The organism is Salinirubrum litoreum (assembly GCF_020567425.1).
Lineage (GTDB): Archaea > Halobacteriota > Halobacteria > Halobacteriales > Haloferacaceae > Salinirubrum > Salinirubrum litoreum.
The window spans coordinates 961,505-1,182,366 of the sequence record NZ_JAJCVJ010000001.1; the positions used below are offsets into that span (position 1 = coordinate 961,505).

Sequence of the window (220,862 nt, forward strand, 5' to 3'; positions counted from 1 at the left end):
AGTCCGCCCGAGTGAAACCGTGTCCAGCGTCATACTCGAGGCTCACGTGGCGGCGGCTAAAACGCGCCGGTTCCGGTCGCCGGGAGTGTCGATCGGTGACCCCCGTCCGCTCGGCGACGGCCGACTGCTCCGGCGCGCGTCGAAACACACAACCACCGCCGTCGTGCAGTCGAACTATGACCGACACAGACACCGAGACGCCGGCCGACGCGGCCGAGCAGTCACCGACCGTCCGCGTCCTGAGTTGCGGCGGCACCATCGCCAGCGAACCGAGCGACACCGGCGCGGCCCCCGCGAAATCCGGAAGCGACCTCGTCGCTGCGGTCCCCGAACTGGCCGAGTACGCCGACGTGTCCGCCGTCGAAGTCGCCTCCCATCCGGGGTTCGACATGCAGTTCTCGGCGGTCGCGGGGGTCGTCGAGGCGATCCGCGAGGGCATCGAGGCCGGCGTCGACGGCTTCGTGGTGACCCACGGAACCGACACGCTGGCGGACACCGCCTACGCGCTGTGGTTGACGCTCGATCCCGACCGTCTCGGCGACAGACCGGTCGTCGTCACGGGGGCACAGCGTCGGTTCGACGAACCGAGTTCCGACGCCCCTGCGAACCTCACGACCGCTGTGAGAGCCGCGACCGGTGAGGCGGTCGCGTCGGGTGTCTTCGTCGCGTTCGACGACGAACTTCACGCCGCGCGGGACGTGGTGAAGACGCACACGAACAAACTGGACACCTTCCAGTCGCCCGGGACCGGCCCGGTCGCGTCGTTCACCCGTGCCGACGTCCGGGTCCACCGCCGGCCTCCCTCGACGGCGACCGGTTCCTCTGTCGAGGCCGGGTCCCTGCCCGCGTCGGCACTGTCGGCCGACGCCGAGGTGGCGGTCGTCCACTCCGGTCTCGGCGTCGGCGCTGGTGGGATGGACCGCGCGCTCGAAGCCGGCGTGGACGGCATCGTCGTCGAGGGGACCGGACTCGGGAACGTCACCGGTGCGCTGGGTGACGCGATCCGCGACGCGGTGGAGTCCGTGCCGGTCGTCGTCGTCTCCCGGTGTCACGCCGGGCCGACCGAACCGGTGTACGGGACGCCCGGCGGAGCGGTGACGCTCCGAGACCACGGCGTCCTGTTCGGCGGCGACCTGCCGACCGCGAAAGCACGGGTGAAGCTGTGTCTCGCGCTGTCGGCGGGTGCCGACGAGGAGACGCTCGCCGACCTCTTCGAGTGAGTCGGTCGGAGGACGATCGATCAGTGGGTCGTCGAAAGAATCGGATGCGTCGGCCGGTGCCGGGCAAACACTGTGGCCGACGCGGGTGTGTCAGTGGCATCGTTCGATGCCGTCGGTCTGGGGGCGATGCAGTCGCGCACTCACCGGGGACCGGCGGGAGAGAGTCGGAGCCGGGGCGGTCCGCCGGGAGTGCGCTATCCACACCGACCACGCGATGGGACGTAACTATGTGGCGAGTACCGTGCGTAAGGCACTCCATACCGACCCTGCTGGCAGGGAGTTCGAGAGTCACTCGGCCGCGAGTCGTGGGGTATTTATCCCGTCCCTCATGGATTATCAGCCAGAACGATGTCGGACACGGGCACGGCCGAAGACGGGTTCGGGACGGACCGAGGGGAGACGACACCGACCGACCGGACGGTCGACAGCAACCTCTTCATCACCGTCTCGGGGCCGCCGGGCTGTGGCGCGACGACGGTGTGTAACCGCCTGTCGGCCGTCCTCGACTGTGGCTACGTCAGCGGGGGCGACATCTTCCGGGAGTTGGCCGAGGAGCGTGAGATGAGTCTCTCGCAGTTCATCGCCGAGGCGGAGGCCTCCGAGGAGATCGACCGCGCACTCGACCGCCGACTCCAGACCATCGCCGAGAAGTGGGGTACCGCGAACAACGCGTTCATCCTCGAATCCCGTCTCGCGGGGTGGCTCGCCGGCAACCGCGCCGACCTCCGGATCTGGCTCGACGCGCCGGCCGAGGTGCGCGTCGACCGGACCCGTGCCCGCGAGGAGATGGAAGCAGAGATGCGCGTCCGCGAGGTGTCGGAGGCCGGCCGGTACGAGAGCTACTACGGCATCGACATCACCGACCAGTCCTTCTACGACCTCTCGATCAACACCGCCCGCTGGGACGAGGACACCGTCCTCGACATCCTCCTGTCGGCCGTCGACGGCTACGACGCCCAGGCCGACGAGGGTGCCTTCGCGACCAAAGACGTGGACGTGTAGGCGGTCGCAAACGGTATGCCGCCGACGGGCGTCGTCTCCGACATGGACCTCAACCGGATCGCGAAGCGTATCCACAACGTCTCTCCTCGTCCGATTCGACTCACGTTCGCCGACGGCGAGACCGGCGTCTTCCACTTTTCGAGCACCGAGTTCTTCCAGACCGACTTTCAGGGCGAGGCGACCCGCGAGGGCGACGACGCCGACTACCGGGTGACGACGACCGAAGAGGGCGCGGGCGTCGTCGTCGGGCGAAAGGGACCCGACGACGAGGGCTGGTCGCTGGTCGGCGAGGTCGTCGACGCCGAGGCGGTCGAATCGTGACCTCGGAGATCTGGCACAACGAATAAGCCGTGAGCCGTCGTACACGTCGGTATGGGAGACAGATCACTCACACTCTTCGAGGTACACCTGCACGACGGACTCAGCTTCAGCGCGACCAACACCTCCCCCGCGATCGGTGTCGGCGACGACGAGAGCGAGGGAACCGAGATCGACGTCGAGGACGACGAGACGGCGTTCGAGACCGCCGGCGACGACGAGTCGGCGGGCGTGGGCAACGGCGTGAAGGTCCTGATCGGTCTCGTCCTCGTGGCCGGACTCGCTGTCGCCGCGCGGAAACTGATGGGCACGGACGACCTCGAGGAACTGGAAGAACTCGACGACCTCGCCGCCGAAGCCTGAGCCGAAAACGAAGTCGAGGACGACTCGGCGCTGTCCGGCCGCCGCCGCGACGGTGGTGCTGGACGACCCGCGGTCGGCGAACTGTTCTCACCGGATCTTCACGTTCGATACTGTTCGGACAGTTGACGTGTGTCGGGCAGGCGACGACGCGGCCAGCGTCGTCTCCCGACCGACAGGATCGGCGGCGCTGAGGCCCTGCGCGGTGGGCTGAGCGGGAGAAATATCACGTCGGAGACGAGTGGGATTTACGTACCCTCGGACCTGTGACAGTGGTATGGCAATGACAGTTCGGGAGTACCTCCCGATGCGGATTCGTCGGAGTTACTCCGCGAAGTTCGCCGCGATCCTCTTGAGTATCGGCGTCGGGATCGCGATCCTCGGCGGCAGTGCGACCGTCTACATCGCACTCGGGATCCAGCAGGGGTACATCACGGTGCTGAACACCTACCTCGCGGGGTTCGGTGCGACCATCGGTGCCATGCTCGTCGCAGGGGTGATGGGGATGGTGCTCGGTCGGCGGACGGCGGCGTCCATCGACCACCTGTCGGCGCAGGCCGACCGGATCCAGTCGGGCGACTTCGACGTGGACCTGGAGACGGACCGCGTCGACAACATCGGGCAGTTGTACGACTCGTTCGGCGAGATGCGTGACGCACTCGACACGCAGATTCAGGAGGCCGACGCGGCCCGTCAACGGGCCGAGACGGCCCAGCAGGAGGCCGAAGCCCTCGCCGAGCAGTTGGAGACGCAGGCCGACGAGTACAGCGACGTGATGCAGGCCTGTGCCGAGGGAGATCTCACCCGGCGGATGGACCCAGGCGAGCACGAGGCGATGGCCGAGATCGCCCACGAGTTCAACACGATGATGGACGAGTTGGCGGCGACGGTCCGCGAACTAGAGGAGTTCGCCGAGGAGGTCGCCACCTCCAGCACGCAGGCGTCGGCCAGTATCGAGGAGGTGAAGGGCGCGAGCCAGCAGGTGACGACCTCGGTCCAAGAGATCTCCGACGGCGCGAGTTCACAGAACGACAACCTCCGAACCGTCTCCGAGGAGATGAGCACGCTGTCGGCGACGATCCAGCAGATCGCCGCCTCCACGGGCGAGGTGGCCGACCTCTCCGAGGACACCGCCGAGGCGGGCGAGGAGGCCCTCGACGACGCCGAAGAAGCCATCGAGGGCATCCGGGCCGTCGAGAGCGAGTCCGAGGAGACCGCCGCACAGATCGACCGCCTCCAGCAGGAGATCGGCGAGATCGACGAGATCGTCGACTTCATCACCGAGATCGCAGAGCAGACGAACATCCTCGCGGTCAACGCCTCCATCGAGGCGGCCCGCGCGGGCGAGGCCGGCGAGGGGTTCGCGGTCGTCGCCGAGGAGGTCAAGTCGCTCGCCGAGGAGACGAAGGAGGCCGCCGGCGACATCGACGAACTGGTCGCCCGCATCCGCGAGCAGACCGGGAAGGCCGCCCGCGAGGTGGACCAGACCGCCGAACTCGTCTCGGAGAACGCCGACAGCGTGGAGAACGCGGCCGACTCGGTCGACGACATCGTGACGAACGTCCACGACACGAACCAGTCGATCCAGGAGATCAGCGAGGCGACCGACCAGCAGGCGACCTCCACCGACGAGGTCGTCTCGACGATCGACCAGGTCGCCGCCACGTCCGAGCAGACGACCGCCGAGGCACAGACCGTCGCCGCCGCCGCCGAGGAACAGACCTCCGCCCTCTCGGAGGTGACCGACAGCGTCTCCAGTCTCGCCGACCGCGCGACGCATCTCTCGGAACTACTCGACGAGTTGGAGACCGACGACGACGCGTTCGACTACCCGCTGGAGGAGGACGCCCCGGAGCCGCCGAACACCCCGGACGGGGAACCCGCACCCGCCACCGACGGCGGCGAGACGCACTGACTCCCCACCAGCGGCTTCACGCCTCACTGACCGTTCCCTGCGTTCCTCGCCACCTCTCGTCTCACAACGTCTGTTCGTCGCCGTCGGCCGTCTCGATCCGGAGCGTGCCGGTTCGTGGATCGAGCGTGACCGTCCGGCCGTAGTCGCCGCCGGTGTCGGTGCCGTCTATCGGGATCCCAGCCTCGGTGAGCGCCCGCCGAACGGCCTCGGCGTTGCGTTCGCCGATGCGTTCGCCGACGCCGGAGAACTCGAACAGGTCGCTCCCGCCGGCGAACTTCGCTCTGAGTCTGCGCCGACTGCCGCCCGCCGCGACGACCTCGCGTCCGAGGTGTGGGATCGCCGTGTCGGCGAACTTGGCGGGGGGTTCGCCCGACCGGCGGTCCGAGTCGGGGAGCATGACGTGTGCGAGTCCGCCGACGCCGGCCTCCGGATCGACGAGCGCGACCGCGACACAGGAGCCGAGACCGTTGCTCCGCATGGCCCCGGTGCCGACGGCGTACTCGGCCATCCGGACGCGGGTCACGTCCGGCCTGCCGCGCATCGCCGTCACGTGTCCGGTGCGAGGGGTGCCAGCCCCTCGCCCTCCGAAATCGCACACACCCGGCAGTCGAACCGACCGCCGGCCGCCTCCACCTGTGCGTCGAACGTCGCGGCGAACGACTGTCGCCGGCCGAGTCGCACGAGTACCGGATCGACCACCGCCTCGCCGATGTCGTGGACGACCTGCGGCGGCGAGATGTCGATCGCCGTCCCGAGGTCGTCCGCCCAACTGTCCACGACGCCGCCCGCGACGACGTTGCCCAGTTCCGCGATCGCGTCCCGGCCCTCGCTGTCGAGGGCGGTCGTCCCGGCGAGTTGCCTCGCGACCGCCCGCGCACTGGCTTCGTCCAGGAGGAGCAGGAAGTAGCCGTCCGGGGGGCCGTCGAACCGCGCGGCGACCGCGACCATCGGTTCGTCGTCCACGTCGCCGACGAGTCCCTCCACCGGGAGGTAGGTCAGTTCCCGGACCGTGACGCTCGTCTCGACGCCGGTCAGTCCGCCGATCCGGTCGGCCGCCGAGGCCGCGCTGTCGGCCGCGAGTCGGTCGGACGACCGGAGGCCGGCCGGGCCGTCGTCGACGAACTCCAACAGCAGCGTGATCCGGCCGGCGTCGGTCTCGATCACGGTTCTGGCGGACGGCACGCGCTCCTCGGCGAAGTCGGGTCGGGCGGGCGGAGCCATGTCGATCGCCGTCTCGCGGGCGTCGGCCCAGCCGTCCACGAGTCCGCTGACCATCACGTTGCCCAGTTCCGGGAGGGCGTCGGGATCACCCGCCGCGTGGCGCACCGCGTCCGGATCCTCGAAGACGACCAGCACGCGGTCGGTGGTGTCGCCTCGGAGTTCGACGCCGACGACTGCGGCGTCGGCCGGCGTGTCCGGCGTCAACAACCCGAGTGTGGTCCGGGTGCCGTGGACTCCGACGTCGGTCATCGCACCGAGGCGGTCGGCGGCCCGCACGCCGCCCTCGTCGGCCAACCGGTAGGCCGCCTCGACATCCGTATCCTCGTCCATTGTCGACGTGTTCACGCACCGGCCCCTCATAGCTTTCGGCTACACGGACGCCGTATTCTATGCTGTCAACGATCGAAAAAGAACGGTGGACGGGAGCGACCGGCCGACCTACAGCGTCTCTACGTCCAGTACGGGCACGACTCTACCCTCGCCGAGGACGGTCGCACCCGAGAGTCCAGGGATACCTTCCAACACGCCGTCGAACGGTTTGATGACGACCTCCTCCTGTCCGGCCACGGCGTCCACGCCGAGGGCGACCTGCCGGACGGACGACCGGGCACGGACCAGCATCTCCCCCTCGACGCGCCCGGCCACGTCGAGTGCGTCGCCGAGGCGGACGAGCGGGTACAGTTCCCCGTCGATGGGGACGACCTCGCGTCCCTCAACGGTCCGGGTCTCGGTCAGGCGACCGATCTCCTCGACCGCAGACACCGGGACGCCGAACTCCTCGTCGCCGACCTCGACGAACAGCGTCCGGGCGATGGCGACGGAGACGGGCAGGCGAAGTCGAACCGTCGTCCCCTCGTCCGGTTCCGACTCGATCTCGACGCGCCCGTCCAGCTCACGGAGCGTGCTGGCGACCACGTCCATCCCCACCCCTCGACCCGACACTTCCGTCACCTCGCCGGCGGTCGAGAACCCCGGTTCGAAGACGAGTTCGCGGGCGGCGGTGTCGCTCATCGCGGCCGCCTCCTCGGGGTCGAGTGTGCCGCGTTCGACCGCCGTCTCCCGGAGTGCGTCCGGATCGAGACCGGATCCGTCGTCGCTGACCTCGACGGTCACCCGATCACGCGAGCGCCACGCGCTGAGTTCGACGGTGCCCTCGCGGGGTTTCCCCTTCGACTCGCGGATCTCCGGCGGTTCGATGCCGTGGTCGACCGCGTTCCGGACGATGTGGATCAGCGGGTCGCCGATGGCTTCCAGCACGTCTCTGTCCATCTCCACGTCCTCGCCGTCGGTCTCCAGGGAGACCTCCTTCCCGCACTCGCGGGCGGTGTCCCGGACGACGCGCGGGAGGGTGCTGGCGACCGTCGAGAGCGGGACGAGTCGCGCGTCCATCACGGTGTCCTGCAGGTCGCCGGTCGCGGTCTCCAAGGCGTCGAGTTCCTGCTGGGCGTTGTCGAGGTCGCCGGACTCGACCGCCCCGCGAAGCCGGATTCGGCTGGTCACGAGTTCCTCGACGAGGCCGTAGAGCGTGTCCAGCGTGTCGACGTCGACCCGGACGGACTGGACACGCGCGCCGTCGTCGCCCGTCGCGTCACCGTCCGCCTCGCCGGTCGCCTCGGCGCGTGCCTCGCGGTACTGCTGGACCGCCTCGGCGTCGGCGGCAACGTCGCCGGCGAGGACCGCGACTGCGGTCTCGATCCGGGGAATCCCCTCGAGCGTCTCGGCCAGGTCGTCGGGGTCGGCGTCGCTCTCGACCAGCAGATCGACGGGGCTCTCGAAGTCGCCCTCGCGGATCGCGGTCGAGTCGGGGTCGGCCCCGAGGACGTCGACTTCGCCGGCCACGCCGTCCATCGCCAGCGACCCGTCGATCTCCGGGAAGTCGCCGCCCAGCACCGAGAGTCTGACGTGCCGGGCGGGACCGTCCGGGTCGCCGGCGGTCTCCCGGAGTGCCTCGGTCTCGGCCTCGGTCGGCGTGGGGAAAGGCGACTCGCTGTCGTCGGTCGTCGTCGATGGCTCGTCACCGGTCGCGGTCTGTGTCGATGGCTCGTCACCGGTCGCGGTCGGCGGCGACTCCGACTCCCCTGTCGCTCCCGCCGAGTCGTCTGTCGGTTCCGACGTGTCGTCGTCGGCCATCTGGTCGTTCGCCGGGTCGAAGAACTCGTCGCCGGGGTCGGTGGTCGCGGTCGCTGGCGGCGCGTCGTCGCCTGCTGTGTCGGACGCGTCGGCGTCGTCGGTATCGGTCGTCTCGCCGACGCCGGAGTCGGACGCCTCGGCAGTGTCTGCCACTGTCGCGGCGGGCGACCGCTCGTCTGCTCCAGCCTCCTCGACGAAGGCGTCCAGTGGGTCCTCGGACTCGCCCCCGGCCGTGTCGTCTGCTGTGACTGCCGGGTCCTCGTCGTCGGTCGACTCACCGGTCGATTCCACGTCGTCGGCTGGTCTGTCCTCGACGTCGGTCGACTCCGCGTCCTCGGTGTCACCGTCGCTCTCGGAGTCTGCCGTCGCCGCCTCGTCGCTCGCGTCCACGGGATCGGTCTCGCGGACGACGCGTTCGATCTCGGCGACCGCCTCGGTCGGATCGCGGGCGATCTCCCCGGTCTCGGCCACCTCGTCGATCATCGCCTCGAACTCGTCCACGCCGGCGAAGGCGGCGTCCATCGTCTCGCCGGTGACGGGCACGTCGCCCTGTCGCATCCCGTCGAGCAGGTTCTCGAGGGCGTGAGCGAGGTTCGCGGCCGTCGAGAACCCCATCGCGCCGGCGTTGCCCTTCAGCGTGTGGGCGGTGCGGAACACCGAGTCCATCGCCTCCTCGTCGTCCGGATCGCCCTCCAGTTCGAGCAGTCCGGCGTTCAACGCGCTGATCGCCTCCTCGCTCTCCGCGACGAATGCGTCTGTGAGATCGTCCATGTTACTCCTCGAGGGCTCGCACCACCGCGTCCGCGATCTCGGTCGCGCCGACGACCGAGTCAACCGCGCCGGTCTCGACTGCGGAGCGCGGAATCCCCCAGACCGGCGAACTCGCCTCGTCCTGTGCGATCGTCGTCCCGCCGACCTGCTTGATCGCCTTGATCCCGCGTGCCCCGTCCTGTCCCATCCCGGTCAGCGCCACGCCGACCAGCGGATCGTCGATCGTCGTCGCCGCCGAGTGCATCGTCACGTCGATCGCCGGCCGGACGCCGTGGACCTTCTCCTCGTCGGTCGTCTTGAGTCGGATGCGCCCCCCGCCGTAGGAGTCGACGCGCATGTGTTTCCCGCCGCGTGCGAGAACGGCCTCGCCGGCCCCGACGCGAATCCCGTCGTCCGCCTCGCGCACGTCGTACGAGGAGACCGAGTCGAGACGCTCCGCGAGTCGGGCGGTGAAGTTCTCCGGCATGTGCTGGACGATCAACACGCGGGCGTCGATGTCGCGGGGGAGGTCGTACAGCACTCGCTGGAGGACCTTCGGTCCCCCCGTGGACGCGCCGAGGACGATGGTCGGGTTCTCGACGTACTCCGTCGCCACCTCGCCGATACTCGACTCGATGTCGTCGGCCGTCGCGTCGCCGGTCGTGTCCGGGTCCGCGAGGTCCGCCGCACCGTCGCCGGTGCTGTCTGCGGCGGTCGTGACGGCCGACACGTCCGCGCTCCGGACGGTCTCGACCTTCTCTACGAGGTCGATGGCCAGATCGCCGGTGTCCGTCGAGACCTCGCCGTCGGGTTTCGGCAGGAAGTCGACCGCCCCCTTCGAGAGGGCGTCGAAGGTCGCCTCGGCACCGCGTTCGGTGTGAGCCGACAGCATCAGGATGGGGGTCGGTTGCGTAGACATGATCGCCTCGGTGGCGTCGATACCGTTCATCGTCGGCATCTCGACGTCCATCGTGATCACGTCAGGGTCGTGTGCGCGGGTGGCCTGCACGGCCTTCTCGCCGTCGCTGGCCTCGACGACCTCGTAGTCGGCGTCTTCGAGCGCCTTCCGGACGACCGTCCGCATGAACTGCGAGTCGTCGACGACCAGCGCCTTCACGCCACGTCACCCACGGCGGACAACACGTCGGGTTCGTCGAAGGGTTTCGTGATGTAACTGTCCGCGCCGGCGTCGACGGCCTGTTGCATCTTCTCGCGTTGGCTCACGCTCGTACACATCACGATCCGTGCCTCCGGGTCGGACTGCTTGATCCGCGCGGTCGCCTCGATCCCGTCCACGTCGGGCATCACGATGTCCATCGTCACCACGTCCGGGTCGTGTTCGTGGTACGCCTCCACCGCTTCCGCACCCGTCTCCGCCTCCCCGACGACCTCGAAGTCCTCCTCCAAGATGCCGCGGAGGAGTCGCCGCATGAACCCCGAGTCGTCGACGATCAGTACGCGCGTCGGCATTTGCCGATAGTTCGCAAATATGGCATATAAACCCTGCCACACGTTTTCTCGTTGTGAAAACTGTCTGTCATTATTCCGGACTCTCGGTCGCTGGACAGATCACGCTGCGGAGAGTTCGACCAGCGTCTCCACGTCGAGCCACGCCACCGGTTCGAGGTCGCCGGCGGTCTCCAGTTTGATCACCTTCTTCACCAGACCGTGGGAGACACCGGCCCCGGCGAGTTCGTCCATGGCCGCCTCGGTCTCGACTCGCTCGGGTGGCACGTCCAGCACGTCCAGCACCTCGTCGACACGGAGACCTACGCCGTCTTCGCGGTCCAGAACGAGCACCTGCGAGCCAGTGAGGTCCCCGCCGTCGGGTGTCACCTGTGCGAGGTCGCTGTCCAGCGAGACGGTCGGGTCTACGACCGCCGTGATCTCTCCCCGGAGGTCGATGACGCCGACGACCCCCTCGGGTGCGCGCGGCACGCGCGTCGGTTCGCGATCCTCGACGATAGAGCGAACCGCGTCGACATCGACCGCGTAGGTCTCGGTACCGAGCCGAAACACGACGACCTGTTCCATAGCCGACTGTCCGACCGATCCGACATAAATCCTCGCGGCAGACGTCTGCGACGTGTGAGAAGTACGAGTCGACGGTGGTGACCCGCCGCGGAACTCGGATGCACCCGACACGCCCGAGAGAATTATGCTACCGGGTCCCGTACCCGGACGGGAATGGAACTGCGCCGCCTCGTCCGAGGCCGACTCCCGTGGTCCCGGCTCGAAGCGGTCGTGGCACACCTCGCAGAGCGGTACGACTGCGAACGCGTCCACGTCCGCTTTCTCGACGCCGACAACTGGCTCTCCACGCCGATGGTGCTGGACGACGAACTGTTCGTCAAAGTGATCTCCCGGCAGAACTCGCTGGTCCACGCGGTGTTGACGACCGGTCGGAACCTCGGTGCCTTCTCCAGCGGGACCGAGGGCTTCTTCGAGCACTTCGGCACGCCCTACCAGATGGCCCAGCACGAACTGGAGGCGACCGGGAAGATGCGCGAACTGGGGATCAACGCGCCGGAACCCATCGAGGCGCTGGAGTTCGACGGACTCGGTGTCGTCGTGATGGAGTACCTCCCCGAGTTCGAGTCGCTGGAGGCGCTGGATCGCAGTCGTGAGAAGGAACTCGCACCCCAGTTGTTCGAGAGCCTGCGCACCCTGCACGACAACGGACTGGCCCACGGCGACCTCCGGGCCGAGAACGTCCTGATCCTCGACGACGACCTCTACTTCATCGACGCGACCGGCGTGAACCCCGACGCGACCGAGGACGCCCGCGCCTACGATCTGGCCTGCGCACTCGGCGCGTTAGAACCCCTGATCGGCGCGCGTGCGGCGGTGGAGTCGGCACTGTCCGCGTACAGTATCGAGGAGTTGCTCGCTGCGACCGAGTTTCTGGACTTCGTCAACATCCGCCCGGACCACGACTTCTCGGCCGCGTCGGTGAAAGGCGAGATCGAGAAACGGGCGACCTGAGTCCTCGTGCGATCCGACTCACACGACCACCCGACCCGACTCACTCGATTTCGATCTCCACAGCCTCGACAGATTCGCGCTCCCGGCGGTCGGCTTCCTCCCACAGTTTCTCGACGAGGAGCGTCAGGTTGCGCTCGTTCGACTTGAAGATCGCGGCGAAGATCGGGCCGACCACCGGGACCGCGCTCCCGACGATGTTGATCCCGACGTTCGCCAGCATCCGGACGATGGTGAGATACGACACTCCGAGGTTGGCGGCTTCGAGGACGACGTACAGCGAGACGCCGGTGCTGACGACCTCGCCGCCGGGGATCAGCGCGAGGACGGGGTCGATCCCGAACCGGCGTTTCGTCCCGGGGACGCGGAACGCGCTGTCCATCAGGCGCGCGACGGCCCGGAGGCGGTCGAGCGCCGGTTCGTCGAGACTCTCGGGCGCGTCGGCGAGGTGTGACTCCATGTCGCTTCCTGGGTTCGCCGAGGATATGAGAGTTGTTGCGGAGATGCTGTGTACTCGAACGTGTCGGTCGGTGATGCGATAGCTGTCGAATCGGTCGTGGATACGATAGCTGTCGAGTTGGTCGGTGACAACAAGGGGTGAAAGCCCCCGGCGTCTCGATGGTCCGCGACTCGTTGCGCGCTTCCCTCACGAGAGCGCGTCGCTACGCTCCGCGCTCTCGTTCAGTTCAGTGTTGTCGGGCGACCCGAGAGTCGCCCGACTGCTGGCGAGAGCTTCGCTCTCGCTCTGCTTACGTCGTCGGGGACCAGTCGAGACGCCGGCCCCTTTCAGTCCCACCCGAATGTGCGACCCATCACGTCGCTACTGGTCGTCACCCAGCGTGACGTTTGCAGGCTCGGAACCCGGTCGTCGCAGTCGTCCCCGAACCTCCCCGACTGCTGACGACGCGAACTGCGAGTCGGTTCTCGCTGTCGCTCGAACACGACTCGGTTTCGGTCGCCAGCAGATCGCGTCCTCCGGGGTTCCAGAATCGCCCGGATTGGGTGACGGGCCTGCCGTCTGCGAGGGGTATAAAACCGTTCGAAAGTGCTTATATACCCCGAGTTGCGTGTGATTCGGCCCCATTTCCGGCGCGCGCGAGGAACGTGCGCGAGGGAGGCGAGGGTGGGCGGTGCGGAGAACCCCCGCCGAGGTTGGGGAGGACGAGGTGCGGTGCTGTCGCGGTCGCTGTCGCGGGGCGATGCTGTGCCGTGCCGTGCTGTCTCGGTGCTGGTGCGGTTGCGGTCGAATATTCCGTTTGTACCGGATCGAGTAGCGGTGCTGGTGCGGTCGCGGTTGCTGTTGTGGTCGTAGTCGGTGGCGCGGTTGCGGTTGCTGTTGTGGTGCCAGTCAGTGGAGCGGTTCCGGGCGCTCGCAACTGTAGCGGTATCGTCTCTCTCACCGGTCGTACGCACGGCACGACCTGAGACGCCACCTATCGAGCAACCCGGTCTCGGCTCGACCCCTATCTCAGAACGGTAAGAGATCACGCATCTGATCCAGCAGGCCCCTCGAGGACGAAGCCCGGTGATCCTCGAAGATCGGATGCAGAAGCTCCAGTAACTCCGATTCGGACTCGAACTCCCGGCGTGGCAGTTGCGAGAGCGCCTCGTCCATCGAGAGGGTGTTGCCGAAGGCGTCGTAGGGAATCTCCGGGTCCCGAAGCCCTGCGACGATCTCCTCGTCCGTGGCCGGGAACTGCACGTCGCTCTCCGACAGTCGCGCGTCCAGCGCGGCGATCCCGAACTCGATGGCGTCCGGTTCGTCCGACGACCCGCCCTGCGGTGGCCTTACTCCCATCACACTCGCGTTGTGTCCGACGGGACAAAAATCTCCGGCTCTCGACCCGTCGGGGTCGCACCCCCGAGCCACGGCGTTTATCGCCCTCCGGCGTCACCCGTCGAGTATGACCGAGTACACGACGGTCTCGATCCCGAAGGAACTCGGCGACCGCGTCGAAGAGACCATCGAGGGGACCAGTTTCTCCAGTACCAGCGACCTCGTGCGCTTTCTCCTGCGCAGTATCGTCATCCAGCACCAGAAACAGGGCAAACTCACCGAAGCCGAGTTCGAGGAGATCACCGACCAACTGACCGACCTCGGCTACTTGGAGTAAGCCGGCACGGCCCGATTCGGTGCGGGTCCGACAACAGCAGGCATATCCGCCTCGCGCCCCACCCACGACCGTGCAAGACGCCACGCTCTGTCTGCCCGTCGTGGACGGGCGCGTGCTACTGATCCGCAAGAAACGGGGCGTGGGAGCCGGACTCTACAACGGGCCCGGCGGCAAGATCGAACCCGGCGAGACGCCGCGAGAGTGTATCCACCGCGAGGTGAACGAGGAACTCCGGATCGGTCTCTCCGAGGTCGAGAAGGTCGGGGAACTCGACTTCGTCTTCGGCGACGACCCGTTCATGTTCGTCCACGTCTACCGCGCGAGCGACATCTCCGGCGAACCGGAGGAGACCGACGAGGCCGACCCGAAGTGGTTCGACACCGACGACGTGCCCTACGACGAGATGTGGCCCGACGACCGGCACTGGGTGCCGAAACTGCTCGACGGGGAGACGTTCACCGGGCGCTTCCGGTTCGACGACGAGGGCGACGACCTGCTCGGCTGGGCGATGCGGACCGACGTGGAGTTCTGATCTGTTCCTTCCGCGAGCAGTCGCCGACCTCACACCATCGCACTGCTGTCTATCTCGGGATTCTCCCGGACGAACTCGACCAGCGTCTCGACGTAGTCGCCGAAGGGGGGACACGAAATCCCACTCCCGGACAGATCACGCAGGGTGTGCCCCGAGGTGTACCGCGTCGGATGCGTGAAGTAGTTCACCGACTCGGGTTCGATCCGCATCAGTCGATACACGCCCGGCACCGACTCCAGCGATCGCTTCGCAATCGTCCGCGTCGTCGGCACCGACACCAACCGCCGGTCGGCGGCGTCGGCCAGCAGTCGACTCATCTCGGCCACGGTCGGCGGGTTCGGATCGGCGAGTTGGTAGACGACACCCTCGGACTCGTCCAGTCCCGAGAGGTGCGCGATGGCATCGACCACGAAATCACGCGGGACGACGTTGATCTCGAACTCGTCGGCTCCCGGCGGGAGCGGCAGGACCGCGAGACGAGGCTGTCGCAGGAGCCACTGGAGCACGAAGTACGGCCCGTCGTACTTCTGGGTCTCGCCGGTCCTGCTGTCGCCGACCGCGATCGCCGGCCGATAGATGGTCGCCGGGAGTCCCTCGGCCATCCGCTTCTGCACTTCGACCTCCGCGAGGAACTTCGTCGCCTCGTACCAGTTGTTGAACGTCTGTCCCTCACGCAACATCTCCTCGGTGAAGACGCCGTCGTAGCGCCCGGAGACGTAGCAGGTGCTGACGTACTGAAAACGCTCGATGTCGGGGCAGGCTTCGGCGAAGTCCAGCACGTGGTCGGTCCCCCGGACGTTGACCGCTCGTCCCACGTCCTCTGAGACGCCGAGGTCGTACACCGCCGCGAGGTGGTACACCTCGGCAGTGTCGGACTGAAGACGGTCGGCCGTCTCGTCGTCGAGTCCGAGTCCCTGCGCGGTGATGTCGCCCTCGTGCAGTCGGATCGCGGGCTCCGTCTCGGCCGCCTCGGTCCCGGCCGGCGACAGTAGTTCGTCCACCCGCGACTCCGCCTCGTCACGGTACTTCGACTGGATCAGACAGGCGATCTCGTCGCCGGTCCCGTATCGGTCCAGCAGTCGCTCCACGAGCGCCGACCCGAGAAAGCCCGGAAAGCCCGTCAGAAAGACGGTCGTCATCGTCGACCTCCGGGGAGTTTCTCGGCGACAGCGCGCACCCGCGACCGCAGGCCGGCCACGCGTTTCAGGCCGCGCAGGTTCCCGATCATGAACCGCTCCCAGACCCACCCCGGCACACGTCGCGGCGTGGCGAAGGGGACGACGCGCTGGGTCGAGACGGTCTGACTCTCCGTGAACTTCGTCAGGCCGTGCTCGCCGTGGCGTCGGCCGAGTCCGGAGTCGTCCATCCCGCCCATCGGCGCGTCCACCGAGGCCCACGTCGCCGCGAAGGCTTCGTTGACGTTGACGGTCCCGCAGTCGACGCGGCGGGCGACCGACTCCCCGACTGCGGTGTCTTCGGTCCAGACGGCGGCGTTCAGGCCGTAGTCGGAGTCGTTCGCGCGCGCCACCGCCTCGTCGGTACTCGACACCGGATAGACAGCGGCGACCGGGCCGAACGTCTCCTCGTCGGAGAGGGTCGCCGACTCGGGCACGTCGGTCAGCACCGTCGGCTCGAAGAAGTGCGGCCCGAGGTCGGGTCGCCGCCGTCCACCGGTCAGTACGGTCGCGCCCTCGGACAGGGCGTCCTCGACGTGTCGCTCGGTCTTATCGACCTGCTCTGCGGAGAGCATCGACCCCACGTCGGGGCCGTAGTCGTAGGCGGCCCCGAGTTCCAGCCGGCGCGTGCGCTCCACGAACTCGTCGCAGAAGTCGTCGAACACCGACTCGTGGACGTAGATGCGCTCGAAGGAGATACACAGTTGGCCGGCGGTCGTGAACGATCCTCTGACGGCACCCGCTGCCGCCTTCGACACGTCGGCGTCCGACAGCACGAGCATCGGGTTCTTCCCGCCCAGTTCAAGCGAACAGTCGATGAGGTGTTCGCCCGCCTGCGAGGCGACGATGCGGCCGACCTCGCTACTGCCGGTGAACTGCAGGAAGTCGACCGACGAGATCAGTGGCTCGCCCAGTTCCGGGCCGCGCCCGGTGACGACCTGAAAGAGGTCGTCCGGCAGACCCGCCTCCCGGAGCAGTTCGACCGCCCGGAGGGCGGTGAAGGGCGTGTGTTCGTCCGGCTTCAGCACGACCGCGTTGCCCGCCAGCAGTGCGGGGAGCGCGTCCGAGACCGCCAGCGTGAGGGGGTAGTTCCACGGCGAGACGACGCCGACGACACCGACCGGGTGCCGGTGTTCGACTGTCTTCGTCAACAGGGGAAACGCCCCGCGCCGGCGCTCGCTGGAGAGCATCCCCGGTCCCTCGCTCGCGTAGTACCGGGCGTTCGTCGCCACGTCGAGCAGTTCCTCGAACGCGTCCTGTCTGGCCTTCCCGCTCTCCAGTTGCATCAGGTCGAGCAGTTCCTGCCGGTGTGCCAGCACCCTGTCGTGGTAGCGCGACAGCACTGCAGCGCGTTCCGACACCGGGCGTTCGGCCCACGACTGCTGTGCCTCACGGGCGCGGTCGACTGCAGTCGATACGTCTTCGGGCGTGCAGGCCGGCACCGAACCGACGACCGCGTCCGTCGCCGGATCGCGGACCGTGATCCGGTCGCGGTTCTCGGCGGGAGCGCCAGAAGGGTCGGCCGTGCGGGTCGTGAGCGAGTCGAGTCGCTGGAGGTCGGCGACCGACTCGGGGGGCGACGAGCGTGTCACGTCTCTCGTGAGGGGCGTCGGCGAAATCAATGGTCCGGTCACACCACACTCGCGTCGAGGCCAGCGAGGGGTTCCCGAGGCGTCCCACGGTCTCCGGTGGGACCCGACCCCCGCCCCGTGACGCCCGGGACGTGTCACCCGGGCCCCGGCGACGTGTCAACGAGAACCGTTTATACCGAGTTACTGTTCACAATATAATCACTTGTCTGCCAGGTACTTATTACGAAATCCGGCGTGTACTCTCGTATGGTTCCGGGCAACGGTCCATTCGCAGACAGCAGAACCGTACAGGAGTCGAACGGCGGGTTCACCGTCTCGATCCCGAAGAAGATCGCACAGCGATACGGGATCGAACGCGGCGACGAGGTCTGGTGGGTCGACAATCCGGACGGGGAGACGCCGGAGTTCATCCCACCGGAACAGCTCTGAGCGTCGACTGCCGCACGGAACGCGTTTTTCGCCGGGGTGACCGACACTCACAGCGACTGCGCTCGCTCGTCGATCACCGTGTCGAACAGTTCGGCGACGGTCTCGACTGCGCGGGCATCACAGCCCTCGGGGTCGAGTGAGACGTGCAGTACGGCGTCGGTGAACGCGGTCGACTCCACGAGAATGTGGAGGAAGCGGAACGTCGTCTGGAGCGACGTGTCCGCGAGCACCTGCTCGAAACCGTCCACGAACACCAGCCGACTGTTCCGCACGTCGCCGCCCTCGCTCAAGGTCTCGCTCACTCTGATACCGATCTCGCCGAGGCTCCGTGGTCCCTCGGCGGAGACGGTCGTCGCCGACTCGCGGAGCGAATCGGGCAGCGCCGACAGGCCGGCGGAGACGTCGTCGTGGCCGGTGACGACGCCGAACCGGTCGATCCGCCCCGCGTACTCGGAGACGTCGGTCGCCCACCCGGTCGCCGTCGGATCGAACAGCACACCGAACAGGTCGATTCCGCCGGTCTCGGCGCTGAACGGGCCCGGGTCGGTCACGCCGGAGACCGGTCGTGCCGAGTCGGAAACCGAGAGCACCGACTCGCCCGACGACGACTCGTCGTCCGTCGTCATCCGGGCGCGTCCACCTCGTGTGGCGGTCGTGCCCGTCGCCGACACGGAGTGAGCGCTCGGGGGCGTGCGACGGGCGGGTGGGGTGGCCGGCAGCGTCCTGTCACAGCACGTTCGTCCTCGTGTGCTCGTTCGGGGCCGACCGCTTAGGCATTGTGGGAGAACACTGTCGAACCCGTCCTCGGCGGGAGAACGGACACTGGTATCTGACAAGCGGTCTCTCGTCGTGGAACCGCGGGAGTCAGCGAGTGTCGTCACCGTCTGCCCCGGTGGCGTCGGCAGACGCGGTCGTCTCGTGGGACTCGGTCGACTCGCCGGCCTCGGTCGTCTCGCCGGAGTCGCCGGGGTGGCCGGACGCCTCGGACCGACCGAACGCTCCGGACTCGTGGTCGATGAGCAACCGGACACCGGCCCTGATCGCCGCACTCCGGTTCGGATACCGGCCCTCCTCCACGAGTCGCTGTATCTCCTTCGAGGTACTTCGCGGGAGCCGAACCGTCTCGCGGTCCCGACAGCTCTCGTCGGGCGCGTCGGGGATGCCGGAGAGACTCATCGGTCACCGCCTCGTCGGGGCTGGTCCCGCCGGCCGGTCCCGGAGACGACTCGTTCGAGGACCGCGTCGCCAACCGCCACGTCGACCGGGCCGAGCGCGACCGCCCGGAGGTCTTCGTCGGTCACGTCCGCCTCTTGGGTCCAGTCTGCAGTCGTGTCTCGCCACGCGACGGTGCCGCTGTCGCCGACGACCGCCAGTCTGCCCGACGCCCCGTGGCTGGTCCCCGAGGCGTCCCGCCAAGCGAGTCCGCGAAGCGTCTCCTCTCCGACCGCCACCGGGGTCCAGTTCTCCCTTCCGGGGTCGTACCGGTAACAGAGCCCGTCGTCGCCAGCGACCCACAGTCGGTCGTCGCCGACGGCCACGTCGAAGAAGTCAACCTCGGCGTTCCGGACACCGATCTGCCGCCACTCGTCGGCGACGAAGCGGAAGACGTGTCCGCTCGTGTCGCAGGCGACACCGCCGAGTGGCCCGAGCGCGACCGCTGGGATCGTCGAGCCAGTGCCCGGTTTCACCGGGTCGTCCCAGATCGGTGCGCCCGACTCGCCCACGGTCGCAGAGAGGAGTTCACCGGAGCCGTTTGCGAGCAGGAGTCGCTCGCCCCCCGCCTCGCCGGCGACGGCGACCGCCTCCCACGTACTCGTCTTCTCCATCGGCGCGGTGTAGTCGTGCTTTCTGCCGGACGTGAGGTCGTAGCTCCCGATGGCTCCGCTCCCGCCGACGAACCAGACGCGTCGACCGCAGTCTGTCGCGGCGACGCCGGTCAGATCGTTGCCGGCGGCGGTCGGTCCGACACCGACCAGCGTCGTCCAACCCTCGCTTTCTCTGGCGACGACCGTGCCGTCTTCACCGACCGCGACCGCACCGGTCCGGGTCGCCGTCACGGCCACGAGGTCGGCGTCGGTCGGGAGCGACACACGCTCCCAGTCTGCCGCGTCGCGGGCCACGCGAGTCACGGCCACCGCCCCCGCGCCTGGTGCGCCTCGGCGAGTCGGCGGAGCGCGACACCGGTCGCGGCCGTGCGCCACGAACAGTCGTACGTCTCGGCAGTCTCGACGACCGACTCCCACGCCTCGGTGACGTCGGCGTCGAGTCGGTCGAGCACGCGCCCACGATCCCACGCTCGCCGATTTCGACCCTGCAGCCACTCGTAGTACGAGACCGTGACGCCGCCCGCGTTGGCGAGGACGTCGGGGACGACCCGGAGTCCGCGCTCGCGGAGTCGCTCGTCGCCGGCCGGCGTCGTCGGCCCGTTCGCCCCCTCGACGAGCAGGTCGGCCCGCACCGCCTCCGCGGTCTCGCTGTCGAGGACGCCGCCGACCGCCGCCGGGATCAGCACGTCCACGTCGAGTCCGAGCAGATCGGCGTTCGACAGGTGGGCCACCTCATCGGCCTCCGCCGCCTCACAGTCGGTGACGGCGTCGGGTCGCTCGCGGTACGAGGGAATTTCGTCGGTGTCGAGACCGGTCGGATCGTGGATCGCGCCGCCGGCGTCGGAGACCGCGACGACCGTCGCGCCCCAGTCGGAGAGCAGTCGGGCCGCGTTCGCCCCGACGCTCCCGTACCCCTGCACCGCGACGGTCTGCGTGGTCAGCGGGCGGCCGAGGGAGCGACACGCGGCGCGCGTCACGAGGGCGACGCTCCGACCCGGTGCCGAGGCGCGCCCCTCGACACCGCCGAGTGCCGGCGGTTTCCCGGTGACGACGCCGGGACTGGCGCGGCCGACGAGTTCGCCGTAGGTGTCCGCGACCCACGCCATCTCGCGGGCATCGGTACCGAGGTCGGGCGCGGGCACGTCCCGGTCGGGACCGACGACCGACGCGACGGCGGCGGTGTACCGCCGGACCAGTCGTTCCCGCTCGCCGACCGAGAGGTCGCCCGGATCGACCGCGACGCCGCCCTTCGCGCCGCCGAACGGCAGATCCAGCAGCGCACACTTCAGCGTCATCCAGCCCGCGAGCCCGGCACACTCGTCGGCCGAGACCGCCGGGTGGAAGCGGAGACCGCCCTTGCCAGGCCCGAGGGCGTCGTCGTGGCGGACGCGGTAGCCCCAGAGGTGGTCGACGGTGCCGTCGTCGCGCGTCAGCGGGAGCGTCACCTGGACGATTCTGTCGGGGTCGTGGAGTCTGTCGCGGACGGTGGGGTCGATGTCGAGCGTCTCGACCGCCCGGTCGATCTGTGTGCGGACGGCGGCGAGTGGATCGCTCACTGGGTCCCGCCCTCCGGGTTCGAATCGGTCGCTCCCCGTTCGGTCGGCCTCGCCTCGGTCGTCTCGACAGACGACCAGTCGTCGACACCGACACTCGCCCGCCAGCGGGACCGACTCGTCGCGTGGGCGGCGACCCGCACCGCGTCGAAGACGCGCTCGTCGGGTTCGCCCAGTTCCGCGAGCAGTCGGCGGTAGAACCGGACGGCGTAGTCACTCCCGAGTGCGACGGCCGCGCCGAGACCGGCGTAACGTCGGTCGGTCGCGTTCGGGCCACAGAGCGACACTCTGTCGTGTTCCCAGCGTCGCCGGAGTCCCGCCGGGTCGGTCGCCAGCAGTCGGTAGTGGCGCGGCAGGAAGCCGAGTGTCGACTCGATGTCGCCGAGTACCGGCGTCTCCTCGACCGTGCCGACCGTGAACAGCGGTACGTCGCCGGGCATCGTCCCGGCGGCGAGAGCCGCCAGTTCGGCCACGTCGGCGACCGTGCCGGAGAGTTCCACGAGTTGTTCGTCGGTCGCGTCGTGGTCGCCCCGGAGGCGGTCGGCGTACGCCGACACGTCGCCGTCGGTCGCCATCGTCGCCGAGGCGGAGAGCAGTAGGGCGCGGCACTCGCCGAGGTCGGTGTCGGAGAAGGTGCTCGCGGTGTCACCGCGCAGTCGACCGAGCAGCGAGGGTGCGTGGGCGGCCGCGCGGACCTCCCGCGCGAGGTTCGGGTAGTCGCCGTCGCCGGGGAGGACGGCCGCGTCGAGTGGGTCGACGAGCGACATCAGGGGGCCTCCTCGCCGGCCAGCAGGCACTCGGTCTCCCAGTGGTGGTGTGCCTTCAGGCGGAGGCGACCGGTCGTGGTCAGGCGGTAGGCGTTCGTGCGACCGTCGACCGGGCGTTTGTCGACGAAGCCGAGTTCGACCAACTCCGAGAGGTTCTGGTAGAGGCGACCGTGGTTGATGTCCTCGTCGTAGAACTCCTCCAGTTTGCGCTTCAGTTCGAGGCCGTGCGGTCGCTCGCCGGTCATCCGACAGATGGCGAGGAGCAAGTTGCGCTTGAAGCCGGTCAGACCGGTCAGCGGTTCTGGTTTGACGGGCGGTTCGCCGGGAGAGGTTCGACTGCGGATGTGGTCTCGTGCGTTCATAGGGAGTGGCGGCGAAGCCGCCGAGACCGCGACCGGGACCTGCACCCGGTTGTCGGCGTGGACCGAACGCGGCGGCGAGACGTGATCTGTCGCGGTGACCGACCGACGCGAGGCGGGTCGCCGGCTCAGGCGAACTCCATCTTGTGTTCGCGGTAGAGAACGAGTGTGAACAGCGCGAAGGGGAGCAGGCCGAGCACCGTCAGGCCGGTGGCGACCTGCAGGAGCGGCGGGATGCCGAGCGAGACGACGAAGTAGACGAGGACGAGGATGCCGGTCAGGATGAAGAAGACGACGCTGGCGATGGCGAGACCGAAGGAGAGCTGTCGGTACTTCCACGGGAGGTTCTCCGACCGGCGGAGCATCTGGATCAGGACCGCGACCGGCGGGATAGCGAGCGCGACGAGTTGGAGAATCGAGGTGGCGACGCTCTCGCTCACGCCGAGTCACCCCGGCCCGGCGTCGGGTCGCCGAGTGGTCGCGTCGCCAGTCCGTCGTCGTCGGTGTAACAGGGTCCGGAGCCGAACACCGCCGTCCGAGGGCTGACGGGAGTCGAGGGCTGTGCAGTCGTCGCAGAGTGTTGTCGTCGGGTCATAGCAACCGGCGGGGGACCGCCGAGACCGCGACCGGGGCTCGCACCCGGCTGTCGGCGTGGACCGAACGCGGGAGGGTGTGGTCGGTGCAGCACGGACCGGGTCGGAGGGACGGCGAGGGAGCGGACTCTCAGTCGGCGATGTCCTCGCGGAAGAGGACGACGACGAAGACGGCGAAGGGGGCGAGACCCAGCAAGAGCAGTCCACTCGCCCCCCGGAGGAGGAGTGGCGCTCCGAGCGCGGTGGAGAGAAATCGCAGGACTGCGAGGCCGGACGCGAGGTAGAAACAGACGGACGAGAGCGCCAGGCCGAAACAGAAGACGCGCCACGGGTCGCCGAGGTGCTCCGAGTTCCGGAGCATCTGGAGCAGGACCGCGACCGGCGGAATCGCCAGCGCGATCAACTGGAGCAGTGTCGCGGCGACGGCGGTGTCCACGACTACGACCCCCTGATCGACTGTAACACGTCCTCGCCGAAGCTCCAGACCGTCGCCGAGAGGACGGTCCCGAGGAAGACGAGTCGCATCCGGGGCGGAATCGCCGAGAGGTCGAGAGCGCCGAGTCCCGCCGCGAGTACGACCGCGACGAGCGTCAGGTGGAGGAAGCCGGCGAGGAGGTCGTTCGTCAACCAGTGGCGCATCTGCGTCGAGGTGGTGTCGTCGTCCTCGCCCTCGATGTCGTCGCTGGCCGCGACCGAGTCGTCGGTGTCGGACGACGACGCCGACTTCGCGGGCGCGCCGTCGGCAGAGCCGTCACAGCAGACGACGACGGTCTGTGCGTCGGAGACGGGTCCGACAGACTGGGCGTCCCTCGCGGTCGCGGACTGCGACCCGACGTCGCCGGTCGACCGCGATCCGGTCCCGGTCGCAGCGTCGTCGCTCACGCGCGACCTCCGTCGACCTGTGGGGCGGAGTAGCCCGGGATCAGTCGCCCACCCAGCGCGAGCAGGTCCGCCTCGTGCCGGATCAGCAGGGTGCCGAGCACGCTCATCACCAGCACGTAGCCGACCGCGAACTCCGGTACCAGCGACCCGAGTCGGTCGCCGGCCGCCGACCCCGCCAGTGCCGCGAGGACCAGCGAGAACTCGCCCCGAGCGACGAGACCGACGCCGACCCGGAAGGATCGCCGGGAGTCCAGTCCGTACAGCTTCCCGCCGAGGGTGCCGGAGACGAGTTTCGTCACAGTCGTCACGACCAGCGCGACCGCGAGGAAGCCCGCGACGCTCGACAGCGCGAGGAGGCTGGTCGTCGCGCCGACACCGAAGAAGAACAGCCCCGCGAACAGGTCTCGCGCCGGGTCGATGACGCGCTCGATGCGCTCGGCGTGGTCGGTCGGCCCGAGCGCGGCACCGACGAAGAACGCCGTCACGCCCTCGCTGACACCGAGCGTCAGGCCGACGCCCGCGAGGAGTGCCATCACGCCGAACACTCGGAGCAGAAAGAGTTCGTCCGAGTCGCTGGCGAAGAAGCGATCGAGCAGGTCGGTGCCGCGCCAGCCGACGACTGCGACAGCACCGAGAAGCAGGAACCCGCGGCCGACGCCGAGTGCGGCGTCGACCAGTCCGTCGCCGCCGAGCACGACCGACGAGAGGAACGTCAGGTAGACCGCGATCAGCAGGTCTTCGGCGACCAGCGTCCCGAGGATGGGTTCGCTCTCGGGTTCGACGATCCAGCCGCGTTCGATCAGCGACTTCGTGATGATCGCGCTGGAGGACATGTAGACGATGCCGGCGACGAACAGGGCTTCGAGGGTCGAGAAGCCGAACAGGATCGCCAGTCCGAAGCCGGCGGCGTAGTTCAGCAGGAAGTCGAGGGCGGAGCTGCCCAGGATGGCGCGGCGGTTCGACAGTAGTTCGCCGACGCTGACGTGGAGACCGAGAAAGAAGAGCAGGGCGACGACGCCGAGTTCGGCGAAGACGTCGATGTAGCCCGAGGGGTCCACGACCGCGAGTCGGATCGGACCGAGGTGTCGCGGGACGCTCGGCCCGAGGACGATGCCGGCGAGGATGTACGCCGGGATCACCGACTGCCCGAATCGCTTGGCGACGGCACCGGCGAGTGCGATGGCGGTGACGACGACGCCGACCGTCAACAGCGGCGGAAGCGGGCCGCCAGCGGCGGTCATCTGCCTCCCAGCAGGCGATCCAGTGCGGCCAGTTCGTCGCGGGTGCCGAGGGCGACGACGGTGTCGCCCGACTCGACGACGAACTCGGGGTCGGGACTCGGGACGGTCTCCCGGCCGCGCTGGACCGCGATGACGGTCGCGCCGGTCTCACGCCAGATCGTCGCGTCGCCGAGTTCGGTGTCGGCGAGCCGTGACTCCTCGTCGATGCGAACCCACTCGATGATCGCCTCGCCGAGTGGGACTTCCAGATCGTCCAGTTGGACTGGCTGGTAGTAGGTGCCGGCCAGAACGGAGCCGAGTTGGCGTGCCTCGCGGTCGGACAGCGAGGCGAGTCGTTCGTGCCGGTCGTCGCCGTCGCGGAACAGTTCGCGTTTCCCGTCGTGGTGGACGAGGGCGACGAGCGTCTCGGTGCCACAGTCGATCTCGAACTTCCGGCCGACGCCGGGGATGGTGGTCTCGTAGAGTGTCATGTGTGTCGTTGGATAGTGTCTGTCGTTGCTGTCGGTGTGGTCGTGGTCTGTCGTCGGTGTCGTCGGTGGCGTCGGTGTCCTCGGTGTCGTCGATGTCGTCGGTGTCGTCGGTGGCGTCGATGTCGTCGGTGTCGTCGGTGGCGTCGGTGGCGTCGGTACTCTGGCCTCGGCGGTGCTCTCGTTCAGAGTGGCACCAGCGCCGTGTGTGGCGCGAGGATCGGCAGTCGCGCGAGTGCTCGGACCGCTCCGGCGACGAGGAGCGTCGGGAGGTCGCCGAGTGCGGGAAGTGCGGGGAGCGCAGGCAGCGACTCCCCGACTGCCGACTGGAGGTCGGCGAGCGCGGTCGCCGGGTCACGGACCGACTCGGCCACTACCGGGACCCGCTCCCCGTGGTAGATCGCCCACCAGACGCCCCAGAGGTGGTCGAGCGGTGTCCACACCCCGAAGGCGTGAGAGACCGCGTCGTCGAGTGCGGCGAGACCGAGACCGACGACCGCGATCTGGAACCGCCGCCCGTAGCGCCAGGTGAGGAGTCCCCCGAGGATGGTGCCACAGACCCCAGCCAGCGCCATCGTCGCGCCGAAGACCGGGTAGTACTTCCAGACGTGTGCCCACGCGAACAGCGCGAGCAGAGCACTGGCCACGACGAGGACCGGTTCTTTCCGTGGGTGGAGGTCCCACTTGCGAGCCGCGAGAAACAGCATCGCGTACAGCGGGTAGAGGAAGTGGTGTGGGCCGAACAGTGCGCCGTCTGGGAGTGTCTCGGCGGGGAACATGGTGAGTGAAGGGAGGGCTGTTCGCCCGGCGGCGGGCGGTCGGGGCTGATCGCGGGCCGGTGGTCGGTGTGGGTTGCAGGTCGGTGGTCGGTAGGGGTCACAGATCGATGGTCGAAGCGGGTCGGGAAGCGATGCCGGCTCAGTCGTCGTCTACTTCCCGTGGTTCGAGCGCGGTCCACTCGCGGGTGTAGAGGTCGTGTCGCCGCAGATCCCACGGGTCGTCGCTCCTCACAGGATCGCCCCGCACTGCCGAGTAGCAGACGTTGAGGAGCCAGATCAACTGGGCGATGCCCAGCACCAGCGCACACACCGTGATCGTACCGTGGATCGGTGCGTACTCGGTCGGGTAGGTCGCGGTCCGGCGCGGGAGGCCGTCCGTGCCGAGCAGGAGCATCGTCCCGAAGGCGGCGGTCGTCGAGAGCGTCGAGAGCCAGAAGTGGAGTCGCGCCAGTCCGCGATGGTACCACCGGCCCGTGAACAGCGGGAACCAGTAGTAGCAGGCCGCGAAGGCCGCGAACACCGACATCCCGACGAGGACGAGGTGGAAGTGCCCGACGACGTAGTAGGTGCCGTGGAGGACGCGGTCCACCGGGATCGACGCGAGGAAGATCCCAGTGACGCCGCCGAGGACGAACTCGAAGACCGCCGCGACACAGAACAGCATCGGCACCCGCAGGCGGATCTTGCCGTTCCACATCGTGGCGATCCAGTTGAACGTCTTGACCGCCGAGGGGACCGCGATGGCCAGCGTCACGGCCATGAAGGACGCCTGCAACCGGGGGTCGATCCCGGTGGCGAACATGTGGTGTGCCCAGACGCCGAAGGAGAGTGCGCCGATGCCGAGCGTCGAGTAGACGACGTACCGGAAGCCGAACAGCCGCCGCCCGGCGAATCGCGGCAGGACGTAGCTGATCACGCCCATCGGCGGGAGCACGAGGATGTACACCTCCGGGTGGCCGAAGAACCAGAACAGGTGTTGGAACAGGATCGGCCCGCCGCCGTCGACCGTGAAGAAGGTCGTCCCGAGGTTCCGGTCCGCCAGCAGCATCAGCACCGAACTGCCGAGGATCGGGAACGCGAACATCACCAGGCCGCCGGTCGTGAGAAAGGTCCACGTCAGGATGTCGAGGTTCGCCCACGACACGTCCCGTTCTGCGACGACGGTCACGACGAAGTTGATCCCGGCCCCTATCGTCGAGACGCCCGAGAGGTGCAGACCGAGCAGCAGGAGATCGACTTCGGCGTTCGGCATCCGGATCGACAGCGGCGGGTAGAGCGTCCACCCGACTGCGGCCGGGTGGACGTTCGCCAGGCCGAGCACCTCGCCGAGCAGGCCCGCGCGGATGAGCGCGCCCGAGCAGACGAGCAACCAGAAGGCCATCGCGTTGAGGCGAGGGAAGGCCATGTCGTCCGCCCCGACCAACAGGGGGAGCAGGTAGTTCCCGAGGCCGAACAGGACCGGCGTGGCGAACAGGAACAGCATCGTCAGGCCGTGCGTCGTGAACAGCGCGTTGTACGTCTCCCGACCCCAGATATCCGCACCGGGCGTCACCAGCGCGGTCCGGAGCATCATCGCGTCGAGCGCCCCCAGCAGGCCGGCCGCAGTGCCGAAAGCGAGGTACAGCAGGCCGATGTCTCTGTGGTCGAGCGTCGTCAGCCAGCGCGTCAGGCCGTCGGGTTTGTCCGCGCCCGCGTCCCCCGCCACGGTCGCCAGCACCTTCCGGATTCGGCGCTTCAGCAGGCCGACGAAGGTCCGGTGGAGGCGGTCGCGCTCGTCCGCCACGGATCACTCTGCCTCCCGCCCGAGTCGGACGAACTGGAGGAACTGGTACGCCCCGAACAGGCCGACGAGCGTGGCGGTTCCGAAGGCGACCTCGGGTGCGATGCCGTACAGCAGGCCGCCGACGACGCCGCCCGGCACGGCGGCGAGGTTCCGGGTGAGCCGACAGGACTCGACCACGCGGTCCGCGCCGTCGCCCTCCACGAGTTCGTCGAACAGCGCGGCACGCGCCGGCACGCCGGCGAACCGGACGCCGAACAGCGCGAACAGGATCGCCAGCACCGCCGGGTGTGAGGGCGCACCGATCAGCAGGAGCGGGAACAGCGCCGCCGAGAGGACCGCGCCCGCGATCACGGTTCGCGGGTCTGCCCACGCCGCGATACGCGTGCCGGCGACGACTGCTCCCAACCCTGCCACGGTCTCGACTGCGACGAGGAGACCGAAGAACGCCACCGGCGGGAGTTCGGTGCCGGCGACCGTGACGCCGACCGCGTGGTACTCGGTCACGACCACGATCAGGAAGACGTGGACCATCCCCTCGGCGAACGTGACGGCGGTGTTGCCGGCCAGCACCGTCCACAGTTCGTCGTTCAGCGCCGACAGCGACCCCCGGAGCGTGTCGAACGTGGGGAACTCTCGGCTGGCAGTCGGAAGGCCGGGGCGAGACACGCCGCGACCGAGGACCGCGAACGCCCCGACAGCGGTGAAGCCGACCGCGCCGGTCACCGCCGCGAGTACCTGAAACGCCGAGAGGTAGACCGCGACCGAGGCGAAGAGTAGGGTCGTCGGCGCGAGCAGGCCGAGGAAGCCGAGCAGTCGGAGCGTCGTCGTCCCGGTCAGCACGGCGGTCGTCGAGTCGGACGCGACGTCGGGCGGGTCGCTCGTCGTCACGTCGCCGAGTCCGACGTGGAGACCCGGTCCGTGGGTACCCCACAGCAGGACGAGTCCGGTGCCGACCGCGACCGCGACCCACGCCGGGACCGGAAACACGTCGCCGATCTGTGGGGCGACCAGCCACAGCAGGGTGCCGGACGCCGAGAGCACGCCGACCGCGACCAGCAGGCGATGCGGAGTTACGGCGTCCGCGACTGCGACCCGGACACGCTCGCCGAGTCCGTCGTGGAGGTGGTCGAGTCTGTCGGCGAGTTCGTCGAGTCGGTTGAGTCTGCCGAATCCACCGGGGACCCTTCGCCGGTCGCCGCCAGCGAGGTACGGGTAGACGGTCCGGCACAGCAAGACGAAACTCGCGTACAGCCCGATCGTCTCGGCCGACGCGCCCAGTCGATTCAGGTACTCGGGCACGAACCGGGCGACGACCTGCACCGCGAGCGAGAAGGCGAGTGTCGCGCCCGCGAGGACGAACACGCCGGGGTCGATGCCGAGAAACGCTCGCGGCGAGGTCGGCCACGCTGTCTCGGCTTTGGTCCCGGTCTCTGGCTCGCCCACTGCTCAGTCCTCCCCGCCCTCCGAGGACGTGGTGGTGTCTACGCTCCTCGGCGCGAAGTCGTCGGTCTCCTCCTCGTCGTTCACGGCTTCCTGTGCCGTGGCGACCGCCGACCCGACCGCACCGGCGACCGTCACGAGCGCCTCGATCACGGTCGCAAGCGCGGTGGCCAGCGTCTTCGATGCCGACGCGAGCACGCCGTACGTCCGTTCGAGTTTCCAGTAGACCGTCCCGAGGACACCGATCACCGTGAGCACTGCATCGCCGACGGTGTCGGTCCCGTAGGCAGTCGTCACCTGGAGCAGGAAGACCGGCGTGGCGAGGAGGTTCCCGACGAGGGTGTACCCTTCCGGGGCCGTCCCGCCGGCCTGTCCCTGCGCGGGTATCAACTGGAGGAAGTCGAAGACGTAGTGGACCGTGACGCCCGCGACGATAGCGGCGGCGGCCATCGAGAGGAACAGGACGGCGGCCATCCGCGACCCGTAGTAACGCCGGTAGGCGTTGACGATGGGCGGGATGATCAGGTCCGCGAAGATGAAGGTGAGCACCGATCCGAAGGCGATGCCGTTCGACCAGAGGATCAGCGCGAAGGGGACGTTCCCGACCGAGCAGATGAACGTCACGACGCCGATGACGACCGCGATGACCGCGCTCGTCAGGACGAACAGGAAGCCGTCGCCGGTGCCGAACAGCGTCGCCCACCACGCGCGGGGGACGAACGCACCGATCAGGCCGGCGATCAGGAAGCCGAGGGCGATGTCCTCCCAGAGCATGTCCCACTCGCGGACGGCGTTCGCGGAGACGCGCTTCCAGCCCTCGGTCGAGAGCATCTCGGGGCCGTCGTCGGCGTCGAGGTCTGCGTCGTTCTTGTTCGCCCACGCCGATTGACAGCCGGCACAGCAGAAGTACACCGACTCGCCGTCGTGGGTCGTCTCGACGGTGTCGTCGTCTGCCGGTTCCGCCGTCATCCCACAGAGCGCGCAGGTCGATTCTTCGAGCGCGAGAACGTGTTCGTACGCCTCGTCCCACCACGCTTGGGGGACGCGCCGGAAGACGACGACGAGGACGCCGACCGCGATCAGGCCGCCGAAGAAGTCGGCGGCGACGAACTGCCAGCCGAGGAGAATCCACATCACGAGCCCTAGTTCGACGACGAGGTCGGTCGCCGCGAACTGGAAGGCCGCGAGCGAGGAGACCGGCGAGGCGCCCTTCTTGTAGAGCGTCTTCGCGGTGGCGACCGCCGAGAAGGAACACGAGGAGGTCGCCGCGCCGAACGCGGTGCCGAGTCCGACTTCCCTCCAGCCGTCGTCGCCGAGGTATTTCGTCATCCCTTCCTCGGTCGTGAACTCCTCGACCGCGCCGGTGATGGTGAAGCCGAGGACGAGTGCCCACCACGTCTCCCACGCCATGTCGAGGGCGAGACCGATGCCTGCCAGAATGGTTTCGACGAGAGCCATCCGAGTCACCTACCGGAACCGCTCCACGATGCGGCCGCTGCTGCCGACCGCCACGTCCGGGGCGGAGGTGGTGCCGAAGGTGACGTCGTACAGGCCCTCGTCGACCGGCTTGGCGGTTCGGTGCCACTCACCCTCGTCGAACTCGAAGACCTCGCCCTCGCTCGTGGTGGCGAGACCCTGACTGTCGTCGCGGGTGAGTCCGTGGACCGAGGCCTGTCCGGCGTCGAGTTCGGTCCAGGTGAAGCCGTTGTACCGGAAGACCGCCCCGCCGGACGCGCCGACGTTGACGCTGTCGGCGTCCATCGCGGCCAGCGAGAGCAGGTCGTTGCCGGCGACCGGGATACCGACCTTGCGCCAATCCTTCCCGGCGTCGGTCGTCTGGAAGACGTTCGTGCTCCCGTCGAGGAGGAAGCCGGTGCCGGTGCCGACGAACTCGACCGCCGAGATCGAGGACCCGGTTCCGGGTTTCGTGACGCCTCTCCAGTCGATCTCGCTCCCGGTGTTCTTCCCGCGCAGGACCTCGCCGGAGCCGTTCGCGAGGTAGATCCACTCCTCGCCTGCGAGTCCGGCGACCGCCACGTCTTCCCACGTCGAGGTCTTCCCGAGTGGGGCCGAGAAGTCGGTGACGGTCGACCCGGCGAGGTCGTATCGGCCGACCGCGCCGGAGCCGCCGGCGAACCAGACGTGGCGTCCGTTCGCGGTGATGTCCGCCCCGAGCAGGCCGTTGCCGGTGACTTCCAGTCCGGAGTCGAGGACGGTCTCCCAGACCCCGTTGCACCGGCCGAGGAGGACGCCCTCCTCGCCGACGGCGAAGGGTCCCTCGCGGGTCGTCACGACCGCGTGGAGGGTCCCGTCGGTCGGGGATTTCACGGCCTGCCAGTCGCCCGGTCCCACGTCGCTGCCGTCGTTGCCGACCGACTGGTTGCCGGAGGGCGTGGTGGTGCCGGGACCGTCGCCGGTGGGCGAGGTGGTCGTCTGCTGTACTGTCGTCGAGTCGGTCGCGGTCTGGCTCGCGTCGCTCCCGCCGAGGCATCCGGCGAGTCCGGTCGCCCCGGCGGTGAGAGCCAGCAGTCCGCGTCGTGTGTAGCTTGTCATGGTGAAGTCGTGGAGGACTGCGGAAGGTCGAGGGAGGAGCGCCGTCGGGTCAGCAGGGAGAGTTCGGTGGCGGGAGCGAACGGTGGAGGGTCGAATGCGTCAGCAGGGAGGTCGAGTGTCGGAGGGAGAGCGTCGAAGTCGGTGGAGGGAGTCGGCGGTCAGCAGGGATTACTCGTTCGTGACTCGAACGACCGGGCCGGCGGTCAACCCGCGAACCCGCGCCCGGCGTGGGTCGTCGTGTGTCCGACAGGTGTAGTGTGCCCCGCCGGCAGTCGTCGCGGGGTCGTCGGTCCCGAGTTCGGTCTGCTCGTGTTCGCCCGCAGTGTGGTCGTCGGTGTCGGTGCGTCCGGTGTCGATCTGGTGTTGGCTCTGGCTCATGGTTGGATGGATTCTGGTGTCTCCGAGTGTTTTCGATAGCCGACGCTGTCGGCTGTTTGCAGTGCTGTGCGGTCGGCGCGTGCGAGAACGGCACGCGAGGTCTTCGTGAGCCTGCGAACAGAGCGGGACCAGAGGTCCCGCCAGCAGTCGGCGCGACGCGCCGACGACGAAGGCTCGGAAATCGAAGATTTCCGGTGGATGAGTAGCGCAGTCGGCTGGGGAGGTTCGTGGCTCGCGCGATTGCGGTACGGTGGCGCTGCGGTGGCGGTGCTGTGCTGTCGCGGTTCCGCTGGGAGGTGCGCTACTAACAGTATCGGTGCTGTCGCGGGTTGCGGATGCGGTTCGCGCTGCTGTCACGGTAGCAGTCGCGGTCTCCGAATCGGTCGTAGCAACCGCCTCACGGCGGGGGCCAGCGACTCACACTACCCACGCGACCCGCGTCCGAACCGGAGTCCAGCGGTCGTGTCGTGGATGGATCTCTCGTCATGCTGTGATCGCGTATTCTCTCTCGCCGTCTCGCACCACTCGTGATCGCGTCCGAATCGCCAGCGTCGTGACTGTCCGAGGCGCGACACCCAGCAGAGTTCCACACGTCTCTCGACGCTACCGAACGTGATCCGGCCGCTCACCTTGCGGGGTGAACGCACCGGGGGCCGCAGTCCGCTTCACCACGGTCGCCAGCCGAACCACGTAGGCGAACAGGATGGCGAAGGGTGCGAACGCGACCGCCAGCGAGAGCGTCACCAACAGAAGCAGTGGCGTCTCGTGCTGCACTGGGGGATAGCCACTCGCGTAGATCATCACGACCAGCGTCGAGGAGAGGAAGGCCGTGAGTCCGCTGTAGGCGACCAGCCGCGAGAGGCGGGCCAGTTCGTCCTGCACGTACATCGTCTTGAAGTACTGTCGCGCCACGTCCAGCGCGGTCAGCGTCTCGCCGAGATCACCGAGGGCGGCCGCGACCTCGGGGTCCTCGACGCGGTGGCGGAGGCTCCGCGCCTCGTTCACCAACTGCGAGTAGTCGTGGTTCATCATCGGCAGGAGGAGGTCGAACACCGCCGGGTCGGTCCCGTCGAGTTCGTCCCGGATGCCGGCGGCCACCCGCCCGACCGCGTCGCCGAACGCATCGACCTCGGTCGCGGTTTCGTCGTCCGCCGTGGTCGCCGTCCCGTCGTCGCGCATCCCAGCCGAGTCGGCCACCGCCACCGTCTCCGCGAGGCGGTCCGTGCGTTCGAGCAGGGTCCCGGCCAACACCGACAGGAACCCGGCCGGGTCGGTCGGCGAGACGGTCACGTCCGGTGCCATCGCCTCGACGCGGGTTCGGAAGGCACGGACCCCGTCCACGCGCTCCCGGAGGGCGTCCGGGCCGTCGAACATCCGCCCGAGGGCGACGTTGTTCACCGAGACGACGATGGGGACAAAGGAGAACAGGCCAGCGATGATCGTCGAGAACATCGTCGTCACGAAGTCGGACTCCTGGATCCCGATGACGTTCGTCACGCCGAGAACCAGAGAGCCGAGGAAGAACGAGACGACGAGCGATCCGACGATTGCCCACCGGTCGCCGGCGAGCAGGAACCAGCGCCGGGCCGGGTTCGGTCGGTCGCTCTCCCGCACGAGCGAGACGAGTAGTGAGACGCCGACGAACGTGATCCGGGCCGTCACCCGGAGGAACGACCCCGCGACTCCGAGCGCCCGGTGCAGGGTCTCGGCGTGATCGTCGGTCGTCCTCGCTTGATCGTCGGCTCCGGACTCGGTGTCGCTCCCCGACTCGAGGTCGGTTGTGTCCTCCGACTCGGTGGCGGTCTCGTCGGTCGCGGACTGGTCGTCCTCGGACGCTGACGGGTCGGCGTCCTCGAACTCCCTCGGTTGGTCGTCCGGCGGGTCGTCGACCGACTGCTCGGTGGTCACGTCGTCGGCCGACTGCTGGCAGTCGGCCTCCTCGCGGACCTCACCACGCGACATACGCCGGGATCACCCCGTTGAGGTCACCGTGAGAGAGTCGCGTCAGGAACACCGTCAGCGTGAGGACGAGTCCCAAGAGCACCGCACTCCGGCGGAGCAGTTTGCTCCGGGTCTGTTTCAGTTCCTGCCAGGAGTCCGGCTTGTAGCCGAGGTACCACAGACTGACGATAGCGGCGAGGTTGATCGACATGAGGTTGATGAGGACGACCGCAGTCGAACCGAGGACGACGCGCGGGCGACCCCACGCGATGCCGACGCCGACGATACCGATGGGCGGCATGATCGCGGCGGCGACCATCACGCCGACCAGTTCCGTCGAGCCACTGGTGGACAGCGAGATGGCCCCCGCGATGCCACCACAGACCGCGACCGCGACCAGCAGAAACGCCGGCGAGGTGTGCGTGCTGAGTTGGAGCAACACGTCGATGTCCGCGTTCCGGGAGACGTACGTCGCCGACTTCGCGGTGTACGCGAACACGACCGAACTCACCAGCGCGACGACCGACCCCTTCAGTTGGAACAGGACGCTCCGACCGAACAGGCGCTGGTCGTCGATGACGGTCGCCACCGCCGTCGAGAGTGCCGGGCCGAGTAGTGGTGCGATGACCATCGACCCGATCAGCACCGACAGCGAGTTGAGCAGGACGCCGGCCGTCGCGACCACCGCGCTGATCGCCGTCAGGATCGTGTAGATCACGAAGTCCGGGAGGAGGTCCGCCGCCTTCGAGTGGAGTTCCCGCCGGGAGATGCGTCCCGGCGCGAGTGCGCCGACCTGCGGGTCCTCCTCGACGTCGTCGTCCAGTCGATCCGACACGATCGTCTCCGGATCGTAGACGACCGTGTACATCTCGTCTCGGCAGTCGAGGTCGGCGATCTGATCCTGGATCGACTCCACCGCGTGGGCCGCGACCGGAAACGAGATCATCGCCGATCGGGTCGGATCGTCGGTCATGTCTACGATGCTGTAGTCGAGTTGTTCTGCGTCTAGCACGTCGAGAAGTTCGGTCCGGGCCTCGTCCGCGAGGAGCATGACCTCGACGAGTCGCATATCTGTTCGGGCCACGCTCAGGTCCCGGTCCCGTCCGTACGGTAACACGGTTTGGTAGTGAGTAGGTAGTGGTGTGAAGGCATTACAGGATGAGACGAACCGGCAGGCGAGACGACGGGAAAGAGACATCGACCGTCCCCCCGCAGCGCGATCCGAGCGTCAGACCAGGAGGAGATCGGTCGGCGCGGGCGCGGGGTCGTCGAACGCCCCCGCGTAGAGGGTACAGACTGCGTCGGCGATGGTCGCGAGACTGTCGCCGTGGTGACCCGCACAGTTCGTCGCGCAGGTCGCACGGTAGTCGCCGTCGCCGAGCGACTCGTACTGCAACTGTCCGGCACAGTCGGGACAGCGCGGTTCGACGTGGGCGTGCATCCAGCGGACGTCGTACTCCCCGTGGAGCCACTCCGCCAGGGCGTACCAGACGTACATGTCCCACTCGGTGTCGCCCTCGGCCGCGCGCTTCAGGCGTGTGAGCCCCAGCGCGGCCTTGCTGAACAGACCGCCGTCGTCCTCGTCGTGGTGGCGACGGTACGAGCGACGGAAGTGGTTGAACAGGGCCACGCGAGCAGAGCGGAGCGAGCCGTTCGTGAGTTCCCCGTCCGGCGTCCGGCCGGGGAAGTCGTCGTAGATCGGCACCCGCTGTGCACGACCCCTGTCGTCGTAGTGAACTTCTTCGGAGAGCGGTGCGCCGCTCTGTGGACAGAATGCGTATTCTCCTTTCATGGGTCGAAAACGGTCGATGCGCCTCGAACGGTCTCGGCGATCTCTCTGCAGAGGCCGGGAGATCATCCACGCCGAAGCGTGTCGTCCGGGCCGATCCGACACCCACTGCTACTCGGGGTACGTTCAAAAGCGTTTCCCCTATTGAACGAATATTGATACTATAGAATACTACGCAGTACGGCGGTTTTTTCTAGACATGACTCGTCGATTATACACTGATTCCGTCTCACGGTGGGTCCGTCTCCGGTGGGTACCGAGAAGCCCCGAGGGGGTTCGACGGAGTTCGATGGAAGTCGACGGAAGCCGATGGAGGACGACGGATCACGAGAGAGTTCGGTGGGACTCGCCGACTCGTTGTCACCGGAGTCGTCGACGAGAGCCGAGCGTCGTCGGCGTCCGCCGGTCGTCGACGGTCCGGATTCCTGGCAGAAATGGGGGATACTTGCGACTGGGTCGCGTCTGTCGACACGATGTCTTCTTTTCAGACGACACGTTCGGGCGAGTGGTACTGGCTCGGTCTGTTCGGCTATCTCCTCGCCTGTCTGCTCGGTCTCGGCTTCGTGCTCGGCCTGTTCTTCCTCGACGTGAGCCCACTCGGTATCGGCCTCGTCGCGGTCGGTGTCACGATCCTACTGACGCTAGCGAGTCTGCTCGCACTCCCGACACTCGCACTCGACGGGCGGGCGCTCGCGGCGGACGCGACTGCCGCTTGGCACCCGAAGTGGTGGCGGTACCTCCTCGGCGCGGGTGCGCTCCCGGCCCTCGCGTTCGTCGGGTCGGACCTCCTCGTCAGCGTCCGCCTCGCCACGCTGGTCGCCGGACTCGGGTTGATCGTCGGGACCTGTCTCGCGTCCGGCGTCTACCTCTACACGCGCCACGAGCGCGTGGGCGTGCCCTGACTCTCCAGACGCTCTCGTCGCGCCGACGAGTCGGGTCACTCCTCGTCGGGATCGTGCGACAGTGCCCCCTCCACGTCGGCGACTTCACCGGCGAGTGCGGCCGCGTCCCCGGCGACGGTCGAGGGTTCGACGCCGGCCTCGCGGGCGACGAGTCTGACGTGAGTCGCGAGCAGCGACAGCGACTGGAGGCTCTCCTGTTGGGGGTCGTCGGCACGGACGCCGAACGCGGTGTCGATCTCCTCGTTCTCGCGCACGACGCCGACGTGGAAGGCGGTCACGTCGTCGGCCAACAGTTGTTTCGCGGCGGTCAGTCGGCGTTCGAAGTCGTCCATACCGTCGGTTGTCGGGCAGGAGAGAAAAAACGACTGCTCGCTCGCCAGATCGGGCGAGCGGCGGCGGGCCGCGAGACAGCGCGATCAGTCCGGGCGCGGACGGGCGGTGAACAGGGTCGGAACGATGTTGAACGGATCGTACACCGACTGGTGGCACTGACAGTAGACGTCGTCTTCGGCGTTGAACTTCGCGGCGTCGGCGGCGATCTTGTACCCCGGCACACAGCAGAAGTGGGTACACTTGTTGAGCCACGCGATGAAGCCCTCGGAGGTACTGGCCCCGAGCCACTCGTTCTCCTGTGCGGCCTCCTCGATGATCGGACTCCGGATCACCTGGATCGGGATGGTGTCGCTGGAGTCCTGTGACCGCCACGTCCCGGTCGCGGGCTTCCCGAGGCCGTCGTCGCCGATGCCGTTGCCCCACTCGGTGTAGTCGGAGAAGTCGTCGACGTGGAGTCGGTCGCCCGACTCGTAGGTGCTCGTCTGCCACTCGTACTTGCCCGAGTCCGACCGGAAGTAGTTGTCACTCTCGTAGCTCGGCTGGATACCCTGGTAGGCCTCGACGCCGCAGTACTGGAACCACTCCGAAGAGTAGGTCATCCCACCGAGGTCCATCTCCGCGATCTCGATCTCGATCCCGTTCTGGGTCTCGGTCGTCACGTCGGGCCAGACGCCCTTCAGGTAGCCCTCGCTGTCGATCTCCAGTGGGATCTGTGGCATCCCGCGCGGGGCGGGACCGGCGATGTTCTCGATGGCCATCGCCTGCGTACTCCCACCACCACGACCCGGCGAGGTCGTCGCGCTGTTGATCGCTACCGAGCCACCCGCGCCGACACCGGCGAGCGCCGCACCACCGACGACGCCCTTCACGAACCGCCGCCGTCCCGATTCCGGCGGGTACTTGTCCTCGGTTTTGCTCATGCCTCTCTCTTAGCGTGCCCGCTAAAAAGACTGACGAAGTGCCCGGTCACTGCCTACAGTCGAGACCAGCGCCGCCCACTGTTCGGATACGTACTCCTATTGAGACCACTTAGCGAGCTACTTATCCGTGGCCGCTCTCCGCGCTGATGGCGTGTCCGTGTCCGTGGTCGGCCGACGCGAACTGTGAGCCTGTCATCCCACCACGCCACCGTGTGAGTCGATCGATCCGGCTGTTCCGGCCGGATCACCCTTCCTCGGACGCCCAGCGACGGCGCTGGATTCACTCTTCACTGAGGCAATTTTTCGGAGCGAGTCGTGACCTTTTACGATACGCCACTCGTACACAGTGTCATGAAGTTGCACAACCGAGACGTCCGGCAGGACGTGCGCGAACTGGGCGCACTCCTCGGCGACGTTCTCGAAGCGCAGACCTCGACGGACGCGTTCGAGACGGTAGAGGACCTGCGGACGGCCGCCATCGCCTACCGGGACGGCACCAACCCCTCGCGGGAACCGCTCCACGACGTGTTGGACTCCCTCCAACCGGACGGTGAGAGCGTCGTCGCCCGTGCGTTCACCACCTACTTCGAACTCATCAACCTCGCGGAGGAGCGCCAGCGAGTCCGCTCTATCCGACAGGCCTCACAGGACGGCACGCTCGCCGATTCTCTCGAGGGTGCGATCGAGACACTCGCCGAGAACGACGCCGACAGCGAGACGGTGCAGGGCGTACTGGACGACGTCCTCATCGAACCGACGTTCACGGCCCACCCGACCGAGGCCCGCCGGAAGACGGTGAAGGCGAAACTCCGCTCCATCGCGGACCACCTCGAGACCGTCGACGAGCGACGCCTGACCGACGGGGAACAGGAACAGGTCTGGCAACGCGTCGACGCCGAGGTCACGAGTCTCTGGCAGACGCCGCAGGTGCGGAACCGCCGGCCGGAGCCGACCGACGAGGCGCGCAACGTCCAGTGGTACCTGGAGAACACGCTGTTCGACGTGGTCGGCGAGGTGTACTCCGAACTGGAGGCGACGGTCCACGACGAGTACCCCGACGTGGACGTGCCGAAGCTGTTCGAGTTCCGCTCGTGGGCCGGGTCCGACCGCGACGGCAACCCCTTCGTCACGCCCGAGGTCACGACCGAGACGCTGGAACGCCAGCGCGCCGTCGTTCTCGGGAAGTACCGCACCGCGCTGAAACGACTGTCGGGCGTGTTGAGTCAGGACGGGAGTCGCATCGACGCCGGGAGCGACTTCCGCGCCTCGCTGGAGGCCGACCGCGAGCGGTTCCCGACGGTCGCCGACGAGACCGAGGAGCGCTACCCCGACGAGCCGTACCGCCAGAAACTGAAGCTGATGCGGGAGAAACTCGACCGCGTCGAGGACGTGCGCCCCGACGGCTACGCCGGGCCCGCAGAACTGATGGCCGATCTGGAGATCATCGCCGCCAGCCTCCGGAAGAACGGGGCCGAGGAGGTCGTCGACGCGTACCTCCAGCCACTCATCCGGCAGGTCGACACCTTCGGCTTCACGCTGGCGAGTCTCGACCTGCGTGACCACCAGGAAAACCACACCGAGGCCGTCACGGAGGCGCTGTCGGTGGAGGGCATCGACTACGCCGCGATGGAGGAGGACGAGCGCGTCGAACTCCTCACGGACGCCATCCTGCAGGAACACGCCGTCTTCGACGTGGCCGAACCGGGTGAGGTGTCCGACACCGCCGAACGCGTCCTCCGGCGGTTCGACGAACTCGCCGAGTGGCAGGACGAGTACGGCGCGGGGGCCATCGACACCTACTGTATCTCGATGACCGAGGAGCCGAGCCACGTCCTCGAAGTGCTGTTCCTCGCGGATCAGGCCGGCGTCGTCAGCCTGCCGGACCACTGCGGCCTCGACGTGGTCCCCCTGCTGGAGACCGAATCCGCACTGAACGGTGCCCGCCGGATCATGGGCACGCTGTTCGAGAACGACGCCTACCAGCAGGCGCTCACGGCCCGGAACGACGTGCAGGAGATCATGCTGGGCTACTCCGACTCGAACAAGGAGAACGGCTTCCTCGCGGCCAACTGGGACCTCTACAAGAACCAGCGTCGGCTGGCGGAGATCACCGACGACCACGACGTGACGATGCGGCTGTTCCACGGGCGCGGTGGCTCCATCTCCCGTGGCGGCGGCCCGATGAACGAGGCGATGCTGGCCCTGCCGAACGAGACGGTGACGGGCCAGATCAAGTTCACCGAGCAGGGTGAGGCCATCGCCGAGAAGTACGCCACCCCCCGCATCGCGGAGCGCAACCTCGAACAGATGCTCGACGCGCAGGTCCGCGCCCGGTATCAGGCACTGCAGGAACCGGAAGAACACGTCCCCGAGGAGTGGGCCGAGGCGATGGACACGATGGCGGCGGCGGCCCGCGCGGAGTACCGCGACCTGCTGGAGACCGACGGCTTCGTCTCCTACTTCGAGCAGGCGACACCAATCACGGTCATCGAGGACCTGAACCTCGGCTCGCGGCCCGCCTCACGGTCGGGCGAGCGCAACGTCGAGGACCTGCGGGCCATCCCGTGGGTGTTCTCGTGGACCCAGTCGCGGTGTATCCTGCCCGGGTGGTACTCCTTCGCCGAAGGCGTCGAGGCGTACCTCGACGACGGCGGCGACATGGAGACGCTCGAAGCGATGTACGACGAGTGGCCGTTCTTCCGGACGACGCTCGACAACGCGTCGCTGGCGATGGCCCGCACCGATCTGGAGATCGCCTCGGAGTACGCCGACCTCGCCACGAGCGACCTGCGCCAGCAGTTCTTCCCGCGCCTCCAGACCGAGTACGAGGAGGCGGTGGACTACGCGCTGTCGATCAGTGGCCGCGCCGAACTGCTGAAACGCGAGTGGCTGGAGGAGAGCCTCCGGCGGCGGAACCCCTACGTGGACCCGCTGAACCTGCTCCAGACGCACCTCCTGGCGCAGACCCACCGGACCGACGCCGAGGAGAAGACCCTGCGGCTGACGGTGAAGGGTATCGCGGCCGGCATGAAGAACACCGGCTGAAGCCGACTCGCCGGCGGTTCGCGTTCTGTTCGCTCTTTTGCGTCTTCGCCTCGTCTGCTCAGTCCTGACAACAGCCGCCGGCCTCGCCGCCGAAGTCGACGGCGAGCGGGGCCGAGATAGCTTCGTTGACCGCTTCGAGTCGGTCCTGTAGTTCGTCCTGCGCGTCGAGGTACTCCGCCATGATCGGCATCTCGTGGAGGTCGGCCTGTGCCTCCTGGACGCGTTCTAACTGCTCTTGATCTGCGCGGCCGGTCTGGCGGGCGACCATGAACTCCTGTCGCAACTGCTCGAACTCCGAGATGGCTTCCTGCACCTCGTCGTCCTCCTCGACGCGCGCCTTCGCTTCCTCGAAGGCCTCATACTCCGGCAGGTCGGTGATCGCTCGACCGAGTTCTCGCCCCATCTGCTCGACGGAGGTCGTCTCGACGCTCATGCCAGCAGCTTAGGAGTGGACTCGTTTAGGCTTGCCGGATAGCGAACCCGCCGCCAGTGACCGGATGGCTCCCCCGTGACCGTACATCTGCCCGGTCACCATGCACCTGCTTTATCGGCTTCGCCGTCGTAGTTTAACTGTTACCATGTCACACGCTGCCGAAACAGAGCGGGGCGGAACCGGGGGTGGGCTGGAGGCGTTGTTCACCCGCTACCGGCGGTTCCGACTCCGTGACGACGACGGCTACAGTCGCCTGATCGGACAGGTCGACGCGTTCGAGGCGCGCTTCGCGCGACTGAAGAAGCGCGTCGAGGCGGAGGGCGGGTCGATGGACTGGACCGAGGAGTGTGAACGACTGCACGAACGGACCCGGCAGGCGCTGGCGGACGGGTACGTCGAACGCGCGTGGCACACCTACCACGGGGCACGGCGGGCGCTGTACTTCGGCGTCGAGGAACTGCCGGACGGGACCGCCCGACTCCACGGCGACGCTGAGGCGATACTGGCCGAGTCGGAGGACAACCTGGGCTCGTGGCGACTGGCGGCGGTCCGTGACCTCCTCGTCGACGACGAGACGCTGGCGAAACTGCGGGCGGGCGACGAGGAGACGGTCCGGAACGTCTCGGCCGGCGACCCGGAGACGATCCGGCGACTCGCGGCCGGAGACCACGGCGCGGTCAAACCCACCGTCACCGCCGACGAACTCGTCAAGGCGAGCGAACTGCTGGACGAGCAGTACGAGAACGTCCACCGAAAGCGCCGGCACCTCCAGCGACAGTTCAACCAGTTGTTCTATCTCGCGCTGGGGACGACCGTGACGTTCCTCGCACTGGCGACCCTCGCGGAACTGAACCTCGGGGTCCCGGTGGTCGGCCTGCTCGAACGGCCCTTCGCCGCGACCGCCGGGAGTGGCGGTGCCGACACCGGGAGCGTCGGCTTCGCGGTCTTCGTGGTCCTCTCGGGCGCGCTCGGCGCGTCGCTGTTCGGGATGCGCTCGCTGTCGAACAAGTCGCTGTCGACGCGCGTGCCCCAGCGCATCACCAGTCTGACCGCCACGGTCGCGCGGGGCGTCATCGGCGGTGCCTCGGCGCTGTTCCTCTACGTCGTCATCGGGTCGAACTTCCTCTCGGTCGACGTGACGCCCCAACTGCTGATCGCGGTCGGCTTCGTCGCGGGCTACTCGGAGCGACTGGTGCCCGCCGCCGTCGACACGGTGGCCGGTGCGGTCGGCGTGGAGGAAGACACAGAGGAGAAGACGGAGTCGGGTGGATCGACGACGGTGAACGTCACGAGTCCCGCGCCGGGTGGCGGGCTACTCGGCGGCGGGACTGGTGGTGGTGACGGTGGCTCGGGAACGCCCGGTAGTGGGCCGGGGACGCCCGGTAGTGGGCCGGGAACACCCGGTGGCTCTGGCGATCCGAGTACCGACGGTGGCGTCGAGAGCGACGCAGACGGGACGACCGGCGCAGGTGAGTCGGCAGACGCGGACGGGACCGACGGCACCGACACCACCGACGCGGACGAGACGGTCGAGACCAGCGACACGGACGACGCACCCGACACGCGGTGAAACGCCGAGGTTAAACGTCTCGCAGGGTAAGCCGGGTGTAATGAGCAATCGCTCGGACTACTCCGAGGGCGACCTGCGGAACACCGGGATGTCCCTCAGACACGACCGCGAGTGGGACTACGAACTCGACCGGATCATCGAGACCATCGAAGAACGCGACGCGAAGACCGTCGGCCTCCAGTTCCCCGAGGGGCTGAAGCGTCGCGGCCCGGCCGTCGCCGACGACCTCCGGGCGCTGGCTCCCGACGACGTGACGTTCATGCTCTCGGGGCAGCCCTGCTACGGTGCCTGCGACCTCGACACCTACCTGATGCGCCGGACCGACGTGTTCGTCCACTTCGGTCACTCGCCGATGAAGGACTCGGACAAGATCATCTACGTCCCCCTCTTCTCGAACGTCGACCCCTTCCCGATCATGGAGGAGTCGCTGGAGGAACTCGCCGATCCGGCCGAGGACCCGGACGTGGGCCTCGTCACGACCGCCCAGCACATGAACCGCTTCGACGAGATGGTCGAGTGGCTGGAAGAGCGCGACTACGAGGTCCACACCCGGCGGGGCGACGACCGACTCACCCACGAGGGGCAGGTGCTCGGCTGTAACTACGCCTCGGCGGACATCGACGCCGAACAGGTGTTGTACGTCGGCGGCGGGAAGTTCCACCCCCTCGGCCTGGCGATGGAGCACCCCGACAAGAACGTCGTCATCGCCGACCCGGTGAACAACGTCGTCACCGTCGCGGACACCGAGCAGTTCATGAAACAGCGGTACGCCTCGGTCCACAAGGCGATGGACGCCGAGAAGTGGGGCGTCATCTTCTGCACGAAGATCGGACAGGGTCGCTGGGAGCAGGCACAGGAGATCGTCGAGAACAACGACGACGCCTACCTCATCACGATGGACGAGGTGACGCCGGATCGCCTGCGCAACTTCGCCATGGACGCCTTCGTCAACACCGGCTGTCCCCGCATCACGACCGACGACGGCCCGCAGTTCCACAAGCCGATGCTCACGCCCGGCGAGTACGAGATCGCCGTCGGCAACGAACCGCTCGACGCCCTGGAGTTCGACACCTTCCACGGGACCTGGTAGCGCGACGCCCGGACCCACAAGAGTTTTTCCGAGCACGCGAGACCACCCGACGTGACCCGCAGTCGCCCCTCCAGCAGTCTCCCGACCCCGTGGCTCGGTCGCACCGCCCTCCTCACAGTCGGCACGCTGCTCTGTCTCGCCGTCACACCTGCGAGCGCGCAGACGTGGCGGACGACCGACCTCGCCCCGGAAGCGGGAATTCCGCTCCAGTTCGTGGTCTCGCTTGCCATCTACGTCGTCCTCGGTGGCATCGTGCTCGCGGTCGCCCCGGAGTACACCGAGCGCATGGCCGCCCGGATCCGAGAGGACGCGGCCACGTCGTTCATCTCGGGGCTGGTCGCGTTGATCGTCACGTTCCTCGCGGCCGTCCTGCTGGCGATCACCGTCGTCGGTATCCTCGTCCTGATTCCGGGTGCCATCGTGCTCTCGGTGGTGCAGGTCGTCGGCAACACCGCCGCACTCGTCGCGCTCGGTTCGGTCACGAGCGAGACGGGACGCGACAGTGCGTTCGCCGCGCTGGTGATCGGGGCGGTCCTGCTGTCGGTACTGACTCTCGTGCCGATCCTCGGTGGCATCGTGCGGTTCGTCGTCCAGACGATCGGGTTCGGCGCGATCGCCGGGTCGTACTGGAAGTCCCGGCAGGGGCGGAAGCGATCGGATCGGCCGACGACCGCGTGACTCGGAGGGACCAGAACGTCTTTAGGTCTCGTCGGTGTCGAACGCCACATGGTCCTCCGAAAATCGCTGACGAAGTCGGTCGTCGTCACCCTCGCGCTGGTGGCGTTCGCCGGTCTCGCAGTCGCACAGCAGTTCCCACAACAACCGCAGACACCGACGATCTCGCCGGTGCTGTCGCTCGGCGTCTCGTTGGTCCTCAACCTCGTGGTCGGCGGGATCATCGTGCTCGTCGCGCCCGACTACGTCGAGGGGCGGATGAACGCGATCCGGGACGACGCCGCGGTCAGCTTCGTCTGGGGCCTCGTGACGTTCGTCGTCCTGATCCTCGCGTCGATCCTGATCATCACGCTGATCGTGACCATCCCGACGCTGTTCGTGTTGGGTATCGTCGGTGGCGCGATCGCGACGGTGACGGTCGGGACGCTGATCGCCGAGCAGGCGACGGAGCCGAGTCTCCTCGTCGGCTTGGTCGTCGGTGCGGTGGTCCTCTCGCTGCTCGGTCTGATCCCGATCCTCGGCGGGGTCATCAACTTCGTCGTCGGCATGTTGGGTGCCGGGACGATTGTGAAGGGCTACAACGACAGCCGAAAAGAGCAGGGCAAACGCGCGATCTGACGCCCGGTGACTCGACGACGGACGACGCCTCGACCGTCGGTCAGTCGCTCGCGGTTCCGACTTCTCCTTCGACGTACGCGACCGCCTCCGCGACCGTCCCACACGCTTCGACGCCGACCACGTCGTGCGTTCCGATCCCGGCGATCGGTCGGTCGTAGACGGTCCCGTACCCGATCTCCGAGAGCGTCCCGCCGCCGCCGTCCACCGCCACGACCGCCGCGCCGTTCATCACGACCAGCGCGTTCCGAGCGTGGCCGAGACCGGTCGCGATCGGCGTCGTGACGTAGGGGTTCGCGTCCCCGAGTCTGTCGGTCGGCAGGATCCCGATCGTCTCGCCGCCGGCCTCGCTCGCGCCGCGACAGACCGCCTCCATCACGCCGCCGAGACCGCCGCAGACGACGGTGTGTCCGCGCTCCGCGAGTTCGACACCGAGGTCGCGGGCCGTCTCGTACTCGGCGTCGGTGACGGTGCTCCCGCCGATCACGCTGACGCGCAGTCCGTCGACCTGCATCCCGGTGTCGACCATCCCTCGCTACACCTCGGGCGACTCCATCACCTGCGGGACGCCCTGTGCCGTGATCGTCTCGCCGACGACGTAGGAGGCGGCGGGGCTGGCGAGGAACTGCGCGATGTCGGCGATCTCCTCGCTCAGGCCGATCCGGCGCTCGACGTCTTCGCGGTCGACGTTGTCGGCGGAGACGCCCATCTGCGTCTCGACGCCCGGCGTGGCGACGAAGCCGGGTGCGATGCAGTTGACGCGCACGTCGTCGCTGGCCCACTCGTAGGCGAGCGTGGTCGTGAGGTTGACGACGCCCGCTTTCGCTGCGCCGTAGTGGGACATGAACGGCGACCCCTGCTGGCCCGCGACCGACGAGAGGTTGATGACGCTCCCGCCGCCGTCCTCCTTCATGACGCGGCCGGCGGCCTGCGTGCAGTGGAAGGTGCCGGTGAGGTTGATGTCGAGGATGGTCTTCCAGCCGTTCTCCGAGATGTCGTCGAAGGAGGCCATGAACGACGCGCCGGCGTTGTTGATCAGACAGTCGACGGTGCCGAACTCCTCGACGGTGGCGTCGACGAGGGCGTCGACCGCGTCCCGGTCCCGCACGTCACACTCGACCGCGAGGGCACGACCGGCGGACTCCTCCTCGTTGATGTCCTCGGCGACCGGATCGACGTTCTCCTGTTCACGCGAACAGACGACGACGTTCGCGCCGTCTGCGGCGAATCGTTCGGCGATGGACCTGCCGATTCCGCTGGAGGAACCGGTGACGATGACGGTGCTGCCCGCGACGCTGAACTGGTCGGTCGGCATATCACTCTCCACGGGAGGCTCCGAGATAAAGGTCCGACTGTCGGAAGTCGGCGGCCGGGTCAGCCGAGGAACAGTCTGACCCAGCGGTTGTTCTTCACGAAGTCCAACTGTTCGAGGTAGGAGTCGACTCCGAAGATGCGGCCGGCACCGAAGGCCCCGAGGCCGAACAGCAGTGCGGCGTACACCAGGTGGTCGTCGACGACCCAGCCGTGTGCCAGCGGGAGGCCCGCGAGGAGGCCGCCTTCGAGTGCCGCCGCCCAGTAGAACAGCATCATCACCGCACCCCAGAACGCGTTCCAGCGGACGAGCGCGCCGAGGAGGAGACCGAGGCCGGTCAACGTCAGCCCCCACATGTTCAGCATGTCGACGAGCGGCATCCCCGCCATCGCCGCGAACGCCCCCGCGAACGGGTTCCCCGCCGGAATCGCGTTGGCGAGGTAACCCGCCGCCGTCCAGTTGTTGGACGGGTCCGCGTCGAGGTAGGTGATGAGCTTCGTCACGCCGCCCTGGAACAGGACCCAGCCCATCACGATGCGCATCCCGAGGAGCGCGTAGCCGATCCACGTCTCCGAGTACTCGAAGTTGGTCTCTCTCCCGAACAGTTCGGTGCTCATCCGGTTTTTCGTTGACATCGCACCGGTCTGTTTCGTCAACATCTACCTATACAGAGTCCCTGAGAACTCAAGGCCCAGAGGGGGTCGGGTCGTGATCACCCGGCGAGACGTCGGGCGAGTGCCGGGAGGAGGTCGGTCACGTCGGCGCGGAAGACGTAGTCTGCTCGGTCGTCGAGCGGTGTCGGGTCGAAGTTCACGACCGCGAGCGTGCCGCCACGGGCCGCGTCGCGGGGGATCGAGGCGGCCGGTTCCACCTGCAAGGAGGACCCGACCGCCAGCACCACGTCGGCCGACCCCGCCAGGTCGCGGGCCTCGGCATAGGTCTCGCGGGGCAACTGTTCGCCGAACAGCACCACGTCCGGTTTCAACAGACCGCCACAGTCGCAGGTCGGCGGCACTTCGCCGTCCCGCACCCTGTCGTGCACCGGGTCGGCCCGCTGGCGGTCGCCACACCGCCGGCAGACGACCCTGCTGGTCGTGCCGTGGAGTTCCAGCACCCGCCGGCTTCCCGCCTCTGCGTGGAGGCCGTCGGTGTTCTGCGTCACCACCGCGTCGAGGACGCCGGCCGACTCCAACTCGACGAGCGCCGCGTGGGCCGGGTTCGGCCCGACCGACTCGGGGAACATCGCCTCGTGGAGAGCGAGGCGGTCCCGCCAGAAGCCGGCCGGATCGGCCTCGAACCGCCCGATCCGGAAGTCACGGGGGTCGAACTCGGTCTCCCAGATGCCGCCCTCGCCACGGAACGGCGGGATACCGGAGGCCGTCGAGACGCCCGCACCGGTGAACGCGAACGCGGTGTCGGCGGTTCGGAGGTCGGCGGCGAGGCTGTCGAGGTCGGCGGCGAAGCGGTCGATCTCACTCGACTCGTCGGCCACCGTCAGCCTCGGTAGCGCGTCACGCCCTCGATGGCCGACTCGTCGACGTCTTCGAAGGCGTCCCGCGCGATGGTGCGCTTGTGGACCTCGTCGGCCCCGTCGACGATGCGGAACTGCCGGACGTTCTCGTAGAAGTCCGCGAGGGGCAGGTCCTTCCCGATGCCGTTGCCGCCGCAGTGCTGGACCGCCGTGTCGATCACGTCCTGCACGACGTTCGCCGAGAACACCTTCGACATCGCCACCGGGACGCGGGCCTCCTCGCCCGCCGCGATCTCGCTGGCGGCGTGGCGAACCATCGTCCGGGCGGCGTGCAGGCGCGTCTCGCACTCTGCGACCTCGAACCGGAGCCCCTGCTTGTCCGCGAGCGACCCGCCGAACGCCTCCCGCTCCGAGACGTACGCCTTCGAGACCGCCAGTGCGCGCTCCGCCATCCCGCAGAAGCGCATGCAGTGCGTCAGTCGTGCCGGGCCGAGTCGCTGCTGGGCGTGTGCGAAGCCGGCGTTCTCGACGCCGAGCAGGTTCGACTCGGGGACACGGGCGTCGTGGAACTCGATTTCCGCGTGTCCGAGGCCGGTGACGCCGCCGCCGACGTGCGGGATGTCGCGGACGATGTCTACTCCTTCGGTGTCGGTCGGCACGAGGATCAGCGAGGTGCCCTCGTAGGGGTGTGCGTCCGGGTCGGTCCGGGCCATGACGATGAGCACGTCCGCCTCGGTGCCGCCGGTCGTCCACCACTTGTGGCCGTTTATCACCCAGTCGCCGTCGTCTCGCTCGGCGGTCGTCCGGAGCATCTTCGGGTCCGACCCGCCGCCCTGCATCGGTTCGGTCATCGAGAAGCCGGAACTGATCTCCCCGCTCACGAGTGGTTCGAGCCAGCGGTCCTGCTGGTCGGGTGTGCCGAACAGCTCCAGCGTGTGCATGTTCCCCTCGTCGGGGGCATCGACCCGGAGCGCGGCCGGCGCGAGTAGACTCCGCCCTGCTTCCTCGAAGGCAGGGAGCACGTCGGCGAAGTCCATCCCGAGACCGCCGAACTCCTCGCCGATCTGCGGGGCGTAGAGACCGCGTTCTCTCGCCTCGCTCCGCAGGTCGGCGAGATCCGACTTCGAAATCGTCCCTTCGCCGAGATACTCGCGCTCGACGGGGATGACCGACTCGTCGACGAACGACCTGACCTCGTCGGCGAACGCCTCGGCGGCGGCAGAATCGTGATAGTCCATACCCGAGTCTGCGACGGCACCGACCTAAACGTTGGGTCGGCGGCATCGCCACCCTCGTCACCGGAGCCTGCCTCGGTGACGCGTCCCACCGGTCTGCGCCAGTGACGCGTCGTCAGTGACTGGGAACGGGACGTGCTTTGATACCACACCAGTACGTCACGATTAATCATGTCGGGTGAGGAGCTCACCGATCTCGACGGGTATCACATGGACAGGGAGTCGGCGGCGGAGCTACTGGCGTCGACCGGTGTCGGCGTCCTCTCGCTGTCGGCCGAGGGGGAGTCGTACGCGCTCCCGATGTCGTTCGGCTACGACGGCGGCGAGCGACTGTACTTCGTCTTCCTCGAAGCCGGCGACGAGAGCCTGAAAGCTCGCTTCGCCGACGAGACGACCCGCGCCTGCGTGACGGTGTTCGAGGCGGACGACGACGCGGAGCGAGGAGGCGACGACTGGGCGAGCGTCGTGGCGAAGGGCCCCGTCCGCCGTGTCGAGACCGACGAGTGGGACGAACTGCGGGAGGCGCTGGCCGACAACGCGTGGCACCCATCGCTGTTCACCGCCGCGTCGCCGACCGGCGGCGTGACGGGCTACGCCCTCCGGATCGACGAACTGACCGGGCGACACGGTGGCGGGTACGAGTTCGAGTGATGCTCGGCCGCGTCGGTCTCGTCCGAGTCCACCGGCGTCGAACCGTCGCCGGCACGGCCGACCGCGAACCGCAGGAGACGGACGACCGCGGTGACGAGGAGCCAGTACAGCAGTGAGGACGCGAATCCGAGGTCGCTGACTTCGGAGAGAGCGGACACGGAATCGACGACATGGTCGTCGGTGATGAAGCTTCGCCCACCCACAGCTATTCGGCACCGGCGCGTCTCCCTCCGGCCATGTCGGACGAGGACTACTTCGCGCGACTCGTCGACCCCGACCGGCTTCGCTCGTATCTCGAAGCCGAACTCGGACCGGTCGAGTCGTTCGACGTGGCACACCACCGGGAGGGCCACTCGAACGAGACGCTGTTCGTCACCTTCGGCGACCGGGAGTTGGTCGTGCGTCGACCACCGCCGGGCGAGACGGCCGACCGGGCCCACGACGTGCTCCGGGAGTACCGCGTGATGGACGCGCTACAGGAGACACCGGTCCCGCTGGCCCAGACTGTACTCGGCTGTGACGACGAGTCGGTGCTCGGCTCGGACTTCTACGTCATGGAGCGCGTTCGCGGCGACGTGTTGCGGGACGCGGAACCTGACCGCTTCGCGGCCCCGGCGCACCGCGAGCGCGTCGGCACGGAACTCGTGGACACCCTGTCGGCGATACACGCGGTGGACCCCGAGGCGGTCGGACTCGGCGACTTCGGCTACCCGGAGGGGTTCACCGAGCGACAGGTGAAACGCTGGTCGGAGCAGTTGACGTGGGCGTTCTCGCGGACCATCGAGGAGCGCGAGGTGCCGGCGCTGTACGACGTGATGGACTGGCTCCAGTCGAACGTCCCCGAGGACCCGCCGGCGACGCTGGTCCACGGCGACTTCAAACTGGACAACGTGATGTACGGGCCGGGAACGCCCCCCGAAATCGTCGCCGTCTTCGACTGGGAACTCTCGACGCTGGGCGACCCCCGGACCGACCTCGGCTGGTTGCTCTCCTACTGGCGCGACCCGAAGGATCCGGAGCCGGCGGTGCCGGAACTGACGGCCGACTTCATGACCGGCGAGGGCTATCCGACCCGGCAGGAACTGGTCGCGCGGTGGGAGGAGGCTACCGGCATCACGTACGAACACGACCGGTTCTACCGGACGCTGGCGGTCTACAAGCTCTGTGCGCTCGGCGAGATGTTCTACCGGCGGTATCTGGAGGGCAACTCGGACGACGACCTCTACCCGCTGATGGAGTCGCGGGTGCCCGCGCTGGCCGACCGGGCGGTCCGGATCGTGGAAGGCGAGGAGCCGTTGTGACGTGAACTCTGTCGAGTGAGTCGGTGGCCGTGAACTCTGTCGAATCGCTCGGCGATGCGAACTCGGTCCAGTCGGTCGCCGACTGCTCGCGAGACCGTCGGTCTCGCCCAGTTCGCACGCTCACGAAGACGCCCGCGAGTCGCTGTCGGTCTGGACCCCGGTCGCCAGCAGATCGCGTCCTGTCGGGGTCCGAGATGTCGGCGAACTGGTCGGCTGACGAGCGTGGCGCGCGGCTACGCAGGAAGTTCGGGATGTCGTCGTTGGCTCGGTTCGCGGTGCAGTCCCAGTGGCGGTACGGTGCCACTACGAAGCCATCTCGTCTCGCATCCCGCCGCGCCACCGCGTCGAGACACGTCCGACAACCCACCCGCCGAGACGGACTCACCGACTCTGGCGACCCTTCGTCTGCCGGTAGTCCCGACTGAACACGTTCTCCAGCATGTGCTCGACGAACGCCTCGCTCTGTTCGTCGGTCTGCCGGTCCAGTTCGACCATCGGGACCAACTCGAACCCGCGACCCCGAATCGTCGTCGCGTGCTCGGCGTCCACGTCGAAGCTGTCCGGCGAGCGCGTCGTGTAGTCCATCGCCAGCGCCTCCAGGACGCGCTGGCCCACCGGGATGATGATCTGCGGGTTGATCATCCGGATCTCGGCGTTGAGGAACGGCTCGCAGGTGTCGACTTCGGCGTCGGTCGGCGGGCGTTCGGGGTGCCGACAGCGCGTCAGATTCGTCAGAAAACAGTTCTGGAGGTCCGGTTCCAGCGTGTCGGGATCCGAGCGCGCGAAGCCCAGTTCGCCGAGGATCCGCTGGAGACGTTCGCCGGCCGGATCGCCGACGAAGGGGACACCCGTCCGATCGGCCCCCGCGCCGGGCGACTCGCCGACGACGAGGAACTCCGCGCCCACGTCGCCGTAGCCGTGGACCAGCGACTCCCGCGTCTCACAGAGCGCCTCGCAGTTCGTGCAGGTCTCGTCCATCCCGAAGGGGTTCCGGAAGGTGTCCTGATTCGCGTCCACAGTCGACCCTCGGGCGGCGCGGGCAAAACGGTGCCGGAGCGTCGCGGTTGGCTCGCGGCCAGCCGCTGGGTCAGCGGTCGATGCCGCCCTGCGCCTTGATCTCCATGATGTGCTCGACGTTTCGGTAGATCTCCACGGGGCTCGTCTCCTCCTCGGGATCGTAGAGGTCGCTGACGCGGTAGAGAATCGCCGCCAACTGCCGGCTCTCGCCCGACTCCCCGCGCACGTCGTCGGCGATGTCCCGCAGGAACGCCACGCGCTCCGGGTCCGCCGGGAAGTCGCCGTCCGCCGCCGCCGCTTCCGCATCGTCGACTACCGGATCGAGACCGAGGTCGGCGTCCGACTCGCTGTCGCTCGGCGACGACGCTCCGTCCCCGTCGCTCACCGCCGGACTCCCCGACGCTTCACGACGCCGACGTTGTTGGCGACGTTCTCCGTCAGGACGCGGAAGGCGTCGGCGGTCTCGCCGTCTTCCAGTACCACCGGCTTCCCGCTGTCGCCGCCGGTCCGGACCGCCGGATCGAGGGGCACGCCGCCGAGGAACGGCAGGTCGTTCTCCGCGGCGAACGCCTCGCCGCCGCCCGAGCCGAATATCTCGTGGAAGCCGCCGCAGTCGGGACACCGGAAGCCGGACATGTTCTCCGCGATGCCGAGGACGTTCGTGTCGTGTTTGCCGAACATCCGCAGGCCCTTCCGGGCGTCGTCGATAGCCACGTCCTGTGGCGTGGTGACGATGACCGCACCCGTGATCGGGAGCGTCTGGAGGAGCGTCAGTTGCGTGTCGCCGGTGCCCGGCGGGAGGTCCACGACCATGTAGTCGAGACTGCCCCACTCCACGTCCTCGATGAGTTGGGTGAGCACCTTGTGGACCATCGGGCCGCGCCAGATGACGGGGTCGTCCTCCCCGACCATGAACGCCATCGACATCAGCTTCATCCCGTACTTCTCCGGCGGGACGATGGTCTCCTGGCCGGTCGCCTGCGGGGCCTCGTCGGCGTCGACCATCCGGGGGACGTTCGGCCCGTACACGTCGGCGTCGAACAGACCGACCCGCGCGCCGAGTTGCGAGAGACCGGCCGCCAGATTGACTGCCATCGTCGACTTCCCGACGCCGCCTTTGCCGGAGGCCACCGCTATCACGTTCTGGACGTCGGGCAGGACCTCCTCCTCTCGGGAGAGCGAGGAGGGAACTTTCGCCGTCAGGTCGACGGTATAGTCGGTGTCGGCGAGCACCTCCCGGACTCGACTCGCGATCTGCGACTCGTTCGGGGAGTAGGGTGCCCCGAGCGCCAGCGAGACGCGAATCGTCCCGCTCGCGTCGTCCACCTCGACCGCGTTCACCAACCCCAGGGAGACGATGTCGTCGCCGAGGTCGGGGTCCTCGACCGCCCGCAGTCGGTCGCGTACGTCCGCGTCGTTCATGCCAGACGGTCGGCGCGACCGGCGAATAAGGGTTTTGAAGCGGTGGGTCGGAGAGCGAGGGAGGCTCAGTCGGCGTCGAACATGCCGGTCGACATGTACCGCTCGCCGGAGTCCCAGAAGACGGTGACGACCAGCGGACAGTCGTCGTAGTCGCCGGCAGTCGCCGGTGCCGACACGCCACTCGCGTCGGCCGGGCCGCTTCCGTCGGTTCGCGCCGTAGTCGGTCCATCCGGGCAGTTCAACTCCGGGCGAGCCAGTCGCTCCGCGACGCGGTGGGCCGCGAGGTTCGACGCGCCCGAGGACTGCCCGACCAGGATTCCTTCCTCGCGGGCGAGGCGGCGACACTCGGCTTCCGCCTCGGGCAGGGGCACCGTCTCTACCGAGTCGATCAGGTCGGTGTCGAGGTTCGGGCTGACGAACCCCGGTCCCATCCCCTGGTAGTCGTCCTCGCCGGCTTCGCCCGTCGAGAGCACCGGGTTCTCGGCCGGTTCGACGGCGACGACCTCCATCTCCGGGAACTCCTCGCGCAGACGGCGACCGATCCCCGAGAGGGTGCCGCCGGTGCCGACGCCCGCGACGAGGGCGTCCACCTCGCGGTCGCCGACCTGTTCGACGATCTCCTCGCCGGTCGTCCGGTAGTGCGCCTCGGGGTTCGCGGGGTTGTCGAACTGCCGGAGTTGGACCGCACCCGCCTCGCGTTCGATCTCGTCTGCGCGCTCTTTCGCGGCGGAGATGTCGCCCTCGACGAGTTCGATGTCGGCCCCGTACGCTTTCATGATCTCCCGACGTTCGGGCGACTTCGAGGCCGGCATGACGATGGTGAGGTCGTACCCCTTCGCGCTGGCGACGACCGCCAGTCCGATGCCGGTGTTGCCGCTCGTCGGTTCGACGAGTCGGTCGCCCGGTGCCAGTCGGCCCTCGCGCTCTGCGGCCTCGACCATCCACAGCGCCGGGCGGTCCTTCGCAGAGCCGCCGGGGTTCTTCGACTCGATCTTCGCCGCGACGGTCGCCCCCGGCGGCGACCGCACCTGCACCAGCGGCGACCCGATGGTGTCGAGGATGCTGTCTCTCATTGCAACCACGTAACGCCCGAGAGAGTAAACCGGTGACGGAGCCGACGAGCCGGCTCCTGTCGGCCGCCGAGACACGCCGACACGGTGGGACGACGGGTCCCGCCGCAGAGACTGCCGGTCGGAGCGGCCGGTGTCGAGTCAGCTCCACCGACCGAGGTATTTCACGTCAGAGTCACTAGGTATTTACGCGACCGTACCCCAGTGTGGACGAATGGCGGCTTGCACCTCCAGCGGGCGACTGGATCGACGCGCGTGTCCGTCGTCGGCCCCCGCCGATCTCTCCGAGACAGCGCCGCCTGTGGCCGACCGGTATCGGCCCCGACGGCTGTCGCCGTCCCGACACCACCCGATCTGTTCGGTCAGTGGCGTCGAATCTCCGGGGGGACGAGCATGAACGATGCGCGACAACTCGGGACGAACGTGCTCGTGCTCGCCCCGTCACTCTCCTCGGTGTCGACCGAGCGGTGTGTCGAACAGGTCGAGGCGCTCGGCCCCGCCGAGACGCCGATCCTCGATCTGACGTTCACCGACTCCCCGGACAGACGGATCGAGACGTGGCAGCGACGCCTCTCCACGCCGCCACCGGCGATCGAAGTCGTCGCGGTCGGGCGGACACGGGGCTCAACGGACCCGAACGACGGGTCGGTCCGGTACGGTGCGGACGGGCGGTTCGGTGCCCGAACGATCGACGACCCGCGTGATATGACCGGTATCGGCATCGCCGTCACCGAGACGTTCGACCGCTGGTCGGCGTGGGACCGGGCGGTCGTCCGCGTCGGCGAACTGACGACACTGCTCCAGTACGCCGAGACCTCCACCGTCTTCCGCTTTCTCCACGTGCTCACGAATCGGCTGACCGAGGCGAACGCGGTCGCGTTCTTCCGACTCGCGCCCGACGCCCACGACGAGCAGACGGTCGGGACGCTGTTCCAGTTGTTCGACGACGCCATCCGGATCGAGGAGTAGTCGGGAGACCCCGCCCGAACCGAGTGAGTGATCGGGCGACGCGGTCGGGTGTGAGAGTGGGTCGCACTCCGAGGGAGACAGCCCACGACGCTTGCCACTCCGGACAGGGTTAAGCCGCCGGCCGCCCAACGACCGGCAATGTCACTCGCGACGATGGAACCCAACCCGGCGTGGGACGCGGTCGCCTACGAGGAGACGGTCGAGGCACTGTCCGAGGACGGACTCGTCTTCCACGTCTGGGGCGGCGACTGGTGTGGCGACTGCCGGAAGCAGTTGCCCGACTTCGCGGCCGCACTCGAGGCGGCCGGCGTGCCCGACGACCGGATCGAGGAGTACGCGGTCGACCAGGACAAGCAGGGACCGGGCGTCGAAGAGTACGGCGTCGAGTTCATCCCGACCGTCGTCGTCGAACGCGACGGCGAGGAGGTCGCCCGGTTCGTCGAGTCCGAACCGGTCCCCATCGCGGTGTATCTCGCCGACCGACTGGCCAGTGCGGACGCGTCGGCCTGAGTCGGGCGGCAGTTCTCTCTCCGTGGGTGTCACTGCACCGACCGGGACAACAGTTTAGCCGGTCCGCGACACCCTGTCGGTATGGCAGACAGGGAGACCCAGCGGGCGGCAGTGATCGCGGCCGTCGAACGCGTCGCAGACCGGATGACCGCCGAGAAGACGTACCTCACGGAACTCGACTCGGCCATCGGTGACGCCGACCACGGCGCGAACATGGCCCGTGGCTTCGAGGCGGTCCGCGAGAAGATCGCCGACGCGGACGCGGACGCCGACCCCGGCGACCTCGTGAAGACGGTCGGCGTCACGCTCATCTCGGAGGTCGGCGGCGCGTCCGGGCCGCTGTACGGCGGGTCGATCATGAGCGCCAGCACCGAGTTGGCCGACGGGATCACCGCCGAGTCGAGCGTCGCGTTCGCCGAAGCCTACCTCGCCAAGGTGAAAGATCGCGGCGGGGCCGAACTCGGCGCGAAGACGATGGTGGACGCGCTGACCCCGGCGGTCCACACCTACAAGAAGTCCATCGAGACCGACGACCTGCCGCCGCTCGAAGCGCTGGCGAAGGCGGTCGACGCGGCCGAACGCGGCGTGAACTACACGGTCCCCCTCCGGGCGCAGAAGGGCCGCGCCTCGTATCTCGGCTGGCGCTCAGTCGGTCACCAGGACCCCGGCGCGACGTCGACGCTGTTCATCATGGAGGAACTGCTGGCGACCGCCGAGGAGTACCTCGACGGCGACGTGGACCTCGAACAGGACGCGACCTCGCCGACGAGTCCGGACGACGCAGAGGAGTCGGCCGCAGAGGGAGACGACGACGACACCGCCGACGACGACACCGCCGACGACGACACCGGAGGCGACTGATGGTCGGACTCGTCGTCGTCTCACACAGCGCGAAGGCGGCCGAGGGCATCGCCGAGGTCGCCGCACAGATGGGCAGTGCCGACGCCGAGATCGTCCCCGCCGGCGGCACACCGGACGGCGGTATCGGCACCTCGGCGGACCGCATCCGCGAGGCGATCGAGTCGGCCGACGCGGGCGACGGCGTGGTCGTCCTCGTCGATCTCGGCAGTGCGGTGATGAACGCCGAACTCGCCATCGAGATGCTGGACGCGGAGGACAGCGACGTCGAAGTCGAGATCGCAGACGCGCCGATTCTGGAGGGGACACTCAACGCGGCGGTGACGGCCGCCGGGTCGAAGGCGACCGTCGAGTCGGTGGTGGCGTCTGCCGAGGACGCGTGGGACTACCGGAAGCTGAACTGAGCGACTGAGCGACGAGTCGGGACTCGTCGATTCGGAGAGCGAACCGACGAACGGGTAGCAGTCGCTCTCCGGTCGGCACGGTCAAAGAAGGGACGGCGAGTCGGCGGCGGCGACCTCAGCCGAGGCCGAGGTACGCCGAGTTCGGGATGACGCCAGCGAGGAACAGCAGACCGATCACCAGCGAGTAGATGGTGATCGCCATCGCCGGCGGGTCCACGTGCGTCCCGGAGTGGGCGTACATGACCCGCTGGGTCACCTCACCGAGCAGTGCGCCGACCACACCGCCGAGGATACCAGCGACGACGATGACGACCTCACTCCCGCCGGACATCGGCGCGGCGATGGCCGCGAAGGACGACCCGCCGAGCGTGATGTGGTGTGTCACCGGGAAGTCCTCGACGCCCAGTTGCAGGAACAGCAGGCTGGCTGCGGAGATGCCGTAGGCGAGGAAGAACGTCTCGGTGATGAGCCACGCCCACGCGCCGAGGATACCGGCGGCGACGCCGATAGCCGTGACGCCGGCCCACTTGTACTGCTGTGGGAGCCACGGTTCGGTGGCGAGACGGCCGCTACCGTCGCCACGGTCCTGTTCGTTCTCGAACGGCGTCATGTCGAGGTAGCCGCTCCCCGCCGGCGACCCGACGAGCGGGTAGCCGAAGACGGGCCGGGCGATGATCGCGGTGGTCATCACCGACAGCGCGACGCCGTCGAGCGGGAGTCCGAGTCCGCCGGAGATGCGCGCGATCAGCAGTCCGAGGACGCCGAACACCCCGCCGACGAGCAGGATGTCCGGGCGCGTGCCGAACGCCCGGAGGATGTTCTTCCCGAAGTGGTAGTCCCAGCCTTCGGGCTCCAGTTCCGGGTAGTTCTTCCCGGCGTACGCGCTCGCCGCGACGCCGGCCGCGAAGACGATGTGGGGGCCGGTCACCGGCCCGAAGCCGATGGTGCCGGTGATCCCCGTCGCCAGTTCGGCACCGAGACCGCCCGCCTCGGTGATCTCCCCGACGAGCGACGCCGCCGTCTCACCCAGCAGGACGACGAAGCCCGTGAAGATGAACGACGGCAGTGCACCGATCGACGCGCCGAACATGCCGCCCGCGAAGGCGGCGATCAGCAGCGCGATCAGGCGCTCGAGGGGGATGTTGAAGAACGGAACCTGGAGTACTACCGCGTCGAACACGGTTACTCTCCTCCGTCCTCGTCGCGCGCCCAGTCCTTCGACCGCTCGACGGCCTCGCCCCACCGGGCGTACCGGTCTGCGACGCTGTCCGCGTCGGCGTCGGGCGAGAAGGAGCGGTCGATCTGCCAGTTGTCACGGAGTTCGTCGATCGTCTCCCAGTAGCCGACGGCGAGGCCGGCGGCGTACGCGGAGCCGAGCGCGGTCGTCTCGTCGACGACCGGGCGGACGATGTCCGTGTCGATGATGTTCGCCTGCTGTTGACAGAGGAAGTTGTTCTTCACCGCGCCGCCGTCGACGCGCAGACTGCCGAGTTCGATCCCGGAGTCTTCGACCATCGCCTCTGCCACGTCTTTCGTCTGGAACGCGATGGATTCGAGCGTCGCCCGAACCACGTGTTCGCGCCGCGTCCCCCGCGTCATTCCGAGGATCGTACCGCGAGCGCGCTGATCCCAGTGCGGTGCGCCGAGTCCCGTGAACGCGGGCACCACGTAGACGCCGTCCGTCGAGTCGACGGAGCGAGCCAACTGCTCCGTCTCGGCGGCGTTCTCGATCAGCGTCATGTCCTCCAGCCACTCGATCGCCGCACCCGTGACGAAGATAGACCCTTCCAGTGCGTACTGGACGGGTTCGCCGGACCGCTGGAAGCCGACCGTCGTCAGGAGACCGTTCTCCGACATGACGGCCTCGTTGCCGGTGTTCATCAGCATGAACGACCCGGTCCCGTAGGTGTTCTTCGCGTCGCCCGCGTCGAAGCAGGTCTGCCCGAAGAGGGCGGCCTGCTGGTCGCCGAGTGCCCCAGCCACTGGCACTTCGGCACCGAGGAAGCCCTCCTCGTCGGTGTGACCGTAGTAGTCCTCGTCGGACGACGGCCGCACCTCGGGGAGCGTCTCCGGCGGCACGTTGAACTCGTCGGTGAGTTCCTCGTCCCAGTCCATGTCGTGGATGTTGAACAGCATCGTCCGGGACGCGTTCGTCACGTCGGTGATGTGGTTCCCCGTCAGGTTGTAGATCACCCACGTGTCGATGGTCCCGAACATGATCTCGCCCTCCTCGGCGCGGTCGCGGACGTCCTGCGGTCGCGAGCGGGAGAGTTTGATCGGGTCCGCGTTGTCGAGGAGCCACTCCGCCTTCGTGGCGGAGAAGTAGGCGTCGGGTTCCAGTCCGGTCTTCTGCTGGACGTCGTCGGCCTTCCCCTCCTCGCGGAGTGTCTCGATCCGGTCGGTCGTCCGCCGGTCCTGCCAGACGATGGCGTTGTGGATCGGCTGGCCGGACTCTGCGTCCCACAGGAGCGTCGTCTCGCGCTGGTTGGTGACGCCGAGCGCGGCGAGTTCGTCTGCGGAGATGCCTGCGTCCGCGAGTGCCGTCTGGATGACGGACTTGGTGTTGTCCCAGATCTCGGTCGCGTCGTGTTCGACCCAACCGGGTTCCGGGTAGATCTGTTCGTGTTTCTCGTAGGCATTGGCGACCACGGTCCCGCTGTGGTCGAACACCATGAATCGGGTGCCTGTCGTGCCTTGGTCGATCGCACCGACGTATTGTGCTGTCATGTGATCTTTCGTACCTCTGTGAGAGGACGCGTCCTCCACGCACGCCGTGAGTCCGGTCGCCCCACCAGCCCCGAGTGGACGGACCGCTGTGTTCACGGCACGAGGATGCGTTTACTGACGCCCCCCCTGCTACTCGTAAACACCTATGACGATCATTATAAAAATTTTTGTTGTTTACCTGTCATTACCGGGTGATTCCCGGATTCCCCGGCGTGAGACGCGCCGAGGGTGCCTTTATCCTCGCCCCCTGTGGTGGCGGTAAAGTGAAGTAGTGCCACACCAATCCTTCGAAGAACCATGAGCGATTCCGCAGAGGTGCTGGTGATCGGGGGTGGGTCCACGGGGACGGGGATCGCCCGCGATCTGGCCATGCGGGGACTCGACGTGACGCTCGTCGAGAAAGGCAACCTCACACACGGCACGACGGGGCGGATGCACGGCCTACTCCACAGCGGCGGCCGGTACGCCGTCTCGGACCAGGCCAGCGCGACCGAATGCATCGAGGAGAACCGCGTCCTCCGGGACATCGCCGCACACTGCGTCGAGATGACCGGCGGCCTGTTCGTCCAGCGACCGGAGGACGACGACGAGTACTTCCAGGAGAAGTTGGAGGGCTGTCGGGAGTGTGGGATTCCGGCGGAGGTCCTCTCGGGGGAGGAGGCCCGCGAGATGGAACCGTACCTCGCGAAGGACGTGAAACGCGCGATCCGCGTTCCGGACGGGGCCATCGACCCCTTCCGACTCTGCGTGGCGAACGCCGCCAGCGCCGAGGAACACGGCGCGCGCATCGAGACCCACGCCGAGGTGATCGACGTGCTGGTCGAGGACGGCGAGGTCGTCGGTCTCGAAGTCAAGCACGACTCCGGACCCGGCAAGCGCGAACACCACACGCCCGGCGAGACGGAGAAGCTCTACGCCGACTACGTCGTCAACGCGAGTGGCGCGTGGGCGGGCCAGATCGGCGACATGGCCGGCGTGGACGTGGCGGTCCGGCCCTCGAAGGGTGTCATGACGATCATGAACACCCGGCAGGTCGACACCGTCGTCAACCGGTGTCGGCCGAAGGGTGACGCGGACATCATCGTCCCCCACGAGACGGCCGCCATCCTCGGCACGACCGACGAGGAGGTCGAGGACCCCGACGAGTACCCCGAGGAACAGTGGGAGGTCGACATGATGATCGACACCCTCTCCGAGTTGGTGCCGATTCTGCAGGAGGCACGCACCATCCGGTCGTTCTGGGGTGTCCGCCCGCTGTACGAACCGCCGGGCACCGGGACCACCGACCCGACCGACATCACGCGGGACTTCTTCCTCTTGGATCACGAGGACCGCGACGACCTGCCGGGGATGACGAGCATCGTCGGCGGGAAGTTCACGACCTACCGGATGATGGCGGAGAAGATCTCGGATCACGTCTGCGAGAAGTTCGGCATCACGGCCGAGTGTCGGACCGCAGACGAACCGCTGCCGGGCAGCGACGACTTCTCCATCCTCCGGGACTACATGGACGAGTTCGGCCTGCGCTCGCCGATCGGTCGGCGGAGCGTCCAGCGACTCGGGTCGCGCGCCGACGAGGTGCTGAAGACCGGCGAACCGAACCCGGTCATCTGTGAGTGCGAGGCGGTCACGCGGGCCGAGTTCGCCGACGCGGTCGAAGGCTCCGGCTCCGATCTGAACGCCGCCCGCATCCGGACGCGCGCCTCGATGGGCAACTGTCAGGGCGGCTTCTGTGCCCACCGGATGGCGAACGAACTCGCGCCGAAGTACGAAGCCGAAGTCGTCAGGACCGCGCTCGACGAACTGTACCAGGAGCGCTGGAAGGGCCAGCGCCACGCGCTGTGGGGCGACCAACTCTCGCAGGCGATGTTGAACTACGCGCTCCACGCGACGACGATGAACCGCGACCGCGACCCGGCCCGGACCGGCGCGAGTGTCGACTTCTCGGCGTTCGACGGCGGCCCGACCGAACCGGGCGAGGCCGGCGCGGACGCGAGTGCGGCCGCGACCGACGGCGGGTCGTTGCGCGAAGACGAGTCACGACAGGAGGGACGCTAACGTGCCGATCCGCGAGGACGTCCTCGTGGTCGGCGGCGGTATCGCCGGTGCGGCCAGTGCGATCTCGGCGGCGCGAACCGGCGCGTCGGTTCGCCTCGTCACCCACAAGAAGAGCACGCTCCGGCACGCGAGCGGCCTGATCGACGTGCTGGGGTTCCTGCCGGGGTCGGACGATCCGATCGTCTACCCCTACTCGGCGCTGTCGGACCTGCCGGACGAGCACCCCTACTCGGTCGTCGGCGAGAACGCGGTCCGGGAGGGGCTGGACCTGTTCGACGACATCGCCGGCGACGCCTACCGCGGCGGCCACACCGGCAAGAACGCGCTCGTGGCGACCCACGGCGGGACGGTCAAGCCGACCGCGCGCTACCCGAAGGGGGCCGCCGAGGGGCTGGCGAGCACGAACCGCGACACCCTGCTCGTCGGCTTCCGGTCGTTGCCGGACTTCGACGCCTCGGTCGCCTGTGAGCATCTGGCGGCGGCGGGCGCGCCCTTCGCGGTCGACGGCGTGCAGGTCGACTTCCCCGGCGACTTCCGGGCCGACGCGAAGGTGACGCGGTACGCGAAAGCACTGGATCGAAACGAGACGGTCTCGGCGTTCGGCAAGGAGCGCCCGGCCCGCGAGGCGCTGGCCGAGGCGGTGCGCCCGCACCTCGACGGGGCGGAGCGCGTCGGCTTCCCGGCCCTGCTGGGTGACGCCCACGCAGACGAAGTTCGGTCGGATCTGTCGTCGGAACTCGGCGCGGCCGTCTACGAGATTCCGATGGGACCGCCGAGTCTGCCGGGCCTGCGACTCGAAGATCTGCTGTTCGACGCACTGGACGAGGCGGGCGTCCGGATCAGTTCGGGGAACCCCGTCGTCGACTACACGCCGGTCGAGGGCGAACACCGCGTCAAGTCGGTGACGGTCGACCGGAACAACCAGCGCGTCCCCCTGCACGCAGACGAGTTCGTGCTGGCGACCGGCGGCCTCGTCGGGAAGGGCATCACCTCCGACCGGGAGTCCGTGTCGGAGCCGGTGTTCGACCTCTACGTCCCTCACCCGGAGGACCGCTACGACTGGTGGGACCAGCAGGCGTTCGGCGACCACGCCTTCGCCGCCTTCGGCGTGGTGCCCGACGAGGAGTTGCGACCGACCGACGCGGACGGTGAGGTGGAGTTCGACAACCTCCGGGCGGCGGGCGGCGTGGTCGGCGGCGCGGACTTCGCCGCGGAGAAGTCGGGCAGTGGCGTATCGCTTGCGACCGGGTATCTCGCGGGCCGTACTGCGGGGGAGGCGATCTAACACATGAGCGACGCAGAATCTCCAGGCGACTTCGGGACGGGACCGACGACCGACTACGACGACGACTTCGAACCAGTCGAGGTGTTTCCGGAGGGGGATCTGGATCTCCGACCGGGGGCGGACAACTGTTACAAGTGTACCGCCTGTGACACCTCCTGTCCGGTGGCGGAGGTGGACGACGAGTTCCCGGGGCCGAAGTTCCAGGGCCCCGAGCAGTGGCGGCTGAAGCGCAAGGAGGACGTCGAGATCGACGACTCGATCATGTCCTGCTCGAACTGTATGCGCTGTGACGACGCCTGTCCGTCGAGCGTCCCGCTCTCGCAGATGCACAACGAGGCGCGCGGCGAGTACGTCGAGAACCAGATGGACAAACTCTCGACGGAGTACGTCCGCAACCGGATCCTGGCGAACTACGGCACCCTCGCGCGCGTCGGTTCGAAGGTGCCCCGCCTGACGAACTTCGTCATGGGCAACTCGCTCGTCCAGCAAGTCAACGAGAAGCTGTTGGGAATCACCGCAGAGCGCGACTTCCCGGAGTTCGCACAGGAGACGTTCCGCGAGTGGTGGCGCGACCGTGGCGGCAACAAGGTCACGTCGGAGGAGAAGCGCATCGCCTACTTCCACGGCGACTACTCGAACTACAACACCCCCGAGGTGGCGAAGGCGATGGTCCGCGTCTACGAGGCGTTCGGCTACGAGATCGCGGTGCCCGAACAGCGCTGTTCCGGCACGCCGATGTTCGCCAACGGGATGCTGGACGACGCCCGCCGGGGGGCGAAGGTGAACGTCCGGAACTTCGCGGAGTTGATCGAGGAGGGGTACGACGTGATCGCCACCTGTACCTCCTGTTCGATGGCGCTCCGCCAGGAGTACCCCGAACTGTTCGACATCGACGGCGTGGAGGACGTCTCGGCGAACACCTACGAGGCGATGGAGTACCTCCGCATCCACGAGGACCTCGACGCCGCGATCGAAGACGCCGAGGTCGACATGGGTCCGCTGGCGTACCACGCACCGTGTCACGCCCGGAACCAGGGGCTCGACCGGCAGGCAGTCGAACTGTTCCGGAACCTTGACGGCGTCGAAGTCGAGGACGTGGGCGACTCCTGTTCGGGCATCTCGGGCACCTACGGGTGGAAGGAGGAGAAGTACGGGAAGTCGATGGAGATCGGCGAGGAGATGTTCGAGCACATGGACCACGCGAAAGGCGAGGTCGGCATGACGGAGTGTCCGACCTGCTCGATGCAGATGGAACACGGTTCGGGCTACCCGATCAAACACCCGATGGAAGTGCTGGCCGAAGCAGTGGCGTGACGCGGCACCGCCGCGTCCGGGGGCAAACCACGGGGATTTTCCTCGCCCGCGACCCGAGCGTCGAGTGATGACCGAGCAGGCGTCGAACCCCTATCTCCGCGACCCGCTGACCGACTTCACCCCCGTCGAGGACCTGACCGACGAGGAGGCCACGGAGCAGGTCGAACTGCTCCGGGAGGCCATCCGGGAACACGACTACCGGTACTACGTCGAGAACGACCCGGTGATCGGCGACCGGACCTACGACGCCCTGTTCACTCGTCTACGGACCCTCGAAGACGCCTTCGACCTCACCGCCGACGACAGTCCGACACAGCGCGTCGGCGGCGAACCGCTCGACGAACTCGACACCGTCGAACACCGCGTCCCGATGCTCTCCATCGCCCAGTCCGGGGAGGCGGAGGAGGTCCGGGAGTTCGACGACCGCGTCCGGCGGGAGGTCGACGGCGAAGTGTCGTACACCTGCGAACCGAAGTTCGACGGCCTGTCGGTAGAGGTCGTCTACGACGACGGCGTGTTCGTGCAGGCCGCCACGCGCGGTGACGGCGAGACCGGCGACGACGTGACCGAGCAGGTGAAGACGATCGAGTCGATCCCGCTGCGCCTGCGCGAAGGCGCACCCGACGACCTCGTCGTCAGGGGCGAGGTCGTGATGCCCCGCGACGAGTTCCAGGAACACAACCGCGACCGCGTCGAGGCGGGGAAGGACCCCTTCGCGAACCCCCGGAACGCGGCCGCCGGCACCCTCCGCCAGTTGGATCCCTCGGTCGCGGCCGAGCGGCCGCTGGACTGCTACTTCTACGACGTACTGGACGCCAGCGAGGTCCCGCCGACGAACGCGGCGGAACACGAGGCCCTGCGCGAGTGGGGCCTGCGCACCGAACGCGACTGGTACGAGGTTGTCGAGGACGTCGAGGACGCCATCGACTTCCGAAACCGACTCGGGGAGGCCCGCGAGAACCTGAACTTCGAGATCGACGGGACCGTGATCAAGGTGAACGACCGGGCGCAGTGCGAGCAGTTGGGTCGGACTTCCCGAGAGGTGCGGTGGGCGTTCGCCTACAAGTTCCCCGCGCGGTCGGAGGTGACCGAGATCACCGACATCGTCGTGCAGGTCGGCAGAACCGGGCGACTGACGCCGGTCGCGCTGCTGGAACCGGTGGACGTCGGCGGGGTGACCGTCTCGCGAGCGACGCTGCACAACCCCGACGAGATCGCCGAGATGGGCGTGAACGTCGGCGACGCGGTGCGCGTCCAGCGTGCGGGAGACGTGATCCCGTACGTCGAGGAGGTCGTCGACAAGCGCACCGAGGGGACCTACGCGTTCCCCGAGACCTGTCCGGTCTGTGGGGCCGAGGTGGTGCGGGACGGGCCACTCGCCTTCTGTCCGGACGGACTCGGCTGTCCGGCGCAGGTGAAGGGCGCGATCGAACACTACGCCGCCCGGTCGGGACTCGACATCGAGGGTCTCGGCGAGGAGCGCGTCGAACAGCTCGTGGAGTCGGGACTCGTGGAGCGTCTGCCGGACCTGTACGACCTGACCGCCGAGGAACTCGCCGAGTTGGAGGGGTGGGGCCAGAAGTCGGCCGAGAACCTGCTCGCCGAGTTGGAGGCGTCGAAATCCCCTGCGCTCTCGGCGTTCCTCTCGGCGCTCGGTATCCCGGAGGTCGGGGCCGCGACCGCCCGGAACCTCGCGCGGGAGTTCGGCTCGCTGGAGGCGGTGCTCGAAGCGAGTCCCGACGAACTGGAGGCGGTCGACGACGTGGGCGAGAAAGTCGCGCTGTCGATCCACGACTTCCTGACGACGCCGGAGAACCGCGAGGTGATCGACGACCTGCTTGCACACGGCGTCGACCCCGAGGTCGACGTCGAGACCGGCGGCGACGCCCTCGCTGGGTTGACATTCGTCTTCACCGGTTCGCTGTCGGTGACGCGCAGTGAGGCACAGGAGTTAGTGGAGGCCCACGGCGCGAACGCGACCAGCAGTGTCTCGGGTAACACCGACTACCTCGTCGCGGGCGAGAACGCCGGCCAGTCGAAGCAGGACGACGCGGCCGAGAACGACGTGCCGGTGCTCGACGAGAGCGAGTTCCGCGACCTGCTGGCCGAGCACGGAATCGAGTATCTCGGCGACGACAGCGAGGCGTCGGGAAGCGACGACACAGACGACTCTGTGGAGGCCGGGGCCGACGAGACCAGTGACAGCGAACAGCCGGACTTGACCGACTTCTGAGGCGTCGGCAGACGGGGCCACCGACTCGACCGCACCGGAAGTGACGAGCCGAGTGCGAGCGATCCGGCGGAACGACCCGTCAGTCGTCCGTCTTCACTTTCACTTTCCGGGTTCCTTTTAAACAGCAGGGGGTCGAACCGTGAGCCATGAGCCAATCGACGTTCGACGACGACGACCTGTTCGGCGAGGCGGTCGAGGAGATGCGCGAGGAGGTCGAGTCGCACCTGAACGAGGCGTGGGACGCCCTGCCCGACGCGGACGACATCTGGGAGACCAGCGCCGACAACGTGCTCGGGGTGTTGAACGGGCTTCGCTCGTCGTTGGACGCCGGTGACGCCGAGGATCACCTGCGACAGGCGAAAAAGCAGTTCGTCCTCGGGAAGCGCGCCGACGCGTTCGACGACGCCGAGGATCTGGAAGAGGAGATCGCCGAGGTCGAGGCAGTCGTCACGATGCTGTCGGACGCCCACGAGCAGGTCGGCGAGTTGGCGAGTACGATCCCGGAACTGCGGACGAGTCTGGAGTCGGACGACGAAGACGACGACGAGTGAGTCGGACGCGGGTGTGGTTTCTCGCCCGCCGGCGTGACGACAGGTGTCTGCCAGCCACGTGACTGTACTCGTCACCCGACCACGACACGGTTCCGGAGTCCAGACCCTCGGCCGACTCGCCGAGAGGGGTCACATATCGTTCCCCACGACCGACTCGATCCAGCCTGCACCGACCGACTCGCCCCGGCCTTCGTCTCGGTCGCCACGACTCGTCTCGTCACCTGCAGACAGATCGGAGAATCACACCGCGACTCGAGACACTCCCACTATCCGAGAGATTCCCGCCCGCTCGTCCACTTCTAATCGGATTTGTCGGCGTCGAAATGAGGGAACTTATCACCGATGGCGCAGCTATCACGAGATATGGAGGGCACATAGTGTCGGCGGCAGGCGGCGGTGATCTGCTCGCCATCGTCGCGATCATCATCGGGATCGGCGTCCTCTCACAGGTTCTGGCGGCCCGGTTTCAAGTTCCTAGCGTGCTCTTCCTGATCGCGTCGGGGATCCTGCTCGGACCGGTGTTGGGACTGGTGACACAGGACTCCTTCGGCGGCGCGTTGAGTACCATCGTCGGGTTGTCGGTGGCGATCATCGTCTTCGAGGGGGCCTTTCACCTCCGGATAGACGACCTCCGGGAGGCCCCGGCCGCGACCCTGCGACTCGTGACCATCGGGGCCGTGATCGCACTCGTCGGCACGGCGGCTGTCGTGCGGTTCGCGCTGCCGAGCGTCGGGTGGCCCGTCGCCTTCCTCATCGGCGCACTGCTCGTGGCGACCGGTCCGACCGTCATCACGCCGATCCTGGATGTCGTGCCGGTCCGTAACCGCGTCGAGGCCGCACTGGAGACCGAGGGCATCGTGAACGACGTGACGGCCGCTATCATGGCGATCATCATCTTCAAAGCGGTCGTCAACCCCGACACGAGGGGTGTGGAACTGCTCGGCCTGTTCGCCGAGCGACTCGGCATCGGCATGCTGGTCGGCGTCCTCGTCGCCGGGGTGCTGTACTACGCGCTGAAGTACGTCGATCTCTCGCCGGGCAACGCGCCACAGAGCGCTCGACTGCTCGTACTGGCAGGCGCAATCGTCGCCTTCGGCGGCGCGAACACCCTGCGGACCGAGGCCGGCATCGCCGCCGTGGCGACCGCCGGTATCCTGCTGGGGAACGCCGACATCCCCTACGAGGAGGAGATAACGGACTTCAAGGGCGACGTGACGCTCGTCGTCCTCTCGTTCGTCTTCATCGCGCTGGCGGCGCTGTTGGACTTCGGCACGTTGATCGACCTCGGCATCGGCGGTATCCTCGTCGTGCTCGCCGTGGCGCTGGTGATCCGGCCCCTCCTCGTCTTCGTGTCGGCGCGGGGCGACCGGTTCACGCGCGGCGAGAAGCTGTTCATGAGTTTCGTCGGCCCGCGCGGGATCATCCCCGCGTCGGTCGCCACCCTCTTCGCCATCCAGTTGGCGGAGACGTACAACCGGCCCGACGCGGCCGCCGCGCTCGTCGGGACCGTCTTCCTCGTCATCCTCGCCACGGTCGTCTTCGAGGCGGGACTGGCGAAGCAGATCGCGGAATACCTGGACGTGATACCAATGCGAGTCATCGTCGTCGGAGGCGGGAAGGTGGGCCGTGCGCTCGCCGACCGCCTCGAAGACAGAGGCGAGAACGTGGTACTGATCGAAGAAGACCAAGCCATCGTCGAGACTGCCCGCAACGCGGGGCACACCGTCGTCCACGGCGACGGGACCGACACGGAAGTACTGGCGTCGGCGGGCGCGGACAACGCCAAGATCGTCGCCGCCGCGACCGGTGACGACGACGCGAACCTGCTGGTCGCGCAGTTGGCGAAGTCGAAGTTCGCCCCCGAGACGGTGCTGGCGCGGGTCAACGACCCGAACAACGTGGAGGCCTTCGAGGAACTCGGCGTGCGGACCATCTCCTCGGTGATGGCGACGGCACAGGCGATGGACAACTACATCGAGCGCCCGGCGCTCTCGAACTGGATGGGCGAACTCGGTCGGTCCGGGGACGTACAGGAGATCGAGGTCACCTCGGAGGAGATGGTCGGGAAGACGGTCCGGGAGATCGGGCCGGCACTCCCCGAGGGGTGTCTGATCGCGCTGGTCGCCCGCAACGGCGACATCGAGGTGCCGGACGCCGACTTCACCCTGCAGGAGGGCGACCGGATCACGCTTCTCGGTCGCCGCGAGTCCGTCCGGGACGCGATGGAGTTCTGCCACCCGAACCCCTGACTTCCGGTTCACCCGATCGGTGATCACCGACTGCCGATCCTCGACTGCCGAACGCGACGTGTCGGTCGATCGTCCCGACGCTCTCGATCTTCGACGACCTCTGTCGTCAAACCACGCGACGACAGCTTCAGTCATCCGAGCACGTCACTGACCGAGTTCGCCGCGACCTGCCCACGTACGTTCACGCCACAGTCCCGCCGCCCTACTCGTCGACCCAGTGGAAGCCGCCGTCGTTCCGGAGGGCACCGTCCTCGAACAGTTCGTCCGTGTTCCCGACCGCGTCGTCCGACACGGCCACGTCGGCGTCCGGCACCGAGACGTCGATCTCGGCGTCGGCGACCTGCGACAGATCCTCCACGGCGCGACCGACCTCGGCGACCATCGCGGTCTGCTCCTCGCTGGCGGCCGCGATCGTCTCCACCTCCGCCGACACCTCGTCCGCGAGGTCGGCCGCCTCCTCGACCATCGTGGCGACACGCTCCGTGGACGTCGCCTGCTGGTCGGCCGCGCCGGCGACCTCGCTGATGCCCTGTGAGGCCTCGCGGATCGTCTCGGCGATCTCCTTGACGTTCTCCGAGGCCACGTCGATGATCTGGGCCGTGCGGTCGATGCCGGATCGCGCCTCCTCGATGGAGTCCATCGTCTCCGCCGAGTTCTCCCGGATGTCGGCGACGATCGCCTCGATCTCGCTGGTCCGGTCGTCCGTCTCCTCGGCGAGATCGCGCACCTCGTCGGCGACGACCGCGAAGCCGTCGCCCGCCTCGCCCGCGCGGGCCGCCTCGATGGCCGCGTTCAGCGCCAGCAGGTTCGTCCGCTTCGCCACCTCGTCGATGACGGCGACGACCTCGTCGATCTCCTCGATGCTCTCCCGTAGGTCCTCGGCGTTCTCGGCCACCTGCGCGACCTCCTCGTCGATGATGTCCATCCCGCCGACGACCGTCTCCGCACCGTCGGCGGCCTCCACCGCCAACTCCTCGGCCTCTGCGGCGGTGGCGTCCACCTGCGCCGCGCTGGCGGCCACCTGCTCGGTCGACGCCGAGAGCGTGCTCACCTCGTCTGCCACGTCGGTCATCCGGGTCGCCTGGTCGTCCGCCTGCGCCGAGATCTCGGTCGCGCTCTCGGTGATGCGCTCCGTGGCTCTCCCTAACTCCTCGACGGACGCTTCGATCTCACCGGAGACGCGCGTCCCGAGTTCTTCGATCCGGTTCCGGGTCTCGACGAGTTCCGTGACCTCGGAGGCGACCTCGAACGCGCCGATCACCTCGCCGTCCTGACCGCGGAGGGGAACCGCCACGTCGTGAGTGTGCCACCGCCGACCGCTGGCGCTGACGCCGGTCCGGACGTCGTCGGACTCGATCACCGACTCCTCGGCGATCGCCCGCTCTGCGACCGTGTCGAACTCGCCGTCCGCGTCGGCGACCGCCCCGGCCCGCTCGCCGACCGCGTCGGCGCGGCTCACGTCCGTGATGTCCTCGCAGGCGTCGTTCCAGTGAGTGATATCCCCCGCGTCGTCCACGACGAGCGCGGGTTCCGGCAACTCGCTCACGACGGTCTCGAAGAGGGTTCGCCAGAAGTCGCGTTCCGCTCGGACCGCCGCCAGCGACTCGTCGCCCTCGGGTCCCGAATACAGGCGGCTCGTGGTCATCTGCCGGAGTGTCACACTACTGGGTGTAAACTCTTTCCCAGCGACCAGTTAATAGAGCGACACGATCTACTGGAAACCCCGTCCGACCTCGTCGCCCTCTACGAGTTCATCTAGTTCCGCATCGAGTACCTGTTCGGCGTCTTCGAAGGTGTTCGACAGTTCGTCCAGCGCGGCGGGACGCTCGTCGAACTCGTAGTCCATCGGGCCGAACGCCGGCGAGTCGAGGGCGTCCATCACGTCGTCGAAGAGGTCCTCGCCGGTCGTCGGGGCTTCGCTGTGGACCTTCAGCGTCTCCTCCAGTCGGGTCGCCATCTCCTCGGCGTGGTCCTCGTCCTCGGGCGGTCGCTGGACCGCGAACCGGCCAGCGTCCTCGCCTCGCGGGAGGATGTCGGCGAGGTCGTCGTCCACCTTCCGGGCGACCTCCGCGCCGACACCCTTGACGTCGTAGGGGTTCCGGGCGTAGGTCTTCAGTTGGTAGAGGCCGACCGACGGGTGGCCGACGAACATGTCTTCGCCGAGTCCGCGCCGCCGGTTCCCGGCGACCGCCCGCCAGTCGTCGGGATCGGCGTTCGCCTCCGTCACGTCTCTGAGGATGTCCTGCCAGTCCCTGACACGCATATCCGAGTCGTGGGTCGGCAGGGCTATGTGACTGTCGGTCGTTCCGACTCCGTCGCCGACCGGCGGGTCGGGGACCCCGTCGACACGGGCCGTGTCGCCACCCGGCGTCACCGCCCGTCAGTCGTCGAGTCCGTCGATACCGCGTGTCGCAGAGAGGACGTGCTCGTGGACGGCCCCGTTCGAGGCGACGAGGCCGCGCGAGTCGTGACGCCAGTGGTCGCCGTGTACGTCGGTCACCTCGCCGCCGGCCTGCCGGATCAGGTGTGCGCCGGCCACGGTGTCCCACGGGTTGGCGACGAGGTTCGTCAGCGCCCCGTCGAGTGCGCCGTCGGCGACGAACGCCAGCACGGCCTGTGCCGATCCGAACCGGCGCATGTCGCCGAACCGGGAGACGATCTCCCGGCCGGCGGCGGCGTACTGGTCTCGGCTGTCGAAGTCCCACCAGTAGGTCGGCGTGACGGCGCAGGTCTCGGGGTCGTCGTCGTCTGAGACCGACACCGGGACGCCGTTGCGTTCGGTCTGACCGTCGCCGGCGACGTAGCTGTCTTCCATCGCCGGGAGGACGACGGCGGCGGCGACCGGTTCGCCGTCGACGACTGCGGCCACGGCGGTCGCCCAGACCCGGAGGTTCCGGACGTAGTTGTTCGTCCCGTCGATGGGGTCGATGACCCACGCAGCGCCCTCGTCGGGGACGTCTTTCAACTCCTCGTCTTCCTCGCCGACGATGGCGTCGTCGGGGTACTCCTCGCGGATGACCTCGACGACGCGGGCCTGCGCGTCTCTGTCGGCCTGTGTCACCACGTCCGTCTTCCCGCCCTTCGTCTCGACCGCGATGCCGTCCCGGAAGGCGTCCAGCGCGACCGCGCCGCCGGCCTCCGCCGCACGCTCGGCGACCGCGACGCGACTGCTGTCGTTCATACCTCGTCGACGACACGAGGGCCAATCAGGGCGTCGGTCTCCGGGTGCCGGGTCGCTCTCGGCCGCTGTCGACCGCCCCGAGCCGGGACAGACGATTTATCCGAGTGGGCGACGACCCTCGACGGGTGACGACGCTCCCGCCGGACGTCCACCAGACGCTCACGCAACTGCTCGACAGCGCCGGGGAGGCGCTCGAACGCGGCGAGTTCGAGACGGCCCGCGAGAGCGTCGAGACGGCGGCGGCCGTGACCGAGAACAAGGTGCCGCCCGGCGAGACGAAGGCGCGACTCCAGCACGGCTACCGCGAACTGGAACCGCTGCTGGCGGACGAACCGGTCGTCGCGGGCGAGTATCTGCGACTGCTCTCCGAGACCGTCGAGAACTGTCCGGTCGGCTGAGTGGTTTCGGGAACGGGTCGGTGGATCCCGTCAGTCGATTCTGGTCCCCGGCGAGCCACCGGCGAGGAACTCCGAGACGCCCTCGGGGCCGAACACGTAGGCTGGCGCGTCCAGCGCGAGCAGGGTCTGCACTTTCCCGGCCATCCCACCGGTCACGTCGGTCGCGTCGCTCCCGCCGAGATACGTCGCCACGTCGTCGAACGACTCGATGGTCGGGATCACGTCGCCCGCGTCGTCCAGCACACCCGGCACGGTCGAGCAGAGACCGACTCTGTCGGCGTCCAGACTCTCGGCGAGTCTGACGACGATCTCGTCGCCCGACAGCACCGTGACGCCCTCGCCCTCGTGGGCCACGCCGTCGCCGTGGAGGACCGGGACGAACCCCTCGCCCAGCAGTCGCCGGGTCGAGTCGAGCGGGAGCGTCAGGTCGCCGGCCGCGTCCCGCGCGCCGACAGAGAGCGGGTGGACCGGCAGTGCCGGCACCTCGTGCGACTGCAGGCTGTCGAGGACGGCGCGGTTGAGCGTCTTCATCGCCTCGTGGATGGCGAGCGCGCCGGTTGCCGAGTGGGTCCCGTCCGCGGTCGTGACGCCCCACTCCTCGGCGTGGTAGTGGCCGAAGCTCCCGCCGCCGTGGACGACCGCGAGGTCTGCCGGGGCGTCGCTCCCGCTTCCCGTCGCCCGACCCGCGGCTCCAGCGATGTCCTCCGCCAGCGCCGAGAGCGCGTCGTCGTCCACCGTCTCTCGACGGTCCTTCTCGGTGACGACGCTCCCGCCGAGTTTGAGGACGGTCGTCATTCCTCGGCCCCCTCCGACGACTCCGCGCCTGCCGGCGCGTCGTCGCCGGTCGTCCCGTCTCCCTCCGCCCGGACCCCTTCGGTCGCCAGTTCCGCCCGGAACACGTCGTCGCAGTCGGGCGTGTAGCGCAGGGCGGTCTCGGTCGCGTCGGTCGGATCGAGCGCGACGATACAGCCACCGCCGCCCGCACCGGTCAGTTTCGCACCGTGCGCGCCGGCCTCGCGGGCCGACCAGACCATCGCGTCCAGCGACCGGGAGGAGACGCCGAGCGCCTCCAGCAGGCCGTGATCGAAGTTCAGGAGGCCGCCGAGTTCGGCGAGCAACTCGTCGCTCGGCGGGTCGTCGGGGTCGGCGTCGGCCAGCAGGGCCTCGCCGGTCCGGACGACGTCACCGATTGCGGTCACGGTGTCGGCCGCGAAGTCGTACTCCTCTCGCAGTTTTCGGACCCCGGCGACGAGTTCGCCGGTGTCGCCAGCGCCGCCGTCGAACCCGACGACGAAGGGGAGTTCCGGCGCGTCGATGGTCCGGCAGTCGTCACCCTCGACGCGGACCGCCCCGCCCATCGCCGAGCAGAAGGTGTCGGCTCGCGAGGCCTGCCCGTCCTGCACCTGATGCTCCGCGCGGTAGGCGCGCTCTGCGATCTCCTCGGGCGGGAGGTCGACGCCGCAGGCCCGCGTCGCGGCGTCGATACCGGCGACGACGACTGCGGCCGAGGAGCCGAGGCCGGCCCCCAGCGGGATGTCCGACTCGACGGTGATGTCGAAGCCGACCGACTCGTCGCCCACGGCGTCGCGGGCCTGCTCGACCGCCGCGTCGACGTAGCCCATCGCGGCCCGGAGCAGGGGCGTCGGGACGTCCACGTCCGGCGCGTCGTCGGTCGGGCCGCCGTACTCGACCGTGAACCCGTCCAGCGAGAGGTCGGCCGCCTCGACCCGGATGTGGTCGTCGTCGCGCGGGTCGGCGGTGACGGTCGCCCGGCGCTCCACGGCACAGGGGATCGCCGGTTCGCCGTACACCACCGCGTGCTCGCCGAACAGGTACACCTTGCCGGGCGCGCTCGAAACGGTCATCGTCGGCGCTTCGCGGGGGGTCCTAACAGTAGTTCCGTTCTCGGGTGGACCGGCCCCGATCGGCGACCACCCTCCTCAGACGCGCCGACCCCGATGGATCACACCCGAGACGCCCCGTCCCCAGAAACTCCCGACGATCTGCCGACCCAGTAGCCGCCTGCCGACGCCGAGGTCCCGGAGGTCGTCGGCGCGGTCGTGACGTCCGAGCGTCAGGTGGACGCCCGAGTCGAGCGAGCGCGCACCGACCGGTCCCGCGAGCTCGACTGCGGTCGCCAGCAGTCCGCCATCGTGTTCGGTGTAGCTGGTCGCACTCGTGTCGACCGGCAACGTTCGGCCCGTGTCGACCGTCAGGGTCAGCACCGCCTCGCCGCCGACCGCGACACGACAGCACCGAGTCGGTCGGTCGGCGCTACCTGTCCTCCGCTCGGGGTCGCCCGTGCCGGTCTCGAACTCGATGCCGGCGACCGTCTTCGGATACCCCCAGCCGTCGACGCCGAGCAGTCTGGCCGGGTCGGTCGTCACCGGGAGCCAGTGGACCCATCCGCCGACCGTGCGGGCCGACAGCGGCACGCCGTCGATACTGTGGCGACTCACGGGGACGATGACAGCGAACTCGCCGTAGGGGTCGAAGTCGCCGACGCGGGCGTAGTCGATGCCGACGAGCGTGAGGAGTCCCGCACGGCGGCCGACACGTACCGGTCGGAGTCGCTCGGGTGTGACGCGGTCCAGCGTGTCGAAGTCGGCGACCGCGACGACGCCCGCGATGGCCGCCTCGTACGCGACGGGAAACTCGACGACTCGGCCGTTCGAGAGCGTCGTGGTGCCCTCGTCGCTGGTCACGAGTGGTCCACTGGGTCGTCGGTCTCTCCACGCCCCGCTTCGCGTTCCTCCCGGAGCGCCCGGAGCAGGTCCTGTCGGGCGACGATACCGACCAGTCGCTCGTCGTCGTCGACGACCGGCAACCGGTTGATGTCCCGTTCTGCGTCGGTCAACAGCGCTAACATCTCGTCGAGAGCGGCGTCGGTCCCGACCGTCACGACCGGACTCGACATCACCTCGCTGATCGGTCTGCCGGCGTTCCGCAGGAGGTCGACGCCGAGGTCGAGTTCGTCCCACGACACGTCGACGGCGTAGGTCAGCGTCTCCATGAACGGCGGGAAGCCGATCGGAATCCACAGCGTACGATCCTCGGTCTGAAACAACCCGACCAGGTCACGTTGGGTGACGATGCCGACCACGCGATGCTCGTCGTCGACGACCGGGAAGCCGTCGAAGTCGGCGCGGGCGAGTCTCCCGAGAACGTCGCTCACGTCGTCGTCGGGCGCGACCGTCTCGACCTCGCGGGTCATCACGTCGCCGGCAGTCCGGCCACCGGGTGCGGGGCTGTCGCCTGTCGGAGCCATACGAGACGTGACAACGCGAAGCGGCGTCAGTCTTCGGTCGGCATCGTCGTGACACCAACCGGTGTCGGTCGTCGCTCGGGCGTCACGGAGACAGAGGGACGGTCGAGGACCGGAGTCAGTCGTCGCCGGCCGTCTCGCCGGGGACACCCGGCGTCTCGGGCGGATCGGGCTGATCGTAGAGGTGACAGGCCACCGGGTTGTCGATCGCCTGTAGCGCCGGGCGACGCGTCTCACAGACGCTCTCGAACCGGTCCCGGAGCGTCGCCGTCGCCAACTCGGTCTCGCCGTCGGCGAGGTCGTCGATGGCCGACTCCACCACGTCCTCGTTCTCGCCCGACAGCGAGAAGTCGGCTGTGAACACCTCCTCGCGGAGTTCGCGCTTGAACGCCGGGCGGTCCTCGCGGGCGTCGGCGTCACCAGCAGACTCCCACAGGGCGTCGAGGTTCAACTCCCCGCGCTCGATGCGGTCCCGGAGGTCCATCACCTCGCGGTAGGCCTCCTGCTCGATGTCCACGTCCTCCGGGGCGATCACCTTCGGACAGCGCGTCCGGAAGCGACAGCCAGACGGCGGGTTGCGCGGACTCGGGACGTCGCCGCGCAACGCCTCGACGCGCCGACCGTGCTCCTCGGTCGCGGCGCGTGGGACCGACTCCAGCAGGGCCTGCGTGTAGGGGTGCTGGGGGTCGTCGAAGATGTCGTCGGTCGGGCCGAGTTCCGCGACGTTGCCGAGGTACATCACCGCGACACGGTCGCAGATGTGCCGGACGACGCTCAGGTCGTGGGCGATGAACAGATACGTCAGCCCGAACTCCTCCTGCAGGTCGTCCAGCAGGTTCAGCACCTGCGCCTGCACGGAGACGTCGAGTGCCGACACCGGTTCGTCGAGGACGACGAACTCCGGTTCCAAGGCGAGTGCGCGGGCGATGCCGACACGCTGGCGTTGCCCACCGGAGAACTCGTGTGGATACCGGTCGAGTTGCCCGGCCGACAGCCCGACACGTTCGAGCAGGTCGGCCGCACGTTCCCGCCGTGCCTCGCCCTTCGATAGGCCCTGCGGTGGATTCTCCGGCAGTCCGTGGACCCGGAGCGGTTCGGCGATGATCTCGCCGACCGTCATCCGAGGGTCGAGACTGGAGAAGGGGTCCTGAAACACGATGCCGGCACGTCGGCGGAACTCGGTCAGATCGTCGCCCGCGAGGTCGAACACCGGTTCGCCGTCGAAGTACACCTGCCCGTCTGTCGCCTCTCGCAGGCGGAGCAGGGTCTCGCCGGTCGTGGACTTGCCACAACCGGACTCGCCGACCAGCCCCAGCGTCTCGCCGGGGAACACGTCGAAGCTCACGCCGTCGACAGCTTTCACGCTCTGGGTCTCCCGGCGGAGGAGGTCGTCTAACAGGGTGTCGCGCTCGAAGTAGTACTTTTTCAACTCTTCGACGCGGACCAGTGGCTCGTCGCTCACCGCGCGTCACCTCCCGACTCGCCGCCGTCCGTCTGTGCGGTCGCCGACTCCTCGGTCGGCGGCTCCGCGCCTTCGTCGGCGTCAGCGACCGCCGACTCGAAGTAGTCGTCCGCGAGCGCCTGCGACGGGTCGTACTCGTGGTCCGCGAGGACACAGCGAGCCTTGTGTTCCGGACTCTCGCCGGCGTCGTACTCCGGAATCGGCTGGAGACACTCCTCCATCGCCTTCGGACACCGATCCGCGAAGTAGCATCTGTTGCCCATCTCGCTGTCCAGCAGACTCGGGACGTTCCCCTCGATGGGTTGGAGTCGCGGCGCAGGATCGGCCAGATCGGGAATCGACCCGAGCAGTCCCTGCGTGTAGGGGTGGACCGGGTCGTCGAACACGTCCGAGAGACTGCCGCGCTCGACGACCTCGCCCGCGTACATCACGCCGACTCGCGAGCACATCCGGGCGATGACGCCGAGGTCGTGCGTGATCATGATGACGCTCATGTCCTGTTCGTCCTGCAGGTCCCGCAGGAGGTTCAGGATCTGCGCCTGGATCGTCACGTCGAGTGCGGTCGTCGGTTCGTCGGCGATCAGCACGTCCGGTTCGCCGGCGAGCGCCTGCGCGATCATCGCGCGCTGGAGCATCCCGCCGGAGAACTGGTGGGGGTACTCCTCGGCGCGGTCGGCCGGGTCGGGGATACCGACCTGATCCAGCAGTTCGACCGCCCGGTCCATACTCTCGTCGTTCACGTAGTCCCGCGTCGGGATCAGCGTGTCCGTGATGAGACTGCCGAGGCCGTACCCCTGCGTCCGACTGCGGGTGCTGCGAGGGTTGGCCGACGCCCGGCGCTGGACCTCGACCGCCTCGGCGATCTGTTCGCCGACCGTCAGCGAGGGGTTGAGACTCGACATCGGGTCCTGGAAGATCATGCTGAACGACGGCCCGCGCAGGGAGCGCCGGACGCCGTCGGGCAACTGCCGGAGGTCGACGAAGTCGCCGTCGACAGCCTGCGGTCGGTCCTCGCGGAACTCCTCGGCGAGGTCGGTGTTCCGGTACCAGACCTCGCCGTCGGTGATCCGGCCGGGCGACTCGATCAGGTCGATCACCGACAGCGCGGTGACGGACTTGCCGGACCCGGACTCGCCGACGATGCCGAACACCTCGCCGTCCCGCACGTCGAAACTCACGCCGTCGACCGCGTTGACCTGGCCCTCCTCGGTGAAGAACCGGGTCTTCAGGTCCCGCACCCGGAGGATGGCCTCGTCCGCCGAGACGGTCGCGACGTCCGCTTCGCCGGCCGCGTCCCGGATGCCACTGTCGCTCATCTCAGACACCTCCCTCGCCGCCGACGCCCGGATCGAGGGCGTCGCGGAACCAGTCGCCGATCAGGTTGATGCCGATGACCGCCAGCACGATGGCGACGCCCGGCACGGTGGCGACCCACCACGCCGAGGCGAGATAGCTCCGGCCCTGTGCGATGTCGAAGCCCCACGAGAGCGTCGTCCCCGAGAAGCCGAGGAACGACAGCGCGCTCTCCAGGAGGATGATCGCGGCCACCTGGATCGTCGCCAGCACGAGGATCGGGGTGATGCTGTTCGGCAGGACGTGCTTCCAGACGATGTAGCCGTCGCTCGCCCCGACCGACCGCGCGGCCTTCACGTACTCCTCGTCACGCAAGGAGAGCGCCTCCCCGCGTGCGACGCGAGCGAACCAGACCCAGTTCACCAGCGCGACGACCGCGACCACGGTGCCGGGCAGCACGAACGTCTCCGGCATCTCGGGTGTGATCCCGAGGAGCACCATCGGGTCCGGTATCCGGATCGCGGCCTGTCCGAACAGGCCGATCAGCGCGATCGCCAGCACCAGCGACGGGAACGCCAGCATCACGTCGGCGATGCGCATCAGGCCGTCGTCGACGCGCCCGCCGTAGTAGCCCGCCGTCAGCCCGACAGAGACACCGACGATCACCGCCGCCAGTGTCCCGAGTAAGCCGACGAGCAAGGACGTGCGCGCGCCGTAGATCACCCGCGAGAGCATGTCACGACCCAGTGGATCGGTGCCGAGCGGGTGCGAGGCGGTCGCGTTCACCGTCACCTCCTCTTCGACGACCTCGATGCTCCCGTTGACCATCTCGGAACTCGTCTGGTTCTCGGTCGCAGAGAAGCCGAGTGGCGGGAGCTGTGAGTTCTCCAGGTCCTGACTCGTCGGGTTGTGCGGCGCGAGCACCGGCGCGAAGATGGCGACCGACACCATCAACACGACCAGCACGATGCCGAGTTTCGCCAGCCCGCTCCGCCGGAGTTCGCGCTTGAGACTCCGGATGGTCCGGGGGGCGAGAAACGCCGAGAGGCCGCGAGCGACGAGCGCCCCGAGTCTGTCGAGAATCACGCCACCACCGCCTCAAGATGAGAACTGACACAGCACATCAGTCGTACACCACCTGTGGGTTCACGTACGCGTACAGCGCGTCCACGACGATGTTGACGAGGACGAAGCTGGTGCCGATCACGATCAGACAGCCCTGAATCAGCGGCCAGTCGCGGGCGTTGATGCTGTTGATGACCAGCGTTCCCAGCCCCGGCCACGCGAACACCGCCTCGGTGATCACCGCCCCGCCGATCAGCGTCCCGAACTGCAGGCCGAGCACGGTGATGACCGGGATCAGCGTGTTCCGCAGGGCGTGTTTGTACCGGACCAGCGTCTCGGGGAGGCCCTTCGCGCGGGCCGCCCGGACGTAGGTCTTGCCGAGTTCGTCCAGCATCCCCGACCGCGTGAGCCGGGTCACGAGGGCGGTGAAGTACGTCCCGAGCGTGATCGCCGGGAGTGTGATGTACTCCAGCCACGCGAGGAGACCCAGTGGGTTGCCTGCGGCCAGTAACTCCAGTGCGGGCACGAACCCGATGGCGCGTCTGCTGGTCGGGAACAGTCCGAACTGCACCGACAGCACCAGGACGAGCATGATCCCGAGCCAGAAGTTCGGCGTCGAGATGCCGCCCAGCGAGAAGACCGTCGCGGCGTAGTCGGCCGGTTCCCCGCGTCGGGTGGCGGAGATGACGCCGAGGGGAATCGACAGCACGATCGCCACGACCGTCGCGGCCGCCGCGAGTTCGATCGTCGCCGGCAGGCGGGCGAACACGCGGTTCGAGACCGACGTGCCGGCCACGTAGCTGTAGCCCATGTCGCCGACGAACAGGCCGCCGACGTAGTCGAAGTACTGGACGTACAGCGGTCTGTCCAGCCCGAGGTTCGCCGCGATCTGCTGGCGGAGTTCCGGGCTGGCGTCCAGCGGTGCGATCAACGCCACGGGGTCGCCGGGCGTGATGAATCGGAGGAGGAAGACGACGGTGACGACTCCCCAGACCACGAAGATCCCCTGCAGGCCCCGTTTCAGCAGGAACCGGGCGCGCGACATCACGTACCTCCATCTACTGTCATCTGTGGCGAGTTAGTTCGCGGGTTCGATCTCGTAGGCCTTGATCGACTCGTCGCGGCGGGCCTGCCAGTCGATGCGGTTCGACGCGCCGTAGACGCTGTACTGCCGGTTCAGGAAGATCCAGGGAGCCTGGTCGTTCGCCAGCGCGTTGGCGTCCTGCATGAGTTGGTCCCGCGCGTCGGGGTCCGACTCGTCCTGTGACTGGTCCATCAGGCTGTCGAACTCGTCGTTGCTCCACGAGGAGAGCGCGCCGTTCGTCGTCAGTAGCGGGATGAGCGTCTGGCTCGCGTCGAAGGTCGCGTTCCCCCACCCGATCAGGTAGAACGGCGGCTTGTCCTCGATGCTGCCGGTCGTCAGTTCGCCCGCGAGCGTCGGGAAGTCACGCTGGCGAACCGAACAGGAGACGTTCGACAGTTCGTCGATGTACCCCGCGACCGCCTGTGCGATCTCCACGTCACGAAGGTAGCGGCCGACCGGCGTGTGGAGTTCGATCTCCGCGCCGGCGTAGCCGGACTCCTCGACGAGGGACTCGGCCTGCTCCACGTCGTAGGGGTAGATGTCGAGGTCCGAGTTGTACCCGACGAAGCCCTGCAGGGTCGGCTGGCTCGTCGCGTCCGCGAAGCCGGACAGCACGTTCTCGATGATCGACTCCAGGTCGATGGCGTAGTTCATCGCGCGGCGGAACTCGAGCGAGTCGAACGGCTCGACGTCGTACCGCATCGCGTTGTAGATGACGCGCGTACTCGGCACCGCCTCGATGCGGGTGCTCTCCTCGTTCCGGACGCGGCTGACCTCCTGTGGCGGGACGTTGACGGTGATGTCGGTCTCGCCGGAGACCAACTGGTTGACCCGAGTGGACGACTCGGTCGCGGCGTTCATCGTGATCGTGTCGACCGCGGCCGGTTCGTCCCAGTAGTCCTCGTACTTCGTGTACGTGACCGACTCGTCTGCGGTGTAGGTGTCGAGCTGGAAGGGACCGGTCCCGTTCGCGCTGGAGTTGATCTCTGCGGTCTCACGCTCCTCGATCCACGACTGCTGGACGATGTCGCCGTAGGTCGCCAGCAGGCCGAAGACGGTGGGGTTCACGCTCCCCGAGAGCACGTCGACGGCGCGCTCGCCGTCGACGACCTCTGCGGACTCCACGCCCGCGAGCTGGTCGGACTGCGGCGAGGCGAGTCCACCGACGTCCTCGTTGACGATCCGGTTGTAGCTGAAGGCTACGTCTGCCGGGGTGAGTTCGTCGCCGTTGTGGAACGTGACGCCCTCGCGGATGAACAGGCGGACACGACCGTCCTCGATGCGTTCGTAGTCGGTCGCGAGCGCCTCGACGACACCACCCTCGCGGTTGCGGTCGAGCGCTCCCTCGTACATCTGCATCACGATGATGTCGGTCGTCGTCTCCCGGTGGTCGTGGGGGTCCAGCCCGGAGTCGAGGTTCCCCTGCGTGATCGTGACACCGAACTCCTCGTCGGTGGGCGTCTCGGTCTCGGTGTCCATGTCGGTCTCCGTCTCCGTGTCGCCGCCGCCCTCGGTCGGTTCCGGCGTGGGCGCTTCCTCGCCGGTACAGCCGGCCAGGCCAGCCGTCGCCGCCGCACCGCCCGCCAGCGTGAGGTACTTGCGCCGCGTCACCGATGACTGCTCCTGCGAGTCTGTCATACACCCTCATGGTAAGTGGTCGGATATATACCCTGTGGTCGCACCCGTCCACGACCACGACAGCGGACGGCGATTTCGCCGGTGCTCGACCGCGCCGCAAATTTAAGTACGTCGGCGGTAAGGGCGAAGTATGGCCGCCTTCGGGCGCTCGGCGCTTCGGGATCTGTTCGACGACTCGCCGACTCCGCACATCGCCCACCCGCCACGGAGCCACCACCGCGACTTCTACGTGGCGACCGACGGGTCCTACCGACCAGGTGGCGGCGGTCTCGGCGTCGTGATCGAGACCCGCGACGGTCGTCGGGTCGCCCGCGTCTCGATGCCGGACGCGCCGCCGGACAACAACGTCGCGGAGTACCGGGCACTCCACCTCGGACTCGACACACTCGCGCACCGCGCCCCACCGGACGCCTCGGTCGGCGTCCTCGTCGACCACGACGACCTCGCTCGCCACGTGAACGCGACCGTCCTCACCGCCGGCAGTGACTGGACGCCACCCCGACCGATCCGGGTTCCGGCCGGCGTCGGCGCACACTGGCGCGGGATTCAGGCCCGGGTCGCGCGGTTCGGCGACCTCCGAGTCGCTCGCATCGACGGCCGGGAGAACCCGGCGCACGCACTGGCGAACACGCCCGAGGAGTACGCCCACCTCCGGGACCGACCGGCGCGGTGTGTGCTGCCGGATCCGCCCGCGACCGCCGGGGACGATGCGGGTGACGCCGTCGGCGGCCCAGCCACGACCGGCCCGGCAGACGCGACAGACGCCGAGCGCGTCCTCCCGCCCTCCCGTCTGGACCGGCGGTCCGGTGCGAGCGACTGATCTCTCCTGTGCGAACGACACCCTTAACCCCGAAACCCGACGAGAACAGGGTGATGAGCGACGACGGTCGCACCCCGGAGGTGACGCGACGATGAGCACCGAGAGCGAGGACGACGGCGAGAGCGAGGCGTTCGTGCAGGTCTGTGAGACGCTCGCGGAACGCATCGTCGCGGGCAAGATCGACCGGGACGACCTCGAATCCGAGAAGCTGTCCGTCTGTTCGGAGTTCTCCAGTCCGAAGGTGCCGAAGAACACCGACATCCTCCAGCACGCTCCGCCGGACCAACGTGAGGACGTGAAGGAGGTCGTCCGCCGGAAGCCGGTTCGCACCGCCTCGGGCGTCTCCCCGGTGGCGATCATGACCTCCCCGCACATGTGCCCCCACGGGAAGTGTCTCTACTGCCCCGGCGGCCCGGCCTCGGAGTTCGACTCCTCGCAGTCGTACACCGGCCACGAACCGGCGGCCGCCCGCGGCGAGCAGAACGACTACGACCCGTACGGACAGGTCACCCTGCGTCTCGAACAACTGCGGCACATCGGCCACCCGGTGGACAAGGTCGAACTGATCCTGATGGGCGGGACGATGACGGCCCGGAGCCACGACTACCAGGAGTGGTTCGTGAAGCGCGCCCTCGAAGCGCTGAACGACTACGATCTGGACGCCAAACCGGACCCCGGCGAGGGGCGTAGTTTCGCGCCCGATCCCGAGGAGTACGAGTTCCGGTATCTGGAGGACGTGATCGCGGAGAACGAGACGGCCGACATCCGGAACATCGGGACGACCTTCGAGACCAAGCCCGACTGGTGTGACCCCGAACAGATCGACCGGATGCTCGATCTGGGCGCGACGAAGGTGGAGGTCGGCGTCCAGACGACCTACGAGCGCATCAACCGCGAGATGCACCGGGGCCACGGGACGCAGGCGTCCATCGACGCGAACCGCCGCCTCCGGGACGCCGGCTTCAAAGTCGGCTTCCACATGATGCCGGGGCAACCGGGGATGACGATGGACATGTGCAAGGAAGACTTCCGGCAGTTGTTCGAGAACCCGGACTTTCGCCCGGACTACCTGAAGATCTACCCCACCCTCGTCGTCCGCGGCACGCGCGTCTACGACCAGTGGCGCAGGGACGACTTCGACCCCCTGACCAACGAGGAGGCGGCCGACATCGTCGCGGACGCGATGGGCGAGATTCCGGTGTACACCCGCCTCCAGCGCGTCCAGCGGGACATCCCGGCCGACTTCATCGACGCGGGCGTCTGGAAGTCGAACCTCCGGCAACTCGCCGAACAGCGCGCCGAGGAGAGGGGCATCGAACCGCGCGACATCCGCGCCCGCGAGGTCGGGATGAACGACGTCGACCCCGACCCGGAGCGCGTCGAACTCCGCGTCCGGGAGTACGAGGCCGGCGGCGGTACGGAGTACTTCCTCGCGTTCGAGGACCCCGTCGCGGACCTGCTGATCGGCTTCTGTCGGCTCCGGTTCCCGAACGACCCCGTGCGCCGCGAACTGCAGGACGCCGCCGTGGTCCGGGAACTGCACGTCTACGGGTCGGAGGCCGGTATCGGCACGGACGACGGCGACTGGCAGCACAAGGGCTACGGCAAGCGCCTACTCGCCCGCGCCGAGGAACTGGCCCGCGACGCTGGCTACCGGAAACTGTCGGTCATCTCGGGCATCGGCGTCCGGCAGTACTACCGCCAGAAACTCGGCTACCACCAGGACGGCCCGTACGTCAGCAAACGACTCGACTGACCGGTACAACTTCGAGACCCGCGACGCCCGAACCTCTTTGCTCCGCGCTCGTGAACCGACGACCGACATGGACAGACGCGCCCTCCTCGAAGCCGGCGGCCTGACGGTCGCGGCCGGCTTCGGCGTGTTCGTCGGCTTCCCGACCGTCATCGGTGCCGAGGGGACTCCGTGGGGTCACCACGACGTGAGTCTCAGGAACCTCGACAGACGCGCACACGAAGTTCGGATCACGGCGACCAGACGCTCGCCGGCCGGCGAGACGACCGTTTACGACGCGACCCTCGACCTCCTGCCCGCGGTCGAAGTCGCCCAGTCTGCCGCCGACCGGGAGGTCGACGGCGTGCCGGTCGCCACGACGACCCGCGACGTGACCCGCGTCTCGGGCGTCCACGACCTCGCGGTCTCGATCACAGACGGCGGGCGGGCGAGCATCCTGTTGACTCGGCGCGTGACCGACCCCGTGATCGAGATCCGCGACGGCGATCCGGAGATCGGCTATGGCGTCTGAGACTCCCGACGAGCAGACGACGACCCTCGCCGACGCGGCACGCCTCGGCCTCGACGCGGGACTGGCGGTCGGCTGTCTCGGCGTCGTCGGCTTCGGCCTGCAACTTCACGCAGGCGTCGACTTCGGTCCGGCAACCGGGTGGATCGCACTCGCTGGCGTCCTGCTCGGCACCGTCCTCGTGTCGGCGGTCGCAGTCCGCCGGTCGAGGCCGGCGGTCCATCGCTCGGAGTCGGCGATGGTGGTCGACGCCGACCACCCGAACCCGGTTCTGGCGTGGGTCGCCGGACTCGGCCCCGCAGTCGCCGGTGCGTGGACGCTGCTGGTGCTCGCGCCGACGGTCGAGTGGCTCTACCCGCCGCCGCGCTGGGTGACGCCGACCGTCCTCGCACTCCCGACTGCGGTGCTCTGCGGGACGATCGGCGACGTTCTCGCCCGGTCGAGTCGGGGGCTGTCGCTGGACGCCTACGAGGACAGCACACTGGCTGTGCCGGTGCTGTCGATGCTGGTCGCGGTGGTGCTGTTCGGCGTCTCACTCCCCGACGGTCTCTGGCTGGACACCGCGCTCTCCGGTGACCTGCTCGGGACGACGCTCCCGTTCTGCGGGGCGCTCCTCGCCGGCGGTGTCGGCACCGTGACGGCCGGTCGGCAGGTCGTGCGCGTGTCGGACGCCGATTGGCGGACGACGGTCGCGGTCGGTCTCCGCCGAGTGTTAGCCGGGACTGTCGCAGTCGTGTACTGTCTGGTCGTCCTCGCCGTCGCTGTCCTGGTGTCGCTTCCGGGCTTCGGTATCGTCGCGCCGGGAGTCAGTATGTTCGACCTCGGCCCCGCAGTCTACGGTCCAGCGCTCGTCGTCGTCTCGGCGGTCGGCGTCCAACTGCTCGGTGTCGCACTCGCGCCGGCACCGTGGCTCTGGATTCGGCTTCGGCGACTACTCGGCGAGTCGGTCGAGCAACCGTCGCTGTCGGCGACCGGGGAGACGACGCGCTCGCTGGTCACCGCCGCGGTCGGCGGTCTCGCGGGCTTCGCGTTCGGCGCGTTCGGCCTGTTCTGGCTGGCGACCGCACTGGGTGCTCCCGGTCGGGTCGCCGGTGCCGAGTCGATTCTCGTCGTCACCGGGTCGATCTGTCTCGGGGCGCTCGGCGGCAGGTGGCTCGCGGGGTGGGCGCGAGCGCAGTCGGACTGGTGAGTCGTCACTCCCGGACCACGATCAGTCTGGTCGGCGACAGGCGGCCACAAGAGGCTTGTACTCCGCCGAGAACGCATCAGACGCGAGCGAACTGCCACTGCCGGTCGCTCACGTCACAGCGAACACCATACGACACCCGTTCGAGCGCCGCGTCGGGCCGTCGGCGCTTCGACACGCCTTTTCATCGCCGCCGTGAAGACGGTCGCATGGACGCAAAGCGGGAACTCTCCAGTATCGACCTCTCCGCGCTCGTACAGGAACTCAACCGGTACGAGGGCGCGAAGGTCGACAAAGCCTACCTCTACGGCGACGACCTCCTCCGTCTGCGGATGCGCGACTTCGACCGGGGCCGCGTCGAACTCATCGTCGAGGTCGGCGACGTGAAGCGTGCCCACGTCGCGGACCCCGCACACGTCCCCGACGCGCCGGGGCGACCGCCGAACTTCGCCATGATGCTCCGCAACCGACTGTCGGGCGCGGACTTCGCCGGTGTCTCCCAGTACGAGTTCGACCGGATCCTCAGCTTCGAGTTCGAACGCGACGACGAGGACACGACGATCGTCGCCGAACTGTTCGGGCAGGGGAACATCGCGGTGTTAGACGAGACGCGCGAGGTCGTCCAGTGTCTCGACACGGTGCGGTTGAAGTCCCGCACGGTCGCGCCGGGGTCGCAGTACGAGTTCCCCTCCTCCCGACTGAATCCTCTCGACATCTCCTACGACGCCTTCGAGCGCCGGATGGACGACTCCGACACCGACGTCGTCCGGACGCTGGCGACGCAACTCAACCTCGGTGGCCTCTACGCCGAGGAGGTCTGTTCCCGGGCCGGCGTCGAGAAGACGCTGGACATCGCCGAGGCCACGAGCGACGAGTACCGGAAGCTGTTCGAGGTGCTGGCTCGCATCGACGAGCGCCTGCTGTCGGGCGACTTCGACCCGCGCGTCTACGAGGAACCGAACGAAGGTGACGGTGACGACGGGAGCGGCGGCGCGAACGCGGACGGGACGCCCGGCAAAGTCGTGGACGTGACGCCGTTCCCGCTGAAGGAACGCGAGGGGCTACCGGCGACCGCCTACGACTCGTTCAACGAGGCGGTCGACGACTACTTCTTCCGCCTCGACAGGAGCGACGACGAGGAGGACGCCCCCGAGGACGCCGGATCGTCGCGGCCGGACTTCGAGGAACAGATCGCCAAACAGGAGCGCATCATCGAGCAACAGCAGGGGGCGATCGAGAACTTCGAGAAGCAAGCGGAGAGAGAACGCGAGAAGGCCGAGACGCTGTACGCGCACTACGAGGTGGCCGACGAGATCATCCGGACGATTCGGGGGGCCCGCGAGAACGACGTGCCGTGGGACGACATCGCCGCGAAGTTCCAGCAGGGCGCAGCGCAGGGCATCGCCGCCGCCGAGGCGGTCGAGTCGGTGGACGGCTCCGACGCCACGGTGACGGTCACGCTCGACGGGACGACGATGACGCTCGACACGACGATGGGCGTCGAGAAGAACGCCGACCGCCTCTACACCGAGGCCAAGCGCGTCGCCGAGAAGAAGGAAGGCGCGCTGGCAGCCATCGAGGACACCCGCGAGGAACTGGAAGCGGTGAAGCAACGCCGCGACGAGTGGGAGGCCGAGGACGAGGCGGACGACGAGAGCGACGAGGACGACGAGCAGGAAGACGTCGACTGGCTCGCTCGGTCCTCGATCCCGATCCGGGAGACGGACGACTGGTACGAACGGTTCCGGTGGTTCCACACCTCCGACGGCTACCTCGTGATCGGCGGGCGCAACGCCGACCAGAACGAGGAGATCGTGAAGAAGTACCTGAACAAACACGACCGCTTCTTCCACACGCAGGCGCACGGCGGCCCGGTCACCATCCTGAAGGCGACCGGCCCGAGCGAACCCGCGAAGGAGGTCGACTTCCCCGATTCCTCGCTCCAGGAGGCGGCGCAGTTCGCGGTGTCGTACTCCTCGATCTGGAAGGAGGGCCGGTACGCCGACGACGCCTACATGGTGACACCGGACCAGGTCTCGAAGACGCCCGAGTCGGGCGAGTACATCGAGAAGGGCGGGTTCGTCATCCGGGGCGACCGGACCTACTTCCGGGACGTCGAGGCAGAGGTCGCGGTCGGCGTGCAGTGTGAACCGGTGACCCGCGTGGTCGGCGGCCCGCCGAGCGCAATCGAGGGTGTCGCGGAGACGACGATCCGGGTGCAGCCGGGCAAGTTCGCCCAGAACGACATGGCGACGATGCTCTACCGGAAGTTGAAGGAGCGATTCGTCGACCAGTCGTTCGTCCGGAAGGTCGCCAGTGCCGACCGGTTACAGGAGTTCCTGCCGCCGGGTGGCAGTGAGATCGTCGAGGAGTAGCGCGTCGACTACGTCTGTGACGGTGAATCTGTTTTCGCTGTCTGTGAGGTGGCTTCTGTCGAATCGGTCGGGGGAACGCTGCTGAATCGGTTTCGGACAAGAAGGGGTGAAAGCCCCCGGCGTCTCGACCTACCGGGCCTCGTTGCGCGCTTCCCTCGGACGGTCAGCAGACTGACCGCCCTCGGTCCAGTGTCGTCGGGCGACCCGAGAGTCGCCCGACTGCTGGCGACGCGGACTGCGAGCAGGTCCTCACAGGTGTTCGGACACCGCTCGATGTCGGTCGCCAGCAGATCGCGTCCTGTCGGATTCCGGGTTGTCACTGCCGGTGGTCGGATGACTGGCCTGTCGTCTGTCGAAGTTGTCGGTGACTGGCCTGTCGTCTGTCGAAGTTGTCGGTGACTGGCCTGTCGTCTGTCGAAGTTGTCGGTGACTGGCCTGTCGTCTGTCGAAGTTGTCGGTGACTGGCCTGTCGTCTGTCGAAGTTGTCGGATGACTGGCCCGTCGTCTGCCGGATGTGTCGGTGACTGATCGAGTTCGGAAAAACGGAGAAATCGTGGGCGGTTCGGCCGAGGATCGTCCGGCGTCGCGTCTCAGAACGCGCCGGCGTTGACGGTGATCTCGGCGTGCAGGCCCTCACGCAGTGCCGAGTGGACGTGACAGATGTCCTCGCCGCGCTCGACGAACTCGTCGATCTCGTCCTCTGCGAGGTCCGCCTCCACGTGGATCGTGAAGCGGATGCCCGTCAGGTCGTCGTCCTCGTCCAGGTCCGCGTCGGCGTCGATCTGGATCGTCCCGAGGTCGTCGTGCCCCATCTGCTGCCCGGCGACGCGGAGTGCGGGCAGGAAACAGGAGGCGTACGTCGCCACCAGTGCGGCGTTCGGGTTCGGGCCGGTCTCGTCCAACGGGTCGATCGCCATGTCGAACTCGCCGACCTGACTGGTGCTTCCGAAGCCGTCCTCGCTGACCGTCGTCGTCTGGATGTCGCTCATCGTCTGTGTACTGACACGCGACGGTCCTAAAGATTACCAAACTGGACAGCGTCTGTGCACGACCGACGAGTCAGCCGAGGAGCACGTCACCCCGCCCGACGGCCGGGACCTCCCGACGACTACTCCAGCGTGAACGTCTCGTCGCCGTCGAGGACGTGGACCTCGGCGTCCGACCCGGTGGCTTTCACCTCGCGCACGAAGTCGTCGGTGTCGATCTCGATCGGCGGGAAGGTGTCGTAGTGCATCGGGAAGGCGTGATCGACGTCGAGCCAGTCGACCGCGATGGCGGCCTGCACCGGTCCCATCGTGAAGTGGTCGCCACACGGGATCGCCGCCGCGTCCGGTTCGAGGTACGGGCCGATGACCTCCCGCATCTCGGTCATCAGACCGGTGTCGCCGGCGTGGTAGAACGTGGTCGACTCCGCGTCGGACTCCTGTGTCGGCTTCGAGTCCGAGATGACGTAGCCGGCGGGCATCCCGGCGTCGTGCTCGTAGCCGGTCATGATCCCGTTCGTGTGGTCCGCGCGGTGCATCGTGACGAAGGCGTCGCCACACTCGACGGTGCCCCCGAGATTCATCCCGCCGGCCGGGATGGTGTTCTCGAAGCCCATCTCCTCGGTGACGTACTCCGACAGTTCCGGTGTCGCCACCAGCGTCGCGTCGGAGAACTCGCCCGCGTGGGCGATGTGGTCCGCGTGGCCGTGGGTGAGGAGGACGTAGTCCGGCGTATCCACCTCGGAGGGATCGAGCGACGTGTGTGGGTTGTCGAAGAACGGGTCGATCAGGAGGTCGGTGTCGCCGACGGTGACTGCCCAACAGGAGTGACCGTGCCAGGTGAGTTCCATGGTACACTCACGACTACCGGGGGAATCGACATAAAAACTGGCGCGGCGGTAACCGAGCGTGACGGCTCGGTCGTGGGTCGCGTCGGCACTTCGCGTGTCGACAGCACCGACCGTGACTCACGTGATTCGTGTCGACCGTAGACTGCCGGTGCCGAACCAACTAACAGCCCCGGATCTGTCCAGTCGGGTATGCACCACGTTCGATTCCGCGATCCGACCGGCGCAGTTCGACGAGGCGAGTGGCACGGTGACTCGGTCTCCTTCGGCGGGGAGCGCTACGACCTCGACACGGTCGACGTCCTCCCGCCGTGTGAACCGTCGAAGATAGTCTGCATCGGCCTGAACTACGCCGACCACGCCGCCGAACAGGACTCCGACCTTCCGGATCGTCCGCTCCTCTTTCTCAAGGCACCGAACGCGGTCGCGGGCCACGGCGACACCGTGACACTCCCGGCCGGCAAAGAGCGCATCGAGTGGGAGGCGGAACTGGGCGTCGTGATCGGCGAGCAGTGCCGGAACGTCCCCGGGGAGTCCGCGATGGACGTGGTCGCGGGGTTCACGTGTCTGAACGACATCTCGAACCGCGACGACCAGCGACGGGAGAAGAACTGGGTCCGGGGGAAGGCGTTCGACGGCGCGGCCCCACTCGGGCCGGTCGTCGCCGACCCGGAGCACGTCCCGGGCGACGCGAGCGTCGAACTCCGGGTGAACGGCGAGACGAGACAGTCCTCCGACCGGTCGAACCTCATCTTCTCGATTCCGGAACTGATCGCCGAGATCACGACCTACCTCACGCTGGAACCGGGTGACGTGATCTCCACCGGAACGCCCGCAGGCGTCGGGGCACTCGCCGACGGCGACGAGGTCGAAGTCGAGATCGAGGGCGTGGGGACGCTCGCCCACTCGGTTCGGGTCCCCTGACCGCCGGCCCCGACCGAACGAATTCGAGACGGGAGGCGCTCCACGGGGCGAACGAGACGGAAAGCCATAAGTTTAGGTTTGCCTAAATCGACTGTATGGACCTGACGCGCCGGGACGCACTCGCGGCGCTCGCCGTCGTCGGTGCGGGCGGTGCCGTCGCCGGACTCGCCGAGACGGGCACGTTCGACGGCGGAACGCCGGGGACGTCGGAGACGGGAGACGAGTCGACGCTGGCCGGCGTGGACGCACTCGACACGCTGACGGCCGCCAGCGAAGTGCTCTACCCGAGCGAGGCGACCGGCCACCGGGAGTTCGTGGAGACCTACGTCCTCGGTCGGATCGACGGCCGAGAGGCGTACGAGACCGGACTCGCCGAGACGCTCGCCGAACTCGACGCGACCGCCCGCGACTGGTACGACGCGGCCTTCGCCGACCTCACCCCGGCGGACCGCGACGAACTCCTGCGACAACTCGGGACCGACACCGCAGATCCGGACCCCGACGGCCCCCTCACCGAGCGCGTGCGCTACTACGTCGTGAACGAACTGCTGTTCGCCTTCTACGCCTCTCCGACCGGTGGTGGTCTCGTGGGCACCGAGAACCCCATCGGCTACCCCGGCGGCACCGAGAGCTACCAGCGAGGACCGAACGATGGCTGAGGGTGCGGCGGCAGAGCGACCGACCGTCGACACCGACGACCGCGACCGGACTCCCCTGTCGGACGCCGACGTCTGCGTCGTCGGTGCCGGTCCCGCCGGTGGGTTGATCGCCCACCGACTCGCAGAGGCCGGTCACTCGGTCGTCGTCTTGGAGGCCGGCCCGCAGTTCGACCCCACCGACCGCCGCCAGCAGATGGAGAACTTTCTGCGTCCCGCCGGGGGGAACATCTGGGAGATGGGCGGGCCGCGGGACGCCTACACCTCGACCGGCGCGCGTCACTACCCGCTGAACGCGACCCGCGTGAAGGGGATCGGCGGGTCGACGCTCCACTGGCAGGGGATGGTGATGCGCCTCCACGAGCGCGACTTCCGGATGCAAAGCGAGCACGGCGTCGGCGTCGACTGGCCCATCGACTACGCCGACCTCCGACCGTACTACGCCGAGGCCGAACGCGCGTTCGGCGTCGCCGGTGCCGACGACAACCCCTACGCGCCGCCCCGCGAGGAGCCGTTCCCGATGACCGCGTTCCCGCCCTCCCACAGCGACTCGCTCTTCGCGGACGCCTGCGAGTCGCTGGAGATCGACATGCACTCGGTGCCGAACGCCCGGAACTCGGAGTCGTACGACGGCCGGTCGGCGTGTGTCGGCTTCGGCACCTGCAAGCCGATCTGTCCCTCCGGCGCGAAGTACACCGCCGAGAGCCACGTCGAGAAGGCCATCTCTGCCGGCGCGCGAGTCCTCGACCGCGTGCCGGTCCAGCGACTCGAACACGACGACGCCGGTGAACAGATCGAGGCGGCGGTGTACGCCACCCCGGAGGGGGAGGAGCATCGCCAGACCGCAGACCAGTTCGTCCTCGCCTGCGGCGGCGTCGAGAACGTCCGCCTCCTGTTGCTCTCCGAGTCGCCGCAGTACCCCGACGGCCTGGCGAACTCCTCGGGCCACCTCGGTCGGCACTTCATGGACCACCTCTTCGCCGGCGCTGGCGGGAGTCTCGACCGCGAGACGCGCCAGAATCATATCGGGTTCAACACCAGCGAGACGCACCAGTTCTACGACGACGCCGAGCCAGTCGTGGGGATGAAACTGGAGTTCCTGAACTACGCCGGTCCCTCGCCGGTCACCTCGGCGCTGTCGGCCGAGACGTGGGGCGACGAGTTGCTGGACGACTTACGCAGCGAGTACGGCCAGCGCATCGCCATGGGCGCGCTGGTCGAGCAGTTGCCGGACGCGGACAACCGGATCACGCTGGACGACTCGACGACCGACGACCACGGCAACCCGGTCCCCAGCATCGAGTGGTCCATCGACGACCGGACGCGCGCCGGCTTGGAGCGCGCGAACGAGATTCAGACCCGAATTCTAGAGGAGTTGGGTGTCGACGTGGACTGGGTGGCCGGCCCGGACGCGACCGGTCCGGCGGCCCACCACATGGGGACGACCCGGATGAGTTCGGAGCCTGCATCGGGTGTGGTCGACGCCGACTGTCGGTCGTGGGACCTCCGGAATCTGTGGGTGGCCGGCAGTTCGGTGTTCCCGACCGGCGGCGCGATGAACCCGACGTTGACCATCGCGGCGTTGAGTTGTCGACTGGCCGAGAGGCTGGATGCGACCCTGCGCCCTGACTAGCCGGCGTGCTGGGTTTAGGTGTACTGGCTGCGTACGTTTCGAGTCGGGATGAGCGCGCGTGACCCCGTGTTGACGCGACCGCTGGACGATCCGACACTCTGGCCTCTGGTAGTGGGGTCGGACGCCTTCGCCAGACGCGGGTACGTCTGGGGCGAGTCGAAGGGACTCCACTACTGCATCGTCAATCCCGAAAAGCTGGACATCGGCGTCTTCAGACGCTGGTCACACCTCGTTCCGTGGTTCGCCACCGCCGCGAAAGACCGGAACGCGCCCGTCGTCACGAACGGATCACAGATGCGGCTGATCTGGGACCTCCAGTTCGGCACCGTCGTCGCCATCCTCGCCACGAGTACCGCCACGGCCGCCGCGCTCGGTGCCGCACTGGGTGCGTTCATCGGAACGATCACCTTCCCCCTCGTCGGGACACTCGGCGGTGGCTACCTCGCGGCACTGCTTGCGACCATCGGTGCGACCGAAGCCGGCTACGTGACACTCGCGTTGTTAGGGTACAGCGCGACACCGTTCGGGTCGGTCGTCCCTCAACCGCCCGGCGAGACACAGCCGTCGCCTCACACCCACTCGTGGCACTTCGGGCGGAGCGGGTCCGGGTTCACGGCCTACCGGATCGGTCCGGGCGAACCGACCGGACTGCAGGTCGGATCCGGCGGACTGACCGGACTGCTCTCGAACGGGCGAACCCTGCGTCGGGCGAGCACACCGGCCGGGAGAATCTATCGCAATCTGATGGGTCGTCGTGTCGACTTGGTGGCGTGGGGGCTGCGACCGTGGGAACTCGAGAACGATCCGGATCTCCGGGACGCCGCCGAGGAACAGGCGGAGAACTACGGGAACACGATCCCGTGGAACGGTGTCCTCGTCGCCGTCGGTCACGACACGTGGAGTAACGGGACGAGCGCGACACTGGTTCGTGCGGGTGTCACGGACGCCGTTGCGATGGACGGCAACCAGTTCGCGCTCCTCGGCGGTGGCGACGATCTGGTGATCGAGACGACGATCTTCGCCGATTGGATCGCTCGCTACGGCTTCGAGGCGACGTGATCGACGGCCGGCAAAGGGTGACGGGTCGACGCCGTCAGCCGCCGAGATACAGCCGCGAGACTTCCGGATTGTCCAACAAGCCGTCGGCCTCGTCCTCGTACGCCACGGTCCCCTGGTCCAGCACGTAGCCGTAGTCGGAGATAGACAGCCCCTTCCGGGCGTTCTGCTCGACCATCAGGATCGCCGTCCCGAGGTCGTTCACGGCCTGCACGTCCTCGAACACCTCGTCGGCGGTGTTCGGCGCGAGCCCGGCAGACGGTTCGTCGATCAACAGCACCTCGGGTTCCATCACCAGCGCACGGGCGAACGCGAGCACCTGCCGCTGGCCCCCGGAGAGGGTACTCGCCTTCGCGTTACGCTTCTCCGTGAGGAGTGGGAACCGGTCGTACAGTTGGTCGAGCACCGGTTCGAGGTCGTCGGAGCGCGCGACCCCGCCCATCTTGAGGTTCTCCTCGATCGTCAGGGAGCCGAAGACGTTCTCGGTCTGCGGGACGTAGCCGACGCCCTCGCGGACGATGTCTTCGGGGGCCATCCCGCCGATGTCGCGGCCGGCGAACGTGACCTGCCCCTCCCACGGCGTCAGGAGGCCGAAGACGGTCTTCAACACGGTGGACTTCCCCGCGCCGTTCGGCCCGACGAGACACGCGATCTCGCCGTCAGCGAGCGAGAGCGTGAGGTCGTCCAGCACCTGCACGTCGCCGTAGCCGCTGTCGACAGCCTCGACCGAGAGGATCGGCTCGTCGTCCCCGCCAGCGGTCTGCTGGTCGGTGTCGTTCGCGCTCATTCGCCCGGCCCTCCGAGGTAGGCGTCGATGACTCTGTCGTCGGCCCGGACCGCGTCGGGCGAGCCTTCGACGAGCACCGACCCTTGGTCGAGGACGATGATCGGGTCCGCGAGGTTCATGATGAACTCCATGTCGTGTTCGATGATACAGAGGGTGATGTCTTCCTCCTCGTTGAGCCGGGCGATGTGCTCGCGGAGTTTGACCGCGAGCGTCGGGTTCACCCCGGCGACCGGTTCGTCGAGGAGGAGCAGATCCGGCTCTGCCAGCATGGCGCGGGCGAGTTCGACGAGCTTCATCTGCCCGCCGGAGATGTCCGTCGCCGGCTGGGTCGCCAGGTGGTCGATCTCGAACGTCTCCAGCATCCGGTGGGCGTCCTCGATGTTCGCCGTCTCGGCGGCGCGGACCGCCCCCGGGTCGGTGAACAACTGGAGGAACGACTCGCCGGGCTGTTCGCGCGGCCCGACGAGCATCGCCTCGCGGACAGTCATCCCTTCGAGCTTCCGGGGCGTCTGGAACGTCCGGACGAGCCCCTCGTCGGCCACCTCGTAGGGCGCTTTGCCGGTCACGTCCGCCCCGTTGACGGTGACGGTGCCGCCGTCCGGTTCGTAGAAGCCGGAGACGAGGTTGAAGATGGTGGACTTGCCGGCCCCGTTCGGGCCGATGAGGCCCGTGATGGTGCCGCGCTCCACGGCGAAGGAGGCGTGGTCGGTGGCGACCAGCCCGCCGAACCGCTTCTGCAGGTCGTCGACCCGCAGGACCACGTCCTCCTTGTCGAGGTTCGGGCCGTCGTGGATCGACTGGGTCGGCTCCGTCTCCTCGACGACGGTCTCCGGGTCCGGTTCCTGCTCACTCATCTCTCTCACCTCCCTCGTCGACAGAGTCGGGATCGGCGTGTGCGCTCGCCGCGGCGTCTTCGGTGACGGTCTCGCGGGGGTTCGTCTCGCCGGGGCCCGAGGAGTCGGCCACGGACTGCGGCCAGATGAGTTCCCGCTGTGGCGGGAGCACACCCTGGGGCCGGAACCGCATCACGACGATGATGAGCACGCCGACGGCGAGCAGTCGCGTGGAGGCGATGTTGCTCACCACGGTGGCGTACACACTCGTTATCAGCGGCAGGTCGACCGGGAACGCGGCGGGCAACACGTCGCCGAGGAAGCGGGTCCCCTCGCGGATGGCGATGACGACGAAGCCGCCGAACATCGCCCCCCGGTTGGAGCCACTCCCGCCCAGGATGACCGCGATCCACACGTAGAACGTGTTGATCGGTTCGAGGTCGCCCGGACTGACGAAGAGGTTGAGGTGCGCGTAGAAGACGCCGCCGAGCGCCATGATGACGCTCCCGAGGACGAACGCCTGCATCTTGAACGCGTAGGTGTTCTTGCCGAGTGCCTCCGCGAGGTCCTCGTCAGACCGGATGGTCCGGAGCACCCGCCCCCACGGCGAGCGGTGGGCCCGCCGGAGGACGAGGTAGACGCCGCCGGCCAGCGCGAAGACGAGCGCGACGTTCAGCAGTGCCTGCCAGAACGGCGTCCCGAGCGTGAACCCGAGGATGCGCGTCGAGAACAGGCCGGGGATCGACACCTCCAGTTCCGCGAAGCGGAGGCCGGGCATCGCCTCGGGGAACGTTCCCAGCAGCGGCCAGCCGTCGAAGAAGCCGGGGATGCCCCGGAGTCCGGCACTGCCGTTGGTCACCTCCTGCTGGTTGAGGAAGAGCAGTCTGACGACCTCTGCGAGGCCCAGCGAGGCGATCGCGAGGTAGTCGGCCCGCAGTCTGAGCGTCGGGATGCCGATCGCGACGGCCACCACGATGGCCAACACGATGGCCACCAGGAGGCCGACGAGCGTGAGCGGGATAACCCCGAACAGCCGCGAGCCACCGACGCCGATCGGCGAACTCGACGCCGTCAGCAGTGCGGTCCCGTACGCGCCCAGTCCGAAGAAGGCCGCGACGGAGAAGTTGATGAGGCCGGCGTACCCCCACTGGGAGTTCAGCCCGAACGAGAGGAGCACGTACATCCCGACCAGCCCGACGAGGTACAGGAAGTACGTCGGCGAGAGCCCGCCGGTGACGAGTCCGATCACGAGCAACAGGGAGAGCCCGACGATGAACACGGAGACGCCCTGCTCGGCGGCCGAGAGGTCGTCGTATCTGTCGCCGAGGCTGCTCACGTCGCCTCACCTCCCGCGATGCCCGAGGGGCGAAGCAGCAGGACGGCCACCATGATGAGGAAGGCGACCGCGTTCGCGTACTCGATACCGATCGGAATCGCGAACGACTCTGGGACGAACGGGACCTCCCGTCCGAAGTTGGGGAGTATTGGCATCATCTGGTTGATCATCCCGATGAGGAAGCCGCCGGCCATCGCACCGTAGACGGAGCCGATGCCGCCGAGGATGACGGCGGCGAAGACGACCAGCAGGATGTCGAAACCCATCCGGGGCGCGACGTTCTGGTAGAGTCCCAGGAAGACGCCGCCCGCGCCGGCCAGTCCGGCACCGATGACCCACGTCCACAGTTCGACCCGCCGGGTGCGGATACCCGACACCCGCGCGAGCGAGGGGTTGTCCGCGGTCGCGCGCATCTTCCGCCCCAGATCCGTGTACTGGAGCAGGAGGTGGAGGCCGACGACGAGCACGGCCGCAGAGCAGAGGATGGCCACGTCGTGGACGGTCATCCGGATGCCGAAGGGCAACAGCGCCTCGATGGGGCGCTGGAGCGGGATGCCGAACTCGTTGGTGCCGCTGCCGAAGCCGAGTCGGATGACCGACCGGTAGACGAACGCGACACCGATCGAGGTGATCAGCAGCCCGATCGAGTCGATGTCGAGCGGTTCGTAGATGATTCTGTGCGTGACGACCGCGACGACGGCCGCGAGGACGACACCGGCGACGATTGCGATGAAGAAGCCGACAGGAAGCCCGAGGACGCCGCTCGCGATGGGTCCTGTCACCCCGAACGTCACCAACGCCGTGTACGCCCCGACCGTCATGGTATCGCCGTGCGCGAAGTTCGCGAAGTCGGCGATCGAGTAGACCAGCGACAGGCCGATACTCGCGAGCACGATGATGCTGGAGAAGACCAGTCCGTTCGCGACGAATTCGAGGATGGACACGGCTACCCTTCGATGGTGCCCGTCTGGGTGTACTCGTGGTCCTCGACGGTGAGGATCTGGAGGAAGCCGACCGGGTCACCGTTCTCGTCGAAGTCGATGGGACCCGAGACCCCCTCGTAGTTGATGTCGGCGGCCGACCCGTCCTCGCCGAGCACCTCCATCGCCTCGGCGAAGGTGAACACCTCCTCGCCGTCGGGCCGGGTCACGTCGCGGACCGTCTCCTGCAGTGCCGCGCCGGTGAACTCGTCGGCCGTGGCGATGGACAGCGCCGCCGTGACCACACAGTCGTAGGCGAACGCCGACCACGAGGTCGGTGCCTCGCCGTACTCCGACTCGAACTCGGAGGCGAAGTTCTGGTAGTTCTCCTGGTCGATGGCCGCCGAGGGCGTGACGATCTTCATGCCGTCGAGGCTCCCCTCCGGCGTGTTCGCGAGGACGTCCGGGCCGGCGACGGAGTCGGCGCCGTAGTACGTCGCCTCGTAGCCGTTCGAGAACGCCTCCTGTGCCATCGAGGTGAACTCCGGCTGGTAGGTGATGAACACCCAGGCGTCCGCTCCGGAGTTCGCCATCCCCGACACCGTCGAGGAGTACGACGACTGCCCCTGGTCGTGGGGCTGGTCGTAGGCGATCTCGCCGCCCCACTGGTCGCGGAACGTCTCCGCGAGCCCCTGTCCGTAGTCGTTGTTCACCCACGCCAGCGCGACGGAGTCGAACCCGTCCTCGCTGATGATGTTCGACAGTGCCGTCGACTGGGTGCTCCCGGTGGGCGACATCCGCAGCAGGCCCGGGAAGTTGGTGAGGTCCGGGCTGGTGGAGTTCTGACTCAGCTGTACCACGTCGGTTCCCTGGATGACCGACTCGTAGATGGCGAGCGACACGCCGGAGCCGACGGCCCCGATCACGAACGGGACGCCGTCCTGGTTGACGAGTTTCTGTGCCGCAGAGACGCCCGACTGCGCCTGGCTCTCGGAGTCCTCCGAGATGATCTCCAGTTCGGCACCGTTGATGGTCGTCTCGTTGACCGCCGCGAGCGCGAGTTCCTTCCCCCGCTCGTTGCGCTGGCCGAACGCCGACAGCGACCCGGTGAGCGAGTTCACCATCCCGATCGTGTACGGGCCGCTCATCTCGTCTCCGCCGTCGTCCATCTCGGTCTCGGTGTCGGTGTCGCCGCCACCGCCGCCACCGCCGCCACCATCGGTCGGTGTGCTCGTCCCCTCGTCGTCGGTCGTACTCACACAGCCGGCGGTGAGCGCGACACCGGCGACCCCGGTGCCCTTCAACAGCGTTCTCCTGTTCAGACGCGGTGTGTCATCAGATGTCATATCGGCTACCGTGTCGTACCCTATAGCTACACCTATATTTGAACCCTCCCATGGTCGGTGCCGGTCGGCATCGGCAGACAGCACCGCTAAGACAGTCGCTGTCGGGCTTGATTACTGAACGATCTGCGTTCGAATTTTTGGTCGGGTGCCTACTTAGGGGCAGTGGCGACACAGCACACGTCATGCTTCCACCGATCGCGAACAACTTCGTCGCGGGGGAAGGTCCCGCGACCGCGCTCGACCACGTCCGAGGGCTGAACGCCGACGGCGTGGCGGGGATCCTCAACCTGCTCGGCGAACACTACGACGACCGCGCGGACGCGGACGCCGACACGCAGGCGTACGTCGACCTCGTCCGGGACCTCGCCGCCAGCGATCTGGACTGCTGTGTCTCTGTCAAGCCGAGTCAGATCGGTCTCGACCTCGGCGACGACGTGTTCCGCGAGAACCTCTCGCGGATCGTCGACGCGAGCGACACCTTCGTCTGGGTCGACATGGAGGACCACGAGACCGTGGACGTGACCCTCGACGCCTACGAGGAACACGCTCGCGCGACCGACGGGAACGTCGGTCTCTGCGTCCAGGCGAACATGCGGCGGACCGACGAGGACCTCGAACGCCTCGCGGACCTGCCGGGGAAGGTACGCCTCGTGAAGGGCGCGTACGACCCGCCGAAGGAGATCGCCTACAAGGACAAGGCACGGGTCGACGAGGCCTACCGCGAGTATCTCGAATACATGTTCCGCGAGTTCGACGGCGGGATCGGCGTCGGGAGCCACGACCCGGCGATGATCGACTACGCCGCCGACCTCCACGAGGAGTACGGGACCGACTACGAGGTCCAGATGCTGATGGGCGTCCGCGAGGAGGCGCAGGTCGACCTCGCGGCAAGCGGCGTCCCCGTCTACCAGTACGCACCCTACGGCGACAAGTGGCTCTCGTACTTCTACCGGCGGGTCCGGGAACGCAAGGAGAACGCGCTGTTCGCGCTCCGGGCCGTGCTGAGTTGAGGCCGTGCCGTCTCGGCGGTCGGTGGAGGAGGTCCCCCCGCGTCTCACGATCAGGGATCGAGTAGTTTCGCCTCGGCCTTCCGGAGGTGTTCGAGCAACGTCGTCTTCGACACGTCGAGGTCGTCTGCGAGTTCGCGGGTGGAGACGCCACGGGGCCACTCGTAGTAGCTCCGCGAGCGGGCGTGCTCGAACACGTCCCGCTGTGTCGGCGTCAGCGAGTCGAGTCGCTGTCCGCGCTCTCCGCGGTCGCGGTCGGAACTGGTGATCGACGCGATCGACACCTCCGCGTCGGCGTCTCGCCGTACCTCGTCGAGTGCGGGTTCGATCTCCGAGCGGTCGCCGGCGAAACAGACCTGCCACTCCTCGCTCCCTCCCTCGATGCGGACCGGCGCACTGTGGACGAAGCCGTGTTCGAGCAGCGTCGGGCAGACCATGTCGTTCGGGTCGTACTCCAGGAAGAACTCCCGGACGACGTTGCCCGGCGCGTCCCGTGCCCGTCCGAACCGCTCCTGCAGTTCGAGCACCTCGCCGGCGTGTGGCGACTCGCTGATCGTCTGGATCAGCGCCTCGACCTCCTCGGTGCTGTCGCCGAACGCGGTGAACAGTCCGTTGACCGAGTGGGTCGCGGTCTTCGGTGTTCGGTAGATCGCGTGTGCCAGGACGCCCCCACCTACCTGTTCCGTCGATTCGATGGCCCAGCAGTCCGGATGCCACAGGTCCAGCGTCAACCGCGTTCCAGCCACGGTCTCTGTCTCGCTCATCGACTATCTCATTCGTGCGCGCCGATTTGTATGTGACGCTCTCACACGCGCCGTCCCGACCATGGTCGGGGCAGGTGCTTCGATGGGTGCCGAGAATCCACACGTATGGCCGAGGCCTACAAGCACTACGTAGACGGCGAGTGGACGACTGGACACGGCGAGGAGACGTTCGAGAGCGTGAACCCGGCGACGGGCGAGACGCTCGGGGAGTTCCACCGGGGAACCACCGAGGACATCGAGCACGCCCTCGGAGTGGCAGACGACGCTTACGACGAGTGGCGCGGACTGTCGTACATCGACCGCGCAGAGTACCTGTGGGACATCTACCACGAACTGCGCGACCGGACCGACGAACTCGGCGAGGTCGTCACGAAAGAGTGCGGCAAGGAGATCAGCGAGGGGAAAGCCGACGTGGTCGAAGCGGCGCACATGGTCGAGTGGGCCGCCGGCAACGCTCGGCATCCACACGGTGACATCGTGCCGAGCGAGATTCCGAGCAAGGACGCGTACATGCGGCGGAAACCGCGCGGTGTCGTGGGTTGTATCACGCCGTGGAACTTCCCCGTCGCCATCCCCTTCTGGCACATGGCCGTCGCGCTCGTCGAGGGGAACACGGTCGTCTGGAAACCTGCAGAGCAGACGCCGTGGTGCGGCCAGATCATCGCCGAGATGTTCGAGGACGCCGGGATTCCCGACGGCGTGTTCAACATGGTCCACGGCTTCGGTGACGCCGGCGCACAGATCGTCGAAGACGACCGCACCGACACGGTCCTGTTCACGGGATCGGCCGAGGTCGGCCACGAAGTCGCCCAGAAAGTCGCCCAAGACCCGGGCAAGCTCGCCGCCTGCGAGATGGGTGGGAAGAACGGTATCGTCGTCACCGAGAAGGCGGACCTCGATACTGCAGTCCACGCTGCGGTCATGTCCTCGTTCAAGACCACTGGACAGCGGTGTGTCTCCTCGGAACGCCTGATCGTCCACGAAGACGTCTACGACGAGTTCAAAACACGCTACGTCGATCTGGCCGAGGACGTCGCTGTCGGCGACCCACTGGACGACTCGACGTTCATGGGGCCACTCATCGAACCCGGCCACGTCGAGAAAGTGACCGGCTACAACGAGTTGGCGAAAGACGAAGACGTGAACGTGCTGGTCGACCGGACGGAGTTGGACGGCGAGGAGATCCCCGAGGGTCACGAGGAGGGCAACTGGGTCGGGCCGTTCGTCTACGAGGCCGACGCACACGCACCCCTGCGCTGTACCCACGAGGAGGTCTTCGGTCCGCACGTCGCGCTTCTCGAATACTCGGGTGACATCGAGGAAGCGGTCGAGATTCACAACGACACGGACTACGGTCTCGCGGGCGCGATCATCTCCGAGGATTACCGCCAGATCAACTACTACCGCGACCACGCCGAGGTCGGCCTCGCGTACGCCAACCTGCCGTGCATCGGCGCGGAGGTCCAGTTGCCCTTCGGCGGTGTGAAGAAGTCCGGCAACGGCTACCCCTCCGCGCGTGAAGTGATCGAAGCCGTCACCGAGCGGACCGCCTGGACGCTCAACAACTCCTACGACATCGAGATGGCACAGGGGCTGTCCGCCGACATCAAGACCGACGACGAGTAACAAGCAACCTCTCGGTACACCGTCCTCCCCGTCTCTCGGGTCTCACTGGCTGCCGGTCGCCTCCCGTCCACTTTCTGCACCGACTCGACCGAACCGCCGCTGCCGCTGGGTTCAAGCGTCTCGGGGGCCAGGAAGAAACAACGACGACCGTCGCTTCCGGGCGACGGAGGACCGACGATGCACACACAGCGCGACGCCGTGGCGGTCGAGACGACCAGCGACGCCTTCGAGCGAGTGGCGGCCGAGGTCACACCCGGTACCCGCGTCCCGGTCGAGATCCGGATCGAGGTCGCCGACCCGTGGGACGCCTACCGGCGCGCCCGCACCGACGAGGGCGGCGTCTACTTCGAGACGACCGGCGGCCAGCCGGGGTGGAGCTACTTCGCCACCGAACCGGTCGTCCGCCACACGGTCGAGTCGGACGAGGTCGACGACGACGTCGTGGACAGCGGGACGGGCGTCGAGACCGGCCCGAGCCTCGACAGACTCACCGAGTGGGTCGACGGCGAGTCGCTCGCGCGCGGCGACTGCGACGTGCCGTACCCCTGTGGCTTCTTCGGGTGGTTCTCCTACGACATGGTGCGGGAGTTCGAGGACATCCCGGACACGACCACCGACGACCGCGGACTGCCCCGCCTCCAGATGGACTTCTACGACCGTGTCGCGGCGTGGGAGGAACCGCGCGGCGACGGGCCGACGACGCTCCGTGTCGTCGCCTGTCCGGTCGTCGGCGACGGTCCCGACGCGGTGGCGTCGGCCTACGACGCCGGCAAAGCGTCCGTGCTCGACTTCGTAGACGCGATGCAGACCGGCGAGCACGCGGTCGAGAGCGGCGAGTTCGACCGCGACCGCTACCGGGTCGAGAGTTCGACGACGAGAGCAGAGTACGCCGATCGCGTCCGCGCCGTCAAACAGTACATCTACGACGGCGACACGTTCCAGGCGAACATCTCTCAGCGCCTGGAGACCGACGTACCGCTCCACCCGGTCGAAGTGTACGACGCCCTCCGGCGGGGGAATCCGGCACCGTACTCCGCGTTGCTGGAGTTCCCCAGCGTCGACCTCGTGTCGGCGAGTCCGGAACTCCTGCTCCACCGCGAGGGCGACCACCTCGTCACCGAACCCATCGCGGGCACCCGACCGCGCGGCGAGACCGACGAGGAGGACCAGCGGTTGGAAGCCGAGATTCGCGACAGCGAGAAGGAGCGTGCAGAACACGCGATGCTCGTCGACCTCGAGCGGAACGACCTCGGGAAGGTCTCCGAGTACGGGAGCGTCGAAGTCTCGGAGTACCGGCGGATCGACCGCTACTCCGAGGTGATGCATCTCGTCTCGAAGGTCGTCGGTCGACTCCGCCCCGACAAGGATATCGGCGACGCAATCGCGGCGGTGTTCCCCGGCGGGACGATCACCGGCGCGCCGAAACCCCGGACGATGGAGATCATCGACGAACTCGAATCGACGCGTCGGGGGCCGTACACCGGCGCGATCGGCATCGTCGGCGTGGACGACCGCGCTACGCTGTCGATGACGATCCGGACGCTGACCCGACGCCACGGGACCTACGCGCTCCGGATCGGCGGCGGGGTCGTCCACGACTCCGATCCGGTCGCGGAATACGCCGAGACGCTCGACAAGGGCCGGGCGCTGGTGACGGCACTGGACACCGCACTCGACGGCCGCGCCGAGTTGGAGATGGAAGACGCCAGCAGGAGGGACCTGTGATGACCAGAGACAGCCAGCAGATGGACGACACACACGCGACCGACAGCCTCACCCAGATTCTGATCATCGACAACTACGACTCGTTCTCGTACAACCTGTTCCAGTACGTCGGCGAACAGGCAGACGAGGTGATCGTCCGCCGGAACGACGCGGTGGACGTCGCCGGCGTCAGAGAGATCGACCCGGACGGGATCGTCGTCTCGCCCGGTCCCGGCACGCCACAGGACGCGGGCGTCTCGATGCCGATCTTCGCCGAACTCGACTACCCGACGCTCGGCGTCTGTCTCGGCCACCAGGCACTGTGTGCGGTCCACGGCGCGACCGTGACGAACGCGCCGGAGGTCGTCCACGGGAAACCCTCGCCCGTGATCCACGACGGCGAGGGCGTCCTCGCCGGTGTGCCGAAGCGGTTCGAGGTCGGGCGCTACCACTCACTGGCCGCAGTACGGGAGACGATCCCGGACTGCCTGCAGGAGACGGCGTGGACCGACGACGGTCGGGACGTGCTGATGGGCGTCCGGCACCGCGAGAAGCCACACTTCGGGGTCCAGTTCCACCCCGAGAGCATCCTCACGCCCGCCGGCTTCGACCTGACGGGCAACTTCGTAGAGAGATGCAGTTCCACGTGAACGGCGAGGTGGTCCCGGCAGCCGAGGCCACCGTCTCGGTCCGTGATCGCGGGTTCATGTACGGGGACGCGGTCTTCGAGACGATGCGGGCCTACGCCGGCGTCCCGTTCCGGTGGGACGCCCACGCCGAGCGACTGGCGAACTCCTGTGACTTGCTCGCCATCGACCACGACCTGACCGACGCCGACCTCCGGAACCGCGTCGACGAGACGCTCGCCGCGAACGACCTCCGGGAGGCTTACGTCAAACTCTCGATCACGCGCGGGGTACAACCCGGAAAGCTGACCCCGGACCCCGTGGACGACCCGGGCGTCGTGGTGATGGTCTCGGAACTCCCGCGCGGCGGCACCGCCGGTGAGGAGGTCTGGGACGACCCGGTGACCGCCGAGTTCGTGGACGTAGAGCGCGTCCCCGACGCGGCCATCCCGGCACGCGCGAAGACGCACAACTACCTGAACGGGATTCTCGCCCGCCTCGCGTCGAACGCCGACACCGCACTCATGCTCGACGGCGACGGGTACCTCGCGGAGGCGGCGACGAGCAACTGTTTCTTCGTCCGGGACGGGACGCTCCACACCCCCTCGCTCGACGGACCGATCCTGCCGGGGATCACCCACCAGACGGTCCTCGAACTCGCAGCCGACGAGGGAATCCCGACCGAGACCGGCCGGTACCGCCCCGACGACCTCCGGGGAGCGGACGAGGCGTTTCTGACGAACTCCACGTGGGAGGTCAGACCGACGACGACGATCGACGGTCGGCGACTGACCGACGACGCTGGACCGATCACCGAGGCGCTGATGGGCGCCTACGACCGTCGAGTGGACCGCGAGCACTACGACCGACGACCCCGCGACGATTGATCGGGCGACGTTTCGCCGGGACGACACGCCGGGAGAACTTTGCCGGACCGCGACGTGTGGCCGGTATGACCCTCGCAAGCGACCTCACGGACCTCACAGCACGCGACTGGGAGACCGGGCCAGAGGGCGTCGTCCGGTTCGCGGTCGTCGGACTCGGCGGCTTCGCGCGGAACGCCGCACTGCCCGCACTCGTGGAGGCCGACTACTGCGAACCGACCGTGGTGGTCAGTGGCTCCGCCGAGAAAGCAGACCGGATCGCGGCGGAGTTCGACGCCGACCACGGCCTGACCTACGAGGCCTACGCCGACGGCGCGGCCCGGGACGCCTACGACGCGGTGTACGTCGTCACGCCGAACGCGCTCCACCTCCCGCACGTCGAGACTGCCTGCGAGTTCGGGAAGGGGATCCTCTGTGAGAAACCGCTGGAGGCGACCCCGGACCGCGCCGAGGCAGTCGTCTCGGCCTGCGAGACGGCCGGCGTCCCGCTGATGACCGCCTACCGGATGCAGACCGACCCGGTCGTGCGCCGACTCCGCGAACTGGTCCGGTCCGGCGGCATCGGCGACCCGATCCAACTGCACGGCGGCTTCTCCATCGACGTCCTCGGCGGGAGTCGCGGGCCGGACCAGTGGCGACTCGACCGGGACCTCGCGGGCGGCGGCGCGCTGATGGACGTCGGCGTCTACCCGCTGAACACCGCGCGGTTCCTGCTCGACGGCGATCCGACCGCCGTCGCCGGGACGACCAGTGGTGACGGTCCCTTCGCCGACGTGGACGAGTCGGTCGCGTTCCAACTCCGGTTCCCGGAGGACGTGACGGCCTCGTTCACCGCCGGGTTCTCCGGCGACGGCGAGCGGTTCCTGACGATCCGGGGGAGCGAGGGCACCGTCGAACTCCGGAACGCCTTCAGCGTCGGCGGGGAGCGCCGGGTTCGGGTTCGGCGCGACGACGGCGAGATCGACCTGACCGGCCCCGGAACCGACGAGGTGCGCGAGGAGTTCGACTACTTCGCCGACGCCGTGCTGTCGGGGTGGGATATCGGCCCCGACGGGCAGGACGGCCTGACCGACGTGCGGGCGATGCAGGGAGTGTACGAGTCGGCAGCGAGCGACGAGTGGGTCGAGTTGTGACACCGAACAGACCGCGAGTTCAACCGAACAGGACGACCAGTCCGTAGGCGAGCAGTGCGACCGCGAGCAGTGTCACGACGAGGACACCGCGCTGGAGCCAGACGAACTGTCGGTGGTGGCGGTCACACACGTCTACCGACCGGTCGCGTCTGACGAAGAAGACCTCCGTCGCCTCCCGATCACAGCCCTCGCGTTGACACTCGACCATGTCCCGGGAGAGACGTGGGCGCGGCTTGTCGGTTTCGTTCAAAGGGTGAGACCGAGAGGCGGGTAGGTCGCCCCCGCCGGGTTCGGGGGCGAACGATCGCCATGGCGCGGTTGTGCCACAGTGGACCCCGACACTGCGGCGGGTGGCGCGGCGGTAGTTGCCGGCCCACGACGAGAAAAGCGTCGTACTCCGGCATGAGAACTCAGGAAGGCATGCTCAATAAAGGCACCGTTACACGTGGGACGGTGTGCGGGTTCCCCGCGGGACGTCGAGCGCACCGGCGGTCGCTGCCAGATCACTCCCAGCGGTCGTCCAGCGCCGGGAACTCCGACCGCACCTCGGCGACCGTCTCGGGGGCGATCTCGGCCGAGACGAGGGCTGGGTCGTCGCCGCAGGTCGCCAGCGGCGTCCCCCACGGGTCGTACACCGCCGAGCGCCCGAGTAGCGTCTGCTCGTCGAAGTCGCCCGAACCGTTGACCACCGCGACGTACGCGAGGTTCTCGATGGCCCGCGCCCGAGGGAGTGTCTGCCAGTGTTCGACACGGGGGTACGGCCACGCGCTCGGAACCAGCGTGAGCGTGACACCCTGCTCGGTCAACTCGCGGTACAGTTCCGGGAACCGCAGGTCGTAGCAGGTCGTCACGCCGAGCGTGAACCCCTCGAACTCGACCGTGGGCAGTCGCTCGCCGGGCGTCAGCAACTGCGTCTCCGCGGAGCCGTAGCCGAACAGGTGCTGCTTGCGGTAGACCGCTCGTCGCCGGCCGTCGCGGTCGAAGAAGACGGCGGTGTTCGCCAGTCCGTCCGCCGACGGGACCGTGAGGCCGGCGTCGTGACTCGCGGTGAGGTCCTCGACGATACTGCCGGCCAACAGGCCGACGTTCCGGTCGGCGGCGACCTCGGCGAGTCGGGAGAGGGTCGCCCCGTCGAGCGACTCGGCCTCGCGCATGTAGGAGTCGAACGCGAAGTAGCCGACGTTGAACAGTTCCGGGAGCGCCACGAGGTCCGCCCCGCGTTCGACCGCGCGGTCGATTGCCTGGACGGCGCGGTCGAGGTTACCGTCGGTGTCGCCGCCGACCACGTCGAGTTGTGCCAGCGCGAGGCGCATCAGGCCGTGACCCCGAGTTCCTCGCGGAGCGCGGCTTCGAGGTTGTCCAGTTCCCGATCCAGATTCTTCTTGAAGAAGCGTTCGACGCCGGGGAGGCGGCCCTCGACGGAGAATTCGTTGACGAGTCGGGAGCCGTCTTCGGTCTCTTCGATGGTGTGTTCGCCGGTGACACGCATCACCTTCGAGCGTCCGACGAACTTGACGTAGCGTGGTGGCTCGCGGGTCACGTCCTCGGTGGCGACGGCGATGGTGGAACTGACGACCGGGATGGGCAGGCGGACGTGCCACGTCGCCTTCCGACCGTCCTCAGCGTCGAGTTCGAAGTCCTCGACGACACTGATGGGTCTCGCGCGTTTCTCCGGGTCCGCGATGAACTCCCACACTCGCTCGCCGGGAACGTCGAACTCGAACGTCCGTCGGACGCGGACAGTCATCGACTGTGACTCAGGGGCGAGAGGTAAAAAACCGCGTGCTTAGCTCACGGTGACGCGCCACGTGGTGGAGCGTGCGCGTCCCCACTTCTCGATCTCCACGTCCTCTGACTTCTCGGCGAGCTTGGGGAGCCGGGACCCGACCTGCTTCGCCGAGAGACCGATGGCCTCGGCGATGTTCTTGGCGCGGAAGTAGCGATCCCCTCGGGACACCGAATCCCGGAGGTACGCCACGATCCGCTGTTCTTCCTCGGTGTATTCGCTCATCCGTGTCACTCCTAAGGCGTTCACGTGCTTAACTCTTACAGCCGTTCCGGTTTCTGCGGAGTCTCCACCGGCCACCCGACGACCGCCCGGTCGGGGGGTCGTCCGGCGAACGCGAGCCGTTTCGACCCCGAGAGGTCGAGTGTGTTTCTCGTGAGTTTGCCTGATGTCGGGAGTCCAGTCGGCACGCTGGCCACGAGCGGTGGCGACGGGAGTCCGGTGTCGGAGGTGGCGGCTTCGACCCCGAGGAGTCTGCCGCGTCAGTTCCAGATCTGGACCGCGACGACCGCGATAGCGCCCGCCAGACAGGCGGCCGCGAAGCCCCACGCTTTCGACATCTGGTCCGGGCCGGCGACCATCACCAGCGCCCCCAGCACCGCGAGAATGGAGAAGACGACCGCGATGCCGAGCCCCTTGTCCGACTGCACGCTCTCGGTTGCCATACTACGACTCTGCCGGGGTCCGCACTTAGTTCATTCGACAGTGGCCGCCGAGCCACCCGCGGTCGCGCCGGCCGAACTCCTCGCCGTTCACCGGGGCACCCAACTGTAGATGTGGTTCAGCATGAAGTACGTCACCACGCCCAGGAACAGCGAGAGCGACCACGCGCCGGCCGCGATCCGCCCGACGCGGGCGTGGTTCGTCGCCTTCAGTTCCGACGGAGTGTGCGTCACCCCGAGGATGATGGCGTACAGCACCACCGGCACCGCGACCACCGAGAGGAAGATGTGGATGCCGAGCATCGAGAGGTACGCGACCTCGACGAGTCCGGCGTAGGCGTACAGGAACTGCCCCTGTTCGATGACGAAGCTCTTCTCGAAGCCCCCGCCGACCTTCCAGAGGTAGAGGACGAGGAAGCCACAGATCAACAGGAACGCCGAGACCATCATCGCGCGGTGCTTCTCGACCTCGCCGCGCCGGATGAAGTACCACCCGGCGAGGAGACAGGAGAGCGCGAGACTGTTCACGACCGCGATGGCGTCCGAGAAGAGGACCACCGTCTCGTTCGACAGTTCGGGGAACAGCGGGATGACACCCGCGAAGGCACCCCCGACCAGCGCGTAGCCGATCACCGACAGGACGGCGGTGATCGCCTTCGGGTGTTCCTTCGCCCGGCCGCTGACGTTGGCGGTTGCCATGGACCGTGGTTGGGACGGACCGGTATTCCGTCTTCGGGTTCGGACGCCGAATCCTCAGGATCGTCCGTTAGAGTCAAACCACACGCAGGCAAAAGGGAGGGTATGAGCGCAGATCAGGAACAGCGAGCGATCAGGTGTCTGATCGCGAAAGTCGGCCTCGACGGCCACGACCGGGGCGCACACGTCATCGCGCGGGCGTTCCGCGACGCCGGGTTCGAGGTCATCTACTCCGGCCTCCACCGGTCGCCCGACGAGATCGTGCAAGCCGCCGTCCAGGAGGACGTGGACGTCCTCGGCATCTCGATCCTCTCGGGGGCGCACATGACACTGGTCCCGAAGATCGTCGACGGCCTGGAGTCGTACGGCGCGTTCGAGGACACACTCCTGCTCGTCGGCGGGATCATCCCCGACGACGACACGGCCGAACTGAAGGAGATGGGCGTCGCCGAGGTGTTCGGCCCGGGGACGCCGATGGAGGAGACGATCCGGTTCGTGCGCGACAACGCGCCCGAGCGACGATGAGCGAGGCCACGGAGCGAGACCTCGTCGCCGACCTCTTGGAGGGTGACCACCGCGCGCTGGCCCGGACGATCACAAAGATCGAGAATCGGAGTCCCGGCTACCGCGATCTTGTCTCCGCACTCCACGAACACACCGGGAACGCGGCGGTCGTCGGCATCACCGGGAGTCCCGGCGCGGGCAAGTCGACGCTCGTGGACAAACTCGCGGTCACCTACCGGGAGCGCGGCCTGACGGTCGGCGTCATCGCGGTCGATCCCTCCTCGCCGTACACCGGCGGGTCGGTGCTGGGCGACCGCATCCGGATGGCCTCGAACGTCGGCGACATGGACGTGTTCTTCCGGTCGATGTCCGCCAGAGGGACGCTCGGCGGCCTCTCGACGGCGACCGGTGACGCGATCAAGGCACTCGACGCGTTCGGCAAGGACGTGATCCTCGTGGAGACGGTCGGCGCGGGACAGAACGAGGTGGACGTGGTGAAGACCGCAGACTCCGTGGTCGTCCTCGTCCAACCGGGGTCGGGCGACGACGTGCAGATGCTGAAGGCCGGCATCCTGGAGATCGGCGACGTGTTCGTCGTCAACAAAGCCGACATGGACGGCGCGGACAGGACCGTCTCGGAACTGGAGGAGATGATCCACATGCGGGACGACCCGACCGCGAAGTTGAACACCGGTCACCACGCCCAACCGACCGTGGCAGACGCGGGGTCCGGTGGCGACGAGGCGACCGACGCGGACGGAGACGGGACGGCCTCGTGGACGCCGGCAGTCGTCGAGACCGTGGCGACCACCGGCGAGGGCGTCGAGGCGTTGATCGAGACGCTCGCCGACCACGACGAGTACCTCGACGAGTCGGGCGAGCGCCGGCGGAAGGCCCGGACACGCGCGGCAGAGGAGATCAGGACGCTCCTGCGGAACGACACCGCCGACCTGCTGGAACGGGAACTCGCCCGTCACGGCGGCGTCGAGTCGCTGGCCGCGTCGGTGGTCGACCGCGAGACCGACCCCTACTCTGTCGCCGACCGGGTCGTCGAACCGCTGCGAGACTGTCTCGACGCGCGCGACGAGTGAGTGGTCCGGGACCTGTGAGTGGTCCGGGCCCTGTGAGTGGTCCGGGCCCTGTGAGTGGTCCGGGCCCTGTGAGTGGTCCGGGCCCTGTGAGTGGTCCGGGGCCTGCGACTGGTCCGGGACCTGCCGGCCCACGAGTCACACGACGCCGCGTTCTTCTAACACCCGGCGGATGCCGGCCCGGATCAGATCACTGTTGTTGGCGAACGTGCCGTCGTCGACGAGATCCTGCATCGCGGTGCGGTAACAGGGCGGGACGCGGACCGTCTCCCGGTGGGTGAGACTCTCCCCGTCGGCTCGCCGGTCGAACGCCGTCTGGCGGACGATGGGTGCGATCCGGAGTCGCTCCGGTGGGACGCGATCGCCGGTCTCCCCGTGTCGCAGCGCGTCGAAGGACCCGGTTCCGGCGTCCCGTCGTTCACAGACCCGACACCGGAAGCCATCGTCTTCCAGTCGCCACGACGTCCCCGCGTGTCCCGCCGGACACTCGTAGGCTCGCCGCTCGTGCCGTCGCTCGATGGTGTGTAACTCCTCGCGCATCGTCACGGTCCAGACGTTCGACGGGGATAACCGCTGTCCGTCGCCCCGGAGTGAAAGTGGCCGATTTCACGAAAGTGGTCGGGGTCGCCGACCCAACCGGCAGACCTCGCGCCGCAGACGACCGGAACGGTCGGAACTACTGTGCTTTCTGCACGACCGAACTGTCCAGAGATCGGAGTCGAGTGCGGACAGCCCGGGTGTCGGACACTGAAGTAGCTCCGTGCCGTATCGACGCCCGTGACCGAGTACGTCGTGGACATCAAACCCTCCGCCAGGCGGACGAACGGGGCGGTGGGGTCGCTGGTCAACCGCCGGGGGGCGCGGTGTCGGTTCGAGGCGCGTGAGGACGCCGAGCGGTGGGCGGAGGGGTTGTCGGTCGAGGGGGACGCGCGGGTGTGGATCAGACGCGCGAACCCGGACGACTCGACCGGCGCGGACGCCTACCTGATCGGTCGCCACGGCGAGCGAGAACTGGAGTGGGCACCCGACAAGCGACGGCGGCGACTGCGGCAGGTGACCGCCGAACAGCAACACATCGCTCGGTTTCGGCGGTGACTCCGCCGCGAAACGCGGCGCACGCTCCCCGATGGCCTCATTTCTCTCTCCGGCGTCGGTGTCGGTATGCCACCACATCTCGGTCACGTCCACCTGAAGGTGCGAGACGTAGACCGCGCGGTCGAGTTCTACACCGACCTGCTCGGCCTGTCGATCACCGAGCGACACGCGAACTTCGCGTTTCTCTCCTTCGGCGAGCACCACCACGACCTCGCGTTGCAGGGTCTCGGTGGCGCGTCCGCGTCGGCGTCTGCCGGAACGAGTGCGGCCGACCGCGGCGGTGACGGTGACGCCAGCGGCCGGTCTCGCGTCGGACTCTACCACACCGCCTTCGAGGTCGAGTCACCCGCAGAGCTCCGGGCCGTGTTCGACCGACTGATCGAGCGCGAGGTCCGCGTCTCGCCGGTCGATCACCGGATCAGCAAGGCGCTGTACTTCGACGACCCCGACGGGAACGGTGTCGAAGTCTACCTCGACACGCGCGCCGAGACCGGGCAGGACGACTGGCACGGCGAGAACCGCCGGTTCGATCCGGCGACGCTGGGTGTGTAGTCCCCCGTTCGCTCGGAGCGGTCGTCATCGGCCGAAGGCCACGGCACCCAGCGCGGCGAGGCCGTCGACCGCGACCACGGTCCAGTAGCTACACAGTCGGTAGAGGAGTGCGACGGCGGCCGCAGTGCCGACGTCCACGCCGAGAAAGCCGACCAGTGCGCCGGCTACCGCGACCTCCACCCCGCCGAGACCGCCGGGGACCGGGAACCACGTCGCCAGGCCCGCGACCGGGACGACGAACAGTGCGAGCGTGACCGGCAGTGCGACCCCGAGTGCCAGTGCGCTGGTGTACAGCGGGAACGCGAACAGCACCCACCCGGCGACCGCCAACACGCCGGCGAGCACGACGCGCGACCGGTCGGCGGCGACGGTGTCGAGGGTCGCGTAGTAACCGACGAGCCGTGAGTCGATCTGTTCGGGGTCGAGCAGTCGGTCGAGTCGGCCGACCACCCGTCCGGCGGTCGCGTGACAGAACGCGGCGGCCCGGCGGACGAACGCGGTCAACAGACGCCGTCGGGAGGTCAACAGCACGACGACGACGAACACGCCGAGCACCGCGACCACGAGCGGAAGCAGAACGGCGTCGGTCGCAGTCTCGGGGTGGCTGACGGCCACGAGCGCCAGTCCGGCGGTCGCGAGCAAGAGCGAGACGGCGAGGTTCAGCAGGTCGGCGACGGTGATCGCCGCCAGCGTCTCCTCGTAGTCGATACCCACCGCACGGGAGACGGCGTACGCCATGATCGCCGGGCCGGAGGCGTGGCCCATCGGGAGGACCTGTTTCGTGAAGTCGCCGGTGAGAAAGGCGGCCCGGTAGCGGAGTCCGGAGACTTGACGGCCGACACAGAGCAGTTGTCGGAGCGCCTCGCTCCACAACAGGACGGCCGTGACCGCAGACAGCGCGCCGAGTGCGCCGAGTCGAGGGTCGGCGGTCCGGAGGTGTCTGAAGACCCGACCGACGCCGACGCTCGACAGGAGAACGGCGAGGAGGGCGAGTCCGAGGGCGAACGCGCCGACTGCTCGGAGGACGCGACCGCGTGTCGTGGCGACCACGACTCTGAACACGTCAGCGAGTCTTATGAATCTGGTACCGAGGCGAGCGTGTCGGCTCCCGGAACTCGTCGCTCGCCGGCCGAGAGAGTCGGAGCGAGGCCCGAAGACACATACGGCACGGCCGACAGGTCCGACCCGATGCCCACTCGTCGTCGCCTGCTCGCTGGACTCGCCGGTGGCGCGGTCGTCGGTACCGTCCTCGGTACCAGCGTCTCGCTCGGTGCGATCGACTCGTGGACACCGGCGACCGATTCGTGGCCGCTCCGTCGGTTCGACCCCGCGAACACGGCCAGCAACCGCGCGGTCTCGGCACCGGTCGCGCCGAGCATCGCGTGGCGCGAGTCCGTGCTGGCGCGGAGCGACTCCAACACCCTCGTCGTCGGTCCCGACCGCGTCTACGCCGGCACGGACGCCGGGCCGAGCGGCGCGTTACAGGCAGTCGTCGCACTCGACAGAGCCGACGGGAGCCACCACTGGACCGCCGACACGGACACCGGGTCACTGGCGCTGTTCGACGGCCGACTCTACGCGGGCCCGGCGGACGACGACCTCGGTGCGCTGGAGATCTACGACGCGGCGACCGGCGAACAGGTCGGCGAGGCGGAGACGTTCGGTGTCGGCGAACGCGGCCACCTCGTCCCGACACCCGACGGCGTCTTCCTCGGGGCGGGCAACGTCCTCACCGGCCGGGAGCACGGCGGCGCGGCACGCTGGCGGCGCGCGAGTCACGGACAGGGGGTCCCGGCGGTCGCCGACGGGAGTCTCTACGCGGTGGGGTACGACGCGGCACGGTACGACTCCCGCACCCTCTCTGACGTCCCGACCGGCGAACCGCCGGCGTCGGCGTGGCGAACCAGCTACGATTCGCTCCTGACCAGTCTCCCGGCGGCGGTCGTCGACGGGACGCTACTCGCGCCGGGTGCGGTGCCGACCGCGTCACCCGACTTCGACGAGGACCCGCCGGCACCACTGGTCGGCATCGACGCCGAGACCGGGGCACTCGACTGGCGTGCGTTCACCGACGGCGCGAGACGACCGGGAGCCGAGAGTGACGGCGGCGACGCGGACCCGTCCGGGGTCGTTCGCACGACTGCACTCGCCACCGACGGTCAGCGCGTCTACGCGGGAATCTCGTCGGGCGAGCAGTCCACGCGCCGACACGCGGTCGGGTGGGTGTCCGTCGACTCCGGCGACCAGTCGTTCCTGCTGTCGTCGGACGACTGGATCGCGGACCTCGCAGTCGTCGGGAAACCGGACGGGGAAGTCGGGACAGACACGGAGACGGCCGGACCGAACGAGGATCCGGTCCTCCTCGTCGGGACGGCGGGCGACTGGGCGAACGACGAACCGACGCAGGCGGGGACGGTCCGGGCCGTCGACGCGACGCGTGGCGAGGAACTGTGGCGCGTGCGCGTTCGGTCGGCGGTGCGGGCGCTGGCACCGGTCGCAGACGCGGTGTTCGCGGTGCTGCTGGACGGGAGCGTCGTGAAACTCTCGGACGCGGAGTCGGCGGCTCAGAAGTAGCTCGGACCGCCCGGACCGGTGGGACCGCGAGGGCCGCGCGGTCGGCTGTCGTCCGCGAGTTCGACGGTCTCGCTCGGCTGGCGCGGGTCGAGTTCGACGCCGTTCTCGAACTTGACGAAAGAGAGGTAGAAGTCCCGGCCACAGCCCGCCGCCTCGGGGTCGTGGAGCGTCCCCGACTCGCCACAGACGAAGTGGACGCCGTCGGCGTCCTCGAAGTCGTCGTCAGCCTCGGCGTACGACCAGCCCTCGAAGGGGTACGGCGTGACGGCCTTGTCCGCGAGGTAGCCCTCGCGCTGGAGTTCGACCACGGTCTCACAGTGCGGACAGTAGTACGTCACCGGATAACTCATCGACCGTCTGTTGGCGTCGCAGCCACTTAACGGGCGTGTCGTGTGGTCTCGCGGCGGGACGCTGCGGCCGCGGAGACGGGGAGAAGCGTACCGACTCGTCGGGTGCGTCGGTGTCGGTCTCAGTCGAACTGCTCGGCGACGGCCGCGACGACCGCGTCCTTCACCTGCTCGCGGGCACCCGAGAGGAACTCGATGCGTCCCTCGCGGACGCCGACCGCCGTGATGCCCGCCTCGGGGGCGGTCTCGGCGGCGGTCTCGGCGACCGAGCGCACGTCGAGCGCCGAGGTGCTCCGCAGGTACAGTTCGTCCATCGCCAGACCGAGCGTCACGAAGGGACCCTCGTCGCGGTTCCGGCGGTGGAGTTCGTCCAGCAGGAGGCCCGTCGGCGGGAAGTCGAACCGGTGGGTGAACGCGTCGGCGTCCAGCACCGCGAACCGAACTCCGCCCGCCTCGGTGGTCTCCATGTTCTCCTCGGCCGTCTCGACCTCGTCGGCGAGTTTCGTCCGGAACTGCTCGGAGACGTGGCCGGCCAGTCCGCCGGGGTCCTCGAACAGCAGGTCCGTGATGAGTTCGCGCTTGTCCTCGTACGACTGGTAGTACGCCTCCAGCGCGACGGCCTCACGGAGTTCCCGCACGCGGTCGGCGTCGTAGCCCGCGTCGCCCGCGAGGTCGAGGTACGCTTCCGGCGCGTCCTCCCAGTAGCTCACGGCCGGCAAGTGCGCGAGGTCCTCGCGCACGTCGTCGTTGACGGCGACCGCGAGGTTCGCACCCAGCGCGCCAGTCGAGAGGTCCGAGGCGTCCGCACCGGCCAGATCGGGGTTGACGAACACGTCGGTCTCCGCGGCGACCGCCTCGTCGGCGGCCGCGGCGTCGACGACGACCCGCGAGGCACCGTAGACGTCCAGCAGGCCGAGGCCGTCGAGCGACTCGGCGGTGCTCCCGGTGCCGACCAGCAGGACCAGCGGGAACTTCTCGTCGTGGCGGTCCTTGTCCTGGAGCATCCGGGTCACGTCGTTCGTCGCGGCGTCCATGCCGTAGACCGCCTCGTCGAGCGGTCGCCGGGTGAAGTAATGGTACTCGGCGTCGGACTTCGCGTGCTCCTCGCGGATCAGCGGGAGGACGGCGCGCTCGACGGCGGCCCCGGCGACGTAGCCGTCGGCGGTCGCGGCGTGGCGGACGACGATGGGCCGGGATTCGAGCACGGCCCGGCGGATCGCCTCGGCGGCGTCCTGCAACTGCTCGGCGACGGCCTCGACGGGGTCGTGGGGCGCGAGGGGCATCACGGCGTCCGGTCGTGCCTCGGCGGTCAGCGCGTCGGCGAGTCGGCGCTGGACCGTCTCCGCCTCCTCGTCGACGAGTGCCACGAGGCCTTCGGTCTCGACCTGGAGCTCGTTTCTCCGGAGTTCGACCTCGCCGTCGAGTCTGACGACGTCGCCGACCTCGATCTCGGGGTACGCGCGCACCCCGGCCTCGACGAAGGCGGCACAGTCGACGACGCCCGTCTCGTCGCGCAGTTCGAAGACGGTCGGGCCGCCCGTCTGGCGTGCCCCGACGACTTCACCCTCGATGCGGACCGTCTCGCCGACGAGGTCGGAGAGCGCCTCAATCGCGACGCGGTCGCGGTCGGCGTCCGGTTCGGGGTGCTCGAAGTCCGCGGGCGACGCCGAGTCGGTGCCGCCGTTGGTACTCGCGTCGGTCGTGTCGGCCGCGTCGTGGCTCGACTCCGACGAACTGCTCCCGGCACTCGTCTCCTCGTGCCCGTCGTCCGCGCTCGCGTCGTCGTCGGTGTCGGCCTCCGCGCCCGCGTCGGCCGGCGGTTCGGCCCCGCCGGCGTCGGCGTCCTCGGCCTCGTAGTCGCCGTCGGGCGACTGGACGAGGGTCCCGCGGAACTCGCGGTCCGACTGACGGATCGACCAGCCGAGGTCGATGTCGCCGTTGTCCCGGACGTTCTTCACCTGGACGAACACCTCGTCGCCCGGTTCCCACGTCAGACTCTCCAGTCGGCGGTCGAGTTCCGACCGGTGGAGCAGGCCGGTGACACCCGGCGCGAGGTCGATGAAGACGCCGAAGTCGGCGTAGCCGTCTACCGTCCCTCGGTAGAAGCGGCCGTCGGTCAACTGGTTGGCTCGGTTCCCGGTGAACTCGAAGACAACGTCCTGTTCGTGCGTCCGGCAGATGCGGCCCTCGACTTCGGTGCCGCAGATCATACACGTACCCATTTGCCAGAACGGAATACCCCCGGCCTAAAACGGTTGTCGAAAGTCTGCGCAGATTTCACGCCTCGACTCCCCACCGAGCAGAATCGGTCCACGCTACCCCCCGGATCTATTGGTCGGTGACCGCGCGACACGGTCCTTGTCGTGACCGTTCGACGCGGCCCCTGTCAACAGATCACGCACCGGCGATCGGTCACAAAGCACTTTAGCCGGGATAATTATATCTCATTATACGATGACGGCGTTCCCCGACTACCTCGACGTGGACTACACCGACGGCGAGGGCGAGACACCCGACGACTACCCGAGCATCGAGCACAAGATCGAGAAGGCGCTGGAGGTCGTCGAACGCGGCCTGCGCGAGTACGAGAACCCCGCAGTGATGTGGACCGGCGGGAAGGACTCGACGCTGACGCTGTACTTCGTCAAGGAGGTCGTCGAGCAGTACGACGACCTGGAACTCCCGACCACGGTCTTCATCGACCACTTCCAGCACTTCGACGAACTGATGGACTTCGTGCGCCACTGGGCCGACGAGTGGGACCTCGAAGTCGTCTGGGCGCGCAACTCCGACGTCGGCGACTACGTCGACGAGAACGGTCTCGAACCGGGCGACGACATCCCGGTCGACGCGCTGTCCGAGCACAACCAGCACCACATCCGGAACATCCTCGAGTACGAAGAGGAGACGTTCCCGTTCCTGCTGGACACCTACGTCGGCAACCACCTCCTGAAGACGGTCGCGCTGAACGACACGCTGGAGTCCGAGAACATCGACGGGATCATCTCGGGCATCCGCTGGGACGAACAGGAGGCCCGTGCCGACGAGACGTTCTTCTCGCCGCGTCACGACCCGGACATCTACCCGCCACACGACCGCGTGCAGCCGATCCTCCAGTTCAAGGAGGCCGACGTGTGGGACGCCTTCTGGTACTTCGTCGTCCCCGAGACGGTCGAGGGCTACCCCGACGAGGGCTACGTCCCGCAGGGCTTCGACGACCTGCCGAACGGTCTGACTCACGAGGACATCCCGGTGTCGCCGAAGTACTTCGCCGGCTTCCGCTCGCTCGGGTCGGAGATCTCGACCGACAAGAGCGCCGAGGAACCGGCGTGGCTACAGGACATGGAGAACACGACCGAGCGTGCCGGCCGCGCCCAAGACAAAGAGGACCTGATGGAGCGCCTGCGCGATCTCGGCTACATGTAGACGCCGGCGCGAATCGACGCACCTGACACCCGACGCCGGGACTCGGGGGTCGTTCCCCGCCGGACGACTCAGAGGTACGCCGCGTCCCACCGCGTCGGCTTGCGCTTGTTCTCACACTCGTTGCACGCGACGCGTCCCATCGTGTCCATCGCGGTGTGCAGCGAGTCGCAGTTGCCACAGAACCAGCCGTAGCGTTCGGTCCGGTCGGCGTCGAGGTACGTCTGGTAGAAGGGCGCGAGCGATGCACGCGCCGGTTCGTCGAAGGCGACGTAGACGAGCGTCCCGTCGTCGGCCGTCCGGGTCTCCATCACGACGTGTTCGACGTCCCCGTCGGTGAACTTCGAGTAGATCGCCTCGGTGAACGACTCGCCGGCGATCTTGACCGACCGGGTGCCGGTCGCGTCGAAGCCGTGGTCGGCGTAGAACTCCCCGCCGGCCTCGTTCGCTTCGAGCACACAGCCTTCGATCCGATCCACGTCGCGTTCGACGAGTTCGGTCTCGATCTCTCGCAGGAGCGTGGTGCCGACACCGCCCTCCCGGTCGTCGGGGTCGACGTGGAGCCAGTCGATCTCGCCGACACGCTCCCGGCGGTCGGTGACGTAGCCCTGCGTGAACCCGACGACGTCCCCGTCACGTGCTGCGACGAGTACCAGCGTGTCGTCGTCGTCCAGGTCGTCGGCCAGCGACTCCGTCGCGTACCACCGTTCGACGGCCTCCCCGATCGTCTCGTCGCCGAGCACGTGTCCGTAGGAGGCGGTCAACGAGGCGGTGGCGACACGGCGGATCGCGTCGATGTCGTCGACTGTCGCGGAACGAACCTGCATGGACACGTGTACGCACACGATCACCAAAACCTTCCCGGCGATCACAGAACGTCGACCGTCTCGTCACGAACCGCCCCCTCCTGCGGAGAATACTGCGTGGACCACAAAATTACGGTCCTCTCGACTCCCCCGTGGCCGAGCCACTCAGCGCGTGCTTGTCTTACGCACCGACAGGTAGAGAGACGAACACGTAACCATTGGTAAATAGTATCATACCACATCTGGAGAACACCTTGGATGTGTATTAACACTGCTTAAGGGTCTTAACACACAACCATTATTAATGAGGTTTCCACCGATAGTGCCATGGCACGGGATAGCAGTTCCCTCAGTCGAAGAGACGCGGTGAAAGCCGCAGGCACGCTGGGTACCCTCGGCATCGCTGGACTGGCTGGCTGTACCGGCGGTGGCGGCGGAGGCGGTGGCGGTGGTGGCGGCGACGGCGAGGACTATCCGTCGCTCGGCAACTACCCCATCGAGGGCGACACGGCGATGTTCGGCTTCAACGTTCCGACCTCCGGCCCCTACTCCTCGGAGGGTGAAGACGAACTCCGCGCCTACGAGATGGCCGTCAAGCACCTGAACAACGGCGGGGGCTGGGTCGACTCGCAGTTCGACGACCTCTCCGGCGACGGCGTACTGGACTACGAGATCGACTACGTGACCGGCGACACGGCGACCGACGCCGACACCGCCCGGCAGTCCGCCTCCCGGATGATCCAGCGCGACGACGTGGTGATGTTCTCCGGTGGCTCCTCCTCGGCGACGGCGATCGCCATGCAGGGGCTGGCACAGGAGGAGAACGTCCTGTTCATGTGCTGTCTGACCCACTCGAACGACACCACCGGGAAAGACTGTGTCCGGTACAGCTTCCGGGAGATGTTCAACGCCTACATGACCGGACAGGCGCTGGCCCCGGTCGTCACCGACGAGTACGGCGACGACCTCGACTTCTACCAACTGTACGCCGACTACTCGTGGGGACAGACCCAGCAGGCGTCGATGAAGCAGTTCTTCGAGGAGGCGGGCTGGTCCGAGGTCGACTCGGTGCCGACGCCGCTCGGAACCTCGGACTACTCGTCGTACCTCTCGGAGGCGGCCGACTCCGGCGCGGACGCGCTGTTCTTGAACCACTACGGGCTGGACGGCGCGAACTCGCTCAGTCAGGCGATCGAAGCCGGCATCGACCAGGACATGGAGATCGTCCTGCCGCTGTACAACCGCCCGATGGCCGAGGCCGCCGGCGGGGCGATCGAGGGCATCTTCGGCACCATCGCGTGGGACTCCCAGATCGACAACACGCCGTCGAACGAGTTCACCGAGGCGTTCTCGAGCGAGTACGACGGTCGGGTCCCGTCCGGCCCGGCACAACTCGCGTACGCCCAGACGCTCCAGTACGCCGCCGCCGTCGAACGCGCGGGGACGTTCTACCCGCCGGAGGTCATCCGGCAACTCGAAGACTTCGAGTACGACAACATCGGCATGGGCGCAGAGACGATGCGCGGCTGTGACCACCAGGCACAGCGCGACATCCCGGTCGTCCGTGGCCTCCCCGGCTCAGAGCAGGGCGAGGGGCAGTACTTCGAGATCGTGAACATCACCTCCAGAGACGACGTCGGCTACGGCTGTGACAGCGGTCCCGCCGCCGAGTGTGAACTCGGCGAGTACGGCGACGAGTAGCCACCCCACCACGTTCGACACGTATTTCCGTGATAGAATCAGTAGACCCACGTGAGACATGATACCACACACACTGCCACTGCTTCGCGCTCCGCGTGAGCCGGCAGGGGGTGACGAGCGGTGACGCTCGCGGCCGACATCGCCGGCATCCTCCTGAACGGACTCCAGACGGGTGCGATCTACATTCTCGTCGCTATCGGGCTGTCGATCATCCTCGGGACGCTCCGGTTCGTCAACTTCGCCCACGGCGCGCTGTACCTCATCGGCGCGTACGCGGGCCTGTTGATCACGCTGGAGATCGATCTCTCGAACGGACTCCTCAGGGAGTGGGGCTTCCAGACCATCGGGCTGGGCTGGGGCTTCCTCCCGGCGCTGATCCTCGTTCCCCTGTTCGTCTTCGTCGTCGGCCTCGGCATGGAGCGGTTCGTCGCCAGACCGTTCTACGACCGGCCCGACACCGACCAGATTCTCGTCACCTTCGGGCTGGCGATCATCGTCCAGGAACTGTTCCGCGTCCTCTTCGGCGGGCAGAGTATCGACTTCGCGCGTCCGGCGTGGGCGTCGGGGCCGGTCATGCTCCCCGTCGTCGGCAACTTCCCGGTCTGGCGGCTCTACGTCATCGGGATCACGGCGGTACTCGTCGCACTGGTCTGGTTGCTGGTCGAGTACACCGACTTCGGTCTGATCGTCCGGGCCGGGACGCAGGACCCCGAGATGGTCGAACTGCTCGGGATCAAACTGACCCGGCCGTACATCGTCATGTTCGGGATCGGCGCGGCGCTGGCCGGCGTGGCCGGCGTCGTCGGCGCACCCTTGGAGAACGTCAACCCCAACATCGGGACCGGCGTGCTGGTCCCGGCGTTCCTCGTCGTCGTCATCGGGGGGGTCGGCTCGATCCGGGGGGCGGTCGTCGGCGGCATCCTGATCGGGATGGTGTTCTCGATACTCGTCGGCGCACCACTCCCGCAGGTGACGGTCGCCGGCACCGAGATCGTCTGGTCGTCGTGGGCGCAGGTCGGCATCTACGCGCTCGCGGCGGTCGTCCTGCTCACGCGTCCGGAGGGCCTGTTCGGTGAGGAGGTGACGGGATGAGCGACGAAGTCGGGAGTCCGACCGACGAGACGACCGGTGCCGGCGTCTCGCTCGTCGAACGATACGAGGCCTTCACCGACGGCATCGGCGAGGAGGTCGTCGTGATCGTCGTCGCCACGCTCGCGGTCGCGGTGTTCCCGTGGCTGTTCGCGGAGGCGCCGGTCGTCTCCGACGTGCTGGACGGCTACCGGGGACTGGCGACGCTGATGCTCATCTGGGCCATCTTCGCCATCGGGTTCGACCTCCTGCTCGGCTACACCGGCCTGCTCTCCTTCGGTCACGCCGCCTTCTGGGGCGGTGCGGCCTACGCGGCCGGGATCTTCAGCGCCGAGGTCACGGGCGAACCGCTGTTGGTCGTCCTCGCGGGGACCACCTTCGCGGTGCTGTTCGCGTGGGTCCTCGGCTTCCTCTCCCTGCGGCGGGGTGGGATCTACTTCTCCATCCTGACGCTGGCGTTCGCACAGATGCTGTTCTACATGGCCTCCTCGCCGCTGGCGTTCCTCACGAACGGGGAGAACGGCTTCACGAGCGTCGAGATCACGCCCCTGCTCGGTGTGCTGGACCTCGGGACCGAAGCGCCGTTCCACATGTTACTCGGAGAGTGGCTCTACGTCTTCGTCGCGGTGTTCACCGTGGGAGCCATCTGGTTCGCCTACCGCATCCTCAACTCGCCGTACGGCACGGTGTTCAGAGCGATCCGTGAGAACGAACAGCGCGCCGAGTTCGTCGGCCTGAACGTCTGGCGCTACAAGCTGATGTCGTTCGTCCTCTCGGGTGCTTTCGCGGGTGTCGCCGGGAGCCTCTTCACGATCCACGGCAACTACGTCCCGCTCGAATCGCTCTACTGGACCGAGTCCGGCGAGATCGTCATCATGACCGTGCTCGGCGGGGTGGGGTCGCTGTTCGGGCCGATCTTCGGCGCGGGCGTCTACCTCTACGTCGAGAACATCGTCAGCGGGATGGAGGCGCTGACGATCCCCTTCACCGAGATCGTGCTCATCTCGAACTTCGGCGTCTACTGGCACATCCTGCTGGGACTGGTGTTCGTCGTCGTCGTCGTCGGCTTCCCCCGCGGTATCTGGGGGATGATCGAGGACCTGACCGGGTTCGTCGTCCTCGCGGTGACCGACCGCGAGGCCGCGAAAGCACGCGTCCGGACGAAGCTGTCCGGGGCGCGTGACCGCACGGTCGAGACGTTCAGTCGAGGTGGGAAGCGGTGAGTCTCCTCGAGATCGACTCGCTGGTGAAGGAGTTCGGTGGCCTCGTGGCGACCGACGACGTGAGCGTCTCCATCGAGGAGGACGAGCGCGTCTCGCTGATCGGCCCGAACGGGGCGGGGAAGTCGACGCTCATCAACCTCATCACGCGCCGACTGGACCCGACCAGCGGCGACATCCGGTTCAAGGGCGAGTCCATCCTCGGACTCGACGCCCACGAGGTCGTCCAGAACGGCATCTCGAAGTCGTTCCAGACGGCCTCCATCTTCCCGGAGATGACCGTCGAGGAGAACGCACAGATCGCCGCGTTCGCGGCCGAACACGGCTCGTTCCGGCTGAACTTCCTCCGGCGGCGAGGGGCGTACCCCGAAGTCGAAGCGCGCACCCGCGACACGCTGGACGCGGTCGGTCTACTCGGACAGGCCGACACCGAGGCGCAGGCGTTGCCCTACGGCGACAAGCGTCGCCTGGAGATCGGCATCGCGCTGGCCTCCGAACCGGACATGCTGTTGATGGACGAACCGACCGCCGGGATGTCCCCGGAGGAGACACAGGCGACGGTCGACCTCATCGAGGAAGTGAAACGGGAACTCGGGCTGACGTTCCTCCTGGTCGAACACGACATGGAGATCGTCTTCAGTATCTCGGATCGAATCATCGTGTTGAATCGCGGTCAGGTGATCGCGGAGGGGACACCCGACGAGATCCGCGGGCACCCCGACGTGCAGGAGGCGTATCTCGGAGGTGTCGAACTGTGAGCCTGCTCGACATGCGGAACGTCGACGCCTACTACGGCCAGAGTCACATCCTGCGCGACCTCTCGCTGTCGGTCGAGGAGGGCGAGATCTGTGCGCTGCTCGGTCGGAACGGTGCTGGGAAGACGACCACCCTCCGGACCATCTCGGGCGCGACACCGCCGGAGGTTCGCGGCGGGTCCATCTCCTTCGACGGGAGCGACATCACGTCGATGCCGGCGGAGGACGTGTCGGTTCGCGGCATCTCGCTGGTGCCCGAGGAGCGGCGCATCTTCCCGAACCTGACCGTCGCGGAGAACCTGCATCTCGCGGAGGTCGTCAACAACAAGTCGAACACGTGGCGGCGGAACGTCCAGTTCAAACACAGCGGCGCGAGCACCGAGCAGATCTACGACGACTTCCCGCGCCTCGAAGAGCGGAAGGGCCAGAAGGCCGGGACGCTGTCGGGGGGCGAACAGCAGATGCTCGCCATCGCCCGCGCGCTGAAACAGAACACAGACCTGCTGCTGCTGGACGAACCCTACGAGGGGCTGGCACCGAAGATCATCGAGAACGTCGAGTCGGCGGTCCAGCGCATCCGGGAGGCCGGCACGACGATCCTGCTCGTGGAACAGAACGCGGCCGCGGCGATCAAGATCGCCGACAGCGCCTACGTGATCGACCAGGGGCAGATCGTCTTCGACGGCACTGCCGAGGAACTCCGGGCCGACGACGAGACCCGCGAGCGCTATCTGGGGGTCTGACCGTGGCGCAGGCACCCGACACCGACGCGCTGGTGGATCACCTGATCGAGACCGGCGTCGTCGTCGAACACGACGACGGGACGCTGGAGACCACGCCCGACTACGAGGAGACGCGTAGCGTGTACCACGACACCTACGCCGGTAGCTCGGAGGCGCAGTTCCGCGAGACGCTCGTGGACGTGTTCGACCTCGATCCGGCGACGGCAGACGAGGAGATCGACGAGCAAGGCGTCACGCGCGACGAACTGATCGCGTTCCTCTCGCTCCGGTCGTTCCTCGACGACCCGCCGGACACGCTCCGACTGGCGATGCTCGCGCGACTCGCGGCGACCATCGGGCCGGCGAGTGCGGTGCCGCCGACGCTCCGTGAGATCGACGACGAGGACTACGAGTCGTTTCTCGCCGAGCACCCGGACGCCGTGGTGACGGTCTGGAAGACGGGCTGTGCGCCCTGTGACGCGATGAAGAACGATCTCGACGAGATCCTGGCGGCGGTGCCGGACGCCGTCGCGGTCGCCGGCGTGGACGGCGGCGTCGTGTCTGCGTTCCGGCGAGAGTTCGAGGTGAACGCCGCGCCGGCGGTGCTCTGCTTTCGTGACGGGGAACTCGTGGAGTCGGAGACCGGTCGACGGACCGCCGCGCAACTCGACGAACAGTTCACGGAGATCTACGGCTGAGTCGTCGGCCGACCGGGGTTACGCTTTCTTCGCCGTGCCGGCGACCATCACCGGGCGACCGGCCCGCAGGATCACGTCCTGTGTGACGGAACCGAACAGCGCCTTCCCGGCGGGGGACCGCTTCCGCCCGGCGACGACGATCAGGTCCGCGTCTTCCTCGTCTGCGAGTTCGATGATCGCGGTCGCGGGGTCGCCACTGGACTCGGTCACCTCGTAGTCGATGCCGTGGTCGTCGAAGAACTCGCCGACCTTCCGCACCGAGTGGATCTGGGTCGCGGACGCGCCGCTGGGGTTGTCCGTGAAACTGTGGATGATCGTGACCGACACCTCTCCCGGATCGCCCGGCAGGTCGGCGACCTGTTCGGCACACGCGAGCGCCCGCTCCTCGTCTTCGTCGACACCGAGTACGACGTGGTACATACTCACAGGGTCTGCCGGATACGGCTTAGTCGTTTGGGCGATTCTCGGGTCACGGAAGGCGGGCGGCGCGACGCCGGGCCTCACTCCACGCGCGCCTCGTCGTCGATGTTCTGGGAGACGATGACGACCAGTAGCAGGGGGATGCCGAGGACGGTGGCGATGGTCAGTGCACCGTAGGCGGCGAAGCCGAGTTGCGTCGCGGGGAACTCGACCAGAAAGAGGTACGCGGGGCGTTCGAGGCCGTCCACGAACGTCGCGGTCAGGAAGCCGGCGGTGCCGGCGACGCCGACGAGGAGGACGTACAGCAGGAGCACGAAGCGTGGCCCGTCCCAGTTGCGTCTGCTCACACCGAGAGATTGGACCGACGCGGATTAGCGGTTTCGGGATCGGTTCGCCGGAGTCGGGGCGTCACGTGCGTTCTCGTGTCGTCCGGAGTCGTCGGAGGTCGACGGTCGCCCACGGAACCAACGGCTCTTTGACGCTGGGGTCCGTGGTCTCGGGTATGTCGGAGAAGGACCTGCTCGGCCTGGTGCTCGGCGCGATCACGCTGTTGATGTTCGTCACCGGGATCGTCCTCGTGATCTGACGGACGTGTGGTGCCGTCGTCGGGCCGCGAGACGACTACCACGATCTACTGGCTGCGAGACGCCGAGAGGGGAGTTCACCCCTCGGAGTTCACGACGCCCCACCCGAGATCCTCACGACCCACTCGATCGGCGTCGCTACCGCCACAGACTCCTCACCCGTCGAGCCGATCCCGCAACAGCCCGTTCACCGCGCCGGGGTCGGCGCTGCCGCCGGTCTTCTGCATCACCTGCCCGACGAGGAAGTTCAGCGCGCCACCCTCGCCGGCGTGGTAGTCTTCGACGGCGTCGGGGTTCTCCTCGATGGCTGCTTCGACCGCCTGTGACACCTCGTCGTCGTCGGCCTTGCCGAGTCCCTCGCGGTCGATGATCGTCTCGGGGTCGTCGCCCTCGTCGAGCATCTGCCGGAGGACCGTCTCCTCGGCGTTCTTCGTCGTGATCTCGCCCTCGGCGACGAGTTCGATCAGGCGCGTGAACTCGTCCAGTCGGCCGGTCACGTCGTCGACGGTCATGTCGCGGTAGTTCAGTTCGCCGAGCAGGTTGTCCGCGACCCACGTCGCCGCCAGGTCCGGGTCGAACTGGCTGGCCACGTCCTCGTAGAAGTCCGCGACCGCCTTCCGACTCGTGAGCTTCGACGCCGACTCCGCGTCGAGACCGTACTCCTCGCGGAAGCGCTCGCGGCGAGCGTCCGGCAGTTCCGGAATCGAGATCTCCGCCTTCCAGTGGGCGACCTGGAGCGGCGGGAGGTCGGCCTCGCGGAAGTAGCGGTAGTCCTTCTCTTCTTCCTTCGAGCGCATCGAGACCGTGACGCCGCGACCCTCGTCCCAGTGGCGGGTCTCCTGTTCGACCGCCCGGCCGCGCTGGAGCGCGTTCTTCTGGCGGGTGACCTCGTAGGCCAGCGCCTGCTCTGCGCCCTTGTGACTGGAGATGTTCTTGACCTCGGTGCGGTTCGCCGCCTCCAGAGCCGACTCCGGGATCGTGCCGTCGTCGTCCACGTCGTCCTCGGGCACCAGCGAGATGTTCGCGTCGATCCTGAGACTCCCGTCGCGTGAGGCGTCGAAGACGCCGAGATACTCCAGTACCTCCTCCAGTTTCGAGAGGAACCTGCGGGTCTCCTTCGGACTGCGGAAGTCCGGGTTCGTGACGATCTCCATCAGCGGCGTGCCGGCGCGGTTGTAGTTGACCAGCGTGTACTCGGCAGAGTCGATGGACCCGCCCTTGTGCTGGAGACTGCCGGGGTCTTCTTCGAGGTGGGCACGCCGGATCGTGATCTCGCGGCGCTCGCCCTCCACCGACACTTCAAGCGTTCCGTCGGCACAGATCGGGGCGTCGTACTGCGTGATCTGGAAGTTCTTCGGGAGGTCGGGGTAGTAGTAGTTCTTCCGGTGGAACCGGGTGTCCTCGGCGACGTCGGCGTCGAGTGCCTTGCCGATCTTGACGGCCGCCTCGACTGCCCCTTCGTTCAGTACCGGGAGTGCGCCCGGCAGCCCGAGACAGACCGGGCACGTCCGGGTGTTCGGTTCCTCGTCTTCTTCGGGTTCGGTCGAACAGCCACAGAAGATCTTCGTCGCCGTCTCCAACTGGACGTGGACCTCCAGTCCGATGACGACGGCGTAGTCGCGCTGTTCGAGCGCCTGCGCGGTCATTACCCGGCGTTCGGTGCCGCCCGGCTAAAGGCTAACGGGACCGCCGAGCGACGGTGCACCGGCGGCGGTTCACCCCTCGACCCGACGACCACCGGAAACCGATTTCCGTGTCGACTCCCTACGGATGGTATGTCGACTTCGGGCGACGCGGGCCCCGACACGCCGAGGCTCGCCGCGCGCCTCCGGTCGCTACTCGCCCGCGCCGAGCCACGACCGCGGGTCGTGGACTGGTCCATCTTCGCGCTCGTCCTCGTGGAGTTCGTCACCGGGATGGTGAGTCTGACTGCGGGCGACCCGAGCCAGTGGCTCCTGTTCGACGTCCACGCGGTCGTCGGTCCCGCACTGGTCGTCCTCCTCGTGTTCAAACTCCGCCGAGTGCGCCACCGGATCACGGACCGCAGGCTGTGGGACCGGACGACCGCGATTTCGGTACTGGCGGCCGTGATCGCCATCCTCGCGCTCGGCACCGGCTTCTTCTGGGTGATGGGCGGCGACTTCGACTTCCTGCTGTGGAACGCGATGAACGTCCACATCGGCCTCGGGCTCGTCCTGATACCGCTCGTCTTCCTCCACCTCCGGGCGCGCTGGCGGGTCCCGCGCCGCGTCGACTTCGAGGGGCGGCGGACCGCGCTCCAGTACACCGGTCTGTTGGTCGGGGGTGCCCTGTTCTACCGGGCACAGGAGACCGCGAACCGCGTCTTCGACACGCCCGGCGCGGACCGGCGGTTCACCGGGTCGAAACCCGCCAGCGACCCGGGGACGACCGGCAACGCCGCGTTCCCGCCGACGAGTTGGGTCGCGGACGATCCTGACCCGATTCCGCCGGACGACTGGGAGGTGCGCGTCGAGGGACTGGTCGCGGAGTCACTGTCCTTCGGGCCGGAGGCTGTCGTCTCGGGTGCCGACGACGACCCCCCACAGGGCGGGGTCGCGGCCGACAGCGAACTGCGTGCCCTGCTGGACTGCACGAGTGGCTGGTACACCGAACAGGACTGGCGGGGGGTGCGCGTCGGTGATCTGCTGGATGCCGCTGGACCGAGCGAGGACGCGCGGTACGTCCGGTTCGTCTCGGTGACGGGCTACCGGTGGAGTCTGCCGATCGAGGAGGCACGCGACGCCCTGCTGGCGACGCACGTCGGCGGGGAGCGACTGAGCCACGGCCACGGGTTCCCGATGCGACTCGTCGCCCCCGGCAGACGGGGGTTCCAGTGGGTGAAGTGGATCGAGCGTGTCGAGGTCCGGCGGCAGGGTGATCCCACACAGTGGCTCGTGACGCTGATCTCCGGGTTCGACTGAGGCGGTCGGGACGGGACGCCGGCGAGTCACACAGCCTATGCCGCCCGGCCACCACCATCCGGGCATGGCGACACGCGAGGGAACGTGGCGGTACCGCGACCGATTCGGCGACAGCTTCGCCCGCACCTACTTCCGCCGGTTCGGCGACGGTGTCTGCTCCAGCGTCGGCGTCGGCACCTACCTCGGCGACCCGACCGACGAGGCGGACGACGCCTACCGCGAGGCGATCACCACCGCGCTCGACTCCGGGATCAACGTCCTCGACACCGCGATCAACTACCGGTGTCAGCGCTCCGAGCGCGTGGTCGGCGAGGCACTCCGGCAGTCGTCTGCCGACCGCGACGAGGTGGTCGTGGCGACGAAGGGTGGCTTCCTCCCGTTCGACGGCGACCGACCCGACGACCCCGCGAGCTACGTCCGCGAGGAGTTTCTTCGGTCTGGACTGGTCGATCCGGACGACCTCGCGGTCGGGAGCCACTGCATCGCGCCGGAGTTCCTCGACACGCAACTCGACTGGTCGCTCGACAACCTCGGCCTCGACTCGGTCGACCTCTACTACGTCCACAACCCCGAGACACAGCGCCGCGTCCGGTCCGAGTCGGCGGTGTACGACCGCCTGGAGGCGGCCTTCGAGCGACTGGAGGAGCGCCGGGCCGAGGGCGACCTCCGGTACTACGGCGTGGCGACGTGGGAGGCGTTCCGGGTCCCGCCGGACCACGACAGCTACCTCTCGCTCCCGGCGGTCGTCCGCCGGGCCGAGCGTGCCGCCGACTCGGTCGGTGCCGACGACTCCGGCCTGCAGGCGATCCAACTCCCGTTCAACGTGACGATGGCCGACGCGGTGACGCGGGAGGTTCACGAGAGCGGGTCGGGGAGCGAGACCACGGACGCCGCGACCAGTGCGCTCCGGTACGCACACGAGGTCGGACTGGACGCCTTCACCAGCGCCAGCATCGGGCAGGGCGACCTCGCGAAGTCGATTCCCGCCGAGGTGGACGAGCGTCTGTCGGGTGACACACACGCCCAGCGTGCGATCAACTTCGCCCGGAGTGCGCCCGGCGTCACCTGCTCGCTGGTCGGGACGGGGACGCCGGCACACGTCGCCGAGAACGTCGCCAGCGGGACGTTCGAGCCACTCGGTGCCGGTGCGTTCGACGACGTGTTCGCCTGACTCCGGGGCCAAATTCGGACGCGTGTGGCCGACCGACCGGCACCCGACAACCGACAACCGACACCACGGCCGACTGCGACACCGCGGCCGACTGCGACACCACGACTAAGCCACCCGCCGGAGACACCGTAGACAGTGAAGCTGTTCGCCACGCCGACACATCGGAACCGCACCCTCTCTCGTGTCGGCCTCCTCGTCGTGCTGTTCGCGGGAGCCACACTCGCGCTCCGGGTTGTCGCGCCCGAACTGCTCGATCCGTCGGCGCTCCGGGCGTTCGTCCTCGGGTTCGGATCGCTCGCCCCGGTCGTGTTCGTGCTCCTGCAGGCGACACAGGTCGTGGTCGCGCCGATTCCGGGGCAGATCGTCGGACTCGTCGGCGGGTACCTGTTCGGCCCGGTCTGGGGGACGGTGTACAGTCTGCTCGGCGTCGCACTCGGGAGTACGGTCGTCTTCGTCCTCTCGCGGCGGTACGGCCGGCCGTACGTCGAGCGTATGATCGTCCCCGAGACGGTCGCCGAGTTCGACGACCTCGTCGATTCTGCGGGATTGCCGGGACTCTTTCTGGTCTTCCTGATCCCCGGCCTGCCGGACGACGCGGTCTGTTTTCTGGCGGGGCTGACGCGTATCCCGATCCGGCGGCTGGTCGCCGTCGCGGTCGTCGGGCGCGCACCGGGGTTCCTGCTGGTCGCCGTGGCAGGGGCCGATCTGGCGGCCGGGCGAGCGACTGCCGCGCTGTGGCTCCTCGGGGCGGTCTCGGTCGTCTCGCTGTTCAGCTACCTCTACCGGGACCGGATCGTCGCCGGACTGCGCCGGGCCGAGAAGTAGTCGTCGTGAGTCGTGGCTCGTCGCTTCAGGCTCCGAGCCCTTCGTTCTCGAGCAGTCGCCACGCGCCGTCGGTGGCGTCGACGATCCCCCGACGTTCCATCTCGGTGAGGACCTCGTCCAGTCGCCCCGCCTGGGCGATCTCCATCTCGATGCGCTGGAGGTCGTGGAACTCCGCGAGGTAGTGCCGGATGTCGGCCTTCTCGAAGGTCTCCTCGTCGGCTTTGTCCATCACACCCGAGACGAGGTCGATCATGTCCTCGATGAAGTTCCACGGGTAGACGATCCACGCCCACTCCTCCAGTCGCTCGCCGACGTAGTCCGGTTCGAACTCGCTGGTGCCGAGCAGTTGGAGCGTCGCGGTGCGGACCTCGCCGGGGTTGCGGTCGTTGACGTACTCGTCGGCGCGCTTGATCGACCCGCCGGTGTCGGCGATGTCGTCGATGATCAGCACGTCCTTCCCCTCGACGCTCCCCTCCGGCATCGGGTAGCGCACTTCGGGTTCGCCGGCCTTCTGTGCGGTCCCGACGTAGTGTTCCATCTTCAGGCTCGTCAGGTCGTCCAACCCGAGGAAGTCGCAGATACACCGCCCCGCGAACCAGCCGCCACGGGCGAGTGCGACGATCACGTCCGGCTCGAACTCCGAGGCCTTCACGTCGTCGCTCACGTCGCGGCACAGTCCGTAGATGTACTCCCAGTTGGTGACGGTGCAGTTGAACTCGTCGGGGAGATCGCTCATACGGACTGAGGATGGTGCGTGCCTGCACATAAGGGTTTACAGCGCCGCTCGGGGTGTGAGTCGGTGACGTATCCGGATCGAGCGCCCGGGGCAGTGACCGAACGTGCGCCGCGGTCGGCCGGTCGAGGTGTGTCCGACCGACACCGGCAGTCACTCCGAGACACACCAGTCGAAGCGGACTTACGCACCCGACGACAACCCCGGGACAATGAGTCAACCGAGTCCCGAAGTCTACGAGCAGGGACGCGGGATGGACGCGCACAACGCGGTGATGCGCGAGATCCGCGCCGAGAAGCAGAAACACTACGACCCGCACGAACCCACCCGGGTCTGGATCGACGAGGACAACACGCCCGACGGGGTCTACCAGAGTCTCACCATCATCCTCAACACCGGCGGCTGTCGCTGGGCCCGCGCCGGCGGGTGTACGATGTGCGGCTACGTCGCCGAGTCGGTCGAGGGCGGGAGCGTCTCCCACGACGCCCTCATGGACCAGATCGACGTCTGTCTCGACCACGAACAGGAGAACGCCGACGAGCGGTCGGGCCTGATCAAGATCTACACCTCCGGGTCGTTCCTCGACGAACGCGAGGTCGGCGCGGAGACGCGGCGAGCCATCGCCGAGACCTTCGGCGACCGCGAGCGCATCGTCGTGGAGAGCCTGCCGGACTTCGTCGAGCAGGAGAAACTCGCCGACTTCACCGAGCAGGGGTTGGCGACCGACGTGGCCGTCGGCCTGGAGACGGCGACCGACCGCGTGCGCCACGACTGCGTGAACAAGTACTTCGACTTCGAGGACTTCGTCGCCGCGAGCGAGGAGGCCGAAGCGGCCGGCGCGGGGATCAAGGCGTATCTGCTGATGAAGCCCGCGTTCCTCTCGGAAGCCGAAGCGATCGAGGACATGAAACGCTCGATCCGGAAGTGCGCAGAGTACTGTCACACCGTGTCGATGAACCCCTGTAACGTCCAGCGGTACACGATGGTCGACGACCTGCACTTCCGCGGTGGCTACCGCCCGCCGTGGCTCTGGTCGGTCGCCGAGGTCCTGCGCGACACCGCCGACGCGGACGCCATCGTGGTCTCCGACCCGGTCGGCCACGGCTCCGAGCGCGGCCCGCACAACTGCGGCGAGTGCGACGACCGCGTCCAGACGGCGATCAAGGACTTCGACCTCCGGCAGGACCCCTCGGTGTTCGAGCAGGTGTCCTGTGAGTGTGAGGGCACCTGGCAGGTCGTCTGCGAGGAGGAGACGAGCTACGGGATGCCCCTGACGAACTGATCACTCGACGGCGACCCCCCGAGTCTCGGACCGCCCGCGAACCGTCCTCGGCCGACGAACCCAGCGGTATCGACCCATTTCGTCCTCCAGCGACGGACTCAACCGGTGATTCGGAAACAGCGAGACGGTGACGACGGACCGTACACCGAGGCGTGGTGCGTCTCGTCGTCGTCCTCTGTCGACCTACGCCGTCCCGCGCCGGCCCCGCAGTCGTGAACGGTTTCTGACCGGTCGTCGGAGTAAGCAGTCGCTGTCGTCGCCTAGTGTGTCGTTAGTTCAGTAGTACGGGGCGCGTAGTGATGTGGGTCGCAGTCGTCAGAGAGAGTTGGTAACACACGACAGGCGACACGGGTCGCCGTCGGCCACCACTGCCATGACGCAACGACACCACGAATGTAAGGCGATCTTCTGTACCGACGGCTGGCTAGAACTCCGCGAGGTCGGCAACGCGGACGCGTGGATCGCGTCCGACTCGCCCGAGTGGATCACCGCCTGATTGCCGCGTCCGCCGTCCGGTCTCGAACCGCCACACTGCTCACCACCCGCCGAACCGCCCGCCTCAGCGCGTACTGATCTCGTCTTTGTCCTTCACGATCCGGGTCTCGGCCTCACCGCTGGTGATGTCGTTCACCATGTCGTAGAAGTCGTTCTGCATCCCGGCCGGGAAGGTCAGCACGCCGATCCACGAGCCGTCGTTCTGCCACTCCTCGCGCTCCAGATCGCCGTACTTCCGGATGCGGGCCTGCGCGCTCCCGGCGTAGTTCGCGGGGACCGACACCGCGACGGTCACCTCGGCGAAGCGGATCGGGATGACCGGCCGGAGGGCGTCCAGCGCGTCGTCCACCTGCGACTCGACCGGTTCCATCGGGTCGATGGTGAAGCCGGCCTCCTCTAACGCCCGGTCGATCCGGTCCGGGGGGTGCGGCGCGTCGTCCATCTGCGGGTTGACCGCGTTCCGGGCGATCCGGTTGATCAACTGCTTGCGCTTCTGTTCTTGCATCTTCCGGCGCTGGTCGGCCGTGATCTGGATCTCTCCCTTCCTGATGACCTGCGGGATGATCTCCAGCGGGTCGGTCGTGTCGAACACCTTCTTCAGGTCGGACTCGGCCGGGCGATCACCGCGAGACGCGTCCTCGAACACGTCCTCGGCGGCGATCACGTCTTCCAGTTCGCCGTCGAACTCGTCGCGTTTGATCGCCAAGGCGGCGTCCGGATCGACCAGCACCTCGAACCGTGCCCCGTGTGACTCCAGTCGGGCCGTCACGGCGTCGTCCAGTGATATCATGGCTCAGGATAACACCGCCGACTTTAAAAGCTCTCGCTCCACCGGCGGTCAGTCGTCGTCGGTCGGACTGCCGCCAGCGTCGTCGTCGCTCGATTCGTCGGCGAACTCGATGCGTGCGATCTCGCGTCGCTCGCCGTCGACGTACTTGTACCGACGGTCCTCGGCCTCGTCTTCGGTCGCGCGGTGGCTCCCGTCACAGAACGGGAACTCGTCGCTGAGTCCGCACTGACAGACGGCGACGTCGCCCTTCTCGGGGTCGACGTCGTCGGCGTCCAGAAACCGGGGTCCCCGCGCGTCGAGCGTGACCTCGCGTGGCATGACCGGTGTTTCGGCTGTCTGCGGCATAGATGCACCGGGGGAAAACGAGCAGTCGCCGGGCCGGGCGACTACCGATAGAGGTACAGCACCCAGCCGACCGCGAGCAGCAGGCTGACGATCAGAACGACGGCACCGGTCTCGGCGATGGGCAGGGGTTCGCCCGTCGTGGCGAGTGGGAACATACCCGGTCGTTGTCGGGGTGCCCTCTTGAATGTTCGAGATTCGGACCCCGACTCGCCGATGACGACGGAGGGACGCGAGGGCGACCGACTCGCGGAGAGTCGAAAGCGGCATACCCGCGCCGTCCCTCCACTCTCCCGATGGAACGCGGGGCGATCCCACTCGACGAGTTGGCCGGCGGCTTCGACCTGCAAGCGACCGTCGAGAGCGGCCAGAGCTACCTCTGGCGGCGCGGCGACGGTCAGATGTACGAGACGATGTCGGCTCACGGCGGCGACCACTGGTACGAGACGGTCGTCCCCGAACTCGATCCAGTGGGCAACGACCGCGCCGTAGTCCGGGTGCGCCAGCACGACGGAGTGCTGGAGTGGGAGTCGTCGACCGACGCGGTCCCGATTCTCACGCACCTCCTGCGACTGGACGACGACCTCGACGCCGTCCTCGGGGCGACGACCGACGATCCCCTGCTGGCGGACGCCTACGACACCTACCGGGGGATGCGACTCGTCCGCGACCCGCCCTTCGCCTGCCTGATCTCCTTCATCTGTTCGGCACAGATGCGCGTCTCGCGCATCCACGGGATGCAGGTCTCGCTGGCAGAGGAATACGGCGATCGGGTCTCGTTCGACGGCGAGACGTACCACGCCTTCCCGACGCCGGACCAACTCGCGGCCCGCACCGAGGGCGAACTACGTGACCTCTCGCTGGGCTACCGCGCGCCGTACGTCCAGCGCACCGCCGAGATGGTCGCCGACGGCGAGGCACATCCGAGTGAGGCACAGGAGTTGGCGTACGAGGACGCCCGCGAGTACCTCACGCAGTTCGTCGGCGTCGGCGACAAGGTGGCCGACTGCGTCCTGCTCTTCTCGCTGGGCTTCCTCGAAGCGGTCCCGCTGGACACGTGGATCAGAACCGCCATCGCCGACCACTACCCCGACTGCGACCGGGGCAACTACACCGAGACCTCGCGGGCGATCCGCGAGCAGTTCGGCGGCGAGTACGCCGGTTACGCGCAGACCTACGTCTTTTACTTCTTGCGGGCTGGCGGGGAGTGACCCCCACCACCGGCGACGAGAGCAGGTGGAACGCACCACTACAGCCGTGGTAATCGGTTCGCGTGATCCGGCGGCAGGGGCTCCGAAACACACGAATCGAGGGGTTCGGGCCAAGTTTGATACGTTCCCATGGCCTACTATCACGTACCCATGGATTGCAGAGTCGTCGTCGAAGCGGCCGTTCCGGTCTACGACGTGGCGAACGAGGACGAAGCCATCCGGATCGCCATCTCGAAGACGGGAGAGATGTTGAATCCCGACCTCAACTACGTCGAGATCGACATGGGTTCCCGGACCTCGCCGAGTGGTGATGAACTACCGCCAGCGTTCGTCGCGGCCGACGAGGCGTTGGTCGCCCTCGAACTGGAGATGACCGTGTTCAACGTCGAACGCCACGAGCACGCCAGTCGGATCGCCCGCAAGGAGATCGGGCAACGACTGGAGAACATCCCGCTGAAGGTCCTCGAAGTCGAAGACGTCCCCGATGAGGACGACTCCGAGGACACGACCGCAGACACCGAGACCGACGAGGACGAGGACGACGATCTCCTCCCCGAGTTCGACGATCTCGTGGAAGACTGACACCGACGCTGTCGGTCCTTTTTTGTCGTCCACCGATCGGTAGTGACAGGTTCCTGTCGCCGGGGACGGTCGTCGGTCGTCGCCGGGGCGCCGTAGTCGGCGAGTGCCGGTGCAGTCGCTGGCGGGTGTAGGGTCGTCGGAGGAGTCGTCGCGTCCGCAGAGAGTCAGTCGGCTTTCGGGGCGACGGCTTCGGTCTCACCTTCCGCGACCGATCCGGTGATGCCCTTCGCCAGTTTGAAAACGGCGGCTTTGTGGTCTGTCTTCGACTTGTGGATCGAAGTCGGTCGAACACCGAGTTCGTTGTACTCGGTCAGGTCGATGTCTTCGTCGTCTGTCCATGCCTCACACTGCTCGTGTACCTCGGCAAGCAGGCCGTGAAGGTGAATGAGCTCCTGCTTCTTCATGAGCAACAGAGCGTTGCGACTGAAGGGTTATATTACTATCTTGAGTGTCGTTAACACGCGTCTATTCACAACCGAGCGTCAGATCGACAATCCTACAGGGTCGTTCGTTCGGGACGCTACCGACCCGTCGCGGGGGAAGCCCGCCCCTACTGTCAGTTCGTCGTCAGTCGTAGTGACACGTGTCCGTTCGCGGACAGCCACCGGAGTCGTGAAGTTTTACTCCGGCGACCGACTGCCACCGGGTATGGACTACGACGACCAACTCGACAGAGCGATCTCGGAGACGCCCGACATCGAGGAGACGGGGTCCCGTTTCGAGGTGCCCGATCCCGAGATCCGGGCCGAGGGGAACGTCACGGTCTACGAGAACTTCCAGGCGACGGTGGACCGACTGGACCGCGACGAGCAACACGTGATGAAGTTCCTCCAGAACGAACTCGGGACGAGCGCACACATCGACGAGAGCGGCCGTGCCCGGTTCACCGGCGACTTCAAACAGTCCCGCGTCGCCGCGGCCATCGAGGAGTACACCGACGCTTTCGTCGTCTGCCCGGAGTGTGGCCTGCCGGACACGCGATTGCAGGACGAACAGGGGGCGACGGTGCTGAAGTGTACGGCCTGTGGTGCGCTGTCCCCGACCGGTAGGGAATGACCGGCCGGGACGCTCTCTCCCCGACCGGTAGCGAGTGACCGGTCGGGACGCGGCGACAGTCACCAGTGAGCGACTCAGTCGTCGTCTGCGGCCGCCTCGCTCACGCCGGCGGCGTCCGACTCGATGCTCGGCGGGTACTTCCCGCGATCCAACTTCAGGTCGCTGGCGGGCCGAGCCATGCACGTCAGCGCGTACTTCTCGGCTTCCTCCTCCGTGAGGCCCCGTTTCTTGACGATCTCCTGGTGGACCTCGCCCTCCAGAATCTCCGCAGAACAGGCGAGACACATCCCGACGCGACAGGAGTACTCCTGTGCGATCCCCTCCCGGATGCAGGCTTTGAGGATCGGCTCTTTGTCGGACACCTGGATCGTCTCGCCGGTGCCGACGAACTCGACGGTGTACTCGGTCATGCTTCGGCGTTCGGCGACTCCCGACAAAAAGCTTCTATTCGACTCCCGTCCTCCCGGGAAGGACGCAATCGGGGATAAAGAGTTTTGCCCCGTCGTCGGTCAGATAGGGCAATGACGACCCACGAGTACGACGCCGTTATCGTCGGCGCGGGAACCGCCGGCTGTTACGCCGGTGCGACGATGGCCCGCGAGGGACTCGACGTCGTCGTCGTCGAGCGAAAGACCGCCGAGGAGGCCGGTCACATCGCCTGCGGCGACGCGCTGAAGGGTGCCGACGCCTTCCCCGAGGCGATCCCGAAGTCCAAGATCGAGTCGGCGTTCACCAACACCGGCGTCGACCACGGCCGCTTCGAGATTCCCTCACACGACACCGTCTTGGAGATTCCGGTGCCCGGCGAACTCGCGGTCATCGACCGCCACGAGTACGGCCGGAAGATAATCGCCGGCGCGGAGGAGGTGGGCGTCGAGTTCCACTACGACACCGTCGTCCAGGACGTGACCCAGGAGGACGGCCGCGTGACCGGCGTGAAGGCGATCCGGAAGGGTGACCCCGTCGAGTACGACGCCGAGGTCACCATCGACGGCGCGGGCGCGCTGTCGATCCTGCAGGACAAGGCCGACCTCTCCGAGGCGACCTTCGACACGAACGTCTCCTACTCGCAGTTCTGTTCGGCCTACCGCGAGGTCGTCGAGGTCGAGGAACCGGTCGAGTGGTCCGACGCCCTCGTCTTCAAGCCGACCGAGCGCGCGGCGGGCTACCTCTGGTACTTCCCGCGCACCGAGACGGAGATCAACGCCGGTCTCGGCTTCCAGATGAACGAGGAACCGATGAAACTGGTCGACGACCTCAAACGCGACCTCCAGACGCGCCCCGAGTTCGAGGGCGCGGAGGTGAAGGACAAACTCGGCGCGGCCCTCCCGACGCGGCGACCCTACGACTCGGCGGTCGCCCCCGGCTTCATCGCGGCCGGCGACTCGGCGGGCCACGTCAACCCGACGACCGGCGGGGGCATCGCCGGGGCCGCCTACGCCGGCAAGTACGCGGGCGAGCAGGCCGTCCGGGCAATCGAACAGGACGACGTGAGCGAGGACGCCCTCTGGCACTACAACGAGCGCGTGATGGACCACTTCGGCGGCCGGTACGCCGGACTGGACGTCTACAACATCCTCTCGACCGCCGTCGACGTGGACGACCTGATGGGCCTGCTGGCGGCCCTGCCGGGCGAGAAACTGGCCGAGGCGCTCTACTCCGGGCAGACCTCGATGGGACCGAAACTGGTTCTGCAGACTGCCGTCGAGAGCTTCGGCTACTGGGACGTGATCTACAAGTTCTACCGGACCAAGCGCCTCGCAGAGCAGTTGATCGACCACTACGGCCGGTATCCGGACCGGCCCGAGTCGCTGTCGAACTGGCAACGAGAGCGCGACAGCCTGATGGACCGCATCTACGAGCAGACCGGCGCGGACGCGAAGTACTGACTGCGCCGGCCTGCGCCTGCGTCACTCTCTCTCTCGGCTGTCTCACCGGTCGCCGACCAGCAGCGCGACCAACCCGACCGAGATCAGCGTGAAGGCGACGAGCGACAGGCGTGGGATGGTCAGCAGGCCACCGAGCAGGGTGTACTGGATCGACGTACAGCCACCGCCGACGGAACAGGTCCCGCCGACAGACGGCGATATCTGGAGAATCGTGTGGTAGCCCGCGACGACGAGGCCGAACAGCGAGAGGGGGAGTGCCGTCCGGTAGACGGTCGCTCGCTCGTCGAGACTCGCCACGCCGAGGATCACGACCAACGGGTACATCAGGATGCGCTGGTACCAGCAGAGTTCACACGGGACGAGGCCGAGTCCGAGGCTGAAGTAGAGACTCCCGGCGGTCGCGACCGTCGCGACCAGTGTCGTCAGTGCGAGGAGGGTCCGGACCGGAACGGAGCGTCCGAGGACGCCGAGGCGGCCGTGGGTCGTGGACACGTACGACAAGAGGTGTCGTCGCGGGCTTCAACGTTCGGGTCTCGGAGTTGGTGAACTGGGGACGGAGACGAACGAGTTCGCTCTCGGCGGCGGCGATGGTCGGGGGGCGGTCAGTCGTCGTCGGCACCGGTCGTGCCCGCGGTCGGCGGCCCGGCGTCGGCCGGCCGGTCGGTGCCGCCGAGCAGGTTCCGGCGACTGTTGAGTGCGTGGAAGCCGGCCGAGATACCGAGGACGACCGTCACGAGTGCGGCGTAGGCGATGTCCGGCAGGAGCGTGAACGGTGCGATGTCGAGCCACGCAGCGACCACGAGCGCGAGACCGACCCCGGCTAGTCCGAGGTAGTAGTCGCTCCACGGGATGTCGTTCTTCGGGACGACTTCGAGGTACACGTCCAGTTCGCTGACCTTCTCGGTCAGCGTGACGACACCGCGATCACGGTTGTACTCCACGATACCGCAGTCGTCCAACTTCGGCAGGTGTGTCTGGTGGAGCGACGTGTACACCCGCTTGCGCTGTTTGTAGTTCAGTGCCTGAATCTCGACCCCGTTCTCCCACGCGGCGATCTGTTCGGCGAGGTCTCTGATCGTCGCCGGTCCGTCGTTCCGCTTCAGATAGTGGAGGACGTGTCGCCGCCGCTGATTCGACAGCATCGAGAAGATGACGTCCTTCGAGAGTTCGGACTCACCTGGGCGTGTGCGACTCATCAGTTGTTGATTGCTCATCTTTTTGTCCCCAGTTCGAACGTTCGCCGCGCTGTCCCGTCCCCGACATGGTGTCGAGAAGTGATATGACACCGACCGATATAAAGACACGCTATCGATACAATCCGTTTTTAAAGCTCGGCGTAACGACTGAACGACCTGTTAGGGGTTCGGTAAGGGTCACCTTACAGTGAACAGTCGCACCGACTCGGGGAGGCCCGAAACCGGACGACTGCGCCGACCGAACCACGACCGTTCTGTACTGTCGTCCGGAGTGGGCGAACCGTTCACCGGTGCGCCGGTCGCCTCGTGTGAACCGGTCGCCTCCAGCAGGTAGGCACACGGGATCGGACCGAACCGGTCACACCGTTGGGCGATCCAGTCGGGACCCGACGCGACCGAGACCGGGGCGTCGGGGAACTGCGCGACCCGGCCGAACGTCGGGTCGTCGTCGACCTGCGGCGCGCCGAGGTCGAACCCCTCGCGGAGCGTGGTGACCGCCTCGTCGAGGTCGGCGACGCCGACGACGACCTCCGCGACTCCGGTCGCGGGAACGCCGGCCGAGTCGGGGTCGAGTGGGTCGCCGACGCGCGCCTCGCGTGGGGTGTGGTCGCTGACGAGGAACGGACAGAGACCCCCCGGTGCCGACCGATCCGGCTCGTCGCTGCCGACGACCGCGAGGTCCCACGAGAGTTCCACGCCGTCGGGCCGCACGCGGCTGAACGTCTCCGGGTCTGTGACAGCGAGTCCCCGGTCGCGGAGTCGCGCCACGTCGGCGTCGATGTCGTCGGAGCGGATCGCCCACGCGGACGGCCCGGCGTCGTGTCGGATGGCGGCGTCCCACCACGGCGCGGTGCGGTCGAGGTCACGCGATGCGATCAGTTCAAGGTAGACGCCGTCCAGAAACGGGACGGTCGCCATGTGCGTGACGCCGTTGTCGTGGTCCCCGCCGGCAGTGGGCGGGAGTCCGGCGGCGGCGAAGGCTCGCTGGAGCGCATCGAGGTCACGGCCGGCGACCGTCACGTGATCGAGTTCCATGTCGGAGGCAGGCAGCATCGTCGCTTGAAGCTTCGGGCGAGCCGAGACAGCGAACAGACACCACGCCTCCGGATCACTCGTCGCTGCAGGTGACGTGCGTCGTGATGTGTGTCGGCGAGTCGATCGTCTCCCGGACGCGCAGGACCGGACAGTTGGCCGTCACCCACGGCGACTGGCTCCGACTGTCGTCGTCGTAGTCCACCTGGAGGAGGTACCGACCCGGTTCGACCTCGTAGTCGCCGAAGCCGATCTGGACACCGGGGTCCAGCGGGAACTCCCAGCGGTCGATCAGCGGCAGGTCGGTGTCGAAGTCCACGTCGGGGTCGACCGGTTCGGACTCGCCGGAGGCGGTCCCGGGCGAGTCGTCTGTCGCCCCCCCCCGGAGCGTCAACAGGACGGTTCGTCTGCTCGTGTCGGCGTTGTAGACCGAGTAGCCGAATCGGGGGGCTGGCCGAGGTGTGGGCGTGCCGAAGTCGGCCGAGCAGCCAGCGAGGAGGGACGCGCCGGCCAGCGCGGTAGCTCCGAGGAACGAGCGACGGTTCATAGCTCGGCTATCGCGCGCCGAGGAGATAAGTTCGCGTTGTGTGACAGTAGCTCTCCTGCTGGCGTCCGAACGACGACAACCGATTTACGCCTGCCCTGCGGGGTGGCGCGTATGCAAGTAGACATCGGCAACGTGCTGTCGGCGACCCCCGGCGTCTCGCGTGACGGCCTGGAGCGACTGGACGACGACGTGGCGGTCGCCCACGAGCGCATCGAGACGGGACGCGCGGACGCGGAACACGGCTACGCGAGTCTGAACCTCCCGGAGACGGTCGATACGGACGCTATCCGACAGGCCGTCTCGCGGTTCGACGATCCCGAAGCGATCGTCACGGTCGGCATCGGCGGGTCGGCGCTCGGCTCTGCGACGATCGACGCAGTCGTCGGCGGTGACGCCGAGACGTACTACCTCGACAACGTGGACCCCGAGGCGACGACCAGCCTCCTCGAGTCGCTCCCCCTCTCGGAGACGGTCGTCAACGTCGTCTCCCGGTCCGGCACGACCGCCGAGACGCTGGCGAACTTCCTCGTCGTCCGCGAGGCGATGGCCGACGCCGGCGTGGACTGGGCCGACCGGACACTCGTCACGACCGGCGAGTCCGGCAACCTCAGGGAACTGGCCGACCAGCACGACCTGCCCGCACTCGACGTGCCAGACGGTGTGCCGGGACGCTTCTCGGCGCTCTCGACGGTCGGTCTCGCGGTGCCGGCGTTGCAGGGTGCCGATCTGGACGCGATCGTGGCGGGCGCGCGGGCCGAGGCGGATCGGCTCTCGGGGTCGCTGTTCGAGTCGCCGGCGTACGCCTACGGCGCGACGAGTTACGCACTCACCCAGCGCGGGGCGTCGGTCAACGCGTTCGTGCCCTACACCGAGTCGCTGGAGTACTTCGCGGAGTGGTTCGCGCAACTGTGGGCCGAGAGTCTCGGGAAGGACGGACTCGGGCAGACGCCGGCCCGTGCGCTCGGCGCGACCGACCAGCACTCCCAACTGCAACTGTACCGCGCCGGCCCCCACGACAAACAGGTGACGTTGCTCCGGCCCCGCGAGCGCGACGATCACGGGATTCCCGAGACCGATCTGGAGGGCCTGTCGTACCTCGGCGGGTCGTCGCTCGGCGACCTGCTTGACGCGGAGTTCGAGGCGACCGAGGCGAGTCTCGCGGCGGCGGGTGTCCCGAACGTCCGGATCGAGGTGGACCGCGTGGACGCCCAGGGTATCGGCGAACTGCTGTACGCGATGGAGGCCGCCTGCGTGCTGTACGGCGAACTGGCGAACGTCTCGACGTTCACGCAACCGGCGGTCGAGTGGGGGAAGAAGGCCGCCCGCGGACTGCTCGGCGGCGGCGACTTCGCGGAGGCCGACGCCGTGGCCGACAAGACCCGACTCGTGATCGACTGACCGCGCTGTCTGGGCTCGCTCTCGGCTCAGATCGCTGTCGTCTCGCGGACGACGACGTAGGCCGCGAGGGCCAGCGACCACAACACCGCACCGCCGACCACGACCGACATCGGGACCGCGTAGCCGAGGTTCCAGCCGAGCACGAGCAGGTGGGCTCCGGCGAGCAGTCCCATCGTGGCGACGGTCACGGTCGGCATCGTCCGGGGGTCGTTCGGCGTGTCGACGCGCTCGGCGACTTTCAGGACGCCCAAGACACCGACCATGATGGCCGGCACCGACACCACGCCGACGAGACGCGGCACGTAGTTGTCCGGCGTTCCACTGGCGGAGAAGTGGACCGCGACGGTCGGCGGCAGCGTCGGGAGGAGTACCAGACCGACGACGAGAGTACCGGCGACGAGGGCGACCGAGAGGAGATCGGTACGACCGAACGCGACCATACGTCGTGGTCGAACGCTACCCGTTTGCCGGTTTCGCCAACTCGTGGAGTGAGAGAGTCAGCGAGTCCGTGATCCGACCACCTCGGTCGCGACGGTCGCGTCGGTCACCGTGATACGCGACCCCGGGGACCTTACCGGTAGCCGAGTGCCTCGAGACGGTCGTGAATCTCGGCCTCGTCGTCGTACTCGACCGTCTCCTCGCTCGTCTCACCCCGGCGCTCGGCGAGGACAGTCGCCATCTCCTCGGCCTGCGCTCGGAGGTCTGTGACGCGCTCTGGGCGCTCGCTCGCCAGATTGTGTCGTTCCTCGCGATCGGTCCGGAGATCGTACAGTTCCGTCGCCGGGGCGTGCTGGACACCGCAGTACCGGCAGACGGTGTCCCCTTCGACGAGGTAGATCAGTTTCTCCTCGCGCGTCCGGAGCATCCGCCGTCTTTGTGTGTGTGCCTCCTCGGCGAGGACGACCGACCTGTCGAGGGGTTCGCCGGCGTCGAGTGTCGGCCGCAGGGACAGGCCGTCCATCTCCGGGACGGGATCGAGATCGAGGTAGTCGAGCACGGTCGGTGCGACGTCGGTGAGTTGGACGAGGTCGTCGAACGTCGCCGGCGTGCCCGAGTAATTCGGCGGGTTGACGACGAACGGGATGCGGGTCGACACGTCGTAGAGGCCGTGGTGATCGTAGTAGATGCCGTGTTCGGTCAGTGACTCGCCGTGGTCCGAGAGCACGACCAGCAGCGTGTTCTCGAACTGGTCACGGGCGTCGAGCACGTCGATCAGCGCGCCGATGCGGCGGTCCACCTCGGTCACGGCCGCGTCGTAGTGTGCGCTGACGACCGCCGAAGACGGCTGATCGTCACCGAAGTAGTAGCGCTCTCGAACCTCCGGAAACGCGCCGCTGGTCACGAGGTCGTGAAAGTGCGTCGGGACGTGTTCGGCGACCCCGTGGAGTCGCTCTACTTCGTAGTCGTATCGGTCCAGATACTCCCGGACGAGGTTCGGATCGACGGCGTAGGGGACGTGGGTGTCCATCAGGTGGACGAAGGCGTAGCACGGGCCCGACTCCCCGACGAACGCGTCGAAGTCTCGGACGACCTCGTCGGGAGTGTCGTCGAAGTAGTCGTCGCCGACGTCGTTTCGGGCACCGAACAGGCGTTCACGCGTCGGTTCGAGAACACGCTGGTACGCGGTCGACCCGAGATCACGGAGCGTGGGGTGGATGGCGTCGAGGCGCGTGCCGATATCACTGTACTTCGTCTCGTCGGACTCGTCGAAGGCCGTCTCACGTTCGCCCGTGACAGGGTAGTGATCGAACCCGTTCCGGTGCCAGCGACCGAGCGGGCGGCCGAACTTCCCGGTTCGGTAGCCGGCGTCGGAGAGGAGTTCGGGGAGTTGGCCGGTCGTCTCGACGGCCGCCTTCTCCTCGTCGGTGATCCGGAAGCCGTGGTTGACGACGCCGTGTGAGAGAGGGTAACGGCCGGTCTGGATGCTCGTCACCGCCACGTCGGTCACGTTCGTCGTGCTGAAGGCCTCGGTGAAGGTCGCCGACCGCGAGGCGAGCGCGTCGAGGTTCGGCGTCAAGCCACGCGTGCCGACACGGTCGGCTCGGAGCGCGTCGGCGACGATCACGACGACGTTCGGTTGCATGACGGTCTCGTCGGGCTACGAGGTGTTAGCTATCGGTCGCCTACCCCCGGCGTAAGTCGCGCATAACGCGCGGCGAGGGGCAACCGGGCAGGCGATCAGTGCTCCACCAACCACGTCGAGACCACCGAGTCGATGTCCGACTGCACGGCCTCCAACTCCGGAATCGTCGCCGCGTTGTACGACCGCTTGCTCTGGTCGACGTGTCCAGGTACGATGTCGTGAGCCGCCATCGACAACTCGGCCAACTCCGCCTGTATCGCGGTTCCCTCCCACTCCGGCAGTCGAAGCTCCGAGACCACCGACTTCGAGAGACTCGACTTCCCGTTCGAGGCGATACTCCGGATGGTGCGCTGGTAGGGTGCGGAGTTCAGCAGGGCACACAGCAGGTGTGCCTCGCGCTCGTCGTCGGTGGCGACGAACATGCAGTGGTCGCCCGGCACCACCGGCTTCTCGCCCAGATCGGGGTCCTCGCGCGTCGAGACGACCGCGAAGTGGGGCTTGAACCCCAGCCGACACCAGACGACCTTGTAGTCGGCCCACGTGTAGTCGCCGAGGCCGAAGAGCGTGTAGAACGGCCCGCGATCCAGCCACGAGGACGCCCGCGACTCCAATCGCTCCCGGTTGGCCGCGAGGTAGTCGTAGGTCCGGGGGCACTGCTCTCGCAGTGTGGCCTCGTTGTCCTGCCCGATGCTGCGAAGGGGAACGAGTTGCAGGTCGTGGCCGAACAGGCCGAACTTGACGACGTGACGCGACTTGAGGTACGGGAAGACGTGCTCGGACTCGAGGCCGGCCAGTTGCTCGCGGTCCAGCGCGTACACCGCCTTCGCGTCGTCCTTCACCCCGTGCCGGATGGTGTGTGCGCACTCGCCCAGGGCGGCACGCTCCGCATCCGCCCGGACCCACGCCCCGGTCGGTGCCGTGGGATCGACCGCGACGAGGTCAGTGTCGGTCCGCGTGAGCGACGACCGGAGTGCCGACAGCGAGTCGAACCGCGGGTCTGCCTCGGCAGTCTCGGCGCTCTCGCCCGTCTCTGTCGCCGTCGACCACGCGGTCGTCGGCACCGGGAGCGAGGCGGCCGCCGGCGTGTCGTCGGCAGTCTCGCCACTTCCGGCGTCACCGTCGGCGAAGCACAGCGCGTACACCGCCGCGTCGGCTCTGACCTGTCGACCGAACGGCGAGAGCCCGGCGAAGTCGTGGACACTCGTCAGTCGGAGGTCACGGTCGCCGACCCGGAGCGACCGGAACGCCTTCCCCGCCGACCCGGTCAACAGGTCGCGCTTGAGCACGAAACTGGCGCGGGCGTCGTGTCCGGCCTCCGCGTCCAGATACCGGTCCAGACAGGCGAAGACGAACGCCACGCCCAGGTCGTCGTTCCCGTGCCCGAGGAGCGCGTGTTGCCCCTCGCGGGGGAACAGGTCGAGTGGCTCGACGACCTCGCTTCGCCAGCGAGTCTGCACGTCGTCCGGCAACCGATCCCACGTCAGCCACGGCGGGTTGCCGACCAGCGCGTCGACCGTCGGGACAGTCGGCGCGTTCGGGAACGAGGGGTCCGCGTCCGTCAACCCGACCACGTCACCGACCGCGACCGGGAGCGTGAGTTCCGGCTCGTCCACCTGCTGGAGTACCGGGGCGAGCGCGAGCAGGTAGGCGAGTCGGGCGCTCGTCACGGCGATGGGGTTCAGATCGATGCCGAGCACCGTGTCGGTGAGTCGCCGAAGCTGTTCTGCGGGGGGGACGCCACGCTCGGCGAGCAGTCGGCGTTTGCGGTCGAGCGTGACCGCGAGAAAGACACCGGAGCCACACCCCGGATCGAGGACGGTCGCGTCGGCCAACCAGTCGTCGGCAACGACGTCCGCGCCGGTCCGTGCGTCAGCACCGCCTGCGCCCGACCCGGTCAGTGCCGACACCGCGAGTTCGGCGACGCCGGGCGGGGTGTGGTACTCGCCGAGTGCCAGTCGACTCTCGCGCGGGACGACAGCCTCGTACAGTCGTCTGAGGTCTGCGACCCCGGTGTCAAGCAGAGTCTCGCCGTCGATCTCCGGCCCGACGACCGAGGCGACTCCGGACTCTCGACCGAGTCGGTCGGCGAGGTCCGCGAGGCGGTCGCCGAGGTCGCCTCCCTCGGCGCTGTCGGCGTCCCCGAGGTCGACACCGAGCGTCTCGGCGGCGACCGACAGCAGGCGACCGACGACGAACTCGTGGTAACAGCAGTCGAGAAACAGCGTCGTCGGATCCACGTCGTTGGCGGCCAGCGCGTCACCGTGGGCCGCTCGGAGGAACGAGAGCCACGCTGTCCGGACAGGGGCGACGTCGTCGTCTCGGTCGCGCGCGTACTCGTGGAACTGCCGGTAGGCGGCACTCTCGCGGTCCCACCGACCGATCGGAAGTCCGGTCACGGATCGCCACCTCGCGACCACGTCGAGAGTAGCACTGTCACCGCAGTCGACCGCCCGGCCGATTAAGTCTTGCCGGACAGGTTCCCGGCGGTCGGTGCTCGCAGAGAGGCGGCAGACCGGAAGACTGCAAGCCGACGAAGCTTGGCTGGAGTCCTGCTGGCCGACGACGCGGGACCGGACCACACTTGTCGGACGCCCGCGTCGGCCCGAGACATGGCCGAGGAACGACAGGCGACCTTCGGGTCCGACGGGAGTCTCGACACCGAGACGCCGCCGGAGGCGCGCGAGGGGACCACCGACTGGGGCGAACCGAAGGACGACGACGAGACCGACGGCGGCTACAACCGGTACGCCGTCTCCAGTCTGCTCCAGAAGGCCGTGAGACGCTCCGACGAGGCGGTCGCGGCGTGGGCCGCGTGGGAGCTCGCCCGGTCGGGCTACGCGTGGAACCTCTGGGACCGCCTCCACCTCTACGTCGTCGAGGACCTCCGTGCCGGCCAGCAGGTCGCCCTCCTCGTGGAACGCTACGAGACGCTGGCGACCGACCGCTGGGAACCGGCCTCCTGGAAGGGTCGACTCTGTGCGATCCACGCCGCCTTGACCTGTGCGCGGGCGACCTCCTCGCGGGAGGCGGCGAACGCCGACGAGTTCTTCCGCAACGCGGCGGCCGCCCGCGCCGAGGCACGCGAGACGGGTGACGATCCTGCCGTCGACTTCCCGGTCGGCGACCTCAACCCCGGCGGCGAGTACGACGTGATCTTCGACCAGCACACCGGCGAGGGTGCCCGACAGGATCGCGGGGAACGCTTCTTCAAGACGTTCGGTGCCCGCGTCGGCCCGGAGGGCGAAGACGAGTTGAGTGCGCGCTGGCAACGACTGAACATGGTGCTGTCGGACGTCGAGTACGACGAGCACGAGATCGACCACGCGGTCGCGCCGGTCGACGCCGACGACCGGTGGGGCGACCCACGGGACACGTCCGACGAGGAGTGACGGGAGACGTCCGACGCCGGCGACACGTTCGCGACACTCGACGTCGGTCGATCACTCCCAGAGTCGGTACATCTCGTCGCGCGGAACCTCGGTGACGAACGCCTCGTCCAGCAGGAGGCCGGCGCTGTCTGTGTCAGCTTCGGTCTCGGGGTCGGCCACGCTTGCCGGGTCCCGCACGCGACCGATCTCGCTCGCCTCGATTCCGTCGTCGTCCAGCGCAGTGAGTGCCGCGTCGGTCTCCTCGGCAGGCACGGTCACGGCGAGCGCACCGGAGCCGAGCACCCGGAGTGGGTCGACGCCGACCGCGTCACACAGCAGGCGCGTCTCCTCCCGGATCGGGACCGCGTCGCGCTCTACGTCGAGGACGACCTCCGAGGCGCGGGCGAGTTCGACGAGTCCGGCGACGACACCGCCCTCGGTCGGGTCGTGCATCGCGGCGGCGACCGGCGACAGCACGGCCGACTCGGGCATCACGCTCAGGTCGCCGAAGAACGACTCGGCACGCTCGAAGACGGTCGGATCGGTCGTGCCGGCCTGCTCGATCCGGTCGCGGAAGTCGGTCGCCAGCACCGCCGTCGCCTCGATACCGGCCCCCTTCGTCAGGAGGACGCTGTCGCCGACCTCGGCTCCGCCGGTCGGGACGTAGCGGTCGGCCGGTCCCATGCAGGTCAAGGAGAGCAGTGGCCGCTCCAGCGCCGGCACGCTCTCGGTATGGCCGCCGACGATAGCGACACCGAGTCGCTTCCCTTCGCGGTCCAGTTGGTCGGTGATCGACTCGACGAGGTCGGGATCGAGGTCGGGGAGGAGAATCGTCGACGTGACGAACGACGGGACGCCACCCGAGGCGGCCACGTCGTTCGCGGCGACGTTCATCGCCAGCGTCCCGATGCGGTCGGCCGCCAGCGATATGGGGTCGGTGGAGACGACCAGCGTCCCCGCGTCGAGGTCGATGGCCGCCGCGTCCTCGCCGAACGAGGGACCGACGCGCACCCGGTCGTCCGGCGCGCCGGTCCGCGCGAAGACGTACCGGGCGAGGTCGTCGGGCGTCAGCTTTCCGCTCATGGCCCGTGGTTGTGGCGTCGCGGTCTTGTGCCTTCCCGTCTCGCGTCGCACCCCCGACGACTCACGGGGAACCCCCGACTACCCTCGGTTGTGGACGTTCGTACTCCCACACTCCGGACACCGCGTCACGGTTCGACTCGACGAGAGCGCGACGCGCTCCCACTCGTCGCTGCCGACCGGTGCCTCGAACCCGCAGGTGTCGCACGACAGCAGGCTCTCTGTCGACATACGACCCGAGATACGTCCCGATACTACAAAAATCTCGGTCCGGCTCCGGCGGCGTCAGTCCAGCAGTCCCACGCCGACGAGGACCGACAGGAAGACGAGCAGCCCCGCCAGCAACGCCAAGAGAACTACCAGGCGTTCTGTCGGGGTCTGCGGGCGGGTCGGCAGCGAGCGTTCGAACGTGACACCGAGTGCCGTCCTGACCGCGACCGTCAACAGGAGTCCGAAGACGACGCGGCCCGAGAGCCACCACGCGACGAGCCCCAGCAGTCCGCCGAGTAGGACGCCCGCGAGCAACCCCGAGCCAACCGGATACCGCCGGGTCGTGGGTTCGGACACGGTCTCCCTACGTCGTCACCGACCGAGAAGATGGGGCCGGACTCGTCCGGGACCGTCCGTCAGTTCTCGAAGTCGGTCACGACCTCGACACCGTCGGTCCCGTAGTCGGTCATCGCGGCGAGTCGATCTGAGACGTCCGACAGCGCGACCTCTCGGCTCACCAGTGCGCCGGGGTCGACGTCCGACCGACCGACGAACCGCAGGAGATCGTCGGCCCGCGTCGGCGGCATCCCGCGCGAACCGAGGACGTCGACGGACTGCATGGCGATCCGGTCGACCGGGAGCGCGATCTCCCCGCGTTCCGCGTCGGTCGTCAACCCGAGTTGGACGTGCTGGCCCCGGCGGCGGAGAGAGGCGACCGAGTTCCGGCAGGTCTCCGCGACGCCCAGCGCGTCCACCGAGACGTGGGCCCCGCCGTCCGTCTCGGCGCGGACGGCGGCCGGGACACCCGCCGCTGGGTCGCCGGGCGTCGCGTCCCCGGCGACCGCGCTGGCGTCGACGACCACCTCAGCGCCGAGGTCGCGGGCGCGGGCCAGTTTCCCGTCGGCGATGTCGACCGCGACGACGCGAGCGCCGAGGGCGTCACCGATCTGGACCGCCGAGAGGCCGACGCCGCCACAGCCGTGGACCGCGAGCCAGTCACCCGGCCCGAGGTCGGCGCGGGCCGACAGTGCGTGGAAGGCGGTCATGAACCGACAGCCCAGTGCGGCCACGTCGCGGGGCGACACGCCATCTGGCAGGCGAATTGCGTTGTAGTCGGCGCTCGGCAGGTGGACCTGTTCGGCGAAGGCCCCCTGTGCCGCCTGCTCGAAGCCGAGTGCCAACCCGTCGGAACAGACGTTGCCGTGACCGGTCCGGCACTGCGGACAGGTGCCGTCCCCGAGGTTGAACGGGACCGCCACGCGGTCGCCTGCCCGGAGCGTCTCGACCTGCTCGCCGACCGCGAGCACCTCCCCCGCCGGTTCGTGCCCGAGAATCTGCCCCGGCGACACCCGGTCGTCGGCCCACTCCCCGTGGCCCTGCCAGGCGTGCCAGTCAGACCGACAGACGCCGCAGGCGTCGACGCGGACGACTGCCCCGTCCCGAGCAGGGTCCGGTGCCGGCACGTCTTCGATCGCGAGCGGTTCGCCGTACTCGTGGAGGATAGCGGCACGCATGGTCACACCGGGATCCGGAACGCGACGACCGTCGCGGCCGCGACCGCGAAGACGCCCAGTCCGAACAGCGCGTAGTTCGCCACGGTGCTGTCGGCCGGCGTGACCGACAGGGTGTACTCGTACGAGGAGAGCGGCCAGAGGTAGTTGACGCCGGCCGGCGTGAGCGTGTCGCCGACGAGGTGGGCGACCACGGTGACGAACCCGAGTAGAAACCCGAAGGTGCCGAGACCGAACGAGTAGCCGAGCGACACCTGCGACCCGACGAGCGTGCCGACCGCGCCGAAGACGAGTCCGACGAGACCGGCGAAGAGCAGCGAGTGGGTCGGCCCGCGATGCGGAACGCCGGGAATCCGGTGGTCCACGTCGGGGAGCATCGCCAGCCAGCACATCACGCCGCCGGTGAGGAAGGCGAGTTCGGTGTGACCGGCGCGGACCAGCCAGAAGCCGATCGGTGCGAAGACGAGCAACGAGACGCCGAGGTGCCCCTTCCGATACATGCACCGAGGTGTGGACGCGACCGGCAAATAGCCCCCGGCCGTCTGCTGGCGGTTCGGTCGATGGGTCCCGCCGCTCGGTGGACGACCGCCGGTGAGTGCCTCCCGCCGGAGACAGACGCCGGTGGGGACACGCGACATCGCAGGGAAACGGTTATTCCCGACGGTGGCGAGGTAGGACGGTATGGCAGACGCGACGACGTTCCTCGACACCCTCCCGCCGTGGCAGGCGATCACGCTCGTCGTCGGGTTGTCACTCGCCGGCGCGGTCGTCTTCGAGTTCGTGCTCGTCCGACTCGCGAAGCGATACGTCTCGAAGACCGACACGCAGTTCGACAACATCCTCGTGCAGGAACTCCGTCTCCCGCTCGTCGTCACTATCGCGCTCGCGGGCCTGTTCTTGCTCCAGTTCTGGGCCCCGAACGTCGTCGCCGCCCTCCCGCTGACCGAGGCGCAGGTGTCGGCGTTCTTCAACCGCCCGGCGGCCACCATCGTCGTCCTCGTGTGGGCGTGGGCGCTGAACCAGATCGTCAACCGGGGCGTCGAAGCAGTGAAAGACAAGGGCCCGCGCTACGACTTCGCGCCGGTCTTCTCGAACATCTGGACGCTGGTCGTCCTCGTCGGCGCGTTCGGCATCGTCCTCACCATCTTCGACATCGAGATCACGCCACTGCTCGGGGCGGCCGGCGTGGCGGGCATCGCGGTCGGCTTCGCCGCGAAGGACACCGTCGCCAACTTCTTCGGCGGGGTCGCGCTCTACTTCGACGACACCTACAAGATCGGCGACTTCATCGAACTCGACTCCGGCGAGAAGGGGAGCGTCGTCAAGGTCGGTATCCGCTCGACGACACTACTCACGCGCGACGAGGTGCTCATCACGGTCCCGAACTCGGTGCTCAACGCCGCGAAGATCATCAACCAGTCCGCGCCACAGCGCCGGAAGCGAATCAGGGTTCCCATCGGCGTCGGCTACGGCACCGATTTGGACGAGTTCGAGGCACTGATGGGGGAGATCGCGGCCGAGGAGTCGCTCGTGCTGGACACACCCAAGCCACGGATGCGGTTCCGGAGTTTCGGCGACTCGGCGCTGGAGTACGAACTGCTCTGCTGGGTCAACAGCCCCACGCGGGAGGCGAAGGCGAAGCACGAACTGAACCGTGCGATCTACCAGCGACTGAACGGCGCCGGCATCGAGATCCCGTTCCCGAAACGGGACGTGTCGGTCTCGGGCGGCGGACTGCCGGAGAGACGCGACCGCGACGGTGCCGAGCGACCGGTGGTCCCGTCGGAGGCGACCGACGGCGGGTCGGACGCGCCGGCCGAACGCGCTGGAACCGACACCGCCGCGCGAGCGACCCGCGACGAGTGAGTTTTACGGCGGTCGGGTGTCTCGGTCCGGTCGTGTTCAGTCTCGCGCCCGGTTCGGTCGTCGATCTGTTCGGGTCCGGTCCCGGTCTCTGGTCCGGTCCCTGGCTGCTCGGCGTGCCACTCGGTCTCGGCCCGATCGACGCGCTGATCGACGTGTTCGGCCCGTTCGTGATCCCGGTCCTGTTGTTCGCCGTCGGCATCGTCGGCTATCTGCTCTTGCTGGCGCTCGGCCGAGCAGGCATCATCGGGAGGGGTGACTGAGCGACAGACGGGACGCGTGGCCGACGAATCGACGCCGTCGACGGTCGCTCAGGCCGAGGGCCCGCCGTCGGTCTGTGCCGGTTCGTCGGTCTGCGCCGATCGCTCGCGCTGCGCTTCGGTCGCCTCCTCGCCCGCCGAAGTCGTCAGTCGCTCTGCTTTCGACCGGGCCTGCTCGACGACGGCGGGACTGGCCTCGAACGCCAGTGTCACGTGGTCGTCGTCGTACGTCTCGGTCTCGACGTGGCCGTGGTCGTGGATCCACGAGACCAGACTCATCGTGTCGTCGGTCATCGGGAGCAGGAGGCGTTCCTCGCGCCAGTCCGGCAGTTCCGCCTCGACGCGGTCGCGGAGTGCGTCGACGTTCTCGCCGGTCAGCCCCGAGACCGTCACCGGATTCGGGGCGAGTGCGGTCAGGGCGTCCTGCTTGCGCGCTAACTCCTCGGGGTCGACGCGGTCGATCTTGTTCAGCACCGTGACGATGGGGGCCTCGTTGCGCTGGTAGAGCGTGTCGTGACAGGTGACGAGTTTCTCACGCATCTGCTCGACCGACTCGCTGGCGTCCACGACGAGGAGGACGAGGTCGGCCCGGTACACCGAATCGAGGGTGGACTGGAACGACTCGACCAACCAGTGCGGGAGGTCGGAGACGAACCCGACCGTGTCCGTCAACAGGACGTTTCGTTTGCCGGTCTCGGCCCGGCGGGTCGTGGTGCCGAGCGTCGTGAACAGTCGATCCTCGGACTCGGCGGTCCGCTGGAGGTCCGGGTGCCGGTTCTCGTTCTCGTCGACGTCCAACTCGGCTGCGAGTTGCCGGAGGAGGGTGGACTTCCCGGCGTTCGTGTAGCCCGCCAGCGCAACGAGGTCGAAGCCCGACTCCCGGCGCTGTTCCCGGCGGGTCTCCTCCTTGTCGGCGATGGCGTCCAGTTCGTCGGTGATGTTGCTGATCTGGGCCTTGATGTCGCGTTCGCGCGACTCGTCGTACTCGCCGAGCCCCATGAAGCCGGGGCGCTCGTCGCGCTTGGCGAGCGAGGCTTTCGCCTCGGCACGCGGGAGTTCGTACCGGAGCTCCGCGAGTTCGACCTGTAGCTGTGCCTTCCGGGTCTGTGCTCGCTGGCCGAATATCTCGAGGATCAGCGTGAACCGGTCGATCACCTCGACGCCCTCCGGTAGCTTTCCGCCGATGTTGTACGTCTGGTAGGGCCCGAGGCGGTTGTCGACGATGACGACCGACGCGTCAGTCTCGGCGACCAGCGCGGCGAGTTCCTCGACTTTGCCCTCGCCGAAGTGGAAGGCGGCGTCCTCTTTCCGGCGCTGGGTGAGTTCGCCGACGACCTCGTAGCCCGCAGAGCGGGCGAGGTCGGTGATCTCGCTCGTGTCGGCTGTCGCGCCCGAGTCGACTCGTTTCGCGATGACGGCTCGCTCGTCGCTCATAACAGTAGTTCCCTCGCGGCGTACGCGGCGTGGTGTGCGGCCTGCACTGTCTCCCGTTCGGCTATGCTCTCGATGTACTTGAACGCTGGTTCGAATTCGAGACTCACGATCTCTGCTGGCTCCTCGTAGAACTCCCCGTCCTCGGCGACGACCGGCCCCTCGGGGGGCGTCGGCAGTCGGTCGACCGCCTCGGCGGCGAGTGCGAGTGTCGCGTCCAGCGTCGGCCGGGCGCGACTCGTGGCGAATCCCATCCCCTCGACGCGACGGATGCGCGTCGAGTCGACCGTCGCGTGGACGGCGGCGGCGACCATCAGGTACTCGCCGGCCTCCTCGTGGCGACCGCTGATGTCCACGCCGACGACCTCAGGGACGGGAACCGTCCACCTCGCGTTCGGGGAGCATACTCGCGCGTAGGTGTCCGGCGGACTTGAAGCTTCCCGGCGGGACCGCTCCTCGGTCGAGGACCTATCGGTTCTCCTCTGGCTGAGCGGGCCGGACGTTGTCCCAGACGATGGTCCCGAGGACACCGGTCACCAGTGCGAGTGCGACGGCGGTCGCGGGCGAGAACGCCATCGAGAGCGTGGCGAAGGCGATGACCGCCAGCAGGGCGAGTGCCGCGTCGAGTCGTCTGCGGAGGGCGGGGTCCATACCAGCCGCATCTAGGTGCTCGGCAAAAAAGCCGGTGGTCGGGGTGGCGGAGGAACGAAATCGGGTGCCGGCGATGGGGTAGAACGTCGGACCGCCACAAAGGTCTTAAGCGTCACGCGCGCACCGGCAGGTATGGAGATCGACTTCACCCAACTCGGTATCGAGGCCGGGAGCGGTGGCATCATCGGCGGCATCATCGGCTTCGCCGCCAAGAAGATCGCCAAGATTCTGGCGGTCATCGTCGGCCTCGAACTCGCCCTGTTCAAGTTCCTCGAATCGCGCGGCATCCTCACGGTCGACTGGGAGAAGCTGACGGCCGGTGTCGTGGAGTCCACACAGGAGGCGGCCGCCGGCACGCCGCCCTCGTGGGTCCAGACGGTCCTCTCGACGCTGTCCATCTCGGGCGGCTTCGCAGCCGGCTTCTTCCTCGGCTTCAAGAAGGGATAACGCGGGCCGCGGTCGGGACGGGATCGGTCGGGGTCGCCCTCCGCTTTTAGAGGTCGTAAGTCTGTGTGCTCGGTCGCCTCGTCGAGTGTTCTCCGGCGGTACCGGCTTGACTGCGACGGTACTGCGACCGCAGACCACGGCGACGGCACTGCGACCGATCCGACCGAGGTGTCTGCGACCGAGTCGACCGCGTTTACGTCACAAACCGCGACTCAGCCACGCAGATTCAGCACCGACAGACCGACGCCGACCGCACAGACGAAGTTCAGCGCGACGATGCTCCAGAACACCGGGAAGAAGCCCAGTCCCGTGAGCGACTGGATCGCCGGGAGCGCGAACAGCGACCCGACGCCGACGACGAGGAACCCCACCAGGCCGACGACCGCGAGCGTGTTCAGCGGCGCTGGGTCGACGAAGTCCTCGCCGGGCGTGTCCGGATTAGCCACGGCACACCTCCGGTCGCGTCGGCGGTCGGCGGTCGGCTGGCGCTACTCCCGTGGTCGCTCGGCCGTCGTCGGTGGCTCGAATCATGTCGTGGTGTCGTCCCGTCGGTGTCGGTGTCTCATCTGTTCGTCGGTCGTGTGTCGCAAGCGAGACGGTTCGGGGTCCGTCGCGGAGCGCCGACGGCACGGGTCTATCGTCCTCCGGCCGCGGCGCGGGGCGAACGCGTGCCGGCTTCGGTAGGCGTTTGTGACCTCCGGCCGTGGGTCCCGTCATGGAGACACGGCAACTGGTGATCGCGGCACACGCGTTGTTCGGACTGGTTTGGGTCGGCTTCGGTGCGCTCGCTGGCGTGCAGGGGAACTACATCCCGATGTTCGCCAACGTCGCAGTCGGGTGTGGTATCGCCGTCGTCGGCGTCGTTCTCGCACGACGCTTCGCCTGATCTGGGTCGTCACAAAAAAGACCGCCGAGTCGTTCGGTGGCTGTCGCGTCTCGCGTCAGTCCGCAGTGGCTTCCGCCGACGGTTCCGGTGCGGACGGTTCCTCACCGAGGATGGCACGGCTGCGGAGCAGGATGAACCCGAATCCGACCTTCGCCAGCACGTCGAGCACCATGAAGAGCAGGGTCTCGCCGAACAGGCCGACGAGTCCGAGCCCCTCGGTGCCGACGAGCCAGAGGACCGGGTAGACGCTCCACAGCACGAGGATGACGTTCCTGAGTATGTTGAACGTGGACTGGGTGTCCGCGTCCTTCTCTGCGGCCGCGCGGCCGAGGTTGACGTACAGGAAGTACAGGATGAAGATCAGCGCGATGGTGCTGATCGTCCACCAGACGTACCGGAACGTGGGCACCTTCGTCAGCGCGCCGACGAGACCGGTGATGATCATGAAGGCGTCGAGCCCGATCAGGGCACCGATGGTGTTGCGGTCAGCGCCTGCCAGCAGCGCGATGTCGAGCAGTAGCAGGGGCGTCGTGAACAGCCAGTCGGCGTAGCGCGCCCAGTAGATCTCCAGTACGGTTCCGTTGGTGAGTTCGACCCCGGTCAGCCCGAAGCCGAAGAACATCGACAGGTACGATGCGGCGGCGATCCCCGGAATGAGGATCGTGATGATGTAGTACTCCTGCTGTCTCGGATCTTCGACTCCCCATCCCTTGGCGAGGAAGTACACGGTTCCGAGTAACATCAGGACTGTACCCAAGCCGAGCCAGACACGCTCTGCCCCGACTTCGACCGCTGTTTGCAGTGCTATGATCTCCAGCATACACAACCAATGTGGGACTATTGCATATTAAATGTAACCCAGACAGAGAGACCCTCCACCTTCCCTCGTTTATAAGTACGTGGATGCTGTACATCCTTCTTCTCCGACCCCGAGATTGATGTGGGTACGGCACCTGTCAACAGCTATGGCAGACTCCAGTGAGACGACGACAGAGGAACAGGAAGACGAGTTGGAAGTAGAGGCGGTCGAGTCGGAGAACGACGCCGACGAGGCGACACTCGACATGGACGCAGTCGCCGAGAGAGAAGGGGAGACCGACACGGAGGCGCTTCGGGAGCGCATCGAGGAACAACAGGCGGAGATCGACGAACTACAGGACCTCCTCCTCGACCTGTCGGTTCGCGTGGCCGACGACAAGGGGATGGGCGTCTGCCCGGACTGTCACGGGCCGGTGATGAAGCGGAAGCGACTCATCCGGCGCAGCACCATCGAGTGTGCCCGGTGTGATCGCGTCTTCCACGAGTACTGACCCGGGGCGTCCGACCACGGCCGGTACTCCCCGTCACGTCCGGGAATCGTCGCCCGACGGCCGGCCGGACGGGGAACTGTTTTGCACCCTCCGTCGGAACCGACGGGTATGGACGTCGTCGTCAACGCCGCCGTCAGCGCGGACGGGAAACTCTCCTCGCGCCGGCGGGAACAGATCGCCATCTCCGGGTCGGCGGACTTCGACCGGGTGGACCGCATCCGGGCCGCCGCAGACGCGGTGCTCGTCGGTATCGGCACCGTCCTCGCGGACGATCCCCACCTCACGCTCGACGAGGAGGACCGGAGGGTCCAGCGACTCCGGGCCGGCCGCTCCGGCAACCCGGCCCGCGTCGTCGTCGACTCACGCGCGAGAACGCCGCCGGACGCTCGCATCCTCGACGACGAGGCGACGACCTACGTCCTCGTCGCCGAGACCGCAGCAGAGGACCGGCTAGCCGCCCTCCGCGAGGCGGGCGCGGCGGTGATCGTCGCCGGCGAGGAACGCGTCGACCTGTCTGCTGCACTCGCGGAACTGGCGTCGACCGGCGACGTGGATCGCCTGATGGTCGAGGGTGGCGGCGAGATCATCTTCTCGCTGTTCGCCGACGACCTCGTGGACGAACTCACCCTGTACGTCGGGTCGCTGGTGATCGGTGGCCGGGACGCGCCGACGCTGGCCGACGGCGAGGGGTTCGTCGACGACTTCCCCCGACTGGCGCTGACCGGCGTCGAGCGACTCGGCGACGGGGTGGTGCTGTCCTACGAGGTCGAGTGACGGAGATGGCGACCGCCGGTGTCGCCGGCCGTCGAGTCGGGGCGATCCGAATGGCAAGCCCGAAGCCGCCGGCCTCGAACCGGCGTGCATGGAGACGACACGGCACTTCGTCGCAACCTGCTACGTGGTGGTCGACGGCGCGGTCGCACTGCACGAACACGACCGACTCGGCCTGACGCTCCCGCCGGGCGGCCACGTCGACCGCGACGAACTGCCCCACGAGACCGCGATCCGGGAGACCCACGAGGAGACCGGCATCGAACCGACGCTGGTGACCGACCACGACACCGGCGTCACCTCGCCGACCGTCGAGCCACTGCCGCGTCCGCGACATCTCCTGCTCGAAGACATCAACGTCTGTGACGGGGCGGTCGGCCACCAGCACATCGACCACGTCTACTACGGCGTCGCCGAGACACGCGACATCGACCCGGCGGGCGACGACGAGGAACCGCCGGCCGTCTGGGACTGGTACGACGCAGACGACCTCCGGCGGGCCGACCTCGACGGCGACGTGGCGCAGTTGGGACTGGAGGCCATCGAACTCGCCGAGCGGTCGTGAGAGCGACGAGAACGTGAGTCACCGTCGCGACGAACGCGGGCGTCAGCGACGCAGGAGTTCGGAGAGGCGGTTCCGGATACCGCCGGACTCGCCGAGTTTGAGGTAGTAGGCGTCGCCGCCGTCCTCGTAGTAGTTGTCGATCCGGCGTTTGATGTCGAAGCCGAGATACTGGTAGAAGCCGAGCGCCGACTCGTTCGTCGTACGCGCGTGACAGGAGACGGACCGGTGGTCGTCGGCGACCTCGGCGACGAGTCGCTGGCCGTAGCCGTCGCCACGGAACTCGGGGGCGACCGCCAGAAAGAGGATGTAGCCGTCCCGGCGGACCGAGGCGAAGGCGACCAGTCGGTCGTCGACGAACAGCAGGTGGGTCTCGGATCGGCGGTAGGCGTCCCGGAAGAAGCCGCGTCGCTGTTTCAACACACCCTCCTCGCGGCGGATGCGTTCTTTCAGGTCCCACGCGGCCTCGACGTGGTCGTCGGAGCCGGGACCGTCGATCCGTTTCTCGACGTTGACGCTCACTGTCTCCCAATAGCGTGGTAGAAGAACATAACTCCACCGTCACCTCGGCGCGCCGTTCACCACGGAGTCGGACCGAATCGGACACGAACCCGAACACTTTGGATGCTTCGGTGTGAGGTGCGAAACGAATGTTCGAGGCCGCGCAGGCTGAAGTCGAGCGCCGGAGACAGTCCGCCCGGACCGTCTTCCGACAGGCGCTCGTCACCGGGACCGCCATCGTCGTGCCCTTCGTCGTCACCGTCATCGTCCTCTCGATCCTCCTGGGCTACATCCGGGGAGCGCTCACGACGCTCGTGACCGCCATCGCCTACGTCTATCCGGCCGCACAGACCGACCAGACCGTCACGCTCGCCATCCAGATCATGGCCCCGATTCTGCTGTTCTGTTACATCCTGCTGGTCGGCTTGTTCGTCAACGCGACCGTCTACGGCGAGAAGGCGGTCGACCTGTTCGACGCGCTGATGTCGGCCATCCCCGGCGTCGGCTCCGTCTACGACAGCTTCCGGCAGATGGGTGACATCGTCTTGGAGAGCGACGGGCAGAACTTCCGGGAGGTGAAACTCGTCGAGTTCCCGAACGACGGCGCGTACACCCTCGGGTTCGTCACGACCGAGACGCCGAAGACGCTCGCCGAACCCGCCGGCCACGACCGGATGTACACGATGTTCCTCCCGCTCGCGCCGAACCCCGTGATGGGTGGCCACCTCGTCCACCTGCCCGCCGACAAGGTGATGGACGTGGACATGACCGTCGAGGAGGGGATCCAGGCAGTCGTCACCAGCGGCGTCGCGGTCGGCGGCGCGTCCGGCGGGGGAGACCCCTCCGTCGGCCTGTCCGAGGACCAACTCGCGGAACTCTCTCGGCTCGACGACGGCGAGGATCGGGTCGTCCCCGATCCGACGGAGTCGGCGATGCCGGGGACGGACGACCAGGCGGCCGCTTCGGGGCGGCACGACGCCGAGCGCGTCGACCACTACGACGAGGACGTCGATCCGGAGGCCGCCGACACCCCGGACGGAATCGCCCGCCGGGAGCGCGACGCCGGCACGGAGCGCGCACGGGCCGGTGTCGCCGACACCGACGCGGACGACTCCGTCACAGAACCGGCCGAAGCCGCCGGCCGGGACGACAGGTGGCGCGACGAGACGGAGACCCGCCCCGCCGAGGTCGCCGACCGCGACGCGGACAGCCGCGACGAGACACGGTCCCGGCCGGCAGCGCGGGCCGACCGGGAGGCCGCGCAGCGAGACGAGACCGAGACGACGCCGGCCGAAGCCGCCGACCGCGACGCCGACCGACGCGACGACACCGACGTTCGCCCGGCAGAGCTCGCAGACGGGACCGAGTCGGATCGGACCGACATCCGCAACACGTCGGACGACGAAGACGACACATGAGCTTCGAACTCCGCGATCACACTGCGGACGTGGCGGTCGCGGCGACGGCGAGCGACCTCGACGGCGTGTTCGCGGCCGTCGCGGACGGTCTGACCGCCGCGATGTGCGACGAGATACCCGACGTGGGCGACCGGTTCTCGCTGACGAAGCGGGCCGAGAGCCGCGAGGCCCTGCTGTTCGACTATCTGGACCGACTGATCTACGAGCGCGACGTTCGGGGTGTCCTCCCGGCGGACAACGCGGCACGGGTCACAGACCGGGGGCCGGACGCCGGCGACGAGCGATGGCTGGTCGAGGCGAGTGCGCGCGGAGTCCCCCTCTCGGCGGTCGAGGCCCGCGAGGTGAAGGCCGTCACCTACTCGGAGATGGACCTGTCGGAGACCGACGAGGGGTGGCGTGCCTACGTCGTCTTCGACGTGTGAGTGACGGGGCCGTCACCGCTCTCGGCGAGGGGCGCACACGTCAGTACTGCTCGTCGTCACCCGGCACGTCGAGCGCCCCCCGGATCAGCGACTCCATCCCCCGGCGGAGGCGTTCGGAGGCGGCCTGCGGCGAGATGCCCAACTCGTCGGCGACCCCCGCGAGGGCGGTCTCCCGCGGGATCGAGAAGTAGCCGGCCGCGACCGCCGTCAGGAGTGTCTCCCGTTGGGCCTGAGTGAGCCCGAACCGTTCCTCGGGTGGCGCGTCCTGCTGGTCGTAGATCGCCTTGATGCTCACCGACAAGCCGGTCTCGCCGACCGCGTCGCGGAAGGCGGCGAACTTCTCGCGGTCGGGAAACCGCATCCTCGTGTGGTAGCCGGTTCTGTCTTCCTTGCTCGCCAGCGACAACACGATCCCGTCGAGTTCGATGGCCCGGTGGTAGGCCGTGACGCTCGATGCGTCCGCAGGGTGGCGTGCTCGATACAGTCGGCCGTCGCCGGTCTCGGCGAGTCGGGTCCACTGCTCGACGGTCGGGTCGTCGTCGAGAGCAGTCTCGAAGGCGTCGAAGTCACCGTCGCTCGCCCAGAACATCGACCGGAGCGGGATCGTGTCCGTGGCGTCGAGATGTTCGATCCTGACCCGCATCCCCGGGGCCGACGCCAGCGACTGGCGGAGGGCACCCGAATCGATGTCGAACTCGACGATCATACGTCACTGGTCACGGTCCTGGATTATAATGATGTGGTGCGTGAACAACATTGTGGGTGTCATCCCACAGTAGAAGACGTTCCCAGCGTTTCGATAAACCAGGGGAGTTTCTTCTCTCTCGGAGACGGTGTCGGAGGTGCGTCGAACACCACCCCGACGATTACCGTCGTGTTTCTCACCGAGAACCGACCGATCACCACCCAGAGAGACACGAAATCGGTAATCTCGTTCAGGTGATTTTATTAAATAGCGGCCACATCGTGCGACTGCGAAGACCTCGTCGGACGAAGAGAGACCGGGGGAATCCGGACCCCCACTCCCCATCTCCCCTCCCCCGGTGTTGCCTGTCGCACACCTCCCAGTGAGCACCGCGAGAATTCTACCGACACCCACCGACCGGGGCCTCTGAACTACGGCATCACTGATATTTGAAGGTTCGAGACATAACCGTGCAGCTTTCATATTCAGGGCCGGTGCCGAGTCGAGGCGGCGGTCCGCGGGGGCGAGATCACGGTCGAGAACGCGTCCAGCAGGTCGTCGGGGAGTGAGCGCGGGGCCGACGCCGTCTCAGCCGAGAACCGGGACGTCGTCTTTGCGTCGGAGACCCTCGCCGAGTCCCGAGGCGTCACAGTCGTCTTCCGGACAGCGATAGTGCCACCCGTCGCGTGTCGCACGCGCCTCCGGGAACTCCGCGCCACACTTTCGACAGACGAGCATGTCTCGGACCGACCGCTGTTGCAGATTCGCCCCAGTCATACCTGTTCGGTCACCGCCATCCGGCTTAGAAATATCGCTTCCTCCCCAGTACGTGACTAGTTGCCGTGGCTCACGCCGCCGGGACAGACGGGTGGCTCACTCCTCGACGACGACGCGGAGTCCGTCTTCGCGGCAGTCTTCGAGTGCGTGTTTGGCGATCATACCAGCCTCGTGGGCAGTCCGCCCGTGGCCGACGCCGACCTTCAGTTCCACGTCGGCGGTGTCCGCGACGTGGTCGATGGAGCGCTCGTAGTCGGCGGCGGTCATCGACGGGAGGACGGCGATGATGTTGTCGCCGCCGACGAAGAAGGCGAGACCGCCGTGCTCCTCGCGGAGGTAGCGCATCAGGACCGCGTAGCCCTGTTCGATGCGGATGAACGAGTCGAACTCGTTGAGCGTGTCGGTGTACTTCTCGGTCGCGCCGTTCACGTCGAAGTGGGCGATCTGGAGGTCCACGTCGGTTCGCTCGCCCGCTGCGAGTGTCTCGCCCGCCAGCACCTCACGACGGTCGCCGTCCTGTGCGCTCCCGGCACGCTGGAGACCGGCGGTCGCCGATTCGAGGGCGTCGATCGGTCGCTCGGCGACGCCGACGCCGAGACTGATCGTCACCGGGTAGCGGTTGCGGATCGTCTCTTGCATCAGTTCGTGGTCGGCGCGGTCGAGGCCGTTCGTCACCGCCACCATGTTGTCGAAGCGCGTGAAGAAGACGTAGCCGCCGCGACTACCGACGAACTGCGCGAGTTCCGCGAACAGGCGCGACTGGAGCGTCTGGAGGTCCATCTCCCGGCGTGGCTCCGGCGTCACCGTCCACGGGCCGTAGTTGTCGATCTGGACGAGAGTCAACTGAACGTTCGTCACGATACTGGGGTGCGTCTCTATCGTGATAAGTTGTCCCTTCCGTCGGCCGATTGAGAGTCGGTGACACACACGGTAGACGAGGTCTCGCCGCACGAGAGGCGGGTCGAAAGGGTACATTCAAACCGCTTCCCGCGAGAGGGTCGGGTATGACCATCCCGTCGTTCGTGATCGGGATCGCCGGGGGGACGGGCGCGGGCAAGACGACGGTCGCACGCCTCATCACCGAGAACGTCGGCGAGTCCGTCACGCGCATCCCACTCGACAACTACTACAAGGATCTGAGCCACCTCGCACTCGACGAGCGTGCCGACGTGAACTACGACCACCCGTCGGCGTTCGAGTGGGACCTGCTCCGCGAGCAGTTGGGCGAGCTACTCGAGGGCCAGGCCATCGAGATGCCCAAGTACGACTTCGAGATCCACAACCGCAAGGAGGAGTCGGTGACGGTACCCCCGACGGACGTGATCATCCTCGAGGGCATCCTCGCGCTGTACGACGAGGAGATCAACGACATGCTCGATCTCCGCCTGTACGTCGAGACTGACGCCGACGTGCGCATCCTCCGGCGCATCGAACGCGACGTGATCGACCGTGGCCGGGAGTTGGAGGGCGTGATGGACCAGTACCTCTCGACGGTGAAACCGATGCACGAGCAGTTCATCGAACCGACGAAGAAACACGCCGACCTCATCATCCCCGAGGGCGCAAACAGCGTGGCCGTCAGCCTGTTAGAGGAGAAGGTCGCCGCCGAGGTGGCGGGCGACGCGGTCCGCGACTGGGAGCGGAGCGAGACGGAGTTCGACGGGGAGGTCGCCGGGACCGTGTCGGTCGAAGAACGGGACGACTGAGAACGCGAGCGACCGGAGAGGCGACGACTTACCGTTTCTTCGAGGCGACGAACTGCTCTGCGCCCTCGTAGAACCAGTAGCCGTGTTTCCGCATCGCGCGACCGAGCGCCTGGTGGAACTCGACGAAGTCGTCGAACGACTCCTCCTCGACGCCCTCGAAGATCTCCCGCAGCGAGACGACCGTCTCGTAGTCGATGCGCACCGGGTCGTCGCCGTACTCCGCGACGAACTCGTCGCGGGAGAGCGGGAAGTCCTCCTCCTCGTCGATCTTCTTGGCGATGACCGCGTGGCCGTACTTCCGTTTGCCTTCGCTCCCCTGCTCGCCGTCGGGGTCGTGTGGCCAGTCCATACCGGGCGGTCGGGCGGGCGTCGCAAGAGCGTTACGCTCCGGGGGAGCCGGGTTCCGCGGCGACTCGACGGCTCGGTGTCGTCGGTGTCGTGAGAAGTCGGTGGGACTGGGATTCGAACCCAGGAGGCCGAAGGCCACCTGCTTTCAAGGCAGGCGCAATAGTCCACTCTGCCATCCCACCGCAGGCCGAAGTATCGCCGCGCCGGTCTAAGGTCTGTCGGTCTCCGGGGAAGACTGCGAGTCGTCGAGGCGTGATCAGCGCCGCGTCACGCGCGACTCGCCGTCCTCGTGGACGACCGCGAGTCCCGTCTCGCCGAGGAACTGCGAGACGTGATCGGGGACGAGTCGACCGGCACGCTTCCGGGCCGTCAGCGCCGGCAGGGCGGTCAACAGGTCCTCGCCGGTCTCGACCGTCGGGTGCATCGCCACGAAGTCCACCTCGTGGCCGGCGTCCAGCGCACGCTCGGTCAGCGTCTCGACCTCGGGGTCGGTGAACGCCTCGTCGAAGTCCAGCGTGTCGGCGAAGGCGGCGTAGTACACCCGGCCCTCGGTCGAGGGGCCGAGGATGGTCGGCGTCGAGCGCAGTTTCATCGCGGCGGAGTCGACGACGGTCCGGGGGAGGAAGGGGACGTTCCCGCGCACGACCGCGACCGACTGGACGCCCTCCTCGCGCAGGAGATGCGAGACGGTGTTGCCCGCCCGCGCCGAGAGGGTCGACCCGACCTGCGGTTCGTATCTGGCCTCGCTCGGGTCTTGCAGGGCCTCGGCGACGAGCGCCCGGACTTCGGCTTCGCTCGCGGTGTCGGTCACGTGTTCGTCGGGCAGCAGGTCGTCCGGGCGGTAGTTGACCAGCAACTCCCCGCCGGAGCGTTCGACCGCACGGGCGGCGTCTTTCAGCATCGCCGAGTAGAAGTCGGCACACTCGGCCTCGGTCAGCGGACTCGTCTCCGCGAGGGCGGGGAGCACGAGTCCCGGCCTCGGTGGGTCGGCGAGTAGGGCGACGGTGGTCACGGCAGGTGGTCGGCGCGGGCGAATCTTGAAGGCGGTGGTTCGGTGGCGGCGTGGTGACGTGTGTGGGTAGCGGTCTCGGTCTCGGTGTGATCGCGTCGAGTCGAGGGTCCGAACGCGAGGAGTTACGTGGCCAGCGGTCGGCAGTGAGGTATGGACGAACTCGGACTCTCGGCGCGACTGGCAGTGGTGGTGGTCGCACTCACGGCCGTCGGTGGACTGGTGACGCTCGGTGGGAGCGTGGTGAGTGATCTCGGTGGCTCGCTTGCGACGATTCTCGTGGTCGGGATGACCGTGATCGCGGTCGTGGTGGCTGGGGTGGCGGGGATTCGCGGGGCGGGGCGAACCGAGACGCGATACTGGTGAGACACGTCCGAGAGTGTGGTTTGGTAGTCGAGGTGACTGTGAGAGAGGCGGTGTCGGAGGAAGCCGGCTGTTCGTTCGGAGATACGAAGTAGAGCCGCGACTGTGACAGCACCGCGAACCGCTCCCGCGACCGCACCAGCACCGCTACTCAGTCTAGCGCACCGACCAGCGGAACCGCGACAACACTGCACCTCGAACCTCCCCAGCCTCGGTCGGCGCTCTCCGCACCATCCGCGCCGACCTCCCTCGCGCGCTCCTCGCGCACGCCGACAGCACAGCACCACGGTTACTACCGTTCCACCACGGCTCACGACACGCTTTCCAGTCAGACGGGCTGGCGCGAGTTCAGCTCGCGCCGACGGTTTCAGGTAGGCGCACACGCTGAAACCGACTGGTCCACCGAGTGTTGCGTGAGTCTCCGCGAAATCGCTGGGTGGGACTGGAAGGGGCCGGGCTCTCGATCCTGCCCCGACGCCGGTAGCCGGGCGGGACCGTCGGTCCCGCTGGAAACCGGCGTGGAGCGCCGGTGACAGAGCGAAGCCGGAAATATCGCCAGCAACCGGCGTGGAGCGCCGGTGACGAAGGTTCGTCAGAGCGTGCCGCTGACGGTGGTCGAGACGCCGGGGGCTTTCACCGCTCGTCGTCTGCAACTCGTCCGACAGGGTTGACTGTAGGCGCTGTCCACCTTCCGTCGTCGTCCCGAGCGACGATCCGATGCACGAATTTACGAACGTGATATTCACATATTCTCATACCGCCCAAAACACTCCGTAAACGCAGAACGTCACGGCACTTTAACACCCAGCACGACGAAGTTCGAGGCCGTGTACTCTTTCGTCTTCCAGACGGACCCCATCGCCGCCTCCGTGGACGAACCGGTGGTCCGCCTCGCGCTCGCCGCCGCACTCGGTCTCTTTCTCGGGTTGGAGCGCGAGTGGTCCGAGAAACCCGCCGGCATCCGGACCTTCTCGCTGACCACCCTGCTCGGCGCGCTGTTCACACAGATCGCCAGCGAACCGGCGGTCGGCAACGTTCTCCTCGTCGTCGGCGGCGTGCTGGTGGTCGCACAGGGGGTGCTGCTCGCGGTGCAGGGCCTCCAGCGCGAGGGAAGTGACGCGCTGTCGCTGACGACCTCCGTCTCGCTGCTCGTCGCCTACGGGGTCGGCGTCCTCGTCGGCGAGGGGTTCGTCCTCTCGGCCGTCGCGGTCGCGGTCATCTCCACGACTCTGCTCGTCCTGAAGCGGGAACTCCACGGCTTCGCGGGGGGACTCCGCCGGCAGGAACTGCGCTCGACCGCCGAGTTCGCCATCCTCGCGTTCGTCGTCTTTCCGCTGCTCCCGGCCGGCACCTACGACCTCCCGATGCTGGGCGTCGCCGTCGAACCCCGGATCATCTGGCTGATGGTCGTCACCGTCGCCGGTATCGGCATCGTCAACTACGCCATCGTCCAGACCTACGGCGGCCGAGGCATCGCCGTCACCGGCTTCTTCGGCGGATTGGCCTCCTCGACCGCCGTGGTCGGGTCGATGCTGACCTACGTCCGGCGCGGCGAGGACGCGATTCCGTACGGCGTCGCGGCGGTACTCCTGGCCGACGCCGCGATGGCGCTTCGAAATCTGGTCATCGCACTCGCCTTCACCGTCTCCGGGGAGGTGCTTGTCGGCGCGGTCGTCCCCCTCGGGGTGCTGATCCTCGGGAGTGTCGCAGTCGCGGGCTACACCGCCGACTGGAACGAGACCGTGGACGTGGACCTGGAGAGTCCGTTCTCGCTCCGGAACGCACTGAGCTTCGGTGCGATCTTTCTGGCGGTCGTCGTCGCCGGGAAGATAGCACAGTCGGCCTTCGGCACGGCCGGCCTGTACGTCACCTCGCTCCTCTCCGGCCTGGTCTCCAGTGCCGGCGCGACCGCGAGTGCCGTCCTCCTGTACAGCAGAGGCGACATCGCCAGCAACGAGGCGGTCGTGGCGGTCCTGCTGGCGACCGCCGCCTCGGTCGCGGTGAAAGCCGGGCTTGCGACCGCCGGTCCCTCGGCGTTCGTCCGCCGCGTGGCGGGGTGGAGCGCCGTCCTGCTGTTCACCTCCGGACTCGTCACGGCGGGGGTGGCGCTGCTCTGAACCGGCCGCCGCCTCCCGGCGTGCGCCACGCAAGAATTGTCTCCATCCAAACGAATCCCCCACCGTTAACTCGGGGACACGCAAACGCACAGTATGGACCGCGATACGGCAGTCCCGCAGGTGGACGCGATGCCGGGGGAGAAGGCGCGTGAGTGGGTGGAGTACCACCACGACACCGCCGCCACGAGTACTTACGTCTACGACTTCGTCTGGGACCTCTCCGAGAACGCGGAGGGACCGTTCTGTACCGACCTCGACGGCAACGTCCTCCTCGACTTCACCTCCCACGTCGCCGCCGCACCGCTGGGCTACAACAACCCGAAGATCATGGACCGCCTCCGGGAGTTCGACCTCGTCGACCCCCTGAAGATCGCCGGGCAGGACTTCTACGTCTCCAGCGGTCAGCACCCCGAGGAAGACGACCTCCCCGGTGCGGCGGGGCTGATGGACCGTCTGACCGAGATCACGAGCCACTACGACATGGACACCGTCTTCCTGTCGAACTCCGGCGCGGAGGCGGTCGAGAACGCCCTCAAGATCAGCTACGACGCCAGCGGCGGCGGCAAGTACGGCATCACCTTCCAGGGAGCCTTCCACGGCCGGACGCTCGGCACGCTCTCGCTGAACCGATCCAAGGAGGTCTACCGCCGGAAGTTCCCGGAGATTCCCAGCATCCACGACGTCCCGTTCTGTGACGACCGGGACTGTTCGCCCGAGACGTGTTCGTGTGGCTTCTTCGCGGGCGACAGCTCTCAGCTCCGGCGAAAGCTCGACCCGAAGCGCGGCTACGTCAACCCCGAGGAGGTGTCGTACCTCATCATGGAACCGATCCAGGGCGAGGGCGGCTACCGGTTCCCGTCTGACGACTTCATGCAGGAGGTCGCGGCTGTCGTGGACGAACACGACATCACGCTCATCGCCGACGAGATCCAGTCGGGCGTCGGTCGGACGGGCGAGATGTGGGGCTCGGACCACTACCCGATCGAACCGGATATCATCACCTGCGCGAAGGCGCTCCGGGTGGGAGCGACCATCTCCCGGTCTGACGTGTTCCCCGAGGAACGGGCACGACTCTCCTCGACGTGGGGTGCGGGCGACATCATCGCCTCGCTTCAGGGCGCGCTGACGCTCGACGCCATCGAGGAGTACGACCTGCTGGACAACGCGGTCGTGCGTGGCCGGCAGTTCCTCGAGACGATGCGGGACGCCGATCCGGACGGCGTGGCGGACCTACGCGGGAAGGGGCTGATGCTCGCGGTCGAGTTCGACTCGAAAGAACGGCGGGACGCGGTGCAGGAGGCGGCGCTACAGCGTGGACTGTTGACGCTCGCCTGTGGCTACAGCGTCTTGCGGATTCTGCCGCCACTGGACGTGACCGAACGCGAGATCAGCCTGGGGTGTGATCTGCTGTTGTCGGCGATCGCGGACACTGCGTAGGACGATTCTGTCGTGTCGGTCGAATCTGGCGTAGATAGCTCGGTCGAATCTGGCGTGAACGACGAGAGATGAAAGCCCCCGCGCTCTCGACCATCCGCGACTTCCTGCGCGCCTCAGTCGGTCGAGCGAGCAAGCTCCTCTCCCTCCTTGCGGTGCTTAGTGCGTCGGGGATGGATCGAGAGCGCGGCCCCTTTCAGTCCCACCCGAATTTGTCTCTCATCGTGTCGTCACCGGTCGTCACCCGGCGTGCTGTCCGTAGGTCTGGAATCCGGCAGTCGCAGTCGTCCCCGAACCTCCCCGACTGCTGACGACGCGAACTGCGAGTCGGTTCTCGCTGTCGCTCGAACACGACTCGGTTTCGGTCGCCAGCAGATCGCGTCCTGTCGGACTCCGGGCTGTCGATGCGTGGGCCAGAGACGAGTGTGGCGTACGCTTTCACTCTGATCTCGGCGCGCGAGAAACGCGCGAGGGAGGCGGGCGCTCTCGTGCGCCCGCCGAGGCTGGGGAGGACCGAGGTGCGGTTGCTGTCGCGGTGCTGTGCTGTGGCGGTCGCTGTCTGCGGTGCCGGTGCTGTCGCGGTTCCTCGCGCTACGACGAGTAGCGGTGCTGGTGCTGTGGCGGTATGCGGTTCGCGATGCTGCCACGCTTTCAGTTCCAGCCACGCTTTCAGTTCCAGCCACGCTTTCAGTTCCAGCCACGCTTTCAGTTCCAGCCACGCTTTCAGTTCCAGCCACGCTTTCAGTTCCAGCCACGCTTTCAGTTCCAGTCACAGCCAATCACACAACTGACAGAATTTCGTCGTCTCACAGCCGAGACGACAGCGTTAAGCCCTCGTTTCAGCCGACCGTCACAGCCTCCAGTGAACCCGCCATCGTCTCCCGATTCCAGACCGAGCCCTCCTCGGTCGCTCGCGCGCGCACATCGCAGGCGCGTGCGACGCTTTTAAGGACCGGGCAAGCTTAGCGTAGGCACGTTCTATGTCCAAGGAAAGTGAGTACGGGGCCGGCCAAATCCAAGTTCTGGAGGGGCTGCAGGCCGTCCGGAAACGACCCGCGATGTATATCGGGTCGACCGACGGTCGCGGGCTTCACCATCTCGTCTACGAGGTCGTCGACAACGCCATCGACGAGGCGCTTGCGGGCTACTGTGACGACATCGACGTGACGATCCACGAGGACCAGTCCGTGTCCGTCTCCGACGACGGTCGGGGCATCCCCGTGGACACCCACGAGGAGTACGACCGGCCGGCCGTGGAGGTCATCATGACCGTCCTCCACGCCGGCGGGAAGTTCGACAACAAGTCGTACCAGGTCTCCGGTGGCCTCCACGGCGTCGGCGTCTCGGTCGTCAACGCGCTGTCGAAACGCCTCGAAGTCGAGATCAGACGCGACGGTGCGGTGTGGCGTCACGCCTTCGACCGCGGGGAACCGCGCGAGGACGGCTTCGAGCGTGTGCGAGACCTCGAAGACGGCGAAGACACCGGCACGACGGTCCGCTTCTGGCCCGACACCGACATCTTCGAGACGACCGACTTCACCTTCTCGACGCTGGCCAACCGCCTCCGGGAACTCGCCTTCCTCAACTCCGGCGTGGAGATCACGCTCACCGACGAACGCGACGAGCAGTCCGAGCACTTCCGCTACGAGGGCGGCATCCGGGAGTTCGTCGAGTACTTAAACGAGACGAAGACCCCGCTCCACGAGGACGTCATCTACTTCGAGGACCTCTCACAGGAGATCACCGTCGAGGTGGCGATGCAGGCCACTGACGAACTACAGGGGTCGATCCACTCGTTCGCCAACAACATCAACACCCGCGAGGGCGGCACCCACCTCACGGGGTTCAAGACCGCGCTGACGCGCGTCGTCAACGACTACGCCAACGAGGAGGGTCTCGCGGGCGACATCGACGGCAACCTCAAAGGCGAGGACGTCCGCGAGGGACTCACGGCCGTCATCTCGATCAAACACCCCGACCCGCAGTTCGAGGGCCAGACGAAGACGAAACTCGGCAACAGCGAGGTCAGAGGGATCGTCGAGTCGGCGATGCACGACGGCCTCGGCACCTACTTCGAGGAACACCCGGACACCGCCCGCGCCATCATCTCGAAGGCCGTCGAGGCCGCCAAGGCGCGGAAGGCCGCGAAGAAGGCCGAAGAGTTGACGCGCCGGAAGTCCGCACTGGAGTCGACGGCACTGCCCGGCAAACTCGCCGACTGTCAGACCCGCGACCCGAGCGAGGCCGAGTTGTTCGTGGTCGAGGGCGACTCCGCGGGTGGGTCGGCCAAACAGGGCCGCGACCGTCGTAATCAGGCGATCCTCCCGCTCAGAGGGAAGATTCTCAACGTCGAGCGCCACCGCCTCGACCGCATCCTCGAGAACGAGGAGATCCGCAGTCTCATCACCGCGATCGGCGCGGGCATCGGCGAGGAGTTCGACATCGAGGACGCCCGCTACGAGAAGATCATCCTGATGACCGACGCCGACGTGGACGGGGCACACATCCGGACGCTCTTGCTCACGCTCTTCTACCGGCACATGAAGCCCCTCTTGGACGCCGGCTACGTCTACGCGGCCCAACCGCCACTCTACCGCGTCCGGTATCGCGGCGAGACCTACGACGCGATGACCGAGGCGGAACGCGACCGCATCGTCGAGGAGGAGTGTAACGGCAACCCGACGCAGGTCCAGCGGTTCAAGGGCCTGGGGGAGATGAACCCCGACCAACTGTGGGAGACGACGATGGACCCCGACAACCGGATCCTCAAGCAGATCACCATCGAGGACGCGGCGGCCGCCGACAAGATGTTCTCGGTGCTGATGGGCGACGCAGTGGAGCCACGCAAGCAGTTCATCAAGGAACACGCACGGGACGCCGAGTGGGTGGACATCTGATGGTCCGGATTCGACGGCGCACACGAGTATCGACGGGAGACCGCACGACCAACGGAGAACGATGAGTTCAGACACACCGACCGACCCGAACGCGGACGCAGCACGGGTCCAGACGGCACGCATCGAAGACGAGATGGAACAGTCGTACATCGACTACGCGATGTCCGTCATCGCGGGGCGGGCACTGCCCGACGTACGGGACGGCCTGAAGCCGGTCCACCGGCGCATCCTCTACGCGATGCACGAGGCCGGCGTCACCTCCCGGTCGTCACACCGGAAGTCCTCCTCCATCGTCGGCGAGACGATGGGTGACTACCACCCGCACGGCGACTCGGCCATCTACGACGCCCTCGCGCGGATGGCACAGGACTTCTCGATGCGGTACCCCCTCGTCGACGGCCAGGGGAACTTCGGCTCCGTGGACGGCGACCCGCCGGCCGCGATGCGGTACACCGAAGCCCGGATGTCGCCCATCGCGGAGGAACTCCTCGACGACATCGAGAAGGACACCGTCGACTTCCAGTCGAACTACGACGACCGCCTGCAGGAACCCGAAGTCCTCCCGTCGGCCATCCCGAACCTGCTGGTCAACGGCTCCTCGGGCATCGCGGTCGGGATGTCGACCAACATCCCGCCGCACAACCTCGGCGAGGTCATCGACGCGGTGGTCCACCTGATCGAGAACCCCGACTGCTCGGTCGAGGACCTGATCCACGTCGACGGCAACCCCGGCCCGATCAAGGGACCCGACTTCCCGACCGGCGCGAACATCGTCGGCCGGAACGGCCTCTACAAGGCGTACAAGACCGGACGCGGGAAGCTCCGCGTGCGTGCCGAGTTCGAGGTCGACGAGGAAGAGGGGAGAATCGTCATCACCGAACTCCCGTTCCAGGAGAACAAGGCCCGGCGGATCGAGCGCATCGCCGAGGACGTCAACGACGGGAAGATAGAGGGCATCCGCGACCTGCGCGACGAGTCCGACCGCGACGGTATCCGCATCGTGGTCGAACTCAAGCGCGACGCGATTGCCGAAGTGGTGAAGAACCAACTGCTCGAACACCACCTCGAGTCGACGTTCGGGGTCATCAACCTCGCGCTGGTCGACGGCGAACCGCGCGTCCTCGACCTGAAGGAGACGCTGGTCGAGTATCTCGAACACCGAAAGGAGGTCGTCACCCGGCGCTCCGAGTTCGAACTCGCCGAGGCCGAGGACCGCGCACACATCCTCGAAGGCCGCCTGACCGCGCTGGACAACGTCGACGAGGTCGTCGAACTCATCCAGGACGCCGAGGACCGCGACGACGCGAAGGCCGTTCTGCAGGAGCGGTTCGACTTCTCCGCCGATCAGGTCGAGCACATCGTCGCCATGCAACTCGGCAGTCTCACCTCGATGGAGGCGGCGGCCATCGAAGACGAGTACGAGGAGGTCCAGGCCCGCATCGAGCGCCTGAACGAGATTCTGGCAGACGAGTCCGAACTCCTCGGCGTCATCGAGGAGGAACTGCTGGCGATCAAAGACGAGTACGACGACGAGCGCCGGACCTCCTTCGTCGCCGACGACGGGAGCGTCACCCACGAGGACCTCATCCCGGAAGAGGAGATGGTCGTCGTCGTCTCCGAGGACGACTACATCAAGCGGATGCCGCTTGACACCTTCCGGGCGCAGAACCGGGGCGGGAAGGGGATCATCGGCACGAACCTGAAGGAGGGCGACCGCGTCTCCTCGGTGTTCGTCGCCAACACCCACGACTTCCTGCTCTGTTTCACCAACCACGGACAGGTCTACCAACTCAAGACCTACGAGGTCCCCGAGATGTCTCGCACGGCACGCGGGAAGTCGGCCGTCAACCTCCTCGACTTAGACGACGGCGAGGAGATCACGTCGGTCGTCGACACCGACGACATGGACGCCGAGGCGGGCGACTTCCTGACGATGGTCACCCGCGACGGCTACATCAAGCGGACCGGCGTGGACGAGTTCCAGCACATCCTCTCGACCGGGATCCGCGCGATCCGACTGGAGGACGGCGACGAACTCGCCGACGTGGAGGTGACCGACGGGACGCAGGACGTGATCGTCTCCACGAAGGCCGGGATGTCGATCCGCTTCGCGGAGTCGGAGGCCCGCGCGATGGGTCGGAGCGCACGCGGGGTACGCGGGATTCGCCTCACCGAGCGCGCTGACGGTACTCGCGACGAGGTGGCGGCGGTCGCCGGCGTCGACCCCGACCGCCACGAGTGGGTGTTGACGGTGACGGAGAACGGCTACGGCAAGCGGTCGAACATCGCCGCCTACCGGCAGCAGTCTCGTAACGGAAAGGGTCTCATCGACATCAAGACGAACGAGCGCAACGGGCCGGTCTGTGCCCTCGAGACCGTCGGGCCGGGCGACCACCTCCTCGTCATGAGCGACGCGGGACAGATCGTCCGGACGCCCGTCGACGACATCTCGACGGTCGGCCGCAACACGATGGGTGTCACGGTCGTCGATCTGGACGCCGGCGACCACGTGGCGAGCGTCGACGTGGTGCCGGTCGAGCGGATGGCAGACGAGACGAGCGAGGAAGTCGAGGTCGACGGCGAGGCGATCGCAGAAGCGGGAGAGTAACCAGCGACTACAGAATCTGCCGGTCGGGCGACTCGGGAATCGCTGATCGGGCGACTATAGAATGGCGACTCGGGAATCGCTGATCGGGCGACTATAGAATGCGCTGACCGAGCGCACTCGCGGCCAGTTCGACCGCGAGGTTCGCCGTCTCGTTGTGTTCGTCCAGAATCGGGTTCACTTCGACCATCTCCAGCGACCGGAGTGCCTCGGATTCGGCGACGATCTCCAGTGCGGAGTGCGCTTCACGGTACGTCACGCCGCCACGGACCGGCGTCCCGACGCCCGGCGCTTCTTTCGGGTCGAGCCAGTCTAAGTCGAGACTGACGTGGAACCCCTCGGTGCCGGCGGAGGCGACCGAGACGGCGTCCTCGACGATCTCGGTGATCCCCTCGTCGTCGATGTCCGACATCGTGAACGCGGTCACGTCGCTGTCTCTGATCGCGCGCGCCTCGGCGTCGTCCACCGAGCGCAGACCGACGATGGCGACGTTCCCCTCCCGGAGGTTCGGGGCGTTACACCACTCGACGCCATCGAACTCGCCGATCCCGAGGGCGGCCGCGAGTGGCATCCCGTGGACGTTGCCGGAGGGTGAGGTCGTCGGCGTGTTGAAGTCGCCGTGAGCGTCGAACCAGATCGCGCCGATCTCGGCGTCGCGCGCCGAACCGGACAGCGACCCGATGGCGATCGAGTGGTCGCCGCCGAGTGCGACGGGCGTCTCCTCTTGGGTGAGAGCGTCGGCTACCTCGTCGGCGAGTTGGCCGGTCACGTCCTCGGTCTCGCGGAGGAACTTCGCGGTCCCGACGCTCGGTTCGCGGGCGTCCGGGTCGCGTTCCTCGGCACGCGGGGCGAGAACGTCACCCGCGTCGGTCACGCGCAGACCGATCTCCTCCAGTTCGTCTGCCAGTCCGGCGTACCGGATGGCGGAGGGGCCCATGTCCACGCCACGTCGGTTCGCGCCGTAGTCGGTCGGTGCCCCGATGATGCGGACGGCTTGGTTCATACCCGCAGCGACGAGTCCCGGTGTGAAAATCGTGATGATCGTCGCCCGTCGTCCCGCGAGCGTCGTCCCGGGGAGTCAGTCCACGTACGCCGCACAGACCTGTTTCACGCCCTCCTCGAACGTCACCTCGGGTTCCCAGCCAGTCGCGTCCCGGAGCTTCGAGATGTCTGCACACTGCTCGAAATTGTAGTTCGACAACTGGACCGGTTCGTACTCGGGGTCGATGTCGGTCCCGAGCGCGTCGTTCAGCATCGCCACCGTCTCGTTGAACGAGAAGTTCCGGCCGGTGCCGACGTTGTAGACGCCCGCGAGTCGTTCGTCGGCGATGACCTCCAGTGCGCGCACCACGTCCGAGACGTGGACGTAGTCGCGGGTCTGCTCGCCGTCACCCCACAGCACCGGTGTCTCGCCGCGTGCCATCTTCTCGGCCCACTGCGAGACCGTGTTGGCGTACTCGCCCTTGTGGCCCTCCGCGCCGCCGTAGCCCTGATACACCGAGAAGAAGCGCGTCCCGGCGACCGAGAGGTCGTCGTAGAAGTTGTTGTAGTACTCGGCGTACCGCTCCCGCGAGAGCATCGACGCCTCGTAGCCCGTGTCGGCCGTCAGGTCGTCGGTCTCTCGACCCGGCGGGTCGTTGTCGTAGATGGACGAGGTGGAGGCGTAGACCACCGTGTCACAGCCGTCGTCGAGTGCCTGTTCGACGACGTTGACGAACCCCTCGACGTTGACCCGTGCGCCCTCGCGGGGGTTCTCCTCCAACATCGTCCGCGAGGAGAGTGCCGCGAGGTGGAAGACGGCGTCGACGTCGGTCGGTAGGTCGTCGTCCAGTACGGAGCCGTCGACGAACTCCACGCCGTCGTCGAGGTTCGCGGGCGTCCCGAGATAGAGGTCGTCCAGCGCCACGACCTCGTTGTCCTCGGCGAGGGCGTTGGCGAGATTCGACCCGATGAAGCCCGCCCCGCCGGTCACGAGGACACGGTTTCCGTGCATGTCTCGACTGCCTCGGGACAGCACTAAATCGGTGTCGCTTCGTCGGTCGGTGACCGACGAACGCAATTTTCGCCCGATGGCGGGCGACAGAAAGGCGGTTCGCGGACGAGTGGCCGGAAAGCCGGTGTAAGACTGGTGAAACTACCAGCAGGATTCGTCTATCCATCGCATTTAAGGACATCTGTTGCGAAGGTTCGGGTATGTCATCAATCGAACTCACGCCCAGTCAGAAAACTATTCTGACGGCACTCATCAACCTCCACCGCGAGAGCGAGAGCGCGGTGAAGGGCGAAGACATCGCAGAGGAGGTCGACCGCAACCCCGGCACGATCCGGAACCAGATGCAGAGTCTGAAGGCGCTCCAGTTGGTCGAAGGCGTCCCCGGTCCGAAGGGTGGTTACAAGCCGACGGCGAACGCCTACGAGGCGCTCGACGTCCAGCAGATGGACGAACCGGCGACCGTCCCGCTGTTTCTCAAAGGTGAGCGCGTCGAGAACGCCAACGTCGAGGAGATCGACCTCTCCAGCGTCCACCACCCGGAACTCTGCCGTGCCGAGATCCACCTGCAGGGATCGGTCCGTGACTTCCACGAGGGCGACGAGGTGCGCGTCGGCCCGACGCCCCTCTCGAAACTCGTCATCGACGGCATCGTCGACGGGAAAGACGACACGAACAACATCCTGATCCTCCGGCTGGAAGGGATGAAAGCCCCGGCCGAAGAGCCGGCACACTGAGCCGAGACCGGAGCCGAGGCAGACGGCTCCGAACGGTGCAATCACTACCCGCGCCGCCCGAGAGCCGACAGGTCCAACACGACGCGCTGCTTCCTTCGTCCGTGATCAAACTCGTCGAACTGCTGGTGCGGAAGGAGGGGCTGACACACGCCGAGTTCGCGGACTACTGGCTGGACGAGCACAGCCCCGTCGCGGCGGAGATGCCGGGCGTCGAGAAGTACGTCACCTCGCTCCCGACCGATCCGGAGAAGGCGGAGTACGACGGTGTGCTGGAACTCTACTTCGCCGACATGGACGCGCTCCGGGCCGCCTTCGACTCCGAGGCGGGCGCGGAGACGCTGGCCGACGCCGAAGAGTTCCTAGAGGTCGGTGCCGGCCCTCGGATGATCGTCGAGGAGACGGTACAGGTGGATACGAGCGAGGAGTGAGAATCGAAGGGTGGTTCTGGTGGTGAGAACGAGAAGTGAAAGCCCCCGTGAGATATGACAGCTGTCGAGCCGGGTGGCGACAACGAGGGGTGAAAGCCCCCGGCGTCTCGATGATCCGCGACTTGGTGCGCCCTTCCCTCAGGCTGGCGAGCAAGCTCGCCAGTCTTCAGTCCAGTGCTACCGGCGTCGGGGACCAGTCGAGACGCCGGCCCCTTTCAGTCCCACCCGGTGATTTCGCGGAGGCTCATGCAACGCCCGGTGGACCAGTCGCGTTCAGCGTGAGTGCCTCCCTGCGACCGTCGGCGTGCCTGAGGCGGCCTCACGCCGCCGAAGTGCGCGAGATGAACTCGCGCCAGCCCACTCGACTGGTGAGTGTGACGTGAGACGAGATTCTGTTGTGCTGTCGCTGTCGTAGTCTGCGGTGCTATCGCGGTCTGCGGTCGGGCTACCGGTGTCGTCTCCGAGGTCGTAGCCATCACAGTTCGCGGGAGCGAGACAGGCACCGTCACACCCGACTCGACTCTCAGCGACCCAGCACCACGAGTAGTCCGAGAGAGGTAGCGTTACCACCCCGGACACCGAACCCGAGGTATGGGATTCCACACGTTCGACGTGGACCGCGCCGACGCACTGGAGGACGCGAGTCGCTATCGCTACTGCTCACGCGAGGAACTCCTCTCGCTGCTCGCCCCCGGCGAGAACGCAGTGGTCGCGGACCTCGGCAGTGGCACCGGCTTCTACACCGACGACGTGGCACCACACGTCGGCACCTGCTACGCCGTGGACGTGCAGTCCGAGATGCACGACATCTACCGCGAGAAGGGCCTGCCCGCGTCGGTCGAGACTGTGACGGCCGAAGTCGGCGACCTCCCCTTCGCGGACGACGCACTCGATGCCGCCTTCTCCACGATGACCTACCACGAGTTCGCCACCCCCGAGTCGCTCGCGGAACTGGCTCGCGTGATCCGACCGGGCGGGCGCGTCGTGACGGTCGACTGGACCGCCGACGGCGACGGCGAGAGCGGCCCACCGCGCGAGGAACGCTACGCACTGCAGGACGCGGTCGCCGGCTTCTCCGAGGCCGGCTTCCGGGTCGCGCGCGCCGAGGGTCGACGCGAGACGTTCGTCTGTGTCGCGGTCGTCGAGTAGCCGAGTAGGCTCGCCGGAGCGCGTGGAAGGAAGGCCGCACGGTCGACGTTCCGACAGTCCGAGCGAGCGACCACCGACGATTTCTGGACGAACGTCCGACCGTAGCGATTAAAGACATAATACTCTCCAGAGAACCTTCAGGGGAAGCCTTACTTCGAGGAGCCTGTGAGCCACTCACATGGTTATCAACAACGCGACCGTCGACCCGTACACCCCCGAACGCGGCTACTACGAGTGTCTGAGTTGCGGCGACCGGACGACCAGCACAGACCGACTGACCGAGTGTCCCGACTGTGGCGGCGCGGTCCAGAACATCGCCGTCGCGCGCGAGTAGGAGCGCTCGCGGTCTCGATTCTCGGGAGAGGACGTCTCCCCAGTCACGGCTTCGTCGTCCCAGCGAGCAGAGCCTCGGCCCACGACGTGATAGGGACCCTCTTTAAGTCGCGTGTCCACATCCCGCAGGGTATGACGAACGATCCACGGCGCGTGGTCGTCCTCGCCCACGGGAAGTTCCCGGACCGGGCGAAGACGGCCACGGGCGTCATGAAGTACGGCACCGACGAGATCGTCGCCGTCCTCGACCGCGACCGGGCCGGCCAGCGCGTGGCCGACTGCCGGGCCGACCTCCCCGACGCACCCATCGTCGGGTCGATGGCCGAGGCACCCGAGGCCGACGTCCTGTTGATCGGCATCGCCCCGATCGGCGGCGGCTTCGACGAGTCGTGGCGCGACGACGTCGAGACCGCCATCGACCGGGGTTGTGACGTGGTCGCGGGGCTCCACTACTTCCTCTCTGAGGACGACGAGTTCGCCGCGATGGCCGCCGAGGCCGGCGTCGAACTCCGCGACGTGCGCAAACCCGATCCGGACCTCACGGTCGCACAGGGGATCGCCGACGAGGTCGACGCGAAGATCGCGCTGACGGTCGGCACCGACTGCTCGGTCGGGAAGATGACCGCCTCGCTGGAGATCGTCGAGGCCGCACAGGAGCGAGGCATCGACGCCGCGTTCGTCCCGACCGGCCAGACCGGCATCATGATCGCCGGGTGGGGCAACCCCATCGACCGCGTCGTCTCGGACTTCACCGCCGGCGCGGTCGAGGAGATGATCTTGGAGATCGGCGACGACCACGACCTCCTCGTCGTCGAGGGACAGGGGTCGATCACGCATCCGGCCTACTCCGCCGTCACCTGCGGCATCCTCCACGGCGCGATGGCCGACGCCCTCGTCCTCTGCCACGTCGCCGGCCGGGAGGCGATCCACGGCTACGAGTCCTTCCCCATCCGGCCGGTCCCCGAGTACGTCGACCTCTACGAGTCGCTCGCCGATCCGGTCCACGAGACCGAGGTCGTCGCCGGCTGTCTCAACACCGCCGACCTGCCGGACGACGAGACCGCGCGGGCGGCACTGGACGACTACAGCGACGCGCTGGGTGGGCCGGCGACCGACCCAGTCAGATTCGACGCCGGGGAGGTCGTGGACGCGCTATGGCCCTGACCGCCGACTTCGAGCGACTCGAACTCCCGCTCGAACACGAGTTCACCATCTCGCGTGGGTCGGCGTCGACCGCTCGGAACGTCGCCGTCGAGATCACCGACGAGGCGGGAACGACCGGCGTCGGCGCGGCCGCCCCCTCGCGGCACTACGGCGAGACCGTCGAGACGGTCGAGGCCGTCCTGCCGGCCCTGCTCGACGTGGTTCGAGACGTGGGCGATCCACTCGCGCTCGACCGGATCGAGCGGGAGATGCGCGGGCGGGTGAACGACAATCCCGCCGCACACGCCGCCGTCTCCATCGCGCTCCACGACCTCGTCGCGAAGCGACTCGACCAGCCACTCTATCGGCTGTGGGGACTCGACCCCGCAGGCGCGCCCGACACGTCGTTCACCATCGGGATCGACGACACCGAGACGATGCGGCGGAAGACCGAGCAGGCGGTCGAACGCGGCTACTCGACGCTGAAGGTGAAGGTCGGCACCGACCGCGACGAGGCGATCGTCTCGACGGTCAGAGAGACCGCACCGGACGCGACGATCCGGGTGGACGCGAACGAGGCGTGGACGCCCCGCGAGGCGGTCCGGGCGACCGAGACGCTCGCAGACTACGACGTCGAGTTCGTCGAGCAACCGGTCCCGGCGGACGACCCCGAGGGCCTCGAGTTCGTCTACGACCACGGGGCACTGCCGATCGCGGCCGACGAGTCGTGCGTCACCCTCGCAGACGTGCCCCGAGTGGCGGACAGCGTGGACATCGTGAACCTGAAACTGATGAAGTGCGGCGGCCTGCGCGAGGCGAAACGGATGATCCACACCGCCCGCGCCCACGGACTGGAGGTGATGCTCGGCTGTATGGTGGAGTCGAACGCCGCCATCGCGGGCGCCTGTCACCTCGCGCCACTGCTGGACTACGCCGATCTGGACGGGGCGCTCCTGCTGACCGAGGACGCCTACGACGGGGTCGACCTGTCCGGCGGGCAGATTCGGCTCGGCGGACTGGATCGGTCGGGGACCGGCGCGCGAGAACGGTAGCGACGTCCTCAGAGCCAGTCGACGAACGAATCGACGCGCCCGGCGCGTTCGAGGTAGTCGCGCTGCATCCGGCAGATCGCCTCGGGGAGCGTCGCGCCGTCGTCGACAACCTCGTGAACCCGCTCGCGTTTCCAGTCGCTCGGGGTCGTCCCCACGCGCCGCCGGGCGTCGATTGGCGCGAGGTAGGCGTCGGCCTTCGCCTCGTGGAGTCCCTGTTCGGTCAGCCCTCGGCGAGCGTACTCGAACACCTCTCGGAGGACGGTGTCGCTGTCGGTCGTCTCCTCGCCCTCGGCCGTGATCCAGGCGAGGTCGGCGTCCAGGCCGTTCGCGGCCACGTCGTAGAACGACTCGCGGGCGTCGGCCCAGTCGAGGCCGACGACTGGGTGGTCTGCGGCGACCAGCCCCCTGATCAGCCCGACGGTGAGACACTGCAGGCCGACGACGTCGGTCGCGGTCGGCTGAGTCGGGAGTGGACGATACTCCAACCTGACGGAGGCGGTCGTGTTGTCGTCGCCCGCCGTGTCGCCGTGCCGGTCGCGGGTCCCGCGCGGCACCTGGCCGCCGACGACCGTCCGGAGCCAGCGCCAGTAGGTACCGCGTTTGTGGTCGAGTTCGGGGAACCGCTCGGTGTAGTCGTCGGGCACCTCGGCGTGGGGTTCGGTCAGGAACGGGGCGTAGGTCTCGTCGGCGACGAGGCGGTCGGCCACGTCGGTCGCGGCCGTCAGGTCGCGCGGGAATCGCACCTTCTCTCGGCCGGGCTCACAGCCGGCGTTGATCCCCTGTTCGAACACGGCGATCCGGAGTTCGTGGTGGCTCGCCGTGACGATCTCGTGTGCCTCCTCGCCACGCACCTCGGGGTAGAACTCGGCCGGGAGGAACGGCGAGTTCGTCGCCAGCGCGAGTACGGGTGCCATCGTCCGGAGCGCCACGTCGAAGTAGGTCGGCAGGTCGTCGGTGGCTGGAATCTGGAGGTGTGGCTGGATCGAGGTGGCGAGCGACTCGACGAGGATCGTCGGGAAGGCGCGTTCGACGCCCGGCACGTCGAGGGTGACCGAGCCACCGGCACGCCGCAGGATCTCGTTGTCTAAGGCGACGTATCGGGCGTTCCGACGCATGTTCTCGGCGATCACGACGCCGTCCTGCTCGGTGTGTGCGTCGAGGTACGCGCCGGCCCCCTCCGACGGCCCGACGGTCCACATCGCGTCCAGCGGGAGGCGGATCGAGTCGTCGGCGTCCGCGTCGGCCGGGCGGTCCGTGTCTGCCGACAGGTCGGCGACCGCCTGCCGTGCCTCCCGAACCGCGGTGCGGATCGACGCCGCCTGTCGTTCGAGACCGGGCGCGTCGAACACGTCCGGCTTGGTGTTCAGTTCGACGTTGTGGACGCCGAGTTCCTTCCCGCAGACGCCACTGTCGAACAGCGCGTCGGGCAACCTGACCAGTCGTCCCGTGGCGTCGGTGGCGTACGTCTCCAGTTCGAGTCCGACCGCGAAATCGTCGTTGTCCAGTGCGCCCGACCGAACGTCGTGACCGACGGTCGCGGCCTGTCGTTCGACGCGGGCGTCGAACTCCTCGCGGGTCTCCGGCGACAGCGACTCCTCGACGGCGGCGACGATCTCGTCCATCCGGACTCAGGCGTCCTCTTCGTTCTTCAACTCTTCCAGTTCGGCTTCGACCTCTTCGTCGGCCACGTCCGCGTCGGCCTCGAGGTCGTCGAGTTCGGCGTCGGCGTCTGCGTCCGCCGTCGTCGACTCGCTCGGTGCGCTCCCCTTGCCCATCTCGGCTTTCAGCGTCTCCAGTTCGGTGTCGACCTCGCGGCTGGAGCGGCCGGCTTCGAGTTCGCGGTCGATCTGGTCTTTGTCAGAGAGGGCGTCGTCGAACGCGCCGGTGTCGGCGAGTTCGTCCATCGCCATCGACCGGGCTTCCATCTCCTCGGTGCGCTCCTCGGCACGCTCGATGGCGCGGGCGGTGTCTTCCATCTCGTCGCCGACGCCCGACAGCGCCTCGGAGACGCGACTGGAGGCTTCTGCGGCCTCGTATCGGGCCTTCATCGTCTCCTTCTTCGTGCGGAACTCCTCGATGCGGCTCTGGAGCGTGTTCTTCTTCTCGACCAGATCGTCCTGCGTGTTCTGGAGCTGTTCGATCTGCCCGTCCAGTTGTTCGATCTGGTTCAGCTTCGCGTTCTTCTTCTCCAACGCCTTCCGAGCGAGGTCCTCACGATCCTGGTTGATCGCCTCGCGGGCCTGCTCGTTGTGCTTCTCGACGTTGTCTTCGAGTCGGCGCTTCTGAATCTCCAGTCGCTTCTTCTGGGTCGTCAGGTCGGCGATCCCCTGTTTGACCTGCTGGAGTTCGTCCCGCATCTTCTCGTAGGAGTAGTCGAGCGTCTCGTTGGGGTCCTCGGCACGATTGAGGAGGGCGTTGATCTTCGACCGAACGACGTAGGACGCGCGCGAGAGTATTCCCATACCTGTCTCTTGGGCACCTGAGGCTTAAAACCTCATGCGCCCGACCGCTGGCCGGTTCTCGGCTGTGAGACGGAGACGTAGCTCACGGTCGACGGAACCGTGGTTCGGGCACACCGCATGGTAACCGGCTTGTCGCTCCGGCGACTCGGGACGACCGTGAGCGAGACCGTCTTGATTCCGGGTGGTCGTGACGTGCGCGGGTCGCTAGACACCGCGAGTGTGTCGGACACTGCCGAGTCGGTCGTCGTCGCCTGTCCGCCGCATCCCCAGCACCGGGGGCATCGCGGCGACGAGCGACTGGTCGCGGTGAGCGAAGCGCTCACCGCGGCAGGCGTGGACTGTCTCCGGTTCGACTACGGCGACTGGGACGAAGGTCGCGGGGAGTCGGCGGACACCCGGCAGGCGCTGCGGTGGGCCGACTCGCGCTACGACCGTGTCGGCCTGTTCGGCTTCAGTTTCGGTGCGTCGCTGGCACTGTTGGCGGCCGGCGGGTCCGAGGTGGCGGTCGGCCTGTCGGCGGTGAGTGCCCTCGCGCCGACCGCGCGTCTCGGCCCGGAGTTGGACGTGGTTCGGGCACTGGACGGTGTGGACTGCCCGGCGCAGGTGGTCGTCGGCGAGCGAGATACGACCGTGGACTGGGAGCCGGTGGCAGAGCGTGCGAGAGAGGTCGGATTCGAGGTGCGGGAGTTGAGCGGCGATCACTTCTTCGTCGGCCAGTCGGGGACGGTTGGCGAAGTGGTTTCGGGGTTTTTGTTGGACTACGTGTGAGACTGTTACTGCGACACCACCGCTACTCGATACAGCGCACCTCCCAGCGGAACCGCGACCGCGACCCGAACCGCGAACCGCACCAGCACCAGCACCGCTACTCGATCCGGGACAACCGGACTATTCGACCGCGACAGCACCGCAGACCGCATCCGCAACAGCGCCGCTACTCGTGCGAGCGCGAGGAACCGCACCGCAGACAGCACCGCACCTCACACCTCCCCAGCCTCGGCCGGCGCTCTCCGCACCGCCCGCGCCGACCTCCCTCGCACGTCTGGCGAGAGCGACGCTCTCGCTGACCCTTGTCACCGGCGCGGAGCGCCGGTTGCTGGCGGGACCGAAGGTCCCGCTCTGTCGTCGGCGCGCCGCGCCGACTGCCAGCGAGACCCTCGGTCTCGCCCTGTTCGCAAGCTCACGAGGACGACTCCTCGCGCGCGCCGACCGCAAGGGCGCTACGTAGGCTCACGATTTAGAAATACACGAATATAGTTTTTCTACATTCGTAGGCTCGTATCACACGCACCAGTCGAGCGGGCTGGCGCGACCTCCGTGTCGCGCACTTCGGCGGCGTGCAGCCGCCTCAGACGAGCCGACGGTCACAGGGAGGCGCTCGCGCTGAACCCGACTGGTCTACCGCGAGTTGCGCGATGGGTCGCAGATTCCACCGGGTGGGACTGAAAGGGGCCGCGCTCTCGACCCTGCCCCGACGCCGGTAGCCGGGCGGGACCGTCGGTCCCGCTGGAAACCGGCGCGCCGCGCCGGTGACAGAGCGAGACCGGAGGTCTCGCCAGCAGACGGGCGAGGCGTGGCTCGCCCGTCAGCACCGCAGGGAGGGAGAGCCGGCTTGCCGGCTCGACCGACTGAGGAGCGTGGTTCGAGAGACGCCGTGGCGTCTCTCGTCATCACGAGAGAGCTTCGCTCTCTCGAACGACACCAAGTCACGGCAGGTCGAGAGCGCGGGGGCTTTCACCTCTCGTCGTCCGCGACCCACCCGAAAACGATTCTAGCGTCTTGGGGCTTTCACCTCTCGTCGTCCGCGACCCACCCGAAAACGATTCTAGCGTCTTGGGGCTTTCACCTCTCGCCGTCCACGACTCGGGCGACACCGATCACTTCGACTAGGGGCTTTCACCCATCGCCGTCCACAACTCACTCGACAGAATTCTCGTCTCGGGATTACGCCTCGATGATCTCGTCGTCGTCGAACTCGGGGATCACCATCGACCCCTCCAGCGTCGTCACGGCCCGGCCACCCACGCGCACCTCGTCACCCACGCGAACCGACACTACACCCGGGCGGTCCACGAAGTGGCCCTGTTCGAAGGTCATCTCGTCGGGCAGGTCGTCGAACGCGCCGACGTGCCGGAGGTACGCGCCGCAGGCACCACTGGCCGTCCCGGTCACCGGGTCCTCCGGGACGCCCGCGCCGGGGACGAAACACCGCCCGTGGAGCGTCGAGTCCGCTCCCAGCGCGTCGAACGTGAAGGCGTAGACGCCGACTGCGTCGTGCGCCTCGGCGAGCGCCTCGATCGCGGCGAAGTCCGGGTCGGCGTTGCCGAGGTGTTCGAGGAAGTTCACCGGCACCAGCAGAAACGCCATCCCCGTCGAGGCGACGGCCGGCGGCACGTCGGCCGCCACGTCCCGGAACGCGGCGGGGTCGATCCCCAGGGCGTCCCCGACCTCGGCCCAGTCGAGGTCGACCTGCCGAACCGTCGGCTGATCCTGTGTCATCCACACTCTGTCGTCCTCGCCGATCTCGATCTCCAACACGCCGACGTTCGTCTCCAAGGTGTGCGTCCCGCGCTCGATCACCCCGTCCTCGTGGAGGTGCGCGTGGCTGGCGATCGTCGCGTGTCCACAGAGCGCGACCTCCTGTGTCGGCGTGAAGTACCGAACCCGTCGGTCTGCCGACCCACTCGACTGGAGGAAGGCCGTCTCGCTGACCGCGAGTTCCCGCGCGATGGCTTGCATCTGCTCGGCCGACAGGCCGTCGGCGTCCGGGACGACCCCGGCCGCGTTGCCGGCCGTCGGCTCTGTGGTGAACGCATCGACGAGGAGCGTGCGCCGCGTGTCCATGCAGGCCGTTCAGCGGGGCGTGGGTTCAATCCTGCGCTCCGGCGGCCCCGCAGATCCCCGCCGGGCCGCCCGGTGACGGGCGACGTTACTCGGTTTCGACTCAATTTCTTGCAGAGGAAACCTGCCGGAAGCTTCTTTAGGTCGCTTCCAGCAGAGACAGACGTAATGGCTGTACGCTGGCTGGAAGACATACGGTCCGGCGATCTGGACGCCGTCGGCGGGAAGGCGGCCTCGCTCGGGGAACTGACCGGCGCGGGTCTGCCGGTGCCGCCCGGGTTCGTCGTCACGGCCGACACCTACCGGTCGTTCATTCAGGAAGCGGGTATCGACGACGAACTGTTCGCGGCGATGGACATCGACCCCGAAGACTCCGGTGCACTCGCCGAGGCGCAGCGCCGCGCCGAGGAACTCATCACCGGGACCGAGTTCCCCGACGACGTGAGAGCGGAGATTCTCGACGCCTACGAGTCGCTCGGTGACGGTGAGGAGTTCGTGGCGGTCCGGTCGTCCGCGACCGCCGAGGACCTCCCGGACGCCTCCTTCGCCGGCCAACAGGAGACGTTCCTCAACATCACCGAAGACGACCTGCTGGATCGCGTCCGCGACTGCTGGGCCTCGCTGTTCTCACAGCGGGCGATCTACTACCGCACCCGACAGGGGTTCCCGCACGACCAGGTCGACATCGCGGTCGTCGTCCAGCAGATGGTCGACGCCGACCAGTCGGGCGTGATGTTCACCTCCCACCCCTCCACCGGCGAACCGCGCGTGATCATCGAGGCCGCGTGGGGACTCGGCGAGGCGGTCGTCTCCGGCGCTGTCTCTCCGGACAACTACGTCGTCTCCCGCGAGCACCGCACCGTCGACGAGGTGACGGTCGCCGACAAGAAACTGATGCACGTGAAAGATCCCGAGACCGGCGCGACCAGCGAGGTGCCGGTGCCGGAGGACCGCAGAGAGAAGCGAGTCCTCTCGGACGAGGACCTCCGGCGACTCGTCGATCTGGGCGAACGCGTCGAGGAGCACTACGGCACCCCGCAGGACGTGGAGTGGGCGATGGTGGACGACGAGATACTCATGCTCCAGTCCCGGCCGATCACGACGATCTCCGAGTCGAACCCCGCCGGAAAGGCCGAGGACTCCAGTGCCTTCGCCAACGGGGGCGTGGACGTCTCGGGCGAGAACGGGGAGTCGACCGCGAACGCCGACACGACCGCGGGCGAGAACGGCGACGCGTCGGCTTCGGCCGACGCCGACAGCGGCGACACCCTGCTGAAAGGGCTCGGCGCGAGTCCCGGCATCGTCTCGGGACCGGTCAGAATCGTCGAGAAACTCGACCAACTCGACAAGGTCGAGGAGGGCGACATCATCGTCACCGAGATGACGATGCCGGACATGGTGCCGGCGATGAAGCGCGCGGTCGGCATCGTCACCGACGAGGGCGGGATGACCAGCCACGCCGCCATCGTCTCCCGCGAACTCGGCGTCCCGGCGGTCGTCGGCACCGGGAGCGCGACCCGGCAACTGCGGGACGGCCAGCGGATCACGATGGACGGCGACAAGGGGACCATCCGGGCCGGCGAGGTCACAGAACCCGAGGTCGAACACGATCCGGTCGAGGAGGTCAGGCCGCAGTCGCCCGTCAAGCCGATGACCGCGACCGAGGTGAAGGTCAACGTCTCGATCCCGGAGGCCGCAGAGCGCGCGGCCGCGACCGGCGCGGACGGCGTCGGCCTCCTCCGGATCGAACACATGGTGCTGTCGCTGGGCCAGACACCGGACCGGTACGTCGCGGAACACGGCGAGAAGGCGTTCGTGGACGAGATCGTGCGTGGCGTCCGGGCCGTGGCGGACGAGTTCTACCCCCGGCCGGTTCGCGTGCGGACGCTGGACGCCCCGACCGACGAGTTCCGGCAACTGGAGGGTGGCGACGACGAACCACACGAACACAACCCGATGCTCGGCTACCGGGGCATCCGCCGGAGTCTCGACCAACCGGAGACCTTCGCCTACGAGTTACAGGCGTTCCGCCGCCTCTACGACATGGGCTACGACAACGTCGAGATCATGTTCCCGCTGGTCAACGACGCCGAGGACGTCCACCGAGCGGTGCAACTCCTGCGCGAGCAGGGCATCGACCCCGACCGCCGGACGTGGGGCGTGATGGTCGAGACGCCCGCCAGCGCGCTCGGGATCGAGTCACTGGCCGAGGCCGGCATCGACTTCGCCTCCTTCGGGACGAACGACCTGACGCAGTACACCCTCGCGGTCGACCGGAACAACGAGCACGTCGCCGACCGGTTCGACGAACTCCACCCCGCCGTGCTGGAGTTGATCGGGTCGACCATCGAGACCTGCCGCGAGTTGGGCGTCGACACCAGTATCTGCGGGCAGGCCGGGTCGAAGCCCGAGATGGTACGGTTCCTCGTCGAGCAGGGGGTCAGTTCGATCTCGGCGAACATCGACGCGGTGCGTGACGTCCAACACGAGGTCAAGCGCGTCGAACAGAAACTGTTGCTCGACTCGGTGCGGTAGGCGTCGGCGTCCCGTCGCCGACGCCGCTCCGCTCGGGAGAAAGCACTTACCGCGCTCCGCCGACCCACTACGTGATGGTCCCCGCCGCCCTCCCCCGGTACCGGCCGGTCTCCCTCCCCGCCGCGCCGGCACTCACGGCTCGCCTCGCACAGGTCGCACTCGCAGTGACGATTCTCGCCGGCCCGACGCGCGCCGACGGGATTCTCCTGCCGCACTACGGACTCGCGGTGCTGCTCCTGCCGGATGCCCTCGACCGAGTCACCGGAGTCTCACTGCCGCCGGCACACCGCCTGTGGATCGCGGGCGGCATCGCACTCCACCCGTTCGGCGCGTTGTACGGCTACTACGACACGGTCTGGTGGTGGGACCACCTCGCACACGCGGCCTCGGCGTCGTTGCTCGCCGCCGGACTGTACGCCTGTTGGCTCGCGGTCGGACGACTGCGAACCGGCGGGGATACCCTCCCAAAGATCGGCGTCGCCGGTCACCTCGCGGTGTTCGCGCTGGTCCTGAGCGGGGGCGTCGGCTGGGAGGTGTTCGAGGCCCACACGACCGCGCTGGTCGTCTACGGCCCGACCGACACTCGACTCGATCTGGTGTTCGACGTGGTCGGCTGGGCACTCCTCGCCCCGGTCGCCCGTCGGGTGGTCGGCGACGTGCCCGCGGGACTCGCACGACGGTTCGGCGGCGGGACCGACGACCGGCAGGAGAACGACACTCGCAGTGCCCGGGGACGAGGCGACCGGCCACGTGATGACCGAGGACGAGGCGACCGGCCACGTGATGACCGAGGACGAGACGACAACCCGCGTGACGACGCGTCGAAAGTCGATCCGGCCGACTGAGGCTCACACGTCTCTGCTGCCGACTCCCACCAGTCGCTTCGCACGGCTCTCGCCGATCCCGAAATCCGCACGCCTCTTGCCGACTCGTTCATCCACACGCCTTTTGCCGAACCCTGCGAAGGCCCGCGTATGCCGACAATCGAGGAGAAGCGAGTCTACACCGAGTCGGCCGGCACGGTCGAACTCGCGGTCGCTACCGACCTCGGACTGGTGGTCGTCGACGTCTCCGACGACTTCGTGGGGGAGTTCGGCATCGCACTGCGAGAACCCTGCCGTGACGTGACGAGCGTCGACGGCGCACTCGCGGTGGCGACCGACGAGGACGTATTGGTCGCCCCGCCCGAGTCGGAGACGTTCGCGCCGACCGCCTTCGGCCCGGCGGCGAGCGTCGCGGCCGACGACGGCGACCTGCTCGCGCTCTCGCCCGACGGGACGGTCGGTCGACTCGCCGACTTGCACGAGGTGCTGGCGACCGGTGAGGAGACCGGCGGGGACACAGAGGACGCCGAAGACGGCGAGGAGGCGAGCCTCGGCGCGCCGGACCACGAGGGCTGGCGCGAACTCGGACAGGTCGACGGCGGCCGCCGACTCGACGGGAACCTTCTGGCCGCAGAGGGCGGCGTCTACCGCGTCGGCGACGACCTCGTCCACGCCGGACTGGACGACGTGCGGGACGTGGCGAGCGCGGGCGTCCCGCGCTGTGCGACCGGTGCGGGTCTCTACCGCCTCGGAAACGGCTGGCTGGACGACCTGTCGGGCGACTTCCGCCTGGTCGCCGGGAGCGTCGACGGCCGGGCGAACGCGGTCGGCGTCGTGGACGACGGCGGCAGTACCGAGGCGACCGCCGGCGAGGAGCGACTGTTCGCGGTCGACGACGGAGAGTGGCGGGCAGTCGAGTCCCCGGTTCCGGAGGCGGTCGCGGCCGTGGCTCACGGCGAGGCCGCGACCTACGTCGTGAGCGAGAGCGGGACGCTGGCGGTCGACGCGGGCGACGGCTGGCGGACGCAGACGCTGGGCGTCCGAGGTGTCGCCGCGCTGACGGTCAGGTGACGAACGAAAAGCGGTTTAGCCCCGCACGGAGTGGTCCCGCACATGATCGTAGCCGGCTCCGACTCACAGGCGCTCGCCGGGGCACTCGCCCGCGAGACCGGCGACACGCTGGCGGTCGCGGAGTATGACCGCTTCCCAGACGGCGAACTGCTCGTCGAGATACCGGACCTCACAGACACGACGCCCGACCGCGCGGTGATCGTCGCGGGGACGCTCAGCGCCGAGGCGCACGTCGAACTGCTCCAGTTGCAGGACGCTGTCCGGGAAGCCGGCGCGAGCGAGGTCGTCACGGTCCTGCCGTACATGGGGTACTCCCGACAGGACGCCGCGTTCAAAGCCGGGCAGCCCATCTCTGCACGGGCGGTCGCGCGGGCCGTCTCGACCGGCACCGACCGGGTGGTGCTGGTCACGCCCCACGAACCGGCCATCGCGGACTTCTTCGACGTTCCGGTCGACATCGTCGACGCCGCGCCGCGACTCGCCGCACCACTGCCCGGTGACCTCGCCGACCCGCTGTTCCTCGCGCCTGACGAGGGGGCCATCGACCTCGCTGAGACGGTCAAGAGAGCCTACGGCGCGGGGACGACCGACTACTTCGAGAAGGAGCGGGACTACGACACCGGCGAGGTGACGGTGACGCCGAGCGCCGCGCCGGTCGAGGACCGGGACGTGGTGTTGGTGGACGACATCGTCGCCACCGGGTCGACGATGTCGGAGTCCATCGCGGTGTTGAACGACCGGGGTGCGGGTCGGGTGATCGTCACCTGCGTCCACGCGCTGCTGGCTCGGAACGCTCGGTCGAAGTTGTCGGCGGCAGGAGTCGCGGGCATCTACGCGACCGACACGGTGGAGCGTGACGTGAGTGCCGTGAGTGCGGCACCCTCGGTCGCGGCGGTGCTGTGAGCAGTTGCCTCAGGCGTCGGTGTCGCTCTCCGCGTTCGCACGGTACGCGCGGAGTCGGGGCCGGAACTCGTGGTAGCCGACGACGTAGATGCCGGCGTACAGCGCGACGATACCCATGAAGATGAACCACACACCGAGCGTCGTCTCACCGGCACCGAGTGACTGGAGGCCGAGTCGTTCGAGTTCGATACCGACGAGCGACAGCACCCCGGAACCGACCGCGAAGAACAACAGGGGTGCCATCTCCACGGCGGTCTCGATCAGGAGTTCGAGCATACCCGACGGGAGCCGACGCCGGTAAGTCACTCTTTCGCTGTCGGCAGATTCCCGCTGGGACCGACTCGTCCGATCCGTGAGGGCCGAAAGCGACTTGATGAACTCCCGAGTACCGGCGCGTATGCCACGCTACGGCAGACTGGACTACCCGACACTGACGAAACGCGGCTTCGGACTCGGCATCGGGCTGTTTCTGCTCGGCGCACTCGGCGAGGTCGTCGGCCACTCGCTGTACGGGACGCTCCCGGCGTGGGAGGCCACGCTGTTCTTCGATCTGGAGGTCGTCGGCGTCCTGCTCGCGCTGTTCGCGCCGCTATTGTTCGGCGTCGTCATGCCACTGACCGAGTAGCCGCGATGGCGACGTTCCCCGACCCCGACGAGCGCCTGGTGATCGAGGCTGGCTGTGCGCGCTGTCCGGCGCTCGCCGAGTCGCGCGAGTGCATCTCGTGGGGGGTCGGCCCGCAGGACGCCGACGTGGTTGTCGTCGGCGAGGCACCGGGTGCGGGCGACCCAGACGCCGACCAGTGGCGCGGCGGGAACTGGACCGGGATGGCCTACACGACCCGGCACTCCGGTCGTCGGATCCGGGAGACGATGGCAGAGGTGGGCTACGCGGAGCGGACCGTCTACACGAACGCGGTGAAGTGTTTCCCGAGCGACGGCGCGGGGTCGAACCGCGAGCCGACCGCCGCAGAGCGCGAGACGTGTCGGTCACACCTGCTGGCGGAGGTGGAGGCCGTGGAGCCTGCCGTGGTGGTGACGACCGGGAAACACGCCACGCAGTCCGTGTTGTCTGCCGAGGGGCACGAGGTGTCGGGGTTCGTGGACTCGGTGTTGAAACCGGTGGACTGTGACTCGCTGGGTGTGACAGTGGTTCCGTTGCTGCATCCCTCGTATCGGGACGTGTGGCTCGGGCGGCTGGATACCTCGTTGTCGGCGTATCGTGGCGAGTTGCGGGACGTACTGGATGGTCTCGTCGATGGGGCGGGCGATTGATCGGGAGTGAGTCTCGGCCGCGACAACACCAGCACTCCGACTACGACTACGACGAGTACCGCACCGCGAACCGCGACAGCACCGGCACCGCAGCCGCGACCACGACCGCACCAGCACCACAACCGCGACCACGACAGCACCTGCAACGCTACTCGATCCGGTACAAACGGACTATTCGACCGCGACAGCACCCGCATCCGCCACCGCACCGCGAACAGCACCGCACCTCGGCCCTCCCCAGCCTCGGCAGACGCTCTCCGCACCGCCCGCGTCTGCCTCCCTCGCGCGTTTCTCGCGCGCCGGCCGCGACCACAACAGCATCGCCGCCTTTCCACCGAGACTCACGACACGATACCAGTCGAGAGGGCTGTCGCGCCGACGGTCGCAGGTAGGCCACCGCTGATCCGACTGGTCCACCGGGGGTTGCACGCGCCTCCGCAGATTCCACCGGGTGGGACTGAAAGGGGCCGGCGGTCTCGTGAACGAAGTGAACGAGACGTTGGAGAGCTTCGCTCTCCAGAATCTCGACCCCTCCCGGACGCCCCAAGCACTGGACTGAACGAGAGCCGGCGTGCCGGCTCTCGTGAGGGAAGCGCGCAGGAAGTCCCGGAGGGGTCGAGACGCCGGGGGCTTTCACCCCACGTCGTCCGCGACCGACTTGACTAAATTCGCACTGACCCACTCGACCGAGTTTTCACCAACCGACTCACCCACGTACCCTGATCTGTCGAAACCAAACGGAGCGAAATCCACCCACACAACCGCAAACCAGTACCCTCAGTATCCAGTTCAGTTAACACCCAAGTACGCCGACAACGTCTGCAGATCCGACTCCGTCACCCCGAACGCACCCACGTCGTTGTTCGCGGTCGTGTTGTCGAACTTCAGCGACCGGTACTGGTCCGCGCCCATCGGGAAGCCCGGAATCTTCCCGGCGACCGACAGCCCCACACCCGCGAGTCCCATCGGGACCGGGATGACGTTGACCGGCCGACCGTCGGCCGAGTGCGCCAGTTTCGCCACCTCCGCGAGCGTCAGCACCTCCGGCCCGCCGACGTCGTAGGCCTCGCCGACGTGCGCGTCCTCTTCGACCCCATCGGCCAGCATCGGAGCCAGATCGCCGATCCAGATGGGCTGGAAACGCGTCTTCCCGCCACCCGGCAGGGCCGTGACGTAGGGTGGCGCGAGTTTCTTCGTGAAGGGGACGAACTCCCCGCCGTCGCCGAAGACGACCGAGGGCCGGTAGATCACCCAGTCGAGGTCGGAGTCGCGGACGATCTCCTCCGCCTTCCCCTTCGCCCGGATGTAGGCCGTCTCGCCGGTCGGGTCCGCACCGAGCGCCGACATCTGGACGAATCGCGACACATCGTGTGCCTCGGCCGCGCGGACGGAGTTCTCGGTACCGCCCCGGTGGATCGTGTCGTGCATCTCGTCGCCACCGGAGGGTTTGAACAGCGGCGAGAGCGCGACGAGGTTCACCACCGCGTCCTGTCCCTCGAAGTGCGACTCGATGGAGTCGTAGGCCGTCACGTCGCCCATCGCCGTCGTCACGTCCGCCGGGAGGGCGGCGTCCTCGGGACTGCGAGACAGCGCCGTCACGTCGTGACCGCGCTCCGACAACTCCCGACACAGGGCCGTTCCGACGAACCCACTGCCACCGACGACTAGCACGTGCATGACTGGAATCTCTCGCGGAACGGACGTAAAACTACCGTGCTACTGCGGTGCAGTTGGTCGGTTTCGGTCGGCGAACCGACAGCCAGGTTCGTCGAGGCGACCCGACTGCGGACCCGCCGGGGAGATTTGACTGCGGAACGTTCGCTCCTCAAGACCGGCGCTCCACCTGTCGCTCGAAGGCCGACACGCCGACTTCTGCGAGATCAGCCGCCTCCGCAGTGGTGGCGTCGAATCGCTCCACGGCCAACAGCGCGCCCTCCAGTAACAGCCGACGTCGCCGGTCGCCGTCCACCGATCCTGCGCCCGCCGACTCAGCGACGACACTCGGTGATGGCAGGCGTGCCGGACCACCGGCACCGAGTCCGTGCCGAACCGCGAACGTGGCAGTCAGCGTCGCGGTCAACAGCGACCCGGCGATCCGGTCGGCGTCGATCTCGGCATCCGTGTCGTCGCCCGACAGCACGCTCGATACCGTCGATTCCGCTTCCGCGTCGTCGGGTCGGGCGCGTTCGAGTGCGCCGGCCAGCAGAACGTACTCGCTGCTGTCGGTCTCCGCGAGGAGTGCCCGTTCCAACGCGGCGTTCTGGATCGCCACCAGTGGGTCGCCGTCGGTCGCCACGGTCGGATCGAACTCGGGTGTCCGGCCGCCTAAGTCTGGCGAGTCGTCGCCTCAGAGATACCACCGCTGGCCGCAGCCGTCACAGACCAGTTGCTTCCACGTCACGCCGCTCTCGCGTCGAAGCGGCGTGTGCTCACACTCGGGACAGGATGCCTCCACTGGATCGAGGTCGGCGTCCCCGGCGAGAAACTGGATCGTCCGGTCCTGCGCCTGTACCGTCTCCCGGAGGTCGGCGACCTCCGACTCCAGTCGGTCCACCTGCGCAGCGAGCGTCTCCTCGGTCGCTGACTCACCGTCACTGCTGTCGGTCGGAGCCATACGGTCACCAGGGGCCGAAGGACCGTCAGTCCTCTGCCGTGCTACGGTGGGACCCGGCCCTTCGTCTGCACCGACGAGCGACGAGTCGAAACAGCAGAATCGGACGTCGGTTCAGTCGATTCGGTCACGTTCACCGCGCGGCCGTGGCTCGCGGGGGTGATCGATGGCTTCCTGCCTCCGGACGGACTACGCCGTCGAGTCGGTGTCACCCGGGCCGCCGCGTTCGGCGCGACCGTTGGACCGTAGCGTCTCGAACGGCGGTGGCGTAGCTGGGTCGCGTCAGAATCGGACAAAAGGAGTCGTCAGCGAGCCGACCGCGTCACTTCTCGCCGCCGTCGGTCAGCGGGCGACCGTCGAGGACGTGGCGCGTGTGTCGCTCGACTTCCTCGGGACCGGGGCGTGAACCGGCGGTCACGTCCGCACGGAGGCGTGCGATGAGGTCTGTCATCTGCTCGGACGATCCTTCCTCGGCGAGCGTGTCGAAGGCGTCACCGTACAGTTGTTCGTCCCAGTGACCCCACTCGCCGCTGTCGAGTTCTGCTGCGATGACGTACTCCATCTGCCGAACCGCTGCGTCGGGGCGCATACCCGATGCCTGTACCCGGAGCCACATAAGTTTACTCTCTTTCGGAATCGAGTTAATTCGTCCGCGTCGTCCGGTTTCGCGGCGTGGTACCGAGCCACAGCCTGCGGCCGGGGAGCACCCGACAGACCGGCAGTGTCGGTCGATCCGTGGTCGGCGGGAGTTTTGTGGCGGGCGGCCGAAGCCGAGGTATGGCCGACCACGCAGACGCGAGTCCCGGGGACGACGAGGTAGACGAGGACAGCCACCAGCAGGGTCACGATCACGGACGAGAACAGGAGCACGGCGACGATCACAGCCACAGTGACAGCCACGGCGATCAAGGCCACGGTGGCAACCGCGACGATCACGACCACGGTCACGGTCACGAACACGACCACGATCACGACCACGACCACGACCACGACCACGACCACGATCACCACCACCACGACGTGGAGACACTCGGGGTCGCGGTCGTCACGGTCTCCTCGTCGCGGTCGCTGGACGACGACCCGGCCGGCGACGCGATCCAGTCGGCGGTGGAAACCGAGGGCCACGAGGTCGTCACCCGCGATCTGATCGGCGACAGCTTCGACGGCGTGCAGGGAACCGTCGACCACCTCGTCGGGCGCGAGGACGTAGACACCGTCGTCACGACCGGCGGGACCGGCGTGACACCCGACGACGTGACCGTCGAGGCGGTCCGACCGCTGTTCGAGAAGCGACTCCCGGGGTTCGGCGAACTGTTCCGCCGTCTCTCTTACGACGAGATCGGAACGAAGGTCGTCGGCACGCGGGCGGTCGCCGGTATCGCCGACGGCGTTCCGGTGTTCTGTCTGCCGGGGAGTGAGAACGCCGCCACCCTCGGTGCCGAGGAGATCGTCGTCCACGAGGCCGGCCACCTCGCGGGACTCGCGCGCAGAGACGACGACTGAACTGGCCGGAGGCGTCTCGACTCTCGCCCGCCGATAGTCAGAAGAATGCCACGACGCGCGTCAGCGGAACGCCACGTCGACGAGGTCCGCGTCCGGGGCCGACCGCCGAGCGTAGCGCGGGCCGTCTCCCTCGCGCCGAACCGTGAACACCCCGAAGGTCACGACCAGTCGCCGGTCCGCGAGTGTCGCCCGGAGCACCGGTCCGACGCTCGTGACGACCACGTAGGGCGGCCCCGCGACCGGCCGCGCCTGTAACTGGCCGCCGATCGCCGACACCGCACCGGCCAGCACCGCCGGGAGTCTGTCGGTGACGCCCGACCGGCGAAGTGCCGCTTCCAGGGGCGGGACGACCGCCGACCGGTCGCTCGTGGTCTCGCCTCCCCACCCCGCCGCGACCGCGTCGGCACACTGCTCGACGGTCGCCAGCAGGTCGGCGTGGTCGCGGTGGAGGTAGTCCCGGACGAGTTCGGTATCGGACACGGACTCGCGTGGGTGCGGGACCGGCAAAGCTCCGACGGTCGACAGAGCGGCAAGGGTGCAGTCGGAGGCCGCGTCGTCGGAGGCGGTACAGTCGAACACGGTGTGATCGCGGCGACAGCGCGTGTGGCCGACTCCGACCACTTTTTGCTCGTGGGCCACGCTCCTGTCGGTATGGACCCTACCGAGATCGAGCGACTCGTCGAGGAGTCGATTCCGGACGCCGAGGCGACGCTGTCCCGGCCGCGTAGTCCGGATCAAGACCACGAAGACGCCCACTTCGCGGCGGTCGTCGTCTCGCCGGCCTTCGAGGGGAAGTCGCTCGTCCAGCAACACCAGATGGTGTACGACGCGCTGGACGACCACATGACGACCGACATCCACGCACTGGAGATCAAGACGTACACCCCCGAGGAGTACGCCGAGTACGCAGACAGCGACGCGACCTGAGCCGAGACGACCGAGCGCGACGGGTGGGCCAGAAACGGCGACACAGCGCGCGGGATGACTCAAACGGCTCTTTGACTCTTGCCAATTCCTTTACCTGTCTCCGTCGAAGCGACGGCTATGCGACTCTCACGGAAACACCTCGGCGTCCTCGCGCTGGCTCTCCTGCTCGTCACTGCCGGCTGTTCCGGTGCCGGCGGCGGCAGTGACAGCGCACGGCAGGCCAGTGGCGGCGGGAGTAATCTCGAAGCGACCGCCGCGAGCGACGACGCGAACTACGACCAATCGACTGCGGGTGACTCTGCGGCAGAACGCGACACCGGCGACGGCAGCGTCACGAACGTCGACTCGCTGGCGTCGAACCGCATCCTCATCCGGACCGGCACGGTCACGCTCCGCGTCGACGACTACGCGAGCGCCCGGCGAAATCTGACGCGGTCGGTCCGCGCGCAGGGTGGCTTCGTCAGCGACGCCACACAGCAGGTCAACGGCGAGGAGAACCGGACGTGGACGACCGGTCGTGTCGTCCTCCGGGTGCCCTCCGAGAACTTCTCCGCGATGTTCTCCGACGCCGAGACCGAGGGCGACGTGCTGGACTCGACCCAGTCCACGCAGGACGTGACCGAGCAGGTCGTCGACCTGCGTGCGCGACTGGAGAACCTGAAAGCCGAGCGCGACCGCCTCCGGACGCTGTACGACCGCGCCAACGGAACCGAGGAGGTGCTGGCGGTCGGCGAACGCCTCTCGGACGTGCAGGGTGAGATCGAACGCACCGAGGCGAAGCTCCGAAGTCTCGAAGAACGCGTCGCCTACTCGACGATCACGGTCGAACTCCGGGAACCGCGTCCCGACTACGAACCGCCCGAGCAGACGCAGTGGTACGACACCGGCGTCGTCGCCGCGTTCCTCGAGTCCGTGGCCGGCGTCGGCGTCGTGCTCCGGGCGCTGGTCGTCGGGGTCGCCTACGCGCTCCCGTACGTGCTGGTGGCCTCGGTTCCGCTCGTCGGGATCGGACTCGTGGTCAGACGTATCAGGTGACCGGCCGGCCGACCCGGCGAGGCGCTCAGCGCTCCCCCCGCCGCAGACGTGACGAAGTTCCGGCAGGAACCATAACCAGCAGAAAACATATAACCCACCTTCACTTTCCTAGGGACGGGGACGAGAGGCCGAGTGCCACAGCCGCGACGGCCTGCCATACCCAGCATACAGTCGTCGCGGTCTGTCCCCGCCAGCGGTCACACGACCGCACCCCATCCCTTGGGCCGTGCAGTGCCGTGATCTCCACGGCCACCTTTCCACGACTCGGTCCTCGCCGTTTCTACCCGTGTCCCGAGCGTGTGGCCAGCGACGCCACCGACCGTGAGCCGTCACTCACCACCGAACAGTGCGAGCAGTTAACACGATTCACCGCGACGTGACGGCCATGAGGTCCGACCCCGACGCGCCGAGCGGACTCTCCAGACGAGCGTATCTGAAACTCGCGGGTGCGAGTGCCGCGACCGCCGGACTCGCTGGCTGTGAGGCGGCCCGACAGGACCCGCCGGACGCACTCGCGGAACCGGTGATCGCCGACACCTACGGCGTCGGTCCCGCCGCCGCCAGACCCGAGTCGGAGTCGGTCGGCTTCCGGTACTTCGCGGTCGACACCGGCGGCGAGTTCGTCTACGACGGCGAGCGCTGGCGCGCGCAGGGATTCAGGGGACCCTTCCTCGACGCCGGGCGGATTCGAGGCATCGCGGACCGAGTCGTCCGGACCACGGCCGAACTCGAACGGGCGTTCCGGAACCTCGAACGCGGCGACACGATCCGGATCGCCTCGGGCGTCTACCGGCCCTCGCGGTGGCTGACAGTCGACGCGAGCGACGTGACCGTGATCGGCGAGTCCCGGAGGGACACACTGATCCGGCCGGCCGACGGCGCGAACGTCGGCGGCTTTCACGTCGGGCCGAATCCCCAGAACCGGGTCGAGAACGTGCTGATCGAGGGCGTCGGCTTCGACGGCAACGAGCGGACGATGGACGATACCGTGAAGCGCTGTCACGCGTTCCTCGTCGAACACGCCTCGCAGGTGACGATCCGGGACTGTTTCGCCACGCGCACGCACCCCTACCACGAACACGACTCCGGCGGCTCTGGGTTCACCGTCCGGCGACAGGCGACCGACGTGAGTCTCGTCGGCAACTACACGGACGACATCGGCGACCGGTCGATCCAGGTCGCCGGTTCCGCGATCCGCGTTGCCGGCAACCGCCTGACGAACGGCTTCGACCGCGCCATCTCGCTCGACGTGCGCCACCCGGACGGGCCGAAGTACTACGCCCGGAACGTCGGCGTCGTCAACAACGTCGGCCGGGACAACTCCACGGGATCGATCATCGGCGCGTCACAGGGTGCACCCCAGCGACCGGGCGCGGGCAACTACGCGATCGTCGGCAACGTCGCCGCGGGCACCCACCGCCGGACGGTCTACCTCGGCATCGAAGAGGCAGTCCGAAACGTCGCTATCGTCGGTAACAGCGGGCGACAGGCCGACTTCGGCGAACCGCGGTCGGGCATCTACGTCTCGGGCAACGTCTCGGCGTTCACCGTCGCGGGCAACACTCTCGCGGACTACTCGCTCCACGGTATCGAACTGGAGGGGACCGGATCGGACTTCACCGTCACCGGGAATACGATTCTCTCGCCCCGGCGGGACGGGATTCGCGCGGAGACGGACTGGGGGACGATCACCGGCAACGTCGTCGAGTCGCCGGGCCGCGTCGGCATCGAGGCCGCAGTCGGCAACGCGGTCGTCGGCAACAACGCGGTCCGGGACGCCGGCGGCGACGGCATCCACCTCGGCGCGGCCGGGGACGCGGTGGTGGCGACGAACCGGGTGGCGGGGTCGGGTCGTGCCTCGCGGGGCACCGCCGAGATTCGGATCGACGGCTCCGACTGCGTGGTCGCCGGCAACGTCGTCAGCCAGAACGCGGCGTTCGGGATCAGCGAGGCGGGGGACGCCGACGGGAACGTCTTCCTCGGCAACCGTGTTCGGCGAGGGAGCGCTGGTGGGTCTGCGTCCGGCCCCTCGGGGGGGTCCGGGGCCGGCGGGTCCGGTGGTTCGGGCGACCGCGACCCGCCGCCCGAGTCGGGAGAGAGCGACCGACGGGCGTGGGACCTGCGCGGACCGACGAGTCGACTGCTGGGCAACAGTCCGGCACCCGACCCAGTCCGAGAAATCGACGTACTGGAGTCCGACGGCACCGCGACGATCAGGTTCGACCGGCCCTACGCGCGGAAACCGATCCTCGACGTGCAGACCGAGACACCGGCCGACTGGACGATCGACTGGCGGCGCGACGCCGCCGGGAACCTCGTCGGTGCCGACCTCGCCTTCACCGACCGGGCCGGCGACCCCGCGACACCGACCGCGCAGGTCGGCGTCCGCCGACCGGAGTGAGGTCGCGGCGACACGACGGACTCGGCCCGACAGCCTTTCGGTTCCTCCAGTTTCTGTGACAGTTCTTGCGACCGAGTAGCACGATTCGGCTGGGAAGCGTTAGACGGCTTTCTAAACGTTCTCGGGGTTTCTCGTCGCGTCGTAAAACGACCTTTACCCGTCTCGCCGGGGGTGTGAAGCGTCCGAATCGAACCTAACGCTCGCCCCCCTTGATAACCCTCCCTGTCGTAGGCAGAAGCAAGATGTCTGGTGCATCGTCGACCCCCGCTGACTACCTCCCCTCGTTCGACGCCCCCGTCGAATCGATCAGAGCGACCGCCCTCCGAACTGCCGCCGCCCCCATCCGCTTCGTCGGCTTCTGGGCCGCCGTCGCGTTGCCGTTCCTCTACCTGCCCCTGCTGTGGCAGGGACTGGAGGCGAACGAACTGACCGTGTTCGTCGGTCTCCTCGGTCTCCACCTGCTCGCGCTGGTGGTCGGCCACAACCACAGGAGCGACTGATCGCCCGAGGGAGTCGTCCCGCCCGTCACGTCGCGTGACCACACCACGGTCGCGCGTCGACCGTGACCGAACTACCACCGGCCCTCCACCGTGGCACTCTACGTCACCGCTGGTCGTCACCCCGAGAGCGACCGTATTCGTCGCCGTCCGCGGTCGAGAGCGACAATGCTCGAAGCGACAGCATCCGACAGACAGCCCGTGACGACCGCGGTTCGACGCAACGGTCAGAAGTCGATCCCGCGCCTCAGAAGCCGATCCCGAAGACGAAGACGACGAGGACGGCGAGACCGACCGAGACGACGAACGTCACCGCGAACACCGGCTTGCTCCACGACAGCACCGTCTTCCCGTCGAGCGGGCCGAACGGGATCATGTTGAACCCCGCGAGGAAGAGGTTGATCGCCAGTCCGCGTCCGCCGATCAGCGTCAACAGGTCGAGACCGGCGACGATGCCGACGATCCAGAGCGGGAAGAAGATCACGGAGAGAACGAGGTTCACGACCGGGCCGGCCAGCGCGATCAGTCCGTGCTGACGCTCGGTCAATCTGCCCTGGTGGTGGACCGCGCCGGGGGCGGCGAAGAGGAACCCGATCGTCGCCGAGACGACGGCGAGAAACAGCATCCCGTAGTCGGCCCGGAACTCCGCGATCTGGCCGTACCGCACCGCCGTCACCTTGTGACCGAGTTCGTGGAGCAGGAAGCCCACACCCGCGGTGAGGAGACTGACGACGATCAGGACGACTGCGGTGCCGCCCGAGAGGGCCGCGACGAACCGCGTCCCGCCACCCTCGAAGAAGATGGCGAAGGCGAGGCCGAGGGCGGCCCACGCGACCAGTAGATCCCGGATCTCGTCGCTGCTGAACTGGAGGCGACCGCTGCCGAGGCTCACGTCAGGGCCCCCCAGATGAGGTCGGCGCTGTTGCGCGCCCCGTCTATCATCAGCCGACTCACGCCGTCTAACCCGCCCAGTTCCTGTCCGAACAGCGGGAGGACGTAGGTGACGAACAGCAGACTGGCGACGATGCTCCCGATGTTCGTCGCCGCGACGATCATGATGAGACGGAACAGCGGGACGTCGAACATCTCGCCGACGAGGTCGGTCAGTGGCTTCTCCTCGTCGGACAGCAGTCTGTTCAGCGTCGAGATGTCGGAGACGTTGACCGGCGTGTGGCGGAGTTCGACGTAGCCCGTGAACCAACCCGGCGCGAGCAAGGGGTTCACCGACGTCATCCACGCCACGAGACCGCCGACGAGCGAGGACGACCAGCGCGCGCCCGCCAGTTTCGCCAGGCCGAACGCGAAGACCCCGTTGACGACGAACCACGCCGCAAAGAGTCGAAGGAGGAAGTCGTTCCGCACCCCGGCCATCGCCAGCAGGACGAAGAAGGCGACGAAGCCGACCGAGATGGCTCCGGCGAGCAGCTTCCCCCACGGGAAGCCGGTCGACTCGGCCGTACCGGTCAGCGACTCCATCGGCGGGAGTGTCTCTGGCTCGGCGAGGTAGCGTTCGATCCCCTCGCGGTGACCCGCACCGACGATGGCGACGACGTGCTTCCCCTGTGCTCGCAGGTCGACGAGGTTGTGCGCGATGTAGGCGTCACGCTCGTCGATCAGCGCCTCCGCGCCGCCGGGGCTGAACTGCCGGAACTCCTCCATCATCATCGAGACGACGTCGGTGTCGGTCAACTCTGCCATGTCGAACTCCTCGTACTCCTCCTCGGCACCGGCGTCGAGTCCCAGTACGTCGATTGCGATGCCGGCGACCGCGCCGACCAAGACGCCCAGCGAGACGCCCAGCGTCATGCTCCCGACGATGCGCACCGCGAAGTCGCCCAACACGGCGGAGACGAGTGGGTCGGCCAGTCCGAGACCGACGCCGCCGACGATGCCGACCGCGAGACCGCCGCCGATGCCGTACAGCAGGCTCCGGTCGGCGTCGACGAACTGCTGGGCGACGGCGTCGAGGACGTAGCTCCCGACGACCGCGAGCAGCAGCCCACCGGTGAGACGGGTCATGATCGGTAGCCCGATGCCGAAGACGGACTCGCCGAGCAGGCCGATGATCGGGCCGGCGATCAGGCCGACGATCAGGCCGGCCGTGAGACCGACGACCCGCGAGTCGGTGACGCCGAAGGCGAGGCCACCGACCATGTGGAGTTTCTCGCGGAGCGACATCCGCGCCCAGAAGCGCTGGATCGTGTTCTGGATGTCCCGATCGACCAAGGCCACGTCGATGCCGAACTCCTCGGCGGTCTCGCAGGCGGCGAGCATGTCGGCACCCGGCTGGATGTCGAACTTCTCGCCCATCTGCGTCTGGACGTACGAGAGCATCCAGTAGGCGATGAACTGGAAGACGGTGTTGCCGCGCAGGAGGTCGCCCGGTTCGATGTCGTCCGGGGTCTCGCCCTGCATCTGGCGGTAGCGCCCCTCGTCCAACTCGACTGCGACCACGTCCGGTCGCTCCTCGTCGATGACACGCTCTACCTCCTCGACGGAGTCGGCAGAGACGTGTGCGGTGCCGACGACGCGGACGCTCCCCTCGCCGGGGTCGTCGCCAGCGGTCGCCACCTGTTCACTCATTGGCCCCTGCTACTGGGCGGGCGCTGTTATCGTTGTCGGAAGCACGACACGGGCCGATCACCGGCCGTCACTCGGGAGCGACCGCTCGCCGACCCCGGCACAGTCTTTTGTCGCCGCCCGTCGTCGTGGCGGACGTGCAGACAGACGAGACCGACTCGGTCGCCGCCGCCGATCTCTCGACAGTCGCGGGTGTCCGTGACCTGACCCGCCGGTGTCTCGACGCCGGTATCGCGGCAGCCGACCCCCGACGGGCCGCCGCCGAGCGACTCACGCTCGACGGCGACGACCTCCTCGTGCCGACCGGCGGCGAGGGTGGAGCGCCGACGACTACCGGTGAGTCGACCGCCGGGTACGACCTGTCCGCGTTCGACCGCGTGCTGGTCGGCGGCGGCGGGAAGGCGGTCGGCGGACTGGCGCACGGACTGCTCGATCGACTCGGCGACCGGATCGACGAGGGGGTGGTGGTGACGACAGACGCCGGGTCTGCCGAGAAGGGGGAGAGCCGAGGCGGAGCGGACGCCGCCGCGATCGGCCCCGTCCGCGTCCTGCCGGGCGACCACCCGACACCGAGCGAGCGCGGCGTCCGGTCGACCGAGGCGGTCCTCGAACTGGCCGACGAGGCGACCGCCGACGACCTGTTCGTCGTCCTGCTGACCGGCGGCGGGAGTGCCCTCCTCACGGCCCCGGCACCGGGACTCACACTCGCCGACCTCCGGCAGACGACCGACGCACTGCTCGCCTCCGGTGCCGACATCCGGGAGATCAACGCGGTCCGGAAACACTGCTCGGCGATCAAGGGTGGACACCTGGCTCGGCGGGCCAGTCCCGCGACGGTGCTCGGACTGGCGATCAGCGACGTCGTCGGCGACGATCTCGCGACCATCGCCAGCGGGCCGACCGCGCCCGATCCGTCGACGTTCCGGGACGCACACGACGTGCTCGATCGCTACGGGATCGACGCACCGGCGGCGGTTCGTGACCGACTCCGGCGGGGTGCAGACGGCGGGGGCGAGGAGACACCGAAGCCGGGCGATCCGGTCTTCGACGACGTTCGAACGGTCGTACTGGCGAACGGCCACACCGCGCTGTCGGCGGCACGGGAGGCCGCCGAAGCCACCGGACCGGGTTCGGGGGTGGAGACGTGTCTCCTGACGGGTCGGCTACGCGGCGAGGCCAGCGTCGTCGGGCAGACCCTCACCGGCATCGCGGAGGAGGTCGCCGCCACTGGAAACCCGGTGTCGCCGCCTGCGGTGCTGGTGGCCGGCGGCGAGACGACCGTCACCGTCACCGGGTCGGGCGTTGGCGGCCCGAACGGGGAACTCGCGCTGTCGGCCGCAGTCGAGTTCGTCGACTGGCCGGCCGTCGGCGGCGAGACGCCGGTGGCACTCGGGAGCGTGGACACCGACGGCAGAGACGGGAGTACCGACGCCGCCGGCGCGCTCGTCGATCAGACGACGGTCGGCGGCGACGAGAGCGACAGGCCGGGCCTCGGACACGCACGCGATGCGCTGGCCGACGACGACAGCCACGGCTACCTCGGTGCGCGTGGCGCACTCGTCCACACCGGGCCGACCGGGACGAACGTCAACGACCTCGTGGTGCTCGTCGTCGGGACGCCCGAGGAGTAGTGCGTCTCCGAGCGCCACACCACCTGTCACCCGGGCGACTGGAAGCAACAAGTTTGTGTCCTCGCCAGCGATAGGAGGGGTATGGCCGACCTGTTGCCCTCCCAGCCCGACACCTCGGCTGCCGACGAGGCCGAACCTCGGGTGATCGGCGTCGACAGCGACGACGCGGACGACCTGCTGTCGGCGCTCTCCTCGAACACCGCCCGGAAACTCCTCAGTGCGCTCCACGAGGACCCCGACACACCCTCCTCGCTCGCGGAGCGACTCGACACCTCGCTCCAGAACGTCCAGTACCACCTCGGAAAACTGGAGTCCGCGAACGTGGTCCGCGTCATCGACACGGTCTACTCGGAGAAGGGCCGCGAGATGAAGGTGTACGCGCCGACGGACCGACCGCTGGTCGTGTTCGCCGGGCGCGAGGAGGAGTCGACCGGACTGAAGACCGCGCTCAGCCGACTGATCGGCGGCTTCGGTATCCTCGCCGGGGTCAGTCTGCTCGTCCAGTACCTGCTGGCCGACGGCCCGTGGTTCGGCGCACAGACCGGCAGCGCCGGCACCGCCGACGTGCAGACGACCACCGAATCGACACGCATCGCGGCCGAGACGGCCGCCACGCTCCCACCGGGACTGGTCTTCTTCCTCGGCGGGACGCTGATGCTGCTTGCCGTCTTCGGCGTCTGGTACGTCCGGTCGCGGGCGTAGTCTGCGTTCGAGAGAATCGGTCGCAAACCTGCTCGGCGCTGTTGGGGCTACCGACCGCTGTGAGGTGAACAGTTCGTCAGGTCACGGCGAGGGTGGTCCCGGCTTCGTACTTCAACGGTCGGTCCCGGGTGGCTGATCGTCAGACCGGCCGTGAGAATCAGTTCTCCGCTCGGACGCCGGCAGGCACCGCCTGGACGCCGAGTGTCCCGGAGAGGTCGTCGCCCGGCCGAGCGCCGTTCCCGGTCGTGTCGATGCGGAGACTGGCGTACGCCGTCGCACCCGGCCCGAGCGTGAACTGCGTCGCCGGGTCGTCGGTCCCCGGAACCCGGAGCGTCCCGAGTCGGTCACCCGTCGACGAGACGACGTGCAGGGCGAGTCGGGAACCGGCGTCGACGCTGCCGATCCAACTGCGGTCTGCGAGTCGGTAGCCGACCCGGACCGTCTTCGACTCGTCGGTCGTGTTCGTGAGCGTCACCGCAGACGGGTCGGGTCGCGTACCGGACGAGTCGTCGACGGGGGCACCCAACCACACGACCGCGCCGACGGGGACGGCACCGTCGGTACCGGGTTCGATCAACGTGGCGTCGTCGCCCGGCGTCACGCCGGCGTCGAGGTCCGTCCCGACCCGGATCGCCCCGGCAGCGTCGAGTCCGTCGAGGTCCGAACCGAGTGCCGCCACGGCACCCCCGCCGACGCCGAGGACGGCCCCGACACTCGCCAGTATCCCTCGGCGAGTCGTCACGCCGACCACCCCGCCGACGGCGGCCACGCAGACCACACGTGGTGAGAGATCGGCGGAGACGGCACGGGACCGGACGCCGACGCTCGCGCTCCTCGGCAGTCGTTCGGTCGGACTCGATACACATCGCCGTCTACGAAAGTGTCGTACAGAAGCCGTCTGCCTATACGAAGTGGGTCGGCGGTTCGGTCACCCGATACACAAAGGCCGTCAGTCGTCGTCGCCGAACAGTGCCGTGAACAGCCGTCGTTCGGCAGTTCTGAGGTGTTCGCTGAACGTCGGTTGGCTGATACCGAGGTGACCGGCGACCGTCTCCGCGTCGGTCTCGCGCGGTGACGCGAAGTAGCCGTGCGCGACTGCCGTCTCCAGCACCTCGCGCTGGCGGTCGGTGAGCAGATCGGCGAGTCCGTCGCTCCACTCGCCTCGTTCGTCGCTGAGTTGGCGCTGGAGTTCGACCGTCCCGTACCGTCCGTCGAGTGCGTCCACGACGGTGCTCGGGTCGACGCCCGACGGGACGGTCGCCTCGACGCGTGCGGCCTCCGGTGTCGCGGTGAGTGCCTCCAGTCGGCCGCCGTGATCGGCGAGCATCGTCCCGAGCCACGCGCCGTCCTGTCGGAGTCGGACCGCCGTCGTGTAGTCGCCCCCGTCGGCGTCGACGGTCTCGGCGGCTCGGATCGTCGCGGTTCGCTCTGCGAGCGCGAGTGCGTCCTCGGCGACCGACGTCGGGAGTCGCAGGGTGAGGTCGGCGGTGTCGCCGTCCGTGGTCCAGCCGTCGACCAGTTCGACGCGACAGTCGAGGCGTGTCGCCACGCGCAACGCGAAGTCGGGTGCGCCGGTGAGGCGGAGCGTGAGTTCGGTTCGCCGGTCCCCCGTGAGCGCTCGGCGTCTGATCCCCGCACTCCGGGCGAACGCGACCAGCGAACCGAGGAGGGACAGCGACTCCTCGATGGCTTCGAAGGCACCCGGCGTCGTGGCGTACAGTTTCAACACGCCGTAGCTGGCGTTTCGGTAGCAGAGCGGGATGGCACAGGTGGACTGATAGCCGCGAGCGAGCGCTCGCCGCGCCCAGTCCTCGTCGTCACAGTCCTCGACGAGACTGCCGACGTGCTGAATCTCGCCAGTCTCGACGGCTGCACGCGCCGGATGAACGCCACTGGGGCTGTGGTCCGGTTCGTCGTCGAGCCAGTCTGCACCCTCGGCGTCGCCGTCTGTGCAGCGTCGCGGGACGACAGTTCGGTCCCTGTCCGTCTCGCCGATCCACGCGAACGCGACCGGTTCGACGGTCGTCACGTCGTCGCAGACGGCCTGTTCCATCCGTGCCACGGTCGGCGTCGAGACCACCGCGTCGACCACCACACCGAGCAGTTCGACCGCGTGGCCGAGCGCGTCCAATCTCTCGTCTCTGCGTGCGAGTCGTCGCTCGCGTTCCGCGAGTGCGCGCTCCTGGACCGCCCGGTCCAGTGTGACCTCGGCGAGCAACGCGAGGAGGCTGGCGAACTCGACACCGCGCTCGCTCTCTGGTTCGACCCGAGCGACCCGTGGGGTACCTGTGCCGTTTCGACCGTCGGCAGAGGTCGTCCCGGTCGCGTCGGTCGCGTCGGTTGCACCGGTCGCGTCGGTCGCCGGCGCTCCTCGACCGTCCGTGTCGCTCGCCGTCTCGGTGGCCGCGGGTCGGCGACCGAACTCGAGCAACAGGACCCCGTGGCTGCCGACCGGGAGGAGCAGTGTCTCGTCGACGGCGGGGTCGTCAGGCCCGACGCTCCGTTCCGGCCCGAGGGCCGCCGCCCGGTGGCGGGGGAGCCCCTCGGCGAAGGAGCGCCAGACGACACTGTCGGTGTCCGTGATCGGCGGGAGGTCCTCGGGGTCGTCGTCGCCCGGTGCCAGCGCGGTCGGGGAGAGTTCACCGGAGGCGCGGTCGTATCGGTAGCAGACGACACACGTCGCCCCGAACGCCTCGACCGCCGCACCTGCGACGAGCGAGTAGATTTCGGCGACGGACGAGGCACCCGTCAGCGCGGCCGCCGCGCTCTGTAGCTCCCGGAACAGTCGCTCGTGACGCTTGTGGGTCGTCACGTCTCTGACGACCGCGACGACGACGTCGACACCGTCGACCGTCGCGGGACGCAGTGTGACGTTCACCCAGCGGCGCTCCCCGTCGGGTCGTTCGATCCGCCAGTCGAACCGCTGTGGGTCGCCGCCGGCGGCGGCCTCGATCAGTGTACGAGCGCGGGCGTCGTCGTACGTCGGGTCGGGGGCCGACAGTTCCGCGACCCGCATCCCGCACAGGTCCGGAACCGGGTAGCCGTAGATGTCGACGGCGGCGCGGTTGGCGTCCACGATGTACCCCGTCTCCGGGTCGTGGAGCAACACGCCGTCGTCGATCTGCTCGACGACCGCACCCTCGTCTACCTCGGGCCGGTCGGCTCCCGTGTCCATCACATCGTTCCAGACGAATCAGGTGCGTAAAAGTATCGCACCTGCCGTGACCACAACAGGCTTGTACTCACGACGCCAGTGAACGTTCCGATTGTCAGACACGACACCGAAGCTACGAGAACGACGTGCGTCCACCGACGCCCCTCTCGCATCCACGAATGTCACGCGATAACACGTGTGCAAAACCGTTAAGAACTCGCACTCGAACAGAACGAGTATGGCGACACGCCAGCAACCGACACCGGCGTACCATCGGTGTGAGTGCGGAGCGACGTTCGAGAGTACCGAACAGCTGCTGGCACACGCACGAGACGACCACGGACTCTCCGTACACTAACCTCCGCTCCGCATTTTCGACGCTCCGGAGCCGTCACCCGGCGCGTCAGACGTCCCGTCCCGAGAACTTCACCGTCAGGACCGAGACCGGCGACTCCTGGACGACACTGGACGAGACGCTCCCGAGCATGTTGCGTTCGTAGTCCGCGTGGCTCCCCATCACGATCAGGTCCACGGCTGCCTCGTCGGCGTAGGCGACGATCTCGTCGCTCGGACTCCCCTCGCGGATCGAGACCGTCGCGTCGAGACCGGCCGCAGTCGCGGCGTCGGTGATCGCGGCGAGTGCGCGTTCGCCCTCGTCTCGGAGTCGGGCCGTCGTCTCGGCCTGGAGATCCGACTCCAGCGTGAGGAACGCGCGGGTGTCGACGACGAACAGACCGTGGACCGCCGCGTCGTGGCGCTTCGCCACGTCGATCCCCTGGTCGACGACGATCTCGCTTCCCTCGCTCCCGTCTGTCGGAATCAGTACGGTGTCGAACATCTGGTAGTCGGGTGTTGGTCCCCGGTAGTGAAATAGCGGGCGGTCGGCGGTCGTCACGTCACGGAACGTCGACGACCGTCACGGTACGGAGCGTCGACGGCCGCCACGCGGGGGTCGCTGGCGACCGGAGTGAGTCACTCCTCGACGGGGTAGCCGGCCTCGGTGATCGCCCGGACCGCGCGTTCGTGAGTCGCTGTCTCGCCGGTCACGGTGACGGTACCGGTCTCGGCGTCGGCGTCGACGCAGGCGACACCCGGCAGTCGGGTGGCCGCCTCGCGGACCATCGTCTCGCAACTGGCACAGGACATCGCCGGGACGTGGAGGGTGTACTCCGACATGGCACTCGGAGAGAGGGCCGAAACGTACATAATTCCGGGTGATGTGCTACGAAAACAGAACGTCTGCCCGCCCGGTTCCGACACTGCAAAGTCGGCGCGTCCCCTACGACTGGTATGGTCTCGGCCGTGAGTCTCGTCCTGCTGGGCGTCGTGATCGTACTCCACACCGTCTTCGCGGCGGTGGCGACGCGGTTCTTCAGACTACGGCTGAAGACGCGCTTCGGGTGGGTGCTCTACTCGCTCCTGTTGATCCCGGTCGCGCTCTTTGCCACGACGCTCGTCTTCTCCGGACCGCTCGGCATCGGCACCGACCTCGGGAGTCCCGTCGCGGCTCTGGGTGTCATGATCGGGCTTCCCCTCGCACTGGGCTTTACACTCGACGTACTCTACATCCCGCCGCCGGAGGAGTACGACCTCCCGGACAGGCAGTGACTGACGCGAGGCGCAGAAAATCGTTGGGCGGGCGTCGCAGATCAGTCGTCGGCCAGCAGTCGGTCGAACACGTCCTCCACGCTGTCTAACACCGCCTCGGGCGACTGCGTGGCGTCGACACGGACGAACCGGTTCGGGTCGGCGTCGATCAGTCGTTCGTAGTTCGCGCGGACCTCCGCGAGGTAGCCGGCCTGCTCGAACTTGTTGGTCGCGCCGCTTCGGGCGGCGGCGGTCTCGGGGTCCACGTCGAGGTAGATGGTCTTGTCCGGTGGGCGCGTGAACGCAGCGTGGATGCCCCGGATGTACTCCAGCGGGCGCTGAATCTCGGCGTCGGCGAGACTCGCGGCCTGGTAGGCGTACCGGGAGTCGGCGTACCGGTCCGAGACGACGAGGTTCCCCTCGGCGAGTGCGGGGCGGACGACACGCGAGAGGTGGTCGGCGTGGTCGGCGGTGAACAGAAAGAGTGTGGCCAGTGGGTCGGCGTCGTCGTCGTCGATGGCCCGGTTCACCGCGTCGCCGTACCACGAGTCGGTGGGTTCGTGGGTGAACACCGCCTCGGGGTAGCGGTCGGAGAGCGCCTCCCAGACGGTGGTCTTCCCGGAGCCGTCGAGTCCTTCGAGCGTGACGAGCATACCGGAGGGAGTCGTGGCGCGGGGTTAAACGTCGTGGATTCTGGACTGGGACGTGTGGGTGGGTGGTCGTACTGGGTGACGGTCTGTGTCGAGACCCCACGATACCGGCGATAACGACCTCGGCAGTGACCGCGACCGTGACCTCGACCGCGACAGCACAGCTACGATTGCTAGCACGGGGGACCACATCCGCACCGCAACCGCGACCACACCGCTACTCGTCGTAGCGCGAGGAACCGCACCCGCGACAGCACCGCACCTCGAACCTCCCCAGCCTCGCGGGGCGCTCCGCACCGCGCGTCCCGCTCCCTCGCGCGTTTCTCGCGCGCCGACCGCAACCACACCGCGACAACCGGACAGAGTTCCGAGCTACGTCACACTCACCAGTCGAGTGGGCTGGCGCGACACCTCGGCGGCGTGGGGCCGCCTCGGGCGAGCCTCGTGTCGCGCCGACGGTTGCAGGGAGGCCATCGCTGAAACCGACTGGTCCACCGGGTGTTGCGTGTGCCTTCACAGATTTCACCCGGTGGGACTGAAAAGAGCCGGTCTCTCGGTCCCGCCCCGACGCCGGTAGCCGGGCGGGACCGTCGGTCCCGCTGGAAACCGGCGCGCCGCGCCGGTGACAGAGCGAGACCGGAGGTCTCGCCAGCAGACGGGCGTGGCTCGCCCGTCAGCGCCGCAGGGGGGAGAGCGAGCGTGCTCGCTCGACCGACTGAGGGGCGTGGTTCGAGAGACGCCGTGGCGTCTCTCGTCATCACGAGAGAGCTTCGCTCTCTCGAACGACACCAAGTCGCGGCGGGTCGAGAGACCGGGGGCTTTCACCCCTCGTCGTCCGCGACTGATTCGACCGAGTTGTCTACGACTCACTCGGCAGAATTCGTGTCTCAGGGATGCTTTCACCCCTCGACGTTCACGACGTTTTCGACCGAATCCACACGAGCAGAGACCCCACGCTCACCACCCACGTCGAGACCGGCTTCCGTACCCTTTTGCCCATCCAGCGCGACCGGTCGCGTACGTGATCCGTGTCGTCCACGAGGGGCTGACGAGTCGGGCCGAAGCGGTCGCGTCACTGTGTCGCGAGCGAGACGCGGCGGTGACCGTCAGCGAGACCGCCGCCCTCGCCGCCGGCGAGTTCGACGCCGACGACCGCGTGGTCGCACTCGGCGAGCGCGCACTGCTCGCGGTCGGTCGTGTCGGCGTCGACGCCCCGGTCCTCCCGGTCGGCGGTGAGTCCCTCCCGAACAGCCCGACGCTCGACGACCTCGACACCGTCGTCGAGACCGTGCTCGCGGCCGACCCCGACGTGGTGGACCATCCGATCCTGTCGATCGGGGACGACTCCGGGACCGAGCGCGCACGGGCCGTCCTGGACGTGACGCTCGTCACCGACGAACCCGCGCGCATCTCCGAGTACGCCGTCCGGGCGGGCGACCGCGAGATCGACCGGTTCCGCGCCGACGGGGTGGTCGTCGCCACGCCACTCGGCAGCGGCGGCTACGCGAGTGCCGTCGGCGGCCCGCGACTCGGCCCCGGGACCGGGCTGGCGGTCGTGCCCGTCTCGCCGTTCGAGACACAGCGCGACTACTGGGTCGTCGCCGACCCGGTCGCTCTGTCCGTCGAGCGTGACGACAGCGCGGTCTCGCTCGTCGCCGACGACACCGTGGTCGGCGCTGTCGGTCCCGAGGAGCGACTGACGGTCCGGCCGACCGGGACGCTCGCCGTACTCCGACCGGACGAGTCGTAGCGCCGGCCCGACCAGTCCCGGCGGCGCGAGCGTTCACGACTCCTGCGCTGTCCCTCGACAGAACAGTCCTGCAGGTGTGACGACCGAGGAGTGAGAAGTGGCGACGGCGGCTGTCGTTCTCAGACGACCGCGTTCCAGAACGGCGCGACGAACTCGAACAGGCTCTGGAAGCCCGCGTACAGCAGCGCGATCACCGAGGCGGCGACGGCGGCCTTCGGCTGCTCGAAGTCGAGCCCGTTCCGTGCTTCGACCTTCCGGGACTCGAACTCGAAGACGTCCGTGAGGAACACGCCCAGCACGAGCACCGACATGACCATCCCGCCGTGCGGTTCGACGATCAGGAACGCGAACGACACGAGCACCAAGAGGACGTTCGTCGCGCTGTGCGGCGCGTACCGGGACAGTGCTTCGTCGTCGTCGCTCGCGGCGGCCTGCTTCCGGTACGTCCGGTGGGCGAGCGCCCGGGTCGCCATGTTGGCGAGCACCAGGACGAGGATCACTGCCGGCAGGTACGGCTCGACCGCCTCGATGGGTTCGAGGGGGACGAGGAACTGAAGCGGTTGCATACTCCCACATCCGAGGGAGACTCATTAGAGTTTTTCCAATCGCGGGCGAGAGACGGGCGGGGAGAAGCGGCGTGGATCAGTTGCTCTGGCGGCGCGAGTCGATCGCTCTGCGCAGTTGGCGTGCGCCGGGGATCAACACCCAGAACGTGAGCGCACCGAGCAGCGCGAAGTAGAGCATCCCGTCCATCAGCAGGA

General features: G+C 67.8%; 231 protein-coding genes and 1 tRNA gene (2 of these 232 running past the window's edge). 103 read left to right on the plus strand and 129 right to left on the minus strand.

The window, feature by feature from the left end; all coding sequences use genetic code 11:
* Positions 1 to 33 carry the 5' portion of an aldo/keto reductase gene (locus tag LI337_RS04730; RefSeq protein ID WP_227228563.1) on the minus strand. 936 nt of this gene lie to the left of the window's left edge, so 33 of the gene's 969 nt are visible here — the first part of the coding sequence; it begins with the start codon at positions 31 to 33; its stop codon lies beyond the left edge, outside the window.
* 143 nt (positions 34 to 176) lie between these two features.
* Between LI337_RS04730 and LI337_RS04735 the strand changes: the two genes are divergently transcribed.
* The 5 genes from LI337_RS04735 (at position 177) to LI337_RS04755 (ending at position 4,815) form a co-directional block, all read left to right on the plus strand.
* The gene (locus tag LI337_RS04735; RefSeq protein ID WP_227228564.1) at positions 177 to 1,220 is read left to right on the plus strand and encodes an asparaginase; all 1,044 of its coding nucleotides are present in this window, start codon (positions 177 to 179) and stop codon (positions 1,218 to 1,220) included.
* Positions 1,221 to 1,568: 348 nt separating this feature from the next.
* Positions 1,569 to 2,222: a (d)CMP kinase gene (cmk, locus tag LI337_RS04740; RefSeq protein ID WP_227228565.1), complete on the plus strand. Its 654-nt coding sequence runs from the start codon at positions 1,569 to 1,571 to the stop codon at positions 2,220 to 2,222.
* 15 nt (positions 2,223 to 2,237) lie between these two features.
* Positions 2,238 to 2,543 carry a DUF8072 family protein gene (locus LI337_RS04745; RefSeq protein WP_227228566.1) on the plus strand — a complete coding sequence of 102 codons (306 nt, stop codon included), beginning with the start codon at positions 2,238 to 2,240 and terminating at the stop codon, positions 2,541 to 2,543.
* A 51-nt stretch (positions 2,544 to 2,594) separates the two neighbouring features.
* A complete protein-coding gene (locus LI337_RS04750) occupies positions 2,595 to 2,903 on the plus strand; it encodes a hypothetical protein (RefSeq protein WP_227228567.1) in 309 nt (102 codons plus the stop codon).
* A 274-nt stretch (positions 2,904 to 3,177) separates the two neighbouring features.
* Positions 3,178 to 4,815: a methyl-accepting chemotaxis protein gene (locus tag LI337_RS04755; protein ID WP_227228568.1), complete on the plus strand. Its 1,638-nt coding sequence runs from the start codon at positions 3,178 to 3,180 to the stop codon at positions 4,813 to 4,815.
* A 61-nt stretch (positions 4,816 to 4,876) separates the two neighbouring features.
* On the opposite strand, the gene LI337_RS04760 is transcribed toward LI337_RS04755, so the two are convergent.
* The 6 genes from LI337_RS04760 to LI337_RS04785 form a co-directional block, all read right to left on the minus strand.
* On the minus strand, positions 4,877 to 5,356 hold the full coding sequence (locus tag LI337_RS04760; protein ID WP_227228569.1) for a chemotaxis protein CheD: 480 nt from the start codon (positions 5,354 to 5,356) through the stop codon (positions 4,877 to 4,879).
* Between the two features lie 5 nt (positions 5,357 to 5,361).
* A complete protein-coding gene (locus LI337_RS04765) occupies positions 5,362 to 6,366 on the minus strand; it encodes a chemotaxis protein CheC (RefSeq protein ID WP_227228570.1) in 1,005 nt (334 codons plus the stop codon).
* Between the two features lie 108 nt (positions 6,367 to 6,474).
* A complete protein-coding gene (locus LI337_RS04770) occupies positions 6,475 to 8,937 on the minus strand; it encodes a chemotaxis protein CheA (protein WP_227228571.1) in 2,463 nt (820 codons plus the stop codon).
* A 1-nt stretch (position 8,938) separates the two neighbouring features.
* The gene (locus tag LI337_RS04775) at positions 8,939 to 10,033 is read right to left on the minus strand and encodes a protein-glutamate methylesterase/protein-glutamine glutaminase (protein WP_227228572.1); all 1,095 of its coding nucleotides are present in this window, start codon (positions 10,031 to 10,033) and stop codon (positions 8,939 to 8,941) included.
* Positions 10,030 to 10,386, minus strand: a complete 357-nt coding sequence (locus LI337_RS04780) for a response regulator (protein ID WP_227228573.1) — start codon at positions 10,384 to 10,386, stop codon at positions 10,030 to 10,032. Before LI337_RS04780 ends, LI337_RS04775 begins: the two co-directional genes overlap by 4 nt.
* A gap of 99 nt (positions 10,387 to 10,485) precedes the next feature.
* Positions 10,486 to 10,950 (minus strand): chemotaxis protein CheW, encoded by a 465-nt coding sequence (locus LI337_RS04785; protein WP_227228574.1) that lies wholly within the window; start codon positions 10,948 to 10,950, stop codon positions 10,486 to 10,488.
* A gap of 153 nt (positions 10,951 to 11,103) precedes the next feature.
* Here LI337_RS04785 and LI337_RS04790 point away from each other — a divergent pair, with 153 nt between their 5' ends.
* Complete coding sequence (locus LI337_RS04790) at positions 11,104 to 11,901, plus strand: RIO1 family regulatory kinase/ATPase domain-containing protein (protein ID WP_227228575.1); 798 nt, start codon at positions 11,104 to 11,106, stop codon at positions 11,899 to 11,901.
* A 40-nt stretch (positions 11,902 to 11,941) separates the two neighbouring features.
* Here LI337_RS04790 and LI337_RS04795 read toward each other — a convergent pair whose 3' ends face one another.
* Together LI337_RS04795 and LI337_RS04800 are read right to left on the minus strand one after the other, a co-directional pair.
* Positions 11,942 to 12,358 (minus strand): DUF4112 domain-containing protein, encoded by a 417-nt coding sequence (locus LI337_RS04795; RefSeq protein WP_227228576.1) that lies wholly within the window; start codon positions 12,356 to 12,358, stop codon positions 11,942 to 11,944.
* Between the two features lie 1,008 nt (positions 12,359 to 13,366).
* On the minus strand, positions 13,367 to 13,696 hold the full coding sequence (locus LI337_RS04800) for a hypothetical protein (protein ID WP_227228577.1): 330 nt from the start codon (positions 13,694 to 13,696) through the stop codon (positions 13,367 to 13,369).
* A 106-nt stretch (positions 13,697 to 13,802) separates the two neighbouring features.
* Between LI337_RS04800 and LI337_RS04805 the strand changes: the two genes are divergently transcribed.
* On the plus strand, positions 13,803 to 14,012 hold the full coding sequence (locus LI337_RS04805; protein WP_227228578.1) for a ribbon-helix-helix domain-containing protein: 210 nt from the start codon (positions 13,803 to 13,805) through the stop codon (positions 14,010 to 14,012).
* 70 nt (positions 14,013 to 14,082) lie between these two features.
* Positions 14,083 to 14,544, plus strand: a complete 462-nt coding sequence (locus LI337_RS04810; protein WP_227228579.1) for an 8-oxo-dGTP diphosphatase — start codon at positions 14,083 to 14,085, stop codon at positions 14,542 to 14,544.
* 29 nt (positions 14,545 to 14,573) lie between these two features.
* Here the strand turns inward: LI337_RS04810 and LI337_RS04815 are convergent, their stop codons facing one another.
* The gene (locus LI337_RS04815) at positions 14,574 to 15,683 is read right to left on the minus strand and encodes an SDR family oxidoreductase (protein WP_227228580.1); all 1,110 of its coding nucleotides are present in this window, start codon (positions 15,681 to 15,683) and stop codon (positions 14,574 to 14,576) included.
* The gene (locus LI337_RS04820; protein WP_227228581.1) at positions 15,680 to 17,311 is read right to left on the minus strand and encodes a succinic semialdehyde dehydrogenase; all 1,632 of its coding nucleotides are present in this window, start codon (positions 17,309 to 17,311) and stop codon (positions 15,680 to 15,682) included. The genes LI337_RS04815 and LI337_RS04820 overlap by 4 nt, the downstream gene beginning before the upstream one ends.
* Positions 17,312 to 17,557: 246 nt before the next feature.
* On the opposite strand from LI337_RS04820, the gene LI337_RS04825 reads away from it, so the two are divergent.
* Positions 17,558 to 17,740, plus strand: coding sequence for an AbrB/MazE/SpoVT family DNA-binding domain-containing protein (locus LI337_RS04825; protein ID WP_227228582.1), 183 nt, complete (start codon positions 17,558 to 17,560; stop codon positions 17,738 to 17,740).
* 47 nt (positions 17,741 to 17,787) lie between these two features.
* Here the strand turns inward: LI337_RS04825 and LI337_RS04830 are convergent, their stop codons facing one another.
* The 21 genes from LI337_RS04830 to LI337_RS04930 all read right to left on the minus strand — a co-directional run bounded on the left by LI337_RS04830 (position 17,788) and on the right by LI337_RS04930 (position 36,094).
* The gene (locus tag LI337_RS04830) at positions 17,788 to 18,366 is read right to left on the minus strand and encodes a DUF835 domain-containing protein (protein WP_227228583.1); all 579 of its coding nucleotides are present in this window, start codon (positions 18,364 to 18,366) and stop codon (positions 17,788 to 17,790) included.
* A 238-nt stretch (positions 18,367 to 18,604) separates the two neighbouring features.
* The gene (locus LI337_RS04835; protein WP_227228584.1) at positions 18,605 to 18,916 is read right to left on the minus strand and encodes a ribbon-helix-helix domain-containing protein; all 312 of its coding nucleotides are present in this window, start codon (positions 18,914 to 18,916) and stop codon (positions 18,605 to 18,607) included.
* Positions 18,913 to 19,869 carry a hypothetical protein gene (locus LI337_RS04840; RefSeq protein WP_227228585.1) on the minus strand — a complete coding sequence of 319 codons (957 nt, stop codon included), beginning with the start codon at positions 19,867 to 19,869 and terminating at the stop codon, positions 18,913 to 18,915. Before LI337_RS04840 ends, LI337_RS04835 begins: the two co-directional genes overlap by 4 nt.
* Entirely contained in the window at positions 19,866 to 21,122 is a 1,257-nt protein-coding gene (locus LI337_RS04845) for a Glu/Leu/Phe/Val family dehydrogenase (protein ID WP_227228586.1), read from the minus strand. The genes LI337_RS04840 and LI337_RS04845 overlap by 4 nt, the downstream gene beginning before the upstream one ends.
* A complete protein-coding gene (locus LI337_RS04850) occupies positions 21,119 to 21,886 on the minus strand; it encodes a hypothetical protein (RefSeq protein WP_227228587.1) in 768 nt (255 codons plus the stop codon). Before LI337_RS04850 ends, LI337_RS04845 begins: the two co-directional genes overlap by 4 nt.
* Positions 21,886 to 22,248: a helix-turn-helix transcriptional regulator gene (locus LI337_RS04855; RefSeq protein ID WP_345777728.1), complete on the minus strand. Its 363-nt coding sequence runs from the start codon at positions 22,246 to 22,248 to the stop codon at positions 21,886 to 21,888. The genes LI337_RS04850 and LI337_RS04855 overlap by 1 nt, the downstream gene beginning before the upstream one ends.
* A gap of 125 nt (positions 22,249 to 22,373) precedes the next feature.
* Complete coding sequence (locus tag LI337_RS04860) at positions 22,374 to 22,685, minus strand: hypothetical protein (protein WP_227228588.1); 312 nt, start codon at positions 22,683 to 22,685, stop codon at positions 22,374 to 22,376.
* The gene (locus tag LI337_RS04865; RefSeq protein ID WP_227228589.1) at positions 22,682 to 22,840 is read right to left on the minus strand and encodes a hypothetical protein; all 159 of its coding nucleotides are present in this window, start codon (positions 22,838 to 22,840) and stop codon (positions 22,682 to 22,684) included. The genes LI337_RS04860 and LI337_RS04865 overlap by 4 nt, the downstream gene beginning before the upstream one ends.
* A 128-nt stretch (positions 22,841 to 22,968) precedes the next feature.
* Positions 22,969 to 23,274, minus strand: coding sequence for a hypothetical protein (locus LI337_RS04870; RefSeq protein ID WP_227228590.1), 306 nt, complete (start codon positions 23,272 to 23,274; stop codon positions 22,969 to 22,971).
* Positions 23,275 to 23,276: 2 nt separating this feature from the next.
* Entirely contained in the window at positions 23,277 to 23,720 is a 444-nt protein-coding gene (locus LI337_RS04875) for a hypothetical protein (protein WP_227228591.1), read from the minus strand.
* Complete coding sequence (locus LI337_RS04880; protein ID WP_227228592.1) at positions 23,717 to 24,961, minus strand: cation:proton antiporter; 1,245 nt, start codon at positions 24,959 to 24,961, stop codon at positions 23,717 to 23,719. The genes LI337_RS04875 and LI337_RS04880 overlap by 4 nt, the downstream gene beginning before the upstream one ends.
* Positions 24,958 to 25,431: a cation:proton antiporter regulatory subunit gene (locus tag LI337_RS04885; protein ID WP_227228593.1), complete on the minus strand. Its 474-nt coding sequence runs from the start codon at positions 25,429 to 25,431 to the stop codon at positions 24,958 to 24,960. The genes LI337_RS04880 and LI337_RS04885 overlap by 4 nt, the downstream gene beginning before the upstream one ends.
* Positions 25,432 to 25,613: 182 nt before the next feature.
* Positions 25,614 to 26,207, minus strand: coding sequence for a hypothetical protein (locus LI337_RS04890; RefSeq protein WP_227228594.1), 594 nt, complete (start codon positions 26,205 to 26,207; stop codon positions 25,614 to 25,616).
* A gap of 139 nt (positions 26,208 to 26,346) precedes the next feature.
* Positions 26,347 to 27,990: a cbb3-type cytochrome c oxidase subunit I gene (locus tag LI337_RS04895; RefSeq protein WP_380699242.1), complete on the minus strand. Its 1,644-nt coding sequence runs from the start codon at positions 27,988 to 27,990 to the stop codon at positions 26,347 to 26,349.
* A gap of 3 nt (positions 27,991 to 27,993) precedes the next feature.
* A complete protein-coding gene (locus LI337_RS04900) occupies positions 27,994 to 29,433 on the minus strand; it encodes an MFS transporter (RefSeq protein WP_227228595.1) in 1,440 nt (479 codons plus the stop codon).
* Positions 29,434 to 29,436: 3 nt separating this feature from the next.
* Complete coding sequence (locus LI337_RS04905) at positions 29,437 to 30,888, minus strand: permease (RefSeq protein WP_227228596.1); 1,452 nt, start codon at positions 30,886 to 30,888, stop codon at positions 29,437 to 29,439.
* Positions 30,889 to 30,897: 9 nt separating this feature from the next.
* Positions 30,898 to 31,983, minus strand: coding sequence for a WD40/YVTN/BNR-like repeat-containing protein (locus LI337_RS04910; protein WP_227228597.1), 1,086 nt, complete (start codon positions 31,981 to 31,983; stop codon positions 30,898 to 30,900).
* A gap of 168 nt (positions 31,984 to 32,151) precedes the next feature.
* Positions 32,152 to 32,361 (minus strand): hypothetical protein, encoded by a 210-nt coding sequence (locus tag LI337_RS04915; protein ID WP_227228598.1) that lies wholly within the window; start codon positions 32,359 to 32,361, stop codon positions 32,152 to 32,154.
* A gap of 603 nt (positions 32,362 to 32,964) precedes the next feature.
* Complete coding sequence (locus LI337_RS04920) at positions 32,965 to 34,323, minus strand: DUF7972 family membrane protein (protein ID WP_227228599.1); 1,359 nt, start codon at positions 34,321 to 34,323, stop codon at positions 32,965 to 32,967.
* Complete coding sequence (locus LI337_RS04925) at positions 34,310 to 35,386, minus strand: TIGR00341 family protein (protein ID WP_227228600.1); 1,077 nt, start codon at positions 35,384 to 35,386, stop codon at positions 34,310 to 34,312. Before LI337_RS04925 ends, LI337_RS04920 begins: the two co-directional genes overlap by 14 nt.
* A 144-nt stretch (positions 35,387 to 35,530) precedes the next feature.
* Entirely contained in the window at positions 35,531 to 36,094 is a 564-nt protein-coding gene (locus LI337_RS04930; RefSeq protein WP_227228601.1) for a hypothetical protein, read from the minus strand.
* A gap of 470 nt (positions 36,095 to 36,564) precedes the next feature.
* Here LI337_RS04930 and LI337_RS04935 point away from each other — a divergent pair, with 470 nt between their 5' ends.
* Positions 36,565 to 36,993, plus strand: coding sequence for a hypothetical protein (locus LI337_RS04935; RefSeq protein WP_227228602.1), 429 nt, complete (start codon positions 36,565 to 36,567; stop codon positions 36,991 to 36,993).
* Positions 36,994 to 37,028: 35 nt separating this feature from the next.
* Here the strand turns inward: LI337_RS04935 and LI337_RS04940 are convergent, their stop codons facing one another.
* Together LI337_RS04940 and LI337_RS04945 are read right to left on the minus strand one after the other, a co-directional pair.
* Positions 37,029 to 37,325, minus strand: coding sequence for a DUF8113 family protein (locus tag LI337_RS04940; RefSeq protein WP_227228603.1), 297 nt, complete (start codon positions 37,323 to 37,325; stop codon positions 37,029 to 37,031).
* 84 nt (positions 37,326 to 37,409) lie between these two features.
* Positions 37,410 to 38,246 carry a ubiquinol-cytochrome c reductase iron-sulfur subunit gene (locus LI337_RS04945; RefSeq protein WP_227228604.1) on the minus strand — a complete coding sequence of 279 codons (837 nt, stop codon included), beginning with the start codon at positions 38,244 to 38,246 and terminating at the stop codon, positions 37,410 to 37,412.
* 351 nt (positions 38,247 to 38,597) lie between these two features.
* On the opposite strand from LI337_RS04945, the gene ppc reads away from it, so the two are divergent.
* A complete protein-coding gene (gene ppc / locus LI337_RS04950; RefSeq protein WP_227228605.1) occupies positions 38,598 to 41,291 on the plus strand; it encodes a phosphoenolpyruvate carboxylase in 2,694 nt (897 codons plus the stop codon).
* Positions 41,292 to 41,349: 58 nt separating this feature from the next.
* Here the strand turns inward: ppc and LI337_RS04955 are convergent, their stop codons facing one another.
* Positions 41,350 to 41,724, minus strand: coding sequence for a YlbF/YmcA family competence regulator (locus tag LI337_RS04955; protein ID WP_227228606.1), 375 nt, complete (start codon positions 41,722 to 41,724; stop codon positions 41,350 to 41,352).
* A gap of 145 nt (positions 41,725 to 41,869) precedes the next feature.
* Between LI337_RS04955 and LI337_RS04960 the strand changes: the two genes are divergently transcribed.
* Genes LI337_RS04960 through LI337_RS04975 form a run of 4 tightly spaced genes read left to right on the plus strand, consistent with a single transcriptional unit; the run spans position 41,870 to position 45,677 of the window.
* Complete coding sequence (locus LI337_RS04960) at positions 41,870 to 43,294, plus strand: hypothetical protein (protein ID WP_227228607.1); 1,425 nt, start codon at positions 41,870 to 41,872, stop codon at positions 43,292 to 43,294.
* 40 nt (positions 43,295 to 43,334) lie between these two features.
* Complete coding sequence (gene dph2 / locus LI337_RS04965; RefSeq protein ID WP_227228608.1) at positions 43,335 to 44,384, plus strand: diphthamide biosynthesis enzyme Dph2; 1,050 nt, start codon at positions 43,335 to 43,337, stop codon at positions 44,382 to 44,384.
* A 51-nt stretch (positions 44,385 to 44,435) separates the two neighbouring features.
* Positions 44,436 to 45,062 carry a DUF8173 domain-containing protein gene (locus LI337_RS04970; RefSeq protein ID WP_227228609.1) on the plus strand — a complete coding sequence of 209 codons (627 nt, stop codon included), beginning with the start codon at positions 44,436 to 44,438 and terminating at the stop codon, positions 45,060 to 45,062.
* 48 nt (positions 45,063 to 45,110) lie between these two features.
* On the plus strand, positions 45,111 to 45,677 hold the full coding sequence (locus LI337_RS04975) for a DUF8173 domain-containing protein (RefSeq protein WP_227228610.1): 567 nt from the start codon (positions 45,111 to 45,113) through the stop codon (positions 45,675 to 45,677).
* Positions 45,678 to 45,717: 40 nt separating this feature from the next.
* Here the strand turns inward: LI337_RS04975 and LI337_RS04980 are convergent, their stop codons facing one another.
* From LI337_RS04980 to LI337_RS05000, 5 genes are all read right to left on the minus strand, one after another.
* The gene (locus LI337_RS04980; protein ID WP_227229426.1) at positions 45,718 to 46,173 is read right to left on the minus strand and encodes a TIGR00725 family protein; all 456 of its coding nucleotides are present in this window, start codon (positions 46,171 to 46,173) and stop codon (positions 45,718 to 45,720) included.
* 36 nt (positions 46,174 to 46,209) lie between these two features.
* A complete protein-coding gene (locus LI337_RS04985; RefSeq protein WP_227228611.1) occupies positions 46,210 to 46,989 on the minus strand; it encodes an SDR family NAD(P)-dependent oxidoreductase in 780 nt (259 codons plus the stop codon).
* A 59-nt stretch (positions 46,990 to 47,048) separates the two neighbouring features.
* On the minus strand, positions 47,049 to 47,621 hold the full coding sequence (locus LI337_RS04990; RefSeq protein ID WP_227228612.1) for a DoxX family membrane protein: 573 nt from the start codon (positions 47,619 to 47,621) through the stop codon (positions 47,049 to 47,051).
* Between the two features lie 77 nt (positions 47,622 to 47,698).
* Entirely contained in the window at positions 47,699 to 48,478 is a 780-nt protein-coding gene (locus LI337_RS04995; RefSeq protein WP_380699234.1) for an NAD-dependent protein deacylase, read from the minus strand.
* Between the two features lie 2 nt (positions 48,479 to 48,480).
* On the minus strand, positions 48,481 to 49,695 hold the full coding sequence (locus LI337_RS05000) for an acyl-CoA dehydrogenase family protein (RefSeq protein ID WP_227228613.1): 1,215 nt from the start codon (positions 49,693 to 49,695) through the stop codon (positions 48,481 to 48,483).
* 168 nt (positions 49,696 to 49,863) lie between these two features.
* Here LI337_RS05000 and LI337_RS05005 point away from each other — a divergent pair, with 168 nt between their 5' ends.
* On the plus strand, positions 49,864 to 50,343 hold the full coding sequence (locus tag LI337_RS05005; protein WP_227228614.1) for a pyridoxamine 5'-phosphate oxidase family protein: 480 nt from the start codon (positions 49,864 to 49,866) through the stop codon (positions 50,341 to 50,343).
* 236 nt (positions 50,344 to 50,579) lie between these two features.
* On the plus strand, positions 50,580 to 51,644 hold the full coding sequence (locus LI337_RS05010; protein ID WP_227228615.1) for a phosphotransferase family protein: 1,065 nt from the start codon (positions 50,580 to 50,582) through the stop codon (positions 51,642 to 51,644).
* A 381-nt stretch (positions 51,645 to 52,025) separates the two neighbouring features.
* Here the strand turns inward: LI337_RS05010 and LI337_RS05015 are convergent, their stop codons facing one another.
* The 4 genes from LI337_RS05015 to LI337_RS05030 form a co-directional block, all read right to left on the minus strand.
* Positions 52,026 to 52,661: a uracil-DNA glycosylase gene (locus LI337_RS05015; protein ID WP_227228616.1), complete on the minus strand. Its 636-nt coding sequence runs from the start codon at positions 52,659 to 52,661 to the stop codon at positions 52,026 to 52,028.
* A gap of 70 nt (positions 52,662 to 52,731) precedes the next feature.
* Entirely contained in the window at positions 52,732 to 53,046 is a 315-nt protein-coding gene (locus LI337_RS05020) for a DUF7976 family protein (protein WP_227228617.1), read from the minus strand.
* Complete coding sequence (locus LI337_RS05025) at positions 53,043 to 54,083, minus strand: Mrp/NBP35 family ATP-binding protein (protein ID WP_227228618.1); 1,041 nt, start codon at positions 54,081 to 54,083, stop codon at positions 53,043 to 53,045. The genes LI337_RS05020 and LI337_RS05025 overlap by 4 nt, the downstream gene beginning before the upstream one ends.
* 65 nt (positions 54,084 to 54,148) lie before the next feature.
* Positions 54,149 to 55,156, minus strand: coding sequence for a PLP-dependent cysteine synthase family protein (locus LI337_RS05030; protein ID WP_227228619.1), 1,008 nt, complete (start codon positions 55,154 to 55,156; stop codon positions 54,149 to 54,151).
* Between the two features lie 390 nt (positions 55,157 to 55,546).
* Here LI337_RS05030 and LI337_RS05035 point away from each other — a divergent pair, with 390 nt between their 5' ends.
* The 4 genes from LI337_RS05035 to dhaM all read left to right on the plus strand — a co-directional run bounded on the left by LI337_RS05035 (position 55,547) and on the right by dhaM (position 57,894).
* Positions 55,547 to 56,122, plus strand: coding sequence for a DUF7504 family protein (locus tag LI337_RS05035; RefSeq protein ID WP_227228620.1), 576 nt, complete (start codon positions 55,547 to 55,549; stop codon positions 56,120 to 56,122).
* Positions 56,123 to 56,260: 138 nt separating this feature from the next.
* The gene (locus LI337_RS05040) at positions 56,261 to 56,632 is read left to right on the plus strand and encodes a thioredoxin family protein (RefSeq protein WP_227228621.1); all 372 of its coding nucleotides are present in this window, start codon (positions 56,261 to 56,263) and stop codon (positions 56,630 to 56,632) included.
* Positions 56,633 to 56,713: 81 nt separating this feature from the next.
* Positions 56,714 to 57,493, plus strand: a complete 780-nt coding sequence (gene dhaL / locus LI337_RS05045) for a dihydroxyacetone kinase subunit DhaL (protein WP_227228622.1) — start codon at positions 56,714 to 56,716, stop codon at positions 57,491 to 57,493.
* Positions 57,493 to 57,894, plus strand: a complete 402-nt coding sequence (dhaM, locus tag LI337_RS05050; protein ID WP_227228623.1) for a dihydroxyacetone kinase phosphoryl donor subunit DhaM — start codon at positions 57,493 to 57,495, stop codon at positions 57,892 to 57,894. The genes dhaL and dhaM overlap by 1 nt, the downstream gene beginning before the upstream one ends.
* Before the next feature lie 115 nt (positions 57,895 to 58,009).
* On the opposite strand, the gene LI337_RS05055 is transcribed toward dhaM, so the two are convergent.
* Complete coding sequence (locus LI337_RS05055) at positions 58,010 to 59,074, minus strand: DUF7973 family transport facilitator (RefSeq protein ID WP_227228625.1); 1,065 nt, start codon at positions 59,072 to 59,074, stop codon at positions 58,010 to 58,012.
* Between the two features lie 2 nt (positions 59,075 to 59,076).
* Positions 59,077 to 60,621, minus strand: a complete 1,545-nt coding sequence (gene glpK, locus LI337_RS05060; RefSeq protein WP_227228626.1) for a glycerol kinase GlpK — start codon at positions 60,619 to 60,621, stop codon at positions 59,077 to 59,079.
* A 297-nt stretch (positions 60,622 to 60,918) separates the two neighbouring features.
* Between glpK and glpA the strand changes: the two genes are divergently transcribed.
* From glpA to LI337_RS05090, 6 genes are all read left to right on the plus strand, one after another.
* Complete coding sequence (glpA, locus tag LI337_RS05065; protein ID WP_227228627.1) at positions 60,919 to 62,679, plus strand: anaerobic glycerol-3-phosphate dehydrogenase subunit GlpA; 1,761 nt, start codon at positions 60,919 to 60,921, stop codon at positions 62,677 to 62,679.
* Position 62,680: 1 nt separating this feature from the next.
* Positions 62,681 to 63,964 carry a glycerol-3-phosphate dehydrogenase subunit GlpB gene (glpB, locus tag LI337_RS05070; protein WP_227228628.1) on the plus strand — a complete coding sequence of 428 codons (1,284 nt, stop codon included), beginning with the start codon at positions 62,681 to 62,683 and terminating at the stop codon, positions 63,962 to 63,964.
* A 3-nt stretch (positions 63,965 to 63,967) separates the two neighbouring features.
* Entirely contained in the window at positions 63,968 to 65,278 is a 1,311-nt protein-coding gene (locus LI337_RS05075; protein WP_227228629.1) for an anaerobic glycerol-3-phosphate dehydrogenase subunit C, read from the plus strand.
* A gap of 67 nt (positions 65,279 to 65,345) precedes the next feature.
* Positions 65,346 to 67,511, plus strand: coding sequence for an NAD-dependent DNA ligase LigA (gene ligA / locus LI337_RS05080; RefSeq protein ID WP_227228631.1), 2,166 nt, complete (start codon positions 65,346 to 65,348; stop codon positions 67,509 to 67,511).
* 146 nt (positions 67,512 to 67,657) lie between these two features.
* A complete protein-coding gene (locus LI337_RS05085) occupies positions 67,658 to 68,062 on the plus strand; it encodes a DUF5790 family protein (RefSeq protein ID WP_227228632.1) in 405 nt (134 codons plus the stop codon).
* 377 nt (positions 68,063 to 68,439) lie between these two features.
* Positions 68,440 to 70,311: a cation:proton antiporter domain-containing protein gene (locus LI337_RS05090; protein WP_227228634.1), complete on the plus strand. Its 1,872-nt coding sequence runs from the start codon at positions 68,440 to 68,442 to the stop codon at positions 70,309 to 70,311.
* A gap of 202 nt (positions 70,312 to 70,513) precedes the next feature.
* On the opposite strand, the gene LI337_RS05095 is transcribed toward LI337_RS05090, so the two are convergent.
* The 3 genes from LI337_RS05095 to LI337_RS05105 all read right to left on the minus strand — a co-directional run bounded on the left by LI337_RS05095 (position 70,514) and on the right by LI337_RS05105 (position 73,492).
* Positions 70,514 to 71,956, minus strand: coding sequence for a methyl-accepting chemotaxis protein (locus LI337_RS05095; RefSeq protein WP_227228635.1), 1,443 nt, complete (start codon positions 71,954 to 71,956; stop codon positions 70,514 to 70,516).
* A gap of 66 nt (positions 71,957 to 72,022) precedes the next feature.
* Complete coding sequence (locus tag LI337_RS05100) at positions 72,023 to 72,574, minus strand: hypothetical protein (RefSeq protein ID WP_227228636.1); 552 nt, start codon at positions 72,572 to 72,574, stop codon at positions 72,023 to 72,025.
* Between the two features lie 117 nt (positions 72,575 to 72,691).
* Complete coding sequence (locus LI337_RS05105; RefSeq protein ID WP_227228637.1) at positions 72,692 to 73,492, minus strand: inositol monophosphatase family protein; 801 nt, start codon at positions 73,490 to 73,492, stop codon at positions 72,692 to 72,694.
* Positions 73,493 to 73,617: 125 nt separating this feature from the next.
* Between LI337_RS05105 and LI337_RS05110 the strand changes: the two genes are divergently transcribed.
* On the plus strand, positions 73,618 to 73,890 hold the full coding sequence (locus LI337_RS05110) for a DUF8101 family protein (protein WP_227228638.1): 273 nt from the start codon (positions 73,618 to 73,620) through the stop codon (positions 73,888 to 73,890).
* A 30-nt stretch (positions 73,891 to 73,920) separates the two neighbouring features.
* Here LI337_RS05110 and LI337_RS05115 read toward each other — a convergent pair whose 3' ends face one another.
* From LI337_RS05115 to LI337_RS05155, 9 genes are all read right to left on the minus strand, one after another.
* A complete protein-coding gene (locus LI337_RS05115; RefSeq protein WP_227228639.1) occupies positions 73,921 to 74,685 on the minus strand; it encodes an isopentenyl phosphate kinase in 765 nt (254 codons plus the stop codon).
* Positions 74,682 to 75,755 carry a mevalonate kinase gene (gene mvk, locus LI337_RS05120; RefSeq protein ID WP_227228640.1) on the minus strand — a complete coding sequence of 358 codons (1,074 nt, stop codon included), beginning with the start codon at positions 75,753 to 75,755 and terminating at the stop codon, positions 74,682 to 74,684. Before mvk ends, LI337_RS05115 begins: the two co-directional genes overlap by 4 nt.
* A 75-nt stretch (positions 75,756 to 75,830) precedes the next feature.
* Positions 75,831 to 76,595 (minus strand): acetoacetate decarboxylase family protein, encoded by a 765-nt coding sequence (locus tag LI337_RS05125; RefSeq protein WP_227228641.1) that lies wholly within the window; start codon positions 76,593 to 76,595, stop codon positions 75,831 to 75,833.
* Positions 76,592 to 77,158 (minus strand): CBS domain-containing protein, encoded by a 567-nt coding sequence (locus LI337_RS05130; protein ID WP_227228642.1) that lies wholly within the window; start codon positions 77,156 to 77,158, stop codon positions 76,592 to 76,594. Before LI337_RS05130 ends, LI337_RS05125 begins: the two co-directional genes overlap by 4 nt.
* 115 nt (positions 77,159 to 77,273) lie before the next feature.
* Complete coding sequence (locus tag LI337_RS05135) at positions 77,274 to 78,617, minus strand: ABC transporter ATP-binding protein (RefSeq protein WP_345777730.1); 1,344 nt, start codon at positions 78,615 to 78,617, stop codon at positions 77,274 to 77,276.
* On the minus strand, positions 78,614 to 79,933 hold the full coding sequence (locus LI337_RS05140; RefSeq protein WP_227228643.1) for an ABC transporter ATP-binding protein: 1,320 nt from the start codon (positions 79,931 to 79,933) through the stop codon (positions 78,614 to 78,616). Before LI337_RS05140 ends, LI337_RS05135 begins: the two co-directional genes overlap by 4 nt.
* 1 nt (position 79,934) lies before the next feature.
* On the minus strand, positions 79,935 to 80,993 hold the full coding sequence (locus LI337_RS05145; protein WP_345777737.1) for an ABC transporter permease: 1,059 nt from the start codon (positions 80,991 to 80,993) through the stop codon (positions 79,935 to 79,937).
* Between the two features lie 40 nt (positions 80,994 to 81,033).
* Complete coding sequence (locus LI337_RS05150; protein ID WP_227228646.1) at positions 81,034 to 82,020, minus strand: ABC transporter permease; 987 nt, start codon at positions 82,018 to 82,020, stop codon at positions 81,034 to 81,036.
* Between the two features lie 33 nt (positions 82,021 to 82,053).
* Positions 82,054 to 83,697 (minus strand): ABC transporter substrate-binding protein, encoded by a 1,644-nt coding sequence (locus LI337_RS05155; protein WP_227228648.1) that lies wholly within the window; start codon positions 83,695 to 83,697, stop codon positions 82,054 to 82,056.
* 130 nt (positions 83,698 to 83,827) lie between these two features.
* Between LI337_RS05155 and LI337_RS05160 the strand changes: the two genes are divergently transcribed.
* From LI337_RS05160 to rqcH, 5 genes are all read left to right on the plus strand, one after another.
* The gene (locus LI337_RS05160) at positions 83,828 to 84,517 is read left to right on the plus strand and encodes a ribonuclease H family protein (RefSeq protein WP_227228649.1); all 690 of its coding nucleotides are present in this window, start codon (positions 83,828 to 83,830) and stop codon (positions 84,515 to 84,517) included.
* Positions 84,518 to 84,608: 91 nt separating this feature from the next.
* A complete protein-coding gene (locus LI337_RS05165) occupies positions 84,609 to 86,273 on the plus strand; it encodes a tRNA uridine(34) 5-carboxymethylaminomethyl modification radical SAM/GNAT enzyme Elp3 (protein ID WP_227228650.1) in 1,665 nt (554 codons plus the stop codon).
* A 67-nt stretch (positions 86,274 to 86,340) separates the two neighbouring features.
* On the plus strand, positions 86,341 to 86,781 hold the full coding sequence (locus tag LI337_RS05170; protein ID WP_227228652.1) for a hypothetical protein: 441 nt from the start codon (positions 86,341 to 86,343) through the stop codon (positions 86,779 to 86,781).
* On the plus strand, positions 86,771 to 87,967 hold the full coding sequence (locus LI337_RS05175) for a hypothetical protein (RefSeq protein WP_227228654.1): 1,197 nt from the start codon (positions 86,771 to 86,773) through the stop codon (positions 87,965 to 87,967). Before LI337_RS05170 ends, LI337_RS05175 begins: the two co-directional genes overlap by 11 nt.
* Before the next feature lie 206 nt (positions 87,968 to 88,173).
* The gene (rqcH, locus tag LI337_RS05180) at positions 88,174 to 90,339 is read left to right on the plus strand and encodes a ribosome rescue protein RqcH (RefSeq protein WP_227228655.1); all 2,166 of its coding nucleotides are present in this window, start codon (positions 88,174 to 88,176) and stop codon (positions 90,337 to 90,339) included.
* Between the two features lie 590 nt (positions 90,340 to 90,929).
* Here rqcH and LI337_RS05185 read toward each other — a convergent pair.
* Positions 90,930 to 91,328 carry an OsmC family protein gene (locus LI337_RS05185; RefSeq protein WP_227228656.1) on the minus strand — a complete coding sequence of 133 codons (399 nt, stop codon included), beginning with the start codon at positions 91,326 to 91,328 and terminating at the stop codon, positions 90,930 to 90,932.
* Between the two features lie 119 nt (positions 91,329 to 91,447).
* Positions 91,448 to 92,173, minus strand: a complete 726-nt coding sequence (locus LI337_RS05190) for a metal-dependent hydrolase (protein ID WP_227228657.1) — start codon at positions 92,171 to 92,173, stop codon at positions 91,448 to 91,450.
* Positions 92,174 to 92,362: 189 nt separating this feature from the next.
* On the opposite strand from LI337_RS05190, the gene LI337_RS05195 reads away from it, so the two are divergent.
* From LI337_RS05195 to LI337_RS05210, 4 genes are all read left to right on the plus strand, one after another.
* Positions 92,363 to 93,094 carry a fumarylacetoacetate hydrolase family protein gene (locus LI337_RS05195; protein WP_227228658.1) on the plus strand — a complete coding sequence of 244 codons (732 nt, stop codon included), beginning with the start codon at positions 92,363 to 92,365 and terminating at the stop codon, positions 93,092 to 93,094.
* Between the two features lie 95 nt (positions 93,095 to 93,189).
* The gene (locus LI337_RS05200) at positions 93,190 to 93,753 is read left to right on the plus strand and encodes a gluconate 2-dehydrogenase subunit 3 family protein (RefSeq protein ID WP_227228659.1); all 564 of its coding nucleotides are present in this window, start codon (positions 93,190 to 93,192) and stop codon (positions 93,751 to 93,753) included.
* A complete protein-coding gene (locus tag LI337_RS05205; protein WP_227228661.1) occupies positions 93,746 to 95,383 on the plus strand; it encodes a GMC family oxidoreductase in 1,638 nt (545 codons plus the stop codon). The genes LI337_RS05200 and LI337_RS05205 overlap by 8 nt, the downstream gene beginning before the upstream one ends.
* Before the next feature lie 48 nt (positions 95,384 to 95,431).
* On the plus strand, positions 95,432 to 96,442 hold the full coding sequence (locus tag LI337_RS05210; RefSeq protein WP_227228662.1) for a hypothetical protein: 1,011 nt from the start codon (positions 95,432 to 95,434) through the stop codon (positions 96,440 to 96,442).
* Positions 96,443 to 96,476: 34 nt separating this feature from the next.
* On the opposite strand, the gene LI337_RS05215 is transcribed toward LI337_RS05210, so the two are convergent.
* From LI337_RS05215 to LI337_RS05235, 5 genes are read right to left on the minus strand one after another with little or no spacing between them, the layout of a single operon-like run.
* Positions 96,477 to 97,226, minus strand: a complete 750-nt coding sequence (locus LI337_RS05215; RefSeq protein ID WP_227228666.1) for an ABC transporter ATP-binding protein — start codon at positions 97,224 to 97,226, stop codon at positions 96,477 to 96,479.
* Positions 97,223 to 98,080, minus strand: a complete 858-nt coding sequence (locus LI337_RS05220) for an ABC transporter ATP-binding protein (RefSeq protein ID WP_227228668.1) — start codon at positions 98,078 to 98,080, stop codon at positions 97,223 to 97,225. Before LI337_RS05220 ends, LI337_RS05215 begins: the two co-directional genes overlap by 4 nt.
* Complete coding sequence (locus tag LI337_RS05225; RefSeq protein WP_227228670.1) at positions 98,073 to 99,395, minus strand: branched-chain amino acid ABC transporter permease; 1,323 nt, start codon at positions 99,393 to 99,395, stop codon at positions 98,073 to 98,075. The genes LI337_RS05220 and LI337_RS05225 overlap by 8 nt, the downstream gene beginning before the upstream one ends.
* Positions 99,392 to 100,339 carry a branched-chain amino acid ABC transporter permease gene (locus LI337_RS05230; protein ID WP_227228671.1) on the minus strand — a complete coding sequence of 316 codons (948 nt, stop codon included), beginning with the start codon at positions 100,337 to 100,339 and terminating at the stop codon, positions 99,392 to 99,394. Before LI337_RS05230 ends, LI337_RS05225 begins: the two co-directional genes overlap by 4 nt.
* Before the next feature lie 2 nt (positions 100,340 to 100,341).
* Complete coding sequence (locus tag LI337_RS05235) at positions 100,342 to 101,661, minus strand: ABC transporter substrate-binding protein (protein ID WP_227228673.1); 1,320 nt, start codon at positions 101,659 to 101,661, stop codon at positions 100,342 to 100,344.
* 182 nt (positions 101,662 to 101,843) lie between these two features.
* On the opposite strand from LI337_RS05235, the gene LI337_RS05240 reads away from it, so the two are divergent.
* Positions 101,844 to 102,671 carry a proline dehydrogenase family protein gene (locus tag LI337_RS05240; protein WP_227228675.1) on the plus strand — a complete coding sequence of 276 codons (828 nt, stop codon included), beginning with the start codon at positions 101,844 to 101,846 and terminating at the stop codon, positions 102,669 to 102,671.
* A 50-nt stretch (positions 102,672 to 102,721) separates the two neighbouring features.
* On the opposite strand, the gene LI337_RS05245 is transcribed toward LI337_RS05240, so the two are convergent.
* The gene (locus LI337_RS05245; protein ID WP_227228677.1) at positions 102,722 to 103,432 is read right to left on the minus strand and encodes a helix-turn-helix domain-containing protein; all 711 of its coding nucleotides are present in this window, start codon (positions 103,430 to 103,432) and stop codon (positions 102,722 to 102,724) included.
* A gap of 105 nt (positions 103,433 to 103,537) precedes the next feature.
* Between LI337_RS05245 and LI337_RS05250 the strand changes: the two genes are divergently transcribed.
* The 5 genes from LI337_RS05250 (at position 103,538) to gfo6 (ending at position 109,405) form a co-directional block, all read left to right on the plus strand.
* Positions 103,538 to 105,058 carry an aldehyde dehydrogenase family protein gene (locus LI337_RS05250; RefSeq protein WP_227228679.1) on the plus strand — a complete coding sequence of 507 codons (1,521 nt, stop codon included), beginning with the start codon at positions 103,538 to 103,540 and terminating at the stop codon, positions 105,056 to 105,058.
* Positions 105,059 to 105,235: 177 nt separating this feature from the next.
* Positions 105,236 to 106,783 (plus strand): anthranilate synthase component I family protein, encoded by a 1,548-nt coding sequence (locus LI337_RS05255; protein ID WP_227228681.1) that lies wholly within the window; start codon positions 105,236 to 105,238, stop codon positions 106,781 to 106,783.
* Entirely contained in the window at positions 106,783 to 107,412 is a 630-nt protein-coding gene (locus LI337_RS05260; protein ID WP_227228683.1) for an anthranilate synthase component II, read from the plus strand. Before LI337_RS05255 ends, LI337_RS05260 begins: the two co-directional genes overlap by 1 nt.
* A complete protein-coding gene (locus LI337_RS05265; RefSeq protein WP_227228684.1) occupies positions 107,397 to 108,275 on the plus strand; it encodes an aminotransferase class IV in 879 nt (292 codons plus the stop codon). Before LI337_RS05260 ends, LI337_RS05265 begins: the two co-directional genes overlap by 16 nt.
* 65 nt (positions 108,276 to 108,340) lie before the next feature.
* Positions 108,341 to 109,405 carry a D-xylose 1-dehydrogenase Gfo6 gene (gene gfo6, locus LI337_RS05270; RefSeq protein ID WP_227228686.1) on the plus strand — a complete coding sequence of 355 codons (1,065 nt, stop codon included), beginning with the start codon at positions 108,341 to 108,343 and terminating at the stop codon, positions 109,403 to 109,405.
* 19 nt (positions 109,406 to 109,424) lie between these two features.
* On the opposite strand, the gene LI337_RS05275 is transcribed toward gfo6, so the two are convergent.
* From LI337_RS05275 to LI337_RS05300, 6 genes are all read right to left on the minus strand, one after another.
* Complete coding sequence (locus tag LI337_RS05275; RefSeq protein WP_227228688.1) at positions 109,425 to 109,613, minus strand: hypothetical protein; 189 nt, start codon at positions 109,611 to 109,613, stop codon at positions 109,425 to 109,427.
* Positions 109,614 to 109,908: 295 nt separating this feature from the next.
* Positions 109,909 to 110,718 carry a carbon-nitrogen family hydrolase gene (locus LI337_RS05280; protein WP_227228690.1) on the minus strand — a complete coding sequence of 270 codons (810 nt, stop codon included), beginning with the start codon at positions 110,716 to 110,718 and terminating at the stop codon, positions 109,909 to 109,911.
* Positions 110,718 to 111,152: an SRPBCC family protein gene (locus LI337_RS05285; protein ID WP_227228692.1), complete on the minus strand. Its 435-nt coding sequence runs from the start codon at positions 111,150 to 111,152 to the stop codon at positions 110,718 to 110,720. Before LI337_RS05285 ends, LI337_RS05280 begins: the two co-directional genes overlap by 1 nt.
* A 39-nt stretch (positions 111,153 to 111,191) precedes the next feature.
* Entirely contained in the window at positions 111,192 to 111,416 is a 225-nt protein-coding gene (locus LI337_RS05290; RefSeq protein ID WP_227228693.1) for a DUF7123 family protein, read from the minus strand.
* Between the two features lie 257 nt (positions 111,417 to 111,673).
* On the minus strand, positions 111,674 to 111,856 hold the full coding sequence (locus LI337_RS05295; RefSeq protein ID WP_227228695.1) for a DUF7525 family protein: 183 nt from the start codon (positions 111,854 to 111,856) through the stop codon (positions 111,674 to 111,676).
* Between the two features lie 87 nt (positions 111,857 to 111,943).
* Positions 111,944 to 112,552 (minus strand): DUF420 domain-containing protein, encoded by a 609-nt coding sequence (locus tag LI337_RS05300; protein WP_227228696.1) that lies wholly within the window; start codon positions 112,550 to 112,552, stop codon positions 111,944 to 111,946.
* 102 nt (positions 112,553 to 112,654) lie between these two features.
* On the opposite strand from LI337_RS05300, the gene LI337_RS05305 reads away from it, so the two are divergent.
* On the plus strand, positions 112,655 to 113,074 hold the full coding sequence (locus LI337_RS05305) for a cobalamin B12-binding domain-containing protein (RefSeq protein WP_227228697.1): 420 nt from the start codon (positions 112,655 to 112,657) through the stop codon (positions 113,072 to 113,074).
* Positions 113,071 to 114,144, plus strand: a complete 1,074-nt coding sequence (gene meaB, locus LI337_RS05310; RefSeq protein WP_227228699.1) for a methylmalonyl Co-A mutase-associated GTPase MeaB — start codon at positions 113,071 to 113,073, stop codon at positions 114,142 to 114,144. The genes LI337_RS05305 and meaB overlap by 4 nt, the downstream gene beginning before the upstream one ends.
* Before the next feature lie 135 nt (positions 114,145 to 114,279).
* Here meaB and LI337_RS05315 read toward each other — a convergent pair whose 3' ends face one another.
* A complete protein-coding gene (locus LI337_RS05315; protein ID WP_227228700.1) occupies positions 114,280 to 114,681 on the minus strand; it encodes a ribbon-helix-helix domain-containing protein in 402 nt (133 codons plus the stop codon).
* A gap of 237 nt (positions 114,682 to 114,918) precedes the next feature.
* Here LI337_RS05315 and LI337_RS05320 point away from each other — a divergent pair, with 237 nt between their 5' ends.
* Both LI337_RS05320 and LI337_RS05325 read left to right on the plus strand, forming a co-directional pair.
* On the plus strand, positions 114,919 to 115,236 hold the full coding sequence (locus LI337_RS05320) for a DUF8081 domain-containing protein (RefSeq protein WP_227228701.1): 318 nt from the start codon (positions 114,919 to 114,921) through the stop codon (positions 115,234 to 115,236).
* A 66-nt stretch (positions 115,237 to 115,302) separates the two neighbouring features.
* Positions 115,303 to 115,788 (plus strand): VOC family protein, encoded by a 486-nt coding sequence (locus LI337_RS05325; RefSeq protein WP_227228702.1) that lies wholly within the window; start codon positions 115,303 to 115,305, stop codon positions 115,786 to 115,788.
* A gap of 24 nt (positions 115,789 to 115,812) precedes the next feature.
* Here the strand turns inward: LI337_RS05325 and LI337_RS05330 are convergent, their stop codons facing one another.
* Positions 115,813 to 116,838 (minus strand): lysylphosphatidylglycerol synthase transmembrane domain-containing protein, encoded by a 1,026-nt coding sequence (locus tag LI337_RS05330; RefSeq protein ID WP_227228703.1) that lies wholly within the window; start codon positions 116,836 to 116,838, stop codon positions 115,813 to 115,815.
* 138 nt (positions 116,839 to 116,976) lie between these two features.
* Between LI337_RS05330 and LI337_RS05335 the strand changes: the two genes are divergently transcribed.
* On the plus strand, positions 116,977 to 118,362 hold the full coding sequence (locus tag LI337_RS05335) for an outer membrane protein assembly factor BamB family protein (RefSeq protein WP_227228705.1): 1,386 nt from the start codon (positions 116,977 to 116,979) through the stop codon (positions 118,360 to 118,362).
* Here the strand turns inward: LI337_RS05335 and LI337_RS05340 are convergent.
* Both LI337_RS05340 and LI337_RS05345 read right to left on the minus strand, forming a co-directional pair.
* Positions 118,353 to 118,712, minus strand: coding sequence for a DUF7969 family protein (locus LI337_RS05340; protein WP_227228706.1), 360 nt, complete (start codon positions 118,710 to 118,712; stop codon positions 118,353 to 118,355). The genes LI337_RS05335 and LI337_RS05340 overlap by 10 nt on opposite strands.
* A 119-nt stretch (positions 118,713 to 118,831) precedes the next feature.
* Positions 118,832 to 120,931: a DHH family phosphoesterase gene (locus LI337_RS05345; RefSeq protein ID WP_227228708.1), complete on the minus strand. Its 2,100-nt coding sequence runs from the start codon at positions 120,929 to 120,931 to the stop codon at positions 118,832 to 118,834.
* 232 nt (positions 120,932 to 121,163) lie between these two features.
* Between LI337_RS05345 and LI337_RS05350 the strand changes: the two genes are divergently transcribed.
* The gene (locus tag LI337_RS05350) at positions 121,164 to 122,135 is read left to right on the plus strand and encodes a phosphoadenosine phosphosulfate reductase family protein (protein ID WP_227228709.1); all 972 of its coding nucleotides are present in this window, start codon (positions 121,164 to 121,166) and stop codon (positions 122,133 to 122,135) included.
* Positions 122,136 to 122,203: 68 nt separating this feature from the next.
* On the opposite strand, the gene LI337_RS05355 is transcribed toward LI337_RS05350, so the two are convergent.
* Positions 122,204 to 122,959, minus strand: a complete 756-nt coding sequence (locus LI337_RS05355) for a GNAT family N-acetyltransferase (protein WP_227228711.1) — start codon at positions 122,957 to 122,959, stop codon at positions 122,204 to 122,206.
* Between the two features lie 306 nt (positions 122,960 to 123,265).
* Between LI337_RS05355 and LI337_RS05360 the strand changes: the two genes are divergently transcribed.
* The 6 genes from LI337_RS05360 (at position 123,266) to LI337_RS20065 (ending at position 129,123) form a co-directional block, all read left to right on the plus strand.
* The gene (locus tag LI337_RS05360; RefSeq protein ID WP_227228712.1) at positions 123,266 to 124,639 is read left to right on the plus strand and encodes a substrate-binding protein; all 1,374 of its coding nucleotides are present in this window, start codon (positions 123,266 to 123,268) and stop codon (positions 124,637 to 124,639) included.
* A gap of 120 nt (positions 124,640 to 124,759) precedes the next feature.
* Positions 124,760 to 125,731, plus strand: a complete 972-nt coding sequence (locus LI337_RS05365; RefSeq protein WP_227228717.1) for a branched-chain amino acid ABC transporter permease — start codon at positions 124,760 to 124,762, stop codon at positions 125,729 to 125,731.
* Positions 125,728 to 126,951 carry a branched-chain amino acid ABC transporter permease gene (locus tag LI337_RS05370; protein WP_227228718.1) on the plus strand — a complete coding sequence of 408 codons (1,224 nt, stop codon included), beginning with the start codon at positions 125,728 to 125,730 and terminating at the stop codon, positions 126,949 to 126,951. Before LI337_RS05365 ends, LI337_RS05370 begins: the two co-directional genes overlap by 4 nt.
* Positions 126,948 to 127,706 carry an ABC transporter ATP-binding protein gene (locus LI337_RS05375; RefSeq protein WP_227228720.1) on the plus strand — a complete coding sequence of 253 codons (759 nt, stop codon included), beginning with the start codon at positions 126,948 to 126,950 and terminating at the stop codon, positions 127,704 to 127,706. The genes LI337_RS05370 and LI337_RS05375 overlap by 4 nt, the downstream gene beginning before the upstream one ends.
* An 11-nt stretch (positions 127,707 to 127,717) precedes the next feature.
* A complete protein-coding gene (locus tag LI337_RS05380; RefSeq protein ID WP_264474950.1) occupies positions 127,718 to 128,446 on the plus strand; it encodes an ABC transporter ATP-binding protein in 729 nt (242 codons plus the stop codon).
* A 2-nt stretch (positions 128,447 to 128,448) separates the two neighbouring features.
* The gene (locus LI337_RS20065; protein WP_227228722.1) at positions 128,449 to 129,123 is read left to right on the plus strand and encodes a thioredoxin family protein; all 675 of its coding nucleotides are present in this window, start codon (positions 128,449 to 128,451) and stop codon (positions 129,121 to 129,123) included.
* A gap of 18 nt (positions 129,124 to 129,141) precedes the next feature.
* Here the strand turns inward: LI337_RS20065 and LI337_RS05390 are convergent, their stop codons facing one another.
* The 3 genes from LI337_RS05390 to gatB all read right to left on the minus strand — a co-directional run bounded on the left by LI337_RS05390 (position 129,142) and on the right by gatB (position 131,773).
* Complete coding sequence (locus tag LI337_RS05390) at positions 129,142 to 129,543, minus strand: universal stress protein (RefSeq protein WP_227228723.1); 402 nt, start codon at positions 129,541 to 129,543, stop codon at positions 129,142 to 129,144.
* A gap of 80 nt (positions 129,544 to 129,623) precedes the next feature.
* Positions 129,624 to 129,890 carry a DUF7520 family protein gene (locus LI337_RS05395; protein WP_227228724.1) on the minus strand — a complete coding sequence of 89 codons (267 nt, stop codon included), beginning with the start codon at positions 129,888 to 129,890 and terminating at the stop codon, positions 129,624 to 129,626.
* 392 nt (positions 129,891 to 130,282) lie between these two features.
* The gene (gene gatB / locus LI337_RS05400) at positions 130,283 to 131,773 is read right to left on the minus strand and encodes an Asp-tRNA(Asn)/Glu-tRNA(Gln) amidotransferase subunit GatB (RefSeq protein WP_227228725.1); all 1,491 of its coding nucleotides are present in this window, start codon (positions 131,771 to 131,773) and stop codon (positions 130,283 to 130,285) included.
* Between the two features lie 129 nt (positions 131,774 to 131,902).
* Between gatB and LI337_RS05405 the strand changes: the two genes are divergently transcribed.
* The 3 genes from LI337_RS05405 to LI337_RS05415 all read left to right on the plus strand — a co-directional run bounded on the left by LI337_RS05405 (position 131,903) and on the right by LI337_RS05415 (position 135,065).
* Positions 131,903 to 133,069: a molybdopterin-dependent oxidoreductase gene (locus tag LI337_RS05405; protein ID WP_227228726.1), complete on the plus strand. Its 1,167-nt coding sequence runs from the start codon at positions 131,903 to 131,905 to the stop codon at positions 133,067 to 133,069.
* 64 nt (positions 133,070 to 133,133) lie between these two features.
* Entirely contained in the window at positions 133,134 to 134,240 is a 1,107-nt protein-coding gene (locus LI337_RS05410; protein ID WP_227228727.1) for an aldo/keto reductase, read from the plus strand.
* Positions 134,241 to 134,375: 135 nt separating this feature from the next.
* Positions 134,376 to 135,065, plus strand: a complete 690-nt coding sequence (locus LI337_RS05415; RefSeq protein WP_227228728.1) for a TVP38/TMEM64 family protein — start codon at positions 134,376 to 134,378, stop codon at positions 135,063 to 135,065.
* Between the two features lie 25 nt (positions 135,066 to 135,090).
* Here LI337_RS05415 and LI337_RS05420 read toward each other — a convergent pair whose 3' ends face one another.
* Positions 135,091 to 135,801 (minus strand): phosphoribosyltransferase, encoded by a 711-nt coding sequence (locus LI337_RS05420; RefSeq protein ID WP_227228729.1) that lies wholly within the window; start codon positions 135,799 to 135,801, stop codon positions 135,091 to 135,093.
* A 208-nt stretch (positions 135,802 to 136,009) separates the two neighbouring features.
* On the opposite strand from LI337_RS05420, the gene LI337_RS05425 reads away from it, so the two are divergent.
* Positions 136,010 to 137,080 carry an archaeosine biosynthesis radical SAM protein RaSEA gene (locus LI337_RS05425; RefSeq protein ID WP_227228730.1) on the plus strand — a complete coding sequence of 357 codons (1,071 nt, stop codon included), beginning with the start codon at positions 136,010 to 136,012 and terminating at the stop codon, positions 137,078 to 137,080.
* Between the two features lie 373 nt (positions 137,081 to 137,453).
* Positions 137,454 to 137,576, plus strand: a complete 123-nt coding sequence (locus tag LI337_RS19860; RefSeq protein ID WP_264474851.1) for a hypothetical protein — start codon at positions 137,454 to 137,456, stop codon at positions 137,574 to 137,576.
* Positions 137,577 to 137,639: 63 nt separating this feature from the next.
* Here LI337_RS19860 and LI337_RS05430 read toward each other — a convergent pair whose 3' ends face one another.
* Both LI337_RS05430 and LI337_RS05435 read right to left on the minus strand, forming a co-directional pair.
* The gene (locus tag LI337_RS05430; RefSeq protein ID WP_227228731.1) at positions 137,640 to 138,365 is read right to left on the minus strand and encodes a ribosome assembly factor SBDS; all 726 of its coding nucleotides are present in this window, start codon (positions 138,363 to 138,365) and stop codon (positions 137,640 to 137,642) included.
* Between the two features lie 48 nt (positions 138,366 to 138,413).
* Complete coding sequence (locus LI337_RS05435; protein WP_227228732.1) at positions 138,414 to 138,683, minus strand: CDGSH iron-sulfur domain-containing protein; 270 nt, start codon at positions 138,681 to 138,683, stop codon at positions 138,414 to 138,416.
* 320 nt (positions 138,684 to 139,003) lie between these two features.
* On the opposite strand from LI337_RS05435, the gene LI337_RS05440 reads away from it, so the two are divergent.
* Positions 139,004 to 139,918: a DNA-3-methyladenine glycosylase family protein gene (locus LI337_RS05440; protein WP_227228733.1), complete on the plus strand. Its 915-nt coding sequence runs from the start codon at positions 139,004 to 139,006 to the stop codon at positions 139,916 to 139,918.
* Positions 139,919 to 140,068: 150 nt separating this feature from the next.
* A complete protein-coding gene (locus LI337_RS05445; protein WP_227228734.1) occupies positions 140,069 to 140,500 on the plus strand; it encodes a DUF555 domain-containing protein in 432 nt (143 codons plus the stop codon).
* Between the two features lie 164 nt (positions 140,501 to 140,664).
* Here LI337_RS05445 and LI337_RS05450 read toward each other — a convergent pair whose 3' ends face one another.
* Entirely contained in the window at positions 140,665 to 140,904 is a 240-nt protein-coding gene (locus tag LI337_RS05450; protein ID WP_227228735.1) for a UPF0058 family protein, read from the minus strand.
* A 244-nt stretch (positions 140,905 to 141,148) separates the two neighbouring features.
* Between LI337_RS05450 and LI337_RS05455 the strand changes: the two genes are divergently transcribed.
* Positions 141,149 to 141,556: a translation initiation factor IF-2 subunit beta gene (locus tag LI337_RS05455; RefSeq protein ID WP_227228736.1), complete on the plus strand. Its 408-nt coding sequence runs from the start codon at positions 141,149 to 141,151 to the stop codon at positions 141,554 to 141,556.
* A gap of 74 nt (positions 141,557 to 141,630) precedes the next feature.
* Here the strand turns inward: LI337_RS05455 and LI337_RS05460 are convergent, their stop codons facing one another.
* Positions 141,631 to 141,966 carry a 2Fe-2S iron-sulfur cluster-binding protein gene (locus LI337_RS05460; RefSeq protein WP_227228737.1) on the minus strand — a complete coding sequence of 112 codons (336 nt, stop codon included), beginning with the start codon at positions 141,964 to 141,966 and terminating at the stop codon, positions 141,631 to 141,633.
* A gap of 111 nt (positions 141,967 to 142,077) precedes the next feature.
* On the opposite strand from LI337_RS05460, the gene LI337_RS05465 reads away from it, so the two are divergent.
* Positions 142,078 to 143,445, plus strand: coding sequence for a geranylgeranyl reductase family protein (locus tag LI337_RS05465; protein ID WP_227228738.1), 1,368 nt, complete (start codon positions 142,078 to 142,080; stop codon positions 143,443 to 143,445).
* A 42-nt stretch (positions 143,446 to 143,487) separates the two neighbouring features.
* On the opposite strand, the gene LI337_RS05470 is transcribed toward LI337_RS05465, so the two are convergent.
* The 4 genes from LI337_RS05470 to LI337_RS05485 all read right to left on the minus strand — a co-directional run bounded on the left by LI337_RS05470 (position 143,488) and on the right by LI337_RS05485 (position 146,220).
* Positions 143,488 to 143,937 (minus strand): disulfide bond formation protein B, encoded by a 450-nt coding sequence (locus tag LI337_RS05470; protein ID WP_227228739.1) that lies wholly within the window; start codon positions 143,935 to 143,937, stop codon positions 143,488 to 143,490.
* 110 nt (positions 143,938 to 144,047) lie between these two features.
* Positions 144,048 to 144,641 (minus strand): DUF7344 domain-containing protein, encoded by a 594-nt coding sequence (locus tag LI337_RS05475; RefSeq protein WP_227228740.1) that lies wholly within the window; start codon positions 144,639 to 144,641, stop codon positions 144,048 to 144,050.
* 177 nt (positions 144,642 to 144,818) lie between these two features.
* On the minus strand, positions 144,819 to 145,676 hold the full coding sequence (locus tag LI337_RS05480; RefSeq protein ID WP_227228741.1) for a VOC family protein: 858 nt from the start codon (positions 145,674 to 145,676) through the stop codon (positions 144,819 to 144,821).
* Between the two features lie 73 nt (positions 145,677 to 145,749).
* Positions 145,750 to 146,220, minus strand: a complete 471-nt coding sequence (locus LI337_RS05485) for a twin-arginine translocation signal domain-containing protein (RefSeq protein WP_227228742.1) — start codon at positions 146,218 to 146,220, stop codon at positions 145,750 to 145,752.
* A gap of 111 nt (positions 146,221 to 146,331) precedes the next feature.
* On the opposite strand from LI337_RS05485, the gene LI337_RS05490 reads away from it, so the two are divergent.
* Positions 146,332 to 147,618, plus strand: coding sequence for a glucose-6-phosphate isomerase (locus tag LI337_RS05490; protein WP_227228743.1), 1,287 nt, complete (start codon positions 146,332 to 146,334; stop codon positions 147,616 to 147,618).
* A 26-nt stretch (positions 147,619 to 147,644) separates the two neighbouring features.
* Here the strand turns inward: LI337_RS05490 and LI337_RS05495 are convergent, their stop codons facing one another.
* The 3 genes from LI337_RS05495 to LI337_RS05505 all read right to left on the minus strand — a co-directional run bounded on the left by LI337_RS05495 (position 147,645) and on the right by LI337_RS05505 (position 152,097).
* Positions 147,645 to 148,058, minus strand: a complete 414-nt coding sequence (locus LI337_RS05495; RefSeq protein WP_227228744.1) for a DUF1648 domain-containing protein — start codon at positions 148,056 to 148,058, stop codon at positions 147,645 to 147,647.
* A gap of 131 nt (positions 148,059 to 148,189) precedes the next feature.
* Complete coding sequence (locus LI337_RS05500) at positions 148,190 to 149,701, minus strand: sulfatase family protein (RefSeq protein WP_227228746.1); 1,512 nt, start codon at positions 149,699 to 149,701, stop codon at positions 148,190 to 148,192.
* Between the two features lie 95 nt (positions 149,702 to 149,796).
* A complete protein-coding gene (locus LI337_RS05505; protein ID WP_227228747.1) occupies positions 149,797 to 152,097 on the minus strand; it encodes a hypothetical protein in 2,301 nt (766 codons plus the stop codon).
* Between the two features lie 213 nt (positions 152,098 to 152,310).
* On the opposite strand from LI337_RS05505, the gene LI337_RS05510 reads away from it, so the two are divergent.
* The gene (locus LI337_RS05510) at positions 152,311 to 153,090 is read left to right on the plus strand and encodes a hypothetical protein (RefSeq protein WP_227228748.1); all 780 of its coding nucleotides are present in this window, start codon (positions 152,311 to 152,313) and stop codon (positions 153,088 to 153,090) included.
* A 51-nt stretch (positions 153,091 to 153,141) separates the two neighbouring features.
* On the opposite strand, the gene LI337_RS05515 is transcribed toward LI337_RS05510, so the two are convergent.
* The 5 genes from LI337_RS05515 to LI337_RS05535 form a co-directional block, all read right to left on the minus strand.
* Positions 153,142 to 154,152 (minus strand): AIR synthase family protein, encoded by a 1,011-nt coding sequence (locus tag LI337_RS05515; protein WP_227228749.1) that lies wholly within the window; start codon positions 154,150 to 154,152, stop codon positions 153,142 to 153,144.
* Positions 154,153 to 154,230: 78 nt separating this feature from the next.
* On the minus strand, positions 154,231 to 154,380 hold the full coding sequence (locus tag LI337_RS05520; RefSeq protein WP_227228750.1) for a DUF8106 domain-containing protein: 150 nt from the start codon (positions 154,378 to 154,380) through the stop codon (positions 154,231 to 154,233).
* A gap of 54 nt (positions 154,381 to 154,434) precedes the next feature.
* Positions 154,435 to 154,716, minus strand: a complete 282-nt coding sequence (locus LI337_RS05525; RefSeq protein ID WP_227228752.1) for a hypothetical protein — start codon at positions 154,714 to 154,716, stop codon at positions 154,435 to 154,437.
* 59 nt (positions 154,717 to 154,775) lie between these two features.
* A complete protein-coding gene (locus LI337_RS05530; RefSeq protein WP_227228753.1) occupies positions 154,776 to 155,873 on the minus strand; it encodes a zinc-dependent alcohol dehydrogenase family protein in 1,098 nt (365 codons plus the stop codon).
* A gap of 2 nt (positions 155,874 to 155,875) precedes the next feature.
* A complete protein-coding gene (locus tag LI337_RS05535) occupies positions 155,876 to 156,370 on the minus strand; it encodes a metal-dependent hydrolase (RefSeq protein ID WP_227228755.1) in 495 nt (164 codons plus the stop codon).
* 181 nt (positions 156,371 to 156,551) lie between these two features.
* On the opposite strand from LI337_RS05535, the gene LI337_RS05540 reads away from it, so the two are divergent.
* Together LI337_RS05540 and LI337_RS05545 are read left to right on the plus strand one after the other, a co-directional pair.
* The gene (locus LI337_RS05540; protein ID WP_227228756.1) at positions 156,552 to 157,736 is read left to right on the plus strand and encodes a mechanosensitive ion channel family protein; all 1,185 of its coding nucleotides are present in this window, start codon (positions 156,552 to 156,554) and stop codon (positions 157,734 to 157,736) included.
* A 32-nt stretch (positions 157,737 to 157,768) separates the two neighbouring features.
* On the plus strand, positions 157,769 to 157,996 hold the full coding sequence (locus LI337_RS05545; RefSeq protein ID WP_227228757.1) for a hypothetical protein: 228 nt from the start codon (positions 157,769 to 157,771) through the stop codon (positions 157,994 to 157,996).
* 48 nt (positions 157,997 to 158,044) lie between these two features.
* Here LI337_RS05545 and hflX read toward each other — a convergent pair whose 3' ends face one another.
* From hflX to LI337_RS05560, 3 genes are all read right to left on the minus strand, one after another.
* Entirely contained in the window at positions 158,045 to 159,427 is a 1,383-nt protein-coding gene (gene hflX, locus LI337_RS05550; RefSeq protein WP_227228758.1) for a GTPase HflX, read from the minus strand.
* Positions 159,424 to 159,780, minus strand: a complete 357-nt coding sequence (locus tag LI337_RS05555; protein WP_227228760.1) for a DUF2209 family protein — start codon at positions 159,778 to 159,780, stop codon at positions 159,424 to 159,426. Before LI337_RS05555 ends, hflX begins: the two co-directional genes overlap by 4 nt.
* Before the next feature lie 112 nt (positions 159,781 to 159,892).
* Positions 159,893 to 160,075, minus strand: a complete 183-nt coding sequence (locus tag LI337_RS05560; protein WP_227228761.1) for a hypothetical protein — start codon at positions 160,073 to 160,075, stop codon at positions 159,893 to 159,895.
* A 132-nt stretch (positions 160,076 to 160,207) separates the two neighbouring features.
* Here LI337_RS05560 and LI337_RS05565 point away from each other — a divergent pair, with 132 nt between their 5' ends.
* A complete protein-coding gene (locus tag LI337_RS05565) occupies positions 160,208 to 160,522 on the plus strand; it encodes an FUN14 domain-containing protein (protein WP_227228762.1) in 315 nt (104 codons plus the stop codon).
* Between the two features lie 212 nt (positions 160,523 to 160,734).
* Here LI337_RS05565 and LI337_RS05570 read toward each other — a convergent pair whose 3' ends face one another.
* Positions 160,735 to 160,968, minus strand: a complete 234-nt coding sequence (locus LI337_RS05570; RefSeq protein ID WP_227228763.1) for a hypothetical protein — start codon at positions 160,966 to 160,968, stop codon at positions 160,735 to 160,737.
* 269 nt (positions 160,969 to 161,237) lie between these two features.
* On the opposite strand from LI337_RS05570, the gene LI337_RS05575 reads away from it, so the two are divergent.
* Complete coding sequence (locus LI337_RS05575) at positions 161,238 to 161,408, plus strand: hypothetical protein (RefSeq protein ID WP_227228764.1); 171 nt, start codon at positions 161,238 to 161,240, stop codon at positions 161,406 to 161,408.
* 55 nt (positions 161,409 to 161,463) lie between these two features.
* On the opposite strand, the gene LI337_RS05580 is transcribed toward LI337_RS05575, so the two are convergent.
* Positions 161,464 to 162,228 carry a bacteriorhodopsin gene (locus tag LI337_RS05580; protein ID WP_227228766.1) on the minus strand — a complete coding sequence of 255 codons (765 nt, stop codon included), beginning with the start codon at positions 162,226 to 162,228 and terminating at the stop codon, positions 161,464 to 161,466.
* A 145-nt stretch (positions 162,229 to 162,373) separates the two neighbouring features.
* On the opposite strand from LI337_RS05580, the gene LI337_RS05585 reads away from it, so the two are divergent.
* The 3 genes from LI337_RS05585 to LI337_RS05595 all read left to right on the plus strand — a co-directional run bounded on the left by LI337_RS05585 (position 162,374) and on the right by LI337_RS05595 (position 164,054).
* The gene (locus LI337_RS05585; RefSeq protein ID WP_227228767.1) at positions 162,374 to 162,718 is read left to right on the plus strand and encodes a hypothetical protein; all 345 of its coding nucleotides are present in this window, start codon (positions 162,374 to 162,376) and stop codon (positions 162,716 to 162,718) included.
* Positions 162,719 to 162,826: 108 nt separating this feature from the next.
* A complete protein-coding gene (locus LI337_RS05590) occupies positions 162,827 to 163,492 on the plus strand; it encodes a 2,5-diamino-6-(ribosylamino)-4(3H)-pyrimidinone 5'-phosphate reductase (RefSeq protein WP_227228768.1) in 666 nt (221 codons plus the stop codon).
* 88 nt (positions 163,493 to 163,580) lie between these two features.
* Positions 163,581 to 164,054 (plus strand): NUDIX domain-containing protein, encoded by a 474-nt coding sequence (locus tag LI337_RS05595; protein ID WP_227228769.1) that lies wholly within the window; start codon positions 163,581 to 163,583, stop codon positions 164,052 to 164,054.
* Positions 164,055 to 164,096: 42 nt separating this feature from the next.
* Here LI337_RS05595 and LI337_RS05600 read toward each other — a convergent pair whose 3' ends face one another.
* Complete coding sequence (locus LI337_RS05600; RefSeq protein WP_227228770.1) at positions 164,097 to 164,573, minus strand: GNAT family N-acetyltransferase; 477 nt, start codon at positions 164,571 to 164,573, stop codon at positions 164,097 to 164,099.
* A 128-nt stretch (positions 164,574 to 164,701) separates the two neighbouring features.
* Here LI337_RS05600 and LI337_RS05605 point away from each other — a divergent pair, with 128 nt between their 5' ends.
* Positions 164,702 to 165,970, plus strand: a complete 1,269-nt coding sequence (locus LI337_RS05605; protein ID WP_227228771.1) for a DUF502 domain-containing protein — start codon at positions 164,702 to 164,704, stop codon at positions 165,968 to 165,970.
* Positions 165,967 to 166,392, plus strand: a complete 426-nt coding sequence (locus LI337_RS05610; protein ID WP_227228772.1) for an archease — start codon at positions 165,967 to 165,969, stop codon at positions 166,390 to 166,392. Before LI337_RS05605 ends, LI337_RS05610 begins: the two co-directional genes overlap by 4 nt.
* Before the next feature lie 40 nt (positions 166,393 to 166,432).
* On the opposite strand, the gene LI337_RS05615 is transcribed toward LI337_RS05610, so the two are convergent.
* The 3 genes from LI337_RS05615 to LI337_RS05625 all read right to left on the minus strand — a co-directional run bounded on the left by LI337_RS05615 (position 166,433) and on the right by LI337_RS05625 (position 168,712).
* The gene (locus tag LI337_RS05615; RefSeq protein ID WP_227228773.1) at positions 166,433 to 167,098 is read right to left on the minus strand and encodes a helix-turn-helix domain-containing protein; all 666 of its coding nucleotides are present in this window, start codon (positions 167,096 to 167,098) and stop codon (positions 166,433 to 166,435) included.
* Positions 167,099 to 167,665: 567 nt separating this feature from the next.
* Entirely contained in the window at positions 167,666 to 167,854 is a 189-nt protein-coding gene (locus LI337_RS05620) for an HVO_2901 family zinc finger protein (protein WP_227228774.1), read from the minus strand.
* A 96-nt stretch (positions 167,855 to 167,950) separates the two neighbouring features.
* The gene (locus tag LI337_RS05625; protein WP_227228776.1) at positions 167,951 to 168,712 is read right to left on the minus strand and encodes a GTP cyclohydrolase III; all 762 of its coding nucleotides are present in this window, start codon (positions 168,710 to 168,712) and stop codon (positions 167,951 to 167,953) included.
* Positions 168,713 to 168,858: 146 nt separating this feature from the next.
* Here LI337_RS05625 and udk point away from each other — a divergent pair, with 146 nt between their 5' ends.
* A complete protein-coding gene (udk, locus tag LI337_RS05630; protein WP_227228777.1) occupies positions 168,859 to 169,560 on the plus strand; it encodes a uridine kinase in 702 nt (233 codons plus the stop codon).
* Positions 169,561 to 169,588: 28 nt separating this feature from the next.
* On the opposite strand, the gene LI337_RS05635 is transcribed toward udk, so the two are convergent.
* The 3 genes from LI337_RS05635 to LI337_RS05645 form a co-directional block, all read right to left on the minus strand.
* The gene (locus tag LI337_RS05635; protein ID WP_227228778.1) at positions 169,589 to 169,909 is read right to left on the minus strand and encodes a DUF5785 family protein; all 321 of its coding nucleotides are present in this window, start codon (positions 169,907 to 169,909) and stop codon (positions 169,589 to 169,591) included.
* A 98-nt stretch (positions 169,910 to 170,007) separates the two neighbouring features.
* Positions 170,008 to 170,090, minus strand: a tRNA-Ser gene (locus LI337_RS05640).
* Positions 170,091 to 170,164: 74 nt separating this feature from the next.
* Positions 170,165 to 170,920, minus strand: coding sequence for a DUF2064 domain-containing protein (locus tag LI337_RS05645; protein WP_227228779.1), 756 nt, complete (start codon positions 170,918 to 170,920; stop codon positions 170,165 to 170,167).
* Positions 170,921 to 171,070: 150 nt separating this feature from the next.
* Between LI337_RS05645 and LI337_RS05650 the strand changes: the two genes are divergently transcribed.
* The 5 genes from LI337_RS05650 to gyrA all read left to right on the plus strand — a co-directional run bounded on the left by LI337_RS05650 (position 171,071) and on the right by gyrA (position 180,336).
* Positions 171,071 to 171,283, plus strand: coding sequence for a hypothetical protein (locus tag LI337_RS05650; RefSeq protein ID WP_227228781.1), 213 nt, complete (start codon positions 171,071 to 171,073; stop codon positions 171,281 to 171,283).
* An 824-nt stretch (positions 171,284 to 172,107) separates the two neighbouring features.
* Positions 172,108 to 173,397 (plus strand): MgtC/SapB family protein, encoded by a 1,290-nt coding sequence (locus tag LI337_RS05655; RefSeq protein WP_227228782.1) that lies wholly within the window; start codon positions 172,108 to 172,110, stop codon positions 173,395 to 173,397.
* Between the two features lie 93 nt (positions 173,398 to 173,490).
* Positions 173,491 to 174,834, plus strand: coding sequence for a class-III pyridoxal-phosphate-dependent aminotransferase (locus tag LI337_RS05660; protein WP_227228783.1), 1,344 nt, complete (start codon positions 173,491 to 173,493; stop codon positions 174,832 to 174,834).
* 977 nt (positions 174,835 to 175,811) lie between these two features.
* On the plus strand, positions 175,812 to 177,728 hold the full coding sequence (gene gyrB / locus LI337_RS05665) for a DNA topoisomerase (ATP-hydrolyzing) subunit B (protein ID WP_227228784.1): 1,917 nt from the start codon (positions 175,812 to 175,814) through the stop codon (positions 177,726 to 177,728).
* Positions 177,729 to 177,789: 61 nt separating this feature from the next.
* Positions 177,790 to 180,336, plus strand: a complete 2,547-nt coding sequence (gene gyrA, locus LI337_RS05670; protein WP_227228785.1) for a DNA gyrase subunit A — start codon at positions 177,790 to 177,792, stop codon at positions 180,334 to 180,336.
* Between the two features lie 91 nt (positions 180,337 to 180,427).
* Here gyrA and rocF read toward each other — a convergent pair whose 3' ends face one another.
* Positions 180,428 to 181,336: an arginase gene (gene rocF, locus LI337_RS05675; protein WP_227228786.1), complete on the minus strand. Its 909-nt coding sequence runs from the start codon at positions 181,334 to 181,336 to the stop codon at positions 180,428 to 180,430.
* Positions 181,337 to 181,411: 75 nt separating this feature from the next.
* Positions 181,412 to 182,326, minus strand: coding sequence for an NAD-dependent epimerase/dehydratase family protein (locus LI337_RS05680; RefSeq protein WP_227228787.1), 915 nt, complete (start codon positions 182,324 to 182,326; stop codon positions 181,412 to 181,414).
* A gap of 200 nt (positions 182,327 to 182,526) precedes the next feature.
* Here LI337_RS05680 and LI337_RS05685 point away from each other — a divergent pair, with 200 nt between their 5' ends.
* The 6 genes from LI337_RS05685 (at position 182,527) to LI337_RS05710 (ending at position 187,165) form a co-directional block, all read left to right on the plus strand.
* A complete protein-coding gene (locus LI337_RS05685) occupies positions 182,527 to 183,060 on the plus strand; it encodes an Rrf2 family transcriptional regulator (RefSeq protein WP_227228789.1) in 534 nt (177 codons plus the stop codon).
* A 101-nt stretch (positions 183,061 to 183,161) separates the two neighbouring features.
* Complete coding sequence (locus LI337_RS05690) at positions 183,162 to 183,488, plus strand: EthD domain-containing protein (protein WP_227229428.1); 327 nt, start codon at positions 183,162 to 183,164, stop codon at positions 183,486 to 183,488.
* 591 nt (positions 183,489 to 184,079) lie between these two features.
* Positions 184,080 to 184,637, plus strand: coding sequence for a class I SAM-dependent methyltransferase (locus tag LI337_RS05695; RefSeq protein ID WP_227228791.1), 558 nt, complete (start codon positions 184,080 to 184,082; stop codon positions 184,635 to 184,637).
* A 178-nt stretch (positions 184,638 to 184,815) separates the two neighbouring features.
* Positions 184,816 to 184,971, plus strand: coding sequence for a rubrerythrin-like domain-containing protein (locus LI337_RS05700; RefSeq protein ID WP_227228792.1), 156 nt, complete (start codon positions 184,816 to 184,818; stop codon positions 184,969 to 184,971).
* A 131-nt stretch (positions 184,972 to 185,102) separates the two neighbouring features.
* Positions 185,103 to 186,134: an N-acetyltransferase DgcN family protein gene (locus tag LI337_RS05705; RefSeq protein WP_227228794.1), complete on the plus strand. Its 1,032-nt coding sequence runs from the start codon at positions 185,103 to 185,105 to the stop codon at positions 186,132 to 186,134.
* Positions 186,125 to 187,165 carry a dipeptide epimerase gene (locus tag LI337_RS05710; protein WP_227228795.1) on the plus strand — a complete coding sequence of 347 codons (1,041 nt, stop codon included), beginning with the start codon at positions 186,125 to 186,127 and terminating at the stop codon, positions 187,163 to 187,165. The genes LI337_RS05705 and LI337_RS05710 overlap by 10 nt, the downstream gene beginning before the upstream one ends.
* An 8-nt stretch (positions 187,166 to 187,173) precedes the next feature.
* Here the strand turns inward: LI337_RS05710 and LI337_RS05715 are convergent, their stop codons facing one another.
* Together LI337_RS05715 and LI337_RS05720 are read right to left on the minus strand one after the other, a co-directional pair.
* Positions 187,174 to 188,787: a glutamate-cysteine ligase family protein gene (locus LI337_RS05715; protein ID WP_227228796.1), complete on the minus strand. Its 1,614-nt coding sequence runs from the start codon at positions 188,785 to 188,787 to the stop codon at positions 187,174 to 187,176.
* Positions 188,788 to 188,793: 6 nt separating this feature from the next.
* Positions 188,794 to 189,627: a PspA/IM30 family protein gene (locus LI337_RS05720; protein ID WP_227228797.1), complete on the minus strand. Its 834-nt coding sequence runs from the start codon at positions 189,625 to 189,627 to the stop codon at positions 188,794 to 188,796.
* Positions 189,628 to 189,783: 156 nt separating this feature from the next.
* Here LI337_RS05720 and LI337_RS05725 point away from each other — a divergent pair, with 156 nt between their 5' ends.
* Complete coding sequence (locus tag LI337_RS05725) at positions 189,784 to 190,395, plus strand: alpha/beta hydrolase (protein ID WP_345777740.1); 612 nt, start codon at positions 189,784 to 189,786, stop codon at positions 190,393 to 190,395.
* Between the two features lie 1,176 nt (positions 190,396 to 191,571).
* Here the strand turns inward: LI337_RS05725 and LI337_RS05730 are convergent.
* A complete protein-coding gene (locus LI337_RS05730) occupies positions 191,572 to 192,471 on the minus strand; it encodes a PhzF family phenazine biosynthesis protein (RefSeq protein ID WP_227228799.1) in 900 nt (299 codons plus the stop codon).
* Between the two features lie 165 nt (positions 192,472 to 192,636).
* Here LI337_RS05730 and ppsA point away from each other — a divergent pair, with 165 nt between their 5' ends.
* The 4 genes from ppsA (at position 192,637) to prs (ending at position 197,801) form a co-directional block, all read left to right on the plus strand.
* A complete protein-coding gene (gene ppsA / locus LI337_RS05735; RefSeq protein WP_227228800.1) occupies positions 192,637 to 195,003 on the plus strand; it encodes a phosphoenolpyruvate synthase in 2,367 nt (788 codons plus the stop codon).
* Between the two features lie 74 nt (positions 195,004 to 195,077).
* Complete coding sequence (locus tag LI337_RS05740; protein ID WP_227228802.1) at positions 195,078 to 195,848, plus strand: DUF2238 domain-containing protein; 771 nt, start codon at positions 195,078 to 195,080, stop codon at positions 195,846 to 195,848.
* Between the two features lie 129 nt (positions 195,849 to 195,977).
* Positions 195,978 to 196,898: an HVO_0234 family beta-propeller protein gene (locus LI337_RS05745; RefSeq protein ID WP_227228803.1), complete on the plus strand. Its 921-nt coding sequence runs from the start codon at positions 195,978 to 195,980 to the stop codon at positions 196,896 to 196,898.
* Positions 196,899 to 196,940: 42 nt separating this feature from the next.
* Positions 196,941 to 197,801 (plus strand): ribose-phosphate diphosphokinase, encoded by an 861-nt coding sequence (gene prs / locus LI337_RS05750; RefSeq protein ID WP_227228804.1) that lies wholly within the window; start codon positions 196,941 to 196,943, stop codon positions 197,799 to 197,801.
* 9 nt (positions 197,802 to 197,810) lie between these two features.
* On the opposite strand, the gene LI337_RS05755 is transcribed toward prs, so the two are convergent.
* Positions 197,811 to 198,077, minus strand: a complete 267-nt coding sequence (locus LI337_RS05755; RefSeq protein ID WP_227228805.1) for a DUF8151 family protein — start codon at positions 198,075 to 198,077, stop codon at positions 197,811 to 197,813.
* A 121-nt stretch (positions 198,078 to 198,198) separates the two neighbouring features.
* Between LI337_RS05755 and LI337_RS05760 the strand changes: the two genes are divergently transcribed.
* On the plus strand, positions 198,199 to 198,426 hold the full coding sequence (locus tag LI337_RS05760) for a DUF7860 family protein (protein WP_227228806.1): 228 nt from the start codon (positions 198,199 to 198,201) through the stop codon (positions 198,424 to 198,426).
* A gap of 5 nt (positions 198,427 to 198,431) precedes the next feature.
* Positions 198,432 to 199,073: a uracil-DNA glycosylase family protein gene (locus LI337_RS05765; protein ID WP_227228807.1), complete on the plus strand. Its 642-nt coding sequence runs from the start codon at positions 198,432 to 198,434 to the stop codon at positions 199,071 to 199,073.
* Positions 199,074 to 199,862: 789 nt separating this feature from the next.
* Here LI337_RS05765 and LI337_RS05770 read toward each other — a convergent pair.
* The 4 genes from LI337_RS05770 to LI337_RS05785 form a co-directional block, all read right to left on the minus strand.
* Complete coding sequence (locus tag LI337_RS05770; protein WP_227228808.1) at positions 199,863 to 200,750, minus strand: complex I NDUFA9 subunit family protein; 888 nt, start codon at positions 200,748 to 200,750, stop codon at positions 199,863 to 199,865.
* Between the two features lie 148 nt (positions 200,751 to 200,898).
* Positions 200,899 to 201,369 (minus strand): hypothetical protein, encoded by a 471-nt coding sequence (locus tag LI337_RS05775; protein ID WP_227228809.1) that lies wholly within the window; start codon positions 201,367 to 201,369, stop codon positions 200,899 to 200,901.
* Between the two features lie 51 nt (positions 201,370 to 201,420).
* Positions 201,421 to 201,687 carry a hypothetical protein gene (locus LI337_RS05780; protein ID WP_227228810.1) on the minus strand — a complete coding sequence of 89 codons (267 nt, stop codon included), beginning with the start codon at positions 201,685 to 201,687 and terminating at the stop codon, positions 201,421 to 201,423.
* Positions 201,688 to 202,006: 319 nt separating this feature from the next.
* Positions 202,007 to 202,273 carry a hypothetical protein gene (locus LI337_RS05785; protein ID WP_227228811.1) on the minus strand — a complete coding sequence of 89 codons (267 nt, stop codon included), beginning with the start codon at positions 202,271 to 202,273 and terminating at the stop codon, positions 202,007 to 202,009.
* A gap of 188 nt (positions 202,274 to 202,461) precedes the next feature.
* Here LI337_RS05785 and LI337_RS05790 point away from each other — a divergent pair, with 188 nt between their 5' ends.
* Entirely contained in the window at positions 202,462 to 203,187 is a 726-nt protein-coding gene (locus tag LI337_RS05790; protein WP_227228813.1) for a MogA/MoaB family molybdenum cofactor biosynthesis protein, read from the plus strand.
* Positions 203,188 to 203,247: 60 nt separating this feature from the next.
* On the opposite strand, the gene LI337_RS05795 is transcribed toward LI337_RS05790, so the two are convergent.
* The gene (locus LI337_RS05795) at positions 203,248 to 203,667 is read right to left on the minus strand and encodes a DUF7988 family protein (RefSeq protein WP_227228814.1); all 420 of its coding nucleotides are present in this window, start codon (positions 203,665 to 203,667) and stop codon (positions 203,248 to 203,250) included.
* A 171-nt stretch (positions 203,668 to 203,838) separates the two neighbouring features.
* Between LI337_RS05795 and LI337_RS05800 the strand changes: the two genes are divergently transcribed.
* The 4 genes from LI337_RS05800 to LI337_RS05815 all read left to right on the plus strand — a co-directional run bounded on the left by LI337_RS05800 (position 203,839) and on the right by LI337_RS05815 (position 208,050).
* On the plus strand, positions 203,839 to 204,114 hold the full coding sequence (locus LI337_RS05800) for a BolA family protein (protein ID WP_227228815.1): 276 nt from the start codon (positions 203,839 to 203,841) through the stop codon (positions 204,112 to 204,114).
* A gap of 117 nt (positions 204,115 to 204,231) precedes the next feature.
* A complete protein-coding gene (locus LI337_RS05805) occupies positions 204,232 to 205,149 on the plus strand; it encodes a DUF4349 domain-containing protein (RefSeq protein WP_227228817.1) in 918 nt (305 codons plus the stop codon).
* 385 nt (positions 205,150 to 205,534) lie between these two features.
* Entirely contained in the window at positions 205,535 to 207,550 is a 2,016-nt protein-coding gene (locus LI337_RS05810; RefSeq protein WP_227228818.1) for a right-handed parallel beta-helix repeat-containing protein, read from the plus strand.
* 242 nt (positions 207,551 to 207,792) lie between these two features.
* A complete protein-coding gene (locus tag LI337_RS05815; RefSeq protein WP_227228819.1) occupies positions 207,793 to 208,050 on the plus strand; it encodes a DUF8028 family protein in 258 nt (85 codons plus the stop codon).
* 244 nt (positions 208,051 to 208,294) lie between these two features.
* Here the strand turns inward: LI337_RS05815 and LI337_RS05820 are convergent, their stop codons facing one another.
* Both LI337_RS05820 and LI337_RS05825 read right to left on the minus strand, forming a co-directional pair.
* Entirely contained in the window at positions 208,295 to 208,939 is a 645-nt protein-coding gene (locus LI337_RS05820; RefSeq protein WP_227228820.1) for a metalloprotease, read from the minus strand.
* Positions 208,936 to 210,630 (minus strand): TraB/GumN family protein, encoded by a 1,695-nt coding sequence (locus LI337_RS05825; protein WP_227228821.1) that lies wholly within the window; start codon positions 210,628 to 210,630, stop codon positions 208,936 to 208,938. The genes LI337_RS05820 and LI337_RS05825 overlap by 4 nt, the downstream gene beginning before the upstream one ends.
* Before the next feature lie 134 nt (positions 210,631 to 210,764).
* On the opposite strand from LI337_RS05825, the gene LI337_RS05830 reads away from it, so the two are divergent.
* Entirely contained in the window at positions 210,765 to 212,258 is a 1,494-nt protein-coding gene (locus LI337_RS05830; RefSeq protein ID WP_227228822.1) for a glycerate kinase type-2 family protein, read from the plus strand.
* Positions 212,259 to 212,339: 81 nt separating this feature from the next.
* Positions 212,340 to 212,960 carry an ArsR/SmtB family transcription factor gene (locus LI337_RS05835; protein ID WP_227228823.1) on the plus strand — a complete coding sequence of 207 codons (621 nt, stop codon included), beginning with the start codon at positions 212,340 to 212,342 and terminating at the stop codon, positions 212,958 to 212,960.
* Between the two features lie 157 nt (positions 212,961 to 213,117).
* Here LI337_RS05835 and LI337_RS05840 read toward each other — a convergent pair whose 3' ends face one another.
* From LI337_RS05840 to LI337_RS05855, 4 genes are all read right to left on the minus strand, one after another.
* A complete protein-coding gene (locus tag LI337_RS05840) occupies positions 213,118 to 213,729 on the minus strand; it encodes a hypothetical protein (protein ID WP_227228824.1) in 612 nt (203 codons plus the stop codon).
* 180 nt (positions 213,730 to 213,909) lie between these two features.
* Complete coding sequence (locus tag LI337_RS05845; protein ID WP_227228825.1) at positions 213,910 to 216,135, minus strand: bacterio-opsin activator domain-containing protein; 2,226 nt, start codon at positions 216,133 to 216,135, stop codon at positions 213,910 to 213,912.
* Between the two features lie 382 nt (positions 216,136 to 216,517).
* Positions 216,518 to 216,952 (minus strand): universal stress protein, encoded by a 435-nt coding sequence (locus tag LI337_RS05850; RefSeq protein ID WP_227228826.1) that lies wholly within the window; start codon positions 216,950 to 216,952, stop codon positions 216,518 to 216,520.
* Positions 216,953 to 217,086: 134 nt separating this feature from the next.
* Positions 217,087 to 217,290 carry a heavy-metal-associated domain-containing protein gene (locus LI337_RS05855; protein WP_227228828.1) on the minus strand — a complete coding sequence of 68 codons (204 nt, stop codon included), beginning with the start codon at positions 217,288 to 217,290 and terminating at the stop codon, positions 217,087 to 217,089.
* 114 nt (positions 217,291 to 217,404) lie between these two features.
* On the opposite strand from LI337_RS05855, the gene LI337_RS05860 reads away from it, so the two are divergent.
* Positions 217,405 to 217,722: a DUF7991 family protein gene (locus tag LI337_RS05860; protein WP_227228829.1), complete on the plus strand. Its 318-nt coding sequence runs from the start codon at positions 217,405 to 217,407 to the stop codon at positions 217,720 to 217,722.
* A gap of 41 nt (positions 217,723 to 217,763) precedes the next feature.
* Here the strand turns inward: LI337_RS05860 and tmk are convergent, their stop codons facing one another.
* Positions 217,764 to 218,354: a dTMP kinase gene (tmk, locus tag LI337_RS05865; protein ID WP_227228831.1), complete on the minus strand. Its 591-nt coding sequence runs from the start codon at positions 218,352 to 218,354 to the stop codon at positions 217,764 to 217,766.
* Between the two features lie 1,018 nt (positions 218,355 to 219,372).
* Here tmk and LI337_RS20070 point away from each other — a divergent pair.
* Positions 219,373 to 220,101 carry an NAD(+)/NADH kinase gene (locus LI337_RS20070; RefSeq protein WP_227228832.1) on the plus strand — a complete coding sequence of 243 codons (729 nt, stop codon included), beginning with the start codon at positions 219,373 to 219,375 and terminating at the stop codon, positions 220,099 to 220,101.
* A gap of 119 nt (positions 220,102 to 220,220) precedes the next feature.
* Here LI337_RS20070 and LI337_RS05875 read toward each other — a convergent pair whose 3' ends face one another.
* Complete coding sequence (locus LI337_RS05875; RefSeq protein ID WP_227228834.1) at positions 220,221 to 220,667, minus strand: DUF7313 family protein; 447 nt, start codon at positions 220,665 to 220,667, stop codon at positions 220,221 to 220,223.
* Positions 220,668 to 220,743: 76 nt separating this feature from the next.
* Positions 220,744 to 220,862, minus strand: partial view of a DUF7314 family protein gene (locus LI337_RS05880; protein ID WP_227228835.1) — the final stretch only. 157 nt of this gene lie beyond the right edge of the window; the window shows 119 of its 276 coding nt (coding positions 158-276); the start codon falls outside the window, past its right edge; it ends in the stop codon at positions 220,744 to 220,746.

Excerpts from the sequence above, each read along its gene's own strand:
- LI337_RS05235 (WP_227228673.1), bottom strand. The coding sequence starts at position 101,661 with ATGACATCTGATGACACACCGCGTCTGAACAGGAGAACGCTGTTGAAG.
- LI337_RS05790 (WP_227228813.1), top strand. The coding sequence starts at position 202,462 with ATGGCCGACCACGCAGACGCGAGTCCCGGGGACGACGAGGTAGACGAG.
- LI337_RS05575 (WP_227228764.1), top strand. The coding sequence starts at position 161,238 with ATGGAGACACGGCAACTGGTGATCGCGGCACACGCGTTGTTCGGACTG.
- LI337_RS05455 (WP_227228736.1), top strand. The coding sequence starts at position 141,149 with ATGGACTACGACGACCAACTCGACAGAGCGATCTCGGAGACGCCCGAC.
- LI337_RS04785 (WP_227228574.1), bottom strand. The coding sequence starts at position 10,950 with ATGGAACAGGTCGTCGTGTTTCGGCTCGGTACCGAGACCTACGCGGTC.
- LI337_RS05175 (WP_227228654.1), top strand. The coding sequence starts at position 86,771 with ATGGCGTCTGAGACTCCCGACGAGCAGACGACGACCCTCGCCGACGCG.
- LI337_RS05595 (WP_227228769.1), top strand. The coding sequence starts at position 163,581 with ATGGAGACGACACGGCACTTCGTCGCAACCTGCTACGTGGTGGTCGAC.
- LI337_RS05345 (WP_227228708.1), bottom strand. The coding sequence starts at position 120,931 with ATGGGTACGTGTATGATCTGCGGCACCGAAGTCGAGGGCCGCATCTGC.
- LI337_RS05825 (WP_227228821.1), bottom strand. The coding sequence starts at position 210,630 with ATGAGTGAACAGGTGGCGACCGCTGGCGACGACCCCGGCGAGGGGAGC.
- LI337_RS05210 (WP_227228662.1), top strand. The coding sequence starts at position 95,432 with ATGAGCGCGCGTGACCCCGTGTTGACGCGACCGCTGGACGATCCGACA.
- LI337_RS05615 (WP_227228773.1), bottom strand. The coding sequence starts at position 167,098 with ATGATCGTCGAGTTCGACATCGATTCGGGTGCCCTCCGCCAGTCGCTG.
- LI337_RS05335 (WP_227228705.1), top strand. The coding sequence starts at position 116,977 with ATGCCCACTCGTCGTCGCCTGCTCGCTGGACTCGCCGGTGGCGCGGTC.
- LI337_RS05300 (WP_227228696.1), bottom strand. The coding sequence starts at position 112,552 with ATGGCAACCGCCAACGTCAGCGGCCGGGCGAAGGAACACCCGAAGGCG.
- udk (WP_227228777.1), top strand. The coding sequence starts at position 168,859 with ATGACCATCCCGTCGTTCGTGATCGGGATCGCCGGGGGGACGGGCGCG.
- LI337_RS05260 (WP_227228683.1), top strand. The coding sequence starts at position 106,783 with ATGACCAGAGACAGCCAGCAGATGGACGACACACACGCGACCGACAGC.
- LI337_RS05165 (WP_227228650.1), top strand. The coding sequence starts at position 84,609 with ATGAGCACCGAGAGCGAGGACGACGGCGAGAGCGAGGCGTTCGTGCAG.
- gyrB (WP_227228784.1), top strand. The coding sequence starts at position 175,812 with ATGTCCAAGGAAAGTGAGTACGGGGCCGGCCAAATCCAAGTTCTGGAG.
- LI337_RS05435 (WP_227228732.1), bottom strand. The coding sequence starts at position 138,683 with ATGCCACGCGAGGTCACGCTCGACGCGCGGGGACCCCGGTTTCTGGAC.
- gyrA (WP_227228785.1), top strand. The coding sequence starts at position 177,790 with ATGAGTTCAGACACACCGACCGACCCGAACGCGGACGCAGCACGGGTC.
- LI337_RS04755 (WP_227228568.1), top strand. The coding sequence starts at position 3,178 with ATGGCAATGACAGTTCGGGAGTACCTCCCGATGCGGATTCGTCGGAGT.
- LI337_RS05105 (WP_227228637.1), bottom strand. The coding sequence starts at position 73,492 with ATGAACGACAGCAGTCGCGTCGCGGTCGCCGAGCGTGCGGCGGAGGCC.
- LI337_RS05240 (WP_227228675.1), top strand. The coding sequence starts at position 101,844 with ATGCTTCCACCGATCGCGAACAACTTCGTCGCGGGGGAAGGTCCCGCG.
- LI337_RS05875 (WP_227228834.1), bottom strand. The coding sequence starts at position 220,667 with ATGCAACCGCTTCAGTTCCTCGTCCCCCTCGAACCCATCGAGGCGGTC.
- LI337_RS05765 (WP_227228807.1), top strand. The coding sequence starts at position 198,432 with ATGGCGACGTTCCCCGACCCCGACGAGCGCCTGGTGATCGAGGCTGGC.
- LI337_RS05815 (WP_227228819.1), top strand. The coding sequence starts at position 207,793 with ATGTCTGGTGCATCGTCGACCCCCGCTGACTACCTCCCCTCGTTCGAC.
- LI337_RS05085 (WP_227228632.1), top strand. The coding sequence starts at position 67,658 with ATGAGCCAATCGACGTTCGACGACGACGACCTGTTCGGCGAGGCGGTC.
- LI337_RS05190 (WP_227228657.1), bottom strand. The coding sequence starts at position 92,173 with ATGGAACTCACCTGGCACGGTCACTCCTGTTGGGCAGTCACCGTCGGC.
- LI337_RS05460 (WP_227228737.1), bottom strand. The coding sequence starts at position 141,966 with ATGACCGAGTACACCGTCGAGTTCGTCGGCACCGGCGAGACGATCCAG.
- LI337_RS05350 (WP_227228709.1), top strand. The coding sequence starts at position 121,164 with ATGACGGCGTTCCCCGACTACCTCGACGTGGACTACACCGACGGCGAG.
- LI337_RS05800 (WP_227228815.1), top strand. The coding sequence starts at position 203,839 with ATGGACCCTACCGAGATCGAGCGACTCGTCGAGGAGTCGATTCCGGAC.
- ppsA (WP_227228800.1), top strand. The coding sequence starts at position 192,637 with ATGGCTGTACGCTGGCTGGAAGACATACGGTCCGGCGATCTGGACGCC.
- LI337_RS04795 (WP_227228576.1), bottom strand. The coding sequence starts at position 12,358 with ATGGAGTCACACCTCGCCGACGCGCCCGAGAGTCTCGACGAACCGGCG.
- LI337_RS05245 (WP_227228677.1), bottom strand. The coding sequence starts at position 103,432 with ATGAGCGAGACAGAGACCGTGGCTGGAACGCGGTTGACGCTGGACCTG.
- LI337_RS04780 (WP_227228573.1), bottom strand. The coding sequence starts at position 10,386 with ATGCCGACGCGCGTACTGATCGTCGACGACTCGGGGTTCATGCGGCGA.
- LI337_RS05405 (WP_227228726.1), top strand. The coding sequence starts at position 131,903 with ATGTCGACTTCGGGCGACGCGGGCCCCGACACGCCGAGGCTCGCCGCG.
- LI337_RS05005 (WP_227228614.1), top strand. The coding sequence starts at position 49,864 with ATGTCGGGTGAGGAGCTCACCGATCTCGACGGGTATCACATGGACAGG.
- LI337_RS05660 (WP_227228783.1), top strand. The coding sequence starts at position 173,491 with ATGGACCGCGATACGGCAGTCCCGCAGGTGGACGCGATGCCGGGGGAG.
- LI337_RS05705 (WP_227228794.1), top strand. The coding sequence starts at position 185,103 with ATGACGAACGATCCACGGCGCGTGGTCGTCCTCGCCCACGGGAAGTTC.
- LI337_RS05250 (WP_227228679.1), top strand. The coding sequence starts at position 103,538 with ATGGCCGAGGCCTACAAGCACTACGTAGACGGCGAGTGGACGACTGGA.
- LI337_RS05475 (WP_227228740.1), bottom strand. The coding sequence starts at position 144,641 with ATGAGTCGCACACGCCCAGGTGAGTCCGAACTCTCGAAGGACGTCATC.
- LI337_RS05540 (WP_227228756.1), top strand. The coding sequence starts at position 156,552 with ATGGCAGACGCGACGACGTTCCTCGACACCCTCCCGCCGTGGCAGGCG.
- LI337_RS04905 (WP_227228596.1), bottom strand. The coding sequence starts at position 30,888 with ATGGCTCTCGTCGAAACCATTCTGGCAGGCATCGGTCTCGCCCTCGAC.
- LI337_RS04815 (WP_227228580.1), bottom strand. The coding sequence starts at position 15,683 with ATGACGACCGTCTTTCTGACGGGCTTTCCGGGCTTTCTCGGGTCGGCG.
- meaB (WP_227228699.1), top strand. The coding sequence starts at position 113,071 with ATGAGCGAGGCCACGGAGCGAGACCTCGTCGCCGACCTCTTGGAGGGT.
- LI337_RS05515 (WP_227228749.1), bottom strand. The coding sequence starts at position 154,152 with ATGAGCGGAAAGCTGACGCCCGACGACCTCGCCCGGTACGTCTTCGCG.
- tmk (WP_227228831.1), bottom strand. The coding sequence starts at position 218,354 with ATGCTCGTCACGCTCGAAGGACTCGACGGCTCCGGGAAGACCACCGTC.
- LI337_RS04825 (WP_227228582.1), top strand. The coding sequence starts at position 17,558 with ATGGTTCCGGGCAACGGTCCATTCGCAGACAGCAGAACCGTACAGGAG.
- LI337_RS05325 (WP_227228702.1), top strand. The coding sequence starts at position 115,303 with ATGCCACCACATCTCGGTCACGTCCACCTGAAGGTGCGAGACGTAGAC.
- LI337_RS05845 (WP_227228825.1), bottom strand. The coding sequence starts at position 216,135 with ATGGACACGGGAGCCGACCGGCCCGAGGTAGACGAGGGTGCGGTCGTC.
- LI337_RS05760 (WP_227228806.1), top strand. The coding sequence starts at position 198,199 with ATGCCACGCTACGGCAGACTGGACTACCCGACACTGACGAAACGCGGC.
- ligA (WP_227228631.1), top strand. The coding sequence starts at position 65,346 with ATGACCGAGCAGGCGTCGAACCCCTATCTCCGCGACCCGCTGACCGAC.
- LI337_RS05450 (WP_227228735.1), bottom strand. The coding sequence starts at position 140,904 with ATGAAGAAGCAGGAGCTCATTCACCTTCACGGCCTGCTTGCCGAGGTA.
- LI337_RS04940 (WP_227228603.1), bottom strand. The coding sequence starts at position 37,325 with ATGGACGACTTCGAACGCCGACTGACCGCCGCGAAACAACTGTTGGCC.
- LI337_RS05785 (WP_227228811.1), bottom strand. The coding sequence starts at position 202,273 with ATGCGCCCCGACGCAGCGGTTCGGCAGATGGAGTACGTCATCGCAGCA.
- LI337_RS04760 (WP_227228569.1), bottom strand. The coding sequence starts at position 5,356 with ATGCGCGGCAGGCCGGACGTGACCCGCGTCCGGATGGCCGAGTACGCC.
- LI337_RS05195 (WP_227228658.1), top strand. The coding sequence starts at position 92,363 with ATGCACCACGTTCGATTCCGCGATCCGACCGGCGCAGTTCGACGAGGC.
- LI337_RS04880 (WP_227228592.1), bottom strand. The coding sequence starts at position 24,961 with ATGACCGCCGCTGGCGGCCCGCTTCCGCCGCTGTTGACGGTCGGCGTC.
- prs (WP_227228804.1), top strand. The coding sequence starts at position 196,941 with ATGATCGTAGCCGGCTCCGACTCACAGGCGCTCGCCGGGGCACTCGCC.
- LI337_RS05295 (WP_227228695.1), bottom strand. The coding sequence starts at position 111,856 with ATGGCAACCGAGAGCGTGCAGTCGGACAAGGGGCTCGGCATCGCGGTC.
- LI337_RS05580 (WP_227228766.1), bottom strand. The coding sequence starts at position 162,228 with ATGCTGGAGATCATAGCACTGCAAACAGCGGTCGAAGTCGGGGCAGAG.
- LI337_RS05430 (WP_227228731.1), bottom strand. The coding sequence starts at position 138,365 with ATGATATCACTGGACGACGCCGTGACGGCCCGACTGGAGTCACACGGG.
- LI337_RS05610 (WP_227228772.1), top strand. The coding sequence starts at position 165,967 with ATGAGCTTCGAACTCCGCGATCACACTGCGGACGTGGCGGTCGCGGCG.
- LI337_RS05160 (WP_227228649.1), top strand. The coding sequence starts at position 83,828 with ATGGCCGCCTTCGGGCGCTCGGCGCTTCGGGATCTGTTCGACGACTCG.
- LI337_RS05355 (WP_227228711.1), bottom strand. The coding sequence starts at position 122,959 with ATGCAGGTTCGTTCCGCGACAGTCGACGACATCGACGCGATCCGCCGT.
- LI337_RS05745 (WP_227228803.1), top strand. The coding sequence starts at position 195,978 with ATGCCGACAATCGAGGAGAAGCGAGTCTACACCGAGTCGGCCGGCACG.
- LI337_RS05560 (WP_227228761.1), bottom strand. The coding sequence starts at position 160,075 with ATGGACCCCGCCCTCCGCAGACGACTCGACGCGGCACTCGCCCTGCTG.
- LI337_RS05585 (WP_227228767.1), top strand. The coding sequence starts at position 162,374 with ATGGCAGACTCCAGTGAGACGACGACAGAGGAACAGGAAGACGAGTTG.
- LI337_RS05280 (WP_227228690.1), bottom strand. The coding sequence starts at position 110,718 with ATGCGCCTCGCGCTGGCACAACTCGACGTGGTCGGCGGCGACACCGAC.
- LI337_RS05590 (WP_227228768.1), top strand. The coding sequence starts at position 162,827 with ATGGACGTCGTCGTCAACGCCGCCGTCAGCGCGGACGGGAAACTCTCC.
- LI337_RS05565 (WP_227228762.1), top strand. The coding sequence starts at position 160,208 with ATGGAGATCGACTTCACCCAACTCGGTATCGAGGCCGGGAGCGGTGGC.
- LI337_RS05695 (WP_227228791.1), top strand. The coding sequence starts at position 184,080 with ATGGGATTCCACACGTTCGACGTGGACCGCGCCGACGCACTGGAGGAC.
- LI337_RS04735 (WP_227228564.1), top strand. The coding sequence starts at position 177 with ATGACCGACACAGACACCGAGACGCCGGCCGACGCGGCCGAGCAGTCA.
- LI337_RS05000 (WP_227228613.1), bottom strand. The coding sequence starts at position 49,695 with ATGGACTATCACGATTCTGCCGCCGCCGAGGCGTTCGCCGACGAGGTC.
- LI337_RS05620 (WP_227228774.1), bottom strand. The coding sequence starts at position 167,854 with ATGACTGGGGCGAATCTGCAACAGCGGTCGGTCCGAGACATGCTCGTC.
- LI337_RS04955 (WP_227228606.1), bottom strand. The coding sequence starts at position 41,724 with ATGAGCGTCGAGACGACCTCCGTCGAGCAGATGGGGCGAGAACTCGGT.
- LI337_RS04830 (WP_227228583.1), bottom strand. The coding sequence starts at position 18,366 with ATGACGACGGACGACGAGTCGTCGTCGGGCGAGTCGGTGCTCTCGGTT.
- gatB (WP_227228725.1), bottom strand. The coding sequence starts at position 131,773 with ATGACCGCGCAGGCGCTCGAACAGCGCGACTACGCCGTCGTCATCGGA.
- LI337_RS05220 (WP_227228668.1), bottom strand. The coding sequence starts at position 98,080 with ATGAGTGAGCAGGAACCGGACCCGGAGACCGTCGTCGAGGAGACGGAG.
- LI337_RS05520 (WP_227228750.1), bottom strand. The coding sequence starts at position 154,380 with ATGTCGACAGAGAGCCTGCTGTCGTGCGACACCTGCGGGTTCGAGGCA.
- LI337_RS05855 (WP_227228828.1), bottom strand. The coding sequence starts at position 217,290 with ATGTCGGAGTACACCCTCCACGTCCCGGCGATGTCCTGTGCCAGTTGC.
- LI337_RS05835 (WP_227228823.1), top strand. The coding sequence starts at position 212,340 with ATGGCCGACCTGTTGCCCTCCCAGCCCGACACCTCGGCTGCCGACGAG.
- LI337_RS04920 (WP_227228599.1), bottom strand. The coding sequence starts at position 34,323 with ATGTCGCGTGGTGAGGTCCGCGAGGAGGCCGACTGCCAGCAGTCGGCC.
- LI337_RS05340 (WP_227228706.1), bottom strand. The coding sequence starts at position 118,712 with ATGAGTTATCCGGTGACGTACTACTGTCCGCACTGTGAGACCGTGGTC.
- LI337_RS04855 (WP_345777728.1), bottom strand. The coding sequence starts at position 22,248 with ATGAACGCACGAGACCACATCCGCAGTCGAACCTCTCCCGGCGAACCG.
- LI337_RS05465 (WP_227228738.1), top strand. The coding sequence starts at position 142,078 with ATGACGACCCACGAGTACGACGCCGTTATCGTCGGCGCGGGAACCGCC.
- LI337_RS05025 (WP_227228618.1), bottom strand. The coding sequence starts at position 54,083 with ATGAACGACGCGGACGTACGCGACCGACTGCGGGCGGTCGAGGACCCC.
- LI337_RS05860 (WP_227228829.1), top strand. The coding sequence starts at position 217,405 with ATGGTCTCGGCCGTGAGTCTCGTCCTGCTGGGCGTCGTGATCGTACTC.
- LI337_RS04885 (WP_227228593.1), bottom strand. The coding sequence starts at position 25,431 with ATGACACTCTACGAGACCACCATCCCCGGCGTCGGCCGGAAGTTCGAG.
- LI337_RS04945 (WP_227228604.1), bottom strand. The coding sequence starts at position 38,246 with ATGAGCAAAACCGAGGACAAGTACCCGCCGGAATCGGGACGGCGGCGG.
- glpK (WP_227228626.1), bottom strand. The coding sequence starts at position 60,621 with ATGACAGCACAATACGTCGGTGCGATCGACCAAGGCACGACAGGCACC.
- LI337_RS04915 (WP_227228598.1), bottom strand. The coding sequence starts at position 32,361 with ATGAGCCAGAGCCAACACCAGATCGACACCGGACGCACCGACACCGAC.
- LI337_RS05535 (WP_227228755.1), bottom strand. The coding sequence starts at position 156,370 with ATGTATCGGAAGGGGCACCTCGGCGTCTCGTTGCTCGTCTTCGCACCG.
- LI337_RS05040 (WP_227228621.1), top strand. The coding sequence starts at position 56,261 with ATGTCACTCGCGACGATGGAACCCAACCCGGCGTGGGACGCGGTCGCC.
- gfo6 (WP_227228686.1), top strand. The coding sequence starts at position 108,341 with ATGACCCTCGCAAGCGACCTCACGGACCTCACAGCACGCGACTGGGAG.
- LI337_RS04865 (WP_227228589.1), bottom strand. The coding sequence starts at position 22,840 with ATGACCCGACGACAACACTCTGCGACGACTGCACAGCCCTCGACTCCC.
- LI337_RS04745 (WP_227228566.1), top strand. The coding sequence starts at position 2,238 with ATGCCGCCGACGGGCGTCGTCTCCGACATGGACCTCAACCGGATCGCG.
- LI337_RS05715 (WP_227228796.1), bottom strand. The coding sequence starts at position 188,787 with ATGGACGAGATCGTCGCCGCCGTCGAGGAGTCGCTGTCGCCGGAGACC.
- rocF (WP_227228786.1), bottom strand. The coding sequence starts at position 181,336 with ATGAACCAAGCCGTCCGCATCATCGGGGCACCGACCGACTACGGCGCG.
- LI337_RS05030 (WP_227228619.1), bottom strand. The coding sequence starts at position 55,156 with ATGAGAGACAGCATCCTCGACACCATCGGGTCGCCGCTGGTGCAGGTG.
- LI337_RS05425 (WP_227228730.1), top strand. The coding sequence starts at position 136,010 with ATGAGTCAACCGAGTCCCGAAGTCTACGAGCAGGGACGCGGGATGGAC.
- LI337_RS05275 (WP_227228688.1), bottom strand. The coding sequence starts at position 109,613 with ATGGTCGAGTGTCAACGCGAGGGCTGTGATCGGGAGGCGACGGAGGTC.
- cmk (WP_227228565.1), top strand. The coding sequence starts at position 1,569 with ATGTCGGACACGGGCACGGCCGAAGACGGGTTCGGGACGGACCGAGGG.
- LI337_RS05200 (WP_227228659.1), top strand. The coding sequence starts at position 93,190 with ATGGACCTGACGCGCCGGGACGCACTCGCGGCGCTCGCCGTCGTCGGT.
- LI337_RS05720 (WP_227228797.1), bottom strand. The coding sequence starts at position 189,627 with ATGGGAATACTCTCGCGCGCGTCCTACGTCGTTCGGTCGAAGATCAAC.
- LI337_RS05445 (WP_227228734.1), top strand. The coding sequence starts at position 140,069 with ATGGATTGCAGAGTCGTCGTCGAAGCGGCCGTTCCGGTCTACGACGTG.
- LI337_RS19860 (WP_264474851.1), top strand. The coding sequence starts at position 137,454 with ATGACGCAACGACACCACGAATGTAAGGCGATCTTCTGTACCGACGGC.
- LI337_RS04750 (WP_227228567.1), top strand. The coding sequence starts at position 2,595 with ATGGGAGACAGATCACTCACACTCTTCGAGGTACACCTGCACGACGGA.
- LI337_RS05755 (WP_227228805.1), bottom strand. The coding sequence starts at position 198,077 with ATGCTCGAACTCCTGATCGAGACCGCCGTGGAGATGGCACCCCTGTTG.
- dhaL (WP_227228622.1), top strand. The coding sequence starts at position 56,714 with ATGGCAGACAGGGAGACCCAGCGGGCGGCAGTGATCGCGGCCGTCGAA.
- LI337_RS05390 (WP_227228723.1), bottom strand. The coding sequence starts at position 129,543 with ATGTACCACGTCGTACTCGGTGTCGACGAAGACGAGGAGCGGGCGCTC.
- LI337_RS05215 (WP_227228666.1), bottom strand. The coding sequence starts at position 97,226 with ATGAGCGCGAACGACACCGACCAGCAGACCGCTGGCGGGGACGACGAG.
- LI337_RS05380 (WP_264474950.1), top strand. The coding sequence starts at position 127,718 with ATGCGGAACGTCGACGCCTACTACGGCCAGAGTCACATCCTGCGCGAC.
- LI337_RS05510 (WP_227228748.1), top strand. The coding sequence starts at position 152,311 with ATGGCCGAGGAACGACAGGCGACCTTCGGGTCCGACGGGAGTCTCGAC.
- LI337_RS05710 (WP_227228795.1), top strand. The coding sequence starts at position 186,125 with ATGGCCCTGACCGCCGACTTCGAGCGACTCGAACTCCCGCTCGAACAC.
- LI337_RS04985 (WP_227228611.1), bottom strand. The coding sequence starts at position 46,989 with ATGCCGACCGACCAGTTCAGCGTCGCGGGCAGCACCGTCATCGTCACC.
- LI337_RS05100 (WP_227228636.1), bottom strand. The coding sequence starts at position 72,574 with ATGCGTGTCAGGGACTGGCAGGACATCCTCAGAGACGTGACGGAGGCG.
- LI337_RS05255 (WP_227228681.1), top strand. The coding sequence starts at position 105,236 with ATGCACACACAGCGCGACGCCGTGGCGGTCGAGACGACCAGCGACGCC.
- LI337_RS04790 (WP_227228575.1), top strand. The coding sequence starts at position 11,104 with ATGGAACTGCGCCGCCTCGTCCGAGGCCGACTCCCGTGGTCCCGGCTC.
- LI337_RS05290 (WP_227228693.1), bottom strand. The coding sequence starts at position 111,416 with ATGAGCGAATACACCGAGGAAGAACAGCGGATCGTGGCGTACCTCCGG.
- LI337_RS05305 (WP_227228697.1), top strand. The coding sequence starts at position 112,655 with ATGAGCGCAGATCAGGAACAGCGAGCGATCAGGTGTCTGATCGCGAAA.
- LI337_RS04975 (WP_227228610.1), top strand. The coding sequence starts at position 45,111 with ATGGTCCTCCGAAAATCGCTGACGAAGTCGGTCGTCGTCACCCTCGCG.
- LI337_RS05780 (WP_227228810.1), bottom strand. The coding sequence starts at position 201,687 with ATGGCTCCGACCGACAGCAGTGACGGTGAGTCAGCGACCGAGGAGACG.
- LI337_RS05495 (WP_227228744.1), bottom strand. The coding sequence starts at position 148,058 with ATGGTCGCGTTCGGTCGTACCGATCTCCTCTCGGTCGCCCTCGTCGCC.
- LI337_RS04835 (WP_227228584.1), bottom strand. The coding sequence starts at position 18,916 with ATGAGTCTCTCCGGCATCCCCGACGCGCCCGACGAGAGCTGTCGGGAC.
- LI337_RS05095 (WP_227228635.1), bottom strand. The coding sequence starts at position 71,956 with ATGACCACGAGCCGCCTGTATTCGGGACCCGAGGGCGACGAGTCGCTG.
- LI337_RS05155 (WP_227228648.1), bottom strand. The coding sequence starts at position 83,697 with ATGACAGACTCGCAGGAGCAGTCATCGGTGACGCGGCGCAAGTACCTC.
- LI337_RS05680 (WP_227228787.1), bottom strand. The coding sequence starts at position 182,326 with ATGCACGGAAACCGTGTCCTCGTGACCGGCGGGGCGGGCTTCATCGGG.
- LI337_RS05410 (WP_227228727.1), top strand. The coding sequence starts at position 133,134 with ATGGCGACACGCGAGGGAACGTGGCGGTACCGCGACCGATTCGGCGAC.
- LI337_RS04990 (WP_227228612.1), bottom strand. The coding sequence starts at position 47,621 with ATGTCAACGAAAAACCGGATGAGCACCGAACTGTTCGGGAGAGAGACC.
- LI337_RS05485 (WP_227228742.1), bottom strand. The coding sequence starts at position 146,220 with ATGAACCGTCGCTCGTTCCTCGGAGCTACCGCGCTGGCCGGCGCGTCC.
- LI337_RS05075 (WP_227228629.1), top strand. The coding sequence starts at position 63,968 with ATGAGCGACGCAGAATCTCCAGGCGACTTCGGGACGGGACCGACGACC.
- LI337_RS04800 (WP_227228577.1), bottom strand. The coding sequence starts at position 13,696 with ATGGGAGTAAGGCCACCGCAGGGCGGGTCGTCGGACGAACCGGACGCC.
- LI337_RS05420 (WP_227228729.1), bottom strand. The coding sequence starts at position 135,801 with ATGAGCGATCTCCCCGACGAGTTCAACTGCACCGTCACCAACTGGGAG.
- LI337_RS04960 (WP_227228607.1), top strand. The coding sequence starts at position 41,870 with ATGTCACACGCTGCCGAAACAGAGCGGGGCGGAACCGGGGGTGGGCTG.
- LI337_RS05185 (WP_227228656.1), bottom strand. The coding sequence starts at position 91,328 with ATGAGCGACATCCAGACGACGACGGTCAGCGAGGACGGCTTCGGAAGC.
- LI337_RS05315 (WP_227228700.1), bottom strand. The coding sequence starts at position 114,681 with ATGCGCGAGGAGTTACACACCATCGAGCGACGGCACGAGCGGCGAGCC.
- LI337_RS05115 (WP_227228639.1), bottom strand. The coding sequence starts at position 74,685 with ATGACGACCGTCCTCAAACTCGGCGGGAGCGTCGTCACCGAGAAGGAC.
- LI337_RS05740 (WP_227228802.1), top strand. The coding sequence starts at position 195,078 with ATGGTCCCCGCCGCCCTCCCCCGGTACCGGCCGGTCTCCCTCCCCGCC.
- LI337_RS04850 (WP_227228587.1), bottom strand. The coding sequence starts at position 21,886 with ATGTCGCTCGTCGACCCACTCGACGCGGCCGTCCTCCCCGGCGACGGC.
- LI337_RS05700 (WP_227228792.1), top strand. The coding sequence starts at position 184,816 with ATGGTTATCAACAACGCGACCGTCGACCCGTACACCCCCGAACGCGGC.
- LI337_RS05285 (WP_227228692.1), bottom strand. The coding sequence starts at position 111,152 with ATGACTGTCCGCGTCCGACGGACGTTCGAGTTCGACGTTCCCGGCGAG.
- LI337_RS05010 (WP_227228615.1), top strand. The coding sequence starts at position 50,580 with ATGTCGGACGAGGACTACTTCGCGCGACTCGTCGACCCCGACCGGCTT.
- glpA (WP_227228627.1), top strand. The coding sequence starts at position 60,919 with ATGAGCGATTCCGCAGAGGTGCTGGTGATCGGGGGTGGGTCCACGGGG.
- rqcH (WP_227228655.1), top strand. The coding sequence starts at position 88,174 with ATGGACGCAAAGCGGGAACTCTCCAGTATCGACCTCTCCGCGCTCGTA.
- LI337_RS04935 (WP_227228602.1), top strand. The coding sequence starts at position 36,565 with ATGTCTTCTTTTCAGACGACACGTTCGGGCGAGTGGTACTGGCTCGGT.
- LI337_RS05130 (WP_227228642.1), bottom strand. The coding sequence starts at position 77,158 with ATGGCTCCGACAGGCGACAGCCCCGCACCCGGTGGCCGGACTGCCGGC.
- LI337_RS05170 (WP_227228652.1), top strand. The coding sequence starts at position 86,341 with ATGGACAGACGCGCCCTCCTCGAAGCCGGCGGCCTGACGGTCGCGGCC.
- LI337_RS05140 (WP_227228643.1), bottom strand. The coding sequence starts at position 79,933 with ATGAGCGACAGTGGCATCCGGGACGCGGCCGGCGAAGCGGACGTCGCG.
- LI337_RS05265 (WP_227228684.1), top strand. The coding sequence starts at position 107,397 with ATGCAGTTCCACGTGAACGGCGAGGTGGTCCCGGCAGCCGAGGCCACC.
- LI337_RS04770 (WP_227228571.1), bottom strand. The coding sequence starts at position 8,937 with ATGGACGATCTCACAGACGCATTCGTCGCGGAGAGCGAGGAGGCGATC.
- LI337_RS05685 (WP_227228789.1), top strand. The coding sequence starts at position 182,527 with ATGTCATCAATCGAACTCACGCCCAGTCAGAAAACTATTCTGACGGCA.
- LI337_RS05440 (WP_227228733.1), top strand. The coding sequence starts at position 139,004 with ATGGAACGCGGGGCGATCCCACTCGACGAGTTGGCCGGCGGCTTCGAC.
- LI337_RS05530 (WP_227228753.1), bottom strand. The coding sequence starts at position 155,873 with ATGCGTGCCGCTATCCTCCACGAGTACGGCGAACCGCTCGCGATCGAA.
- LI337_RS04890 (WP_227228594.1), bottom strand. The coding sequence starts at position 26,207 with ATGTTCCCCGCCGAGACACTCCCAGACGGCGCACTGTTCGGCCCACAC.
- LI337_RS04765 (WP_227228570.1), bottom strand. The coding sequence starts at position 6,366 with ATGGACGAGGATACGGATGTCGAGGCGGCCTACCGGTTGGCCGACGAG.
- LI337_RS05635 (WP_227228778.1), bottom strand. The coding sequence starts at position 169,909 with ATGGACTGGCCACACGACCCCGACGGCGAGCAGGGGAGCGAAGGCAAA.
- LI337_RS05205 (WP_227228661.1), top strand. The coding sequence starts at position 93,746 with ATGGCTGAGGGTGCGGCGGCAGAGCGACCGACCGTCGACACCGACGAC.
- ppc (WP_227228605.1), top strand. The coding sequence starts at position 38,598 with ATGAAGTTGCACAACCGAGACGTCCGGCAGGACGTGCGCGAACTGGGC.
- LI337_RS04910 (WP_227228597.1), bottom strand. The coding sequence starts at position 31,983 with ATGACAAGCTACACACGACGCGGACTGCTGGCTCTCACCGCCGGGGCG.
- LI337_RS05650 (WP_227228781.1), top strand. The coding sequence starts at position 171,071 with ATGGACGAACTCGGACTCTCGGCGCGACTGGCAGTGGTGGTGGTCGCA.
- LI337_RS05150 (WP_227228646.1), bottom strand. The coding sequence starts at position 82,020 with ATGTCGCGCGCCCGGTTCCTGCTGAAACGGGGCCTGCAGGGGATCTTC.
- LI337_RS05805 (WP_227228817.1), top strand. The coding sequence starts at position 204,232 with ATGCGACTCTCACGGAAACACCTCGGCGTCCTCGCGCTGGCTCTCCTG.
- LI337_RS05500 (WP_227228746.1), bottom strand. The coding sequence starts at position 149,701 with ATGCAACCGAACGTCGTCGTGATCGTCGCCGACGCGCTCCGAGCCGAC.
- LI337_RS05770 (WP_227228808.1), bottom strand. The coding sequence starts at position 200,750 with ATGCACGTGCTAGTCGTCGGTGGCAGTGGGTTCGTCGGAACGGCCCTG.
- LI337_RS05850 (WP_227228826.1), bottom strand. The coding sequence starts at position 216,952 with ATGTTCGACACCGTACTGATTCCGACAGACGGGAGCGAGGGAAGCGAG.
- LI337_RS05035 (WP_227228620.1), top strand. The coding sequence starts at position 55,547 with ATGAACGATGCGCGACAACTCGGGACGAACGTGCTCGTGCTCGCCCCG.
- dhaM (WP_227228623.1), top strand. The coding sequence starts at position 57,493 with ATGGTCGGACTCGTCGTCGTCTCACACAGCGCGAAGGCGGCCGAGGGC.
- dph2 (WP_227228608.1), top strand. The coding sequence starts at position 43,335 with ATGAGCAATCGCTCGGACTACTCCGAGGGCGACCTGCGGAACACCGGG.
- mvk (WP_227228640.1), bottom strand. The coding sequence starts at position 75,755 with ATGACCGTTTCGAGCGCGCCCGGCAAGGTGTACCTGTTCGGCGAGCAC.
- hflX (WP_227228758.1), bottom strand. The coding sequence starts at position 159,427 with ATGAGCGACGAGCGAGCCGTCATCGCGAAACGAGTCGACTCGGGCGCG.
- LI337_RS05810 (WP_227228818.1), top strand. The coding sequence starts at position 205,535 with ATGAGGTCCGACCCCGACGCGCCGAGCGGACTCTCCAGACGAGCGTAT.
- LI337_RS05730 (WP_227228799.1), bottom strand. The coding sequence starts at position 192,471 with ATGGACACGCGGCGCACGCTCCTCGTCGATGCGTTCACCACAGAGCCG.
- LI337_RS04805 (WP_227228578.1), top strand. The coding sequence starts at position 13,803 with ATGACCGAGTACACGACGGTCTCGATCCCGAAGGAACTCGGCGACCGC.
- LI337_RS05480 (WP_227228741.1), bottom strand. The coding sequence starts at position 145,676 with ATGGAACTCGATCACGTGACGGTCGCCGGCCGTGACCTCGATGCGCTC.
- LI337_RS05360 (WP_227228712.1), top strand. The coding sequence starts at position 123,266 with ATGGCACGGGATAGCAGTTCCCTCAGTCGAAGAGACGCGGTGAAAGCC.
- LI337_RS05370 (WP_227228718.1), top strand. The coding sequence starts at position 125,728 with ATGAGCGACGAAGTCGGGAGTCCGACCGACGAGACGACCGGTGCCGGC.
- LI337_RS05605 (WP_227228771.1), top strand. The coding sequence starts at position 164,702 with ATGTTCGAGGCCGCGCAGGCTGAAGTCGAGCGCCGGAGACAGTCCGCC.
- LI337_RS05490 (WP_227228743.1), top strand. The coding sequence starts at position 146,332 with ATGCAAGTAGACATCGGCAACGTGCTGTCGGCGACCCCCGGCGTCTCG.
- LI337_RS04930 (WP_227228601.1), bottom strand. The coding sequence starts at position 36,094 with ATGAAAGGAGAATACGCATTCTGTCCACAGAGCGGCGCACCGCTCTCC.